Below are 177,019 nucleotides of genomic sequence, written 5' to 3' on the forward strand. Positions count from 1 at the left end.
CACCAGCGGAGAAGTTCGCCGAGTGTGTTGCGGCGATCGGTTGAATCGGCAGTCAAAAGCTGACGTGGGGTGGAATGGCCGGTGCGTCTGCTCCGTGCCACGAGCGGAATCGGTGGGCGACCCGGGGTTAGGAGTCCGTGTCTCGCAGCCACGCGTGGGGAATCCATGACAGGGTGCCAGCATGCCCCGTATTACGTCGGAGCACTTTCGGGAGTCCGGTCTTAATATATGATCTCCGAAAAAGGAGCTGCCGGCGGCTGGGAGGTTAGCTATTGTCAGAATTGGCTAGGACAGAAGGCAAGTCTGGGTGCGCCAAAGCCACCCGAAAGCTGAAGCGCGCGGAATACGAACACCATCTGAGGAAGCTCCAGGCGGAGCTCTGTGCGCTGCAGGACTGGGTCCGCGAAGCCGGCGAGCGCATTATCGTGGTGTTCGAGGGGCGGGATGCCGCGGGGAAAGGCGGAACCATTCGCGCGCTTACCGAGCGGGTAAGTCCGCGTACTTTCCGGGTCGTCGCACTCCCGGCACCGTCAGACCGTGAAAAATCACAAATGTACGTCCAGCGTTATCTAGCGCATTTTCCCGCAGCCGGTGAGATCGTGATCTTCGACCGCAGTTGGTACAACCGTGCGGGCGTAGAACACGTGATGGGCTTCTGCACCCCGGAGCAGCACCGTCACTTCCTTGAAGTTTGTCCGGCGTTCGAAAAGCAGATCGTCGACAACGGGATCAGGCTTCTGAAATACTGGCTTGAGGTCGGCAACGAGGAGCAGAAGCGCCGGTTCGAGGCCCGTATCGATGACCGTGTTAGGCAGTGGAAGCTCAGCGCGATGGACCTACCGTCAAGGGAGCGCTGGTACGAGTATTCGCGAGCCCGAGACCTGATGTTTGAGGCCACGGATACAAAGCATGCGCCCTGGTATCTCGTGCGGTCCGACGACAAGAGGCGCGCGCGCCTAAATGTCATCTCTCATTTCCTGAGTGCGATTCCATACAAACCTTCGAAGCAAAAGAAGATCACCCTACCCAACCGCAACAAGCAGGACGCTTATGACGACGAGGCGACGATCAGGGACAGGCGCTGGATCGACGAAAGGTACTGATCTTCCCGGTCGCGAGGCTGAGCGAACCGCCGGCGGAACCGAGGCGGCGAAGGCGTTTGGCCTCTCGCTCAGCTCACTTCTGATTTTTCTGCCCATTGCGCTCTACCTCGAGTATTTCCGGCCCGACGCGCACACGCTCATCTTTTTTGCGAGTTGCATCGCCATCATTCCGCTCGCGGGCTTGATGGGTCGAGCGACCGAGCAAATCGCAAACCGTGCCGGAGAGGGCATCGGGGGGTTGCTCAATGCTACCTTCGGCAATGCCGCCGAGCTGATCATCGCTATCGTCGCGCTGCGCGCCGGCCAAATCGAGATTGTGAAAGCATCCCTGACAGGCTCGATTATCGGCAATGTCCTTCTCGTACTCGGGGCATCCTTTTTGGCGGGAGGGCTCAGATATACGATCCAGGAGTTCAACACGATTACCGCCCGTGCCCAGGCACAAATGCTCCTCGTATCGGCGATCGCCGTAGCCATTCCGGGGCTGTTTCACGCCATACGCCCCGTCGATGCTAACGCGAATGAGGGGACGATTAGCCTGATCATCGCAGCCCTCCTCATCGCGCTCTACATCCTCAGTCTCATCTTTGCTCTAAGAACACATAAGCACTTGTTCGCTGGTGCTCATGACGCAGCATCGCAGGCACATGCAGACGAACAATGGTCACTCCGCAGGGCACTTATCATACTTGGTGTTGCGACGGTCCTCATCGCTTGGCTCAGTGAGATCTTGGTGGGTTCGGTCGAAGAGGCCGCGACCGCAATCGGCATGTCCAAAGTATTTGTCGGCGTGATCATCGTCGCGGTGATCGGTAATGCCGCTGAGCACAGCACGGCCGTCATCGCCGCTATACGCAACAGGATGGATCTAAGCATCGGGATCGCCCTCGGCAGCAGCACCCAAATCGCCCTCTTCGTGGCCCCACTCCTCGTTTTCCTGAGCTATGCAATCGGGAAAACGCCAATGAACCTGTCGTTCACGCTCGGCGAGACCTTCGCGATTCTAATCGGCGCCCTGATTACGGCGCACGTCACGAGCGATGGGCATTCGAATTGGTTCACCGGTGCTTTGCTCTTGGCGCTTTATTCGATCCTGGCGGTAGGCTTTTTCCATGTCCCGGGTTGAAGGCGACACAACACGCCACAAGGCTCGCAGCTTTGGAGGTGCGCCACCGGAGGACGCCGCACCAAGCTGGATGCGGTGGCTACCGGGGCTAGTAACTCTGCGCCGGTATAAGGCGGCTTGGCTGACCCACGACATCGTCGCCGGGCTGGTGTTGGCGACCATGCTGGTTCCAGTCGGCATCGCGTACGCCGTGGCGTCGGGCGTGCCGGGCATTTATGGCCTCTACGCGACGATCATCCCATTGCTGGCTTACGCGGTGTTCGGACCAAGCCGGATTCTCGTTTTGGGCCCGGATTCGTCGCTTGCGCCCGTCATTCTTGCCGTTGTCCTTCCGTTGTCCGGGGGAGATCCGCTTCGCGCCATCGCGCTGGCCGGCATGATGGCAGTCGTATCGGGAATTGTATGTATTGTAGCCGGGTTCGCGAAACTTGGCTTCATAACCGAGCTTTTGTCCAAGCCCATCCGCTACGGATACATGAACGGGATTGCTCTGACGGTCCTGATCAGCCAACTGCCAACGCTGTTTGGCTTCAAAATCGATGGCGACGGCCCCTTGAGGGATCTTTGGGCCATTGCAAGGGCGATCTTCCGGGGCGACTCCAACTGGATAACGTTTGCGATCGGCGCAGGCACGCTCGCCCTCATTCTCTTGCTCAAGGGCCACAAGCGAATCCCCGGGATATTGATTGCCGTGGTTGGAGCGACCCTTATTGTGGGCGCATTGGATTTATCCACACGCGCAGACGTCTCGGTGTTGGGGCCGCTTCCCGAAGGCTTGCCCGCATTCTCTGTCCCTTGGATTTCCTACCCCGACATTGGCCCGGTTTTGATCGGCGGTCTTACCGTGGCCCTCGTATCTTTTGCCGATACAAGCGTTCTTTCCCGCGCCTACGCGGCGCGAACCGGCGAAAAGGTCGACCCCAACCAAGAGATGGTGGGACTTGGAGCAGCAAATCTCGCAGCGGGTTTTTTTCAGGGCTTTCCCATCAGCAGCAGTTCCTCTCGTACGCCTGTCGCGGAAGCTTCGGGATCTCGCACGCAATTGACCGGGGTCGTCGGCGCGCTGAGTGTGGCCCTGCTCTTATTGGTCGCGCCCAATCTCCTGCAGGACCTGCCCTCAGCAGCCCTCGCCGCTGTGGTGATTGCCTCGGCAATCGGCTTGTTCGAGATCGACGATCTTGGCCGACTCCTGCGCATCCAGGCCTGGGAGTTTTGGCTTTCGATTGTATGCTTCCTAGGGGTTGCGGTTTTCGGCGCCATTCCGGGAATAGGTATGGCGGTGGTTCTCGCCATCATCGAGTTTCTCTGGGACGGCTGGCGCCCGCACTCCGCGGTGTTGGGCCGGCCCAACGACGTAGAGGGCTATCACGACATTACGCGCTACCCCGGCGCTCGGCAGATCCCTGGACTCGTTCTATTTCGTTGGGACGCACCGCTCTTCTTTGCAAATGCGGAACTGTTCAAAGAGCGTGTACTGGCGGCAGTGGCAGCATCGCCCAGCACTGTGCGACGCGTGGTCGTAGCGGCAGAACCGGTGACCAGCGTAGACGTCACGTCGGCTGACGTCGTTGCCGAAATGTTAGAGGAGTTCCAGGCCCGTGGAATCGACCTTTGCTTCGCCGAGCTCAAAGATCCCGTAAAGGACAAGCTCAGGCGTTTCGAACTGTACGAGAAGATCGGCTCGGAGCGCTTCTTTCCGACGATTGAAGGCGCCGTCGCAAGCTACGTGCAAGAAAACCCGACTTAATCAGCTCCATTTGAGCGAAACGCTGATGTCACCGGGCCTCCCTTCGGGCCAGTCTGCGATTTGGAACTTTATCTTGTAACCCCGGGGACGCAGCTGCCGAGCCCAGAACTCGTACATCTCTTTCGGCAAACCTGTAAGTGTAGACTCCCAGCCGCGCTCCCCTTGATTGATCGCACGGCCGTGGTCCGAGAAAAGCGTGTTCGGGAAGCGCCGGACCTCCACCTCGGTGAGACCGTTCGATACCGCGCGTTCGACAATCTTGGCCACACGGCGTAAGGCCTGCTCATCCGAGACCCCGGAAGGCTTTGTAAGCGCGTCAAGAAGCCTTTTTTTTTCAGTCTCGGCTAGGGCCTCCCTTCGCCGTGCTTTCTCGGCTTTTTCCGCCTCGGCTAGCGCTAGTTTCTCCATGACCTGATCTGCGGTCGGTAGGAGATCCGACAGGTCGCTTGCAGTCGTACTCATGATCGATTCCTCATCGCTATGTCTAAGACTCTTAGTTCACTGGCGGCGCTCATGCGCAGAAGAATTTTCGAATGATGGCAAAATAGCGGAGGTGGCAATGAAAACATCGCCGCTAGGTCTAATGGCCACCTCCACCCCCACCGTGACCTTCCAGGAACACGAAATTTTGCCAACTACGCATTCGCAGAAGAATTTTTCGAATGATAGCAAAGTGGTGCGCATAGGGCGTGTAGACGGCCACTTGGGCTGCTGCCCCTCCGGGTATCTTGTAGTCCGAGGCATCCTCGTCGACATCAACTATAGCAACGGCCCGCCCGCCGGGAGGGGGGGCGCCCATGTCCTGCAGGACACCGGAGGCCTGCAACTGACCCGTCGCGATTGAGTCGAGGACGTATCTAACTTTGCCCTTGAAAACCCTTCCGGGTATCGCCTGAAATGCCACTTCTGCCTCGTCCCCGGCGCGGACCCGTTGCAGCGAGTTCTGGTGGAACCCGGCGGCCAACGATTGGTCGTCGCTATGAACAAAAACCATGACCGGTCTAAGCGGAGCTGGAACGACATACATCCCTGGCCGAAGCACCATCTGAGTGACATAGCCGGGTCCGGGAGCGCGTACCACCGTCTGCGCTAGGTCGTACTCCGCCTCGCCCAGTTCGGCCGTGAGGCGTGCAACGGTCGTGTTCACGCCGCCAACCTCCGATTCATACGCCAATTTGGCGGTTGTTGCCGCGGCTTCCGACTCAGACAATGCCTGCTTTGCGATGTCGACATCTCGCGTGAACTTGTCGAGCGTCGCTTTGGCGATCACGTCTTTTTCGAAGAGAGTGAGTTGCCGATCATAGTTCTCCTGGGCGAGCGTGACCTGCGCCTTCACCTTTTGCACATTGGCAAGAGCCTGGTCGTAGGCGCTTTTCAATTCCTTGACATCTTGTTCGGCCTCAGCAAGGAGCGCCTTCTTTTGATCAACGATGTACTGATAGTGCGTCGGATCGATGCGAAAGAGAACATCACCCTGCTTGAGCGGTTCGTTCGCCTTGACCGGTACCTCGATCACGCGGCCCCTAACGTCCGGCAAAATAGGCGTTGTCGTGAAGTAGACACGAGCGTTCGCGCTGAAGGGATGATTGTAGTTCATGACCACTAGGATGAAGCCAATCATAAAGATGCCGCCGAGCACCGCCGTAGGGAGCGTCCACTTGTTCACAGGAATGCGGAAAATCTTGAAGATAGCGACACAGATCGCCGCATAGGTGAGGATCAGCAGGAGTTCCATCAGCGGGCTCCTCGCTTGAGCGGTTCGTCGGGGGTAGCAGCCTCAACTGGCCGTCGGCTAAACGACTGTGTTTCAGACTTCTCTGCCTTAGCTTCCAGTCGTTCGACCCGACGCAGGAGTTCTTCCAACCCATTTACACTTTCCGGGCTCGTTGCGTCGGAGGTGACAACTCCCCAGCCCCGGTCAGGTCTGTAGAGCATCGCCCAGATCCACAGGAACGGCCAGAGCGCATGGAGCGTGAACAGGCTAACCCAACCAGCAGCATGGATTGCATCCTGATGCGGATGATTTCGGTGTTTGGCAATTTCATACGGGACATCGTGGATTGCGATGATCCCGTAGAACAGTGTGATTACAACGAAGATGAGCAGGCCGAGGGCGAAGTAGTTCAAGAAGCTGTCAAAATCGATGTCCTGCCGCGCAACCATAGCAATGCCGACGAGAGCCGCGACAGCGAGCACCACCGCCGCGACGGTCCACTTGCTGATCCAGAAGCGCGACTGGCTGAGACGCCGAATATACTCTTTGAACATCAGGACACCCTCCTTCTGGCGTCCCAACCCTTCCTACTGATTGGCCGGCCCGACAATTTTCTCGACTGCTTCCATTACGGGCATGTCGGGATTGGAAAAACAAAATGTCCGCAGCTTGTCAGTATCCGCGTCAAGTTTTTCGGTATCGACAAGGGTGTCGTCGCTCTTGCCGTTTTGAAAGCCACTAAGCCAAGCAGCGATCAGCTTTGGGTCCGCGACCTTGTGCCTCGCAAACTGCCCACAGGTGAGCTGGGATACATCCAGCACTACTTGCGCCCCGGCGGGGCTGATGGCCAGTAGGAACATCCAAGCACCCGCGCAGCACACCCTAAACATCGTTTGCTCCTTGTTTCAGCAGAAACGAGCTATATCTCGCACTCTGCAAGCCACTTTAAGATTGCTATCCCCTGGCTTGAGAGGCAAGAGGTCCAACCCACTTTCCTGCCGGGCGCGGATAAATCCCTGATCGAGATCAAATGCAGGTTCGCGTCAAATAGTCTAGTGTCCTTATCCGGTGGGAAACCGAGGGGCTGCGCGCGTTAGAGGAACTGAGCGATGAAAAGATCGTCCGCCGCTTTTGCAACAGCTATTGTTCTAGGCTTGGCCATCCTTGCGCCTGCTGAAGCATCCGCCCAGGCCGTTACGGTCTACGTGGTCCCCGGCTACCCAGGTGCCAACTATCCAGCTAATCCCAGGTATAGCTACGCCTACCCAAGGTACGGGTACGCCAATCCAAACTATGGGTACGCCAATCCAAACTACGGTTACGGGCGGCCTTACTACGGCACTTATTGGGGGCACAGTCGACGTGTCGCCCGGAGGGTCAATCGTAGGTGGAACCGCTGGCGCTAATGCAATCATCGCGAGTAGCTGAGGTCGTTGTTGACGCCCGGGCATAGCGGTATTTTGGTTTTTAGACTGACCTTCATCGCAGGTCCTTCCATCTCCGCTTAAGCGCTAGACCATTTCGCCGAAGGGGTTGGGCCATGGCGTCTGGTTGGTTGCGCCAAGCTGATGACCGCGGTCAAGGCAACATGGGCGGTCTCTCATAGCATTCGCCTCCCAGGAGACTACTGATGAACGATCAATCACTCCTAAAGCCTGCAATTGCCGGCCCAATATTCTCTCTCGCTGAGGAAGCGTGGTCGTATTCGATTGACGCCTTCCAGCGCGGCATCCTCTTTCTCGACGTGATGCGGCAGCGCGCGGAGCAATATGAGGAGCACAGAGCCAAACCAGCCCCCCATGTACTTAAGTTCGGCTGCGAACTCATCATGGACGGCCGAACCCTGCCACGGCCCGTCAACTACGCCTTGGTTCGCATTGCTCCACCCGCGGGGGTGGAAATCGATGAAAGAAAGCGCCCCTTCGTGGTCGTCGATCCGCGCGCGGGTCACGGTCCGGGTATCGGCGGTTTCAAGGCGCAGAGCGAGATAGGTGTCGCTTTAAAGGCCGGTCATCCCTGCTACTTCATCGGCTTTTTACCGGAACCCGTGCCGGGCCAGACGATCGAGGATATTGCGCTCGCCGAGGCCGCGTTCCTCGAACGCGTGATCGCGCTGCACCCAGAGGCCAAAGGGAACCCCGCCACAATCGGAAACTGCCAAGCCGGCTGGGCCGTCATGATGGCGGCAGCAAAGCGCCCGGAGCTTTTTGGTCCTCTCATCGTGGCCGGTTCTCCGTTGTCGTATTGGGCAGGCGTGCGGGGCGAGAATCCCATGCGCTACACTGGCGGTCTGCTTGGCGGGAGCTGGCTGACAGCGTTGTTCGGCGACCTCGGTAACGGAAAGTTCGACGGTGCTTGGCTTGTCAGCAACTTCGAGAACTTGAACCCGGCAAACACCTATTGGACAAAGCACTACAACCTCTTTTCAAGGATCGATACGGAGGGACCACGCTACCTGGAGTTTGAGCAATGGTGGGGTGGACATGTGCTGCTGAACGCAGGCGAGATTCAGTCCATCGTCGATGAGCTCTTTGTCGGCAACAAGCTTGCGACTGCTCAGATTGTCTCATCGGATGGCACCACCATCGACCTGCGCAATATTCGTTCGCCGATCGTGGTGTTTTGTTCGAAGGCGGACAACATTACGCCGCCGGCGCAAGCGTTGGACTGGATCCTGGATCTCTACAAGGACGTGGACGATATCCGTGCTCACGGTCAGACGATTGTCTATGCCGTGCACGAGTCCGCGGGCCACCTCGGTATCTTCGTTTCAGGCTCGGTCGCAAAGAAGGAGCACGACGAGTTCGCGAGCAATATCGATCTGATAGACGTCTTGCCGCCCGGTCTCTATGAGGCCGCGATGACGCGGCAGGAGGACGCGGCAGATGAGGACGATCTTGTCGGAGGCGGCTACCTCGTTCATTTCGAGCCGCGCACGCTCGACGACATCCGCGCGCTGGGATGCAACAGCGACGAGGACGAGCGCCAATTCGCCGCTGTAGCGCGTCTGTCGGAGGTAAATCTCGGACTTTACCGAACGTTCTTCCAGCCCTGGGTGCAACTGGTTACGAGCGAGGGAACCGCCGAGTGGATGCGCCGCTCGCACCCTCTGCGACTTCAGTACGAAATATTCGGACGCGCCAATCCGTTCGCTGCCGGCATAGCGCCGCTTGCTCAAAGCGTTCGGGAGGCCAGGCAGCCAGTGAAGGAAAGCAATGCATTCTGGCAGGCGCAATCCTTGTTTGCAGCATGGATCGAGCAATCTCTGAGCCTTTACCGGGACACACGAGATGCCCTTATGGAGGCCGCTTTCCACGGTATCTATGGTTCACCACTGATCCAAGCTCTCGCAGGGCTTGGTGCGGCGGAAGAAGGGCCGCGACTGCGGCCTGGCGTGGATACGGTTTACCGCGCGTTCGTCGATCACCGTATTGAAGAGTTGACAAGGGATATTGCGGAAGGCGGCCCGCGCGAAGCGGCGATCCGCGCGGCTCTCTACATACGCATGCCCGACGGCGTTGCGGATGAAAGGGGCTTTCGTCTGCTCGAAAGAATGCGTGAGGACGCAGGTGCCGGTCTTGACCTAGACGATTTCAAGCGCATCGTTCGCAATCAGTTCTTCACGTTGCTTCTCGATGAGCGAGGTGCGGTTGCGGCAATTCCGACGATGATGGCGAGGGATGCAGAACTCGCGACACAAATGATTGGTGTGTTGAAGCGCTTGATAAATGTTGTGGGACTGCAGAGCGAGACCGCCAAGAAGCGCTTTGCGGAGATCGAAGACCTCCTCAAGGCAAAACCGGTCAAACGATCTAGTGGCGGCGATGCACGCCAAGGCCGCGAAGCGGATACGTCCGGTCCTCGCCACCCTCGGCTTCGGACGGTGGGCAGAGACGACTAACCAAACGGAACTTCGGTTTGGTTTTTCTCCCTTCCAGCGTTCGCACAGGACACCACGCCATGACTGAGATCGCATCATCCGTAAGGTCCCACGAGAAATATGAGCGGCTGATCGAGATTGCGCAAAGACTTGCGCCGCTGCCAACAGCGGTGGCCCACCCTTGCGACGAGACCTCGCTTAGAGGTGCGCTTGAGGCCGCTGAGGCAAATCTGATTAAGCCGATCCTGGTCGGCCCCCGTAAGAAAATTGAAGAGGTTGCCCAAGCCTTTTCGCTGGATCTCCACGACATCGAGATTGTCGACGCGCCCCATAGTCACGCCTCGGCGGAAAAGGCAGTCGAGCTTATTCGGACCGGCACAGCGGAACTCCTGATGAAAGGCAGCCTGCATACCGACGAGCTCTTGGCTGCGGTGGTCAAGCGTGACACAGGTATCCGAACGGACCGGCGGATTAGCCACGTCTTCGTCATGGACGTTCCTGGCCACGCACGCACTCTGTTCATCACTGATGCGGCTGTGAATATCGCACCGGACCTCATGGCGAAGCGCGATATAATTCAGAACGCCATCGATCTCTATGCGGGGCTGGGCCTCGGAAGGCCGAAGGTTGCTATCCTCTCCGCCGTGGAGACCGTGACGCTGAGCATCCCGTCCACGATCGAAGCGGGGGCGCTCTGCAAAATGGCGGATCGTGGACAGATCAAGGGCGGAGATCTCGACGGTCCGCTGGCCTTCGACAACGCCATCAGCGCTGAAGCCGCGCGGATCAAGGGCATCACTTCGCCGGTTGCAGGTGAGGCGAATATCCTCGTCGTGCCGGACCTCGAGGCGGGGAACATGCTCGCCAAAAACCTGACGTTTCTATCGAACGCCGATGCAGCGGGCGTGTACTCGGGGCCCGAGTGCCGATCATTCTGACGTCGCGCGCAGACAACGTGCGGACGCGCCTGGCGTCGTGCGCCGTCGCCGCGCTGTTCCGCTATAGTCAAATCGAGAAGCAGCCAATTCAGGCCTGAGCTGTGAGCGAAAGCATCCTCGTCGTTAACGCTGGCAGTTCCAGCATTAAATTTCAGCTGTTCAACGTCTGCTCGGCGGACAAGCTGGAAAGGCGACTAAAGGGCCAGATTGAAGGCATCGGCGTCCATCCCAGGTTTGTGGCAGCCGAAGAAGGTCAGCCAAAAATCGAGGAGAAGTGGCGGGCGGCAGAAGTCGGAAATGTCCCCGCGGCGCTCGACAAGCTCGTCACGTTTCTCCGCGCCAAGCTAGGCACACTGCCTACGGCGGTCGGGCATCGCGTGGTTCATGGAGGCCCCGACTACGGCGAGCCGACTATCGTCGATGACGCCGTGCTCAAACGGCTTGAGGCATTCTCTCCGCTTGCCCCGTTGCACCAGCCGAACAATCTCGCCCCCATCCGGGCCGTGCGAGAAACGCAGCCAAATCTTGTCCAGGTCGCCTGTTTCGACACCGCTTTTCATCGCGGCCATCCAGACCTCGCGGACCGCTATGCATTGCCGGAGACACTCTATGCCGAAGGCGTCCGGCGCTACGGCTTCCACGGCCTATCCTACGAGTATATCGCAAGTCGGCTTCCGGACGTTGCGGCCGAGATTGCGGGCGGCCGCGTTGTCGTTGCGCATCTCGGCAGTGGTGCCTCGATGTGCGCCATGTCTGCGGGCAAGAGTGTGGAATGTACACTGGGCTTTACGGCGCTTGACGGGCTGCCGATGGGGACCCGCCCCGGCCAGCTCGATCCCGGCGTCGTGCTTTATCTCATGAGCGAAAAGGGCATGGGCGCGGAGGAGATCCAACGCTTCCTCTACAATGAATGTGGTCTCAAGGGGTTATCGGGCATCAGCAATGACGTGCGCGAGCTGCTGGCGAGTTCGAGCCCTCGCGCAAAGTTCGCTCTTGAGTACTTTGCGTATCGCATTGGCCTCTACGCAGGAATGCTGGCAGCGGCGATGGGCGGCATCGACGGCTTCGTATTCACCGCTGGCGTCGGCGAGAATGCGCCAGCCATTCGCGATGCTGTGGCAAGACGCTTGACTTGGCTCGGTCTCGACTTTGACCATACGGCGAACAAGAGCGGAGGGGCGCGAATTTCTCAAAAGGGGTCACGCCTCGCCTGCTACGTAATACCTACCGATGAAGAGCTGATGATCGCCCGCCACACGCTGCGTGTGCTACGGACGCATGGCAGTGCTGCGCTCGAGGAGAAACTTGCATGATCGATATTTCCACCTTGTCGCTACTCAAAGGCAAGAAGGCGCTCGTTACTGGCATCGCCAACGATCAATCAATCGCCTGGGGCTGCGCCAAGGCATTTCGGGCTTTCGGCGCGACCTCGCAATCACTTACCTCAACGACAGGCGCGGCCCTATGTCGAGCCTTTGGCCGAGGAGGTTGACGCGTCGATCTTTCTCCCACTCGACCTCCAAGTGGAAGGGCAGCTCGAAGCAGTCTTTCAGCAGATACAGAAGCAGTGGGGTGAGCTGGATATCTGCCTTCATTCACTGGCCTTCGCCCCCGCAGGGGACCTTCAGGGGAGAGTGGTCGACTGCTCAAAGGAAGGCTTTCTAACAGCAATGGGCATATCTTGCTGGTCGTTCATCCGCATGGCCAAGCTTGCAGAGCCTCTGATGAAGAACGGCGGTACGCTATCCACCATGACCTATTACGGCTCGCAAATGGTGGTTGAGAATTACAACATGATGGGGCCCGTGAAGGCCGCGCTCGAATCGGCCGTCCGCTATCTTGCCGCGGAACTCGGCCCTAAGGGCATCAGAGTGCACGCCATCTCGCCGGGACCTTTGAAGACACGAGCGGCTTCCGGCATCACGGATTTCGATGAGCTGATAGCCAAGGCGCAGGAGAAAGCGCCTGCACGGAGTCTCGTTTCCATCGATGACGTTGGTGTGGCAGTCGCGTTCCTTTCAATGAACGGCGCCAAGCTGATTACCGGCGAGACGCTATACATCGACGGGGGATACCATATCATCGATTAGAACTTACCAAGGCATCGCAACGGGGCCGCTAATGGTTAAGCATCGCGAAGCTCACGCGACAGAGCGTCTCGCGCAGTGCCTACGCTGTGTGTTTTTCGGCATAGCGGCCTGCCGCTTCATCAGAGGCACAAAAACAGGATTCACGTTACACTGTCACCAAGGCCAGAGAAAATGGCTGAGCTGAGTGAGTAAAGGCTTATGGTCGCCGATATTGAGCGGATCACGAAGGCGCTTTCGTTCGCAGCCGAAGCGCACCGGAACCAGCGGCGGAAGGGCGCGGCACAAGAGCCCTATATCAATCATCTCATTGAAGTCTTCGGCCTTGTGGCCCGGAGCGAAAGTCGCGTCGACACGGATACGTTGATTGCCGCTCTTCTTCACGACGTGGTGGAAGATACGCCCAGGACCTATGAGGATGTGTCGGAGAGCTTCGGCGAGCGAGTGGCAGAGATCGTGCGGGAAAACTCCGATGACATGTCTTTGCCAAAGGCCGAAAGACGGCAGGCGCGATTAGCGGCTATGGCGCGCAAGTCGAGAGAGGCGCGTATCGTCAAAATTGCGGATGTAATCTCCAATCTTCGTGCCATCGCCGTCTCCCCGCCGGCCGGCTGGTCGTCCGAGCGCAAACTAGCCTATCTGGAAGATTGTCGGCGGTTGGTCGAAGCGGCGCGTGGTACGGAGGTGTCGATCGAACGCATTTTCGATGAGACGGCGGCAGACGTGGACCGCGCGATTCGCGACGATGCTCCGTTTCAAATTGACGGCTGTGAGGTCGTTGCACGGCAACTGAACAGCGAGATCGGACAGCCTGTTCATCTCGTCTACATGTTGAATACCGAGGATCGCCCTCTGGAAACCGTTGATGTTGATCGCCTGTGCCAGCTCATCGGGGAGAGATTTCCTGCCGCCACTGTGCAGCCGGCCGAGGCCGTTTACGAGCGCGGAAGACGATCGATTCTTATTGTGCGCATCAGAACAGACGGCACGGAAGACGTGGTCGATTTGGCTCAGCGCCTTTGCGTTGAGTTCCGGCAGCGCTTTGTTGGGATCGAGGTCAACGGCCGGTACATCCGCATCTATTCCGACGATACGGGGTAAAATGTCGCGGGATTTGCGTGCGCCAACTATACAGGAGCCAACAGGATGCTTCACGAATTGCTCGCCGATGAGGGAATTCTGATCGTGCGCCCTGAGGGGCCGCTCTCAAGCGCGGACTTCTCCGAACTGGCCACTGAGGTCGGTCCCTATATCGAGAGTCACGGCAAACTCAAGGGTCTAATGATTTGTGCCGATGCCTTCCCCGGATGGCAGAATATTGATGGCGCCTTGTCTCACTTCAAATTTGTTCGGGACCATCAGAGAAAAATCGCTAAGGTTGCCGTCGTCAGCGACTCCGACGTCCTGGCGCTCTTGCCGCGGCTTGTCAGCCATTTCATTCGTGCCGAGGTGAAGCACTTCGAGGGTAGCGAAGAGGACAAGGCTCTCGCCTGGATAGCTCGAAGGGGCGCCGATAAGTCTGCTGACATGCGCAAATGGCTGCGCTAGTCGCGTTCGTGCGGTCAGTTGGCGATCAAATCTGAGATTGCGCGGGAACATGTACGAGCAACTGGCTGTCCTGGCTATCTTCGTCTTCCTTTACAGCGTCGTGTCCGGGCGGCTGGAACGTACGGCCTTCTCCGGCCCGATGATCTTCGTCGCTGCTGGTTTCATCATGGGCCCCGCCGTGCTCGGCTGTTTCCGGGAGAGGATCCCGACACCCTCTTGCGCGTGCTCGCGGACCTGACTCTGGCGCTGTTCCTCTTCATCGATGCTGCCAACGCCGACCTGAAGACACTGAGGCAACGCTACGCGATCCCCACCCGCATGTTGCTCATTGGCCTCCCCGGCGCCATCGCTCTGGGGTTTCTCCTGGCGCTGGTGATGTTCGACACCTTGAGCGTCTGGGAAGCCGCGATGCTCGCCACCATGTTGGCAGCAACCGATGCCGCGCTCGGCAAGGCCGTCGTCACCAACAAGTCAGTCCCGGCGCAGTTGCGCGAGGGCCTTAACGTCGAAAGTGGCCTGAATGACGGCCTGTGCGTCCCGATCCTGTTCCTGTTCATCGCGCTGGAGCTCGGCGCTGGGGAGGGGTCCGTGAGAGACCTCGGGCTCACCCTGCTCGCAGAGGAGCTCGGCATCGGGCTTCTTGTGGGAACGGGCGTCACCTTCATGGGCGGGTGGCTACTTCGGGTCTGCTGGCGCCTAGGCTGGGTTTCGGACGTCTGGGTCCAAATGACCACTGTGGCTCTTGCCATCTCCTGCTTTGCGCTGGCGCAGAGCCTCCATGGCAGCGGCTATATTGCCGCCTTCACTGGCGGGCTGCTCTTCGGTTACATCGCCCGCGACAGCACTCATAAGCTGGTGCATGCCGCCGAGGGGATAGGAGAAACGCTCGCGCTCCTGACCTGGCTGCTGTTCGGAGTCGCCGTCGTCGGCGAGGTGCTCGACCAGGCGACCTGGCAAGTAGCGGCGTACGCACTGCTCAGCTTGACCCTGGTGCGAATGCTCCCGAACTACCTGGCGCTGGCCGGCACCGACGAGTCTCGAGCCAGCCGGCTCTTCCTCGGATGGTTCGGTCCACGCGGCCTTGCCAGCATCGTCTTCGCTACCATCGTTTTTCAGGAGGGCGTACCGGGTGCGGAACTAATTGCCGTGGTGGTCTCGTGCACTGTTGTGCTGAGCCTGATCCTGCATGGTGTAACCGCCAATCCCCTGGCCAGGTGGATTGCAGGAGCAGAGAAGCAGGCAACACGATAGGCGCCTGGCGCAGTTGGGCTGTGCTGGACCAGGATATCCAAGCTCATTGCCTTGCGCGGTCCCTCAAGGCTGCCCATGCGGGCTCATTGCTACGCGGTCCGCTGAGAGTCATTTGCAGACGTCGTTGAGCGGATCTGGGATGTCCGCTTCGCTCCCCCAAACCAGCCATACCAAAGAACAGGCATTATAGGCCTCAGCTAATTTTGGATATCCTCCAAGGGGGCCAGGAGCTATTTACAAAGTCAAATAGAAACCCTACGTTGGGTTGCTATGGGCGATTACAAACGCAATCAGGCCCTTGAGGCAATTTCGGTGGCGCTCGGCCAGGGCCGTGCGCCGAGCCTAGCTCTGCATACAGAAATCAGACGACTGTTGGATGCCGATCGCAGCCTCCGCCGGAGTGCAAGCTCGAAAGATCCCGCGAGCATGCGTTACGCGTTCTTCAGCGGCGAGGCTCCCGGACGTGGCGCCGAAGTCTATTTCTCATCATATGAGGTCTTCGCCCTGCTCAAAGCATTGGACCTCATGCATCACGGGTGGCCCCAAGCCACGGCCGTCAAGATAATGCGACAGGCGCGCCCTCTTCTCGAGTCCAAGCACGAGTATATCCTCCACTTGGACCCCGCCGAGCTCTTCGATGAGAAGAGGATCCGAGAAATCACGGAACGGAGTTCCGCTACCGTTTCGACTACCTACCCCCTCTATCTCGTAATTTCCTCGCGGAAAGGTCGGACTTTACAGAACGTCCGCGATGAAACTCGCGAGGTCGTCGTCCTCGAGAATGAGGAGCTCATGCCATTCATGCTCCGCGAGGCGGGCATCTCTTTCACTGTGATGGAGCTGACACGACAGGCCTACGACCTGCAGGCTGCCTTGGCGAAAACGACGCCGAGCAAGCGCGGAAGGGGTAACGCGTGATCTTTGCTTCTACATCGCATGCGATAGGCCGTGCAGTTGCTGGCCTTAGTTTGGCGCTCCCGCCTCCCCTTCACCACTTGCATTGAGGTGACCATGTCAAAACGCGTGAGACAGTCTCGGGTAATTGAAACCCAACATGCGGTTTCTGAGAGTGCGCTTGCTTCGAAGCTACCGTGGATGGTTGAAATGCTCCCGCCTGCGTCCCTCAAGGCGGCCAAGCGGAATGCACGCGCTCATAACAAGGCGCAGGAAGAAGCCGTCGTGAATTCGGTACTCCATTTCGGCGTGATCAAACCCGTCGTGATCGACGAGCAGAACCGAATCGTGGCCGGCCATGTCGTATGGGGCGCAGCAAAGAAGCTTGGGCTGAAGCGCATTCCGGTCATTCGGGTCTCGCATCTGTCGGAGACAGAGCTCCGGGCTTACGCGCTCGCCGACAATCAACTCGCGACCAAAAGCGCTTGGGATCTCGAGATCCTGTCGCTCGAGCTTGGCGAACTCGAACTGGCCCTGCCAGAGATCGGACTTGATCTGTCCGTCACTGGTTTCGAGCCGGCCGAAGTCGATGCCGTATTCGATGCATTGGCAGAAGTCACTGCCGACGCCGCCGATGAGGCAGTCGAGCCTCTGGACGGCCCTGCGGTGTCGTGGCCCGGCGCCCTGTTCGTGTTGGGCCGCCATCGGCTCCTAGTCGGTGATGCGCGGGACAAGGCGGCCTTCGCGCAGCTCATGGGCCGTGAGATCGCCGAGATGGGCATCCACGACCCGCCGTATATGTCCGCATCCAAGGAAATGTCGGCGGCCGCGGCCGCATCAAGCGCCGCGAGTTTGCCTGCGCGTCAGGCGAAATGACCTCCGGCGAGTTCGAGGCGTTTCTCAAGGACACACTTGGACTTTGCGCCGACAACTCGATCGACGGAGCCATACACTACGTCTTCATGGACTGGCGCCATGTCGCCGATCTCATGTCCGCTGGCACCGAGGCATTCGACGAACTCAAAAACGTGTGCGTCTGGGTGAAGAACAATGCGGGTCAAGGCAGCTTCTATCGAAGCGAGCACGAGTTCGTTTTCGTCTTCAAGCATGGCCAGGCGCCCCATCTGAATAACTTTGGTCTTGGGGCCGGCGGTCGCAACCGGTCCAATGTTTGGCGCTACGCCGGCGTGAACACGTTCCGAGCGGGGCGTATGGACGAACTCGCAATGCACCCGACGGTGAAGCCGGTCGCCATGATCGCTGATGCTATGCGGGACTGTTCGCGCCGTGGATCGATCGTCCTCGACGCCTTCGCCGGCTCCGGGACGACTATCATTGCCGCCGAGCAGACCGGTCGGCGTGCCTTCTGCATCGAGATCGACCCGCATTACGCCGACGTGGCGATACGGCGTTGGCAGAAACTGACGAAGCGCGACGCAATTCTCGAAAGCAACCGCCAGACCTTTGATGAGCTTGCGGCAAGTCCGGCCGACGCCTCTCAGTCTTCGAGGGGTCGCCGCTCATGACCAAGCCCAAACACTCCGCAAATTCCCGCACAAAGAATGCCGGCGATGGCTATGAGATCGGGTACGGGAAGCCGCCTAAGAAGCACCAGTTCAAGCCCGGCCATAGCGGCAATCCCAAGGGACGGCCGAAGGGGGCAAAGAATGAAGCCACCATCCTTCGCGAAATCATGCACCAGCCCATGGAGGTTCGCGAAGGTGGTCGAGCACGCAAGATCTCGCGGCTAGAGGGTCTATTGCTTCGATGCCTCGAGGCAGCCCTAAAGGGGGACCTCAAGGCGACGAGCTTTCTCCTGAACCGCTACCGGCTGATTGAAAGCGACGAGACTGGGTACGACGAACCGCTCACCCACGACGAACAGACGATCCTCGAAGAGTTCGCCAAACGATTTCCCCCAAGTGCCAAACTTGAGAAGGAGTGATCCGATGCATGGGATAAGTGAACGCGACTTGCTTGAATTCGCTTTGCGGAACGACTTCGAGAGCTTCTTGAAGTACAGCGTGCTCACGCTCAATCCCGGCATGCCGTTTCTTCCGAACTGGCATATTCGAGCCATCACCTATCAGCTCGAGCGCGTTCGCCGCGGCGAGATCAATCGCCTCATCATCAATTTGCCGCCACGCTACCTGAAATCAATCACGGTGTCGGTGGCGTTCCCGGCCTTCGTTCTGGGTCATGATCCACGGCAGCGCATCTTCTCGATCAGCTACGGAAGTGAGTTGTCCTTGAAGCACGCCCGTGATTTCCGGTCGATCGTCGAGTCGCCTTGGTATGCCCGTGCCTTTCCCCAGATGGGGCTGAGCCGTAGCTCGATGAGGAGGCAAGCACGACTTAGGGGTTCCGCAAAGCCACTTCGGTCGGCGGCGTCCTCACCGGGCTTGGCGGCAACAATCATCCTCGACGATCCCCAAAAGCCCGTGGACGCTCAGTCGAAGGTGCGCCGCGACAGTCTCAATCAATGGTACGCCAACTCGCTCGTGTCGCGGCTCGACAACAAAGAGACGGGCGCCATCATTGTCGTAACGCAGCGCGTCCACATGGACGACCTTTCCGGTCATCTCATGAGCAGTTCCGGTCGATGGGAAATCCTGACCCTGCCGGCGATTGCTGACATCGACGAGCAGGTGCAGGTCGGTGACGATGAGTTCCATTACCGCCGTGCCGGCACTGCGTTGCATCCGGAGCATGAGTCGCTTGAGACCCTGCGGGCCCTTCAGCAAGACCTCGGCACCTATGACTTCGGCGCGCAGTACCAGCAGGCGCCGATCCCGGAAGGTGGCGCCATGATCCAAAGGAGTTGGATCACGTGGTACGACCGGCCGCCTGAGCGTACGACCAAGACAAAGATCCTTTTGAGCGTCGATGCGGCCAGCAAGGATGGCCCGCAAAACAGCTATTCGGCTTTCAGTGCCTGGCAAGTTCAAGACGACCACTACTATCTTCTGAACATGGAGCGCGGCCGGTACGATTTCCCGCAATTGCGCGCCAAGGCTTTGGCTCTCGCCGAGCGTTACGAGCCAACCGTCATTGTGATCGAAGACGCATCCGCCGGCATTGCGTTGGCCCAAGAGTTGCGGTCGATGGGCCGACATCGGGTAAAGGCCATTCCGGTGGAACGGGACAAGGCAACCCGGCTATACGTCCAGGCGGCAAAGTTCGACGCCGGACGCGTGCACTTTCCGAAGGATGCGCCCTTCATGCCTGACTTGCTCGCCGAACTTCTCGCCTTTCCCCATGGCAAGCACGACGACCAAGTCGACAGTATCAGCCAGGCGCTCGCTCACAAATTTTCCGGCTACACACTGGACAACCTTTAATGACACCCACGGCACCGCAAAGCGTAGTCTAAGGCGCGCCCTGTCCACACCAGTTTCGGCGCGGCGGGCATGTCGTGGCACCGCACACATAGCGTTCTGCTAGTCCCTCGGCGATCAGAACACTGCCGACATTTTGGCCATTGACCTTCAACCTGGCGCAAAGCCGGCCCGCGTTGCAGGCGCTAGTGCCTTCTTTGCCGGCCGGACAAGCACACGCAATGCGTTGGAGGTCCACGCCTCCAATTGCGACCAATTCCTCAAGGCGCGCCTTGGCCTTGGTCGCGAGAACGCGTTCGTGGCTGCACGCGGCGCGCCAGCCAGTCTCAGGTGTGTTGAATCCAACAAGTCGATAGCTTTGACCGCCACTGCGGACGGTGTCGCCATCTATCACGTCAATCGCGCCTGCGCCCAACATCGGGTGCCCGACATTCCGGTTCTCTTTGACGTAGTAAGCCGCGCAGAGCACCGCGAAGATCGCTAGTACAAGAAGACCTTCTCGAACGTAGTAACTTCTCAGCCAGCTTCGCCGGTGCTGATTGCGCCGCGGATGGCGGCGCGGCCGACGAAAGTTGGGTCGGATGATATGCGCCATGACGTGAAAAGCTCTCGCTGAGACTCCTAGCTCGTGTTCGCTACAACGTGCCGCTTCGATCCAAACAAATGGTTGCCGTGCGGCCTATCCTGCCCCGGCTCGCGAGCTTTTTGATCTCTATAGGTTCGAGGTTCTGGCATCGCTATTGCCGGCCGAAGAATCGACTGGACTTCCACGCGAAAGAGAGCGTGCATGCGGCTGACCTAGCGACGGGTGAAAGCCTCCGCCAACGTCCTCCCCCTGGCCCCTGGCCGGGCTGTGGCCGGTGGAAGCACCGGCATCGGGCCGGTGCGCCACGATGGAGGCAACAATGGCCAAGACGAATTCGCCCAAAGCCAAACTCAGCGACACGCAGCTCGTTATCCTCAACGCCGCGGCGCAACGCCCCGACGGATCACTTCTGCCCTTGCCGGAAAGTTTGGCCGCAAAAAGCGCCGCTCAAAACCGGATCATGATCGACATTCTGTGCAAACGAAAGCTGGCCGAGGAAAAGCAGACCGATAACGGCGCACCCGAATGGCGCCGCGACAAGCAGGGCCGTCCTCTTGGCCTTTTCATCACCAAGAGTGGGCTTCTCGCCGTCGGCATCAATGAGACGGAGGAGACCAAACCGTCGCAAGCGACGGCAAGTCTACCGCGCCGGCGTAAGACGGCCGCGGACCCTGGCAGCGGGCCACGGAAGACTTCATCCGCCAAGCCCAGGAAGCGCGCAGCGCCTTCGCAAAGCAAGCAGGAGGCCGTGATCAAGATGCTGCGCCGTAAGTCAGGCGCAACTATCGACGACATTGTCGCCGAGACCGGCTGGCAGCCGCATTCGGTGCGCGGCTTCTTCTCAGGCGTCGTCAAGAAGAAGCTAGAGCTGCCGCTTACCTCCGAGGTCAGCAAAAGCGGCATGCGCCGCTATCGCATCGCCACGTCGTCCAAGGCTTAACCCATGACACGGCTTATGCCTTCTCGTCCTCGTCCGCGACGGTATCGGCGAGACACTGCTCAAGCCGAGGCGGATGTTGTTGCGCGCGTGCGTGCCCTGCCCGACTGTCCGCGGGTCGAGCTCGAAGCGGAGTGGCGGCGGCTCTACCGCAGCGAGCCGCCAAGGATCAGCCGCGATCTCTTGATGCGCGGAATCGCCTATCGGTGCCAGGAGCTTGAACATGGCGGTCTCGGTAAGACGACACGCCGCAAGCTCAAGACGCTGGCGAAGACATTACGGAAAACGGGCCGAATGGCTCCAGATCCCGGCCTCTCTTTGAAGCCGGGTGCTCGGCTCATTCGCGAGTGGCATGGCCGCACACACACCGTCACGGTAACGGAGGACGGCTTCGAGTATGCGGGCACGACCTACTCGTCCCTCACAAAGGTTGCCAAGACGATCACAGGGGCCCGTTGGTCTGGCCCCCGCTTCTTCGGTCTTTTGCGGGCCCGGACAAGTCCTGCGAAGGGAGCCGGCGATGCCTAAGTCGAGAGGGCCGATACGGCGCCCTTCTAGGCGGCTCCGCTGCGCCATCTACACGCGCAAGTCCTCGGATGAAGGTCTGGAGCAGGCCTTCAATTCGCTCGATGCCCAGCGGGAGGCCTGCGCGGCCTTTGTGCTGTCCCAGAAGCACGAAGGCTGGTCCGTCTTGCCTGCATTGTATGACGACGGCGGTTACTCAGGCGGGACTCTGGACCGCCCTGCCCTGCAACGGCTTCTCGCTGACATCGCCGACGGCAAAGTGGACGTAGTGGTCGTCTACAAGATCGACCGTTTGACGCGTTCACTATTCGACTTCGCCAAGATCGTGGAGGTCTTCGAAGCGCGAGGCGTCTCCTTCGTCTCGATCACGCAGCAGTTCAACACCACCACGAGTATGGGACGCCTGACCCTCAACGTCCTCCTGTCCTTCGCCCAGTTCGAGCGGGAGGTGGCCGGCGAACGAATCCGCGACAAGATCGCCGCATCGAAGAAGAAGGGCATGTGGATGGGCGGCCTGCCGCCGCTCGGCTACGATGTCCGTGACCGGAAGCTCGTCGTCAACAAAGAGGAGGCCCGCACTGTCATTCATGTCTTCGTTCGTTACGTCGCGCTCCGGTCGGTGCGCACCCTCAAGGCTGAACTCGATGCCGCGGGTATCCGAAGCAAACGGCGCACCTTCGCGGACGGAAGGGTCTACGGCGGCCACAAGCTCTCCCGTGGCGCCCTCTACCTCATGCTGCAGAACCGGATCTATCGCGGCGAGATCACGCACAAAGGCAATGCTTACCCAGGAGAGCACAAGCCTATCGTGGACCAAGCCCTTTGGGACAAAGCCCAGACTGTCCTTTCCCAGAACCGGGTGAACCGGACCACAGGCACGGACACAAAGTACCCTAGCCTCTTGGCGGGGCTGGCCTTCGACGACAGCGGCGAGCGGCTGACGCCTACGCATGCCGTGAAGAAGGGCACGCGCTATCGGTATTACGTCTCGAAGGCACTCATCACGCGAGCTGCTGCGGACCATTCACACGGACGGCGGATCCCCGCCGGTAATCTGGAGGCCCTGGTCATTGGCAGGCTCCGCGACTTCCTCGCCGATCAAGGCGCAATCCTGAGTGCGATCAGCGACGTCGAGCAAAATGGGGCACAGCAAAAGTGGCTCATAGCTCGTGGCCGTCAGATCTCGGAGGAGCTACCAACGCTGGCTCCGGATGCCGTCAGATCGATGCTCCTGACCCTCGTCAACCGGGTCGATATCAGCTCCGAGCACATTGGGATTACGGTTCGTCGGCATGGACTTCACGCGCTACTCCAAGCGCAGTCCCTAGACACATGCTTGGAGGCCTCACCCCCTGCCAGCCATCCCGGCGACACTCTGAACCTCAAGGTCAAGGCGCGGCTTCAACGCGTCGGCCGTGAGATGAAACTGGTTGTCCACGACGCAGACGACCGAGTGCAAGCTGATCCAGGCTTGCTTCGCATCATTGCCCGCGCGCATGACTTCCAGGAGAGACTTCAGCAAGACCCCGATCTCACGGTGCCGGCCATCGCCAGCCAGGAGCGCCTAACTATCGGCTATCTGTCGCGTCTGCTGCGGCTTCCGTCGCTGGCACCCGATATCGTGACGGCCATTATCAATGGCAAACACCCACCTCAGCTCAGTGCCAAGCAGCTCATGCGGTCGGCCCTCAAGCTCCCTACCGACTGGGCCGAACAGCGGACCCTGCTGGGATTCTAGGACACGCAGGCGCGAAGCTTCCTTACATCCCGCCGATGCTTCCCCCTCGAAGCCGCCGGAAATGTTGACCCCAAAATGCCCCTCAAGAGACTTCCGCCACGGAAGCGGCCCTCGTTCCCCACAAAGACGTCTCTGCCGCTCGAGTGCACACTGTGAGGCGGGGCAAAGGCGCGGGAAACGGCGCAAAAAGCGGAGGTTCCGTGAAACGCGCGTGAAACACGTTTTATCGTTCTATATCAATGATTTAGTGTGGCTGGGGCGCCAGGATTCGAACCTGGGATCACGAGACCAAAACCCGTTGCCTTACCGCTTGGCCACGCCCCATCGCGCACTATTGGAGACCGCTCCATAGCCCGGCGAGCAAAGCGATACAACACGCGGCTCTTTCGTCTGGGGCGGAGCGGGCTGCCGTCCTACCAGCATCGGGCGCGTTCGGCAATGGAGCGGCCGCTAGGGGTGCGAAAAACTTTCCCCGCGACCGCCCGACTCCTTGTTGCGAGCGGGTCCCGCGCCGTCTATATACGGTCCCTCTTCAAGCCAATTCATTTGGTCAAGGCGGAGTGTAGCGCAGCCTGGTAGCGCACCTCGTTCGGGACGAGGGGGTCGCAGGTTCAAATCCTGCCACTCCGACCAGTGAATCAATGGGTTAGCTTTTCCAGAAAAGCTCCTTGCCCGCAAACGATCGCGCATCAACGCGCACAAAAAAGAGCACGGCCGCCGAAACGGCTAGGCCAACAACGCGCAACGCACGTCCTCAGTCGTGTTCGATGAAATCGTCGGCTTGAGGTGCCACCCGGAGCGTACCGGCGTCGTCTTCCCACAGGGAAAGCCCCATCACGGCGCCGTTGTCCGCACGCCAGGCGGCGATGCACATATGGGCACCACACCGCACCTCCGGCATGCCCTTCCGGCCGGAACCGTCATCCATCGGATGCCAGCCATAGCGCAGCAACGCCTTGCGAAAGGTCTCGTAGGGCGTCAGCGCCGACGTCGGGAAATCCTGCGCGGCCGCGCCGCCCGCGGCAAGCACCATCGCCAAGACCAGGATCCGCATGCGATGATCCTCCCAAGTGGGGACGCTACCTCGAGTCGGGACACAGATACAGGCCCTCAAGCTGCCGCTAGGCGATAGGGCACAAAAAGAAGCCCGTCCTCCACCGGCACCGGGCCGGCGAAGGACGCCGCTCGTCCTAGCGCTTGAGGGGCTCCAGCGCCGCCGCCGTCTTGGCCAGCCGCGCAAGGTTGAGGAACTCGCTGCGATATCCGTACCGGTCCGCGCCGCGTGCGCCCTCGGCCAGCGCAATCGCATCGTCGATCGACCAGCCGCCCGTATAGCGCCCGCCCTTCAGCACCTGACCGAAGCCGGCCACCGCCGCCGCGAAGCGGGCGTCCGCGTCGGCTGCCTGGACAGAGGCCGTCTCGTCGGCGCGGGTCACGGGCGTGGTGACCAGCGTGCTCTTGTCGCCGCCCGGCTCTTTGTAGCGGATCTTCACGAAGGCGAGTTCGCCGGTCGCCGCCCCGTCCTTCCTCGCCGTGGCGCTGTCTCCGGACTCGTATCGCAGGTCGTCCACGAGCCGGGCGCCCGAGCCCGCGGGGACGATCTCGTAGAGCGCCGTCACGGTATGCCCTGCCCCGATCTCGCCCGCGTCGACCTTGTCGTTGTTGAAGTCCTCGCGGTTGAGAACCCGGGTCTCGTAGCCGATCAGCCTGTATTCGGACACTGCGGCCGGATTGAACTCGACCTGGATCTTGACGTCCTTCGCGATGGTCTGGAGCGTCCCGCCCGCATCGTCGACCAGGACCTTCCGCGCCTCGTTGAGCGTATCGATATAGCTGGCGTTGCCGTTTCCGTTCTGCGCAAGCGCCTGCATCAGCGCGTCGTTGTAGTTGCCCGCGCCGAATCCAAGCACGGAGAGCGAGACGCCCTTCTCGCGCTCCCGCGCCACGAAGTCCTTCAGGGTTTCGGTGTCCGAGATGCCCACGTTGAAATCGCCGTCGGTGGCGAGGATCACACGGTTGACGCCCTCGACCTTGTTGGCTTCGGCGAGCGCGTAAGCCTGGCGAATCCCCTCCCCGCCCGCGGTGAAGCCCCGCGCCGAGAGTTTGTCGAGCGCGGCGAGGATCTTCGCGGAGTCCGACACCTTGGTCGGCTCGAGCGCGGTCCCGGCCGACCCGGCATAGGTGACGATGGACACGGTGTCCTCCGGGTCAAGCGACGTCAGCAGCAGCTTGAAGGCGTTGCGCAGAAGCGGCAGCTTGTTCGGTGCCTGCATCGACCCGGACGTATCGATCAGGAATACGAGATTGGCGCGGGGCTGTTCGCCCGCGGGCGGCGCGTAGCCCTTGATGCCGATCCTCATCAGCTTGGTCTCGGCGTTCCAGGGCGTCGGCATGACGGAGACGTTCGCCTTGAACGGTGTCGCCGCGCTGTCGGGGCCCGCATAGTCGTACGGGAAGTAATTGACGAGTTCCTCCACGCGAACCGAATCCGGCGCGGGCAGCACGCCCTGGTTCAGCCGGGCGCGCATATAGGCGTAGGACGCCGTATCCACGTCGATCGAGAAGGTGGAGACCGGATCCTCCTTGACCACCTTGACCGGGTTCAGGTCGAAGGCCTCGAAGCGATCGCGCCCCTGGTCGCGGTATTGCGGCGCGGGGACATCCGCTCGCGGAGACGCCGCGTAGCGCGCGCCGAGGTTGGACAGGTCCGCACTGCCGACAAGGACACCCTGCGGCCCACGCGCTAGCGGCGCGGGCTGCATATCCGGGGCAAGGCCCCCGGCGATCCGCGCACGCTCTCCGGACGGCGCCGGCAAGGCCCGCATCGCGGGGGCCGGTGGCGCCGCCGCCACGCTGTCCTGGGCAGCTGGTGCGTCGGCCTCGCGGTTTGCAGTCGCCTTCGACGCAGGCCCTTCCGTCACCGGCAAGGCATCGGTAAACGTCTTCGTATCCTGGCGCGCGGCTTCGCCGCGGACGCCGGCGCCTCGTCCGCAGGGCGGAACAGGTCGGGCCGGAGGGAATGGGTGGACAACACAGCCAGGGTCAGCACCGCGAGGCTCGCGCCACCGGCCAGAACCGGCGCCCAGTTTCGATTTGAAGGCTTCAATGCAGTCATGATCGCACTCCAGATTGCCGACGGCCCCATGCCGTCGCTGGAGATAGGACGCGGCTGCGTTGCCGTTCCTTGGGACGCTGCCTTGCTTTTTTCCTGAAACCGCGCCATCGCCAGCTTGAGCGCCGCCTGCCGCGCCTCGGGGTCGGGCGTGGGCGCATCGCTCTGCAAGGCGTCTCTCAGGCTTTCGAACTCGTCGGTCATCTCTCTTCGTCCGCCATCTGCTTCAGTCTCTTGCGCAGTTCGTGCATGCGCCAGGAGACGGTCGATTCCTTCACGCCAAGGACGGCCGCCACCTCTGCGTGGCTGAGCTGCTGGGCCAGAACGAGGACCGCCGTTTCCCGTATGTCGTCGGACAGGCATCCCAGCGTCTTCCAGACCCAATCCAGTTGGCTCGCGCGATCGGCATCGGCGCCGCGGCGCAATGCATCGACGTCGGCGAAGTTCGCCAGGACCCGCTGCCCGGCTGCCCGGCGCCGCGCCCAGTCCCGGCAGGCATTCACGACGATGCGGTAGAGCCAGGTGCTGAATCGCGCCTCGCTCCGAAACGAGCCGAGCCGGTCGGCAAGGGCGACGCAGATGTCCTGCGCGACATCCTCAGCGTCCGCCCGGGTTCCGACGAACCGATAGGCCAGCCGGAAGATGCCGTCATAGTGCCGCTCCAAGAGCATGCGGAAGCCTCGGCATCTCCTGCCGCGGCCCGCTCTGCCAGTTCGTTATCCCCGGTCGGCATGCGCATTTCGGAAGGTTGGACGAAGCTCGCGCCCGATTCCTTGGCGGGGTTCGAAATTTTTTTCGAGGGCCCCAACCGTGTCAGGGCGTCTGCGCGACCTCCCAGGTCTCGTCGGGAGAGAAGGATTCGATCTCGCCCGCAATCTCGAGCGTATCCTCGCCGAGATCCTTCTCGAGCACCTCGCTGTCGCGATTGACCATGAAGGTCATGATGCCGGAATTGCCGTACTCGGCGGGGAAAGCGACCAAGGCGAAACCGCCGGTCATGCGGCCGTCCACGACATAGTCCTGCGCGCCGCCTTCGGCTTCCTCGCCTTGGCTCTTGAGGATGCGAAAATAATACCCGTGATAGGGGATCGGTTTGATGCCGTCGGGCTCGTAGCCCTCTTCGGTGATCTCGACGAACTTCTTCGAAAGCGGGCTTTCCGCCTCGCCGTCTTTCGTGGGCCAGTACAAGCCGTCCTTCTTGTCCGGCGTGCTCACGATGCGTTGCGCATATGCGGGCGGCGTCGCGCCGTCCGGATTGAGGGCCGCATATTTCTCCTGTGCGTCCACATAGCCGCGCGCGGCCTCGATCGCGGAGAGTTCGTTGCGGCCGATACGCCGTATGAGGATCTCCTCGAGGCGGCCTCGGTGTCGAACTCCCATTTCCCGTCGTCCGTCTTCACCACCGGGATCGGAAAAGGCCAATCGTCGTCGCCCAGAAGGAGGACGACGAAGTCATCGTCCTCGGCCTCAAATTTGTGCCCCTTGTCGTAGGCGGCCATGAACCCTTTTCGCGCGTTCTTGTCCGCAACCTCGTCGCCGGAGCTGATGACGTCCTGACCGTCCGGCCCGAGGATCTCAAGTAGCTTATAGGTACTGTCCTCACGGGCCGCCTCGACCAGCGCTGCGACCGCGGCTTCGGGACTGTCGAATTGTTGTTCCGCCCACGCCGGGGTCCCGAGAACGAGGAGCGTTGCGCCGAACAATGCGTGGCTCAAGTGTCGAACTAACGGCATGCCATCCACCAATCTTGGTTGTCGCTCATTGCTTTGAATTCAGGTTCAGCGGCGCCGACCGCCCCCGGCGCGGCGTCCGCCGCCGCCATGTCCTCTCGAAATCTGCCGACCTCCGGCGCTGGCATGCCCACGGGCCGAAGCCGCCCGCGCGCGGCTGCCGCTGTCCTTCTTGAACGCATTTCCGCTGGGCCGGCTTTGGGGCCGTTTGGCAGCAGGTTTCGAGGCCGCCGGTTTCTTGGCCACTGGCTTCTTGGCCGGCGTCCGCGCTTGCAGATTGGCTTGACGGTTCCCGCCGCCCGGGCGGTCGCCGCCACCGACCTTGGGACGATTGCCGTCGCCTGCGCCGGGCCTGCTGCCCCCACCCGGTTTCTTGAGACCGGCCTCAATGTCACCAACGGATGGACGCGCGTTGCCGCCGCCTGGGCGGTTGACACCACCCGGACGGCCGTCGGCACCCCCCGGCCTCTTGTCGCCGAGATTGCCGCCAGGACCTCCTCCGCCACCGCCAGGACGCTTGAGTCCTGCTTCGATATCGCCAACGGTCGGCCGTCCGCCGGGACGGTTGGCGCCACCTGGACGATTGGCGCCGCCTGGACGATCGATACCATCGGGACGATTGGCACCGCCGGGACGATCGACGCCGCCGGGACGATTTGCGCCGCCGGGGCGCCTGTCACCGAGATTGGCCTGACGGTTGCCGGCGTTGTTGCCAATATTGTTCCGGTTGGCCTGGTTGCTCGAAAATCTGTTCTGAACGTTCGTGTTGTTGTACTGGACGCCCCGCCGGTGAGCGCTGTTGTGCTGCCATTTCTGGGCGTTGACGTTGTTCCGGTTGATCGTGTTGCCGCTGAAATTGCGGTTCACGTTGACGTTGATGTCGTCCCTGCCCCAATCGAAGCCATTGCCCCAAATCGCGTTGCCGACGGCGTAACCGGCGCTCCAAACGAGACCAGTCGCGAGTGCGCTGCCGATGGCGTAGCCAGCCGGCGGCGGGAAGTAATAGGGCTGATAGCTCGGATAGGGCCAGGAGCCGTATGCGACCGACGGCTCGTAGTACGGCACGTAGATCTTCTCTGGATCGGTCGGCTGGATCGCGATGACCTCTTGGGTCTGCTCTCCGCTTCCGGACGATGTCGCGCCGCCCGACGACGAGCCATCGCCGTTCTGCACGACCGTCTGCGTCACGGTCACGGTCTGCTGGGGATTGGATTCAAGAGTCCCGTTCTCTTTCGCGCGGGCCCGCAAGGCCTGTACGGCGGCCATCACGTCGGCCTGCTGCGCCAATACCGCGTCGCCGAGCTTCTGGGTCCAATCCAGATCCTTGTTCATCATCTCAAGAGCGTCCGGCACCGCGACGAGATCTTTGATGCTGTCGTCCCAATCCTCCTTCGCCAGCGCCGTCTGAAGCGCATCGCCCTTGAGGTCCTTGTTCTTCTGGTACCAGCGGTCGGCCTGAACCACCTCCAAGGGGTAGGTCGACGCGATCAGGACGTTGGCCAGAAGCGGATCGGAATAAAGCGCGATAGGCGCCACGAGCTGCTCGAGTTCGGCCTCGCCGAGAAGCGTGTCTTGCGCGGCACCGTCCGAGGACGCGTCCTCATCGGAGGCGTCAGCTTCGGCGGGCGCTGCGTCTTGCTGCGGCGCGGCGGCGGCATCGCTCTCGGTATCCTGCGCAAAGGCCGTCCCCTGCATCCCGAGGACAAACGCGAGAGCCGCTGTCATCATGAAGAAACGCATCGTCCTACCCATCGTCGTTGTCGCTGCTCTTTCCGGTTCAAACCGGACCTAAGGGGCCCCGTTCAGATTGTAAATCACCTTTTGCGCCTGCCATGCGCCGCCGGCATCCTTGGCCATGAGCACCATCTGCTTGCCGGTCTTGGTCGTGCCGTCCTTGAACGTCCATTCCATGGCGGTGGTAACGACGGCGAGGTCTCCGCGCCCTTCGAAGGTCCAATCGGACGGCCTGAACGCCTTGAGATTGGCGAGGTCGGCCTGAACGAATTTGCGGATCTTTTCGAGGCCTTCGATGCGCGGATGATTCGGCGGCATCAACACCGCGTCCTTTGTCCAAAACGCCGACCAGACAGGCCAATCCGCAGCCCCAAGGGCCTCCGACGCCGTCATGAAGGCTTTCTTGATCGCCGTTGTCTCGGCCTCGGAGAGCTTGGAGCCCTCCTCCATCGTCTCCGCCTTAACGGAGGTAACCAGCGGCGGCGCCCCCGTGGCCAGAAGCACGGCGACGATTGCGAACGCGATCCTGCCGGAGCGGCGGAAGTGCATGGACGGTTCCTTTCCCAGACGTGGCTTCTTGAGGCTGGCCCGCTAGTAGGCCGCACCGTTTATGACGAAAACGCGGCGGAAGACCAGAGGTTGCACGAACTCTACACGAAGAGTGCGACGCGCTGAACAAACCAGACCGCCGCCAATGAGCCGATGCCGTAGCCGAGGGCCGTCCGCAGCCATGGGCGTCGAAGGACAGGAGCCGGCGCAACACCGCGCCGGCCCCCAGAACCGCGAAGACGAAGAGAAGCTGGCCTGCCTCCACGCCGAGATTGAACGTGAGCAAGGCCAGCGGCACGTCCGATTGCGGCAGACCGATCTCCTTGAGCGCGCCGCCGAAGCCCAAGCCGTGCAGAAGCCCGAACGCGAAGGCGACGAGCCATGGCACGCGCTTGGTGAGGTCCGTCTCGGGCCCGGTCTGGCGCACGACTTCGGCCGCGACGAACATGATGCTGAGGGCGATGACCGCTTCGACCGGGGCTTGCGGAATTTGGGCCCAGCCCAGCGCCGCGAGGACGAGCGTGATGCTGTGCGCCACCGTAAAGGCCGTGATGACCTTGACCAGCATCCACACGTCGCGGACGAGCAGCAGTAGCGCCAGAACGAAGAGCAAGTGATCGATGCCGAGCAGAATGTGCTCCACACCCAGCAGGAAATAGGTGCGGGCCGTCTCGACCCAGGTCGGCGCCGCGGCGACTGTGAAGGACGGTCTGTCGGGCGTCAGCCGCGCGGCCTGGACCGACCCGTCCTCGGACTCACGCGCACGACGACATCGGTGAACGTGCCGGACAGCCCAGCAACGGCAATATCGCGGTCGGCGAGTCCGCCCGGACACCGCACCGCTCGATGGTCCAGGAACGCGGTGCCCGCATGTTCGGTCCGCTTTGGCGCCGTGTCGGTGCAGCCGGAGGGCAGGCGCACATGGAGTCCGAGGCGCCTGTCGCCGCGCGCAGGCACCTTGAACCGCACGTCGTAGGTCTCCACGCCGGTTTGCCGGATCTCCAGGAAGCCTGGACGCAGCTCGTGAGCCTCAGCGCCCCCCTGCAGCACGAGGGCCAACACGAACGCTGCAAGGACCCGGATCACTTCGCCTGATCCTTTCCAGGTTCGGACGGTGTCGCGGCAGGCAGGACGACCTCATATTCCGCGCGCAGTCGTTCGTAGGCTTGTGCCTGGTGCTCCTGCCGTTTCAGATTGCGCCAGTCGCGGAGCACCGCCGCCCGCACCTCGTCGAGCTTCGGGTCGTAGCCGTCTTCGCGCTTGTCGACGCGGACGAGATGCAGGCCGAACGGCGAGCGGACCGGTCCCGTCCAGTCGCCCGGCGGCGCAGCGACAAGGCTTTCGCGAAGGCAGCGCCAAGGTCCCGCTCGATCGCCCGCAAGGGGGAGAGCGCCATGTCCTTCGGCAGCAGCGTGGGATCGCCGAGGTCCGCGGGATCTCCCCCGGCCTTCAAGTCCTCAAGCAACTCGGCGGCGCGGCGATCGGCGTCCCCTTCGTCCGACTTCGGATTGATGAAGACCTGCTCGAACGCCAGCTTCGGATCGACGCGATAGGCGTCCTTCCGGCTGTCGAGATAAGCCTGAAGCGCCACGTCGTCGGCGGCCAGCACGTCCTCGCCGGGTTCGGAAAGGAACTCCATCTTCTGCTGCATGCGGCGGCGGATCAGCGTGTCGTCGCGGTCGAGACCAAACTTGACCGCTTCCCGGTAATAGACCTCTTCCTTGACATAGGCGTCGAGGAGTCCGCGCAGTTCCTGCGGCGTCGGCGGACGCTGCCAGGTCCTGGCGAACACCTCGGCCAGTTGCCGCGCCCGGCCCTCCGTCACGACGATACGGTCGCGTGTGTCCGGTTCGCCGTCGGCGAGGAGCGCATAGGCCGCGAACACCGCCGCCCCGATCAAAATAAAATGCACGAGCGGTTCGCGCGCCAGCCGCGAAATCAAACGCATCGGATCAGCCTGACGCTCCCTTGGCCCGTCGCGAGGACTGCGCGTGCGCATCGACAGGCAGGTTCCGCAAGACGGCACGCGCGCGCGCCTGCTTGTCCGCCGGACCATAGACGCGAACCAAGCCAGCCGTCTCGGCGACATCGAAGCTGAGGGCGCCCGCGTTCAATGCACGGATGACTTCGCTTTCGGTCACAAGCACCGCATCGCCTTTCTTGGGACCATCCACATGGACGGAAACCGCGAAGCGGCCATCCGCCGTTGCGTAGTGGGTCCATAGCATGGTGTCGAGCAGGACGACCGTAAACCCAAGGCTGGATTCAGCGGCCGGTCCGAGGGCCTCCCCCAGCTTCCGCAAATCCACGGTGATGCGTTGATACGCGAATAGCTCCTTGGCGCGCCGCGCAGGTCTCGGCGGCAGCAACCCCGTGTTCTGCGCCTGCCAGACGGCACTCCGCACATAGAGCGACTTCGGATACACGAAGTTCATGACGCCGCGCGCCACGTCGCTGGGATTGTGATAAACGCAAGCAAGCGCGCCGCCGCCAGCATACAGGATGCCGGCCGCGAACACGGCGGCGACGGCCTTGGTACTGGGGTTGCGCGCGCGCCGCGGTTCCATGCCGGCCTATCCCTTCGGCGTGTACCAGATGGGCGAGGTGTAGGCGCGCTCTTGCGTGGTCATCGGTACGTCGTCGGTCATCTTGACGTCGAAGCGCTTGGCTTCATAGGCCGTCCAGCGCGGCGTCGGGATCTCGATCACGCGTGCGTAGTAGAAGGCCCGCTGCTCCGGATCGAAGTCCGGGTCCTCCCATACCGCGATCAGCTCGGGCTCGCCGATCGCGTTGCTCCAAGTCGCATTCTCGACGTCCACCGTATTACCGACTGGGGGCAGCTTACCATCCGGCCCGGGTTTGCGATCGTCGCTCCAGACGACGTCGTAGACCTTCTCTTCGGTCTCCCCATCCGCATTCATCCAGCCCTTGACGACCTGGATGCGATCGAGATTGCCGCTATAGGGGTCCTTTGCCGCGGCGACCAAGAAGGTCGGGGACTTGCCTTCGGGCACTTGGCTGAGGTCCCCGCCCATGGGCACGCCCTTGGCGTAGCCCGCAGCGGCGGGAAGCCGCGTCTTGGCGTCGGCGTCGTCGAAGTCCCAGCCGCCGAAGAAGCGCACCGTCATGCGCGGTCCCGTCGTTGCGTAGGTTTCTTTGCGCTTCATGGCATCGAAGATCGCCTCGCGCGTGTTGTCGGTCGCCCAGACGCCCGCATAGCCCCCGGCGGCCTGCTGCCAACCCTTGATGGTGAATTCGGGATCGGGCGCCTCGATCACCACATGCTCCCAACGGTGAGGCTCGGGCTCCACGCCGGAATGCTTGCCGAAGAAGTTCTCCTCCTCGACCGCCGCCATCGACGTATGGGCGTCCGTCGAACCGATCATCCCGAATTTGTAGGGGTTGACGCCCAACTCATCCTCAAGCTTCAGCCCCGTCTTGAGGGCTTCCCGGGCGTACTCCCATTGCAGCATGTCCTTCGTCTTCGCCTCGGTCCCGTTGAGGTTGGACTTGTCCCAGGTTTCGTAGTCCGCGAACTCGTCGTTCGGCGACAGGAACGGATGCGTCTCCCCGTCGCCCTTGATCTGCGTGACCTCGACCAAAGGCTCGAGACCGGCACGCATCGCCGCTATCTCTTTCGTCAGCGGCTTGCCGTTGAAGGTCTCGACCGTGAACATGCGCCCGTTCGACAAATTGCCATTGTGCGGGATGGCGAGCACTTCGGCACCACCATCGTTCTTGAGTGCATCGAGGTGCTTCCAGAGATCCTCGGGGTTCTTGCTGTCGTATTGCGAGAACGGAACGATCCTGTTGGCGACGTTGGCGTCGCCGCGGAAGATCACGTTGCGGTGCAGGTTATCGCCGCCGATCGCCGTCCACTCATAGCCGATGAGCGCCGTGAACCGGCCTGGTTCGTCGTACTTGTCGGCGAGCGCCGTGTAGCTTTGCCAGGCATCGCGCACCGCCTTGTCGCTCTTGATCGGCGGCTCGTCGCCCGACAGAGATCCCACGATCTCCATGGCCGTCGCAAAGACCGCGTCGTTGTCTCCACTTGTCAGTTGGCCGTACCACCGTTTTCCGATCTCGGTGGAGAGGACCTCCTGGTTGCCGCTCAGGAGCTGCGGCATGAGACCGTACATCTCCGCGTGATCGGCAATCACCAGGAAGTCGAGCGGGCGGGACAGCTTCGCCCGCAGTCCGTGGGTCGTCGTGATCTCCTCGCCGCGCGCAAAACGATAGGCATCCTCCTGCCCGATACGGTTCATCGTCCCGGCGTCGACCGAAACTGCCGTGTGCAAATGCGTATCGCCCCAATAGACCTTGGTGGGAAAGTCACGCCCGGCATAGGGAGAAAATTGCGGCGGCGCGATTTCCGCCACGCCTTCCTTGGTCGGGAGTTGTATGACCCCCTCTTCCGCTGCACCTCGTTCCGCGGCCAGCGCGGCGGAAGCCAGCAACACAACGCCGAAAGACATCGAAATCGAACGAACCGTCATCGTTTCCTCCCTTACGCGTCCACATCTCCGCACGGCCGGCCTTGCCGCTGCCGATCCCTGTTGCCGGGGACGGCGCCCTACGGGCCGCGGGCCGTCCCAATCGCGCTACGTCGGCAGCGCGGCAGCCCCGGCAGCCCCATGCCTCACCCCTTCGGCGCGTACCAGATGGGCGAGGTATAAGCCCGTTCGGTGACCGTCATCGGCGTGTCCGGATCGAACTTCGACTCCTTGAAGTAAGCCGCGTCATAAGCCGTCCAACGGGGCGTCGGAATCTCGATGACCCGCGCGAGTAGAAGGCTTTGAGGGCGGGATCGAAATCCGGGTCCTGCCATACGGCGATCAGTTCCGGCGCGCCGATCGTGTTCGTCCAGGTCGCCTTCTCGACATCGACCGTGCTGCCGATCAGCGGCACCTTGCCGTCCGCGCCGGGCTTGCGATCTCCCGACCAGACGACGTCGTAGATCTTCTCCTGCATGTCGCCGTTCGCGTCGACCCAACCCTTTACGATCTGGATTCTGTCGAGATTGCCGGAAATCGGATCCTTCAGCGCCGCGACCAGAAATGTCGGCGCATCGCTGCCTTCCGGCGCCGGCGGAAGGTCGCCGCCCATGGGCACGCCCTTGCCGTATCCAACCGTGCCCAGATCGCGGCGCTCCGCATCCTCCTTCGCGAGTCCCAACCGCCGAAGAACCGCACGAACATCCGCGTACCGGTCGTGCCGTAAACCTCCTTGCGCTTCATCGCGTCCCAGATGGACGCGCGCGTGTTTTCCGGCGCCCAGACGGCGGTGAGGCCGGAAGCGCCGAGTTGCCAATCCTTCACCGTGTTGCCATCGAAGTCGAAGGCGTTGCCGGTCGAGCGCTCAGGCGACGGCTCGCTCGCCGGGAACTTGCCGAAGAAGTTGTTCTCCTCTGCCGAGGAGATGCCCGTGTGATCGTCGGTCGAACCGATGAGTCCGAACTTGAACGGGTTGGTGCCGAACTCGGCCTCGAGCTTCAGGCCCCGCTTCAGCGCCTGGCGCGCATACTCATACTCGATCATGCCTGGTTCCTTAGGCACGCCGGCAAGGTTGTACTTGTCCCAAATCTCGAAATTGGCGAACTCGTCCGATGGCGCGAGCTCGGGTGCTGCTCGGAGGTGCCCTTGCTCTGCGTGACCTCATAGAGCGGCTCCCAGCGGGCGCGCTCTTCGGCCCACTTTGCATCGATCGGCTTGCCGTCGGGAGTCTCGGTCGCGAACATCAACCCGTTCGAGAGGTTGCCGTTGTGCGGGACCGCGAGCACCCGGCCGCCGGTCTTCTCCTCGTAGGCGGCCATCCAGTCCCAAAGCTCGTTCGGGATCTCCGTGTCGAAGGTGGTCAGGGGCCGCACCTGGTCGGCCTTGGTTTTGCCGTCGCGGTAGACGACATTCCGGTGCAGATTGTTGCCCCCGCCATAATTCGAGGTCCACTCGTAGCCAATGAGCGCCGTGAACCGGCCAGGCTCGTTATGGCTCTCCACGATCTCGGTCATGTTGTGCCACATGTCGAACTGGACGTTGGGGTCCGTCACGGCCTTCGGCAGCTTGCCTTGGCTCTGGAGCGTGATCATCTCCATCACCACGGCGCTCGCCTTCTCGCCGCCGGCGTTCATGCCGTCGTGCCATTCCTTCAACTTGGGGTCGGTCAGCAGCGAAGGGTCGCCTTCGAGAACGCCGCTCATCACGCCGAGTGCATCGGAGTGGTCCGCGACCATCATGAAGTCGTAAGGGCGCGACAGCCTCACCTTCTGCCCGGTACTGGACGTGATCTCCGCGCCCTTGGCGTATTGGAGCGCCTCGTCGGGCCCGACCCGCGTCCCGGCGGCAATCGCGTCCGGCGACCACGACGTGTGCAGATGGATCTCACCCCAAAGCGGCCGGCTTGGAAAGCTGCGGCCTGCGTAAGGCGAGTAGCCCGGCTGATTGAAGAACCTCTCGACCTCAGTGCGGTCGATGGTGCCGCCATCCGTCGTCACGCTTTGCTGAGCGGCTGCGGGAAGCGCGAGCCAGGCTGCCGCCGAGGCGATCAGAACCGTTGCGGAGCGATTGGCCATTTCCGTCTCTCCTTTAGCATGCCGCCGCGGTTGGCCTTCCGGCGCGCCCGACCGGTGAGCGGCAGGCGCGTGCGTGACCTTCGCGTGCAATCTTTGGAACCTGTGCGGGGCTGGCGGATGAACCGGGACGTAAAGCGAACGCCGCGGCATGGATCGCGAACTCGGACTGCGCCGTCATCATGCGCTTCTCCCAGCGTACCCGCCGCTCTGCGGCGGCGTGGTGTTCGAGCAAACTCTGCCCTCGAAACCTGTCTCGCTATGGTGACAGTTTACTGCACGACGGCAACCGTTGAGTTTGCTTCCGGTCACGCTCGGAGAATTTTCTTGCGGGAAGACGGGTGTTTCCTATCGAATCGGCCGCTTTCCGACGCGCAAAACCATCGACTTGCTGCGCAATCGGGACGTGGACGGATGATGCGTCGCGAGACCGACGCACGGCCGTCGCGGCGCCGGTCTATTTTGGGAACAGCAACTGCACCTGAAAACGCGCCTGCCAATCGGCGCCGCCTTCCGGGGTGATGACGTTGTCATAGGCCTGCAAAGACATATTCACGGGCTGCTTGCCGATGTTGAACACGCGCCCCACGCCGCCGCCCAGCGGCAGCGTCCACTGATCGTCGGCGGGCGCCTCCCAATTGGCGGTCATGATCGGCGCGGAGGTGAGATACCAGCCGTTCTTCAGGTTGTAGTTGACGAAGTACTGGAGCAGGAACGCGTTCACGTCCGGGTCGCTGGAGTCGCCGGCGAACGACCAGATATTGTTGACGAGCGCACCGACCACCCACTTGCCCGGCGTCCACACGATGGCAGCAGTGGGACCGGCCCCCCATTTCTCGGGACCGAGGCTCCTGTCGGTAGCGGTCGGCAACAGGAAGGTCGGGCCGGCGCCGATCATAAGCGTCGGACTGACCTGATTGACGAAGAAGAAGCTCGGATTGAAATTGCCGAGACCGAAATCGCCCTCGTCGCCGCGGTAAACGGGCGGCTGATAGACCACCGGCAGGATCCAGCGCGTGACCAGGTTCCAGTCCTCGTTCAGGGTGAAGGGGATCACCGGCTGGATGTTGAGGATGTTCTGGTCGTTGTCGAACGGTCCGACATTGAAGTTCGTGTTGTTCTGGAACGGGACCGAAATCAGATTGGCGATGGGGTTCTGAGCCTTTTGAGCGAGATCGCCCTCCTGGGCGGCGGCCGGAAAGGCCAGCACGGTCGCGCTTGTGGCAATCGCAACTGTGGCCATCGCAACTGTGGCCATCGCACTTGCGGCCATCGCGGCATATCTAAGGAACCCAACCATCGACGCCCCCATGTTCTTCGGCTTCTGCTTCTTCTTCGGCTTGTTCTTCGACTTGGTTCGTACCGTTAGGCGCCGAGTTTACCATACTTGTCGGTAGCGCAAACGCCCGCGCCACGTGCCCGGCCGGGCTGCGGGGCCGTCGCGACTGACTGAGGGAGTCCGTAGAACGCCGGAATCCAGTCATATTTTGCTCAAGAACCGATGGAAGGCTGGCTGCCTTCTGAAACCGGCGCGATGCGCTGCCCGTTCTGCTATCGTCCGATCGCACGCGGGTTCCGTCCGCGTGCCGCCCCTGAAATTTCCGATCCGCGCTCACATTCATGTCCGCCGAACTAGCATTCAATCGAAACGCCGATGTCGACTACGGCGTGGCCGCAGAGGTCGCGCCGGGCGTTCGACGCGTCGTGGCGAACAATCCCGGCCCGTATACGTTTCTCGGGACGAACACCTATATCGTCGGGACCGACGAGGTCGCGATCATCGATCCGGGCCCCGCGGACGAAGCGCATCTCGATGCCATCGCCCGCGCCACGCGCGGCCAGCGCGTCAGCCATATCTTGATCACCCACAGCCACCGCGACCACTGCGATGGCGCGTTGCCCTTGCGGCAGCGCCTCGGCGGCGAGATCGTCGCCTACGGCCCCACCGGGACGGAGCGCGGCGCCATTGCGCCCGGCCTTGGCGACGGTTTCGTGGATGCCGCGTTCACGCCCGACTTGCCCGTCTCGGACGGCGACACGATCAAGGGACGCGGCTTTGCACTGGATGTGTTGCATATGCCGGGACATGCGCCGGACCATTTGTGCTTTGCGCTCATTGGCCAGCGGACGGTCTTCACCGGCGATCATGTGATGGGGTGGAACACGACGGTCATCGCACCTCCCGAAGGCAGCATGGCCGATTTTCTCGCCTCGCTCGAGCGGCTCGCCGAGCGGCGCGACAAGGTGTTCCTCCCCGGCCATGGCGGGCGCATCGAGACGCCGCGGCGCGTGGTCCGGGCCTATATGACCCACCGCATCTGGCGGGAGCAGACCATCCTCGCCTGCATCGACGAAGGCGTCGGCACAATCCCCCGCATCGTGGCGCGGCTCTATGCCGGGCTGGACGCCGACCTGAAAGTGGCCGCGGCCCTATCGGTTCTCGCGCATCTGGAATTCCTGGCCGCGCGCAGTCTCGTCACGGCTGAGGGCGCGACGGAAGGGCTCAGCGCGTGCTACGTACGCGCCGCTTCCGGGTCCGGCGCCGCTGCTTCTTCTTGACTTCCTTCGCGGGCGCGGCGACCGGCTCTTCCTTCTCCTCGGCGGCGGTCTGTTCGAGAACGGTCTTCTCGCCCTTCTCCAGCGCCGTGTTGACCTCCTCGTAGAAGGTCCGGATGCGGTCCGCGTTGGTTCCAAAATCGTGGGTCCCGTATCGCGACGCGGAACGGATATCCACCACCGCGAACGTATCGTTGCCCTTCACGCGCACCACCACGTCGTCGGTGAACCCCATGATCATGGTGCTGTCGGTCGCTTCGATCCGACCGACCCCGCTCTCGCCCGGGGTCTCGTTGACGACCACGGTCCAGCCGAGTTGCTTCACCGCCTCATTGACGACCGTGAAGGCGGCCGCCGCCGGCCGGTCCACGACGATCGGACCGATATCGGGATAGGCTTCCGCCTGGAGCTGCGCGGTCTCCGGCGACTGTGCGCCAAGCGGATTGGCGTCAGGCGGACGCTGTTCCAGCAGCACGGTGTATTGCAGCGGATCCTCCGGCGATGTCTGCAGATCGTTCAGCACGGGCAATGTCAGCGCCTGCGACAGAAAGTAAGCCGGGATCGCCAGGCCGATCAGGCCGACGACAATCGCCGCGAAATCGTTCGCCGCGCCCGTCTGGCCGCCGAACCAAATACGGATCAGAGAGACGACCGCGATCAGGACCGCGACCGCGAGGCCCGCGATCGAAACCCCGACCAGGTTGACGGCGGCGGCGGTATTCAAGTCGAAGAACCGGTGCAGCACCGCCGTGAGAATCAGAAGCTGGAGGAAGAACACGGCGATCCAGCGCGCCCACCGGGCCTCGCGCGCTTCCTTCACCACGTAGCGCGCGGTCGCGTAGCGTTCGATGGTGTCTTCCGCGGTCACGTTATCTCGTCCTCATGCGCAGTCCCGGCGGGCGTCTCCATATCCCGCACGCCTGCTGCGATAGCACAGTTAGGCTCAAGGATTGAGGCGCGTTTTGGTCCAGGCCGCCTCCGGCGCCGGCCGGCGGAACACGATCCGGTCGTGCAGGCGGTAGTCTCCATTCTGCCAAAACTCGATCTCGACCGGACGGACCCGGTAGCCGCGCCAATAGTCTGGCCGGGTTATCTCCCGCCCGTCAAATTCATCCGTATAGCGCGCGACCGCCGCTTCCAGCGCGTCGCGGCTTTCCAGGGGCCGCGATTGTTCGGACGCCCAGGCGCCGATCCGGCTCTGAGGGTGGCGGGTCGCGAAATAGGCATCCGCCTCCGCGTCGCTCGCAGGGTCAACCGGCCCCCGCACGCGAATCTGCCGGCCAAGGCTCTTCCAGTAGAACAGGAGCGCCGCCTGTGGATTGGCGGCCAGTTCTCCACCCTTGGCGCTCCCGCAATTCGTGTAGAACACGAAGCCGCGTTCGTCCGCGCCCTTCAACAGAATCATCCGCACATTCGGAAGTCCGTCCGAATCGGCCGTGGCCAACGCCATCGCCTCGGGGTCGCACGGTTCGGTTTTTTCCGCCTCGGAAAGCCAAGCCTGAAAGAGCGCGAATGGGTCGTCTGCAGCGGTGAAATCCTGATCGTCCATCACAATTTGCCTGTCACTTCGCCCTGCGCAGGACAAAAAACTTCCCAGCGCGGTACGGGCATTTACGTTTTGCTCACCCTGATAGGCCAGGATCGTTTCCGTTGATAGAGGGCGCGGGGGGATTTCGGTATCCGCGTCAGTGTTTGGGGACGGTTTGTTATGCGTACGTTCCATTGGAACGCCCCTATCATGGGGGCGGGGGCTCTCGTGTTATGTGTATTGCTCCCCGCCCTCGTTCCTCTCAAGGCAGAGGATCGCGGGGCACATGTGGTGGTGCCGGTTTACAAGACCGTGCCGTCCACCGTCGTGACGGAGCCGGAAGGCTCCCTTTCGGGTTCCCTCGCGGAACTAAGACCACTCTCGATCGTTCAGATAGGGCAGTCGCACTCAAGGCCTTGCAAATGGCCCTGACGGAACTCGGCGACGGCGTGACCCTTGTCTGGCGGCGGCAGGCCAGCCAGCTCACAGGCCGGGTCAAGCCCGTCTCCGCCTTCCGGGACCCGCAAGGCCGCGTGTGCCGGACCGTGATCTATTCGCTGGCACGGGACGGAACGGAAAAAGAGATCGAAGGCGTCGCTTGCCGGTCGGCGGACGGCCGCTGGGCAATCGCCGGATAGAGGGTTTCATGTCCGAGAGTTACGTCACCACCGAATCCGCCTCTCCGCTTCGCAGCAAGGCGGTCGAGGCCACGCCGCAGACCGGCGCGCGCTTCACGCCGTTACGGTCGGCGATCGTTGTGCGCGCGCCTTCCCCGCGCACCGAATCCGGAGACTCCCTGTCTCCGCTCGTGCCGCTGCGGCGCCCAAAGACCTAGAGCTCACCCCCAGCCCGACAGCACCGGGCTGGCCTTGTCCGAGATGGCGAAAGCCCTTTCGGCGGGGCCAGCCCGGTGTATAAGAAGCCCTCACTTTGGTTCGAAGGAGGGCTTATGGCTGACGGTGGAAATCTCATGGCGGGCAAGCGTGGCATCGTTTTCGGTGTCGCCAATAGTCGCTCGATCGCTTGGGGCATCACCAAGGCCGTTGTCGGCCAGGGCGCCGAAATCGCCCTCACCTATCAGGGCGAGGCTCTGAAGAAACGCGTGGAGCCGCTGGCCGCGGAGGCCGGTGCCAAACTCGTCCTGCCTTGCGACGTGACCGACACCGCCTCCATGGATGCGGTGTTCGCGGCGGTCGAAAAGGAATGGGGCGGGCTCGACTTTCTCGTCCACGCGGTCGCCTTCTCGGACAAGGATCAGCTCGACGGCCGCTACGTCGACACGACCGAGGAGAACTTCGCCAAGACGATGCAGATCTCCTGCTATTCGCTCACGGCCATGGCCAAGCGCGCCGAACCCTTGATGAAGGACGGCGGCTCGATCGTGACGCTCACCTATTACGGCGCCGAGAAGGTCATGCCCCACTACAACGTGATGGGCGTCGCCAAGGCCGCGCTCGAGACGAGCGTGCAATATCTCGCCGCCGATCTCGGCAAGACCAATATCCGCGTGAACGCCATCTCGGCCGGTCCGATCAAGACGCTGGCCGCGTCGGGGATTTCCGACTTCCGCTACATTCTGAAGTGGAACGAGTACAACTCCCCGCTCCGCCGCACCGTGACTATCGAGGATGTGGGCGGGGGCGGCCTCTATCTTCTGTCCGACCTCTCCGCCGGTGTCACCGGCGAGGTCCTGCATATCGATGCGGGCTACCACGTGGTCGGCATGAAGAACGAGGACGCGCCGGACATCTCCGTGGCGAAGGACTAGGGCGCTTCAGACGTCCCGCGTTCCAACGTCTCTCAACAAAGAGATCGATATGCGCGCCCAAGGGTTCGTCGCCCCCTCCTGGACCCATCGATCCGCACAGAAACGGTTCGCTCACACCGAAACGATCAAGGTTTGCAGGCGATCCGTTCGGTGCGGTTTGCCCCGATCACCTCGATGCCTTCGGTCCCGATGATTCCGTCGAGCCGGATCGCGGCCGTGTAGGGCTTGACCGTCGGCAAGCAGATGCCGCCTTCGAGGTAACCAATCACTTCGATGCCCCAATATTCCGGCTGGCGGATATAGACGAGCGGCATCAGCGAGACTTGCATGTTCGCGCAAGGGGCCTCGCCCTCGACGACCAGCAGCTTCGCACCGTCCTGCTCCTCGATCCTCGCCTTATCGAATGGAATGCGGCGATAGGTTTCCGATTGCGGGAGTCATCGAACTGCATATGGCCCTCCTTCGATCTCGTTGCCTGGACTTCCGGATGCAACTCTAAATTGATTTTACTCAGAAGTCACAACCAAATGACATCACGGAGGGGCCGGGTGGGACGCGGGACCAGAGCCCCCACCCCCCAGCCATCTAAACTTTGCGGAAAACGGCACCTGCGACCGAGCGCGGACGCTCGCGCACGCGGCCCCCGTCATTGCCGGACCGCACGATCCACTGGCCGTCCTTCGTCTTGCCGGTGATCAGGCCCACATGATGGGGCCACACGACCACGGCGCCGACGCGCGGACCGTTGAGAGAGCGGCCGCGATTGGCCCAGTTGCGGGCGAGATTATACTCAGGGCCGCCGCCGAGCTGGGTCCGCATGTACCAGCCGCACCAGCGCCCTGGCCTCGGGCCCACGCTGTGCCGGCCTGGGGCCACGGGCTCGACGGTTTTCGAGGCTGTAGCCGTGCTCGAGGCGCCCTTGGCGAAGGGCGAGGGCATCGAGGTGGCCTCAGTGAGCGTCATCGCGCTCGAGAGAAAGACGACAGTCAATGTCAGCAGACATGCATGCACCGCACGCATCGGCGACTCCTTATTTCGTTATGTTTTGGGAGGAAGCGGCCGGCGACGACTCAAGCCGGACGGCGCGGAGACCCGCGCGAGGGCCAAGCTAAGGAAAAATAAGACGAAAACGGGCTCACCCCGTGGCTCGCGCGCGTCAATTTCGTGACCTGGCGGATGCTGCCCGATAGACGCTTCGGCGAGAAGCAGCTAGAGAAAGGCATGTCGCACAACAGTTTTGGACATCTCTTCCGCATCACCACCTGGGGCGAGAGCCACGGGCCCGCCATCGGCTGCGTGGTCGACGGCTGCCCGCCCGGCATTCCGCTCACCGAGGCGGACATCCAAACCTATCTGGACAAGCGGCGGCCGGGCCAATCGAAATACACGACCCAGCGCAAGGAGCCCGACACGGTCGAGATTCTGTCCGGCGTGTTCGAGGATGAGGACGGCGACCAGGTCACGACGGGGACGCCCATCGCGCTTCAGATCAAGAATGTCGATGCGCGCTCCAAGGACTATGGGGACATCAAGGACAAGTTCCGCCCCGGACACGCCGACTACACCTATCTGGAGAAATACGGCGTGCGCGACTGGCGCGGCTCGGGCCGGGCGTCGGCCCGGGAGACCGCGACCCGCGTGGCGGCGGGCGCGGTGGCGCGGAAGGTCGTCCCGGGGCTGCTGGTGCGCGGTGCGCTGGTTCAGGTGGGGCCGCACAAGATCGATCGCGCCAACTGGAACTGGGACGCGGTGAACGAGAACCCGTTCTTCTGCCCCGACCCGAAAGCCGCCGAGACCTGGGCCGGCTTTCTCGACGAGGTGCGCAAAGAGGGCTCATCCACGGGCGCGGTCATCGAGATCGTGGCGGACGGCGTGCCCGTCGGGCTCGGCGCGCCGCTCTATGCCAAGCTCGACCAGGACATCTGTTCGGGGCTGATGAGCATCAATGCCGTCAAGGGCGTCGAGATCGGCGCGGGGTTCGGGTCGGCCGCGCTGTCGGGCGAAGAAAACGCCGACGAGATGCGCAACGGGCCGCCCGGCTGGCCGACCTTCCTGTCCAATCACGCCGGCGGCATTCTCGGGGGCATCTCGACGGGCCAGCCCGTGGTGGCGCGCTTCGCCGTGAAGCCCACGTCGTCGATCCTCTCGCCGCGGAGCACGATCGACAAGGACGGCAACGACACGGAGGTCGTCACCAAGGGGCGTCACGATCCGTGCGTCGGCATCCGCGCCGTGCCCATCGGCGAAGCCATGGTGGCCATCGTGCTGGCCGACCACTATCTGCGTCATCGCGGCCAGACCGGCCAGGACGCGGGTCTCGACATCGATGCTGAGCTGGAATGGCTGCCGCCCGAATCGTCGTCCTGACCGGCGCCGGGCTCTCGGCCGAGAGCGGGCTCGGCACGTTCCGGGGCAAGGGCGGCCTGTGGGAGGAGTACGACCTTGAAGAGGTCGCAACCCCTGAAGGCTTCGCCCGCAATCCCACGAAAGTCCACGGCTTCTACAATATGCGGCGCGGCTGGCTGCAACAGGCGGCACCCAACGCCGCGCATTTCGCGCTTGCCCGCCTCGAGCAGGAGCATGGCGGCGAGGTTCTCACCGTGACGCAGAACATTGACGCGCTGCACGAGGCCGCGGGCTGCCGCAACCTCATCCATATGCATGGAGAACTGGCGCGCGCCCTTTGCGCGGCGTGCGGCGCAAGCCATCCCTGGACGGAAGACCTCTCGCTCGGAACCGACTGCCCGGCCTGTGGCGAGTCGGGCACCATGCGCCCGGACGTGGTGTGGTTCGGCGAGATGCCGCGTCAGATGGAGCGCATCTACGAGGCGCTTGGCGTTTGCGACCTGTTCGTCTCCATCGGCACCAGCGGCACGGTCTACCCGGCGGCCGGGTTCGTTGCCGAAGCCCATCGCGCCGGCGCACATACGGTCGAGCTCAATCTCGACCCGTCGGAAGGTGCGAGCCTGTTTGCCGAAACCCACTACGGCGCTGCGACGGATATCGTGCCCGCCTATGTGGACGCACTGCTGCAGGGCAAGGCGCGGCGCGCCTAGCGCGTCAGATGCGCCACCACTTCCACGTGGCTCGAGAACAGGAACTGATCGACGGGCGTCACGCGCGTGATCGCGTAGCCCCCGTCGACAAGGATGCGCACATCACGGGCCAGCGTTCCCGGATTGCACGACACGGCCACAAGACGGTCGACCTTCGACCTCGCAAGCTGCTCGGCTTGCGCGGCAGCGCCCGCACGCGGCGGATCGAACACAACCGCATCGAACGGCTTCAATTCCTGCCAGCCCAGCGGATCGCGAAACAGATCGCGGCGGTGCGTACGCATGGGCTTCAGCCTGGTCGCATGCCGGGCGGCGTCCTCGAGCGCCGTAAGCGCGTCCGCATCGGTCTCATAAGCATCGACGGTCGCACGCTCGGCGAGTGCGAAGGAAAACGTGCCCAGCCCGCAAAAGAGATCGGCCACGCGTTTGGCTTTGCCCACGCCCTCCCGGACGAGCCTCACCATCTCCGCTTCCGCAGCGGGGGCGGCTTGGAGGAACGCCCCTGGCGGAAACCGCACTTGCGCCCTGCCGAAGCGCAGCGTGGGCGGGGCGAGAGTCACGCTGTCATCGCCCGCAGTGAGACGCGCGATGCCTTGTGCACCGGCGGCGGCAGCGAGCTTTGCCAGCGCCGTCTCCGGTGGGCGCGCGCCCTCCATCACCACGTCGAGCCCGGTCTCGGTTTCGGTGACGGCCACCCGCGCCTCGCGCCGTCCGCTCAGCAATGGCGTCAGCAGCTCTTTGAGCGCCGGGAGGCTGGCGGCAATCGCAGGAGACAAGATCGGGCACTCTTCGATGCCGATCAGCTCGTGGGAGCGGGCACGGCGATAGCCGAACACCGCCTCCTTGCCGCGCCGTTCCAGGCTGAAGGTCGCGCGTCTTCGATTGGCGAGCGGCACCGGGCGCACCGGTTCGACCGGCACGTCCGAGCCGCGCGCGGCCAGGGCCTGGCCCACGAGATCCCGCTTCCAGGCCAGATAGCTCGGCACCTTCAAATGCTGCAGCGAACAGCCGCCGCACGCACCGAAATGCCGGCAAACGGGCGCGACACGCTCGGGGCTCGGATCGAAGATCGCGACGCAGTTGGCATGCTTTCCGTCCCGATCCAGTTCGGCCCGGACCCGCTCGCCGGGCAGTGTGAACGGCACGAAGAGCGAACCGTCCGGGGTTTCCGCAACGCCATCTCCTTGGGCGCCGAGCCGGTCGATGGTCAGTTCAACGCTCACGCCGGGCTCCGATCAGATATTCCACATTGCCGCTGCCGCCGGTGATGGGGGACTCGATCACGCCAAGCACGTGCCAGCCTTCGGCCCCCAGAAAATCCCGTATACGGAGAATCGCGCGCTGGCGGTCCGCCTCCTCACGGACCAGGCCGCCCTTCCCGACCGCCTCGCGGCCCGCCTCGAATTGCGGCTTCACCAGCGCCGCGAGCCACGCGCCGGGCGCCGCGCGGCGAAGGGCGACGGGCAGCGCCTGGGTCAGGCTGATAAAGCTGACATCTGCGGCGATGGCCGCAACCCTCTCTGGCACCAGGGTCTCGTCGATACGCCGTGCGTCGGTCGCTTCCAGGGACACCACGCGCGCGCGGTTGCGCAGGCGCGCGTGGAGCTGATCGCGGCCCACATCGACCGCATAGACCTTGGCCGCACCCCTGTTGAGCAACACCTCCGTGAAGCCGCCGGTCGAAGCCCCCACGTCGAGCGCCACGCGCCCCTCCGGCGACAGCCCGAACGCATCCAGCGCCGCGATGAGCTTCAGCGCCCCCCGGGACACGTGGGCATCCGTTCCCGGCGCCAGCGCCAGCGTCACGTCGTCCGCGACGGTCGCGCCGGGCTTGGTCGCGGGCACGCCCGCCACCAGCACGCACCCCCGCCGGACCAGGTCAGCGGCTTGCGCCCGCGAGGGTGCCAGTCCCTCTTCCACCAACCGCTGATCGATCCGCATTTTTCTGTAGCTGGCCAATTTGCATTCTCATATGCTCTGCGTCGCGACGAGAGTCCTCGCGCGCGGCCCGACCTGCGAAACGGCGGCCGCATCGCATATTGCCCGCGCTGCTATAGGTTTGGGGCGCGGATGCTTCGTGAGGCAAGACCTGTTTGGGCCAAGATTCTCTCAGCCGAGACGACACGGCTTACCTAACCGAAAAATGTGAAGTTCGAAATCGGGACGTGACCGGCGGGTATGGCGTCTTTGCCAAATCCGTGATCGAGCCGGGCGAACTCATCGGCCTTTGGGGCGGCCGCATCGTCGGCCGCGACGCGCTCGGTAGCTTGCCCGACGAGATCCGGCACCACACCGTGCAGGTCGAGGAAGAGCTGTTCCTGGCCTCCACACGGCCAGACGAGGCGCCGGACTATATCAACCATTCCTGCGCGCCCAATGCGGGCCTCAACGGGCAGATCGCCATCGTCGCCATGCGTTGCATCCTTCCCGGCGAAGAAGTGACGATCGACTACGCGATGTGCGACGGCTCGGCCTACGACGAGTTCGAGTGCACGTGCGGGGCCGCCATTTGCCGCGGCAAGGTCACCGGCCACGACTGGCGCGATCCCGCGCTGTGGAAGCGCTATGCCGGCTACTTCTCGCCCTACATCCAGCGGCGCATCGACGCGCTCAAGCGCGAGCGCGCGCCGCGCAGCCCAAAGCGGAAGCAGACCGTTGTCGCGACCGCGACCGAGAACGGCACCACCCGGCGCCAGGCACGCGGCAAGGCCCCGGTTCGCCCCGCTGAGTCTCCTGCCCTCTCCCGCCGAGATCCCAGCTCCTAGGACGACGCGCCATGCTGCTCATCAATACCTATGTCGGTCCCAGTTCGATCGAAGGGCTCGGCGTGTTCGCAGATGAATCGGTGCCACAGGGCGCTCTGATCTGGCAGTACAATCCGAAGTTCGATGTTCTTGTCGAAGACACCGAGCTCGGTGCGCTGCCACCCAACATGCAGACCTACATCGCCCGCTACAGCTATCCGCACCTCGAGATGCCGGGCTACAGGGTCATCGACGTCGACAACGGCAAGTACATGAATCACAGCCTCACACCGAACACGGATTTCCGCTTGTTCGACCGCGGCTATGCGTTGGTGGACATTGCACGGGGCGACGAACTCACCTGCAACTATCACGAGTTCGACCCGGGCTTCGCGGGATTCATGCCGGCGCCCACCGCCGATTTGGACTCGCGGCATCCCCCGTCGCTGCCGTGAGCCGTCGGGCGCTCTCGCGGGGCGGGAGGGGCTGCTCCGGGCCCGGAGTCGGGCGCCGAACGGCAAGGAAAGGGCCGTGCCGACAGTGTGTGCTTTGTTCCGGCCGATCGGCTAGACTGGCTTAGACTCACCTCGCAATAACACCTCACCATCCATGACAATGCGCCCTTTGCCGGTATTCCTCCTCGCGGCGGCCCTCTTTGCCGGGGCCGGATCTTCGATTGCCCACGCGGCCGACATTTGGCGCGTCAAGACGAGCGGCAGCTTCGTCACGCTGCGCTACGGACCCGTCGATGAGCAGGCGAGGCCGGTCTTTTTGCTGTCCTGCCTGAACGGCGTCGGCATCGCCGTCCTGTCTGTGCATATGGACTTCCCTGAGCGGGAGGCTGGCGAAGCCATCACCGTCTCTTTCACCGCGGGCGACAAAACGGCACCTGTGGCCGGCGAGACGGCTGCGGAGGACGGCACGGGGATCATCTACATGGAGGCCGGCGATATCGCCGTGAAGCCCATCCTGAAAGTCCTCGAGCAGAAGGGCACGGTCACGATGAAAGCGGGCGCGATCGCCTTCGACCTCCCGGAACAAGGCCGCGCCGAAACGGTGGCGGAATTCGCCAAGGACTGCTCGTTGGACTGAGCCTTGGAGGCTAAGCGAGCCGGGCGGCGCCCGTCTTGCCGTTCTTGCCGAGCTCGCTCTTGCCCAGGTCGTTCTTGCCCAGTTCGTTCTTGCCCAGGTCGTTCTTGCCCAGCGCCGTGAAGACCGCCTTCACGATCCCATCCGCATCGAGCCCCGCGGCCGCATACATCGCGTCGGGCTTGCCCTGATCGATGTAGCGATCGGGCAGGACCAAGGTCCGGACTTTGAGGGCGCCATCGATCAGCCCGTCCGCAGCCAGCTGGTGCAGAACGTGGCCACCGAAGCCGCCCGTGGAGCCTTCTTCGACGGTGAGAAGCACCTCGTGGTTCTTGGCAAGGTCGCGGATGAGATCGACATCCAACGGCTTGGCAAAACGCGCATCGGCCACAGTTGTCGGGAGCCCGAAACCGGACAACTCGTCCGCGGCCGCAAGGCACTCGCCGAGCCGCGCGCCGAAACACAGGAGCGCGACAGCCGAGCCTTCCCGCACGATGCGGCCCTTGCCGATCTCGAGCGGCGTGCCGCGGGCGGGCAGGTCCACGCCCATGCCATTGCCGCGCGGATAGCGGAAAGCGGTGGGGCGATCGTCGACCGCCGCCGCCGTCGCGGTCATATGCATGAGCTCGGCTTCGTCCGCAGCCGCCATGACGATCATGTTGGGCAGGCAGGTCAGAAAGGCCGTGTCGAACGAGCCCGCGTGTGTAGGACCGTCGGCCCCGACAAGGCCGGCACGGTCGATGGCGAACCGCACGGGAAGCTTCTGCACCGAGACGTCGTGAACCACCTGGTCGTAGGCGCGCTGCAGGAAGGTCGAATAGATCGCGGCGAAGGGCTTATAGCCTTCCGATGCGAGCCCCGCGGCGAAGGTGACCGCATGCTGTTCGGCGATGCCGACATCGAAGCAGCGGTCGGGAAAAGCCTCGCCGAACTTATCGAGGCCCGTTCCGGACGGCATCGCCGCCGTGATGGCCACGATCTTGTCGTCCGACTTGGCTTCCTCGATCAGCGCGTTGGCGAACACCTTCGTGTAGCTGGGCGGCCCGCCCGGCGCCGCCTTTTCCTGCGTGCCGGTCACGACATTGAAGCGGCTCACGCCGTGATACTTGTCGGCGGACTCTTCGGCCGGGGCGTAGCCCTTGCCCTTCTGGGTGACCACATGGACCAGGATCGGCCCGTTCTGCATCTTCTTCACATTGCGCAGCACGGGCAGGAGATGGTCGAGATTGTGCCCGTCGATGGGCCCCACGTAGTAGAACCCGAGTTCCTCGAACAGCGTTCCGCCGGTCCAGAAGCCGCGGCCGAACTCCTCCACGCGGGCGGCCTGGCGCTGCCAGCGTCCCGGCAGCAGCTTGTGCGCGGCCTGCTTCATCCAGCGGCGGAAGCGGCGATAGGCCCCACCGGAGATCAGCCGCGCCAGATGTGCGCTCATGGCCCCCACGGGAGGCGCGATCGACATGTCGTTGTCGTTGAGGACGACGATGAGCCGCGAATCCATCGCGCCCGCATTGTTCATGGCCTCATAGGCCATACCGGCGCTCATGGCGCCGTCGCCGATCACGGCAATCACGTTGTTGGCGCCGCCGGACAGATCCCGCGCCACGGCCATGCCGAGCCCCGCCGAAATCGAGGTGGAGGAATGGCCCGCGCCGAACGGGTCGTATTCGCTCTCCGCCCGCTTGCAGAAGCCGGACAGGCCCCCGGGCGCGCGCAAGGTGCGGATACGGTCGCGCCGGCCCGTGATGATCTTATGGGGGTAGCATTGGTGGCCCACGTCCCAGATCAGCCGGTCGTCGGGCGTATCGAACACGTGATGCAGCGCGACCGTGAGTTCGACCACGCCGAGCCCGGCCCCCAGATGACCACCGGTCACCGAGACGGCACTGATGGTCTCTTGGCGCAGTTCGTCGGCGAGGCGCTTCAACTCGCTATCCGTGAGCTGACGCAAGTCCTTCGGCGTCTGAATCTGGTCCAGCAATGGCGTGGCGTTTTCGGCGCTCATTCTCTTTCCTGTGGGAAGGCTCTCTTCGGGAACACTCTCGTGTTGAAATATTTCGCAGTATCAATGCGTTATCGCGAGCTTACCCGGCTCGCCTCACGCTGGCAACGTCTCCAACAATACTCCCAAACCGGCATTGGTCACCGAATGCCGGTCACTCTCCCACATCGAGGGGCTCGACGCCGCTCGGCGCACCGTCTTGATTGAGGGTGATCTTTTCCACGCGCGCCTCGGCGCTGCGCAGCAGTTTATCGCAATGGGCGCGCAACGCTTCGCCCCGTTCGTAAATCGCGATCGAGGCTTCGAGCTCGACATCACCCTTTTCCAGGCGATCGACGATGGTCTCGAGCTCCTTGAGCGCGTCCTCGAAGCTGAGCGTGGCGATGTCGGTCGTGCCGGACGGTTTAGCCATGATTTGAATTAGCGGTTTCCGGGTTTTCCCTCAAGCACCCATCAGGGTCCTGACATGGACGGCGGTGGACGAGGCGAGCGCGTCGAGGTCGTACCCCCCCTCCAGAACTGAAACGAGCCGGCCGCCGGAATGTTTCGCCGCCGCCTCAAGCAGCATCTCCGTGGCCCAGGCGAAATCGTCTTCCGTCAGCCGCAGCTGCGCCAACGGGTCCCTGACATGGGCATCGAAACCGGCCGAGACAAGCACCAGGTCCGGCGCGAACGCGTCGAGCGCGGGCACGATGCGCGTCCCGAACGCCTGCCGGAAGTCCTCGCCGTCGTCGCCGGGCGCGAGCGGCGCGTTCCAGATATTGCCGACGCCCGTCTCGTCTTTGGCGCCGGTTCCCGGAAACAGCGGCATCTGATGGGTCGAGCCGTAAAACAAGTCCTTGTCGCTCCAGAACGCGGCCTGGGTGCCGTTGCCATGATGGACATCGAAATCCACCACGGCCACGCGGGACACCCCGTGGACGGCACGCGCATGCAGCGCCCCGACCGCCACCGAATTGAACAGGCAGAACCCCATGGCGCGCGACGGTTCGGCATGGTGGCCCGGCGGGCGAACGGCGCAAAACGCATTGTCCGCCTCCCCGGCCACGACCCGGTCTACGGCTTGAAGGACTGCGCCTGTCGCCCGCAAGGCCGCCTCCCAGCTCCCCGGCGACACCACCGTGTCCGGGTCCAGCCAGTTGTGCAGCTCCTTGGGGATTCCGGCGCGGACCTCTGCGACATAAGACTTCGGGTGCAGCCGCTCGATGGCATCGAGCCCTGCCAGCGGCGCCTCCTCGCGCTTCAAGCTGGAGAAATCCTTGGCGGCAAGGGCGCGTTCGATGGCGCGCAGCCGGTCGGCCTGCTCAGGATGGCCGTAACCCGTGTCGTGCGCGAGGCAGGCCGGGTGGGTGAGAAGCAGCGTTGTCATTCGGTCCTTGGCGTTTCCCATCCCCATGATACCCCACTTGGACCGGCGGGCCAGCGTGACCTCTCAACTTGACCTGTCAGGGCGGACACGCGACATGGGACGGGCCATGCCCGTCCTGCCTGCCACAGACGAGACGATCGCGCGCGCCGCGGCCGCGCTCGCCGCCGGACAGATCGTCGCCTTCCCGACCGAGACCGTCTACGGGCTGGGCGCCAACGCCCGTGATTCCAGCGCCGTCGCCAAGGTCTTCGCCGCCAAGGAACGGCCGCGTTTCAACCCCTTGATCGTGCATGTGCCCGACATCGCAACGGCGGAGACCTTGGCGGTGCTCGGCACGGAGGCGCGCGCACTCGCATCCGCCTTCTGGCCGGGGCCCCTGACCATCGTGGCCCCGAAGCGGCCGGAGAGCGGGATTTCCGATCTGGTCACGGCCGGGCTCGACACGATTGCGGTGCGCGTTCCCGGCCACCCGGTCGCGCAATCCTTGCTTCAGACCTCGGGCCTGCCCATTGCCGCGCCAAGCGCCAACCGCTCGGGCCGGATCAGCCCCACCGAGGCCGCTCATGTGGAAGCGGAGCTGGGCGATATCCCGGCCCTGATCCTCGACGGCGGCCCTTGCGCGCGCGGTCTCGAATCGACCGTGGTGAGCGTTGCGGGGACACGTCCCGTGCTCCTTCGGCTCGGGGCCGTGCCGCGCAAGGAGATCGAGGCGGTCTTAGGCCGTCCGATCGCGCTCGCCGAGGAAGACGCGCCCGTCGCCTCCCCCGGCCAGCTCGAACGCCACTACGCGCCGCAAACGCCTTTGCGCCTCGACGCCGCGACCGTGGAACCGGGCGAGGCGCTGCTCGCTTTCGGACCGGACGCCCCCGAATGCGAAGGGCCGGCGATCAATCTCAGCGCGACCGGCGACCTGGCCGAAGCCGCCACCAAGCTCTTCGCCGCGCTCCGAACACTGGACGAAAGCGGGGCGCGTGGGATCGCCGCGATGCCCGTTCCGGACGAAGGCCTCGGCGAAGCGATCAACGACCGCTTGCGGCGCGCGGCCAAGGCGGGGTAGCCCTGTGCCATGAGCGACGCCGCCATCAGCCCAACGACCGAACTCCGGCCCCCCAATGCGGACACGCTCACCGAGCTTGAGCACATCGTGGGTGGGCAGCATGCGGTGCGCGATCCGGACCGGATGGCGCCCTATCTCACCGAGTGGCGCGACCGCTACCGGGGCGAGGCGGCCATCGTGTTGAAGCCCGGCTCGACCAACGAAGTCGCCGCCGTGCTGAAATGCGCCAATGCCGCCCGGGCCGGGATCGTCCCGCAAGGCGGCAATACGGGGCTCGTGGGCGCGCAGATACCGGACGAAAGCGGCAGCCAGATCGTGCTGTCGCTGGAGCGCCTTGTCCACATTCGGGATGTGGACCTCGCCTCCAATACGATGACCGTCGAAGCTGGCCTCACGCTCGCGGGGGCCCAGGAGCGCGCGATGAGCGTCGGGCGTCTGTTTCCCTTGAGTCTCGCCTCGGAGGGGAGCTGCCAGATCGGGGGCGTCCTCTCCACCAATGCGGGCGGGCTCGCGGTGCTCGCTTACGGGAACGCCCGCGATCTCGCGCTGGGGCTCGAAGTCGTGCTCGCGGACGGACGCGTCTGGCACGGGCTGAAGGCCTTGCGGAAAGACAACACGGGCTACGATCTCAAGAATCTTTTTATCGGCGCCGAAGGCACGCTCGGCGTGATCACGGCGGCGGTCCTGCGGCTGTTTCCGCGGCCCGCGGAACAGGTCACGTGCCTCGCGGGCTTGCGTGACCTCGAAAACGCGATCGAGCTTCTGGCCCGCATGCGCGAGGCGGCGGGGCCCATGCTCACCGCCTTCGAGATTCTCCCGCGCATCGGCCTCGACTTCGCGATCAAGCACGGAACGGACCTGCACGACCCGCTCAGGGCGCCCCACGCCTGGTATGTCCTTCTCGAGGTCTCCAGCCCGCTCGCCGGCGAGACGGTGCATGAACTTGTGCAGGCGCAGCTCAGCGACGCCATCGAAGTCGGGGTCATCGAAGACGCCGTTCTGACGACGTCCGACCGGCAAACGGGCGAGCTGTGGAAGCTGCGCGAGGTCATGAGCGAGGTTCAGAAGTACGAGGGTGGCAGCATCAAACATGACGTCTCCGTCCCGATCGGACGGGTGCCGGAATTCATCGACCGGGCGAACGATCTCGTTGAGCTGATGATCCCGGGCGCCCGCCCCGTTCCCTTCGGCCATCTGGGCGACGGCAACATCCACTACAATGTCAGCCAGCCGGTCGGCATGGACAAGGACGTCTATCTGTCGAACTGGGAGGCGCTGAACGCCGCCGTGCACGAGATCGTTCTGGACCTCGGCGGCTCGATCAGCGCCGAGCATGGGATTGGGCGCATGAAGCGCGACCTCCTGCCTCATGCGAAGGGCGCGGTGGCCATGGAGCTCATGCGCGCCATCAAGACGAGCTTCGATCCGAACGGCATTCTCAACCCAGGCAAGCTGATATGACCGAGACCTCTCCGCCGGAGACCCCCCCCCTACATGACCCAGGACGACAAGTGGCTCGCCATCGACGACTACATCGTCGAGAACTTCCTCGAGGACGATCCGGCGCTCGAAGCGGCGCAGGCGGCCTGCGACGCCGCGGGGCTCCCGAAGATCCAGGTCGCCCCCTTACAAGGCAAGTTCCTGATGATGCTCGCCCGGGCGTTAAGTGCGCGCAACATCCTGGAAGTGGGCACGCTCGGCGGTTACAGCACGATCTGGCTCGCACGCGGTCTGAGCGCGGGCGGCCATGTGACGACGCTCGAGCTCGATCCGCGCCATGCGGAGATCGCGCGGACCAATTTCGAGAACGCCGGACTTGCGGACCGCATTACGGTCCGGGTCGGCCCTGCCATCGAGACCATGGCCTCGTTGCAGGCCGAAGGTGCGGGGCCATTCGATCTGATCTTCATCGATGCGGACAAGCCGAGCACGCCGGACTATTTCGACGCGGCCGTCAAACTCGCCCGCGCCGGATCGCTCATTGTCGTGGACAACGTGGTCCGTGAAGGGGCCATCCTCGCCGCACAAAGCGACAACAAGCACGTCAAGGGACTGCGCGCGTTCTATGCGCGCGCGGCGGCCGATCCGCGCGTGACCGCGACCGCGTTCCAGACCGTTGGGCACAAGGGCCATGACGGGCTCGCGATCGTGCAGGTGACGCAGGCGCCGTAGGGCGAGGCTACTTTTCCTCGTCCAGCAATTCCTTGTGTGCGGCATCGATGTCCGCCGCATCCTCGCTGGACATCTTGGGGAAGCTGGGATCGAGCGCCTTGATGTGTTCGGCCAGCACGTCGGCAACGACAAGCCGGGCGAACCATTTCTTGTTGCACGGCACCACGTACCAGGGAGAGTGCTCCGTGGCGGTGTTGCGGATCATGTCCTCGTAGACGCTTTGATATTTGTCCCAAAGCCTGCGCTCGGCCACGTCGGCCGCGGAAAATTTCCAGATCTTGTTCGGATCTTCGAGACGGGCGAGCAGACGTTCCCGCTGCTCCTTCTTCGAGATGTTCAGGAAGAACTTGATCGGCAGGGTCCCGTTTCGCGCCAAGTGCCGTTCGAACTCATTGATGTCCTGATAGCGCTCTTTCCAGATGTCCTTGGTGATGAGTTCCGGCGGCAGGTTCTGATCCTGAAGCAGCTCCGGGTGCACGCGCACAACCAGCACGTCCTCGTAATAGGAGCGATTGAAGATGCCGATATGGCCGCGCTGGGGCAGCGCCCGGTAAGCACGCCACAGATAGTCGTGCGCGAGTTCGAGATGGCTCGGCTGCTTGAAGGAGTGAACGGAAACCCCTTGCGGGTTCACGCCGGTCAGCACGTGTTGGATAATGCCGTCCTTGCCCGCCGTATCGATCCCTTGCAGGACCATGAGAACAGCCCAGCGGCCTTCCGCGTAGAGGCGCTGTTGCAGGCGCGACAGGCGTTTGACGCCAACTTCCAGGAGTTCCTGGCCGTCCTTCTTTTCGAAGTCCACATTGCCCGAATCGTCGGGGTCGAAATCCGCGAGCTTGAAGCCGTCGCCCTTGGTGACCCGGTAACGGTCCAGAATCTTGTCTGGCAGCATGTCTCTCCCCTTTGTCGCCGGCTCTCCTAAAGCAAAGGCGGCTGCGACGGCTTTTTCTTGCCGTCTTTCGCGTCCGACTCCTGCGCGGTCTGCGGCTTCGCGCCGACTTTGCCGCGCAAGGGAATCGCCTCAAGCAGATCGTCGGGCGCCGGACCCGTCATGGCAAGGGCTTCCTCGGCGCTCACGTTCTTCGTGTCGAGCCATGCGGCGTAGCAATCCGGTGCAAGGATGACGGGCATGCGGTTATGCAGCGGGGCAATCGTCGCGTTCGGCGCGCAGGTGAGCATGGTCGCCGTGTCGATCACGCCCCCTTCCGGCTCGCTCCAGCTCTCGTAAAGTCCAGCGAAGGCGAACAGATGGGGCGGCCGGGGCCGTAAGTGGTAGGGCCTGCGCTGCCCCTTCGGACCTGTCCATTCGTAAAAGCCGTCCGCCGGGATCAAGCAGCGGCGCCGGCGCACAGCGTTGCGGAAGGACGGCTTGGCGAGCAGTTCCTCGGAGCGGGCGTTGAACAGGGTCGGGAAGGTCTTCGGATCCTTGACGAAGTGCGGCAGCAATCCCCACCGCATCAGCCGGAACCGTCTCTCGCCAGCCTCGTCCAGGACTACGACCGCGATCGGTTCAGTCGGCCTGATATTGTCGCGCGGCGGAAAGTTCGGCTTGTCGGAATAGCCGAAATAGGCGCGGACCGCCTCCGGCGGCGAGGTGAGATCGTAGCGGGAGCACATGGTTCAGCCGTGAAGAGTCTCAGATCTTGTTAACCCGTTGGAAACCATGTTGGCGCAAGTCTTGATCGAGGAGCGACACATGAATCTACCCAAGCGACAAGAGCCTAGCGCGACCAGCCCGGAATTCCAGGAAGACGTGAGCCGCGACGCCATCGCCATGGCGTTCCAGAAGGCCATGGAAAGCCACCTGCGCTCGCATGTCCCCGGTACGAACATCAACGAGCAGACCTTTCTGGCGTCGGACTATTTGAACCAGTTCCACGAGCTGGCGATGCTGCTGGAAGCTCTGCCTACGGACCCGTCGGGCTTCGCGTCCGATCTGCACAGCTGGCACGCGGTCGACTATGAGGAACACTTCCACCGCTCCGGGCTCAACAACAAGGAACTCGCCATCGCGGCCTATCGGCGCTCGCCGGAGAAGGTGCGAGCACAGTTCGATTCCGCCGTCGCTCGCCTCCAGGGCGAAGCGCTGAGGCTCGTGGCGGCAGTCGCTCAGGCCCTCGACGGTCCGCCGGACCTCAAAATGACGTGCGACGGGGCCGCGGCGCGCCTACGCGTTCTCATCGACGACGCCAATGCCATTGCCAACGGCTACCTCGCGGACGAAGACGGCGGCAAGGGCGGTAAGAGCAGCCAGATCACCATCGACACGCTTTTCCGGCTCCGCAGGGACTAAGCCCGGGTCCTTCTTACGCTTGGAACCCGGTGTGTGCCGCGCCGCACGCGCGGCGCGGCTAGATTTCACCATGAATTGGCGCTAGTCAGACCTTATGGGACGGCTTGCGAAACCTTTGGTGCTGCTTCTGAGCGGGCTCTTTTGGGCTGGCGCGGGCACTGTGAGCCATGTTTCCCCGGCAAACGCGCAGTTTTTCTGGTTCTTCGACCAGAAAAAGGAGGCGAAGAAGCCCCGGCCCGTACGGCGGCGTCAGTCCCATCTCCCGAAAATCGCGCCTCCTGCCGAAGAGTCCCTCGCCCCTCCGCCGCCTGACGATCGGCCCTATGACGAAAAGCTGATGCGGCTCGCCGAAATTCTGGGTGCCGTTCACTATTTGCGCGAGCTGTGCGGCGCCGATGAAGGGCAGCTCTGGCGCGACCAGATGGGCGAAATCCTGCGGAACGAGGGGACGACCGGCGTCCGCCGCGCCAAGCTGGTCAACAAGTTCAACGACGGCTACCGGGGCTATCGCCGGACCTACCGGACCTGCACGGAGTCCGCGACGCGGGCAACGCGCCGATTCTCGACGGAGGGCGCCGAACTCGCTTCGTCCCTGTCGCACGCGTCGGTCTTCGCGAGCGGGCCTCAAGCGCAAGTTCAGACGCCGCAGACCGGAAGCGAAGGCGCCCAGCCAGGGGCGCCCAACGCGGCGCGAAATTAACCGTCAGTTTACTCTCTTCCCGCGGACCCGCGGCACGCGTTGTAAGGGTATGGGGCGAAATCCTATCGCGAGCGAGGGAGCCCCCGGGCGTGAGCACTGACATCGGCGCGGAACAGGTTGAGAACGACGGAGACGGCCAGAAACAGGCGGCTCTGCGGTACATCCTGGACGCCTGGGAGGACGCGCTCCACGACGGGATCGAGCCTGAGATGCTGGCCAACGCGGCGCTGTTCGTGGCGCTGACGGACCTGATCGAGGTCTATGGCGAAGACGCCGTGGCCAAGATGACGTCCCGCCTGCCCCGGCGCATCCACCACGGCGAGTTCACGCTTCGGCGCACCGCCCAATAGAGCGCGCGGCTAGCGGAAATACCGCAGACCGAACTCGAGGATCAGGCCGAGCCCAAAGCCGAACAGGACAATGCCGGCGACCCGGTTGATCAGTTTCAGCCGGTTGTCGGTCAGCCGGTGCCGGATCGTGGCGATCAGCTCGGACAGACCCAGCCACCACAAGAGGCTGCCGCCCATGACGGCGGCAACGAGGATCAGCGCTTCCAAGTTCGTGTTGAGGCCGCCGATCAGCGAACCGAGGCCGCCGATCATAGCCGCCATGCCCAACACGGCGCCTGGATTCGTGACCGTCAGAATGAAGGTCTGGGGAATGATGCCCATGTGATCGAGGATGTGCGAGCGCTCATGGGGTGGGGTCGTCATCACCGGTTTCGTCACCAGCAGCGCAAGTCCGAACGCCACCAGAAGCACGCCGCCGATCAGTTGAATGGTGTCGCCATAGGCGAGAATCACGTCGGAGATCGCCGCGATGCTGAAGGCACCCGCCGCAGCGAGAACGCCATCGCCGAGGACCGCACCGAGGCCGGCCGCCAACCCGCCCCAGAAGCCCTTCGACACGGCCCGCTGAATCACGAGCACGTTCACAGGCCGATCGGCGCTGCCATCAGCAATCCGATCCCGAGCCCGGCAAATACGAGCTGGATCGCGGACAGCACAATTTGCGCGCCTGCTCCCAAGTTCTATGGCCTATTCGCCGGCTGTCGATCGGGCTCGATCGCCGCAATCCCGCACCTGATTCCTAACGACCTGAACTTGCAACTGACCGCGGTTCTGCGAGATTGACCCAAATCCTAGGGAGTCTGGCATGAACCTGCGGAAAAACGTGGTCATGGTCGCCCTCGCGGCATTGGTAACGGGCACCGCGGTGCTTGTCTACGTCCTGGGCGGTACGGCCGCCGCCAGCGACAAACTGCCGGACCCCGTCGCCGAGGCTGCCCGGCCCCAGAGCGGACCCAAGGTACTCTACGACGCCACCGCGACGCCGAAGCTCGTCCAACGCATCCTGAAGATGATCATCCTGGCGGCCGAGACCGGCGACATCGAGGAGATGCGTGCGGTCCTGGAATCCAACGAACTCAAGCCCATGGTCGCGGCCAAGCATATCGACGACCCGATCGCCTATTGGAAGGCGCAGTCCGTGGACGGCACGGGCCGGGACATTCTTGCCACCATGCTCGACATGCTGAGCACCGGGTTCGTCCTGACGGGCAAGGGCGACGACGAGATGTATGTCTGGCCTTATTTCGCCGAAACCGACCTGAGCACGCTCTCGCCGCAGCAGCAGGTGGCGTTCTACCGGCTGGTTCCACCGAAACAGGCCAAGGCGATGCTGGCGGCCGGCAAATATTCCGGCTACCGGCTTGGGGTCGCGCCCAACGGGATCTGGCACTATTTCCTGAAATAGGCCGCGCTAGCCCCGCTGCGCTGCGCCTTGCGGAAGCCCCTCGCCGAAGCGGACAGGTTGCCCGGCCGCTTGTCCAAGTTCGCCTTCCCACATGGCCAGATGGCCCCGGACGACCGTGCCAATGGGCCACCCTTGGACCTTGCGGCCCGCAAAGGGCGTCCAACCGGCCTTGCTGCCGATCCACGCATCCTCGATGACGCGTTCGGCCTTCAAATCGACAATCGTGAAGTCCGCGTCGTAGCCCACGGCGATGCGGCCTTTGCAGGTGATCCCGAACAGACGCTGCGCGGCGGCGCTGGTGAGATCGACGAAACGGGCGAGCGTCAGGTCGCCCCGCGTGACGTGATCGAGCATGACCGGCACGAGCGTCTGCACGCCGGGCATGCCGGACGGTGTGGCGGGATACGTGCCCGCCTTCTCCTCCAGCGTATGGGGCGCATGGTCGGAGCCAATGATGTCGACGACGCCTTGTTCAAGCCCCCACCACAACAGGTCCTGGTGCGCCCGGTCCCGTATCGGCGGGTTCTGCTGCGCCTTCGTGCCGAGACGCTCATAGGCTTCCGGGACCACAAGCGTCAGGTGCTGGGGCGTGACCTCGACGGTCGCCACGTCCTTGTTGTGCGACAGAAGCGTCATCTCCTCGCCCGTCGAAACATGGAGGATGTGAATGCGGGCGCCCGCCGCACGCGCAAGCCGCAACAGGCGCTCGGTGGAATTGAGTGCGGCGACGGGGTCCCGCCATTCCGAGTGACTCGAAGGATCGCCGACGCGCCGAACCGAAAGCCGCTCGCGCAAGCGGGCCTCCCATTCCGAATGGATCGAGCAGCGGCGGCGAATCGTCGAAAAGATGCGCGTCAGCGTTTCGTCGTCGTCGACCAGCAGGTTGCCCGTCGACGAGCCCGCGAAAATCTTGACCCCCGCCGCGCCCGGCAACAGCTCCAATTGGGGCAGATCGCCGGCATTTTCGTGGGTCGCGCCGACGAAGAACGCAAAATCGCAATGCATGCGACCGGTGCCCGCCGCCACCTTGGCGGCCAAAGCCTCCGCACTCGTGGTGGGCGGGCTCGTATTCGGCATCTCGAAAACGGCCGTGACGCCGCCCAACACCGCCGCGCGGCTGCCGCTCTCCAAGTCCTCCTTGTGCTCCATGCCCGGCTCGCGGAAATGGACCTGCGTGTCGATCACACCCGGCAGGATATGGAGGCCGCGCGCGTCGACCGTCCGCCCTGCCCGGCTCGCGTCGATGGTGCCGATGGCGCGAATCTGGCCGTCGCGCACGCCGATGTCGACAGGCGCTTCGCCGGTGTGGTTTACTACCGTTCCGCCCTTGAAGAGGATGTCGAACGTCTCAGCCATCGCGTTTCGGCGTCTCCTTGTGGGGCAAATGCCCGGCACCTAAATTTCCATGCTTTGGTAGCAGAAGGGCACCCCATGAGTCATCGCGAAGACGGTATCTGCCGCGGAACGTCCCTCCCCGATCGCGGTGTGTTGCGCGTTTCCGGCGCGGACGCCAAGACATTCCTTCAGGGCCTCCTCACCAACGACATCGAGAAGACGGACGGCGGCGGCGCGATCCATGCCGGGTTATTATCGCCGCACGGGAAGATCCTTCACGACTTCTTCGTGCTGGGGTGCGGAGACGGTTATCTGATCGAGGCGCCCGCGGAGAGCATCGAGGCCCTGGCGAAACGCCTGTCTTTCTACAAATTGCGCTCCAAGGTCGCGATCGACGCGGAGCCCGCCATGAGGGTCGCCGCGGTCTGGGGCGGCCAACCGGCCCTGCCCGACGGCGCGCTGGCTTACGCCGATCCCAGGCTGCCCGAACTCGGCTTCCGCGTGCTGTTGCCGGAAGGGACCGTTCTGGACGAGGCGGCGTGCCCCCCCGCGACCGAGGCCGACTACCACGCCCGCCGCATCGCCCTCGGCATTCCTCAAGGCGGGCGCGACTACGCCTACGGCGACACCTTTCCGCATGAAGCGCTCTACGACCAATTGGACGGCGTGGCGTTCAAGAAGGGCTGCTATGTGGGCCAGGAGGTCGTCTCCCGCATGCAGCATCGGGGCACCGTGCGAAAGCGCGTCGTTCCCGTGGAAGGCGACGGCGCCTTGGAGGTGGGAGCAGAGGTGGTCGCAGGCAACGTGCCTGCCGGCAGCATCGGCTCCGCGGACGGAACCCATGGTCTCGCTCTGCTCCGGCTGGACCGGGCCGCCTCGGCACAAGCGCAAGGAAAGCCACTCAAGGCGGGAGACACGACGATCACGGTCCGTCTGCCGGACTATGCCACCTTCGAAATGCCGGTCGCCGAGGGCGTATGACCACAGGCGACCTCCCCCGTTGTCCCTGGCCGGGGTCAGACCCGCTTTACGTCGCCTATCACGACGAAGAATGGGGCGTGCCCGAGTATGACGACCGGGCGCTCTTCGAGAAACTCATCCTCGACGGCTTTCAAGCGGGGCTGGCCTGGATCACGATCTTGCGCAAGCGGGACGCGTTCCGTGCCGCCTTCGACGGCTTCGAGCCGGCACAAATCGCGCGTTACGACGCCAAGAAGATCGAAGCGCTGATGGGCGATGCCGCCATCGTACGCAACCGCCTCAAGATCGAAGGCGCCGTCCGGTCGGCGCAAGCCTGGCTCGACATGATGGAGACGGGCCCGGGATTCTCGGCTTTCCTCTGGGACTTCGTCGATGGGAAGCCGATCCTCAACCGCCACAAGAGCATGAGCGACGTGCCGGCCGAAACGCCTCTGTCGCGCAAGATGTCCAATGCGCTGAAGGCGCGCGGCTTCAAGTTCTGCGGTCCCACGATCGTCTATGCTTTCATGCAAGCGACAGGGCTCGTCAACGATCACTTGACGAGTTGCCACAGACATCAGGCCTGCGCTGTACTGTAATGGTCGAAAGGCTCAGCCGCGTCCGCGCGGATCCATGCTGCGGGGATAGGTCCGCTCTTCCTGAATCTTGCCGTCGCGTTTTCTGATACGCACGGACCCCATCTTCTTGACGGCCCGCTCCAAGACTCCGCCCTTGGTCGCGTCGGCTTTGGTCTTGAATCGTTTGACGACTTCTCCAGATCCCTCTCGCTTCAACTCCCACTTCTTGTTCTTGTCGTTGTAGCTGAGGGAAAATCTCGGCAGCTTTGCCATGTTGCACTCTCCCTATCGTGCTTGTTCGTTTCCTCAACGCGTTTACGAGGCCGGTATGATTGGCATCCGCACAGTACATCGTCCATGTCTTTTTTGGTCCGGCCTTCTCTAATCTGCGGCAGGAGCAACAAGCGCCGGTTTGACACTTGCGCCTTGTTTCGATCAGTGTCTGCCCGCGCAACCAAGAGAGACCTTTGAACGCCACAGCCAAAACGCAACCGCCGCGCGCCTGGCAGCGCATGCTCAGTGGGCGGCGGCTGGATCTTCTCGATCCCTCGCCGCTCGACATCGAGGTCGAAGACATCGCGCACGGGCTGGCGCGCGTCGCCCGCTGGAACGGACAGACTCATGGCGACCACACCTTCTCCGTGGCCGAACACAGCCTGCTCGTCGAGGCGATCGTGCGCGATCTCTGCCCGTCCGTGCCGACGGCCGAGCAGCTTGCGGCGCTTCTCCACGATGCCCCGGAATACGTGATCGGCGACCTGATCAGCCCCTTCAAGGCCGCCTTGTCTCTCGACTACCGCACCTTCGAAGCACGGCTCCTGGCGGCGATCCATGTCCGTTTTGGGCTCCCGACGGAACTGCCGGACGAGACGAGCGCCCTGATCAAACGCGCCGACAGGATCGCCGCCTATTACGAGGCCGTGGGCCTTGCGGGGTTCTCCCGATCCGAAGCCCGGAAGTTCTTCGGGCAGCCCAAGGGGCTGAGCCCTGCTCTGGTCACAACTCTGACCGCGTTACGCCCCGTTCCCGCGTCAGAAGGCGAGAAAAGGTTCTTGAAACGCTTTCACGAGCTTGCCAGATGAATAGCGTACAGACGGCCGTCGAATCGCTACATTAGAGAGCCCCATGGAAACGCTGACATTCGATAGAGATGCCCTGGCGGAGCCGGAGACCTTGTCGCCGGACACGTTGCTCGTCTGCCCGTTGAGCCGGGTCCAAGCAACGGTGACGATGGCGCGCGTGAGCCACTTGGTGACGCTGATCAACGGGGAAACTCTGATCGATACGCCGGAGACCATCGGTCAGGACCGGCATTTGCGGCTATCCATGAACGATATCGCCGAACCCCGCGACGGCCTCGTCGTGCCAAGCGAGGACCACGTGGCCAAGCTCATTCAGTTCGCCGAGGACTGGGACCAGAACGCACCCCTGCTGATTCATTGTTGGGCCGGCATCAGCCGTTCCACGGCGGGCGCCTTCGTCGTGCTGTGTGCGCTCAATCCGCGTGCGGACGAGCACGCGCTTGCCCGCGCTCTGCGCCGCGCCTCACCGACCGCCTATCCCAACCGGCGCATCGTCGCCCTCGCGGACGACGTGCTCGGGCGTGGCGGCCGCATGAACGCGGCCGTGGATCACATCGGGCGCGGCCTTCTGGCCGAAGAAGGCAAAGTCTTTTCGCTGCCCGCGCGTCACGCGGTCTAAACCATGCCCGGCACTCGGCGCCATAACGCGGCTGCCCGAGACTTTTCCGCCGACGACCCGTCCGCCAACAATCCGCAAATCGAACTCGGCCTCAACGCGGCGATCGTCATGGTCCGCGACCAGCAGCCCCATATCCTCGTGGTGCGCCCGGGGATCGCAGGCGACGAGTCCCGGGATGCCCTGCCCTTCGGTCCCTTCGCGCCGCGGGCACACCGCACGCTCGAAATCGGACTGCGCGAATGGGTGGAGCGGCAGACGGGAATCGAGCTCGGCTATGTGGAACAGCTGTACACCTTCGGCGACCGCGGCCGGCACGCCGAGCCCGGCGGCGCCCATACGCTCTCCGTCGGTTATCTGGCTTTGACCCGGGGCACGACCGCCGAAATGCGCGGGGCGCATTGGTCGCCCTGGTATGCGTACTTCCCGTGGGAGGACTGGCGGGACGGCAAACCGCAAATCCTCACCGACGAGATCGAGCCGCGCCTGAAGGCATGGGCCGAACGGCCCCCGTCCCCGGGCGAGCCCATCCGGCCCTTGCGGCGTCCCGAACGGCTCAAGATCGGCTTCGGTATCGGTGCCCGCTGGGACGAAGAGAAGGTTCTGGAGCGCTACGAACTGCTGTACGAGGCCGGGCTTGTGGAGGAAGCGCTGCGCGATGGCCGCTCGGCGGCGGACCGTTGGGGCGACCTGCCGGAACTCGGCCGCCCCATGGCGCTCGACCACCGGCGCATTCTCGCAACAGCCATGGGCCGTGTGCGCGGCAAGCTGAAATACCGGCCCGTCGTGTTCGAATTGCTGCCGCCGGAATTCACGCTTTACGACTTGCAAAAGACGGTCGAGGCGATTTCGGGGACGTTGCTGCACAAGCAGAACTTCCGGCGGCTCGTCGAAAAGGGGGGACTCGTCGAACCCACGGGAAATGTCTCCACCGAGACGGGCGGACGTCCCGCCAAGCTCTACCGCTTTCGCCGTGAAGTTGTTCTGGAGCGCCCCGCGCCCGGGTTGCGCGTGAGCGCGGGCCGCAGTTGACGCTGGTCCCTTGAACGTCAGCCGCGAAGGGCCGACATTGCAACCGAACCCTACCCGCGTCTTCAGCATTGGCCGCCCATGACCCCCCTGAGTTCCGCAAGACTCCTGAACACCATTGCCCGGTCTCTCGCCGCCACTCTGATCGCCGTCTTGGCATTTGGCCCCGGACCGGCCTTGGCGCTTTCGAAGACCCTCACGACCGAGACGGGCCCGGTCGCGTCGAGACGGTCGCGGAGGGCCTCAATCACCCTTGGGGCATGGTGTTCCTGCCGGACGGCCAGATGCTGGTGACGGAACGCGTGGGCACGCTGCGGCGCGTGCGCCCGGACGGGTCGGTGTCCGCTCCCCTCTCCGGCGTGCCGGAGGTCGTGGCTAAGGGCCAAGGCGGCCTGCTCGACATCGCGCTCGATCCCGATTTCGCCGCCAACAAGCTGATCTATCTGTCCTATGCCGAACCCGGCGAGGGCGGCGCCGGCACGGCCGTGGCGCGCGGCCGGCTCGAGGGCGACGGGCTGCAGGACCTCAAAGTCATCTTTCAGCAGACCCCCAAAGCCAAAGGCCGCAATCACTTTGGCGGCCGGCTCGCCTTCGCGCCCGACGGGACGCTCTTCGTCACACTCGGCGACCGGTTCGAATTCGACCCCGCGCAGGATCTCGCAAGCCATCTTGGCAAGATCGTCCGCATCAACCCGGACGGGTCCGTCCCGCAGGATAATCCCTTTATCGGGCAAAAGGACGCGCAGCCGGAAATCTGGTCCTTGGGCCACCGCAACGTGGAGAGCGCCGCGATCGACCCCAAGACCGGCAAGCTCTGGACCCTGGAATTCGGCCCCAGAGGCGGCGACGAACTGAACCGCCCCGCGCCAGGTGAAAATTACGGCTGGCCGCTCGTCAGCTGGGGCAAGCACTATGACGGCACGGACATCCCCAATCCGCCGACCCGGCCGGAATTCGCCGATGCGGTCCGCCAGTGGACACCGGTCATCTCGCCATCGGGCGCGACCTTCTATACGGCCGAGCCGGTTCCGGGCTGGACCGCGGAGACCATTCCGGACTGGACCGGAGACCTGCTCGTGGGCGGGCTGTCCTCTCAGAGCATCATCCGCCTCACGATCGACGGCGAGACGGTGACCGGCGAGGAACGCATTCCCCTTGGCGTCCGCGTGCGCAACGTGGTCCAGGGGCCCGACGGGGCCGTCTACGCCCTCACGGATGAAGACAACGGCAAGATCCTGCGGCTGACGGCAGACAGCCAATGAGCCCGTTGCTCTCGCTCGGCTTCATGGGGCGCTTCGGCCGCTCCGCCGCACTGCGGCTGTTCGACGAGGATTTGAAAGCCGTCGACCTTCACCCCAATCTGGTGCCGGAAGCGGTCAAGCTCGCGGCCTTGCGCATCTTGATGGCGCGAACGGACGGAAGCAACCCAAGCGCCGCGAATAGCCGGGCGGCGGCCGAGCTACTCGCCTATTGCATGCTGGGCATCGGAGCCTTCGAATCCGCGAACGGTTCATGGCTCGCTGGCGCGGTTGAAAACCGGATTGACGCGGCGCTCGACGATGATACCAGTTCCGATGCGAAGCTTATCCTCTTGGCTCTTCATGCAAATGTGATTCAGCCCAGCGTCGTCGAGCGCTATAGGTTGGAAGCCGCTTCGGGGTGAGTCCGCCCCAAGATCAGCCCCAAACGTCGCCACATGCCTCGCCTCGCCGCGCGGCCCTGCCCCAACGAGCAACGATTGCCGCCACCCATGACGCAGATCATTTCCATCAAGGGCCTGTCGAAGACTACAAGTCGGGTTTTCAAGCGCTCAAGGCGATCGACCTCGAAATCGACAAGGGCGAGATCTTCGCGCTGCTCGGACCGAACGGGGCGGGCAAGACCACCCTGATCAGCATCATCTGCGGAATCGTGACGCCGAGCGCAGGCACGGTCACGGTGGACGGGCACGACATCATCGACGACTACCGGGCCACGCGCGCCATGATCGGACTGGTTCCCCAAGAACTCACCGCCGACATGTTCGAATCGGTCTGGGCCACGGTCTCCCACAGCCGCGGCCTGTTCGGGAAATGGCCGGACCCGGCCCGTATCGAGAAGGTGCTCAAGGATCTGGCCCTGTGGGACAAGAAGGACTCGAAGCTCATCACGCTGTCCGGCGGGATGAAACGGCGCGTCCTCATCGCCAAGGCACTCTCCCACGAGCCGCAAATCCTGTTTCTCGACGAGCCCACGGCCGGCGTGGACGTGGAACTGCGGAACGAAATGTGGGGCCTCGTGAAGCACCTGAGAGACTCCGGCGTCACCATCATCTTGACCACGCACTACATCCAGGAAGCCGAGGACATGGCCGACCGCATCGGCGTGATCAACAACGGTGAGCTTATCCTCGTGGAGGACAAGCGCGCGCTGATGCACAAGCTCGGCAAGAAGCAGCTCACACTCGAACTCCACGAGGCGATCGAAACGATCCCATCTTCGCTCGAGCAGCATCAGCTGGTCCTCGCGAAGGATGGGAGCGAGCTGGTCTATACGTATGACAGCCAGGGCCAGCGTACGGGCATCACCCATTTGCTGACGGACCTGGCCGACGCGGGCATTCGCTTCCGGGATATCAACACGTCGCAGAGTTCCCTTGAGGAAATCTTCGTCGACCTAGTGAGGCGGGACCAATGAACCTGCCCGCCATCCTTGCGATCTACAAATTCGAGATGGCGCGCTGGGGCCGCACCCTGCTGCAGAGCCTGGTGTCCCCGGTCATCGCAACGTCGCTCTATTTCGTGGTGTTCGGCGCCGCGATCGGCAGCCGCATCAACGAGATCGACGGCGTTCCCTACGGCGCCTTCATCGTGCCGGGGCTCATCATGTTGAACCTCCTGACCCAGAGCGTGGCGAACGCATCCTTCGGCATCTATTTCCCCCGCTTCACGGGAACCATCTACGAGCAGCTCTCCGCGCCGCTGTCGCCGTTCGAGATCGTCGCCGGCTATGTGGGCGCCGCCGCGACGAAATCGATCATCCTCGGTGCGCTCATCCTTGCGACGGCGACCTTGTTCGTCGAGCTCCGGATCGATCATCCGGTCTGGATGGTGTTCTTTCTGGTCCTAACCGCCATCACGTTCAGCCTACTGGGATTCGTGATCGGGCTCTGGGCTGAGGGCTTCGAGCAGCTTCAGCTCGTACCGCTTCTGATCATCACGCCGCTCACCTTCTTGGGCGGGACGTTCTACTCCTTGAGCGTGCTGCCGCCCGTGTGGCAAACGATCTCGCTGCTGAACCCGGTCGTCTATCTGGTCAGTGCTTTCCGCTGGAGCTTTTTCAGCACGGCCGATGTCAGCGTGGAGATCAGCCTTGCCATGATCGCCCTGTTCCTCGTCCTGTGCCTCGGCGCGGTCTGGTGGGTGTTCAAGACGGGCTATCGCCTCAAGAGCTAACGGCAAGGCCCGTTCCACACGCGTCCCGGTGAATTCTGTGGAGGGCGGCGCCTCTCAAACGCATATGTGCCACCAAGCATAGGCGTCCGCGCGCGCGCATGGTACTGAACCCCATGGCGGAGATTCAGGGTCAATCGGTACGGGACGGCGAGCCGACACTTCACCGGTCGGTCGGGCCATTTCAAATGGCGCTTTACGGGCTCGGCAGCATGCTGGGCGCTGGCATTTACGGTCTGATCGGCAAGGCCGCAGGCGAAGTCGGCAACGCCGTTTGGCTCGCGTTTCTCGTCGCGCTCGTCGCCGCACTCCTGACAGCCTTGTCCTACGCTTCGCTCGGTTCGCGCTATCCGCGGGCGGCAGGCGCTGTCTACGTGGCCCAGCGGGCTTACGGTTTCCCGCTCCTGAGCTTCATGGTGGGGCTGGCCTTGGTCTGTTCGGGCCTCACCTCGATCGCCACCCAGTCGCGCGTGTTCGGCGCCAATTTCATCGAGCTCTTCGGTCTCGACACTCTGCCCGTCGCCGCGATCGCGTTGTGCTACCTGTTCGGCACGACGGTGATCATCTATCGCGGCATTCAGGAAGCCATGTGGGTCAACGTCTTGTGCACCGTGGTCTCGATCGCCGGTCTTCTCCTCGTGGTGGCGGTCGGCGCATCCTATTGGGGCTCGGTCGACTATCTCGAAACGCCGCCCACCAACGACAACGGCGAGACGGCCCTGATCGTCATCCAAGGCGCGGTGCTGGCCTTCTTTGCCTTTATCGGCTTCGAGGACATGTACAACGTCGCCGAGGAAGTCCGCGAGCCGGAGAAGACCATTCCGATCGGACTGATCTCGGCTATGCTGATCGCCGCGCTCATCTATATCGCCGTGGCGATCACCGCCGTGTCCGTCGTGCCGTGGCAGGATCTGGCGACGGCCCCCGGTCCCATCACCGAAGTGGTGGCGCGCGCCGCGCCGTTCATTCCACCCATCCTCTTCACGGCCATCACCATCTTCGCGGTGGCCAATACCGGGCTCGTGAATTTCGTGACGGCCTCGCGCCTGCTCTACGGCATGGCGCGGCAGAATCTCCTGCCGGACCACCTCGGCAAGATCCATCGCCATCGCCGGACGCCGCATATCGCCATCCTGGTCCTGTTTCTCATCCTCGTGCCGCTGGCCCTCATGGGCACGATCGCCGAGCTGGCCGCGGCCACGGTTTTGCTGCTGCTCACGGTCTTCTCCGTGGTGAACGGCGCGCTGTTCGTCTTGAAAGGACGCAAAGGCGAACCGCCGGGCCGGTTCGAAATCCCACGCATCATCCCGGCCCTGGGATTTCTCGTGTGCGTTGGGCTGATCGTGGTGCGCGTATCGACGGGCGACTGGCGTGCGCCCGCCATTGCCGGATCCCTGTTGCTGGCCTGCTTCCTGATCTACGTGCTCATGCGGCGGCTCGATCCGGAAGCCATCAGCGAGATCGGCGAAGACGGATAGGCACGGCCGGCCCGCGCCGCGCGCCTCGCCCCAACGCATCTCGCCTGCGGGCCCTCAAGGGCTCGTCTTCGCGAGGCTTCCATTGATTGGTTTGCGCTGGGGTGCCGGTGTCGGAGCCTCGTCGGGCGACGATGGCGTTGCCGCGGACTCCGACGACGTCGCTTCCTTCTTGACGGCGGCGGAAAGGCCGTCGAGCTTGTAGACGTCTTTGAAGGTCTGCAGTGTCCCCGCATCGTCCACCACGGCGGTGAAATAGGTCATGTGGACGGGAATCGGCTTGGTGAGCTTGACCCGGCTCGTCTTTCCGCTCGCGATCTGCTGGCGGACATTCGCGGCGCTCGAGCCATTGCTCGCGGCCAGAATGCGCACGGCCAATTTGTCAGCATTGTCGACGCGCGGGTCCTTGTCGCCCTCCGCTCGCGTATCCCGGGCGAACTTGCCGTGGAAGGTCGTGTCGCGCATGAAGACCTTGCGGTCGTTCGGATAGAGAAACTGTACCTTGCCCATGATGTTCGTGCGGCCCGGTTTCTGCACGAAGGTGAGAGTCGACACGTTGACCTTCTTCCAATCGATCGTCTTGGGATCGACCGTCTTGCCGCCGCGTTTCACGGTCAGCCCGTACTGATCGAGGATGGCCGTGTTGCCGCTGCCGCCGAAGAAGGATCCGGCGCCCCGGAGCTTGGGAAGAACGTCGCGGCGGATGACGTAGGAGGGGACGATGCGTTCCGGGTTGAGCACGATCTCGGTCATGTCCGCCGTCAAGATCGGGGTCGGCGAGCCAGCCGCGCCGACGACGACCTTCTCCGATTCGACCGTCTTGCCGTCTTCAACCACGTGCAGCATGAATTCGGGAATGTTGAGCCAAACATAACTGGCCCCGAGCTGCTCGGGCATCCAGCGCCAGCGGTCCATGTTGCGGCGCAGGAGCAAATCTTCGTCTTCGGACTTCGCCTTGCCCAGCACCGTGCGCAACTTCGCGAACTGCTCGTGCTTGGGGTGAAGACCGAGGAGAACCGTATCGGGCGCAGACGCAACTGCCAGTTCCTTGAGCACCTCTTCGGGCGGACGAACGGCCGGGCTGTACTCGTAAAGTTCGCTGATCTCCTTGGGCGCCACCAAGCCGCCGCGTGCGGCGCGGGCATATTTCAGAGCGGCGAGACTGATCGCCAGCTCCGTGGCCGCTTGGTCCTCCGCCGTGCTGGGTTCGTAGTCCTTGGGTGGAACCGGGAAGGCCGTTGGATCGAGCCCCCATTCGTCCGCGCTGGCGACGACCTTCAGGACGGCCTCGCCATTGTCCGAGAGCCCCGCGGTCGTGAGCCATAAAGCCGGCCCGGTGCGCGTCTCGTAAAACGCTCTCAGCGCTGCGATATCATCCGTATGCTGCTCTTTTTCCACGCTCGGCTTTTCGAGCTGCACCTTAATCTCATCGGCGATGAGCAGTTCCTGCGGGGGCGCTCCGGCAGTCTCGTCCTCCTCGTCAAGGGGCTTTGCAGCGCCGCGCCGGGATGGTCGGGAATCTGGAGAATGACCGCTTCGTCAGCGAGCGCCGGCACACTCTGAGCCGACGCCGCCAGGCCGAACAGAAGCGCAAGGGCGAAGCCACCCAGGTCCTTCAGGATCGCGACTGAAACACGCCCACGCATCCTACAAACCCCGCTTATGGCGACAGGGTAGTCCGGGTTACCCCTTTCTGCCAACCGGAACTCCCCCCGGCATCGGCCTGCCACATGCAGGCGGGACTTCGAGTAACGCCTTGAACGGCCGCATGAAAATTGTGCGAAGCAGCGACGCCTTGAAGAATAAGGACAATTGCCTATACTCACTGTGAGAATAGCGCCAACAAGCTTGGACGAGACAACGCGCCGGCCTTGCGCCGGGCCTTTTTAGACCCACCATATACTCATATTGAGTATATTTAGAGGAGGCCATCACCGATGGAGTCTGTTCATACCGGGAGCCCGGAATGGGAAGCCAAGGCGCAGGCTGTCTTGCCGCCGTCCCTCGTTCCGGACCTCGCCTATACGCCCGAGGTGGCTGCCGAGACCGCGCATCTGTATGAGCGCGTCGCGCGCGTGATTCCGCCCGTCGAGTGGCCTCGATTCGCCCCTTACGTCAAAGCGATCAACGATCTGAAACAGGTCCGCAACGCCGTGGTGCTGGCGCACAACTACATGACGCCGGAGATCTACAACTGCGTCGCCGATGTCGTCGGCGACTCGCTGCAGCTCGCTCGCGAAGCCGCGAAAGCGGACGCGGAGGTGATCGTGCAGGGCGGCGTGCATTTCATGGCCGAGACGTCGAAGCTGCTCAATCCCGACAAGAAGGTCCTGATCCCCGATCTGCGCGCCGGCTGTTCGCTGGCGGAGTCGATCACGGGCGAGGACGTCCGCGCGCTGCGCGAGGCCTATCCCGGCGTTCCCGTGGTGACCTATGTGAACACCTCGGCCGACGTGAAAGCGGAGTCCGATATCTGCTGCACGTCGTCGAACGCCGTGCGCGTGGTCGAGTCGCTCGGCGCGAAGCGCGTGATCATGATCCCCGACGAGTTCCTCGCCAAATGGGTCCAGACCCAGACGGATGTGGAGATCATTACCTGGAAGGGGCACTGCGAGGTGCATGAGCGCTTCACCGCCGAGGAGCTTCGCGCCTATCGCGAAAGCGATCCCGGCGTGAAGATCATCGCCCATCCCGAATGCCCGCCCGAGGTCATCGACGAGGCCGACTTCACCGGTTCGACCTCCAGCATGATCAAATGGGTCGAGGACAATCAGCCCTCCAAGGTGCTGCTGGTGACCGAGTGCTCCATGAGCGACAACGTGGCCGTGGAGGCGCCGAACACGGAGTTCGTGCGCCCCTGCAATCTCTGCCCGCACATGAAGCGCATCACGCTGCCGAAGATCCTCGATAGCCTCATCTTCATGAAGGAAGAAGTGATCATCGATCCGGCCGTCATCGAGCCGGCCCGCGCCGCCGTCGAGCGGATGATCAATCTCAATCACTAGCGCCACAACTCAGCCCTACGCCGAAAGGACAGCGATGAACAACGGCAGCACCTCTCTTGTGCCGAACAACGCCGCCGACGGCGTGGTCGTCGTGGGCGCAGGTCTTGCGGGTCTGTTTACGGCCCTCAAGCTCGCGCCGCTCAAGGTGACCGTCATCTCGCCGGCGCCGATCGGCGAAGGTGCCTCCAGCGCTTGGGCGCAGGCCGGCATCGCCGCCGCGCTTTCTGAAGGCGATACGCCCGAGGACCATGCGGCCGACACCGTGCGCGCTGGCGCAGGTTTGGTCGACGAGGCGGTGGCGCTGCTGATGGCACGGGAGGCGCGCGCGCGGATCGAGGACCTGCTGCAGTACGGGGTGCCGTTCGACAAGGATCTCGAGGGCCGGCTGACCTTCGGCCATGAGGCCGCGCACCGCACCAATCGTATTTTGCATGTGAAGGGCGACAGGGCGGGCCGCGCCATCATGGGCGCGATCACCGCCGCGGTTCGAAAGACGCCGTCGATCACCGTGCTCGAGGGCGTGGCCGCGCGCGACCTGGTCGTGCGGAACGGGCGGGCGCAGGGCGTCGTCCTTGCCCCGACCGGCGAAGATTCGCAGACACACACTTTCGTTTTGCCCACGCGCGCCGTGGTGCTCGCGACTGGCGGTGCCGGCCACATTTATTCGGTGACCACCAACCCCGTCGAAGCGCGGGGCGAAGGCGTCGCCATTGCAGCCCGTGCCGGCGCAGTGATCGCCGATGCGGAGTTCGTTCAATTCCATCCCACCGCGATCGATATCGGCCGCGATCCGGCGCCGCTTGCCACCGAGGCGCTTCGGGGCGCGGGCGCGCTGCTCATCAACCGCAAGGGCGAGCGCTTCATGCGCGCGGTGCATGAAGACGCCGAGCTCGGCCCGCGCGACGTGGTGGCGCGCGCCGTCCATCGCGAGGTCGTCGGCGGACGCGGCGCGTTTCTCGACTGCCGTCCCATCGGCCCCGGCATCGCCGAGGAATTCCCGACGGTCGTTTCGACCTGCCGGTCGGCCGGGATCGACCCCGGCGCAAGAACCCATCCCCGTGCGCCGGCAGCGCATTACCACATGGGCGGTATCCTGGTGGACGTGCAGGGCCGCAGCACCGTCGATGGCTTGTGGGCCTGCGGCGAGGTGACCTCCACGGGCGCGCACGGCGCCAATCGCCTTGCCTCGAACTCCCTGCTGGAGGCGGTCGTGTTCGGCGCGCGCGTGGCCGAGGACATCGCCACCGCCCTGCCCCCGCTGCCACCGCAGACTCTGCAGGCGGTCGCGCGCGGCAGCGTGCCGGCGCAGCCGAACGCGAGGCGGAGCGGACGCTGCGCGAGACCATGTCGGCAAAAGTGGGCGTGGTCCGGGACGCGGAAGGGCTCTCCGAAGCGCTCGGCACCATCGTCGCGCTGGAGCGCGACAACGAGGGCGACCCGCAACTTGCGAACAGCTCGTCACGCAAAATTCGTCGCCGCGGCGGCCTTCGCGCGGACCGAAAGCCGCGGCGCGAATTTCCGCAGCGACTACCCGGGGCCCGACGAGGCGCAAGCACACCGCAGCATGTGGACCCTGAAAGACGCCGACGCGATCGCGCGTGAGGCTGCGGGGATCGCCAGCCCGCCGCGCCTGCGGATCGTCAGCCAAGGATAGGTCCGGTTCCGCCGCGCGGTCCCGGAATCACGGAGAGGCGTCCCATGGACTACCCGCTTCCCGAATATTTGGTGGAAAAGGCGGTACGCGAGGCCCTCGCAGAAGACTTGGGCCTTGCCGGCGACATCACCACCGATCCGATTATCCCGGAGGACGCCAGGGGCGCCGCGGCCATCGTCGTGCGCGAACCGGGCCGTATCGCTGGACTCGATCTCGCCGAGGCCGCGTTTCGCGCGCTCGATCCCGGCGTGAAATTCGAACGTCTCTTGGACGACGGCGCCGCCGCCGAAGCGGGCGCCACGATTGCCCGCGTCGAAGGCAAGACGCGCGCGCTGCTGACGGGCGAGCGGACGGCCCTGAACTTTTTTGGGCGCCTTTGCGGGATCGCCACCCTGACGGCGGCCTTTGTCGCGAAGGTCGAAGGAACGGGCGCGCGTATCGCGGACACGCGCAAGACGACGCCTGGACTGCGGGCCTTCGAGAAATACGCGGTGCGCTGCGGCGGCGGCGCGAACCATCGCTTCGGCCTCCATGATGCCGTGCTCGTCAAGGACAACCACATCGCCGCGGCAGGCGGGCTTGGGTCCGCCTTGGAGCGCTTACGCGCGCGTGCCGGGCACATGGTCAAGATCGAGGTCGAAGTGGACACCCTCGATCAGCTTCGCGATGCGTTGCAATTCCCAATCGACGCGGTGCTGCTCGACAATATGGATGTCCCGACGCTGAGAGAGGCCGTGGCCCTCGCGCAAGGCAAGGTGCTGACGGAAGCGTCTGGCGGCGTCAATCTGGAGACAGTGGCGGCAATCGCGGAAACGGGCGTCGACCTGATCTCAGTCGGAGCCCTTACTCACTCGCCCCGTAACCTAGACTCATCACTTGAGTGGACGCCGTAGAACTCGTCCCGGTCACGGAACTGACGGAGTCGGTCACGGCTTGCACGGCTGACGCCAGTGACAGCGTCGGCAGGAGATAACCGGTGTCGCTATCCATATCGTCCGCATCGGTCTCGGCGTCGAGGGCGGCTTCGACCGCGTAGGGCTCTTCGCCGCGTTTCTTGTAGAAAATGTGCCGGCCGATCTTGTCGATCCGGTTCATGCGGCGGGCCCAGCGCGGCCGCACGTAGTTCGCATGATAGAAGGTCGAATATCCGACTTCCGGCAGCCAATGCTCTCCGGCCATGAAGCTCTTGGCCAGATCCTGTGCCTTCGCCCATTGGCCCTTGTCGCGCGGATTGTCGGAATGGCCGTCGCACGTAAAGGAGAACTGGCAGCCCCGGCGGTGCTGTCCTTGGTAGACCACGCCGCAGATCGTCTGCGGGAATTTGGGACTACGCACCCGGTTGAGGATCACTTGGGACACGGCGATCTGGCCTTTCAGCGGCTCGCCGCGCGCTTCGAAATAGATGGCCGTGGCCAGGCAGTGGCGCTCGCGCTCTTCGAACTCGGCCTGGGTCTCGCCCTTGTAACGGAAGTCCAGCGCTTCCTCGGACGGACGGTAGGCGATGTCGTGCGGATCCGGACGGAAGGCATCGACCTGGAAATCGGCATTGAAGGGCGAGGCGTAGCCGGCCGTTTGGAATAGAGCGCTCTCAGGGGTCCGCCGCTCCGAAACGACGAGCGAGGCGGGTTTGACGGCGGCGTCCTCGCGCTCGTCTTTCTCATCGCCGGCGGCCCTCGAGAAACTCGGCATGCCGGTGAGGCTCGCCGTGACCATGGGCCGTACGGGCTGTGAGGCGGACACGGCGAAGCGGTCGGCGCGCGGGCCCTTGCCGTCTTCGTAGAACAGGCGGGCGGCCGCGGTGGAGACCATCCTGGGTTCGGGCGCGGCGGCGGTGCGAATAACGTTGGAAACGGTCCCGGGAGCGGCAGGAACAGTTCGACCTCGGCGCTGAACAGGCTGCCGGACGCAACTGCGTAACCCACACCGATGAACGGGAGCAGTACGAGCGCAGCGGCGGCGTACCACATCCGACGAACGCGTCGGCCCATTGTCCCTCCAGGTCCCCGTACGGATGGCTGACCAGTAACCCGCCTTCGCGAGCGTCCCCCTGGACCGGCCGTCCGAAACTTCTTACCCCGTCAAACGTGCTGATCGATCAACACGTTCCCGGGGCGTCCCCAAAATTTCCCAAGCGACTGGTTGGAAGTGAACCGACGGACCGTCGGTGCAAAGCCCCCTACCGGTTCGAACCCGGGACCCCGTTGTTTGCCTTAACAAGCAGCGATTATTCTAGATCAATCTGTGCATATCGGCAACGCTCTACAATTTCTACAAAGACTGGCTAACGATCCGTTACCGCTTGCTTTTTCAGGGCTGCCTGGGCTGCGGCGAGACGCGCAACAGGCACCCGATAGGGGGAGCAGGACACGTAGGTGAGGCCAATTTGTTCGCAGAAACCAATGGTTTCCGGATCGCCGCCATGCTCGCCGCAAACGCCGATCTTCAGGTCCGGACGCACGGCCCGGCCACGCTCGACACCGATTTCCATGAGTTCTCCGACTGCGTTATCGAGCGTCATAAAGGGATCGTGGTTAATGATCCCCTTGTCGGCGTATTCTCCCAGGAATCGGCCCGCATCGTCGCGGCTGAGGCCGAACGTCGTTTGGGTCAGATCGTTGGTTCCAAAGGAGAAAAACTCGGCCGCCTCGGCGATTTCGCCCGCCACCAGACAGGCGCGCGGCAGTTCGATCATGGATCCCACCTCGAGGCGACGCTCGTCTCGCGTTCCTTCTCCCGCGCGCGCCGTAACCGTGATGCGCTCTTTGACAAGGTCGAGCTCGCGCTTGGTCGCCACCAGCGGCACCATGATCTCGGGGCGCACCCGGTGGTGAAGTTCCTTTCCGGTCTCGATGGCCGCCTCGAAGATCGCCCGGGCCTGCATGTCGACGATCTCCGGATAGGTGACGAGCAATCGCGCCCCGCGCTGGCCGAGCATGGGGTTGAACTCCCTGAGAACGCCGATGCGGCGCTTGAGCTGGGCGATGCTGACCCCCATGGACTCCGCCACGTCCGCGATCGCGTCTTCCTCGTTCGGCAGGAACTCGTGGAGCGGCGGGTCGAAAAGGCGGATCGTCACCGGCAATCCGGCCATGATCTCGAACAGCTCGATGAAGTCCTGGCGCTGCGCCGGCAGGAGATCGGCTAGCGCCGCGCGCCGCGCCTCCTTCGTCTCCGCCAGGATCATCTCGCGCATGGCGACGATTCGGTTGTCCTGGAAGAACATGTGTTCGGTGCGGCACAGCCCGATGCCCTCGGCGCCGAAATCCCGCGCATGGCGCGCATCGGCCGGGGTGTCGGCATTGGCCCGCACCTCCATGCGCCGCAGACCGTCGGCCCAGTGCATCAGCGTCGAAAAATCCTCCGACAGCTCGGGCTGCCGCATGGTCACGCGCCCTTTGATGAGCTTGCCGGACGAGCCGTCGATGGTGACGACGTCGCCCTTGTGCAGAACGATGCCGCCCGCCTCGAGCGTTTCGTGTTCCAGATCGATATGGGGGCCGCGGCCCCGGCCACGCACGGACGGCCCATCGCCGCGCGCCACCACCGCCGCGTGGCTGGTCATCCCTCCACGCGTGGTCAAGACGCCGGCGGATGCATGCATGCCCTGGACGTCTTCGGGCGAGGTCTCGATCCGCGCCAGAATGACGGTGTGCCCTTGGGACTTCATGTGCACCGCTTCGTCCGCGTCGAAGACGATCTCGCCGGACGCCGCACCAGGCGATGCGGGCAAGCCCTTCACCAGCACCGTCATGTCCGCGTTGGGGTCGAGCGTCGGGTGGAGGAGCTGGTCGAGCTGCGCCGGGTTGATCCTCTCCACCGCCTCTTCCTTGGTGATGATGCCCTCGTCGGCCATATCGACGGCGATCTTCAGCGCGGCCTGCGTCGAGCGTTTGCCCGCGCGCGTTTGCAGCATGAAGAGTTCGCCGGCCTCGACCGTGAACTCGATGTCCTGGAGATCGCGGAAGTGCCGCTCCAACTTGGCGCAGGCGTCCTTCAACTTGGCGAACGCGTCCGGCATCAGGGCTTCGAGCGAGGGTTTTCCGTTCCCATTGACCGCGCCGGCTCTCTCGGTGAGCGGTTGAGGCGTGCGCAGCCCCGCGACCACGTCCTCGCCCTGGGCATTCAGGAGAAACTCGCCGAACAACTCGTTGACGCCCGTGGAGGGGTTGCGCGTGAACACGACGCCGGTGGCGCTGTTGTCGCCCTTGTTGCCGAACACCATGGTCTGGACGGTGACAGCGGTGCCCCAATCGTCGGGAATGTCGTGCAGCCGCCGGTAGGCGATGGCGCGCGCATTCTGCCACGATCCGAACACCGCGGAGATGGCGCCCCATAGCTGGTCGCGCAGGCTCTGCGGAAACCGCAAGGTGAGCTCCTTTTCGACCAACCCTTTGTAACGGCCGACAATCTCGATCCAGTCGTCCGCCTGGAGTTCGGGATCGAGCTCGAAACCCTTCAGGGCCTTGTAGTTTTCGAGAATGTCTTCGAACAGCCCATGGTCGAGCCCGAGCACCACGTCCGCATACATCTGGATGAAGCGCCGATAGGTGTCGTAGGCGAAACGGCGGTCGCCGGTCCGCCGGGCCAGGCCCTCGACGGTCTCGTCGTTGAGACCGAGATTGAGAACCGTGTCCATCATGCCGGGCATGGACGGCGCGCGCGCGCCGGACCGGACCGACACGAGCAGCGGATGGTCCACGTCGCCGAAATGCGCCCCGCTATACGCGGCCATCTTCACAAGCGCTTCGTCCACCATGGGCTTCAGTTCTTCGGGGAGGCGCCGGCCGTTCTCGTAATAGGCCGCGCACACATCCGTGGCGATGGTGAAACCGGGCGGTACGGGAAGCCCGATACGCGACATTTCGGCGAGGTGTGCGCCCTTGCCCCCGAGGCGGTCCTTGTCCGCGGCGGAGCCGTCGGCGCGTCCACCGCCGAAGCTGTACACCCATTTGGGCGCCTGATCCGCCATCCGGTCTCGTTTCCTCTGTTGCGTTGTCGATGCCCTGGTCCGGCCCCTCTTTTAGACCGTCTGGTGCATTGCACACAAACGGGCAAAGGCGGGACCCTTAAGAGCGCGGCACTATGGTCGCATGGGGCGCCGGTTCTTCGCGTTCCAATGGGTGAGGAAGTCGCCCCCCGGTATGACCCGGGCATTCGGCGGGGCGGACACGCCATAGGTCCAGGCGAGAATGCCGCCGCCACCGATCAGCGACACGTCGAGGGAAATCCGCGCGTAGTTCGGATCGCCATGCTCGTAGGCGTCGAGCTCGGCCAGAAGCCGGTCTCCGGGCGGCAAGGCAAACACGTCGCCGATGATGCGGGTCGGTGCGTTTTCGTCGAACAGCGCCGCGGGATACCAGCCCATGTCGTAGAGCTTGCCGGTTGCGCGGGCCTGGCCCACGTGACGCGCTTGGGCCGCGAGGCGCCGTGCCATGGGATGGTTGCTGCCTTGACGGAGCGTGCCGTAGACAAAGATGTGGCCCGGCTCGCTCATTCCGGCAGGTCGATGCGCCCGTCCTCTCGAAGGGGCCAAAGCGGATTGTACGCCACCTCCCAGACATGGCCGTCGAGGTCTGCGAAATAACCGTTGTAGCCACCCCAGAAGACCATCTCTGCCGGCTTGAGCAGCGTCGCCCCGGCTGCCTGTGCGTTGATCAGCATCGCATTCACTTCGTGCTCACTGGCACAGTTCATGGCAACGACAATTCCACCATTGCCGGTCCATAGCTCTTCGGCCTTGGCGTCCTCACGCTGCGCATCGCGGCCCCAGAGCGCTAGAACGATCGCGCCCGCCTGAATGAAGGTAACGGCGTCCTGGCTCGCGCTCGATTTTTTGAAGCCGAGCCGCTCGTAGAAGGCGGTTGCCTTGCCGACGTCGGCTACCCCGAGCGTGATGAGACTGACATGCGGTGGCATTCTTACGATCCCGCGATCTTGGAGAAGTCGGCGACGGTCTTCGTCGTACTGCGGATGCGATTCAAGAGCCGCAAGCGGTTCTCGCGCAACTTGGGATCGTCCGCGTTGACGGTGACCGTGTCGAAGAACGCATCGACCGGCGCACGCAAACGCGCCATGGCGGTCATGGCCGCTTCGAAGTCTTCGTCCTCGACGGCCTTCGCGGCGGCCTTCTCCACATCGTCGACGGCTTTGGCCAGCGCCTTTTCCTCCGGCGCCTCGAGCAACGCGGGATCGGGCGCGTCGTCGTAGGTCTTGCCGTCCTTCTTTTCTTCGATGCGAAGAATGTTCGCCGCGCGCTTGGTGCCGGCGAGCAGGTTCGCGCCGTCGTCCGTGTCGAGGAAACGGCCGAGCGCCTCGACGCGCGCCACGATCATCAGAAGATCGTCGCCGCCCAGCGCGAACACCGCGTCCACCAGATCGTGCCGCGCGCCCTGGTCGCGCAGATAGACTTTCAGGCGGTCGGCGAAGAAGGACAGGAGGTCGAGGCTCGACGTGCGGACCCGCCGCCCATCCATAAGCTCGGACTTATGGACCTTCGCGGTCATATTCTTGCGATTGTCGTCAATCCTCGGAGATTGAGTCTCGAACTGATCAATCAACGGCAATCGAAGATTGTTCTCCAGAACGATCCGGATGACGCCGAGCGCCGCCCGGCGAAGGGCGTACGGATCCTTCGAGCCCGTAGGCTTTTCGTCGATGGCCCAGAAGCCCACCAGCGTGTCGAGCTTGTCGGCAAGGGCGACGGCGATGGACACGGGTTCGCGCGGAACCTCGTCCGAAGGACCCACCGGCTTGTAGTGATCCGCGATGGCATTGGCCACGGACGGACGTTCGCCCTGATCGAGCGCGTAGTAGCGGCCCATGATGCCTTGCAGCTCCGGAAACTCGCCGACCATGTCGCTGACGAGATCGGCCTTGGCGAGGATGCCGGCTCGTTCGGCGTCTTCCGCGTCCGCGCCGACAAGCGGCGCCAGGTCCCGCGCCAGCTTGAAGATGCGCTGCACCCGCTCGTACTGGGTGCCGAGCTTCTCGTGGAAGGTGATGTCTTTCAGCTGCGGCACCCGCGTCTCGAGCGAGACCTTGAGATCTTGATCGAAGAAGAATTTCGCATCCGACAGCCGCGCGGCAATCACGCGCTCGTTGCCTTGGGTGATGGAGGTGCCGCCGTCGTCGGCGTCCAGGTTCGCCACCAGCACGAAGCGGTTGGCCAGTTCATCGCCCTTGGACACCGAGAAGCACTTCTGATGCGCCTTCATGGAGGTGGCGAGCACTTCCGGCGGCACGTTCAGAAACTCTTCGTCGAATGCGCCCAGGAGCGGCACGGGCCATTCGGTGAGCCCGGCATTTTCGTGCAGCAGTCCCTCGTCCTCGACCAGCGCGAAGCCGTGCTCGCCGGCGCGCGCCCGCGCCGCGTCGAGGATCCGCGCGGCGCGCTCGTCCCCATCGAGAACGACGTAGGCCTTTCGCAGCTTCGCCTCGTAGTCGGCGAAGTCTTTCACGTCGAACGCTTTCGGCGCCATGAAGCGATGGCCGCGCGTGGTCTTGCCGCTCTCGATGCCGTCGATCTCGAAATCGAGACCTTGCCGCCGAGGATGCAGAGGACGGAATGCAGCCGGACGGACCCAGCGCAGCTTGCCGGCGCCCCAGCGCATGGCCTTGGGCCAAGGAAAGGTCTTGACGATCTCCGGCACGATCTCGGCCACCACGTCGGCGGTGTCGCGTCCCGGCGTCTCGATCAGGGCGACATAGAAGCTGCCCTTCTTGTCCTCGCGGGTCTCCGCCTGGTCGACGGATTTCAATCCGGCGGATTTCAAAAAGCCCTCGATGGCCTTCTCGGGCGCATCAACGCGCGGGCCCTTGCGCTCTTCGCTGACGTCCGGCGAACGCTTCGGCAGGCCTTCGACCACGGCCGTGATACGGCGCGGCGTGGCGTAGGTGCGGATCTCGGAAAATTCGAGACCGGCGGCTTTGAGCTTGTCGCCGAGCAAGCGCGCAAGGTCCTCCCGCGCACGCGTCTGCATGCGCGCCGGGATCTCTTCGGAGAAGAATTCGAGCAGGAGTTCAGCCATGGCGCGAGGTCCTCCCGGCGAGAGGTCTTGACCGAAACCGATGTCGTGGTCGTCGAGATCCTGGATGCCGAATTCGAGGACGCCGTATGGCTTCTCGCCGAGGTGATAGTCGATCAGCGCACCGCGTTCTTTCAGCTCTTTGTACATGGCGCGCGCATCGTCGACCCAGAAATATGCATTCCACATCTTGTCCTTGATGTGCCAATGGGGAACGGCCTCTTTAGCCTCTGGCACCTGAGTCAGCATGACATGGGCGGCATCGCGCGCGGCGATGGCGAAGTCGGGCGGCTCGCCCCAGACGCCGAGCGTGCCGAAGCCGACTTTCTCGGCCCAATAGTCGATCGTCTTGGGCAGATCGCGCGCGAACAGCACCGGCGCTTGATGCAGGATCTTCGCCTGGCTCATGACGCACCGCCCGCTTCCGTCTTGAGCCAGGCGCGCAGCAGGCCTTGGCGAGATCGCGCACCCGCAGGATATAGGCCTGGCGCTCGGTGACGGAGATCACCCCGCGCGCATCCAGCAGATTGAAGATGTGCGAGGCCTTGATGGCCTGGTCGTAGGCCGGCAGCACCATCAAATGGCGCTCGCCGTTTTCGCCCGCCTCAAGCAATGCCTTGCACTCATCCTCGGCATCGCGGAAATGCTCGAACAGTTTCGCCGTGTTGGCGTGCTCGAAATTATGCCGGGAGTACTCCTGTTCAGCCTGCAGGAAGATGTCGCCATAGGTGACCTTGGCGTCCCCTTCCCCGCCGTTGAAGTTGAGGTCGTAGACATTGTCGACACCCTGCACATACATCGCCAGGCGCTCGAGCCCGTAGGTGAGTTCGCCGGACACCGGATCGCAGTCGAACCCGCCGACCTGCTGGAAATAGGTGAACTGCGACACTTCCATGCCGTCGCACCAGACTTCCCAGCCAAGCCCCCAGGCGCCGAGCGTGGGGCTCTCCCAGTCGTCCTCCACAAAGCGGATGTCGTGGTTCTTCGGGTCGATCCCGATGGCGTAGAGGCTCTCCAGATACAGATCCTGAATGTCGGGCGGCGAGGGCTTCAGGATGACCTGGAACTGGTAATAGTGCTGGAGCCGGTTCGGGTTCTCGCCGTAGCGGCCGTCCTTGGGGCGCCGCGAAGGCTGCACATAGGCCGCGCGCCAGGCTTGGGCCCGAGCGACCGCAGCGTGGTGGCCGGATGAAACGTGCCCGCGCCGATCTCCATATCGTAGGGCTGGAGAATGACGCAGCCCTGATCGGCCCAGAAGCGCTGAAGCCTCAAGATCAGGTCCTGGAACGAGGGCGCGGTGCCTTTCCGGCAGATTTCGATTGCTTGGACATGTCCGATTCGTGGAAGGGCAGGATCGCCGCCGCACGCTATTGCCTTGCGAGCGACAATGGAAGCCATAGAAGGACATCCATCGCCGAGCGGGGTGCCGCCTTGCGGCCTGGCAGGGCCATCCCGGCCTAATGCGGCTCCGTCTGGCCTAATGCGGCTTTTTGGGGCGGTAGACGCCGGTGACGGGGTCCTCTTCGAGCGCCACGCTGCTTTCGATGTCCCGCCGCTCCATGGCCTCCTCCGCCTTCTGTAGTTCGGCCCGAACGCGCTCCTGCTCCTTTTTCAGGTACCGCCTGACCAGGAGAAGCCCCGCGCCGATGGCGGCCAAGAGGAGAACCTGCGGCATCGGCCTACAACCCGAAACGCGACCAAAGCGCGCGCGCCTCGATCGCGGAGATCACGTCCGCGGCGAGCCCTTGTGGCCAGCCGCCGAGTTCGAAGCCGCCGGCCGAGGTCGAGACCGACTTCTTGTTGCGCCGGAGCAAGCCGCCGCCGGTCGAGACGAGCTTGAAACGCACGTCTTCGCCGAAAACTTCGCGCATCTTGGTGCGCAAGTCCGACAGGCCGTCGACGAGGCCGAGTTCGGCGGCCACTTTGCCGGACCAGAACGCGCCGGTGAACAGTTCGTCGTCGGACTTTGTCAGCTTGTCGCCCCGGCGCGATTTCACCATGTCGATGAAGGCCTCGTGCACGTCGAGCTGGATCGCCTTGATGCGTTCCACGTCGGCAGGCTTTTCGGGCAGGAAGGGGTCGAGCGTGTCCTTGCTCTTGCCCGCGGTGTAGACGCGGCGCTCCACGCCGATCTTCTCCATCAGCCCCGGAAACCCGAAACCGGCGGCGATGACCCCGATCGATCCCACGATCGAGCTCGGATCGGCATAGATCTCATCGCCCGCGAGCGACAGCATGTAGCCGCCCGACGCCGCGACGTCCTCGCAGAACGTATAGACCTTGAGGTCCTTTTCCGCGGCGAGGGCACGGATCCGTTTGTGGATCAGCGTCGACTGGACAGCCGCACCGCCGGGCGAATTGATCTGAATGGCGACGGCCTTGGCCCCGCGCATGGAGAAGGCCTTCTCGATGGCGGCCGCGACCGTGGGCAGGGAGAGTTCCTGCCTGAAGGGAGAGGTCATGCCGATGGGCCCGCTGAACCGCAGGACCGGCACGAGGGGGCGCGGCTTCGTCCACTTCTCCGGAAGCAGGGCCTTCATCGCTGCAGTCAAACCATTTTCGCTCATAAACGCACCGTACCCTCAGGCCAATTGAGATCAAGAGTTGTCCACTAGATCGGGACCAATAAAGGCCAGACCGGGGCAAGCGCGGCGGCGTGCCGTTCGATACCAGAGCCGGCTCTCTACTTCTTCCAAGTCTCCAGCACCGAAAAGCCCATCTTGCTGCGCAGCTCCTTCCGCCGTTGCGCGTATTTGGGTTTCGGATCCAGCTTGACGGCTTCATCCAGGTCCTTCAGCGCCGGTTCACGCTCCTTGAGCCCGAACTCGTAAACGTTCGCACGCCGGTACAGTCTTTGCGCCTTGTCGTCGTCCGATGTGGCGAGCTCGACCAGCGCCGTGCGGTCCTTGAGCTGCTCCCGGTAGAGCTTCTTCTTGGTCTCGGCGCCCTTCGGGGCCGTGGGGCCGGTGTGTATTTGCCGGGCGTGCTGTTCGAAAAGTTCCGCGCGCGTCTCAAGCAAGGTCACGCTCTTTGGATTCTGCGCAATCGCCTTGTCGAGCGCGCGCTGCATCCATCGCCAGTCCCCCACCATGAGCTTCCCGCGCAGCACGAACGGGTTCTGCAGCATGTGGGCGATATCCTCGGCAGCCCCGTCGTTCTCCTCCAGGAAGGTCCTTGCCTTGGCACGCCCCATGTAATTTTCGAACAGGAACCTCTTGTCGGTATTCTTGTCGTTGCAGTTTTGCGCGGTCCAATCGATGGCCGCGGTGAACCCTGCCTGCGCGGCTTCGTAGTCGCTCTTTTTCAAAGCTTTATCGGCGCTGGACGCCTGGAAATAGCAAGACGAGCCTCTCGTGCCCCTGTCGGCACCGGCATCGGAGGCCGTCACAAGTCCGAACACGAAAGCCACAGCGACGGCGACGCTCGGTTGGTACCAGGTGCTGCTTCGACGCATTTGGGTCCTCGAAAACGGTCCATCGCCTGACCGGACTGCGCGGCCCGATACGGCACATTCAGATCATCGACGCCAATCGGTCCGGCCGGTAACGGGAGACGAGCGCCACCATCATGTCGCGGTACATCCGGCGCGTGAGGACCTCGAGACCGAGTTCGGCCGCGAGGACGCAAGGCAGGATGCGGCCGAAATACAGCCCGAGGAGCCGCGGCTCGTGACCACGCCGGCGCATCTCGGCGAGCACTAAGGGTGCAAGCTCGTAATAGAGCCGGATCTCACGTTGTCCATCCGCCGTCTGCGCCAGAACCTCGTCGCGGAACCGGCGCAGCGCCGTCAGCTCGAAACAATCGTCGGCAAGGCCGACGACATCGCAGCAGGCCGTTGTGATGAAGCACTTCTTGGGGCCGCCGCGACCACCGCCTGATTCGTCCTGGCTCTCAGGGTTGGCGCCGGGTCCCGAAATCTTCGGTGGGGCGCACGCCTTGCGGGCGGTCGTGACCGCGTAATGCGCATCGGAGTCGGTCTTCATCTTTTCTATGACATCCGCCGTGCCGTCGAGATCGGCGTCGAAGACGTCGAAACCGCTTCCGTCCATGTCCGCCGCGACGCGCAAATTGCGGATCGCCGCGACACGGCTCATGTCCCCGTCAAAGAGCTCCGTGAGATTGAAGCTCTTGGCATAGGGCGGCGGGTTCATCTTGGATTTGTACTTGGGATCTGGTTCGGGCTGGAAGACGACGCTGTCTGCCTTCTCGCCGTCCACGAACAGATCGGCCTTGAACACATCGTATTTGCCGACGGGGATCACGCTGATCCAGGCATTGAAGCCTTGTTTCGGCCCTGTCTCGGCCTTGTACCAGATCTTGTACTCGGCCGTGCCGCCCGTCTTGACGTCGCCGTCGAGATCGCCGCCGCCCTTCGTCTTGATCTTTTCGGGAATCAGGTCCGCGTGAGCGGCCGGGCCGAAGAATTGGTAGGACCAACTCCCGAGCGTGCCGTTCTCCTGTTTCGGGTATTTCCGGAACGCCGCCGAAGAGCCTGCGCCGGGCGGACAGTTGGCCGAGTTTTTCGGCTTTGTCTCCACCTTGACGGCGGTTCTCTTCCTCTGCGGCCCGCCGATGGCGGCGGGGTTCGGGTTCCTGGCCCAGGCCTCGTCCGGACCTATCCGCATTTTCTGCAGAGCCTCGCCGGCGCCTTGGAGATCGAAGCTGAAGATATCGTAGGTGGTGCCGCCGATCTTGGCCGTCACGCGCAGATTGGACGCGGAGGCCAAGCCGCCGAGATCGCTTCCGAACACCTTCGTGAGGTCCCGCTTCGTCTCCTTTTCGACCTTGAAGCTGTCGACCTCCTTCCCATCCACGAGGACGCGTGCCTCGAAGCTGCCAGGCGTGTTCCCGGTCCGCTCCACGATTAGCGTGCCGCTGTAGCCATGCGCGGGGCCCGGCGGACTCCAATAGTCGATCATGATTTTTGCCCGACCGCGCGGCCCCATGATCTTGGGGCCCCCGGTCTGGGTCTTGATCTTCCGCCAATTGGGAAACGCGTGGGATTCGTAGCCGCCCTGAGAGGAGAAGGTCCAGTTTCCGGCCTCCCCCCGGAGGTCCTTCGCCGGTTGCGGCTCGACCGTGACCGCCCTCTTGCCCGAGGTTGCGCGTTCCTGGGCCTTGTTGCGCGACTTCTGGGGAACGTCCTGGCCATGGAGCGGCTGGGGCACGACCGTGGCAGCCGTGAATGGCACGACGGCCACGAGCGCCGTGAGCGCCTTCAGGCGCCGGAGGTTTGCGCGATAGGACATGATCCGGTTTCACCCTTCTCAAGAGCCCGGCCGATCCAGTCTTCCCCGCACGAATAGCGTACAATTCTAGGATTGCACTTGAACGAATGCAACGCGCCGTGGTGTGGGCGCGGCAACCGAATTCGACCCGCCCATTCGCCCATTAAGGTGAATGGGCGATCGGACGTGAGCCGGTGCCATTTGAATGATATAGGATCGGCATGTCGCGGGCGCCCCGCTTGGAGCGGCCAGCCGGACCGTTACAGACATCAGTCCCAGGAGGACTCTTCAATGAGAAAATTTGCGATCCTGGCGAGCCTGGCGGCCGCCGTCGCGTTTCTCGGCGTTTCGCTGGCGCCGCAGCCCGCCGAGGCGGGCTGGTGCCGCAAGGTCTGGCGCAACGGCTATTACAGCACGGGATATTGCGGCCGGCGCTTCGTCGCGCCTGGGCGCTACGTCCGGCCGCGCGCGGCCTATTACGTTCCACGGCGCTGCCGCTCCCGCTATGGCTGCAGCGCCTACCCTTACGCCTATTACCCTTATTGGCGAAAGCGCGCTTGGGGCGGCTGGTACTAACCGCGCCACACGCATCGCACTCCGGCAAGGGTCGGTCTCCAATCGGGGGCCGGCCCTTTGTCGTTTGCGCCGATATCTTGCGCCGGGTGTCTCCGGCTCTCGGCGTCCGTTGCCCTGAACGGCCCATGAATCGGGCCGTCAGCCCCGGTTCAGCCACTCACCTCTAAGCCTGTTCCTCACGACCGAGGATTTCAGGCGGCGCGAAAGGCGCCCCAACGGAGGTATGAACCATGCTGAAAACGACACTTCTCGCCGCGGCCGCGCTGGTGGCTTTCGGAGCAACGGCGGCCTATGCGGGACACGATCGCGGACATGACGGCGACGGCCACCGCGCCGGCAAACATGGCGGTTACGAGCACAGCTACACGCCCGGCCCCCGCGCCGGCCGCCGTCACCACCATTCCGACAGGTATGGCGCGCAGCGCTGGCACCGCTACGGCCCGAGCTGGTTCGACGACCGCGGACGCCGCCATTGCCACTATGCGCCGCGCAAGGTCTCCATCAAGGTCTGGGACCGCCGAGGAAATCCGTACCGCAAATGGGTTTGGAAGGACGTGAGGGTCTGCGTCTAGCGGGCCCTCGCACGCCCGGGTTTCCTCCCTAGCCCCGGGCCATTGCGAGGCTGCCGCCTGTCCCCCCATGGCGGCAGCTTCGCTCTCAACTAGCGGCCGCCAAGCTTCCGTCGCGGCCGCGCCTAAGCCCCAGTTGCGTCCAGACGAAACGCCGCTCCTTCGCGCAAGACGGCTTCGGCTTCGGCGGTGTAGGCGCCCCCCTCCTCGTGCAGAACCAGTCCGGGCAGGAGGCGCGTGGCCGCGCGGCTGTTCTTCCGCCCCTGGACAATGACGCGGATCGCCGGGAGACCCCGCTTGGGAAACAGGGGGTAGATCGCGAGGGCGCCGAAACGGTCTTTCAGACCCTCCAAGAGCGGCCCGAGATGGTCGGCCCGATGGATCAGGGTCAAGGTGGCGCGCGGTCCAGCCATGGTGGTCAGGAACCGCACCCAGCGCTCCAGTTCGCCCGCCGGCATCACATGCGCATGCGCGCGCGCCGCGTCCGGCGCCATCCGGACCGAACCTTCGCCGTAGAACGGCGGATTGGCCATGACCTGGTCGTAGCCTTCGCGCACGAGGCCGGCGCTGCTCAAAATCTTGGCCGGCGCGGTGAGATCCGCCTCGATGGCACGGAAACGCTCGCCAAAGCCGTTCCGCGCCGCATTCCGGCGCGCCAGGGCGCATTGGTTCGCGTCGATTTCCACACCGGTGACATCGACACCGGGGACGCGGGCCAGAAGACACAGGCCTGCGGTTCCAGCGCCCGGTCCCGGCGCCAGGACCGCATCGCCGGCTTGCGCCGGCACGGCGGCGGCGAGAAACACCGCATCGCTGCCGCCCCGATGCCCCGACCTGTACTGAAGGATTTCGATCCGTCCGCCGAGGAATGCGTCGGCCGTCGTTTCCGGCTCGCCGGAGCCGCTAGGACCGATCGTCGCGCTCGAGATCATCGCCTACGCCAGCCTCGGTCAGAAGCGCGCGCGCCTTGTTGACGGAAACGTCCTCAACCAGTACGCGCTGCGGCAAGACACCGATGGATCCCTCCATCACGCTCATGTTGGTATCGAGCACTGTGAAAGCGATTCCCGCCTCTTTGAGGAGCGCGCTCACAAACGAGACAAGCACGGGATCGTTCGACCTTATCAATTCTTTCATCGCGACAACCGCTCCCGAAATGCCACCAGCGCCTTCTTCTTCAATTCGGGCCGCCGACAGTGCTATAAGCCCTCCGCACCGGAGGAAACGAAACCCCTCACAAGAGGAGACTGGCCCGTGGGCATCGTCGTCAAGCTTTCCGACCCGCGCGAACCCAGCGCAAGCCTCGCCCCGCTCTTCGCGCTTGTCGAGGAGGACATGGCCCGTGTCAACCAGATCATCCTGGACAAGGCACGGTCCAATGTCGAACTGATCCCCGAGCTCGCGCGCCACCTGATCGATTCCGGCGGCAAGCGCCTGCGCCCGATGCTGACCATCGCCGCCGCGAAGCTGTGCGGCTACGAAGGCGACGGCCACCAGCGGCTCGCGGCGGCCGTGGAGTTCATGCACACGGCAACGCTGCTCCATGACGACGTCGTCGACGAAAGCAACCTGCGGCGCGGCAAAACCACGGCCAGACTGCTATGGGGCAACGAGGCCAGCGTCCTCGTCGGCGACTACCTGCTCGGTCAGTCCTTCAAGATGATGGTGGACGTGGGCTCCATGGGCGCCTTGCGCATCCTGTCCGACGCGGCGGCGATCATTGCCGAGGGCGAGGTGATGCAGCTCATTACCGCGCACAACACGGACACCACGGAGGACGACTACCTCGCCGTCATCGAAGCCAAGACGGCGGCCCTGTTCGCGGCGGCGGCCGAGGTGGGCGCCGTGGTCGCCGAGCGTCCGAAATCGGAAGCGGCGGCCTTGCGGTCCTTTGGGCGCAATCTCGGCGTCGCCTTCCAGCTCGTGGACGACGCCCTCGACTATTCGGGCGAGCAGTCGGAGCTCGGCAAGAGCGTCGGCGACGATTTCCGCGACGGGAAAATCACGCTTCCCGTGGTCCTGAGCTATCGGCGGGGCAGCGCCGACGAGCGCAAGTTCTGGGAACGGACGGTCAAGGAGGGCGACATCGGTGACGACGATCTCGACACGGCCATCGACCTGATCGCCAAGCACAACGCGCTCGCCGACACGATGGAACGAGCGCGCCATTACGGCGCGATCGCCCGCGATGCCCTCGCCATATTCCCGGACGGCGACATCAAGTCCGCGCTGCTCGGGGCGATCGAGTTTTCGGTGAGCCGGCCGTTCTAGTTCCCGGTGGACGGCAATCGCTCAGGGCGTCCGGGGATTCCCGAGGATCCCCGCGGTAATCCACCAATCCGGCGCTTTCTCGGCGAGCAGGATCGCGGCCCGCAAAGCCTCCCGCGGTGTGGCGAACACGGCAAAGCAGGTCGCACCGGATCCGGACAGCCGGACGAGCCGGGCGCCACTCAGCGTTTCCAACGCCGAAATCACGGCCCCGAGCTCCGGCGCCAACCTCCGCGCGGCGGGCTCCAGATCGTTGACGCGCGCCGACGCATAGGCGATCAGCGCCTCGAAGCTTCCGCCGAAATCCAGTGGCGGCGCGCCTTCCGAGAGAGCCTCCGGGGACGCGTCGAGCGGCGCTGCGCCGAGCGCGCCGTAGACCGCCGAGGTTGCGAGCTCTACGCCGGGATTGGCCAGCACGACACCGCAGTGCGGGAAACCGGATACGGCGGCGACCTTTTCGCCGCGGCCCGTGATCATAGCCGGGGAGCTCCGGAGGCAGACAGCGACGTCCGACCCAAGCACCGGCGCGATCGCGCCCGCGTCCTCGGCCGAGAACGCGCCCTCACCGGCCGCCACGAGCAATCTCAGCGCGGCGGCGGCATCGGCCGACCCGCCGCCGAGCCCCGCCGCGACGGGAAGCGCCTTCACGAGGCCGGAAGGAGCCGGACGGCAGGGCGGGACGCGGGCGCGCGCCGCCTCGGCGGCCTCCAGCATGAGGTTCGCGCCGGCCAGCGCACCGGCGAAGGGCCCTTCGACCTCGAGCGTGACGCCGGGCGGCACCGGAGCGCCCGCGCCCTGCGCCACGAGCCGAGGCCCTGGCGAAATGTGAGGGGTGAATTCGACCGTGTCGCCGGCACCGGCAAAAGCGACAAGGCTTCTCAATTCGTGGAAGCCGTCGCCGCGCCGGCCCAGGACCTCAAGCGTGAGGTTCAGCTTGGCCCAGGCAATGTCCCGAAATCGCATAGTGCGACGTGACGTATCGCGAACCGGCCTCTAATGCGAGGCGTTCCGTTTGGCCTCGACAGATTCGGAGGCAGACTTCGTCGCCGTCTCCTCTTCGAGCCCCGACTCGATCTTCTTGATCAGGCTCACGCGCAGGTCGTCTTCCGGCTCCAGCGACATCGACTGCTGCCACTGATATTTGGCTTCGACCCGGCGCCCCACACGCCAATAGGCATCCCCGAGATGGTCGTTGATGATGGGATCGTCCGGGCGCAACTCCACCGCCTGTTCGAGATACTCGACGGCCTTGGGCATGTTGCCGAGGCGGTAATGGGCCCAGCCGAGACTGTCGACGTAGTAGCCGTCGTCCGGCTTCAGGCTTACGGCCTTGCGGATGTAGTCCATGGCCTGCTGCAGGTTCAGACCCTGGTCCACCCAGGAATAGCCGAGATAGTTCAGGACCAGCGACTCGTCGGGGTTCAGGCGGAGGGCCTCGTTGAAGTCGGCCTCGGCCGCGGGCCAATCCTTCAGGCGCTCGTTACAGACGCCGCGCGAATAATACAGGGCCCAGTTTCGCTTGGTGGGCTTGTCGACCAGGCTGATCGCCTTCGTGTAGTAGTCGCGCGCCTCTTCGTAGCGCTCCTTGGAGCGGAGGATATTTCCGAGCGCGTCGAGCGGGCGGATATCGTCCGGGTTCTCGGCGATGATGTCCTCGAGCAGGACCTTCGCTTCGTCGATGCGCTCGAGCGAGGTCAGCGCGAACGCTTTCTGAATCTGCACATTCACCCAAAGCGGGGACGATGGCGGAATGGCATCGAAGGCGGCGATCTCGGCCTCGTACTTCTTAGCCGCCGAGTGAGCCTCCGCGAGTGCGATTTGCGCCAGCGGAAAGTCCGGCTTCAACAGGAGCGCGAATTTCAGGTAGACGACACCCATATCGAGACCGCCCTCGCCAGCCACGGCATCGCCGATCCCGTAGAAGACCTCGGCGAGACCTTCGGTCGGGTTCTCCGCAATCAACCCTGGCTGGCCGCCGCTTTCGATCTCCTCCAGCAGCGCCTCGGTCAGGGGATGCGGCGCGGTCTTGGCCATGTGCATCTTGAGTGTCGCGATCGCCAAATCCTGCCGGTTGCCGTTGACGGCGTGACGCGCATAGGCATCGGCGATCCGAAGCGTCGTGGGGCTCCGCTTGAACGCGGCGTCGTAGGACGTGCTGGCAAGCTGATGGCGTCCCGCGACATCGGCGATCAGCGCCCGGTGGTAACGTTGATAGTACTGCGCCCAATCCGCATTGCTCAGGCGGTCCAGCGTCTCGAACGCTTTCGAATGTTCGCCGGCGGCTTCCTGGACCCAGGCGCGCGCCAGCGTGGAGGCGAGATCGGCGATGGGGCCCTGCCGCGCGGCCGCAAAATGCACATCCGCCTTCTTGTAGTCGCCCCGCTGGAACGCATTGATGCCCAGCAGGAATTGCGCGAAGCGGTGCGAGGGCTCGACCTTGACGAGTTCATTGGCGAGTTTGCTGGCCCGCTTCCAATGGCCGGCACGCGCCTCGAGCAGGAAGGCCTGTTCGAGAATGGCTTCGTTGGACGGGTCGCCTTCCAAGGCCTTGGTATAGAAGTCCGCCGCCGCGTCCGTGTCGTGATTCTGGCGCGCGACGCGGCCCGCAAGGTAGTTGCCGAGAAGGGTACGGGCGCCCGGATTGTCCGGCTTGGTCGCCACGACTTCCGAATAGGCGGCTGGAGCTGCAAAGATCGCCATCAGGAGAACAGACCGCAGGGTCCATTTCCCAATACGCCCGCTGTCGGCATTCGTCATGTTGTCGGCCCGGCTTGCGCCGCCCCAGGCTAATTGGTCCAAAGGTCTTGGACAGGCTATGCGCTTTGTCCTGTCATGAAAACAATATTTGGGTTCAAAGGCGGCGCGTTTGTGACCTAATTGGTTGGATCACATGAGCATTCTGTAATGTTGGCCGGCTACATGTTGGCGTAGTTGGGTCCGTCGCCGCCTTCCGGCACCACCCAGGTGATGTTCTGCGCCGGATCCTTGATGTCGCACGTCTTACAGTGCACGCAGTTTTGCGCGTTGATCTGGAAACGCACCGAACCGCCTTCCTCCACGACCTCGTAGACATTCGCCGGGCAATAGCGCTGCGCGGGCTCGTCGTAGTGGGGCAGATTCTGCTCGATCGGCACGTTCGGGTCTTTGAGCGTCAGATGCACGGGCTCGTCCTCGTCGTGGTTGGTGTTGGACAGGAACACCGACGAGAGGATGTCGAAGGTCAACTTGTTGTCGGGCTTCGGGTAATCGATGGGATTCGATTTCGCCGCAGGCCGCAGGCTCGCATAGTCGGGTTTTTTGTGTTTCAGCGTATGGCCGAGGAACGGCAGGATCGTATTGAGCCACATATCGACGCCGCCGAGCATGACGCCGAGCCGCGTGCCGAAACGCGACCACAGCGGCTTCACGTTGCGGACCTTCTTCAGCTCCTTGGCCATCGCGCTCGCCTCGAAGGCCTGGATATATTCCAGAAGCGTGTCGCGCGCGCGCCCCGCCTCGATGGCCTCAAAGGCTGTTTCAGCCGCCATCATGCCCGACAGCATGGCGTTGTGAGACCCCTTGATTCGCGGCACGTTCATGAAGCCCGCGGCGCAGCCCACCAGCGCACCGCCGGGGAACGCGAGTTGCGGCACGGCCTGCCAGCCGCCTTCGGTGAGCGCGCGGGCGCCATAGGCGATGCGCTTGCCGCCCTCGAGATGCTTCGCGATGACGGGATGGGTCTTCGCGCGCTGGAATTCCTTGAACGGGCTGAGATAGGGATTGGCGTAGTCGAGATGGACGACGAAGCCGACCGACACCAGGTTGTCACCGAAATGGTAGAGGAAGGAGCCGCCGCCGGTCTTGTCGTCGAGCGGCCAGCCCATCGTGTGCTGGACAAGGCCCGGCTGGTGCTTCTCGGCCGGTATCTCCCAGAGCTCTTTCAGGCCGATGCCGAATTTCTGGGTGCCGCTGTCTTCGTCCAGACCGAATTTCTCGATGAGTTGCTTGGTCACCGAGCCGCGCGCGCCTTCGGCGAAGAACGTATACTTGCCCATCAACGCCATGCCCGGCGTGTAGCTGTCCTTGGGACTGCCGTCGCGCGCAACGCCAAGGTCGCCGGTTATCACGCCCTCGACCGCGCCGTCCGCGCCAATGATCGCGTCGGCCACGGCGATACCCGGGTAGACCTCGACCCCGAGCGCCTCGGCCTGCTCCCCGAGCCACTTGGTGAGATTGCTAAGGCTTCCCGCGTAGCAACCGTGATTGTTCATCAGGGGCGGCATGAAGAAGTTCGGCAGCCGGACCTCGCCCGCCTCCCCGAGATAGTAGAACAGGTCCTTGGATACCGCGTCGGTGAGCGGCGCGCCTTGCTCGCGCCAATCGGGGATGAGCGCGTCGAGCCCTACGGGATCGATCACCGCCCCGGACAGAATATGGGCGCCGATCTCCGATCCCTTTTCCAGGACGACGACGGAGATCTCCTTGTCCTTCTCCGCCGCAAGCTGTTTGAGCCGGATCGCGGCCGAGAGCCCCGCAGGACCGCCGCCGACGATCACCACATCGAACTCCATCACGTCCCGTTCGACCTGATCGCTCATCTCAGCCCTTTCCATTTTCGCATCGCACCCAGCCGCGCCCACGGCGAAATTGGTGCTAAACTCATGATAATTGCCCTGAACTGACAAATATCGGATCGGCCCTGCCCACGCAAATGAGTGAAAGCGCCGCAAAAAGCACCTCAAGCCTTCTGGCCTGGTACGAGGCCATGGGTGTGGACGAGGCCATTGGTGAAGAGCCGGTGGACCGCTTCGCGCAGTCCGCCGCCCCGCCGGCTTCACAAGGCACGCCCCGCGACTCGGCCAAAGGCGCCCCGGACACGGCGGCGGGAGCCGCGCCAAAGGGTGCGCTCAACGTGCCTCCCAAAGCCTCTCGGAAGGCGCGGCGTCCGGCCCCGGCCCCGGAAGATGTGGCGCCGCCCGTCCTCGAAGGGATCGAGACGCTTGCCGAACTCGAGAAGGCCGTGGCGGCCTTCGAGGGGTGTCCGCTGAAACGGACCGCCAAGAACACGTGCTTGCGCGCGGGAGCGAGAAGGCCAAGGATGCTGATCGGCGAGGCGCCGGGCCGCGACGAGGACCTGCAAGGCAAACCCTTCGTCGGGCGTGCCGGCAAGCTCTTGGACAAGATGCTGGCCGCGATCGGGCTCGACGAGACCTCGGTCTACATCACCAACACGATCTATTGGCGCCCGCCCGGCAACCGCACACCCACGCCGCAGGAAATCGGTTCCTGCGCGCCGTTTCTCGCCCGGCAGATCGAATTGCTGCGGCCCGAGGTGATCGTGCTCTTAGGCGGGGCGGCCGCGAAATCCATGCTCGAGACGACCGAAGGCATCATGCGCCTGCGCGGCAAGTGGAAACTATACCACGCGAAAGAACGCGACATCCCGACGCTCGCGACGTTACATCCGGCCTATCTGCTTCGCTCCCCGGAGGCGAAGCGCTATGCCTGGCGCGACTTGCTCATGCTGAAGGAGAGATTGGGCGAGCTCGAAAAAGACTAGGGGAAGACCCCAAGGCTGGAGGAAACACCATCATGAGTGCCCGCATCGACCCCACCCGTCCGTTCGTGCCGTTGCGCCTTGCCGTGCTCACCGTCTCGGACACGCGGACCCCCAAGACCGACAAGTCCGGACCGCGCCTCGTTCAGATGATCGAAGACGCCGGTCACGTCGTCGCCGACCGCATGGTCGTGTCGGACGACGAAAAATCCATCCGCAAGGCCGTCAAGGCCTGGGTGAAGATGGACGATGTGGATGTGGTCATCACCACCGGCGGGACCGGCTTCACCGGGCGCGATGTGACGCCCGAGGCCGTGCGCCCGCTGTTCGACAAGGAGATCGACGGCTTCTCGGTGCTGTTCCACATGCTGAGCTATCAGACCGTCGGCACCTCCACGGTGCAGTCCCGCGCCTGCGGCGGCCTCGCCAAGAGCACCTTGATCTTCTCGGTTCCGGGATCGCCCGGGGCTTGCGAGGACGCCTGGAACGGGATCCTCAAACTGCAGCTGGACAACCGCCACCGCCCCTGCTCCTTCGTCGAGCTTCTCCCCCGCCTCGCCGAAAGCAAGAAGGAGAAGAAGAAAGACAAGAAGACGTCGAAGGCAAAGGGCTAGCGGAACGCGCTCCGGCGTCGCTCCGTCACTTGGGAGGATCGCCGCCACTTCCCCTTGCGCGGCGCACCAGGTAATAGGCCGTGGCGCCGGCTACGACGAACAAGGCGATGCCGATCGCCCAGGCAAGCGGCGTTCCATACCAATAGATGAAGAGCGCACCGGCGCCGGGCGCGGCCACGGGCACCACGATCTCCGGCATGTCGAAATCAAGCCACCACCAGACGACCAGCGCAACGACGGTGATCGCCACAAGCACGCCCACGAGAATGGTCATCGCACGCCTCGTTCCATGACGTTCGGAGCCACTGCTGGGTTACATGGCGTTGCGGGACAAAGACGCCAAGACCCCGTCGACCGATTCGAGCCGGAAGCCACAATGCGGCCCTCCGTCTGCCCGGGCCAGGCGCCTCACCGTTCAAACGCCTTTTGGGCACGCCCGGACGAGGCGCTCGGCCGAAGCGCGTTGACCTTCGAGATCCTCGGCCGTGTCCACGTCGCTTAGCGTGGCCGCCCGTGCGATCTTGCGCCCTTTGAGATTCGCGCATGTCGCGGCAAGCGCTTGTTCGGTCGACCACGGCACGTTTTCAAACGGTGCCAGCCGCCTCGGGCTTCGCTTCAACCCCACCAGCCAATAGCCGCCGTCCCGCGCCGGGCCGAACACCGCATCGGCGCTGCCGAGACGCCGGAAGGCATCGGCGATATGGGCGCGGGAAATCGCCGGGATATCGCTGCCCACGACGATCACGGGCCCTGGCGGCATCGCATCGAACAGGGCCTGCATGCGCGCGCCGAGATCCCCGTCCCCTTGCGGAATGGGCCGGACGCGCGGCCATGCGGGCCAGCAGGGCTCCCGCACCGTGTGGCCGGGCGCGACCGCCAGAAAAGTCCGCCAGCGCGGATCAGTGCCGAGCCTCATCAGCGTGTGATGCAGCGTCGTCCGGTAGAACCGTGTGGCGGTACCCGTACCGATGCCGCGCGCAAGACGACGCTTCACGGCACCGGCGATCGGTTGTTTGGCCATCACGATGAGACGCGGTGAGAAGGCGGCGCCTGGCGCCGGCGGCGTGCTAGCCATGTCCGGTGTCAGTCATAAAGACGGGCGAGCACACGCGGCGGGACGCGCAGGAGATAAAGCAGCGTCAGCCCCAGGTTGCGGATGCTACGTGCCAAATAGCCGTCCTCACGATAGCGTATGGCACTGGTCACGGCCCGCGTCTTGAGCCCGTAAAGCTCCCGCCGCTTCAGCCTGCGGACGAGATCCACGTCCTCCATCAAGGGAAGCGGCCGGAAACCGCCGAGCCGCTGGTAATGGGCGCGCGAGATCAGCAGGCCCTGATCGCCATAGGGGAGCGAGAACAGCCCGCAGCGCAGGCCCACCAGGAACTCGATCAGGCGGGCATGAGCTTCATCATCGAGCGCGAACCGGAAATAGGCCGCCGCTTGCGGCCGGCGGCCGGTTTCGATGCGCTCGATGAAATTCGCCGCTTCCCCGGCCCAACCGGGTTCGAGCACCGTGTCCGCATGCAGAAAGAGCAGCCAGTCGCCCTTCGCCGCCGCCGCGCCCGCTTCCAACTGCGTTCCCCGGCCCCGCGGCGCCTTGATCAGATGGGTCCCCGCCGCATCGGCGATCACGTAGGTATCGTCCGTCGAGCCGCCGTCGGCGATGATCGCCTCCTGGACGATTCCCTCGACCACCGCAGGCACGAGCGCCGACAAAGTCGGCACGAGGGCGTGCTCGGCATTGAGCGTTGGGATTACGACCGAAATCATGGGCTGGACTATAGCGGCTGGCCCCAACGCGGCAATCGCCGCATGGGGCGCACCGGCGCCAAGCCTTCTATGTTCTTGCTTTGTTCGCACGGCTTGCCTATATTGCGCGCATGAGCGTCGCCATTCGAAAGCCGAGCCGTGACGAGAGCCTGCCCCATGAGGCGGGCGGCATCGCCTATGGCCGTCGCCATGGCCGGGGCGCCCAAACCAACCGGTCCGGCCGGTTCGAGGCGAAGACCTATGAGCCGGTGGACGACGGCTGGGAGTCCTTGGGCGATCTTGAGGCGCTCCGGACCGAGGTGCAGGAGGTTCCGGCCCGCCGCATCATCACCAAGAACGACTCCCCGGATATCGGCTTCGACCGCTCGATCAATCCTTATCGGGGCTGCGAACACGGGTGCATCTATTGTTTCGCCCGCCCGACCCACGCGTTTCTCGGCATGTCGCCCGGGCTCGACTTCGAAACGAAGCTGTTTGCCAAGACCAATGCCGCGCAGGCGCTGGAGCGCGAGCTTGCGGCCCCCGGCTACGTGCCGCGCATGATCGCGATCGGGTCGAACACCGATCCCTATCAGCCCGTGGAACGCCGCTACCGCATCATGCGGCGCCTTCTCGAGGTCTTGAGCGCGGCGAACCACCCGGTGGGGATCGTCACCAAATCGGCGCTTGTCCTGCGCGATCTCGATATTCTGCAATCCATGGCCGAACGGGGCCTCGTGAAGGTGGCGCTGTCGGTTACCACGCTCGAACGGCGGCTGGCCCGGGCCATGGAGCCGCGCGCCAGCACGCCCGACAAACGCCTCGAGGCCGTTGAAACCCTTGCGAGTGCCGGTATCCCCGCCTCCGTCATGGTCGCGCCGGTCGTCCCGGGCCTGACGGATACGGAGATCGAACGTATCTTGGAGCGTGCGTCCGCCGCCGGGGCCTGCGAAGCCGGCTATATCCTGCTGCGGCTGCCGCTGGAGATCGGCGATCTCTTCGTGGAATGGCTCCGCGCCAATTGCCCGGATCGCGCGGACCGGGTTCTGTCCCTGATGCGGCAGACGCGGGGCGGCAAGCTCTACGACGCCCAGTGGCAAGGCCGCATGGAGGGCGACGGCCCTTATGCCTGGATGATCGGCCGGCGCTTCCAGATGGCCGCCGAACGGCTCGGTCTCGACAAGCAACACAGGCTGCGGACCGATCTGTTCACACCGCCCACCCTGCCCGGTCAGCAACTCAGCCTGCTCTAGGGGCTTTTCCACAAAGTCCGCCTCGGTCGCGCCCGCGAACGGTTGCGCCAGCACCCAAGTTCGTCGGACAGTTCCGCCATGGAACCGTCACCGCGGCAAGAGGCCGGCTTCCCGAATTTCGATCTCGAAACGGAGATGATGGACCGCCACGGTGTCCCGGTGGCGGGCATCGACGAGGCCGGGCGCGGGCCATGGGCCGGGCCCGTCGTCGTCGCCGCGGTCATTCTCGACCCCAATCGCATTCCGGACGGCTGAACGACTCCAAGAAGCTGACGCCGCAGGCGCGCGAGGATCGCTATGAGGAGATCATGGCGACGGCGCGCGTCTCGATGGTGATCGGCCAGGTGGCGCGCATCGACCGCGACAATATCCTGCAAGCCACACTGTGGGGCATGCGCATGGCGTTCCGGGCCTTGGACGTGCCGCAGGCGGCGGCGCTTATCGACGGCAACGCCGTGCCGAAGCGCTTTCCCGGCACAGCCTGTCCCGTGGTCGGCGGCGACGAACGATCGCTGTCGATCGCGGCGGCCTCCATCGTGGCGAAGGTGGAGCGCGACCGGATCATGGTGCGGCTTGCCAAGCGCTATCGCGGCTATGGCTGGGAGAACAACAAGGGCTACGGCACGCCCGAACACGCGACGGCATCGAACGGCACGGGCTATGCCCGCACCATCGCCGCTCCTTCGCGCCGATCCAGCGCGTTCTCGCCACGGGGCACGTGCCGCCAGACCGCTAGCCCAGCCAACCGGCGATGCGGCGGGCGATATCCTCGGCGCCCTCTTCCACGACCAGCATGTGGGCGTGACCCTCCAGCGCCCAGAACGGGCTGCCCGGATAGGCATCGGCCGTGGCCTTTGCCGTCTCCAGAGGAACGATGCGGTCCTCGGTCCCGGACAGGGTCAGGACCGGACAGCGCACGCCGCTCGTATCGACGGCGGTCGTACAGGCGCGATCGAACATCCAGAAGAAGAGCTCGAACAGCGCCTTGCCCGATTCCGGCCCGAACGCCTCGAACACTTGCCGCTGCCGCTCCGGGGCCAGACCGTTGAGGCTGATCTTGCAGGCGATCTCGAAATTCGGATCGAAGGCTTTCGTCCAGAACGGTCCGAGAGACATCAAGTCCTGGCCGAGCTGCTTTTCCGGCTCCGAGGCCGGCAGGATGCCCGCACGCGGCGCCGGGCTCGCCAGGATCAGCCTTTCGGCAATGCCTTCGGCCGCCAGCTGCTGGGCGATGACGGCGCCCATGGAATGGCCGAGCAGAATGGGCTTTTCGGGGAGCGCGGCGATGAAATCGCGCATTTGCGCCCGGTAGTCGGCGATACCGACTCCGGTGAGCTTGGCGATGCCGTCCGTCTTGTCGGCCCCGTGGCCAACGAGATCGGGGGTGTAGCACGAATACCCCTTCGCCTCGAACACGGCCCGAAAGGGCTCGAAGCACCAGCCGCCGCAATTGACCCCATGGATCATGACGATGGTCTTCGTCATGCGATTCTCCTTGCCGATCGCGTGCCTTTCCCGGCCCGTGCCGCGCGCCGAGCCGGATTAAGGCCGCCTTTACCCCGCTCGGCCAGCATGGGCCGGTCTTGCCATGTACCCGGTCTTGCCGAGTACAGCATGGCAAGCGCGTGTGTGTATTGCGTAACGCGAGAGAACGACATGGGTGTGGGGGATGACGGAGGCCTGCGGCTTCCGCGCAACAAGATCATTGTGGGCGATTGCATCGAGGAACTGGACAAGCTCCCTGCGAAGAGCATCGACCTCATCTTTGCCGATCCGCCCTACAATCTTCAGCTCGCGAACGAGCTCTACCGGCCGAACAACAGCCGCGTCGACGGCGTCGACGACGACTGGGACAAGTTTTCCAGCTTCGAATCCTATGACCGCTTCACCCGCGACTGGCTCGCCGCCTGCCGCCGCGTGCTGAAGCCCAATGGCAGCCTCTGGGTCATCGGCAGCTACCACAACATCTTTCGCGTGGGCACGGCGCTCCAGGATCTCGGGTTCTGGGTGCTGAACGACGTGATCTGGCGCAAGACCAACCCGATGCCGAACTTCCGCGGCCGGCGCTTCACCAACGCCCACGAAACCATGATCTGGGCCTCGACCGGCCAGAAGGCGCGCTACACCTTCAACTATGAGTCCATGAAGGCGCTGAACGAAGACCTGCAGATGCGCTCCGATTGGCTGTTGCCGATCTGCTCGGGCGGCGAACGTTTGAGGCAAGACGGTCGCAAGACCCATCCCACCCAAAAGCCCGAAGCACTGCTGCAGCGGGTGATCTTGGCGGCAAGCCACGTGGGCGACGTGGTCCTGGATCCCTTCATGGGGTCGGGCACCACCGCCGTTGCCGCCAAGCGGCTGGGCCGGGCCTTTGTCGGCATCGAGCGTGAAAGCGCCTATGCCAGCGCGCGCGAACGGCTCAAGTCGATCGTGACGCTCGACCCGGCCTCGCTGCAGGTCTCCAAAGGCAAGCGCGCGGAGACGCGCGTGCCCTTCGGGGCTTTGGTGGAGATGGGACTGCTGTCTCCCGGGACGGCCCTCTACGATCCGGCGGCACGCCATGAGGCGAAGGTGCGCGCGGACGGGTCGATCGCCTGCGCCGGTGCGCAAGGGTCCATTCACAAGATCGGCGCGCATGTGCAGGGCGCCATGGCCTGCAACGGCTGGACCTTCTGGCACTACGAGGCCGACGGCGCGCTCAAGCCGATCGACGCCTTGCGCGTTGAGGCCCGGCAGAAGCTCGCTTCCTAGCGCCGCGGCTCTTCGACGTCGCCCGGACCTCGCCCGAGGCATGGGCAAGCACCTTCCGCATCACCGACGGCAAGGCGGCATGGGCCAGATCGCGTTGCGCCACCCAACGGCAGCGCGCAGGGTCCGCGGCCGGCGTCAATTTGGCGTCCCGGCCGACCTCGGCGCGATAGACCGTCAACTCGAGATGAAAGTGGGTGAAGGTGTGCGTGACGATCCCCGGCACGCACGTCCAATCGGCGATCAGAGGCGCGTGCACCTCGGCCGCCTCTTTCGGCTGTCGTTCGTCCCAAGGCGTGGAGGGTGTCTCCAACATGCCGCCGAGAAGCCCTTTGGGCGGCCGCTCCCGCAGCAGGACCGTGCCATCCTCCCGGATCGCGACGAACGCGGCGCCGCGCCGTGTCGGCCGCTCGGCCTTGGCCGCCTTGTAGGGAAGCAGGTCCGCGAGACCCGCCGCAACGCCACGGCAGTCGGGACGCACCGGGCAACGGCCGCAGGCCGGGCGGCGCGGCGTGCACACCATCGCGCCGAGATCCATGAGCGCTTGCGCGAAGTCCCCCGCATGCTCGGCCGGGGTCAAGCGCTCCGCCAGCGCCTTGATTTGCGGTTTCGCCGCCGGCAGCGGCATTTCGACCGCGAAGAGCCTGGCGAGAACCCGTTCGATATTGCCGTCCACCGGAGAAGCGCGCCGACCGAAGGCGATCGCGGCGATGGCGGCGGCGGTATAGGCGCCGATGCCGGGCAGCGCGCGCAAGCCCGCCTCCGTATCCGGAAAGCGTCCGCCATGGGTCTCGGATACGGCGCGCGCGCAGGCATGCAGGTTGCGCGCACGGGCGTAATAACCGAGCCCTGCCCAGGCGGCGAGGACATCACCGAGCGCGGCCTTCCCGAGGGCGTCCACATCGGGCCAGCGGCGCAGGAAATCGATGAAGCGTGGCGTCACCGCCTTGACGGTGGTTTGCTGCAGCATGATCTCACTCAGCCACACTTTGTACGGGTCTTGCAGCTTCCCTGGCGGCGCGCGCCACGGAAGCGCCCGCCCCTCGCGGCGGTACCAAGCCAGGAGGGCGGGGACGATTTTCGTGTCCGGGGCGCCCTTTGGAACGTCCATGTGAACGTCTTGCATAAGTCCTCATGCCACGCGCAATCGCCCGGCGCCATGGTGTAGACTCGGCCGAGGATCACGGGGGCGACCATGAACACGACAGGGCGAAGGCCCAAGGGCGGGGCGCGCGCGATCGGGGCCTTTGTGGAAAGGGCCCTGGACAAGGCCGCGCGGGCGCGCGGCTTCGCCACCACCGCGCTTCTGAGCGACTGGCCCGCAATCGCCGGTGCCGAGCTTGCCCACTACACCATGCCCGACCGTATCATCTGGCCGAGACGGCACGAGGATTGGGACGGCGATGAAGCCGGCAATCCACCCTCGCGCGGCCACAAGGGCGAGGGGGCGACACTCGTCCTTCGCATCGAAGGGCCGCGGGCCATCGAGGTGCAACATCGCGCAACGCAGATCCTGGAGCGGATCAACGCTTATTTCGGCTATCGCGCCGTCACCGACATGCGCTTTCTGCAGGCGCCGATCGCCCGCGTCGCACGGCCAAAACGCGCGCCGAAGCCCCCGCTTCCGGCCTACGCCTTGCCAAAATCCGCAGGCATTCGGCATGCGGACCTGGCGCGGGCGCTGAGCCGGTTGGGTGCAAGTGCCGCGAGCCGTCCCCCGGACGGGAAGCTTCCCGGCAAGACGCGGTGTTGAGTCTTGCTCCAAGCAGGTCTAAGTGTCGCGCTCACGAGGGGTTGAAGCAGAAGCCTTCATGCCCGCTTGCCCGATCGGTGCCATTCCATGATGTTAGGCCCTGAAGAGCGCAAGGGGCCGCGCGCAAGAGAAGAAGCCGGAGTATTCGACGTGGCAAAACCCGACAAAGAGACGACCGAGCCGACCGCCGAGGCCAAGAAGAGCAAGAACGGACTTTACGTGATCGGAGCTGTGGCCGTCGCCGCGCTTGCCGTGGGTATCTATTTCTTCAGCGCCGAAACACCGGCAGATCCCACCGCGCCGAAGGTGGATCCGGACATGGCCCACCTCATGGAGACGGGGCCCTTGGACGACATCGTCCTCGGCGATCCGACCGCGGGCACGGTCATCGTGGAATACGCCTCGATGACGTGTCCCCATTGCGCGCACTTCTACACCGAGGTGTTTCCGCAAGTGAAAGAGAAGTACATCGACACCGGAAAGGCCCGCTTCGTCTTCCGCGAGTTTCCCCTGGACGGCCTCGCGGTGGCTGCGTCCATGCTGGCCCGCTGTGCGGGGAACGATCGCTTCTATCCCATGCTCGACGGGTTGTTCGAGACCCAGGAGACCTGGGCGGTGCCGGGCGCCGACGGCAAGGAAAAGCTGAAGCTTATCGCAAAGCAGGCCGGCTTCTCGGAGGACAGCTTCGAGCAGTGCCTTGCGGACAAAGAGCTGTTCGACAAGATCGTTGCCGTCCGCAAGAAGGCCCACGAGGAGTACGGCGTCGACGCCACGCCCTCCTTCTTCGTTAACGGCAAACGGCTCCCGGGCGTCGGGTTGGACGTGTTCGAGGCCGCGATCGACGGCAAACCCGAAACGCCGCCGAGCGGCTAAGCAAGATCAGGCCGGGGCCGGTCCGCGACACGCACGGCATGGGACCGGGACCATACACGCGGGTCCTTTGGGGGATGTTTGTTGGGGCTTAGCAGGGCAACCACAATCGTCTTGAGCGGCGCCGTCCTGTGTCTCGCCGCTTTCGGCCTTGCCGCTTGCGGCGCTGGAGGCTCGGCTCCCGAGGCCGCACTGCTGAAAGATCAGCTCCTCGAGCCGGGACCCTTGGGGGAGCGCGAATACGGGAATCGCAATGCGCCCGTGACCATCATCGAGTATGTGTCGCTGACCTGCCCGTATTGCCGCGCCTACCACGCCAAGGTCTTTCCGCGCGTGAAGCGGACCTATGTGGACACGGGCCGGGTGCGATACATCATCCGGGAGTTCGCGATCGGGCAGACCGCGGGCGCGGCGGCCATTGTCACCCGATGCGCGCCGAAGAGCCAATATCTGCCGCTGATCGAGGCTTACCTGTCCCGTCAGCGCGAATGGGTGAGCCAGGACGTGCGCAAGGACGCCCTGTACAAGATCGCGAAAACCAGTGGAATGAGCCGCGCGCAATTTGACAAATGCCTATCGAATCAAAGCATTATCGATGGGTTGACGGAGGTGAAGCAGCGGGGACGCAAATTCGGCGTCGTTGGAACGCCGACGTTCTTTATCAATGGTCAGAAGCTCCAGGGCGAGGTCACCTTCGAACAGATAAAGGCCTTGATCGAACCACAGGCTTCTTGATCTCCGGCGTTGCGAATCACGCCGTCCCCCGCCAAGTTCAGGTCATGTCGCGTTTCCGTCACGAACCACGCGTTACCCGGTTCCCTCTAGGGCCCGGTCGCACATAAGGATCGTCAGCAGGTGCAAATTTCGAAACTCCGCCTACTTGGGTTCAAATCCTTCGTCGAACCGACCGAGCTCGTGATCGAGCACGGTCTGACCGGCGTGGTCGGCCCGAATGGCTGCGGCAAATCCAACCTGCTTGAGGCCCTGCGCTGGGCCATGGGCGAGACCTCGTACAAGAGCATGCGCGGCTCCGCCATGGACGACGTGATCTTCGCCGGCGCGCAGGACCGGCCGGCACGGAACATGGCCGAAGTCACCCTCTTCATCGACAACAGCGAACGGCTGGCGCCCGCGGAGTTCAACGACGCGGACGTTCTCGAAGTCACGCGGCGTATCGAGCGCGACGCGGGCTCCGCCTATCGCGTCAACGGCAAGGACGTGCGTGCGCGCGATATCCGCCTCCTGTTCGAGGACGCCGCGACCGGCGCCCGTTCGCCGGCCCTGGTGCAACAGGGCCGCATCGGCGAAATCGTCAGCGCGACTCCCTTGGAGCGCCGCCGCGTGCTGGAAGACGCCGCCGGCGTGGCCGGACTTCACAGCCGGCGCCACGAAGCGGAACTGCGCCTCAAGGCGGCGGAGAACAATCTCGCGCGCCTCGCCGACCTCATCGGCCAGCTGACGTCGCAGCTCCAGGCCACGCGCCGCCAAGCCCGCCAGGCCAAGCGTTACCGGGACATCTCGACCAAGATCCACGAGATGGAGGCCCTCTCCTACCACCTGCAATGGCTGGCGGCCTGCGCACAGGTGGAGGCGGACGAAGCGGCATTCCAAGACTCGCTCGCCGCCGTGGCCGAGCAGACCAGGGCCGAGGCCGAGGCGCTGCGGATGCAGACGGAGGCGGCCGACAAGCTGCAGCCCTTGCGCGACGAAGAGCGACCCGCGCCGCGGTTCCTCCACCGTCTCACCGTGGACCGCGATGCGCTGGAGCGGGAAGAGGCCCGCGCCAAGGCCCGGCAGGAGGAATTGGAAACCCAGCTGGCCCAGGCCTCGCGCGACCTCGCCCGCGAGGAGGAGCAGATCGCCGAAGCCGACAAGGTCTTGGAGGGCCTCGCCCAGGAGAAGGCCGGGCTCGAGGCGGTCAGCACCGATGACAGCGTCGAACCGCAATTGCGCGAGCGCCGCGGGCGCTGCCGCCACGCTGGCCGACGCCGAGACGGCCCTGCGGCAGGCCACGACGGAGCTGCCGAGGCCCGGGCCGAACGCAGCCGCCTGGAAAACGAACAGACCCGCCTCGCCGGTCGGATATCCCAGCTGCAATCCCAGTCCGAGGATCTGGGGCAGCAGCTCGCCGATCTCGAGGCCGAGACCGGGGGCCAATCCAAGCTGGCCGAACTGAATGCCGAAGCCGAGCGGGCGTCCGCGCTGCTCGAGGAGACCGCCACGGCGCTCACGCAAGCCGAGGCCGACGAAGAACAGGCCCGGGCGGATGAAACGCGCCTCAGAAGCGCCTTGGCGGATGCGAAACTGGCCCGTCAGGAGATCGAGACGGAGCTCTCCACCTTGCTCAAGCTCCTGGCCCCGCCGAACGCGTGGACGCCCATTGTCGAAGATGTCCGCATCGAAGGCGGCTATGAGCACGCGCTCGGCGCGGCGCTCGGCGACGATCTGGACGCGGCGGCCGAAGACAGCGCGCCCGTGCATTGGCGAAAGATCGATGGCTCGAAGGACGATCCGGCTCTGCCCGACGGCGCCGAGCCGCTTAGCCGATACGTGAGCGGCCCGGCGGCCTTGGCGCGCAGGCTGTCGCAGATCGGCGTGGTCGAGGCCGGCGAAGGCTCAAGGCTCCAGGCCGCGTTGCAGCCAGGCCAGCGCCTTGTTTCCAAGGACGGCGATCTTTGGCGTTGGGACGGCTACAGCGTCCAGGCCGGCGCGGCCACGGCGCAAGGCGCGCGCCTCGAGGAGCGCACCCGGCTCGAATCCCTGAAAAGCCGAAAGGTCGAGGCCGAGGGCGCGCAGACCGCCGCCGAAGCGGAGTTGGAGGCGGCCACGCAAACTACCCAGGCCGCGAGCCAGAAGACCAAGGACCTCCGCCTGAAGATCAAGGACGACCGGGCAGAACTCGATCGCACGCGCGGTGCCATCGGCACGGTCGAGCGGGACATCCAGGCAAACAGCAAGCAGTTGGGCGCTTTGGCGGAGGCTCTGAGCCGCACCAAGGCCGCGCAGGACGAGGCCCAGGAACAGGCCGAGGCCGCAGGCGCGGCGCTCCAGGAGCTGACGGCCCTCGACGGGCTGGCGGCGGCTCTGGAAGCGGCTCAAGCCGAGGCGGGCGAGGCCCGCTCGGAAGCGTCCCAGGCCCAAGCCAATCTCAAGAGCTTCGAGAACGAAGTCCGGCTCCGCACCGAGCGGATCAAGGCGATCGCGGCCGAGGAAGAATTGTGGCGCAAGCGCATCGCCAATGCGCGTACGCAAATCGAGACCTTGGGCGCGCGACAGAGCGAGACGACCGCCGATCTTGAGTCCCTCGCCAAACTGCCCGCGGAGATCGAGGACCGGCGCGGCAAGCTGATGGATTCCATCGCCGAGGCGGAGCGCGACCGGGCCAAGGCCGCGGACGATCTGGCGGAGGCCGAAACGGCGCTGCGGGAACAGGACAAGGCCCTGCGCGGTGTCCAGGAGCGTCTCTCGTCGGCCCGTGAGGGGAAGGCCCGCAGCGAAGCGCGGCTCGAAGGCGCCCGCGAGCGCCGCTCGGGGCTCGCCCGGCTCATCCGCGACCAGATCGACTGCGCGCCGGAAGAGTGCCTGCCGCGCGCCAATCAGGCCGAGGGCGCCGCCCTCCCTTCGCTCGACGAGGTCGAACCGCGCCTCACCAAGCTCAAGGCCGATCGCGAGCGGCTGGGTGGCGTAAACCTGCGCGCCGAAGAGGAAGAGATCGAGCTCGCGGCGCAGTTGGAAGACATGGAGCGCGAGAAAGGCGATGTCGAAGAGGCGATCGTGCAGCTCCGCCAAGGCATCTCCAACCTCAACCGCGAAGGGCGCAAACGGCTCCTCGAGGCCTTCGACACCGTCAATGGGCACTTCTCGCGCCTGTTCCAGACCCTGTTTGGCGGCGGCACGGCCGAACTGAGGCTGGTCGACTCGGACGATCCCCTGGAATCGGGGCTTGAAATCTTCGCCCAGCCGCCCGGCAAGAAGACTCAGACCCTGACGCTGATGTCCGGCGGCGAGAAGGCGCTGACGGCCTTGGCGCTGATTTTCGCGGTGTTCCTCACCAATCCGTCGCCGATCTGCGTCCTGGACGAGGTGGACGCGCCCTTGGACGACGCCAATGTGGACCGCTTCTGCCGTCTCATGGAGGAGATGTCCAAAGAAACCCAGACGCGCTTCCTCATCATCACCCACCATCCGCTGACCATGGCGCGCGTGAGCCGCCTGTTCGGCGTGACCATGCAGGAGCGGGGCGTGAGCCAGCTGGTGTCGGTGGATCTGGAGACTGCCGAACAGCTCCGTGACGTCGGCTAGGCGCCATCGCAGCGAACGGATCTCCGTCTGATTTTTGGGCGATTTTCGGGGTGTTTGCCCCGCCGACGTCGGATCGCGGGACAAAAGTCTCGCGGACGGGTCACATGCCACGCCGCAGGGGCTGGGACTTTCTTGACACCCGGGAATCCCTAACTAAAGTGCGCGCCAAGCTTGAGGACCAGCCGGTCTTCTCAAGGCTCTCCCGGAATTGAGCAAGACCAATGGCCGGAGCCGAAAATCAGTCCGGAGCCGAAAACGGCGAGCAGGACAGTGAGAGCATTCGGCGGCGGCTAGAGACGCTCGACGGGAAGCTGAGGGAGGCCAAGGGCCCGAGTCGGCCCCCGGTGGACACCGAGGGACGCGGCCGGGCCATGGGCCAAGCTTTCAAGCTGTCGATCGAACTGGTCGCCGGCGTCGCGGTTGGGGGGTTTATCGGCTGGGCACTGGACCAGCTGTTCGGCACAAAGCCGATCCTGATGGTGGTTTTCCTGGTTCTGGGCGCCGCAAGCGGGATCATGAACGTGATACGGACGGCGAAGACAATGCAGGGCGAGCCGATGCCCGGTCATCACTTGCGCACCAAGGCGGCGCGCGATGCGGTGGCCAAAGACGATGAGGATTAGGGGCTTTGACCTTGATTGGGGCAGCGTACGCCGCTGAGAGCGCAGACCACGGCGGTGGTCATGGGGGTGGTCATGGAGGTGGCGGCGGTATGCCCGATCCCATGCACCAGTTCGAGATCCAGCGCATTGTGCCGCTCGACCTCTTCGGCTTCGATGCCTCCTTCACCAATGCCGCGCTGTTCATGGTGATTGGCGCCGTGCTCATCACGGTCTTTATCGTGTTCGCCATGCGCAAGGCCGAAATGGTCCCGAACCGCACGCAGTCCGTGGCTGAACTCGCCTACACGTTCGTCGCCAATATGGTCCGCGACAATGTGGGCACTGACGGGATGAAATATTTCCCCTTCATCTTCACGCTCTTCATGTTCGTGCTGACTATGAACATGCTCGGCATGATGCCCTACTCCTTCACCGTGACGAGCCACATCATCGTGACCTTCGCGCTGGCGCTGATGGTGTTCATCGGCGTCACGATCATCGGGTTCGTGAAGCACGGCGCGCACTTCTTCAGCTTCTTCGTGCCCAAGGGCGTTCCCTTCATCCTCCTGCCGCTGATCGTGGTGGTCGAGGTGATCTCCTATCTCACGCGGCCCTTGAGCCTTTCGGTGCGTCTGTTCGCCAACATGACCGCGGGCCACACCCTGCTGAAAGTGTTCGGCGCCTTCGTGGTGGCCATGGGCGTTCTGGGCGGCTGGGCCGCACTCGCCTTCATGGTGGCCTTCACCGGTCTCGAAATTCTGGTGGCGTTCCTGCAAGCCTATGTGTTCGCCATCCTCACCTGCATCTATCTCAACGATGCGCTCCACCTTCACTAAGCCGACATAGACAGTTCGATCGTTTCAAGGAGACTAAGATCATGGAAGCAGAAGCAGCAAAGTTCATCGGCGCAGGCCTAGCCTCGCTCGCACTTATCGGTGCCGGTCTCGGTATCGGAACCATCTTCGGTAGCTACCTGCAGGGTGCGCTTCGCAACCCGTCGGCCGCTCCCGGTCAGTTCGCCAACCTGCTGCTCGGCTTTGCTCTTGCCGAAGCGACCGGCCTGTTCGGCCTCGTGGTGGCACTGATCATCCTGTTCGTGTTCTAGTCTGAGCCGTTCCGGCTCTTAAGTAGAGAACACGCAAAAGGACACGATCCATGCCGCAACTCAATCCGCTCGATTGGGCTCCGCAAGTCATCTGGCTGCTCATCACCTTCGGCGTACTGTATCTGCTGATGGTGTGGGTTGCGATCCCGCGTATCGGCACGGTCATCGACAGGCGCGCGGCGAAGATCGCCGCCGATCTCGAAGCGGCCGAGACGAACAAGCGCACGACCGAGGAAGCCATCGCCAAATACGAGCAGGCTTTGGCGGAGGCCAAGCAGAAGGCGCATGCCATCGTCGAAGAAGGACGCGCCAAACTGAAGGCCGAGACCGACGCGGAGCGGGCCAAGCTTCGAAAAGAGCTGGCCGACAAGTCGGCGGAAGCGGCGGCGCGGATCGAGAAGGCGAAGACGTCCGCCATGAAGGACGTCAACGCCGTTGCGACGGAGGCCGCGGCCGATATCGTCAAACAGCTCATCGGCGTGGCGCCGTCCAAGGCGGACCTCGAAAAGGCCGTCACGGCGGCACGGAAGGCGTAAAGAGATGGATTTCCTCGCAACAGCGGAATTCTGGGTCGCGGTCTCCTTCTTCCTGTTCCTCGGCCTCGTCGTCTATTTCGGGGCCCACAAGAAGATCGCCTCCGCCCTCGACAACCGGGCCGCGTCGATCGCCAAGGAGCTCGCCGACGCCCAGGCCCTGCGTGAGGAGGCCGAAGCCGTCCTTGCCGACTACAAGAAGAAGACGGCCAACGCCGCGCAGGAAGCCGAGGACATCATCGAACTCGCCGCCAAGGAAGCCGAGGCGCTGGCGCTGGAGACCTCCCGGTCCATGACCGAGCAATTCGAACGCCGCATGAAGATGGCCGAGGACAAGATCGCGCAGGCCGAAGCCGACGCGTTGCGCGATGTCCGGGCCGCCGCGGCCGATGCGGCCGTCACCGCCGCGCAGACCGTGATCGCCGGGTCGCTCACGCCCGAGGGCGCCGATAAGCTGATCGCGCCAGCATCGACGATCTGAAGTCGAAGCTGAACTAACGGCTCAGTCTCCGTTCGCCTTTTTGGCAATTCTCCATGCCGGTGCGGTAATGTGCCGGCATGGTTCAAATCGTCGAACCTCGCCATCCTGTGTCGCTCAGCGACTATGAGAGCGTCGCGGATTTGGGCGCCACGGTGCGCGGCCTTCGGCAAGAGGCCGAGAGCCGCCTGGCCGGGCTCGATGGGCGACGCATGGTCATGGTCAACAGCACCGCGCAAGGCGGTGGCGTGGCCGAGATGCTGCCGCCGCTCCTCACCATTTTGCGCGAACTCGGCGTCGACACCCGCTGGCTGGTGATCGAAACGCAGGACCATGCCTTCTTCCGTCTGACCAAGACCCTGCACAACCTCATCCACGGCGCCGGCGATCCCAATCTCGGGGCGCTGGACCAGGCGGTCTACGACCGGGTCAGCGCGGAGAACGCGGCGGCGATCGAGGACTTCCTCAATCCCGGCGACGTGCTGGTGGTCCACGACCCGCAGCCCATGGGTGCAGGCGCCCTGCTCCGCGAGAGGATGGATATCGCGGCGATCTGGCGCTGCCACATCGGTCTTGACCGGGAGACCGCGGAGACGCGCGCCGCGTGGGCCTTCCTCGATCCGTATCTGAAGCCGTACGACCATGCCGTCTTCACGGCGCCGGAGTATATTCCGAGCGTTTTGGCCGGGCGCGCCACCATAATTCATCCGGCGATCGACCCGCTCAGCCATAAGAATCGGCACCTCCAGGTCCACGACCTGGTCGGAATCCTCGCCAATTCCGCGCTGATCAAGCCGTGGGGGCCCGTCATTACGCCGGCCTACCCGGAGCCCGCCAAGCGGCTCCAGGCCGACGGCGACTGGGCACCCGCGACCGAGCCGGAGGATTTCGGCCTGCTTTTCCGTCCGATCGTCACCCAGGTTTCGCGCTGGGACCGGCTCAAAGGCTTCCTGCCGCTGATTGAGGGGTTCGTCCTGCTCAAACGCCGCATCGAGGCCCGCACGGATCTCGACGAACACCATTTGCGGGCCCTGCAACTCGTCCGCCTCGTCCTGGCCGGGCCCGACCCGGCCTCGGTCGACGACGACCCCGAGGGCAAGGAGGTCCTCTCCGAACTCTGTGGAGCCTACACCTCGCTGCCGCCGCACCTGCAGGCCGATATCGCGCTACTCTCCCTGCCGATGTCCTCGAAGGCGAACAACGCCCTGATCGTCAATGCGCTTCAATGCTGCTCCGACATCGTGGTGCAGAACTCGATCCAGGAAGGCTTCGGATTGACGGTCACCGAGCCCATGTGGAAACGCGCGGCGGTGATGGGGTCGAGCGCGGTCGGCATCAAGCAGCAGGTTCGCCCGGACTTGGACGGGCTGCTTATCAAGAACCCGGAGGATCCCGGCGAGGTCGCCGATGGCCTCGATCAACTCTTGCGCGACGCGACTAAGCGTGCCGCCTTGGGGCGCAGCGCCCGGCAACGGGTCCACGACAATTTTCTGGTGTTCAGTCAGGTAAAGAGCTGGCTGGAGCTCCTGACCAACACGGTCACGGCGCGCTGGCCGAACCATTCCTAGGTTGGCGCTCTACTCCACCACCGCGATGATCGGGCCGTAGCCGCCATGGCCCGGCCGGTCGTTGCGCTTGAGCTCGGGCGCGTAGAGCCCCGGTGCCCAGCCTCCGTCCAGGAACAGCGCGTTCGGCACTCCGAGGCCGTCCCGGAAGGCGCGCGCGAATTCGTAGAAGCTGACCCGGCCCTTGGTCATGACGAAATAGGCCGTGCCGTCCGGCGCCACACCGACCCCGTTGCGCGGTTTGAAATCGCGCGAGTCCTTTAGAAAGGCGGGATGGATGACGCCCTCGACGACCAGCATCGGCCCCGATTGGGTGGCGAAGGCGGCGTTCGGCTTTTGCGCGCGGAACTGGCCGCTCTCGAGGACGCCGGCGCGCCCGTCACCCCAGTAGAACACGCCGTTGGGCTTCTTGTAGAAATTGGGAATCTGGCTGGGCCGCCCTGTGACCGTCTTGGTATTAAGCGCCGAAAGCGTGCGTCCGTTCTCGACGTGAAGGCCGACGGGGCTGAAATCGCGCTCGTACATGCCCCCATTCATGGCGAAGACCAGCGTACGGCCCACGGCCTTCAGCGCGTTCGAGAGCGCATCGAAGGTGCGCAACGGGCGTCCGTTCGGTCCTTGCCAGAAGAGGCGGAGGTCGTCCGTAGCCGGATTGAAGCTGCAGACGACATAGGCGGCATCGAGAATCCGCCGGTCCTCGCATCCACCGGCGAGCGCCGTCCCGACCCCCTGCAGCAACGCCACGATCGCGAGAACGAGCGGGGGAAGGCCCCGCGCCAATCTGTGCGGCGACATGGCGCTCCGTCCCTATTTCAACGCCACGAAGATCTTGTAGTCCTCAAGCCGCGTACCCGGCCGGACCGGCAAGGATATCTGACGGACCATGGAGAAATAGCCGACCGTCTGATCGGCGGGGACCGTGACGCGCACGCTCATGCGGTCCTGTGCGATCTGCGCCTTGTAGGCGTCCGTCGCCTTGACCGATACCGGCAGCGAGTAGCTGCCCGCATGGCCCTTGGGGCCGAGAAGCACGCGCCCCGCATAACCGTATTTCACGAGCACGCGCCCGCCACTCAGTTGGCACTCGCGGGAGAGCTTGGTGATTTCCCCGCGATAGACGATGAAGTCCGCTTCGCCGTCGTGCCCGCCCTGATAGACCGTCCTCAGCTTCTCGTTGGGCCAGGCGACGACTTGGGGACAACTGGACGCGCGGCCGTCGGCGGACGCTGTCGTCGATGCGGGCGCGGGATCCGATGACGGCAGAGACGGCAAGTCGATCGTGGGCAATCGGTCCGGCAGGCGCTCACTGGAAAAACCCGTGGTGCCGCCGCCACCGCCGCCGCAGCCCGAGACGAGCGCAAGGCCCGCGCACAGGGTCACGAACCCGATCGTACGGCTCCAATTTTGCCGGTCCTTGCGCCTCAACACTCCTGCCCTTCGCTTGACATGCCCGGCGTCCAAGCCTGATATGCCCGAGCGCGCGATGACTTGTTCCCTGGACGGCCCGCGCGCTCCCGGGCCGCCATTTGTGCCGAAATTATCGGCCGATGTCAGTCCCGACAAGACCCGTGTCGGGCCCAAAAACGGGACGTTCCCGTCAGCCGGAGGCAGGCTCGGCGTCGTTTTGGGCTGAATTGCGGCCGTTGGGTTGAAGCAGAGACGTTCTGGAGCATCGATGACCGGCACACCTCCGACTCCGCAGCGCAGCGAGCGGCCCCCGCTCACGGTCTATCTCGCGTCCCCGCGCGGGTTCTGTGCGGGCGTGGACCGGGCGATCCAGATCGTCGAGCTTGCTTTGGAGAAATACGGCGCGCCGGTCTATGTGCGCCATGCCATCGTTCACAATCGCTACGTCGTGGAATCCCTCGAGGCCAAGGGGGCCATCTTCGTCGAGGAACTGGACGAGATTCCCGAAACGGACGCGCCGATCGTCTTCTCCGCGCACGGCGTACCGAAAGCGGTGCCGGCCGACGCACGCAACCGCCGCATGTTCATGCTGGACGCCACCTGCCCCCTCGTCTCCAAGGTTCACATCGAAGCCGAGCGGCTGTTCGATCACGGTCACGAGATTCTGCTGATCGGCCATGCGGGCCATCCCGAAGTCGTCGGGACAACCGGTCAATTGCCGCCGGGCGCATCACGCTCGAGACGAGCGAGGACGCGGCCTCTTTTACGCCCAAGGACACCTCGAAGCTCGGCCGTGATCACCCAGACGACCCTGTCCGTGGACGATACGCGCGACATCCTGGCCGTGCTGCAGACCCGCTTCCCGGACATTGTCGTCCCGCGCAAGGACGATATTTGCTACGCGACGACAAACCGTCAGGACGCGGTCAAGCGAATCGCGGCACAGTGCGACGCGATGATCGTCGTCGGTTCACCGAATAGTTCGAACTCCTTGCGCCTGGTGGAAGTTGCCCAGCGCGCCGGGTGTCCGCAGGCCGTGCTCGTGGAGCGCCGGAGCGAGATCGACTGGAGCCAATTCGAGAACATCCGCAGTCTCGGCGTGACCGCCGGTGCGTCGGCGCCGGAGGTTCTGGTCGACAGCATCATCGATGCCTTCGCGGAACGCTTCGACGTGGCCGTGCAGACGGTGACCACGGCCGAGGAGACCATCTCCTTCAAGCTGCCGCGTCCCTTGAGAGACACGACGGCGGCATAGATGGCTGTCTACACGGATGTCAGCGATCAAGAGCTCGAGGATTTCATCGCGAGTTACGACATCGGCACCCTGACCTCGTTCAAGGGCATCGCCGAAGGCGTCGAGAACACGAACTACCTCATTCACACGGATACCAGCCCCTTCATCCTCACGCTTTACGAAAAGCGCGTGCGCTCGGAGGACCTACCGTACTTCCTGTCCTTGATGGAGCATTTGGCGGCGGCCGGGATCACCTGCCCGCTGCCGGTGCGTGACCGCGAAGGACGCATCCTGCGAGAACTCGCCGGTCGCCCAGCCGCCCTGATCAGTTTCCTGGAGGGCGTTTGGATCAGGCGCCCCGGGATCGTCCACTGTGCCGAGCTCGGCACCGCGCTCGCGAAATTTCATCTTGCCGGACTGGATTTCCCCATGCACCGCGACAACGACCTGTCGCTGCCCGGCTGGCGGTCGTTGCTCGAGGATTTGCGCGGCGCGGCCGACACCGTGATCCCGGGGCTGCAGGACGAGATCGCCGGGGAGCTCGCCTTTCTCGATGCGCACTGGGCCACGGACTTGCCGGTCGGCGTGATCCACGCCGATCTGTTTCCCGACAACGTGTTCTTCCTTGGCGAGAAGCTGTCCGGGTTCATCGACTTCTATTTCGCCTGCAACGACATGATGGCCTATGACCTGGCCGTTTGTCTCAATGCCTGGTGTTTCGAGCCCGATGCGTCCTTCAACGTGACCAAGGCGCGCGCGATGCTGCAGGCCTACGAGAAGGTGCGGCCCCTGACCGGACCCGAACTCGAGGCGCTTCCCCTGCTCGCGCGCGGCGCCGCCTTGCGCTTTCTGCTGACCCGCACCTACGACCTGCTCAACACGGACGCAAATGCGCTCGTGAAGACCAAAGACCCGCGCGAATATCTGCGGAAGCTGCGCTTTCACCAGCGCGTGCAGTCCTATCGCGACTACGGAATCGGGTCGGACTGAGGACGAGAACCATGGCCGCCCGCCCCAAAGTCGTGATTCATACCGACGGCGCCTGTTCGGGCAATCCGGGCCCAGGCGGCTGGGGCGCAATCCTGGAGTCCGGTCCGCACCGCAAGGAACTCAAAGGCGGCGAGGCGCAAACGACCAATAACCGCATGGAGCTGACGGCCGCCATCGAAGCCTTGGAAGCGCTCAAAGGGCCGTCGGATGTGGAACTCTATACGGACTCGAACTATCTGCGCGGCGGGATCACTGGCTGGATCAAAGGGTGGAAGCGGAACGGCTGGCGGACGGCCGACAAGAAGCCCGTCAAGAATGTCGAGCTATGGCAGCGGCTCGAACAAGCCGAAGCCCCCCATCGCGTAGAGTGGCACTGGCTCAAAGGCCATGCCGGACACGACGAGAACGAGCGTGCGGACGAACTGGCCCGCGAAGGCATGGCGCCATATCTGAGCCGAGGTTGAATTCGGGCGGAGCCCAAACCGCTTCTACAGGGCCGCGAGGATCGCCTCGGCGGCGGAGACTTCGGCGACGCCCGGGTTCTCCTCGATGCGGAGCATTTTGACGGTCCCGTCCTCCACCACCATCGCGTAGCGCTTGGAGCGGGTGCCGAGGCCCACGCCGCCACCGTCGAAGTCCATGCCGATCTTCTTCGTGAATTCGGCGTTGCCGTCCGACAAGATCGTCACCTTGCCCGCCGCGCCCGTCGCTTCGCCCCACGCCGAGAGCACGAAGGGGTCGTTGACGGCCAGGCAAACCACCTCATCCACGCCCTTCGCCTTGAACGCGTCGGCGGCCTCGACAAAGCCTGGCATATGCTTGAGGTGGCAGGTGGGCGTGAACGCACCCGGCACGGCAAACAGCACGACCTTCTTGCCGCCGAATACGTCTTTCGCGCTCAAGGCCTCGATTCCGTTGGGGCCCATGATGCGAAACGTGGCTTCGGGGAGCATATCTCCTTCGGCGATGGTCATGCGGATCGTCTCCTTGGATGCGTGGCCTTGGACTTGCGCGGTCTTGAACGTATGGCCCCGAACGTGTGGCCCTCGACGTCTGGCCTTGGCTTATCAGGCTCGCAGGCAAGACACCATACCGGCTTGCCGCGTGCGCGCCAATCGCGCGTTGGAACGGTGCGCGCGCGACCGGCGTTACCTCCTGCAACCACAGGAACACGCCGGGGCCCATGACGGCCCCGTGGGGGCGCAGGGAGGTTCCATGACACGGTTTGGCATACTCGTGGTCGCCGCCGCGGGCCTCGCGGCAGCGGGGTGTACGACCGGCGAAAAACGCGTCAGCGGGGCTGCCATCGGCGGCGTGTTCGGGGCGGCAATCGCCGGGCCGCTCGGTGCGGGCGCCGGTGCCGCGGCGGGTGCGGCGACAGCCCCAAGCATCGCGCGGTAAGACGCGCGCGCTCACGCAGGATGCGTGTTGTCTCGCTTGCGCCCTGGTCCGAAACGAGCGTGAAACTCAACGGCTTACCCTTCGCGGCCGCGGCTTCTTCCGGCGTCGAAAAGACGACGGAAAAGCGCTGCATCCCGTCCGCCAGCGGCCCCAGCGCCCTGGGGACCGGCACGAGGAACGCCTCGCTCGTGATGAGTGATCCGTGTTCGTGGCGCCGGCGCGAACAGCGCATCCACCACGAGCTGCGGCGCATCGCCATCGAGGTCGGCGGCGACCGCCTCAAGCCGCGGCAGCGTCTCGGGGCCGGCGGGTTTGGGGACGCGCGCGATGGCCTGTTGGATGAGCCGCGCATCGCCCTTGCCGAGATCGGCCGGAAGGATCGCCGTGAGCTCCACGGAATTGGGGATGCACAATTCCTTGCACAGGCCATAGTCGAAGGTCAGCGAGAGTTCGACCGGCTGGTCTGCCTGCTCAGGCGTGATCCTGACCGGAAACACGACTTCATCGTGGTACCCGATCGACGTCCCGTTCGCATCGGCGAAGCGATGGGGCACCGGATAGAAGACCTCCGCGCTCTTGACGTTCTTGGAGCCGGACCAGTCGAAGCTCGGGGGCACCCCGGAGTCCCCCGGATTGCGCCAATACGTTTTCCAGCCGGGCTCCATGCGGAGTTGGACGCCGGCATACAAAACCGGGCTGCCATCCTCGTGCACGGTTCCGCTGACCAGACGCACTTTCGAATTGGTTTGGCCGGACCAGGGGGATTGGCCTGGAGAGGCGGCCTGGGCCGCGCTCGCGACGCCGAACAGGACGGCGAGCCCAAGAACGCCGGCACGCAATCGGCCGCTCGATACGTGTCTCATCATTAAGTACAACATTGCCGCAGAATCTACTCGCTCGTCTCTACGCATGCGAGCTTCACTAAGTGCTTAAGAAGTCACTGTTTTGTGAGCGGCGCGACGAGACGGCGCGGCCTGCCTTAATTCGCACTACCCTCTTCCCTCACGCGGGAACTGCTGTAGCATGATCGTATGGACTCCGACTTTCAATCCGACGATGAAGGCTATCTCGACGGTCAGCTCCTGATTGCGATGCCGTCCATGGGAGACCCGCGGTTCTCCCGCTCGGTCATCTATGTCTGTGCGCACTCTTCGGAAGGCGCCATGGGCATCGTCATCAATCAGCGCGCGCCCAATATCAGCTTCGCCGAATTGCTCGAGCAGCTGAAGATCGTCCCCACGGAAGATCGGATATCCCTTCCGTCGGCCCTGAACGCCATGGAGGTGCATCTCGGCGGCCCCGTGGAGACAGGCCGCGGCTTCGTGCTCCACAGCGCGGACTATTTCAAGGCCGAAAGCACGCTTCCCATCAACGACAACGTTTGCCTGACGGCGACGGTCGACATTTTGCGCGATATCGCCAAGGGAAGCGGGCCGGACAAAGCGCTTCTGGCCTTGGGTTACGCAGGCTGGGCCCCAGGGCAACTCGAGGACGAAATTCAGTCCAATGGCTGGCTCAACTGTCCCGCCGACCCGGACTTGGTCTTCGACCCGGCCGTCGACCGGAAATACAACAAGGCGCTGGACAGTCTCGGCGTCGACCCAAGCCATCTGGTGAGCGACTCCGGCCACGCCTAGCGGCACTTGCCGCCGGCCTTCCCTGCCCCCGTCTTCGGATCGGAACGGACGCGCTGGGGCTGTGCCGTTCTACGCTTGGGCCGTGCTCGGCCCCGGCAGGCTCGGGATATCGGCCGGGTTCTGCACCTCGACGTCGAGACCGGAGGGGGCTCTGTCGGCTTGGGCGCGTTCGCGTTCCTTGCGCCGGCGATGATTGGCAAGCGCGTTCAGCAGCGCACCGACATCCCGCGCCGACATGGGCTCGCCATAGTAGAAGCCCTGACCGAACTCGCAGCCGATGGAGCGCAGATAGCTCGCGTCGGCCTGGTTCTCGCGCCCTCGGCCACGACTTCCTTGCCGAGCTCATGAGCGAGCGTTACCACCGAACGAAGAATGAGCGGGGCCTGATCGTCGACCGCACTGTCATGCACGAGGGACTTGTCGACCTTGATGATGTCGAACGGGAACCGGTGCAGATAGCTGAGCGAGCTATAGCCCGTTCCGAAATCGTCCAGCGCCAGGCTCGCGCCATAGGTCTTGAGCCAGGTGAGGATCTCGACGGCGCGCTCGGGATTCTCCATCACGAGCGACTCGGTCACCTCCAACTTCAGCGTACCGCGCGCCACCTGCTCCCGCGCAAGCAGCAGCCTGATTTCCTGCACCATATCCTGCCGGAAGAGCTGCCGGCTCGAGACGTTGACGCTGACGAACAGCGGGTCGCGGTCGCGCGGCAGGACGCGATGCCACGTCGCCGCCTCGTCCAGCGCCTGGCCGAGGACGTAGCTGCCCAGCTCCACGATCAGACCCGACTCCTCCGCAAGCGGAATAAAGTCCTGCGGCGACAACCGGCCGCGCGTCGGATGATCCCAGCGCATGAGCGCCTCGAAGCCGGCCAGCTGATTCGAGGCCAAGCGCGTGATGGGCTGGTAGAGCACCGAGATCTGCTGGCGCTGCAGCGCCATGCGCAGTTCGCTTTCGAGCGGCAGACGGTTCTCTTCCTCCGTGCGCATGGCCGGATTGAAAATCTCGATACGGTCCGCGCCGCGACGCTTGGCACGGAGCATCGCCAGCTCGCCGTCGCGCAACATGTCCTGTGCATTGGTCTGCGACCCGTCATGGACCACGATGCCGATGGAGGCGGTGAGAATGATTTCCTTGGTGCTGATCTTCATCGGCGTGCGCAGCGCGCGACGCACGCGTTCGGCCAAGGTCGCAACGTGATGCGGGTCGCTGTCGGAAATGAGCAGAATGGCGAACTGATCGCCGCCGAGACGGGCGAGCGTGCCTGCGGATTGAGGTGACGCGCAAGCCGGCGCCCGAGCGTCAGCAGCATCGAGTCTCCGATCACGAGGCCAAAGCTCTTGTTGACGTTCTTGAAGCGATCAATGTCGATGAAGAGAACGGTCGGCCGGTTCGCCTGCCCCTCCGCCGCGCGCGTAATCGCGCCGTTCAGCCGGTCCATGAAAAGCTCGCGATTGGGAAGACCCGTGAGGCTGTCATGCACGGCGTCGTGCATCAGGCGCTCATGGGACCGCTTGAGATTGGTCACGTCGCGCAACAGGCCGACGCAGCGTAGGAGCCGGACATTGTCGTTCGGCGCCGCCTGGGCATTGAGCTCGTACCAAAGATAGGTCCCGTCATGGCGCCGCAAGCGGAAGTCCGTTTGAAATTCTCCGCCCTTCTTCTCCTGCAGCGATTGCATGAGCAGCCTGAAGCGCTCCCGATCGGAGGCGTGCATGTGTTTCAGGAACTCGCTCACGGAAACATTGAGCGCCCCGGGTTCCAGCCCGAGCTCCGCCTCGACCTCATGGCCGACCGTGATGAGATCGCGGCCCGCATGCCACTGAAACACATGGGTGCCGGACCGTCGACGGCGAGGGATTTCATTTGCACAAGGCTGGGGGGCCCGAGGCTCATCGCCGAGCCGCCCGTATGGAAGGCGAACTGGGTGACGGTGAAGCCGAGCAAGACCAGGATCAGCACGAGCCCCGCGATGAGGCTCGAACCGACGACCTCACCCGACAGCTTCCCGGTGACGATCATCGAGGCGCCGAGCAGCCACACGATCAGCAGCATCCAACTGGGGATGAGAGACAGGGCCCTGTCCTGACCGCGCAAGGCGAAATACGCAATCAGCACGGTTCCGACCCCGGCGATCAGAATGGTCGAGGCCCGCGCGATGCCAGCCGCGGTTTGCGGATCCACGATCGCCACCACGACCAGAATGAACTGCGCGGCGATCCACACCCAGAACACGGTCCGGATCCACACATGCCACAGGCCGATCCGCAAGAATGTGTAGAGGAACAGCGCAAGGCTCGCGGCAAGGCCCGCTTCGGCCGCCGCCCGATAGGTTGCCGTGCGATCGGGACCCACGGGGAAGAGCTTGTTCCAGAACCCGAAATCCACGCAGAAATAGACCAGAGCGGCCCAAGCCACGAGCGCGGTCGCCGGAAAGATCGCGCGATGGTTGGCCGCGAAGATCGCCGTCAGGAAGATCGCAAGAAGCCCGGTGATGCCCAGGAGCACCCCCTTGAACAACATGCTGTCCTGCTGTTTCGCCTGGTAGAATTTCGGCGTCCACAGCGTGAGCTGCGGCACTCTCGAGGAGGCAAGCTCCGCCGCGTAAGTGACGGTCTGTCCCGGTTCGAGCGTCAGCCGGAACATGTCGGCGCGATCGCTCTGCAAGGGTTCGGGCCGGAAGCCGAGCGATGGCGTGACGGCCCTAATGCGGGGCGCGTCGAGTTCGGGGCGAAACACGCCCGAATTCGCGAGCGTGTAACGCGGGGCCACGAGCCAGCGCACGATGCGCTTGTCGGTTGGATTGGCGAGCGCAAACACCAGCCAGCTCGGGTCGGTGCCCGGCGTCGAGGCCTGAACGGCCATCCGGCCGATATAGCCGTCGGGGCCCGGCGCCGTCTCGATCTGAAGCCGGTCTCCCCGCCCCTCGTAAAGTTCACCCTTCGTGGTGATCTCCATCTTGGGGGCATCGGGCTCCACCGGGAGCGCCTCGATGGCAAGGGCACCGCCCGCAAGTGGTGGGAGGACGAGCGACAAGGCGAGCAGCAACGCGTAGGCGAGCACGCACAGGCCGGCCCGGCCCTGCCGCCTGAGCACGGAGCATCGCGGCACGGCGCATCGGGCGCTCACCGAGCCATGTGTGGCCACTATCACCCTCCCGTTCCCTAGCCGCGCGAATCCGTATCCAGGAGCGCGTAGAGCACATGATCGCGCCACTCGCCGTTGATACGCAAATACCGGCGCGCCAGCCCTTCCCGCGTGAATCCGACGCGCTCCAGAAGGCGCATCGAAGGGGTGTTGGTCGGCAGGCACGCCGCCTCGAGCCGATGCAACTCAAGCGAATCGAACACGAACGGCAGGACCGCGCGAACCGCGGCCGTCATATAGCCCCGCTTGGCGTGCGCGGCGCCGACCCAGTATCCAAGCGTGCATGACTGCGTCACCCCGCGGCGGACATTGCACAGGGTGATACCGCCCACCAGCGCGGTGGACTGCGCATCGTAGACAAACAAGGCGTAGCCCATGTCCTCGCGCATGTCGCGCAAATAGTGGCGGACGCGCCGGCGGAAAGAGGCTCGGGACAGTTCGTCCGGCGCCCAAAGCGGCTCCCAGGGCACAAGGAAATCCCGGCTCGAGGCGCGCAACTCCGCCCAGGCCGGATAGTCCGACATTTGGGGCGCGCGCAGCACGACCCGTCCGGTTTCGATGACCGGCCCGATATCACCCGGGGTTGCAGATCGCAGCAAGGCCATGTGTCAGCACCCTCTTCAAGCGGCTCTGCTCGCCGGGACGATGAACTTGTCGGCCACAGTTTCGAATCGTCCAAGATTAGCAACGGGTCCCACAGTCGCAAGGCTCAGCGGCGTCTCCAGGACCTTCTGAAGCAGGGCCTGGAGATCGGCCGTTTCGACCGCCTCGATCCGCTCGACCAGTTCCGACGCCGGCAGCACACGCCCGCAAAACAGGACGTGCCGCGCGAGCTGCTCGGCCCGGGCGCTCGAACTCTCCAGCGCCGCCAGCAGCCCCATCTTCATCTGCGCCTTCACCCGTTCGAGCTCGGCCTGGTCGAAGCCGCCGGACGCCGCCCGGTCGAGTTCGTCGCGAATGACGGAAAAGAGTTCGTGCGCCTTTTCGGACGCGCCCGCCGCGTGGATGACGAACATGCCGCTATCGGTCAGTCCGGTCGAGAAGGCGTACACAGAATAGCAAAGGCCGCGCCGCTCGCGCACTTCCTGGAACAGCCGCGACGACATGCCCCCGCCGAGCGCCCCGGCCAGGATCTGGGACATGAAGTACTCGGGCTGATGATAGGCCGGAGCCTCCAGTCCAATCATCAGATGGGTCTGCTCGAAGGGCTTGTCCGATTGCCTGCGTCCGCCGCTATAGACCGCCTCTTGCGGCAGGGGCGTGCCTTCCGGCGACAGGCCCGACAGCCGGCGCTCGGCTTCGGCCACAAGCGCGTCGTGGTCCACCGCGCCCGCGGCGGCGAGCACCATGTTCGGGGCGTGATAATGGGTTGTGAGATAGGTGCCGAGATGGTCCCGCTCGAATCCGACAACGCTTTGCGCCGTGCCGAGAATGGTCCGTCCGACCGGCTGATCGGGGAACGCCGCCTCGGAGATGAAATCGTAGACGATGTCGTCGGGCGAATCGGAACTCGCGGCGATCTCCTGGAGAATGACGTCGCGCTCGCGCGCAAGTTCGGCGCCGTCGAAGCAGGGCTCCAGGATGATGTCGCTCAGAATGTCCAGTGCGAGCGGCATGTCCCTTCCGCAGGCACGCGCATAGTATCCGGTCGAATCGACGGAGGTGGACGCGTTCAGATCCCCGCCGACCGCTTCGATCTCCTCGACGATCTGGCGGGCGCTGCGCCGCTTCGTGCCCTTGAAGGCCATATGCTCCAGGAAGTGCGCGACGCCGTGTTCCGTCAGCTGTTCGGAGCGGCTCCCGGCGCCGATCCAAATGCCGAGCGACACGGTCTCCACCTCGGGCATGGCATGGCTGACAATGGTCAAACCGTTGTTCAGCGTGGACCGGGTCACGCTCACGCCTCGGCTCCCGTCAGAGGCGACGCGGCGCGCGCGACAATGAAGTCCGCGACCGTGCCGAAGTCCGCCGGTAGGACCGTGCAGCGCTCTTCGCTCCCCAGCTTCAAGGTGAGGCGTTCGGGTTGCGCCGGCGCGATGCCGATGGCGCGCTTGACGGCATCGGGAAACTTCGCGGGATGGGCCGTCGACAAGACGACCATTGGCGTGGTTCCGAGCGCGGCTTCCTGCTGGGAGGCGGCAATGCCGACGGCCGTGTGCGGGTCGACCACCATGCCGGTCTCTTCGAATACCCCCCGAATGGTCATCTCGGTCACATCCTCTCCGGCGGAGTGGGCACTGAAAATTTCGCGGAGCTGCCCAAATTCGCCCTGGCTCAGCTGGAACGAGCCCTGCCGGCGCAAATCCTCCATCAAGCTCCGGACCCTGGACGCATCCCGTCCGGCAAGCTCGAACAACAGGCGCTCGAAGTTGCTGGCAAGCTGGATGTCCATGCTGGGACTTGCGGTCGCGATCACACCGTGCGGTTCATAAGTCCCCGAGGCAAATGCGCGGGGTAAACTGTCATTGAGGTTCGTGGCGATAACGAGGCGCTGGACCGGCAATCCCATCGCGCGCGCGGCATAACCCGCGAAAATATCTCCGAAATTTCCGGTGGGCACGGTGAAGGCCACCGGGCGGTAGGGCGCTCCGAGCGTGACCGCCGAGGTGAAGTAGTAGCCGATCTGGGCGAGGATCCGAGCGAAGTTGATGGAGTTGATCCCGGTCAGGCCGAGCCGTGCGTTCAACTCCTGATCGCCGAACAGCGCCTTCACTATCGCCTGGCAATCGTCGAAAGTGCCTTGCACCGCGATGTTATGGATATTGGGCTCGGTGGCCGTCGTCATCTGGCGGCGCTGAACGTCGCTCACGCGACCCTCGGGGTGCAGGATGAAGACGTCGATGGCATCGAGCCCCCGGAAGGCCTCGATGGCAGCCGCGCCCGTATCGCCCGAGGTCGCGCCAACGACAGTGGCGCGCTGCCCGCGGCGCCGCAGCGCGCGGTTCATGAACCGCGATACGACCTGCATGGCGAGATCCTTGAACGCCAGCGTGGGCCCGTGAAACAGCTCCAGAACGAAGCTGTTCGGCCCGATCTGGCTGAGCGGCGCGACGGCGGGATGGTGGAAGCCCTCATAGGCCTCCGAAAGCACGTCTTCGAGGTCCGCAAGGCAGGGATCGCCCTCGAGATAGGGCCGCATGACCCGGTAGGCGGCGTCGGCATAGTCGAGCCCGGCGAGCGCGGCGATCTCGTCCGGCTTCAGCTGCGGCCAGACCTCGGGCATGAACAGGCCGCCATCGCCCGCGAGCGCAGCCAGAAGCGCGCCCTCGAACGAGAGCGCCGGGGCAGACCCGCGCGTTGAAATGAACTTCAAGATGTGCCTCTCACCGGAAAACTATAGCCTTTTTGCCAGACCCTAGCCCCCGGAGCGCAGCCCCGCAACATGGCCCGGCAGCACGGTTAAGGCCGTCTGCCCGAGAGGGCGCTCCAGACATAGACGAGGTAGATCACGAGCAGGCAAGCGGCCAGCAAGAACCAAGTCAGAGCGTATTGCAGGTGCTTGTTGGGCAGCTCGAGCCGGGTCTGGCCGCCTTTCGGCCAGCCGCCCGGGACCTCGCTCTCGACCGCCTCGAGGTAGAACGGGACCACATTCACAGCTCCGCCCGGAAACATGGACCGCGCCATGCCGCCAAGATCGCGCGTGAACCATTGGTTGGCTTCCACATCGTTGTCGGGCGAGAACAGGCTGGGCGTTTCGGGCGTGCGCAATAGGCCCGTGACCGTGACCACGTTCTGGAACTGCCCCTCTTTGCGCGCCTCGGGGGACCGGAACTGCTCAGGCACGAAGCCCCGGTCGACGAGAACGACATGCCCCGAGGCCGTCTCCAAGGGCGTGACCACATGCCAGCCCGGCTGGCCATCCGCCGAGATGGCGTAGAGGTAGCGTTCCAGGTCGTTGTGGTACCGGCCCTCGGTCGTCACGCGCAGGTAGCTCGCATCCCGCAATTTGCCGTCGAGCTCGACCGCACGTTCCAGCGTCACGGGCGTGCGCGCACTGCGCGTCTCGATGCGCTCGATCAGGCGCTCTTTCCATTCGAGCCGGTCGAGCTGCCACATGCCCAGCCAGACCAGGAGGGCAAAGCCGACGAGCACGGCCAAGGAAAGCCTGAGGAGTGCCGGAACAGTCATGGGCGCCGCTATCGGTCCGACACCAGTTTGCCTTCTTCGGCCTTGTGCCGGTACTGGAGCGCAATCAGGACTCCCTTGAAACTCCGAAGCAGAAGAAGTGGCAGAATGAGCGCCGCCGTGCCCCAAGCGAGGGCATGCACCCAGTATGGCGGCTGGTAGACGGCCTCGACGTAAAGCGCGGCCCCGACGATGATGAAGCCCGTAATGAGCATCACGAAGATCGCGGGCCCGTCGCCGGAATCGGCGAAGTCGTAATTGAGACCGCAGACACTGCAGGATGGCGCCAAGGTCAAATAGCCGTCGAACATCTTGCCCTTGTGGCACGATGGGCAGCGCCCGAGGATTCCCGCCAACAGGGTCGCGCTCAGGGGCGGAGCCGCTTTCGGGCTATGGGAGTCGTTCATATCTGCCTCTCGGCCAAAACAGAAAGGGGCGGCCGTGCGACCGCCCCCAAACGGTTCCGGTGTGTCGTGCCGCTAGTGGCCGGCATTCGCTCCCGCGCCCCAAATATAGATGGAGCAGAACAGGAACAGCCACACGACGTCGACGAAATGCCAATACCAGGCCGCGGCTTCAAAGCCGAAATGCTTGTGCGGCGTGAAATGACCCGCCAGCGCCCGGAACAGACACACCAGCAGGAAGATCGTGCCCACGATCACATGGAAGCCATGGAAGCCCGTGGCCATGTAGAACGTGGACCCGTAGATGTGGTTGGAAAAGCCGAAGCCGGCATGCATGTACTCGTAGGCCTGCAGGCAGGTGAAGAGAATGCCCAGAACCACGGTACAGGTCAGACCCCAGATGAGGCCCTTCCGGTCGTCGTGCAGCATGGCGTGGTGCGCCCAAGTCGCCGTGGTGCCTGACGTCAGCAGGATCAGCGTGTTGACCCAGGGCAGCCCCCAAGGATCAAAGGTGTGCCCGAAGAAGCCGAGGCCCGGAACGTCGGTCTCAGCGCTCGGGACCGGCGGCCAAACGCCGCCGGTGACCTGCGTACGGGCATAGGTCACGGCATCGTCGGGAAAGAGGGCCACGTCGAAATAGGCCCAGAACCAAGCCACGAAGAACATCACCTCCGAGGCGATGAACAGGATCATGCCGTAGCGGAGATGCAGCTGGACCACCGGCGATTGATGACCCTCGGCCTCTTCCTTGATGACGTCGCGCCACCAGCCGAACATGGTGATGAGGACGATCGCGAGGCCCGGGAGAACGTACCAGAGCTGCGGGTCGCCGGCCTTCTTGCTCATGAAAAACATGAGGGCACCCAGCGCCAGCACCAAGCCGCCGATGGATCCGACAAGCGGCCACGGACTCGGGTTGAGCAGGTGATAGTCGTGTTGCGGTTTTGCGTGGGCCTGGGCCATCGTGCGTTCCCCTTCCTCCCCAATCGATCTTTATGGCGCGCCTAGCCGCGCCGTGTCGTTTACGATCCCGGCGTCCTATCCCCCGGCACGGCGGCGACGTCCGACGGGTCGTCGCTCCGGTAGAAGGTATAGGACAGCGTTATCTCCTCGGTATTCTTTGTGTTCACATCCTCGGCGAAAGCCGGGTCGATGAAGAACGTGACGGGCATCTCGATGCTCTCTCCCGCGGCAAGCGTTTGTTGCTTGAAGCAGAAGCACTCGATCTTCTTGAAATAGCGCCCCACCGCCTCCGGCGCCACATTGAACCCGGCGGTGCCGCTGACGGGCTTGTCCGTGTCGTTGTGCGCGGTGAAGAACACCAACGCCGTATCGCCGATCTTGACCTCCACCGAGCGCTTCTCCGCCGAGAACTGCCAGGGAAGATCCCGGTCCACGTTCGTGTCGAAGCGGACCTTGATCGTTCGATCGAGGACATGGTCCGGGGCGACGGTCGCAACCTGCGTGGTGCCGCCGTAGCCCGTTTGCTGGCAGAACAACCGGTAAAGCGGAACCGCGGCGAACGACAAACCAACCATCCCGGCCGCAATGCCCGCGAGCGCAAGCGCAACGAGCCCACGCTTGTCGCGTGGTGCCGTTTTGGAACCGCTATCGCTCATTTCCGTCACGCTGTACGGCCTTTCACATCAGATCTGCCGGATGGCGACGTTCCCGCCGATCCGGACAATGGTGACGATAAAGAACAAAATGACAAGCACCGCGAGCGTCCATGCGATTGCCAGAGACCTTCTGCGTTGGCGGCGTTTGCGTTCAACTTCTGCATCTTTCATCACGACGTCCAAATACGCGGCACCGCGAGACCCTCAATCCCGAAGCCGTGCTCGACGAGCAGAACCGCGAAGAGAACGAACAAATAGAGGATCGAATAGGCGAAGAGATTCTTCGCGGCCCGCTCGGCCGCCTCTCCCTCGCGCTCCCGGTAGCAATCGATCGCGAACACCAAGAAGAACGCGCCGAAGATCGCGGCGATCAAGGTGTACAGCGAGCCGCCGAAGCCCATCACCGAGGGTACCATGCCGAGCGGCACCAGGATGAGGCTGTAGATCAGAATCTGCCGGCGCGTCGCGTCGGCACCGTGGGTCACGGGCAGCATGGGAACGCCGGCCCGTTCGTAGTCGGAACTGCGGATCAGCGCCAAGGCCCAGAAGTGTGGTGGCGTCCACATGAAGATGATGAGGAACATCACGAAGGACTCGAGGCTCACCGTCCCCGTGGCCGCGGCCCAGCCGATCATGGGCGGCAGCGCGCCCGCGGCGCCGCCGATGACGATATTCTGGGGCGTGGAGCGCTTCAGCCACATCGTGTAGACGAAGACGTAGAAGCCGATCGTGAAGGCGAGGAGTCCGGCGGCGACCCAATTCACCATGAGCCCGAGACAGAGCACCGAGCCGGTCCCAAGCACGGCGCCAAAGGCCAGAGCCTCGTTGCGTGTGAGCGCGCCTTGCGGCAGCGGACGGGACGCCGTGCGAGCCATCCGGGCATCGATGTCCGCGTCGTACCACATGTTCAGTGCGCCCGACGCGCCCGCGCCGACCGCGATGCAGATGAGCGCGGCAATGGCGAGGACGGGATGCATGTGCACCGGCGCGACAACCAGCCCGACAAGCGCCGTGAACACCACGAGGAACATCACGCGCGGCTTCAGCAGCGCGGCATAGTCGGAGACGTCGCCCCCAAGGTTACTCCCAAGGGCGACGTCCAAGCTGCCTCGTGTCGTTTCGACAGTCGTGTCTGTCATCGGCCTTATTACTCCCGCGCCTCAATCCGGCGCGCCGAACCCTACTTGATGCGCGGAAGCGTATCGAAGGTGTGGAACGGAGGCGGCGAGGAGACCGTCCACTCCAGCGTCGTGGCGCCTGGACCCCAAGGATTGGCCGCGGCCTTCTCCTTGCGGGAGAACTGCACGATCAGGCCGACGAAGAAGAGGACAAAGCCGATGAAGGCGAGATAGGCGCCGATCGACGACACCAGATTCCAGCCCGCATAGGCATCCGGGTAGTCCGCATAACGGCGCGGCATGCCCGCCAGACCCAGGAAGTGCTGCGGGAAGAAGGCCAGATTGGCGCCGATGAACATGGTCCAGAAGTGCAGCTTGCCCCAGAATTCGGAGTACATGTAGCCGTACATCTTCGGCGACCAATAGTACCAGCCCGCAAAGAGCGAGAAGACGGCCCCAAGCGACAGAACGTAGTGGAAATGCGCCACCACGTAATAGGTGTCATGCAAGGACCGGTCGACGCCGGCATTCGACAGCATCACGCCCGTCACGCCACCAACGGTGAACAGGAAGATGAAGCCGAGCGCCCAGAGCATGGGTGTCTTGAACTGGATGGAACCGCCCCACATGGTCGCGATCCACGAGAAGATCTTCACACCCGTCGGCACGGCGATCACCATCGTGGCGAACACGAAGTAGGCCTGCGTGTTCACGTCGAGACCCGCCGCATACATGTGATGGGCCCAAACCACGAAGCCGATCACGCCGATGGCGACCATGGCATAGGCCATGCCGAGATAGCCGAACACCGGCTTCCGGGAGAACGTCGCCACGATCTGGCTGATGATGCCGAAGCCCGGCAGGATCATGATGTACACTTCGGGGTGACCGAAGAACCAGAACAGGTGCTGCCACAGAAGCGGATCGCCGCCATGCTTTGAGTCGAAGAAGGCGGTCCCGAAATTGCGGTCCGTCAGCAGCATGGTGATGGCGCCGGCCAGCACAGGCAGGGACAGCAGCAGCAGGAAGGCCGTGACCAGGATCGACCACACGAACAGCGGCATCTTGTGCAGAGTCATGCCCGGCGCGCGCATGTTCAGGATCGTGGTGATGAAGTTGATGGCGCCCAAGATCGACGACGCACCGCCGAGATGAAGGGCGAGAATGGCGAAGTCGACCGACACGCCCGGCGTTCCGTATGTGGAGAGCGGCGCGTAGATCGTCCAGCCCGCGCCAGCGCCTGTCGACCCCGGAGCGCCCGGCATGAAGAGCGAGGAGACCAGCAGAACGAATGCCATCGCCAGCAGCCAGAACGAGATGTTGTTCATGCGCGGGAAGGCCATGTCCGGCGCGCCGATCATCAGCGGCACCATCCAGTTGCCGAAGGCACCCATCGTGGCCGGCATGACCGCGAAGAACACCATGATCAGTCCGTGCGCCGTGACGAAGACGTTGAACATCTCCGGATTGCCGAAGATTTGCATACCGGGCTGCATGAGCTCGGCCCGCATGCCCATGGAGAGCAAGGCACCGACGACGCCGCCGACCAGGGACAGGATCAGATAAAGGGTGCCGATGTCCTTGTGGTTCGTCGAGAACAGCCAGCGCCGCAATCCGTGCGGGTGATCGTCGTGATCGTGATGGGCCGCTTCTGCCTGGGCATTGTTCGCCATGACTGTCTTCCCTTGTCGTCCTTTTGTGTCCGTATCCGGCCTTCAGGCCGTATGCTCTTAAGGCCAGTGCGGCGCTAATCCCGCGCCGAGGCCACCTTACCCTTGGTATCGATCGATGCCGACTTCTTGCTCGCGACCCATGCATCGTACTCTTCCTGGGAGACGACACGAATGGCGATCGGCATGAAGGCATGATTGCGCCCGCAAAGCTCGGAGCACTGGCCGTAGAACCAGCCTTCCTTCTCCGCGCGGAACCACGTCTGCTGGAGACGGCCCGGCACGGCGTCGAGCTTGATGCCAAAGGACGGGACCGCCCAGTCGTGGATGACATCGTTGGACTTGAGACCGACGACGACGTTCGCACCGACCGGGACGACGACCTCGTTGTCGACCGTCAGCAGCCGCGGCTGGCCGGGCTTCAGGTTCGCGTCCGGCACCATGATCGAATCGAAGGCGATGTCCTCGTCCGGGTATTCGTAGCTCCAATACCACTGGGCCCCGGTGGCCGTGATGGACACGTCCGCCTTGGGGAAGTCGTACTGGGCGAACAGCAAGCGGAACGACGGGATGGCGATGGCAACCAGAATGAAGATCGGAATGACCGTCCACGCGACTTCCAAGAGGGTGTTGTGCGAGGTCCGGGACGGTTCGGGATTGCTCTTCTCGTTGAAGCGGACCATGACGATGATCATCAGAGCGAGAACGAACAGCGTAATGGCGATGATGATGGCCGTTACGTAATTATGGAAGTCGGTGATCTGCGCCATGATCGGCGTCGCCGCTTCCTGGAACTTGATCTGCCAAGGGTGTGCCTGCCCCAGCGGTAGGTCTTCGGCAAGAGCGGAACCGCTTGCGCTGAGACTCGCAAGCGCGACAAGACCCATCAATGCTCGGTGCAACATCCCCATCCCTTCACTCCCAAAGCCTGCTCTCTGGCCACTCCTGGTTGACAGGGGTCAGAGTGCGATTATCGCCAAGCGCGGGCCTTGCACCCCACGCTCACCCTCGCAAAGGCGGCGCGAATAAGCTTGCGCAGAATATTGGCGTCGCCCCGCTAGAAGCATTTTATTTGCCGGCCCAGCATAGCCCAGAAGCCAGCACTTATTGTGTATTTTTAAAATCATAAAGGATATTGATTGGCAACAGTCATGATTCAGTTTTCAGTTGCGTCCGCACGTTCCGGTCCGCCAAATTCGCTCGCAAGTTGATTTGGCACCCGGCAGGCGTTACGCGCCTTCAACAACCTGACCTACGTCAAGTTTCCCAATAAGGCTGTCGTCGAATTTTGGCCCTATTGCACGGCGAATGGCCTTGTTGCTCTGTTGAGCCGAATGGGACGCATCGCAAGTGCAGTCGCGTACCCGCAGAGTCCTAGACACGCCCGATCAGTCGCTGGAAGGCCGGTCCGCTCCATGCTCATTTTCCCTACACTGGCTCTTACACGACGATTCGATTCGCGGGACCGCACCCGCCGGCCGCGCCTCGTCCGGGCCCTGCTTCCTTTCGTCGCGCTTTGCCTCATCGCGGTCTTCACGGTCGCCCCGCCCGCGCGGGCACAAGAACCCGACGCCGCTCCGGGCGCCACGGGCCCAGGCAGCGTGGTGCGCGGCACGTACGGGGCCTGGCAGTTGAGCTGCCGGACGCCGCCCGCGCCCGGGAGGAAAAATGCGCTCTGGTCCAGAGCGTAACGGCCGAGGACCGCCCGAATGTCGGACTGACCGTCGTCTTCTATAAGGCTATCGGCGAGGACAAGAAGCTGTTGCGGGTGGTGGTTCCCCTCGGCGTCCTCTTGCCCACGGGCCTCGGGCTCAAGATCGACGGCGAGGATGTCGGCAACGCGCCCTTCCTGAAATGCGGCAAGCGCGGCTGCGTGGCCGAGGTCGTGCTCCAGGACGAGGTCATCGCGAAACTGAAAAAGGGCGAGAACGCGATCTTCATCGTGTTCGATACGCCGGAGGCCGGCATCGGCATCCCCGTCTCGCTGCAGGGCTTCACCAACGCATTTTCCGAGCTCAAATAGCGGCGTCCCGGAACCTGCGCGCTGCACATAAAAAATCGGCGGCGGAAAAGGAGAATTCCGCCGCCGATTCGTCCGTCTTGGGGGACGGAAAACGCCCGGTGTCCGTGCAGGGATCGGAGACGGGCGTGACTTGGAAACTATATGGCGTCGCGGCGGACCGGTTCAAGTGACCGCGGCCCATGCGCCTTAGACGCCGTGTTCCTCGCACCAATCGTGCAGCGACACCAGGATTCCAAGCGCCGAATGTCCGAACGGCGTGAGCTGGTAGGTCACGGCCACGGGCTTGGTGGCAACGACCTCGCGGTGGACCAGCCCACTCTCTTCCATCTCCTTGAGACGCTCGGCGATCATTTTCTTGCTCGCACCGCCAAGTTCTCGCGACAGCGCGTTGAAGCGCATCGGGCCCGCCTTCAAATGCCAAAGGATGGAGGCCTTCCACTTCCCGCCAAGCAGCCGCATGCCACGCTCGATCGGACAGGGCTCATCGCACTGTTTCGGCTGTGGCGCGCCGCTACCCGGCCGGTCGTTGACGGAGACACTATCGGACATCGGTCCTCACTAGGTTACAAACTGTAAACTGGTTGAATAAGGAAACCTATCCTCCTAAGTCAAGCGCGCACTGACCGCCCGCGCGTCATGCGCAGGCGGTCTCCGACATCATGCTGCGTATCAGGAGGCTGGCAGATCATGGACCCGAAGCTTTTTAGCCCACTCGACCTTGGCGACCTTACTCTTCCAAACCGAATTGTCATGGCACCGTTGACCCGCAACCGTGCGTTGCCCGGCGGCGACGTGCCCCACGCGCTCAACGCCACCTACTACGCCCAGCGGGCAAGCGCCGGCCTGATCATCAGCGAGGGCACGCAGATTTCGCCAGAAGGCAAGGGCTACATCCAGACGCCCGGCATTCACAGCGACGAGCAAGTCGTCGGCTGGAAGACGGTGACCGATGCCGTGCACGAGGCAGGCGGGCGCATGTTCGCGCAGCTCTGGCACGTGGGGCGCATCTCGCATGTTTCGCTCCTGCCCGGCGGGCAGGCCCCGGTCGCGCCCTCCCCGATCGCCGCCAAGAGCCAGACCTTTATCGCGACGGGCTTCGCTGACGTGTCCGAGCCGCGCGCGCTCGACACCGGTGAGATCGCCCGCGTGGTCGGCGACTACCGGACGGCGGCGGAGAACGCGAAGGCAGCCGGTTTCGACGGCGTGGAGATTCATGCGGCAAACGGCTATCTGATCGACCAGTTCCTGCGCGACGGCACCAACAAGCGCGAGGACGAATATGGCGGGACGCCGGACAAGCGCACGCGCTTTCTCGCCGAGGTCCTCGAGGCGGTCGCGAGCGTTTATCCGTCGAAGCGGGTGGGCGTGCGGTTCAGCCCGTTCTCGAGTTTCAACGACATGACCGACAGCGATCCGCTGACGACCTTCAGCGCGGCGATCGCCCGTGCGAACGACGCGAAGCTCGGCTACGTCCATCTCGTCGAAGGCGAAACAGGCGGCCCCCGCAGCTTTCCGAAGGGCGCGATCCAAACACTGCGCGCGAACTTCTCGGGCGCCTACATGGCGAACAACGCCTATGACCGGCAGATGGCGATCGACGCCGTCGAGTCCGGACAAGCGGATCTCGTTGCGTTCGGGTCGCTGTTCATCGCCAATCCGGATCTTGTGAAACGCTTCCGCCAGGACGCGCCGTTGAATACGCCGGACCCGCAGACCTTCTATGGCGGCGATGCGGCGGGGTATACCGACTATCCGACGCTGGACGAGGTCGCTTAGTTCATTTGAGCGTCCAAGGGAGGAGCCGGGCAACGGCCCCTCCCTCGACCCGTTCCCCTGTGCCGATCCCTTGTGCCGATCCCTTTGCCCGTCTCGTGTGACCGCCCTCATGCCGCCGCTCACAATTTCGGCGCGGTCTTGGTTAGACTGTTCCGCACCCTGTCGGGCTCTTGAGGATGGGCGCTGAAGCGATGGCCATGCGGATTGGATATATCGGCATCTGGACGAGGCAACTGGGCGTCGCCCTCGTCTGTCTTGTGCTGCCGAGCTCCGTCCTCGGCGAAGCCGCCCTCCAGGGAACACGGATCCGCGCCACCTATGACGTCGGCGTCGCGGCGATCGATCTCGGCACGTTCGACATGACCGCCACGGTGAACCGCGACGCCTATGCGCTCAAGGCGAACGGCGCGTTCTCGATCCTGGGCGGGCTTCTGTACAGGGCCGATGGCACGATTGAGAGCAACGGTGTGCGCGCCAGCGCGACCTCCAAGCCCCAGCACTTCGACTTCACCTATTCCGACAACAAGAAGACGCAGCAATTGCAAATCTTCTTCAACCGAGGATCCGTCCGGCAGGTCACGCGGAAGCCGAAGAAGAGGCCCGACAGGAAAGCCGTCCCCCTCTCGAACGATCAGCTCCGAAACGTGCTCGACCCGGCGACGGCGGCCTTCCTCGCCATCAGCGCCAACCTGCCCGCCGGCGACACGGCCGTCTGCAACGGGACTTTGCGGATCTTCGACGGCAAGCGGCTCTTCGAGCTGACCTTGTCGCCGAAGCGGACCGCTGAGCTCGGCGCGCGCGCGCCCGACGGCCTTCGGACCGCCGCGGTGTGCGCGGTCCGATACACGCCCATCGGCGGCCACCGCGCAGAAAGTTCGACCGTGGCGTTTCTTCAGAAATCCAAGGACATCGAGGCGTGGCTGGTGCCGGTTCCGGGAACGCAGCTCTTCGTCCCCTACAAGGTCGTGGTGCCGACGGCCTGGGGCAACGGCACGGTGACGCTCACGCAACTCGAAGCCGGGGCCGCCGCGCCGCGGCGCGCCAGCGCGCGCTAGAGCGCTTCAGTCTCGAACAGCCGGTCGATGTTGCCGCCCCAAGGCCCTTCATAGGCGGCGACGAGGCGATCCGCTTCGGTGCGGCCCGTCTCCGCGATCTCCATGAGGGGGCGAAGCATCCGCGTTTCGTCATGTCCCTTGTCGTTGCGTTTGGCGCGCCGCAAGAGGCCGCCTTCCGCCAGCGCCAGGATTTCGCGGGCGATGTCGCGCAACGTGCGGCCCCGGAACGGCGTCGCGAGCCCTGTGCGCGGCACGGTAAGACGCATGTCCCGGCGCTCCTCCTCCATCCAGCTCTCGACGAGCGATGCCGCGTTGTCCAGCGCGGACGTGTCGTAGAAAAGCCCGGCCCAAAGAGCCGGAAGCGCCAACAGGAGACCGAGGGGTCCGGCATCGGCACCGCGCATCTCCAGGAACTTCTTGAGGCGCACCTCGGGGAAGAGCGTGGTGAGGTGGTCGGCCCAATCGTCGATGCTGGGCCGTTCGCCTGGCAGCGCCTCCAGCTTGCCGTTCAGAAAATCGCGAAACGACGCGCCGGCGACATCGATATAGCGGCCGTCGCGATAGACGAAATACATCGGAACATCGAGCGCATAGTCCACATAGCGCTCAAAGCCCATGCCGTCCTCGAAGGCAAAGGGCAACCCGCCGGTCCGGTCGGGATCGGTGTCCTGCCACATCTGCGCGCGGTAGGACTGAAAGCCGTTGAGCTTTCCCTCCTTGAATGGGGAGCTGGCAAACAGCGCGGTCACGACGGGCTGAAGCGCGAGACCGACGCGGAGCTTGCGAACCATGTCCGCCTCTCCGCTGAAATCCATGTTCACCTGCACGGTCGCCGTGCGGAACATCATATCGAGACCGTGGCTCCCGCGGGTCGGCATGTACTGCATCATGATGCGATACCGGTCCTTCGGCATGAGCGGCGTCTCGTCGAGAGTCCATTTGGGCGAGAAGCCCAGCCCGAGAAAGCCGATGCCGAGCTGATGCGCGACCGCGCCGATTTGCGACAGGTGCTGGCGCAGTTCAGCCTCGGTTTCGTGGATCGTCTTCAGCGGCGCGCCGGAGAGTTCGAGCTGGCCGCCGGGCTCGAGGCTAATCGATCCGCCAATGGGACAATCCGAGCACGACAGCGCAATGATGTTGCCGTTCTCGCGGATCGTGTCCCAGCCGAAGCAATTGTGATGCGCTTCCAGAAGCGCGCCGATCCCCCGTGGCCCGTCATAGGGAACCGGCGAATTGTCGGTGACGTTGAAGCCGAATTTCTCGTGCTCCGTACCGATGCGCCATTCGGACTCCGGCTTGGAGCCAGACTCCAAATACGCGACGAGTTCATCCCGCGACTCGATGATGGGGCTCTTGGGCCCGTCAGCGCGTGTCGACATGTGAGGAGAACTCCGCTTGGGTCGGTAGAAAAGAGGATCCGCCAGCACATGCGCCCGGGCGCGACTGCGAGGCTCGAATGGGTCACTTTATCGTACGCGGCGACCGGCGCGGCAAGAGACAGTTCCGCGCAATAACAGAGGCTTGATGACAGCGCGTGACGGCGGTCAGACCATCATACGATGGTAGAGGTCGAACATGATCCAAAGGCTGCCGCCCACCATGATGCAGATCAGGACGACGGCGAATGCCAGGGCGACGAGATTCTCGCGCGGTGTCGTCTTGAAGTCGATATGCAGGAAGAACCGCAGATGGACCAGGATCTGAATCACGGCGAGCACCGCGATGACAATCAGCGTGGTCTGGCGCGGTAGCGATCCCGCCGCAACGAGACCGAAAGGTATGGCAGTCAGAACAACCGCCAGCGCAAGACCGATCAGGTACGGCTTGATGGTCCGCTCGATGGGAAGGCCCGACTTGATCTCCATCACATCAACCCCGGCAGATAGACCACAGAGAAGATCACGACCCAAATGATGTCGAGGAAGTGCCAGAACAGGCCGAGCCGCATGAGCCGCGAGGCGACCGGCGCGGTGAGGCCTTTGAAGAACACCTGCCCGATCATCACCAGGATCCAGATCAGGCCCACACTGACGTGAAACCCGTGCGTACCGACCAGCGTGAAGAAGGCGGACAGGAACCCGCTCCGGTCGGGCCCCGCCCCTTCGGCGATCATGCCGCTGAACTCGCCGAACTCCAGGACAATGAAGCCGGCGCCGAGCAAGAAGGTAACGGCGAGCCACATCAGCACTTTGCCCCGCTCGCCGGCCGATAGCGCGACGGCCGCGACACCGAACGTCGTGCTGCTCAAGAGCAGCAGCGCGGTCTCCGCCGCGGCCCGCTCCAGACTGAACACGTCCTTCGGCGTCGGCCCGCCGGCCGCGTTGCCGACCATCACCAGGTACGTGGCGAAGAGGCAGGCGAAGATGACGGCATCGCTCATCAGATAGAGCCAGAAGCCGAAATCCTTCTCCTCGTAACGCTCCGCGTCGCGCGGGCTGATGGTCATGTCGGCGATGCTGCTCATGTGGCGGGCTCCGCCGCGGGCTCGCCGGCAAAGCCGGGCTCGTCCGCCAGCTCGTTCTTGGGCGCCTTGGCCAGCTGGGCGAAGCGTTCGTCCTCGATGGCCTTCACCTCGCTCGCGGTCATGACGAACTCATCGTCGTCGTCGGACGCGCGGTAGACGATCGCGCCCAAGATCACGGCCAGCGACAGAAGCGCCAGCCACCACATCCACCAGATCATGGCGAAGCCGAACACGAAGCCCGCGATGCCGATCACAAAGCCCACATAGGTGTTCTTCGGCATGACGATGTCTTCGTATTGTTCCGGCCGCTGATAGGCGACGCCGCGCTGCTTCATGTCCCACCAGGCTTCGCGGGCTTCCACCTTGGGCAGCACGGCGAAATTATAGGGTGCCGCCGGCGATGAGGTGGCCCATTCGAGCGAGCGGCCGTTCCAGGGATCGCCCGTGAGATCGAGCGCGTCCTTGCGGTCGCGAATGCTGACCACGAGCTGCACCCCGAGGCAGATCATGCCGAGCATGATGATGAAGGCGCCGACCCAAGCGACGATGAGATGGGGCTGCCAGGCCGCGATGTCGTAATGCTCCATCCGGCGCGGCATGCCGAGCAGGCCGAGCACGTAGAGCGGCATGAAGGCGAGGTAGAAGCCGACGATCCAGCACCAGAAGGCACGCGTGCCCCATTTCTCGTTGAGCTTGAAGCCGAACGCCTTGGGGAACCAGTACATGTAGCCCGCCAGATAGCCGAACAGCACGCCCGGGATGATCATGTTGTGGAAGTGCGCGACGAGGAACGTCGTGTTGTGCATCAGGTAGTCGATGGGCGGCAGCGCCAGGAGGACGCCGGACAGGCCGCCGATCACGAAGGTCACCAGAAAACCGATGGTAAAGAGCATTGGCGGTTTGAAGATGATGCGGCCGCGATACATGGTCAGCAACCAATCGAACACTTTCACGCCCGTTGGGACCGAGATGATCGTGGTCATCGTGCCGAAGAACGAGTTGACCCGCGCGCTCGATCCCATGGTGAAGAAGTGATGCAGCCACACCGTGAAGGACAGGAGCCCGATGGCCATGGTCGCGCAGACGAGCGAGACATAGCCGAACAGACGCTTCTGGCTGAACACCGACACGACCTCGGAGAAAACGCCGAAGGCCGGAAGAATGAGGATGTAGACCTCCGGATGACCCCACAACCAGAACAGGTTGATGTAGTTCATCATGTTCCCGCCCATGGCGTTGGTGAAGAAGTGGAAGCCGAAATTGCGGTCGAGGATCAGCATGCCCGTCGCAACCGTGAGCGCGGGAAAGGCGAAGATGATCAGGACCGACGTGACGAAGATGGTCCAGGTGAAGAGCGGCAGGCGGAACATCGTCATGCCGGGTGCGCGGTTCTTGAGGATCGTCACCAGGAAATTGATGCCGGTCATCGTGGTGCCGAAGCCCGCGATGAACACCATCCACAGCCAGTAATCCACGCCAACGCCGGGCGTGTACTCCACCCCGGAATAAGGCGGATAGCCGGTCCAGCCCGCCGTGGAGAACTTGCCGATGACGAGCGACAGGAGCATGAGCCCCGCGCCTGCCGTGGTGAGCCACAGGCTGACCGAATTCATGAAGGGGAACGCCACGTCGCGCGAGCCGATCTGCTGCGGCACGATAAGGTTCGCAAGTCCCGACAGGAAGGGCATGGCCATGAAGAAGATCATGATCGTGCCGTGGGACGAGAAGATCTGATCGAAATGATCCGGCGGCAGATAGCCGTCGCTGTTGTAGGCGATGGCTTGCTGGCTGCGCATCATGGCCGCGTCGACGAAACCGCGCACGAGCATGACCAGCGCCAGCATGATGTACATGATGCCGATCTTCTTGTGATCGACGCTCGAGACCCATTGGGTCATCACCATCCGCCAGGCGCCGAAATAGGTGATGGCGCCGGCGACCGCGAGCCCGCCGAGCACGGTGACCGCGGCACCGGACGCGGCGACGGCGCTGTAAAGCGGCAGGGAATCGATTGTCAGTCGTCCGAAGATGTCCACTGGACCTATTCCGTCGTTTCGGCTTTCGAAGATTTCGGCGTGCGATCGGAGTCGCCGTGCGAGTATTTGCCGATGATGCAGTCGAAGAGATTGGGTTCGACGCCCGAGTAGTACGTCACCGGAACTTTTTGGCTGGGCTTTGCGAGCGCGTCGTAGGCCGCCGCGTCAAGCGCCGTGCCCGATTGCTTCACCTTCTCCACCCACGCATCGAACTCCTCTTTGGATTGCGCGTGGGTCTGGAACTGCTGATCGGCGAACCCGGTGCCGCTATATTGAACGTTGCGCCCCCAGAACGTGCCGGCCTTGTCCGCAAGCAGGTTGAGCCGCGTCTGCATCCCCGCCATGGCGTAGATCTGCCCGCCGAGCGCCGGGATCACGAGCGAGTTCATGACGGTGTCGGACGTGATCGTGAGGCTCACCGGCCTGCCGACGGGCATGGCCAATTCGTTGACGACCGCGATGTCGTGCTCCGGATAGACGAACAGCCACTTCCAGTCCTGTGCGATGGCCTGTACCTGAAGCGGCTTCACGCTGGGATCGATCTCCGTATAGGGATCGAGCTTGTACGTGTTCTCCCAGAGATGGAATGCGAGCCAGACAACGATCGCCGCCGGGATGCCCCAAACGACGATCTCCGCCGGCCAGTAGAAATCGAAGTTCGGCGTGTAGCGCGCTTTACGGTTCGTGCCGCGAAAATACCGCGTGAAGACCGCCGCCATGATGAACACGGGAACGATCACAATCATCATGATCGCGACGGCTTTGAACAAAAGGTTGCGTTCGGTGAGCGCGATCGGCCCCTTGGGATCCAAGACCGGACCGTCCAGTACGGTGCAGCCCCCGCAAAGCAGCGTCAGTGCCGCAACGGCGATCGCGGCCGCGGCGCACGTATTCCATCGAAGTGGGCGCGCGTGTCTGACGATCATGTCTTCGCTGCTTCGACCCCGGAACGATGTGATTGGACTGCTTGCGACCGTAATGGCTCGCGGCCGTCAATGCGAGAATAGATCAAGCTTGGTGCACAACCTGTGACAATCGAGTCACAGAATCGCGGGGAATTTTACATTCGCCTAGCGCCAATCGCCCCAGACGGCGTTGACGAGCGTCAGACATGCAACCGCCGCCGTGTCCGCGCGCATGATGCGTGGACCGAGCGAAATCGGCAGCACGAAGTCCTGCTTCAGCAGCAGCGCGCGTTCGTCGGGGTCGAAGCCTCCTTCGGGACCGATCAACACAGCATGCGGACGAGACGCCTCCGCGGCCAGGACGTCGAGCGGGGAGGCGACTGCGGCCGTCTCGTCTGCGACAACGAGACGGCGCTCGGGCTCCCAGGTGGATAGAACGTCTTCGAGCTTTTGCGGTGCGCGCACCTCCGGCACCCGCAGGATGCCGCATTGCTCCGCGGCCTCGACCGCATTGGCTGCGAGACGCTCGACCTTGATGCGCTCGGCCACGGTTCGACGCGTGATGGTCGGGCGGCAGACGCTCGCGCCCATCTCCGTCGCCTTTTGCGCCATGTAGTCGACGCGCGCCCGCTTGATCGGGGCAAACAGATAATGGAGGTCCGGCCCGCCTTCTTGCGGTCGCGTTTGGTGCTCGGCGACGAGACTCATGGACTTCTTGCCGGCGGTGGTCACACGCGCGCACCATTCGCCATCCGCGCCGTTGAAGATCAGGACATAAGAGTCCGGCTTCATGCGGAGTACATTTGCAAGGTAGTGCGCCTGATCCCGATCGAGCGCCACATCGGCGCGCCCGCGCGAGCGGGGACTGACGAACAGCCGTGGCAGTTTAGAGGGCATGGGCAACAAGCGGCGAAGCAAGCGAAACGGCAGGACACATGACACGTCCGGAGAGTGAAGGCAAAGCCGGCGACGGCGCCGGCGACCTGTTGCCGATGCTTCGGTGGAAAACTGGGTCGACCGTTACGCGCCGGCCTGGGCCCTGCCCTATTTGCGGCTGGCGCGTGCGGACCGTCCCATCGGCTTCTACCTCCTGGGCCTGCCCTGCTTCTGGTCGGTGGCCTTGGCGGGGCTTCACACCGGCGCGGCTATCCGGATCCGTGGCTGCTCGTGCTGTTCGCCATCGGCGCCGTCGCCATGCGCGGCGCGGGATGTACCTATAACGACATTGTCGACCGGGAGATCGATGCAAAGGTCGCGCGAACGCGCACGCGCCCCCTGCCCAGCGGTCAAATCTCGCTCAAAGGCGCGATGGTCTTCCTGGCGGCCCAGTGCCTGGTGGGCTTGGCCGTGCTTCTCTGCCTCAATCCATTCTCGATCTGGCTCGGCTTTGCCGTGATCCCGATCGTGGCGCTCTACCCTTTCGTGAAGCGGATCAGCCACTGGCCGCAGGCGGTGCTGGGGCTGGCCTTCAACTGGGGGGCACTCATGGGCTGGGCGGCGGTGACCGGCCGGCTCGACTGGGCGCCGGTCATCCTCTATGTGGGCGCCATCGCCTGGACCATCGGCTACGACACGATCTATGCGCACCAGGACCGCGAGGACGACGCCTGATCGGCATGAAATCCACGGCGCTGCGTTTCGGGGACAGCACCAAGTCCTGGCTCAGCGGATTTTATGCGGTGACGATCGCGGCGATGGGGCTCGCGGGCTGGCTCGCCGGCGCTGGCGCCGTGTTCTTCACCGGGCTCGCCTTCGCCTGCGGGCAGCTTTTGTGGCAGATCGCGACCCTCGACATCGACGATGCCGAGAACTGCCTCGCCCGTTTCCGCTCCAATCGAGACTTTGGTTTGATTGTTTTTTTTGCAGTTCTGGCCGATATGACGGTTGCATCTTCCCTCTAGAGGACCGATTTGAGGGGTTAGACGGACTGGTCCGAGAAATGCAGGGACGACTCGCATGAGCTGCCGCCGGTGATGCAAGCGGGCCCCGGTGCGTATCGCATCCGAGGCCCGTGTGACGCCTTGCTGTTAGCTTCCTTATTGGCCGCCTTGAGGTGGCCTTGATTGCCGTGATGGTGCCACGGAAGACTTCCCGGACGCTTAATGGACGTCATTAACGACCGGTAGCTTCCAGCATGGTTTAGAGAGTGTTCCTGCCGCCAAATGACTGCTTTAACGCACAGTAAATCACACAACGAAATGACTTCATCCTCGCCATCGCGCGAAGACGACTTCGAAATTCTAAGTCGCGCGGTCCGTGAGGCCGGGGACTTGGCCGCACGCTATTTCAAGACCTCGCCTAAAGCCTTCACGAAGGCGGACGGCTCGCAAGTCAGCGAGGCGGACCTTGCGGTCGATGCGGCTTTGAAGCTCGACCTCACCACGCGCCGCAAAGAGTATGGCTGGCTCTCCGAAGAGAGCCCCGACGACCGGTCGCGCCTCAAATATTCGCGGGTCTGGATGATCGATCCCATTGACGGCACGGGTGCGTTCCTGCGCGAGATTCCTGAATGGACCGTCTCGGCCGCCCTGGTCGAGGACGGCGTGCCGGTGCTCGGCGTCGTCTACAATCCCGTCAAGGACGAGTTCTTCCACGCTATTCGCGGCGCGGGCGCGTTTCTGAACGACGCGCCGATCCACACGACCGAACTGGCCACGCTGGAAGGCGCCCGGATGATCGCCAGTGGCGGGCTGTTCCGAAAGAAGATCTGGGAAAATCCGTGGCCCAACGTGACCGCGGAGTGGGTGAACTCCGTCGCCTACCGGCTCGCGCTAGTGGCCTGCGGGCGGGGCGATGCCACGATCTCGCTGACACCCAAGGCCGAGTGGGACCTGGCGGCGGCGGCCGTCATCATGGAGGAGGCCGGTGGCGTGACCACCGACCATTTGGGGAACCCGCACGCCTACAACCGCGACGATCCGAAATTCCCCAGCCTCGTCGCGAGCGGCGCCGCACTCCACCCGGCCCTGATCGAGCGCACGAGCCGCGTAGACGTTTAGATCACAATTCGGCACATTGCCCGGCCAGGGAACGAGCGAGGGGGATTTCGCATGGCTGCAAGAAAGAAGGCATCGGCAACGGCGGAGGGGACGCAGCTTCTGCATCTCGTCTTCGGCGGCACGTTGACCGATCTGGACAAGGTCCATTTCGACGATTTGAGCAAGTTGGACGTCGTCGGCATCTATCCCAACTACGCCACCGCGTACGATGCGTGGAAGGATGCCGCGCAACGGTCCGTTGACGATGCCCATATGCGCTACTTCATCGTGCATCTTCACCGGCTTCTCGACCCTGATACGGCCTAGCCGCCGCACGCCATCCCCGGCCCGCGGGCCAAGGGTCGCGGTCTTGCGCCCTGGTCTTGAAGGGCTTTTCGCCTTAAAGGTCGCAGGGCTGTCGTGCTAGAGAAGTGAGCAGGAGGCGCCGCGCCTCCGCCAAGCCTCGCAAGAACCGGGATAACCCTTGAAAGACAAAGTCTTCATAGATGCCCGCGTGGCCGCTCGCGGCGGCGATGAACTCACAACGGGGCGCTATACGACCCGCCAGATCATCACGCGCATCTGGCACGAGCACCTGCGCCCCCACAAGGCGCTGCTCGCAGCCGGTGCCATCGCCATGCTGCTCACCGCGGCGACGACCGGCGCCATCCCGTTCGTGATCCAGCGCACGGCGGACGACATCTTCGTCAACAGAACCCGGACGGTGGTCGTCTACATCACCATCGCGATCGTCGTCATCACCGTGGTGAAGGCGATCTCCGAATACATTGCCAATGTGACCGTGGGCTATCTCGGCCATCGCTTCATCGCGGATTTGCGCCTGCAGATGTTCACGAAGCTCGCCGAGGCGGATCTCGGTTGGATCCAGACCGTTCATTCGGGCCGCATTCTTTCAGGCTTCCTCAACGATGCGACGCTGATCCGCGCGACGGCCAGCCGGACCATCGTCACCCTGTTCGAGAACGCCTTCAAGGTCGTGATCCTCGTGGGATCGATGTTCTACATGGCGCCGCGTCTGTCGCTGCTGGTGCTGATCTTCATGCCCTTTGCCTGGTTCATGCTGTCGCGGCAGCGGCGGAAGATGCGCAAGTCGACCACCAAGTCGCTCCAGGAGACGGGCGATCTTTCCGCATTGGTGACCCAGACGCTGCAGGGCATGCGCGTCGTCCGCGCCTATAAGCAGGAGGCGCAGGAAGAAGAGCGTGCGACGCAGGCCGTCAATCGGGCGCTCGAATACACCATGCGCGGGATGCGGGCGCGGGCCCTGTCGAGCCCCGCCATGGAACTCATCGTCGGGCTCGGTTTCGCGGCGGCCGTGTATGTCGCCGGAATCAACGGCGTGCGGGGCAACGCGACGCTCGGCCACTTCATGGGCTTCACCACGGCGGCGCTGCTGATCTATGGGCCGCTCAAGAGCCTCGCGACGCTTCAAACCCAGCTGCAGGAGGGCGTTGCCGCCGCGAGCCGCGTGTTCGGCATCATCGACCGGCCGAGCCAGCTGGTCGAAGCCGATGATGCCAAACCGCTCGAACTGACCGAGGGCGAGATCGCGTTCCGTGACGTGACGTTCGCCTACGATCCGGAGAACCCCGTCCTGACCGGCGTGTCCCTGACCGTGCCTCCGGGCAAGACCGTAGCCCTTGTGGGACCATCCGGCTCCGGCAAGAGCACGCTCGTCAATCTGGCGCTACGCTTCTTCGATCCGCAAGGCGGCGCGGTGCTGATCGACGGGCAAGACATCAAGGCCGTCACGATCTCGTCCTTGCGCGATTCCATCGGCCTCGTCACCCAGGACCCGGTCCTGTTCGACGACACCATCCGCGCGAATATCGCCTATGGGACGAAACCTCTCGTCGAGGAGGAGGTCATTGCTGCCGCCAAGGCCGCCGCGGCACACGACTCAATCGTGGGCCTCCCGCGCGGTTACGACACGCGCGTCGGCGAGGCGGGCGGCCTTCTGTCCGGCGGCGAACGGCAACGCATCGCCATCGCCCGCGCGATCTACAAGGACGCCCCGATCCTCATGCTGGACGAGCCGACGAGCTCGCTGGATTCGGAGTCCGAGGCCAAGGTCCAGGCGGCGCTCGAAAAGCTCATGCAGGGCCGGTCCGTGCTGATGATCGCGCACCGCCTGTCGACGGTGAAGAAGGCCGACCTGATCTGCGTGCTGGACAAAGGACGCATCGTCGAGATCGGACATCACGACGAACTCGTCTCCAAGGGCGGGCTTTATACGCGGCTGCACCGCAACCAGTTCGGTATTTCCGGCGGTCTGGAGCCGGCATCCGCCAGCGAGGCGCGCACCGTCGCCGTTCCTGGCGAATAGCGGCCCGATGTTGAAGCGTCTCCTCGGACCCAAGCCGGGCACAGCCCTCCTGAGCAAGCTCGCATCGGGCTATATCCGGCTCGTCTACGCCACGAGCACGATCAAGCGCGAACCGGCGGACACCGACGCCAAACTCTTCGATCAACACCCGCAAATTCTGGCCATGTGGCACGGCCAGTTCATGCTGTTGCCGAACCTCAAACCGGCACGCCCGGCCGAGGTGAAAGCCATGGTCTCGCGCCATGGCGACGCCGAACTGATCGGCGACGTGCTGCGCCGGTTCGGCATGGACCTGATCCGCGGCGCGGGCGCAGGCAAACGCAAGCGCAATCGCGGCGGCGCGACGGCCATGCGCGAGTCCTTACGGGCTCTTGAGACAGGCGCGACAGTCGCCATGACGGCGGACGTGCCCCCGGGCCCCGCGCGGCGGGCCGGCACGGGCATCGCGACCCTCTCGGCGAAATCCGGACGTCCCGTGGTTCCGTTCGCGATCGCTACCAGCCGCTCGGTGAAGCTTGCGACCTGGAGCGCCTTCACCATCAACCTGCCCTTCTCGACGCTTGCGATCGTCATCGGCGATCCGGTACCCGCCCCCCCTTCGGAGGGTCCCGACGACATCGAGACCGGCCGGCAGGCCATCGAACACGCGCTCGCCGAAACCACCGCGCGGGCCTATGCGCTCGCCGGCGCGTCCGATGCGTTGAGCCGGAGGAATCGCAAAGCCCGGCACGGCGCTCAAGACCTACCGGCTCGCGACGCGGCTTGCGGCGCCGATCGCGCCGCTGTTGCTGGCCTGGCGCACGCGCAAAGGCAAAGAGGAGCGTGACCGTCGTCCCGAGCGCTACGGGGTCGCGAGCAGCCCCCGGCCCGACGGTTTCCTCGTCTGGTTCCACGCGGCCTCCGTCGGCGAAGCCAATGCCGCGCTGCCCCTGATCGAACACATCGCCGAGACCCGTCCCGATATCCGCATCCTACTGACCACCGCGACGGTCACCTCCGCGCGCCTCGCCCGGACGCGCCTGCCGGAAGTCGCGATCCATCAATATGTGCCTCTGGACCGGACCGGCTATATCGAGCGCTTCCTCGACACTTGGCGGCCCGACCTCGCCGTTCTGGTGGAATCGGAGATTTGGCCGAACCTCGTGATCGAGACGAAAGCGAACGGCGTGCCGCTCCTTCTCATCACGCCCGCATGTCCGGCCCATCCTATAAGCGCTGGCGCCGCGCCGGGCATGAGCCGGCCGATCTTCTCCGCCTTCGATCTCGTCCTGGCCCAAAACGACCGCCTGGCCGAGCAATTCGCGCAGCTCGGCGCACCCAAGTCCCTCTCCGTGGGCAATCTGAAGGCGGACGCCCCGCCGCCGCCGGTGGACCCGGCCGCGAAGGCAGACCTCTCCGCGGCCTTTCTCGACCGGCCCGTTTGGCTCGCGGCCAGCACCCATCCGGGCGAGGACGAAATCGTCGGCGCGGCCCACGCGCGGATCAAGGAGGTCCTGCCGGACATCGCTACGATCATCGTGCCGCGGCATCCGGAGCGCGGGGCGGATATCGCCGAGCGGCTGCGCGCCCAGGGCCTGAAGGTCACGCTGCGCTCCCAAGGCGGGTCTATCGACGCCGGGACGGACGTGTATATCGGCGATACGATCGGCGAGCTCGGGCTGTTCTACGCCCTCACCCCGATCGCCTTTATCGGCGGCTCATTGGTCAAGCACGGGGGCCAGAATCCTGTGGAGGCCATCAATCTCGGCGCCGCCGTCCTGGCGGGGCCCAACGTGCACAATTTCCGCGAGATGTATGGGGACCTTCTGAAGGCCGGCGGCGCCCGGGCGGTCGACGATGCGGACAGTCTTGCGCACGCCGTGCTCGAACTGCTGCAGAACGATGTGGCCCGCAAGGAAGTCCATGCCAAAGCGGAGACCTGCGTCGCAACGATGAGCGGCGCCTTGCCGAAAACGCTGGACGCGATCGACGCCTATTTCCCGCAAAAGGTGCCGCTGCAACATGCCTCTTGAGACACCGTCCTGGTGGTACAGCAAGCGCGGCAGCCTCGCGAAGATCATGCCCGGCCTGCTCGCGCCGGTGGCCGCCCTTTACGGCCGGACCGCCGCGTCGCGCCTGACGCAAGAGCCCGCATACCGGTCCCGTCTGCCCGTGATCTGCATCGGCAATTTCACCTCCGGCGGCGGCGGCAAGACGCCGACGGCCATCGCCGTCGCGAAACTGCTCAAGTCCATGGGCAAGACGCCGGCGTTCCTCACGCGTGGCTATGGCGGCAACGCCAAGGACGTCGTCGCGGTGGCCGAGCACGACGCCAGCGAGGTCGGCGATGAGCCGCTCCTTCTGGCCGCAATCGCACCGACATTCGTGTCCGCCGACCGCGCGGCCGGGGCCAAGGCCATCGAGCAAACGGACGCGGACGTCATCGTCATGGATGACGGTTTTCAGAATCCGGGGCTTGCGAAGGATCTATCGCTGATCGTTGCCGACGGCGCCTCGGGGCTCGGCAATGGACGGGTGATCCCGGCCGGACCGTTACGCGCGCCGCTCGCCGCACAGATGCCGCACGCGACGCGCTCCTGGTCGTCGGCGAGGGCAAGAAGGGCGACGCGCTCGCCAAGCGTTTCGACGCGGCCGGTAAGCCGGTCTTGCGCGCGACGATCACGCCCGATTGCGACCCGCGTTGGCTCAGCGTGCTGCCGACGAATCGGCTTCGCCGGCATTGCGCGTCCGTCCAAATTCTTCGCAACGCTCAAGTCGAGCGGCGCGCGCCTCGTTGCCAGCCACGGCTTCGGCGATCACCACCGCTTCACCGAGAAAGAGGCAAGGCGCCTTCTGGACGAGGCGGAGGCGAAGAAGGCGATGCTGGTGACAACCGAGAAGGACTGGGCGCGCCTCTCGGACGAGGACGACGACGAAGAGGACAGCGCGCTGGCGGAACTCAAGAAGCGGTCACGGCCGTTCCCGATCGCGATCACGTTCGAAGACGAGGAAGCGGTGAAGGCCTTGCTGAGGGACGCGCTCGGCAGCGCGCCGCCGAACGGGGACCGCTAGGTGCTCTTGACTTGTCCGGCGGTCTCTCGAACACGCTTCAATGACGTCGCCGCATCCACATAGGGTTCCTGCAGCGCGACGCTCCAATAGCGCAACTCGTCGAGCGGGATCGTCTGGCCCGTCACGGCACAGCGCACGAACTCGCCCGGCGTGATCACCTGCACTTCGCCATCCAGATAGCGGAGCTTGGCTTCGCCCTTGAAGCCGAAATTGCGTTCGAAACGGTTCATCACTGTGGTCAATCTCTTTCGTTTGCGGGGTCAGCTTAGCGTCACGGCCGGGGACTTGCTAGAGCCACACGGGACTTACCAGCACTGGAGAGACTTGCCGGCGCTAGAGCAGGCTTCCTTGACCGCCGTCGGGGGCCGGCTTGGGCTTCTTCGGCCGTTTCGGCTTCGGCGCCGGGGACCTTGTTCCGGTGTGCTTGACGGCCTCGGCTTCGATATGGCCATCGGCAAACTGAATGTCGAGGGCCTCGCCCGGATGGACCGCGCCGGCGCTGCGCACCATGGCGCCCTCCCCGTCCCGAGCGAGCGCGAATCCCCGTGCGAGGACGTTGTGGTAGCCGAGCGTGCCGAGGAGCTTCGCCTGTGCGTCGAGGCGTTGCCGCGCCCGCTCCACCCGGGCCGTGATCGCGCGGGCACGGTCCCGGTCGAGGCGCCCCAGCAGATCGCGCGCCGTGGCGACCCGGCGGGCGACGAGGCCGGGCCGCAGCGCCGCCGCCGTGCGCGCCAGCACGCCCCGGTGGCTCTGCGTATTGGCCCGCAAGGACTGCAGAAGACGCCCGCTCGCCGTATCGAGCCGCTGGCGCGGCAGACCCAGAATGGCTTCGCGGCGGGGCAGCCCGCGCGCCGAGGCCGTGACGCGGCTGCGCCATTGCTCCAGTGCCCGGCGCATGGTGCCGGCCATGCGGACCCCGTAAGTTTGCACCGCGCTCAGGAGCTCGGAGCGCACGGGCACCGCGACCTCTGCGGCTGCGGTCGGCGTCGGGGCCCGATAATCGGCCACCAGGTCGATCAGGGTCCAATCGGTCTCGTGGCCCACGGCGGAAATCAGGGGAATCGTGCTCGCGGCCGCGGCCCGCGCGACGATCTCTTCGTTGAAGCCCCACAGATCCTCGAGGCTGCCGCCGCCGCGCGCCACGATGATGAGGTCCGGGAGAACCCCGTCGCCGGCGATGCCCGCGTTGAAGCCGGCAATGGCGGCAGCCACCTCCGCCGCGCAGGTCTCGCCCTGCACGCGCACGGGCCACACGATCACATGGGACGGAAAGCGGTCGGCGAGGCGATGCAGGATGTCGCGAATGACGGCGCCCGTGGGCGAGGTCACCACGCCGATCACGCCCGGCAGGTAGGGCAGGTCCTGTTTGCGTGCCTCGTCGAACAGACCTTCGGCGGCAAGCTGCTTCTTGCGCTGTTCCAGCAGCGCCATGAGCGCGCCGGCCGCCGCGGGCTCCAACTCCTCGATCACGATCTGGTATTTGGACCCGCCGGGATAGGTGGTGATCTTGCCCTTGGCGACGATCTCCAGCCCCTCCTCGGGCTTGAATTTCAGCCGGGAAAACACGCCGCGCCAGACCACCGCCTCGATGGCCGCGCCCTCGTCCTTGAGCCGGAAATAGCAATGGCCGGAGGCGTGCGGCCCGCGATAGCCCGAGACCTCTCCGCGCAGGCGCACGAGACCGTAGGCCTCCTCAACCGTGCGCTTCAGCGCGAAGGCCAGCTCCGACACCGAGTATTCGGTGACGTTGGTCGGCTCGGGCTGTGGATTGCGGGCTGCCATCGGGTCGGTCTCTTTTCGAAATTGCGCGTTCCCGTGCTAAGAGCGCGGCTCACTTCTGAGGCGTAGCATATCCTGGGCGGCATACCGAACCGGGACGTTCGGAACAAGCGGGGCATCGAGGTCGTGAACGTACTTCTCATCGGCGGCGGCGGGCGCGAGCATGCGCTGGCCTGGAAACTGGCGCAGAGCCCCCTTCTCGGCACGCTCTATTGCGCACCGGGGAATGCGGGCATCGCGGAGAGCGCCGAATGCGTCGCACTCGATGTGGGCGACCACGGCGCTGTCGCCGCCTTCTGCAAGGAGAAGGACATCGGCCTGGTGGTGGTCGGTCCCGAGGCGCCGCTGGTGGCCGGGCTCGCCGACGATTTGGAGGCGCAAGGCATTCCCGTGTTCGGCCCCTCGAAAGCGGCATCGGCGCTGGAAGGCTCCAAGGGCTTCACCAAGGATTTGTGCACCGAGTACGGCATTCCCACCGCCGCTTACGGGCGCTTCACGGACGCCGCCGCGGCCAAGGCCTATCTCGCGGCGCAGACCCTGCCCATCGTGATCAAGGCGGACGGCCTTGCGGCCGGCAAGGGCGTGGTGATCGCGCAGACGCGGCACGAGGCCGACGCGGCCGTGGAGGCTTGCTTCGATGGGGCGTTCGGCGCGGCCGGGGCGGAAGTCGTGGTCGAGGAGTTCCTGACCGGCGAGGAAGCGAGCTTCTTCGCGCTGGTGGACGGCGAGACCGCCTTGCCGCTCGCCACGGCGCAAGACCACAAGCGCGTCCATGACGGCGACCAGGGCCCGAACACCGGCGGCATGGGCGCCTATTCGCCGGCGCCGATCATGACCGAGGCGCTGTGCGCCCGCACCATGGACGAGATCATCGGGCCCACGGTCGCGGCCATGAAGGCGCGGGGGACGCCGTTCAAGGGCGTGCTCTATGCGGGGCTCATGATCGAGGACGGCGCGCCCAAGCTCATCGAATACAATGTGCGTTTCGGCGACCCGGAAGCGCAGCCGCTGATGATGCGGCTGAAGTCGGACCTGCTGCCGGTGCTGCTCGCGACCGCGCAAGGACGGCTCGGTGGCGTGACCCTCGACTGGGACACGGACGCCGCGCTCTGCGTGGTCATGGCGGCGAAGGGCTATCCGGGCGCCTACGAGAAGGGCACCGAGATCAGGGGGCTCGACGCGGCGGGCGCAGACCCGCAGACCGCGATCTTTCACGCCGGCACCACGCGAGACGGGTCGCGCTTTCTCGCCAGCGGCGGCCGCGTGCTCGGCGTCACCGCGCTCGGGAAAGACATCGGTGAGGCGCAAGCCCGCGCCTATCAAGCGGTCGATGCGATCGATTGGCCGGGCGGGTTCTGCCGCCGCGATATCGGCTGGCGGGCCCTCAAAGGCGGCGCCTAGAACTTCGTCCGCCGACGCCGCATTAGCAAGAAATTCACCCTGAGTGCCTAGGAAGGACGCAAGACACCGTTTCGCCGCGCTTTTGTCACCGCGAAACGTTGTCATTTCACGATGGCGTCACTATGTGGATGTCACGTAGATTTGCTCCAGCCCGCGAGATGCGCACGATGACGTTCGACCTGCCCGTTTCGAAGAAGACCGTATCCGGCGTGGTGGGCGTCGTTGCGATTCTTTTCTATCTCTGGCTGCTGACCTGGTCGGCACCGGCCAAAGCGATGGGCGGCCCGATCGCCCAGCCGGACAACGTTGCGACCCCCGTCCAGCAGGTCAAGATCTTCAAACGCAACCGCACACCCAAGTATCCCTATGTCGCCAAGGGCCCCGGTCCGAAGGGCTGGTCGTCCTACTTGGGCTTTGTGCCCTATAGCTGGGGCAATGTGGAGAACGAGGCCATTCAGCGGACCCAATATCCGGCACGCTACTGGCCGCACAATCCCAACGCACCGCTCCCGCGACCGTACCGCTAGTCTCCGCCGGCATCCGTCAGCGCCGGGCGGCAAAGAACTCTTTCAACAAACCTGACGCGGCGCTTTCGCCGATCCCTCCGTATATTTCGGGGGCGTGGTGGCATGTGGGCTGGCCGAAGAAACGCGGCCCGTGCTCCACGGCGCCGCCCTTGGGATCGCTTGCGCCGAAGTAAAGCCGCCTGATCCGCGCGAAGGAGATGGCGCCCGCGCACATCGCACAGGGCTCCAGCGTGACATAGAGATCGCATGCGATGAGCCGTTCGCTGCCGAGTGCCTTTGCCGCCGCACGTAAGGCGAGGATCTCCGCATGGGCCGTGGGGTCGCGCAGCTCCAGCGTGCGATTGCCGGCCCGGGCCAGGACCGCCCCTGTCGCATCGACAACAACCGCGCCGACCGGGACCTCGCCGCGCGCCGCCGCCGCCCGCGCTTCCTCCAGCGCCACGTCCATCGGCGTTTCCTTGGCCCGCGCGAGGGAGCGCTTGCCGGAGGCGCCGTCATCTGCAAGCTTCGCCGTCATGACAGCCAAGGTGAACGCGCCAAAGACCCGCGGTCAAGCGCCCCGGAAGCAGGGACGCACGCGCCCCGCCCCACCCAAGCGGGACTTGGAGCCGATGCGCATCGCCAAGGCGATGGCGCAAGCCGGTCTGTGCTCGCGGCGCGATGCCGAGAAGTGGATCGCGGCGGGACGCGTCGCCGTGAACGGCACGGTCCTCACGACCCCGGCCCATGTGGTCAGCGGCGCAGACACGATCCTGGTGGACGGCGAGCCCCTGCCTGCGGCGCACGCGCCGCGGCTATGGCGCTACAACAAGCCGAAAGGCCTCGTGACTAGCCACAAGGACCCGGAAGGACGCCCGACCGTGTTCGATGCCCTTCCCAACGCCATGCCCCGCGTGGTGTCCGTGGGCCGGCTCGATATCAACACCGAGGGATTGCTGCTTCTCACCACGGACGGAGCTTTGGCCCGGCATCTCGAACTGCCGAGCACCGGCTGGGTCCGGCGCTACCGGGTTCGTGCCCACGGAAGGGTCAGCCAGGGGGCGCTCGATGCCCTGAAGCGCGGCGTCACTATCGACGGCGTCCGCTACGGCCCCGTCGAAGCCGCGATCGAACGGACCCAAGGCAGCAATGTCTGGCTCGTCATCGGCCTGCGTGAGGGCAAGAACCGGGAAGTGAAGCGCATCGCCGCCCATCTCGGGCTCAGCGTGAACCGGCTCATCCGCACATCGTTCGGCCCCTTTGCCTTGGGCGATCTCGCCACCGGCGCGGTGGACGAGGTCAAGCGCAAGGTGATCGCGGAGCAGCTCGGTCCCGAGATCGCCCGCAGCCTCGGTGTGAAGAGCTGATGCGCATCGTCGCCGGACGCTTCAAAGGCAAGGCTCTGGACGCACCCAAGGGCCTCGGGACGCGCCCGACCTCGGACCGTGTCCGCGAAGCGCTGTTCAACGTGCTGACACACGGGGCGCCGCAGGTCGATTTCGAGGGGCTCCGCGTTCTCGACCTGTTCGCGGGTTCGGGCGCGCTCGGGCTGGAAGCGGTGTCGCGCGGAGCCCGCTATTGCCTGTTCATCGAAGAGGACGCGGGCGCGCGGGCCGCGATCCGCCGCAATGTGGAAGGGCTCGGCCTGACAGGCGTCACGAAGATCTGGCGGCGCGATGCGACCCGGCTCGGCCCCGCCGGCAACCTGCCCCCGTTCGACCTCGTGTTTTGCGATCCGCCCTATGGCCAGGGCCTGGGCGCGCGGGCGCTGCAAGCAGCAATCAAGGGCGGCTGGCTGGCCCCGGGCGCGATTGCCGTCCTGGAAGAACAGGCCGGTGAGCCGCCGGACTGGCCGGAACTGTTGCGAGAGATCGACCGGCGCCGCTACGGTGGGACCGAAATCGCGATCGCCCGTTTCGGCGATTAAAGGAGTTCGCTATGCGCCTATGGGCACTCACATGTCTGGGTCTGGTTCTCGCCGCCGCCTCGCCCGATGCGGATACGTTCCAAGCCGGAGACTGGAAAGGCCGTGCCAATTTCAACGGCCAAGGTGACTTCACGGATTGCACGGTCGTGCTTCCCAATCCGGCGAGCACCACGCTCGGCTTCGTCATGACCCCAGGAGCCGATATCGGCATGCTGATCGCCGACCCGGTTCTGAAACTGAAACCCGGCGCTGGGAGGCCCGTATTGGTGCATGCGGAAGGTGTCGACTCGTTCGCGGCGATCGCCGATGTCGTGGCCGACAACGGCGTCCTCATTCCGCTCGAGAAAGGCGGCCCGCTCGTCCGCGCCATCGGCGAGGGTCAGCAGTTTCGCGTGACCATCAGGGAGAAAGAGTTCGTCCTTAAGCGCCCTGGAACCGGCGAGGCCCTGGTGGCCCTCAAGACCTGTGTGGAGGACCATCGCGGCAAGAGCCGCATCGATCTGTGATGGGCCCTCAGCGGCGCTGAAACAGCTTCTCGATATCGGTCAGCTTCAGCTCCACATAGGTGGGACGCCCATGGTTGCATTGGCCGGAAAACGGCGTCTTCTCCATGTCCCGCAGCAGCGCGTTCATCTCCTCCGGCGTGAGGCGCCGGCCCGCACGGACGCTGCCATGGCAGGCCATGGTGGAGAGGACGTGATCGAGCCGGTCGCGGAGCGCGTTCGCACCGCTGCCGTCTTCGGCTTCCAGCAGGATGCCGGCGAGATCGTCGAGGAGCGTCCGCGTATCGCATGTGCCCAGGAGCGCCGGAACCTCCCGTACCGCGACCGCCTGCGGCCCGAAGCTCTCGATCACGAGCCCGAATCGTTCCAACGCGTCCGTGGCGCCGAGCAGGCTGTCGATGGCCTCGGGCGCAAGCTCGACGATGTCCGGGATCAGCAGCAACTGGCGCGCCACGCCGCCATTCTCGAAGCCGCGCTTCAGGCGCTCGTAGACGAGCCGCTCATGGGCGGCATGCTGATCCACAATGACGAGCGCATCGCCTGTCTGGGCGATGATGAACGTGTCCTGCACCTGGGCCCGCGCGACACCGAGCGGATAGGCCCCGGCCACCGCCTCCGGCGCGGCGCCCCCGCGCATATCGGCCGACGGGACGGCGACGCCTTCCAGCGGCGCTTGATCGAGATGGGCCTGCTCGAGCGGGGCTTGAGCCCGATCGCTGAAGGCCATGTTGCCCGGTGGCCGGTAAGACGGTCTCGACGCTCCCCAATGGGCGCGCGGCTGGCTCTGGTAGACCCGCGCCTCGCCTTCTAGGGAGGGCGATGGGCCGTCGACCGGACGCATGCGCTGCAAGGCGTCCTGCGCCAGGCTCGCGGTCGCCCGGTGTCCCGCCCCGGCCAAGGCCTCGCGCACCGCGCCGATGAGAAGGGACCGCACGCCATTGGCATCGCGAAACCGGAGCTCCGTCTTGGCCGGGTGGACGTTCACGTCCACCTCCTCGGGGGGAATGTCCACGAAGAGCGTGACCATGGGATAGCGACCGCGCGGCACCAGGTCCCCGTAGGCGGCCCGCACCGTCCCCGCGATCAGACGGTCGCGCACGGGACGGCCGTTGACGACGAGGTAGATGCTGAGGCCGTTCGGCCGGTGCAACGTGGGCAGGCCCGCATAGCCTTCCACTTGCACGGTCCCGCGGATCGCGGAGACCGGGAGCGCATCCTCCACGAACTCCGCGCCCAGGATCCGTCCGAGGCGAGACAAGGCATGGTCGAGCAGCCCCGGCGGACAGGCCTCGAGCCGCAGCGTCGTGCGCTCGCCGTTCGAGAGGGAAAAGGCGATCTCCGGATGGGCCAAGGCCAGGCGCTTCACCGCATCGGCGATGGCGGCGGTCTCGGCCCGTTCGGATTTCATGAATTTCAGCCGTGCGGGCGTCGCGTAGAAGAGATCGCGCACCTCTACATCCGTGCCGGGAGCCCGCGCGGCCGGCTTCAACGGCGCCTTGCGGCCGCCATCCACCTCGATGCGATAGGCGTCCGCGTCCTCCTGCGCGCGGCTGGTGATCGCGAGCCGCGCCACGGCGCCGATGGAAGGCAAGGCCTCGCCCCGAAAGCCCAGTGTCAGAATATGTGAGAGATCCTCACCCTTGAGTTTGGAGGTCGCATGGCGCTCGACGGCCAGTTCCAGGTCGCGCGCGTTCATGCCGGCTCCGTCGTCGGACACACGAATGAGCTGGAGCCCGCCCCCGCGCACGGTCACATCGATCCGGGACGCGCCCGCGTCGATCGCATTCTCCACCAGTTCCTTGACGACGCTTGCGGGCCGCTCGACCACCTCACCCGCCGCAATGCGATTTATGAGGTTCGGCGGCAGCTGACGAATGGCCATGGCTTGGCCCTCATGCCGTGGATTTCAATGCGTTGGGTCCCAACGCTTTGGACCCTACTGCCCTGCCTCCGCTCGCCAGGCGGGGACACTCCGCCGTGGCGCGGGCCTCACCTTAACCGATTCTGCGGCGTAGGTAGCCTAGCCGGGGCCCCTGCCGTCACCGGCTCCTCGACGGGCTGGCCGACAATGGTGGTGATCAGTTGATCGGGCGTAAGCAACCGGCCCGCGACGCGCCTCACGTCGTCGAGCGTTACCGCCTCGATCAGCGCGTTGCGCTTGGCGACGTAATCGATCCCAAGATCCTCGATCTGAACCCACAAGAGCTGGTTGGCGATGCTGGAGGAGGACTCGAACCGCAAGGCGTAGGCGCCGGTGAGATAGGACTTGGCGGCTTTGAGCTGATCCGGCGTCAGCCCGTATTCGGCGACGTTCTCGAGCTCGTCCCGGATCACTTGCAAGGACTGGCTCAAAGCCTCGTTCTTGGTGGCGACATTGCCCACGAAGACGGAACCGTGCCGATAGGGAAAGAGGTTGGACGTGACCGAATAGGCCAGCCCGCGCTTCTCGCGAACCTCCTCCATCAGGCGCGAAGAAAAGCCGCCGCCGCCGATTATGTAGTTCAGGATATAGGCGGGGATGAAATCGTCGTCGTGCCGCGCAATCCCGCGAAAGCCGAATTGGGCAAAGGACTGGGGCACGTTCATATTGATGACTTTGCGCGACGGTCCGAGCGGCGGCTTCGCCTCTGCGACCTCGCGCAGATCCGACTTCTCGGGGAGACCACCGAACAACGTATCGAGCGCCTTGCCCAGCTCTTCGGGCGTGATGTCCCCGACAACCGACACGACGAGCTTGTCGCGCGCATAGACGCGGCGGACGTAGTCGCGAAGATCGTCCGTCGTCATGGCCGCGACGGACTCGTGCGTGCCCTTGATGGGTCGCCCATAGGGATGCCCCTCGAAGGCGACGCTGTCCCAGGCCAGCGACGCGACCGTTGCGGGGTCGTTCTCGTCATATTTGAGACCGGCCAGAATCTGCGCCTTGACGCGCGTCATGGCGCCCTCGTCGAAGCGCGGCTCCGTCATGACCAGGCGCGCGAGTTCGAACACCTCGTCCTTGTTCTCGGTCAACGTCTGCAGCGAGCCCAGCATGACGTCGCGGCTCGCATCGAACTCCAGGCGCATCGCCAAGGAATCCGCACGCTCCTGGAACGCGGCGGCGTCGAGATCGCCCGCCCCCTCGTCCATCATCGAGGTCACGAAATAGGCCTGCCCGTCCTTGCCCGGTGCATCCTGCGAGGCGCCGCCGAAAAAGGCGAAGCGAATCGAGATCAGCGGGTTAGCGTGGCTTTCCACGAGCCAAGCCTTGATACCGCCCGGGCTCGTGACTTCCTGGATATTCATCGTTTTTCCTTGAGCGGTCTCTTCAACCGTCGGCGCGGTCGGGTCCGGGAGCGCCTTTTGCGCCAAGGCGGACGGGGCGAGAAAGGTTTGCGCGGCGGCGGCCACGCTCAGTCCAATCGCAATCAGCGATGTGCGAACGGTCATCCGCATTCTAGGACTTGTCCTTGCCGGCCGGTGCCGGCTTTTCCTCTACGCGGCTCGTATGCTCCGGCGCCGGCTCGAGGATGCCCGTAACCGAATTCTCGTCCACGAGGTAGTCTCGCGCGACTTTGCGCACATCGTCCACGGTGACAGCCTTGAGGCGGTTCGGCCAGTCCTCCACATCCTCGACGCTCATGCCGGCCGCCAGGCGCCAGCCATATTGGCGAGCCAGGCGCGAGATGGAATCGGACGAATACACATGCTCGGCAAGCAGTCCGGTGCGGGCGCGGTCCAGTTCCTTCTGGGTCACGCCGTTGTCGCGGACATCTTCGACCACCGCGTCGATCGCGGCCTCCATCTGCTCGGGCGTGTTCTTCTCGCCGGCGATGGCGTAGAAGCCGATCCGCCCGGAATCGAGGCCCGAGTCCGAGTACCAGCCACCCGCTGACGCGGCCGCCTTTTCCTCCATGACGAGATGCTTGTAGATCCGGCCCGTGGTGCCGTGGGCCATGACCCGCCCAAGGAGATCGAGGGCTTCGGCTTCGCCGGGCTTCGCGGAGGCGTAGCTCGGCGTGATGTAGAACCGCTGTACGGTGGTGCGCCCGGCGCGGGGATCTTCGAGCGTGACCGTGACCGAGGCATCGTGCTTGGGTTCCGCGGGACGCTCGCGCTCGATAGTCTTGCCGTGTCGTGGAATCTTGCCGAAAGTCTCCTCGGCCAAGGCCAGCACGTCGTCGGGCTCCACATCGCCCGCGACGATGAGAATGGCATTCTCCGGCGCGTAGAAGCGGCGGTAGAAGGACAGCGCGTCTTCGCGATCGAGCTGCCTCATCTCATGCTCCCAGCCAATGACGGGAATGCCATAGGGATGGTTGCGGTAGAGCGCGGCCATCATCTGCTCTTGCAGGAGGCTGGCCGGATCGTTGTCGACCCGGGACCGGCGCTCTTCGAGGATGACGTCACGCTCGGTTTTCACGTCCGTCTCGGACAGACGCAGATTCACCATGCGGTCCGCCTCCATCTCCATCACGGAGGCCAGACGGTCCTTGGCGACCCGCTGGAAATAGGCGGTGACGTCCTGATTGGTGAAGGCGTTGTCGTCTCCGCCTTTGAGCGCGACGATCTTGGAGAACTGGCTCCCGGGGAGTTTCTCCGTGCCCTTGAACATCAGATGTTCGAGAAAGTGGGCGATGCCCGACACGCCGGGCGGCTCGTCGGCGGCGCCAACCTTGTACCAGACCATCTGCGTGACCACGGGCGCCCGGTGGTCCGGAATCACGACCAGGTCGAGGCCGTTCTCGAGGATGAACTCGAAGGCCTTCTTGGCTGGCCGTTCCTTGGCTGGTTGTTCCGTGGAGGCGGCGGGCGCGGGCGCCTTTCTGGCCTCGGCGGCAATAGCGGCAACTGGCATCGTCAGACTCACCAGGGTTATGACCAAACCGGCCCGGAAGCGGGACGCGGCGATCCAGTGTTTGAACATCGATCGCACCTTTGGCGGAAGGCCAGAGCAAGTGGAGGCAAGCAAACGCCACAGCGATTGTAACGCGTCAGGGACGGAACCCTACCCCAAATGTTGGACGTCCGATTGGTTGTTTCAAGAAAATGTAGCCTTCAATTGGCGGTGGCCAAACTTACCGATTCGAAAGGTTGGCGCGACTTGCGGCCGCATTTTCGGCCCGGACCCGGGGCGCGGCCGGCCCAGCGGAGCGCCGCCGCCCTAACACCGGGCCTAATACAGGGTCCTTTGGGTATCCGAACCGCTCTTGTAGCTGCTGGGCGTGGAGGGATTGAAGGCGTCGCTATTTTGATTCGGCAGGGGGGCCTGCGATTGATGGGGCGTCATCCCCTGGCGGCTCGAGGCGACGGACGAGCCCGGCACGCCGTCGGACGAATCCGGCTCAGGCACATCGGGGACCGGCTCCGCGACCGTCTTCTTCCTCCCCTTGAACACCTTGTCGAGCAACGTTTCCTTGCCCGCATAGGCATTGAGCGGATCGTTGGCCTTGGCCGTCTCGGCTTCCACGGCGTCCTGCTGCTCGATCTCGCGGACCCGTACCTTCTCCGGATCGTCCGGCCAATCCGCGCGGGTCGCGGCCACGGACCGGCTCTCGGTCGGCGTCGGCAGGCGCTGAAGGTTGGGCGGCACCATCAGCGGCGCCCGGGACGTCATCGTGGGGTCGGGCTTCTTCTGGCCTACGGTGCCGGAAAGCCCAGCATAGTCGAAGACCTTGCCTTCGAGCTCGACACCACCGCACCCGCTCAGGAGCGCCACGCAGGCAAACGCCGCCGCGATCCCTCCGAGCCGATTTCCGGCGCTTGTGATGGTGATGTGCCCCAAGAGGTCCCCTCAAATCCGGTAAATCCTGGATTTCTTTACATTTTAGAGGGGTTTCCGGCCTTTTTGTGACCCCCGAACAGCGAGTCATACAGAAGTCCGATCACCCCGGCAACTATGGCGACATCGGCGATATTGAAGATGTACCACTGAAAGCCGAAGGCGTGAAACGAGTAGAAATCGGCCACGGCGCCGTGGACGGCCCGGTCGATGGCGTTGCCGATGGCCCCGCCGACAATGAGCCCGATGGAAACCGCCGTCAGGGCCGTCGTGACATGGGCGAGCCACACGACGAGGGCCAGGCTCACGGACAGTGCGAACGCGACGAGCACCAGGCGCCCGATCAGGCCGTCTTGCTGGAACAGGCCGTAGCTGATGCCCTTGTTCCACACCAGGATGAGGTCGAAGAACGGGGTGACCGCAACCGGCTGTTTGCTACCGATGTCGTAGACATAGAGCATCCAGAGCTTGTTGCCCTGGTCCGCAAGAACGGTCAGCGCACCCACGATGAACCCAAGCGGCGAATAGGGTCCCCACAGCCAGCGGCGGATCATGGCGCTACCCCGCCCCTCCCGCGCGCCGGTCGAACTGGCGCACGGCTTCGGCGTCGCGCGGCGACAAAGTCGGGAACTCGGGGTCCGCCCCCACCTCGGCCAGAATTTTCCAGGACCGCGCGCATTTGTTGCCTTCCGCAGGGGCGAAGACGACCGCCACGCCAGGCACGTCCTCCAGCCGGAACGCATGGGCCGGTCCTTCGCCCGCGACAAGGCGCGCCCCGCTGGTGATGGCGATCTCGGCGAGATCGAGACCCTCGAGCGCGCCGCGGAGCCCGCCGTCCGCCACATAGACCACGGGCGCGCCTCCAGGCTCGAGCCGATGCGCCGCTCGCGCCGCTCGATTTCCAGCGCGCCGGTCACGGCACGGCGGACCTGCCGCACCTTGTGCCACTTCTCGCGCAGCGCTGCATCGTCCCACGTGTCCGGCACATCCGGGAACTCCCGCAAATGCACCGATCCCTTGTCGTCGGGGAAACGCGTCAGCCAGGCTTCTTCCATGGTGAAGCACAGCATGGGCGCGAGCCAGGCCGTGAGGGCGGCGAAGAGCCGGTCCATGACGGTGAGCGCCGCGCGGCGCGTGACGCTGTCATGCGGATCGCAATAGAGCGCGTCCTTGCGGATATCCAGATAGACGCCGACAGATCGTTGACGCAGAAGTTCAGGAGCGCATGGAAGACGCGCTTGAAGTCGTAGACGATGTAACCCTCGCGCACCAAGGCATCGAGCTCGGCGATCCGCGCCAGCATATAGCGCTCGAGCTCCGGCATCTCCTCGTAGCCGACCGTGAGATCGTCGCGGTAATGGGCGAGATTGCCGAGCAGGAAGCGCAGCGTGTTCCGCAGGCGGCGATAGGAGTCCACGTTCGCCTTGATGATGTCCGGTCCGATGCGCAAATCGTCCGCATAGTCCGAACTCATGGCCCAGAGCCGCAGGATCTCCGCGCCGGACTGGCGGATCACGTCTTGCGGCGAGACCACGTTGCCAAGCGACTTCGACATCTTGCGGCCGTCCTCGTCGTTGACGAAGCCATGGGTGAGCACCTCGTCGAACGGGGCGCGGCCGCGCGTGCCGCACCCTTCGAGCAGTGACGACTGGAACCAGCCGCGATGCTGGTCCGACCCTTCGAGATAGAGCGAGGCCGGCCATTTCAGGTCGGAACGCTGCTCCAGCACGAAGGCATGGGTCGAACCCGAGTCGAACCAGACATCCAAGATGTCTCCGACCTTCTCCCAGGCATCCGGATCGTCGACGAGCCCGTCGAGGAAGCGCTCCTTCGCGCCGTCACGAACCAGGCATCGGCGCCCTCCGCCTTGAAGGCGGCAGCGATCCGGTCGATCAGTTCGCCGGATGCGTTGAAGCCTGCGCGCGGGATGACCTCGCCGGTCTCCTTGTGCACGAACACGGTGATGGGCACGCCCCAAGCACGCTGGCGGGAGACCACCCAATCGGGGCGCGTCTCCACCATGCCCTTGATGCGTTTCTCGCCTTGCGGCGGCACGAAGCGCGTCGCCTCGATGGCGTCCAGAGCGCGGGCCCGCAAGCTCTCGCCGTTGTCGAAGCCTTCGTCCATGGCGATGAACCATTGGGGCGTCGCCCGGAAGATGATCGGCTTCTTGGACCGCCAGGAATGGGGATAGTCGTGGCGATGGCGCGCGCGGGCGAGCAGCGCCTTCGCCTCGACGAGTGCGCCGATGACGGTCTCGTTCGCGTCGCCGAACCTGCCTTTGTCGTCCACCACGCGGCGCCCCTCGAAGCGCGGCGCGTCCTTGGTGAAGAATCCGGCCTCGTCGACGGTGAAGGGGATGGTCTTGTCGATCCCGCGTTCGCGCAGGAGCCCCTCGCTCTCGACCCAGATATTGTAGTCGTCCGCGCCATGGCCGGGCGCCGTATGCACGAAGCCGGTACCGGCGTCTTCGGTGACGTGGTCGCCGGCGAGCAGCGGCACCTTGAACCGATACGTCCCCTCGTCGCGCAAGGGGTGCGCGCACATGGATTGTCCAAGCATGCCGGCGGTGACGTCGCCGATCCGGTGCCAGCCTTCGATCCGCGCCGCGCCCTTGACCGTCTCGGCCAGGGCGTCCGCCAGGATCAGCCGTTCGCCGACCTTGGCCCAATTGTCCTCCGGCGCCTGGGTGACCTCGTAGAGGCCGTAGGCGATGGACGGCGAATAGGAGACGGCACGGTTGCCGGGGATCGTCCAGGGCGTCGTCGTCCAAATCACGACCGAGGCATGCTGCAGCGTCGCCGGGTCCGGATTGTCGTCGGTCGCGAACATGACCGGGAACTTCACGTAGATCGCCGGGCTCTCGATCTCCTGGTACTCGACCTCGGCCTCGGCCAGTGCCGTGCGTTCGACCACGGACCACATCACGGGCTTGGAGCCGCGATAGAGCAGCCCGTTCATGGCGAACTTCATCAGCTCTCGCGCGATCGTGGATTCGGCCTTGTAGTTCATGGTCGTGTACGGATGGTCCCAATCGCCCTCGATACCGAGACGCTTGAACTCGTCGCGCTGCACGCCGAGCCAGTGTTCGGCATAGGCGCGGCATTCGCGGCGGAACGCCACGATCGCCTCGGAGTCCGTGAAGTCCGGCTTGGCGTTGCCCTTGGACCGGTACTTCTCTTCCTCGACCTTCCATTCGATGGGCAGCCGTGGCAGTCCCAGCCCGGCACGTAATTGGCATCCTTGCCCATCATGCCTTGCGACCGGCAGATCACGTCTTTGAGGATCTTGTTGAGCGCGTGCCCGATATGGAGATGGCCGTTGGCATAAGGCGGTCCGTCATGCAGCACGAATTTGTCTTGGCCCTGCCCCTTCTCGCGCAGCCGCTCATAGAGGCCGAGTTCAGCCCAGCGCTGGAGCAGCTCCGGTTCGCGCTTGGGCAGCCCCGCCTTCATCGGAAACTCGGTCTTGGGCAGGAACAGCGTCGCGCTCCAGTCGCGCTCCGTTTGCGGTTGAACCGGCTCCGGCGCTGCTTCAGGCCCGGTGCGCATCGTGGTGTCCGTCATCTCTGTCTTCTTGAGGCTTGTCTCATTCTTGAGGCTTTTCTCGTTCGCCGTCGTCGTGTTCTTCGTGGTCTTGCGGGCCGCGGATTTGCGCGGTGTTGTCTTCGTTTTTGCGACGGCCTTCTTCTTGGGCGCACGTACCGTCTTCGGCGCCGCGGGCTTTGCCGCTACGCGGCTCTTCTTCGCCGCGCGCTTCTTCGCGGACGTCTTGGGCGCCGCTTTCTTGACGGCCGTCTTTTTGGCGACTGTCTTCTTGGCGGAGACTTTTTTGGCGGTCGCTTTCTTGGCGGTGGCTTTCTTCGCGGTCGCTTTCTTGACTGCGGTTCTTTTGGCCGTGGCCTTTTTGAGGCTCGTCTTCCTGACCGTCTTCTTCGTCGCGGCTGTCTTTCTCGCCGGTGCCTTCTTGACGGTTTTCTTGTTGACGGTCTTCTTGGCAACCGTCTTCCGCGTGGTCTTCTTTGCGACGGTCTTCTTCACCGCCTTCCTTGGAGCGGCCTTTTTCGCGGCCCTTTTCGGCGCCGCCTTCTTCGCGACAGTTTTCTTCGCGGGGTTCTTGGTCGCTGTCTTCTTGGCCGCTGTCTTCCTGGTCGCAGTCTTCTTGGCAATGGTCTTTTTGGCGGCAGATTTCCGCGCGGCTTTGGCCGGGGCCGCCGCCGTGACCGTCTTCTTCGCCGTCTTGCTGGTTGTCTTGCTGGTTGTCTTGCCTGCGGACGTCTTCTTCGTCTTGCGCGCAGGGCTGGCGGCGGATTTGCCGCTCGTCGACTTGGTGACCATGATTCTTACGTCCGCCCGGGTTCGGCCTTCAGCTTCCCTGATTGGCCGCGATTCTCTTTGCGAGGCGTTCTAGCAACCGGGCTAGCCACAATCCAGTGTTCGCGTAGCGAGCGCCGCGCCGAGCGGAAATTGCCGCATGGGATCGTTGGCCTCGACGCCCGCCAGAACGGCACGCACGGCCTCGCAGTCCTTCTCCATCTGCGCCGCGAGCGCTCCCCGTTGGGAAAGGTCTCGTCGGGACGGATGAAGTCGATGAACTCGACTTCGATGGTCCGGTCGTAGATATCGCCGGAAAAGTCGAACAGGAAGGCCTCGAGTTCCGGATCGCCCGCGCCGAAGGTCGGACGCGGCCCGACATAGCCCGCCGCGTCGTAGCGGCGCCCGCGTGGTGCACGCGCATGGCGTAGATGCCGTGGCACACATCCTGGCCCGGCAGGAGTTTGAAATTGACCGTGGGGAACCCGAGCCCCTGGCCCCGGCCCGCGCCGCGCGCGACCGCGCCGCGCGCCCGCCACCAATAGCCGAGCTGCTCGGCCGCGGCGCGCACGCGGCCCGTGGAGAGATAATCCCGGATCGCGCTGGACGCGAAGACCGTCGTACCTGCGAGCTGGACCGGTTCGACCACATCGACCCCGTAGCCTTGCGCCTCGCCCGCCGCAGCAAGATGGGCGACCGTGCCGGCGCGCCCCTTGCCATAGGTGAAGTCGTACCCCACCACCACATGGTCCGCGCCGAACGCCTCGCCCAAGACATCGGCCGCGAAGGCATCGGCCGACAGGTCCGCGAGTGCCCGGTCGAATGGCAGCACGAACACCAGGTCGAGGCCCAGGGCCTCGAGGAGTTCCAGCTTCACCGGCAAGGGCGTCAGCCGGAAAAAGGGTCTGCTGGGAGCAAAGAATTCCCGCGGATGCGGTTCGAAAATCACGGCGCCCGTCTTTCGGCCTTCGGCCGCCGCGATCGCCTTCGCGACGCCGAGAACCGCCTGATGCCCGCGATGGACCCCGTCGAAATTTCCGATGGCAAGGACCGCGCCTTTCAGGTCCGGCGGCGCTTCCCGCCAGGAGCGGACGATGTCCATCGGAAATCCTTCAGGTTGGACCGGACTATTCTCCGGTGGGCCGGCGGGAAACCATCAGAAGAGCCTCACCGGTGAGGACGGGCCTGCCATTGGCCTCGCAGACGCAATCGAACGACACGCGCCCCTTCTCCAGGTCGACATTGGTCACCGTGCAGGTTGCCACGAGTTCGTCGCCGATGAAAACCGGGCCTTTGAACTTCATGGTCTGCGACATGTACACGCAGCCCGGCCCCGGCAGTTTCGTGCCCAGCACCGTGGAGAACAGCGAACCCGTCAGGAAGCCGTGCGCGATCCGCTTCTTGAAGATGGTTCCGGCGGCGAACTCTTCGTTCAGATGCACGGGATTGATGTCGCCGGAGAGCTCGGCGAACCCGGTGATGTCCTCGTTCGTCACGGTCTTGGAGACGCTGGCCTCCATTCCGGGCGACAAATCTTCCAGATAGTAGCCGTGATCGAGGCTCATTCGTTCTTCTCCCTACGGTGTTGTTCATCACAAGAGGGGCGCAAAATAGCGAAGGCCTTGCGGCACCGCAACAGAACTCGGCCGCCCACGAGCTCCCTCTAAAACCCTTTGCAGAACAGGTGTTTAAAGCTTCATTTACCCCTTCTCCATAGCCTCGAACGAGGCAGACGGAGGATGGCCATGGCACTCGATTTCAATATGCCGGTGCTGGTTGTCGACGATTACAGGATGATGCTGCGGATCATTCGCAACTTCCTGAGACAACTCGGCTTTGAAGATGTGGACGGCGCCAGCGACGGCAGAGCGGCGCTCGAGATGATGCACGAGCGGGACTACGGGCTCGTCATCTCCGACTGGGACATGGCGCCGATGACGGGCTACGACCTGCTGCGCGAGGTGCGCCGGGACGGCGGCCTCGCCCGCACACCGTTCATCATGGTCACCGCGAACGATACGTCCGAGGACCGGGCTGCGGCAAAGCATGCCGGCGTCAGCAACTACATCCTGAAGCCGTTCAATGCGGTCACGCTGAGGTCGAAGATCGACGCCCTGTTCGACGGGCGCCCCTAGCACGGCCCGGCCGGAACCGCTGGCACCGCTACCAGCGAAGCCCGTGCGTGGCGGCAATCGGGGGGCTGGGCTCCTCGGCAAAGAGAGCCGCCAAGTGCCCGGCGTCCAGGAGCCCGACACTCTCGTCCGGCGCATGCAGCGGCTTGCGACAAACACGGACGGCACGCCGAACACGCCTGCACCGATGATGTCGGTCTTGGCACCATCGCCAATGGCGAGCACGTCGGACTTCGCGATGGTTTCGCCGCGCGCGCCGCGATTCTGGCGGCGGTTTCGAACGCCAGCTCGTAGACCGGCCGGTGCGGCTTTCCCGCATAGACGGCGTTGCCGCCGAGACCCTCATAGGCCGCGGCCAGCGCGCCGGCGCAGTAGAGCAACTGGTGGCCGCGCTCGACCTTGTGGTCGGGGTTGGCGCAGATCATGGGCACGCCGCGCGCCGCAAGGCTCGACAACAGCTCGACATAGTCCTCCGGCGTCTCGACCTCGTCGTCGAACAGGCCGGAGCAGACGATCAACTCGGCGTCCTCCGGGCCCGTCAGGGTGACCTCGGCGTTCTCGAAGATCGGCCGGTCGCGATCCGGCCCCAGATGGAACACGCGGGCGCCCTTGTGCTTGGCGAGCTCGTGGCGCGTGAGGTCACCCGACGACACGGTGGCGTCATAGGCGTCGTCCGGCACGCCGATGAGGCGAAGCTGCTCCTGAAGGTCCGGACTCGGCCGCGGCGAGTTCGACAACAGCACGACCACGCCGCCCGTGTCCCGGAAGGCGCGCGTCGCCGCCGACGCATCGGGAAAGGCATCGCGCCCATTGTGCATCACGCCCCAGATATCGACGAACCAGACGCGGCGGACGCCGCCGATTTCGCGGATGGATTCGATCACGGGGATTTGCAGGGAAGCTTCCATGGCGCTCGGTTAGAGGCTCGGACGCCGCCGGTCAAGGCGCGCCGATGCGGCGTGTCGAAGCGCTACGAGCAAACGCCAAGCGATGATAGGCTGCGTGCGGCGACATTGCCCAACATCGCTAGGAGGCGACCATGTGCCGTTTGAATGGGATGGTTTGGATTGCAGGACCTGCCGCTTTGGCATTGGGACTTGCCGCTTTCGCATTGGCCGGGGGCCCGGCCGTGGCCCTGACGCCGCACAGTCTGGACTCCGGCGCGTCTTTGGTGCTGCCTGTCACGGACCAGGAAGACCTCTCCGTCGAGGAAGATCTGGTGCCCGATGAGGTTCCCGCACCCAAGACGAAGTCCGGCGAGGAGATGATGCCCGCCCCCGAACGCCCGGATACCGGCGGCGATATGGAAGACAGCGCCATCGAGAAGGACCTGGAAACAGGCGAGTAGCAGGCGCATCGGGCGCCTCTAGCGCGCGCCGTCGCGCGGGCTCGGCGGCTGGCGTGCCCTACGAGGCGCCGGCGTTGGACAGCTCGCGCGACAGCGCCGCGTTCATCGGCTCGGCCTCGGCAAAGAGATGGCCCTGCGCCAGTTCGATGCCGTGGTCGAGGAGGCGCGCCACATCGCTTTCCTTCTCGACCTTTTCAATGATGAGCTGAATGCCGGCCGCGTCGAGGCGCCGCTTGAGGTCGGCCGCGTTGCGCCCCGGTCCACCCAGGAACTGTGCCGCGGAGATCTTCGCGAAGCGGAAATTGCGGTCGCTCAAACCGTCGAAGCCGGTTTCCAGATCGACCACATTGTCGAGACAATACCCGAAGCCCAGAGCCGCCAACGTTTCCAGGCAGCCGATTTCGGACTCGTTCAAGCCCTGCATTTCGGCCTGACTGATCTCGAAGATCAGCCGGTCGCTGAGACTCGCGTTCTCCTCCATGAACTCGATCAGCTCGGGAAAATAGTCGGGATCGAGCAGGGAATGCATCGAGATATTGGCGAAGACGCCCTCGATCGGCGCATCGGGCCCAAGGCGCCGCAACACCTGGACGGCGCGTACAACCAGGACGTTGTCGATCAGCGGCATGAGCGCCGAGCGCTTGGCCACGGGCATGTAATCGCCCGGCATGACGATCTCGCCATCGCCCTTCCGAATGCGGGTCAGCCCTTCGAAATACCGGACCTTGCGGCCGGGCAAGGTCACGGTCGGCTGCAAATACAGATCCACCCGGCCCTGCTCGATACCCTCGCGGATGATCTCGAGCATCGCATCGTCGTCATCGTCCGAAAGGTCGTAGCCCAGCTCTTCGAAGACTTCCTCCGGTTCGGGCTCGGGCTCCGGCTCCGGTTCCGGCTGCGCCGCGGCCAGGGCGGCGGCCAGAATTGCCTCCTCCCGGCCACGCTCCCGGTCCTCGGTGCCAGCGTCGTCGTCCTCGTCGCTCGGTTCCGGTTCAGGCCCCGACGGCTCCTGTTCGGGCTCGGACGGCGTTTCTGGCTCGGACGGCGCTTCGGGCTCGATGTCCTCGGCCGGGGTCGGCTCGGGTTCCAGAACCAGTTCGGGCTCGGGTTCGGGCTCGACGATGAGCTCGGGCTCGGGCTCAGGTTCGGGCTCCGGCTCGACAATGAGCTCGGGCTCAGGCTCGGCAACCGGCTCGAGCTCTTCGATCGGCTCGGGTTCCCACAGGTCCTCCGGTTGAGGTTCGATCTCGACCGGCGCGTCCGTGGCGACGAATGCCGCCGCAGGCGGCGCGCTCGCGGTGGCCGAGGCGCCCGAAACCTGCCCCGCCATGCGGGCGATCAGGCCCTCGAGGGCGCCGAGATCGTCGATGATCTTCTGGCGTTGCGCGCGGCTCTCATTGACGACCTCGGCGCGGACGGTCTCGATCCGCGCGTAGACATTCTCGAGATCGGCGGACAGGCCCTGGGCGCTCGCGCCCCCGACCGCGCCGCCCGCCAATTGCTGGTCGAGCCGGTCGTGGAGCGCCTGGAGCCGGGCCATGCCGTCTTCGACGCGGTCGAGCCGTTGCAGGTCGATGTCGATCACTTCGAGGGCCTGTTCGAGATCGTCGACACGGTCGCCGCCGCCCCCGCCGCCACGGCCAGCCCTGAAATAGGTCGACGCCATGACCAGGAATAGCGCGATGGCGCCAATGAGCACCGGCAGCAGCGGCAACCCGGCCTGCATGGTCAAGCCGGCGCCGAAGGCGGCAGCCGTCACGGCCATTGCCACCAGAACGATCACGTCAAGCATTGCGAGCCCTCCTGACGCGGCGCCGGGTACAGTCAGGACCTGCTCAAATGGACGGCGCCCCCATGAAAACATGGCTCCGCCCGATCGATTGGTCCTGGCTGGTCGCGCCGCCCCTCGCTTTGGAAATCATGGGCGACAGGCTATTGCAAAGCAACACCAAATTGGCCGTGCACGTCCTCTACCACCGATCTTGAGGCGTATCGGCGAGATATCGGCAGCCGCATACCGGACTTGCGGTCCCGCGACCGCACGCGGTTGCACTTTGGCGGACGGGTTCCCAATTCCCTGTCGTCAGACCCAATGCGCCGCCGCTCGGAGCGTTGCGGCGCCTCCGTCTTGCGCCCGCCCCAAGCCTTCGTACAAGCGGCATCGCTAGCACTCGGGAGGCCTGAGTGCCAGTCGGCAGAGTTCCAGAAAATTAGGAGCGCATATTCATGAAATTCCGTCCCCTGCATGACCGTGTGGTGGTCAAACGGCTCGAGGAAGAGCAGAAGACCAAAGGCGGGATCATCATTCCGGACACCGCGGCCGAGAAGCCGCAGACTGGCAAAGTCGTCTCCGTGGGCCCCGGCGCCCGCGGTGAGGATGGCAAGGTTCAGCCGCTTGGCGTGAAGGCTGGCGACACGGTCCTGTTCGGCAAATGGTCCGGCACCGAAGTCAAGATCGATGGCGACGACCTCCTCATCATGAAGGAGTCCGACATCATGGGCGTTCTCGGCTGACACATCGTTCGTCGTCCTGAGGTGCTCACGCATGCGCGAGCCTCGAAGGATGCAAGATATCCACTCCACCCTTCGGGGTTTGGCCGCAAGCGGCCTCACACCTCGGGGTGACGCCAGCTAGACAAACGGAGAGCAATTCAATGGCAGCAAAAGACGTCGTGTTCGCCGCCGAGGCCCGTGAGCGCATGCTCAAGGGCGTCGACGTGCTTGCGAACGCCGTGAAAGTGACGCTCGGTCCCAAGGGCCGCAACGTCATTATCGAAAAGTCGTTCGGTGCGCCGCGCACCACCAAGGACGGCGTGACCGTGGCCAAGGAGATCGAGCTTGAAGACAAGTTCGAGAACATGGGCGCCCAAATGCTCAAAGAGGTCGCGTCCAAGACCAACGAGACGGCGGGCGACGGCACCACGACCGCAACGGTCCTGGCCCAGGCGATCGTGCGGGAGGCCTGAAGGCCGTGGCCGCCGGGATGAACCCGATGGACTTGAAGCGGGGCATCGACAAGGCCGTGGCCGAAGTGATCGAGACCATCAAGAAGCAGTCCAAGGAAGTCTCGGGCTCGGCGGAGATCGCCCAGGTCGGCACGATTTCGGCCAATGGCGAGAAGGCCATCGGCGACATGATCGCCCAGGCCATGAAGAAGGTCGGCAATGAGGGCGTGATCACGGTCGAGGAAGCCAAGAGCCTCGATTCGGAGCTCGAAGTGGTCGAGGGCATGCAGTTCGATCGCGGCTACATCTCGCCCTACTTCGTCACCAATGCCGAGAAGATGACGACCGAGCTCGAGAACCCCTACATCCTCATCTACGAAAAGAAGCTGTCGGGCCTGCAGGCCATGCTGCCGCTGCTCGAGTCCGTCGTGCAGTCGGGCCGTCCGCTGCTCATCATCGCCGAGGACGTCGAGGGCGAGGCTCTGGCCACGCTCGTGGTCAACAAGCTGCGCGGCGGCTTGAAGGTCGCGGCCGTGAAGGCCCCGGGCTTCGGCGATCGCCGCAAGGCCATGCTGCAGGACATCGCGATCCTGACGGGCGGCGAGATGGTCTCCGAGGATCTCGGGATCAAGCTCGAGAACGTCACGGTGCAGATGCTCGGCAAGGCCAAGCGCGTCAACATCACCAAGGACGACACGACCATCGTGCGTGGCGGCGGCAAGAAGGACGAGATCGACGCGCGCGTGTCGCAGATCCGTCAGCAGATCGAGGACACCACGTCCGACTACGACCGTGAGAAGCTGCAGGAGCGTCAGGCGAAGCTCGCCGGCGGTGTGGCGGTGATCAAGGTCGGCGGTGCCACCGAGGTCGAGGTGAAGGAGAAGAAGGATC

176 protein-coding genes, 2 tRNA genes and 13 pseudogenes are annotated in these 177,019 nt (G+C 64.2%); 95 read left to right on the forward strand and 96 right to left on the reverse strand.

All coding sequences use genetic code 11. From position 1 onward, the window contains the following. Window positions 1-272 precede the first annotated feature (272 nt). The 3 genes from ppk2 (at window position 273) to AUC68_RS02780 (ending at window position 3,976) form a co-directional block, all read left to right on the forward strand. Window positions 273-1,103, forward strand: a complete 831-nt coding sequence (ppk2, locus tag AUC68_RS02770; RefSeq protein ID WP_069436258.1) for a polyphosphate kinase 2 — start codon at window positions 273-275, stop codon at window positions 1,101-1,103. Beyond that, window positions 1,051-2,229, forward strand: coding sequence for a calcium/proton exchanger (cax, locus tag AUC68_RS02775; RefSeq protein ID WP_083240341.1), 1,179 nt, complete (start codon window positions 1,051-1,053; stop codon window positions 2,227-2,229). Before ppk2 ends, cax begins: the two co-directional genes overlap by 53 nt. A gap of 70 nt (window positions 2,230-2,299) precedes the next feature. Next, the gene (locus AUC68_RS02780) at window positions 2,300-3,976 is read left to right on the forward strand and encodes a SulP family inorganic anion transporter (protein WP_069436259.1); all 1,677 of its coding nucleotides are present in this window, start codon (window positions 2,300-2,302) and stop codon (window positions 3,974-3,976) included. On the opposite strand, the gene AUC68_RS02785 is transcribed toward AUC68_RS02780, so the two are convergent. The 4 genes from AUC68_RS02785 to AUC68_RS02800 all read right to left on the reverse strand — a co-directional run bounded on the left by AUC68_RS02785 (window position 3,977) and on the right by AUC68_RS02800 (window position 6,550). Beyond that, window positions 3,977-4,438 carry a hypothetical protein gene (locus AUC68_RS02785; RefSeq protein ID WP_069436260.1) on the reverse strand — a complete coding sequence of 154 codons (462 nt, stop codon included), beginning with the start codon at window positions 4,436-4,438 and terminating at the stop codon, window positions 3,977-3,979. Window positions 4,439-4,556: 118 nt separating this feature from the next. Continuing rightward, window positions 4,557-5,711 (reverse strand): HlyD family secretion protein, encoded by a 1,155-nt coding sequence (locus tag AUC68_RS02790; protein ID WP_069436261.1) that lies wholly within the window; start codon window positions 5,709-5,711, stop codon window positions 4,557-4,559. Beyond that, complete coding sequence (locus tag AUC68_RS18280; RefSeq protein ID WP_069436394.1) at window positions 5,711-6,139, reverse strand: DUF3302 domain-containing protein; 429 nt, start codon at window positions 6,137-6,139, stop codon at window positions 5,711-5,713. The genes AUC68_RS02790 and AUC68_RS18280 overlap by 1 nt, the downstream gene beginning before the upstream one ends. A gap of 138 nt (window positions 6,140-6,277) precedes the next feature. Then, on the reverse strand, window positions 6,278-6,550 hold the full coding sequence (locus AUC68_RS02800; protein WP_158008211.1) for an HdeA/HdeB family chaperone: 273 nt from the start codon (window positions 6,548-6,550) through the stop codon (window positions 6,278-6,280). A 770-nt stretch (window positions 6,551-7,320) separates the two neighbouring features. Here AUC68_RS02800 and AUC68_RS02805 point away from each other — a divergent pair. The 13 genes and pseudogenes from AUC68_RS02805 to terL all read left to right on the forward strand — a co-directional run bounded on the left by AUC68_RS02805 (window position 7,321) and on the right by terL (window position 19,629). After that, the gene (locus AUC68_RS02805) at window positions 7,321-9,591 is read left to right on the forward strand and encodes a DUF3141 domain-containing protein (RefSeq protein ID WP_083240343.1); all 2,271 of its coding nucleotides are present in this window, start codon (window positions 7,321-7,323) and stop codon (window positions 9,589-9,591) included. A 59-nt stretch (window positions 9,592-9,650) separates the two neighbouring features. Beyond that, window positions 9,651-10,606: pseudogene (locus AUC68_RS02810) on the forward strand (phosphate acetyltransferase). A 3-nt stretch (window positions 10,607-10,609) separates the two neighbouring features. Further along, on the forward strand, window positions 10,610-11,821 hold the full coding sequence (locus AUC68_RS02815; protein ID WP_069436264.1) for an acetate/propionate family kinase: 1,212 nt from the start codon (window positions 10,610-10,612) through the stop codon (window positions 11,819-11,821). Continuing rightward, window positions 11,818-12,598 (forward strand): annotated as a pseudogene (gene fabI / locus AUC68_RS02820) (enoyl-ACP reductase FabI). The gene AUC68_RS02815 and the pseudogene fabI (AUC68_RS02820) overlap by 4 nt, the downstream one beginning before the upstream one ends. 198 nt (window positions 12,599-12,796) lie before the next feature. Further along, on the forward strand, window positions 12,797-13,696 hold the full coding sequence (locus tag AUC68_RS02825; RefSeq protein WP_069436265.1) for an HD domain-containing protein: 900 nt from the start codon (window positions 12,797-12,799) through the stop codon (window positions 13,694-13,696). Window positions 13,697-13,741: 45 nt separating this feature from the next. Further along, on the forward strand, window positions 13,742-14,143 hold the full coding sequence (locus AUC68_RS02830) for a SpoIIAA family protein (protein WP_069436266.1): 402 nt from the start codon (window positions 13,742-13,744) through the stop codon (window positions 14,141-14,143). Between the two features lie 49 nt (window positions 14,144-14,192). After that, window positions 14,193-14,381, forward strand: coding sequence for a hypothetical protein (locus tag AUC68_RS17065; RefSeq protein WP_204376951.1), 189 nt, complete (start codon window positions 14,193-14,195; stop codon window positions 14,379-14,381). Further along, on the forward strand, window positions 14,366-15,394 hold the full coding sequence (locus AUC68_RS02835) for a cation:proton antiporter (protein WP_244500375.1): 1,029 nt from the start codon (window positions 14,366-14,368) through the stop codon (window positions 15,392-15,394). Before AUC68_RS17065 ends, AUC68_RS02835 begins: the two co-directional genes overlap by 16 nt. 426 nt (window positions 15,395-15,820) lie before the next feature. Then, window positions 15,821-16,312: a hypothetical protein gene (locus tag AUC68_RS02840; protein WP_141701058.1), complete on the forward strand. Its 492-nt coding sequence runs from the start codon at window positions 15,821-15,823 to the stop codon at window positions 16,310-16,312. Window positions 16,313-16,342: 30 nt separating this feature from the next. Next, on the forward strand, window positions 16,343-17,164 hold the full coding sequence (locus AUC68_RS17385) for a ParB/Srx family N-terminal domain-containing protein (RefSeq protein ID WP_244500357.1): 822 nt from the start codon (window positions 16,343-16,345) through the stop codon (window positions 17,162-17,164). Continuing rightward, complete coding sequence (locus AUC68_RS17390) at window positions 17,161-17,814, forward strand: DNA-methyltransferase (RefSeq protein ID WP_244500358.1); 654 nt, start codon at window positions 17,161-17,163, stop codon at window positions 17,812-17,814. Before AUC68_RS17385 ends, AUC68_RS17390 begins: the two co-directional genes overlap by 4 nt. Next, window positions 17,811-18,233 (forward strand): DUF5681 domain-containing protein, encoded by a 423-nt coding sequence (locus AUC68_RS02850; protein ID WP_069436268.1) that lies wholly within the window; start codon window positions 17,811-17,813, stop codon window positions 18,231-18,233. Before AUC68_RS17390 ends, AUC68_RS02850 begins: the two co-directional genes overlap by 4 nt. 4 nt (window positions 18,234-18,237) lie before the next feature. Continuing rightward, window positions 18,238-19,629 carry a phage terminase large subunit gene (gene terL, locus AUC68_RS02855; protein WP_244500359.1) on the forward strand — a complete coding sequence of 464 codons (1,392 nt, stop codon included), beginning with the start codon at window positions 18,238-18,240 and terminating at the stop codon, window positions 19,627-19,629. Window positions 19,630-19,657: 28 nt separating this feature from the next. Here terL and AUC68_RS16260 read toward each other — a convergent pair whose 3' ends face one another. Then, a complete protein-coding gene (locus AUC68_RS16260) occupies window positions 19,658-20,221 on the reverse strand; it encodes a thermonuclease family protein (protein WP_141701059.1) in 564 nt (187 codons plus the stop codon). Between the two features lie 310 nt (window positions 20,222-20,531). On the opposite strand from AUC68_RS16260, the gene AUC68_RS02860 reads away from it, so the two are divergent. The 3 genes from AUC68_RS02860 to AUC68_RS02870 all read left to right on the forward strand — a co-directional run bounded on the left by AUC68_RS02860 (window position 20,532) and on the right by AUC68_RS02870 (window position 23,412). Continuing rightward, on the forward strand, window positions 20,532-21,152 hold the full coding sequence (locus AUC68_RS02860; RefSeq protein ID WP_069436269.1) for a DUF3489 domain-containing protein: 621 nt from the start codon (window positions 20,532-20,534) through the stop codon (window positions 21,150-21,152). A gap of 87 nt (window positions 21,153-21,239) precedes the next feature. Continuing rightward, on the forward strand, window positions 21,240-21,677 hold the full coding sequence (locus tag AUC68_RS02865; RefSeq protein ID WP_244500360.1) for a DUF2924 domain-containing protein: 438 nt from the start codon (window positions 21,240-21,242) through the stop codon (window positions 21,675-21,677). After that, window positions 21,670-23,412, forward strand: coding sequence for a recombinase family protein (locus AUC68_RS02870; RefSeq protein ID WP_069436270.1), 1,743 nt, complete (start codon window positions 21,670-21,672; stop codon window positions 23,410-23,412). Before AUC68_RS02865 ends, AUC68_RS02870 begins: the two co-directional genes overlap by 8 nt. 250 nt (window positions 23,413-23,662) lie before the next feature. Here the strand turns inward: AUC68_RS02870 and AUC68_RS02875 are convergent. Then, window positions 23,663-23,736: transfer RNA gene (locus tag AUC68_RS02875), tRNA-Gln, on the reverse strand. Between the two features lie 232 nt (window positions 23,737-23,968). Between AUC68_RS02875 and AUC68_RS02880 the strand changes: the two genes are divergently transcribed. After that, window positions 23,969-24,045 (forward strand) — tRNA-Pro (locus AUC68_RS02880). A gap of 121 nt (window positions 24,046-24,166) precedes the next feature. Here AUC68_RS02880 and AUC68_RS02885 read toward each other — a convergent pair. From AUC68_RS02885 to AUC68_RS02945, 15 genes and pseudogenes are all read right to left on the reverse strand, one after another. Continuing rightward, a complete protein-coding gene (locus tag AUC68_RS02885) occupies window positions 24,167-24,466 on the reverse strand; it encodes a hypothetical protein (protein ID WP_069436271.1) in 300 nt (99 codons plus the stop codon). Between the two features lie 136 nt (window positions 24,467-24,602). Next, the gene (locus AUC68_RS02890) at window positions 24,603-26,333 is read right to left on the reverse strand and encodes a vWA domain-containing protein (RefSeq protein ID WP_069436272.1); all 1,731 of its coding nucleotides are present in this window, start codon (window positions 26,331-26,333) and stop codon (window positions 24,603-24,605) included. Further along, window positions 26,330-26,728 carry a hypothetical protein gene (locus AUC68_RS02895; protein ID WP_069436273.1) on the reverse strand — a complete coding sequence of 133 codons (399 nt, stop codon included), beginning with the start codon at window positions 26,726-26,728 and terminating at the stop codon, window positions 26,330-26,332. The genes AUC68_RS02890 and AUC68_RS02895 overlap by 4 nt, the downstream gene beginning before the upstream one ends. After that, window positions 26,725-27,195: an RNA polymerase sigma factor gene (locus AUC68_RS02900; protein ID WP_083240345.1), complete on the reverse strand. Its 471-nt coding sequence runs from the start codon at window positions 27,193-27,195 to the stop codon at window positions 26,725-26,727. The genes AUC68_RS02895 and AUC68_RS02900 overlap by 4 nt, the downstream gene beginning before the upstream one ends. 142 nt (window positions 27,196-27,337) lie before the next feature. Further along, a pseudogene (locus AUC68_RS02905) lies at window positions 27,338-28,257 on the reverse strand (DUF2950 domain-containing protein). 45 nt (window positions 28,258-28,302) lie between these two features. Beyond that, the gene (locus AUC68_RS02910) at window positions 28,303-29,982 is read right to left on the reverse strand and encodes a DUF3300 domain-containing protein (protein ID WP_158008212.1); all 1,680 of its coding nucleotides are present in this window, start codon (window positions 29,980-29,982) and stop codon (window positions 28,303-28,305) included. 60 nt (window positions 29,983-30,042) lie between these two features. Continuing rightward, window positions 30,043-30,438, reverse strand: coding sequence for a YybH family protein (locus AUC68_RS02915; RefSeq protein WP_244500361.1), 396 nt, complete (start codon window positions 30,436-30,438; stop codon window positions 30,043-30,045). 10 nt (window positions 30,439-30,448) lie between these two features. Further along, window positions 30,449-31,180: a HupE/UreJ family protein gene (locus tag AUC68_RS17395; protein WP_244500362.1), complete on the reverse strand. Its 732-nt coding sequence runs from the start codon at window positions 31,178-31,180 to the stop codon at window positions 30,449-30,451. Between the two features lie 77 nt (window positions 31,181-31,257). Then, window positions 31,258-31,623 carry a hypothetical protein gene (locus AUC68_RS17400; protein ID WP_244500363.1) on the reverse strand — a complete coding sequence of 122 codons (366 nt, stop codon included), beginning with the start codon at window positions 31,621-31,623 and terminating at the stop codon, window positions 31,258-31,260. Further along, window positions 31,620-31,823 (reverse strand): annotated as a pseudogene (locus AUC68_RS18535) (peptidyl-prolyl cis-trans isomerase); the annotation flags it as partial. The gene AUC68_RS17400 and the pseudogene AUC68_RS18535, both read right to left, overlap by 4 nt. Continuing rightward, the gene (locus AUC68_RS17405; protein WP_083240347.1) at window positions 31,727-32,485 is read right to left on the reverse strand and encodes a hypothetical protein; all 759 of its coding nucleotides are present in this window, start codon (window positions 32,483-32,485) and stop codon (window positions 31,727-31,729) included. The pseudogene AUC68_RS18535 and the gene AUC68_RS17405, both read right to left, overlap by 97 nt. A gap of 4 nt (window positions 32,486-32,489) precedes the next feature. Continuing rightward, window positions 32,490-33,104: a hypothetical protein gene (locus AUC68_RS02930; RefSeq protein ID WP_069436276.1), complete on the reverse strand. Its 615-nt coding sequence runs from the start codon at window positions 33,102-33,104 to the stop codon at window positions 32,490-32,492. Between the two features lie 6 nt (window positions 33,105-33,110). Beyond that, window positions 33,111-35,033: a DUF3604 domain-containing protein gene (locus AUC68_RS02935; RefSeq protein WP_069436277.1), complete on the reverse strand. Its 1,923-nt coding sequence runs from the start codon at window positions 35,031-35,033 to the stop codon at window positions 33,111-33,113. A 143-nt stretch (window positions 35,034-35,176) separates the two neighbouring features. Next, window positions 35,177-37,255 (reverse strand): annotated as a pseudogene (locus AUC68_RS18540) (DUF3604 domain-containing protein). Window positions 37,256-37,559: 304 nt separating this feature from the next. Continuing rightward, window positions 37,560-38,345: a hypothetical protein gene (locus AUC68_RS02945; RefSeq protein ID WP_069436278.1), complete on the reverse strand. Its 786-nt coding sequence runs from the start codon at window positions 38,343-38,345 to the stop codon at window positions 37,560-37,562. Between the two features lie 377 nt (window positions 38,346-38,722). Between AUC68_RS02945 and AUC68_RS02950 the strand changes: the two genes are divergently transcribed. Then, window positions 38,723-39,661 carry an MBL fold metallo-hydrolase gene (locus AUC68_RS02950; protein ID WP_069436279.1) on the forward strand — a complete coding sequence of 313 codons (939 nt, stop codon included), beginning with the start codon at window positions 38,723-38,725 and terminating at the stop codon, window positions 39,659-39,661. Here AUC68_RS02950 and AUC68_RS02955 read toward each other — a convergent pair. Both AUC68_RS02955 and pdxH read right to left on the reverse strand, forming a co-directional pair. Beyond that, a complete protein-coding gene (locus AUC68_RS02955; protein WP_069436280.1) occupies window positions 39,606-40,526 on the reverse strand; it encodes a DUF1499 domain-containing protein in 921 nt (306 codons plus the stop codon). The two genes, AUC68_RS02950 and AUC68_RS02955, sit on opposite strands and share 56 nt — an antisense overlap. A 75-nt stretch (window positions 40,527-40,601) precedes the next feature. Next, on the reverse strand, window positions 40,602-41,207 hold the full coding sequence (gene pdxH / locus AUC68_RS02960) for a pyridoxamine 5'-phosphate oxidase (protein WP_069436281.1): 606 nt from the start codon (window positions 41,205-41,207) through the stop codon (window positions 40,602-40,604). Window positions 41,208-41,608: 401 nt separating this feature from the next. On the opposite strand from pdxH, the gene AUC68_RS18860 reads away from it, so the two are divergent. The 3 genes from AUC68_RS18860 to fabI (AUC68_RS02975) all read left to right on the forward strand — a co-directional run bounded on the left by AUC68_RS18860 (window position 41,609) and on the right by fabI (AUC68_RS02975) (window position 42,954). Then, window positions 41,609-41,824: an RT0821/Lpp0805 family surface protein gene (locus tag AUC68_RS18860; RefSeq protein ID WP_069436282.1), complete on the forward strand. Its 216-nt coding sequence runs from the start codon at window positions 41,609-41,611 to the stop codon at window positions 41,822-41,824. 8 nt (window positions 41,825-41,832) lie between these two features. Next, window positions 41,833-42,021 (forward strand): hypothetical protein, encoded by a 189-nt coding sequence (locus AUC68_RS02970; protein ID WP_069436283.1) that lies wholly within the window; start codon window positions 41,833-41,835, stop codon window positions 42,019-42,021. 114 nt (window positions 42,022-42,135) lie between these two features. Continuing rightward, a complete protein-coding gene (fabI, locus tag AUC68_RS02975) occupies window positions 42,136-42,954 on the forward strand; it encodes an enoyl-ACP reductase FabI (protein ID WP_069436284.1) in 819 nt (272 codons plus the stop codon). 125 nt (window positions 42,955-43,079) lie between these two features. On the opposite strand, the gene AUC68_RS02980 is transcribed toward fabI (AUC68_RS02975), so the two are convergent. Together AUC68_RS02980 and AUC68_RS17435 are read right to left on the reverse strand one after the other, a co-directional pair. After that, a complete protein-coding gene (locus tag AUC68_RS02980; RefSeq protein WP_204376953.1) occupies window positions 43,080-43,283 on the reverse strand; it encodes a hypothetical protein in 204 nt (67 codons plus the stop codon). A 256-nt stretch (window positions 43,284-43,539) separates the two neighbouring features. Next, the gene (locus AUC68_RS17435) at window positions 43,540-43,974 is read right to left on the reverse strand and encodes a C40 family peptidase (RefSeq protein WP_244500366.1); all 435 of its coding nucleotides are present in this window, start codon (window positions 43,972-43,974) and stop codon (window positions 43,540-43,542) included. A 201-nt stretch (window positions 43,975-44,175) separates the two neighbouring features. Here AUC68_RS17435 and aroC point away from each other — a divergent pair, with 201 nt between their 5' ends. Together aroC and AUC68_RS02995 are read left to right on the forward strand one after the other, a co-directional pair. Next, a complete protein-coding gene (gene aroC / locus AUC68_RS02990) occupies window positions 44,176-45,321 on the forward strand; it encodes a chorismate synthase (RefSeq protein ID WP_069436397.1) in 1,146 nt (381 codons plus the stop codon). Beyond that, the gene (locus AUC68_RS02995; RefSeq protein ID WP_069436286.1) at window positions 45,294-46,010 is read left to right on the forward strand and encodes an NAD-dependent deacylase; all 717 of its coding nucleotides are present in this window, start codon (window positions 45,294-45,296) and stop codon (window positions 46,008-46,010) included. Before aroC ends, AUC68_RS02995 begins: the two co-directional genes overlap by 28 nt. On the opposite strand, the gene AUC68_RS03000 is transcribed toward AUC68_RS02995, so the two are convergent. Together AUC68_RS03000 and AUC68_RS03005 are read right to left on the reverse strand one after the other, a co-directional pair. After that, window positions 46,007-47,233, reverse strand: a complete 1,227-nt coding sequence (locus AUC68_RS03000) for a class I SAM-dependent RNA methyltransferase (RefSeq protein WP_069436287.1) — start codon at window positions 47,231-47,233, stop codon at window positions 46,007-46,009. The two genes, AUC68_RS02995 and AUC68_RS03000, sit on opposite strands and share 4 nt — an antisense overlap. Next, window positions 47,223-47,951, reverse strand: coding sequence for a TlyA family RNA methyltransferase (locus AUC68_RS03005; protein ID WP_069436288.1), 729 nt, complete (start codon window positions 47,949-47,951; stop codon window positions 47,223-47,225). The genes AUC68_RS03000 and AUC68_RS03005 overlap by 11 nt, the downstream gene beginning before the upstream one ends. Before the next feature lie 224 nt (window positions 47,952-48,175). Between AUC68_RS03005 and AUC68_RS03010 the strand changes: the two genes are divergently transcribed. From AUC68_RS03010 to AUC68_RS03020, 3 genes are all read left to right on the forward strand, one after another. Then, the gene (locus AUC68_RS03010) at window positions 48,176-48,775 is read left to right on the forward strand and encodes an SET domain-containing protein (RefSeq protein WP_069436289.1); all 600 of its coding nucleotides are present in this window, start codon (window positions 48,176-48,178) and stop codon (window positions 48,773-48,775) included. A gap of 11 nt (window positions 48,776-48,786) precedes the next feature. Further along, window positions 48,787-49,209 (forward strand): SET domain-containing protein, encoded by a 423-nt coding sequence (locus AUC68_RS03015; RefSeq protein ID WP_069436290.1) that lies wholly within the window; start codon window positions 48,787-48,789, stop codon window positions 49,207-49,209. A gap of 154 nt (window positions 49,210-49,363) precedes the next feature. Next, on the forward strand, window positions 49,364-49,846 hold the full coding sequence (locus tag AUC68_RS03020) for a hypothetical protein (protein ID WP_141701060.1): 483 nt from the start codon (window positions 49,364-49,366) through the stop codon (window positions 49,844-49,846). 10 nt (window positions 49,847-49,856) lie between these two features. Here the strand turns inward: AUC68_RS03020 and dxs are convergent, their stop codons facing one another. The 3 genes from dxs to AUC68_RS03035 form a co-directional block, all read right to left on the reverse strand. Continuing rightward, the gene (dxs, locus tag AUC68_RS03025; RefSeq protein WP_083240350.1) at window positions 49,857-51,845 is read right to left on the reverse strand and encodes a 1-deoxy-D-xylulose-5-phosphate synthase; all 1,989 of its coding nucleotides are present in this window, start codon (window positions 51,843-51,845) and stop codon (window positions 49,857-49,859) included. 151 nt (window positions 51,846-51,996) lie between these two features. Continuing rightward, window positions 51,997-52,254 (reverse strand): exodeoxyribonuclease VII small subunit, encoded by a 258-nt coding sequence (locus AUC68_RS03030; RefSeq protein ID WP_069436292.1) that lies wholly within the window; start codon window positions 52,252-52,254, stop codon window positions 51,997-51,999. A 30-nt stretch (window positions 52,255-52,284) separates the two neighbouring features. Then, window positions 52,285-53,211 carry a histone deacetylase family protein gene (locus AUC68_RS03035; RefSeq protein WP_069436398.1) on the reverse strand — a complete coding sequence of 309 codons (927 nt, stop codon included), beginning with the start codon at window positions 53,209-53,211 and terminating at the stop codon, window positions 52,285-52,287. A 94-nt stretch (window positions 53,212-53,305) separates the two neighbouring features. Here AUC68_RS03035 and AUC68_RS03040 point away from each other — a divergent pair, with 94 nt between their 5' ends. Genes AUC68_RS03040 through AUC68_RS03050 form a run of 3 tightly spaced genes read left to right on the forward strand, consistent with a single transcriptional unit; the run spans window position 53,306 to window position 56,440 of the window. Next, window positions 53,306-54,268: an L-threonylcarbamoyladenylate synthase gene (locus AUC68_RS03040; protein WP_069436293.1), complete on the forward strand. Its 963-nt coding sequence runs from the start codon at window positions 53,306-53,308 to the stop codon at window positions 54,266-54,268. Between the two features lie 9 nt (window positions 54,269-54,277). Further along, the gene (locus AUC68_RS03045) at window positions 54,278-55,729 is read left to right on the forward strand and encodes an FAD-binding oxidoreductase (RefSeq protein WP_069436294.1); all 1,452 of its coding nucleotides are present in this window, start codon (window positions 54,278-54,280) and stop codon (window positions 55,727-55,729) included. Between the two features lie 33 nt (window positions 55,730-55,762). Beyond that, window positions 55,763-56,440 carry an O-methyltransferase gene (locus AUC68_RS03050; RefSeq protein WP_069436295.1) on the forward strand — a complete coding sequence of 226 codons (678 nt, stop codon included), beginning with the start codon at window positions 55,763-55,765 and terminating at the stop codon, window positions 56,438-56,440. A 7-nt stretch (window positions 56,441-56,447) separates the two neighbouring features. On the opposite strand, the gene AUC68_RS03055 is transcribed toward AUC68_RS03050, so the two are convergent. Beyond that, on the reverse strand, window positions 56,448-57,332 hold the full coding sequence (locus AUC68_RS03055; protein ID WP_069436296.1) for a polyphosphate kinase 2 family protein: 885 nt from the start codon (window positions 57,330-57,332) through the stop codon (window positions 56,448-56,450). Window positions 57,333-57,358: 26 nt separating this feature from the next. Continuing rightward, entirely contained in the window at window positions 57,359-58,057 is a 699-nt protein-coding gene (locus tag AUC68_RS03060; RefSeq protein WP_069436297.1) for an SOS response-associated peptidase, read from the reverse strand. Window positions 58,058-58,136: 79 nt separating this feature from the next. Between AUC68_RS03060 and AUC68_RS03065 the strand changes: the two genes are divergently transcribed. The 3 genes from AUC68_RS03065 to AUC68_RS03075 all read left to right on the forward strand — a co-directional run bounded on the left by AUC68_RS03065 (window position 58,137) and on the right by AUC68_RS03075 (window position 59,783). Next, window positions 58,137-58,733 carry a hypothetical protein gene (locus tag AUC68_RS03065; RefSeq protein WP_141701061.1) on the forward strand — a complete coding sequence of 199 codons (597 nt, stop codon included), beginning with the start codon at window positions 58,137-58,139 and terminating at the stop codon, window positions 58,731-58,733. Window positions 58,734-58,893: 160 nt separating this feature from the next. Then, on the forward strand, window positions 58,894-59,433 hold the full coding sequence (locus AUC68_RS03070) for a TIGR02301 family protein (protein WP_244500367.1): 540 nt from the start codon (window positions 58,894-58,896) through the stop codon (window positions 59,431-59,433). 89 nt (window positions 59,434-59,522) lie between these two features. After that, entirely contained in the window at window positions 59,523-59,783 is a 261-nt protein-coding gene (locus AUC68_RS03075) for a hypothetical protein (protein WP_069436300.1), read from the forward strand. A gap of 9 nt (window positions 59,784-59,792) precedes the next feature. On the opposite strand, the gene AUC68_RS03080 is transcribed toward AUC68_RS03075, so the two are convergent. Then, window positions 59,793-60,368 carry a LysE family translocator gene (locus AUC68_RS03080; RefSeq protein ID WP_158008213.1) on the reverse strand — a complete coding sequence of 192 codons (576 nt, stop codon included), beginning with the start codon at window positions 60,366-60,368 and terminating at the stop codon, window positions 59,793-59,795. A gap of 220 nt (window positions 60,369-60,588) precedes the next feature. Between AUC68_RS03080 and AUC68_RS03085 the strand changes: the two genes are divergently transcribed. After that, window positions 60,589-61,188: a hypothetical protein gene (locus AUC68_RS03085; protein ID WP_069436301.1), complete on the forward strand. Its 600-nt coding sequence runs from the start codon at window positions 60,589-60,591 to the stop codon at window positions 61,186-61,188. Between the two features lie 6 nt (window positions 61,189-61,194). Here AUC68_RS03085 and AUC68_RS03090 read toward each other — a convergent pair whose 3' ends face one another. Next, on the reverse strand, window positions 61,195-62,544 hold the full coding sequence (locus tag AUC68_RS03090) for a dihydroorotase (protein ID WP_069436302.1): 1,350 nt from the start codon (window positions 62,542-62,544) through the stop codon (window positions 61,195-61,197). Window positions 62,545-62,619: 75 nt separating this feature from the next. On the opposite strand from AUC68_RS03090, the gene ygfZ reads away from it, so the two are divergent. After that, window positions 62,620-63,504: a CAF17-like 4Fe-4S cluster assembly/insertion protein YgfZ gene (gene ygfZ, locus AUC68_RS03095; RefSeq protein WP_069436303.1), complete on the forward strand. Its 885-nt coding sequence runs from the start codon at window positions 62,620-62,622 to the stop codon at window positions 63,502-63,504. After that, on the forward strand, window positions 63,501-64,082 hold the full coding sequence (locus tag AUC68_RS03100) for a DNA-3-methyladenine glycosylase I (protein WP_069436304.1): 582 nt from the start codon (window positions 63,501-63,503) through the stop codon (window positions 64,080-64,082). Before ygfZ ends, AUC68_RS03100 begins: the two co-directional genes overlap by 4 nt. A 12-nt stretch (window positions 64,083-64,094) precedes the next feature. Here AUC68_RS03100 and AUC68_RS03105 read toward each other — a convergent pair whose 3' ends face one another. Beyond that, complete coding sequence (locus AUC68_RS03105; RefSeq protein WP_045365262.1) at window positions 64,095-64,334, reverse strand: DUF2188 domain-containing protein; 240 nt, start codon at window positions 64,332-64,334, stop codon at window positions 64,095-64,097. A 239-nt stretch (window positions 64,335-64,573) separates the two neighbouring features. On the opposite strand from AUC68_RS03105, the gene AUC68_RS03110 reads away from it, so the two are divergent. From AUC68_RS03110 to AUC68_RS03145, 8 genes and pseudogenes are all read left to right on the forward strand, one after another. Then, the gene (locus tag AUC68_RS03110; protein WP_069436399.1) at window positions 64,574-65,143 is read left to right on the forward strand and encodes a YfbR-like 5'-deoxynucleotidase; all 570 of its coding nucleotides are present in this window, start codon (window positions 64,574-64,576) and stop codon (window positions 65,141-65,143) included. Window positions 65,144-65,186: 43 nt separating this feature from the next. Beyond that, window positions 65,187-65,762, forward strand: a complete 576-nt coding sequence (locus tag AUC68_RS03115) for a tyrosine phosphatase family protein (RefSeq protein WP_244500368.1) — start codon at window positions 65,187-65,189, stop codon at window positions 65,760-65,762. A gap of 3 nt (window positions 65,763-65,765) precedes the next feature. Next, window positions 65,766-66,791: an NUDIX hydrolase gene (locus AUC68_RS03120; RefSeq protein WP_425283205.1), complete on the forward strand. Its 1,026-nt coding sequence runs from the start codon at window positions 65,766-65,768 to the stop codon at window positions 66,789-66,791. Between the two features lie 257 nt (window positions 66,792-67,048). Then, a complete protein-coding gene (locus AUC68_RS03125) occupies window positions 67,049-68,050 on the forward strand; it encodes a PQQ-dependent sugar dehydrogenase (protein ID WP_141701062.1) in 1,002 nt (333 codons plus the stop codon). Between the two features lie 5 nt (window positions 68,051-68,055). Continuing rightward, window positions 68,056-68,451: a hypothetical protein gene (locus AUC68_RS03130; protein ID WP_083240353.1), complete on the forward strand. Its 396-nt coding sequence runs from the start codon at window positions 68,056-68,058 to the stop codon at window positions 68,449-68,451. 87 nt (window positions 68,452-68,538) lie between these two features. Next, window positions 68,539-69,464, forward strand: a pseudogene (locus tag AUC68_RS03135) (ABC transporter ATP-binding protein). Next, window positions 69,461-70,222, forward strand: coding sequence for an ABC transporter permease (locus AUC68_RS03140; RefSeq protein ID WP_069436306.1), 762 nt, complete (start codon window positions 69,461-69,463; stop codon window positions 70,220-70,222). The pseudogene AUC68_RS03135 and the gene AUC68_RS03140 overlap by 4 nt, the downstream one beginning before the upstream one ends. A 98-nt stretch (window positions 70,223-70,320) precedes the next feature. Then, on the forward strand, window positions 70,321-71,697 hold the full coding sequence (locus tag AUC68_RS03145) for an APC family permease (protein WP_244500369.1): 1,377 nt from the start codon (window positions 70,321-70,323) through the stop codon (window positions 71,695-71,697). Window positions 71,698-71,751: 54 nt separating this feature from the next. Here AUC68_RS03145 and AUC68_RS03150 read toward each other — a convergent pair whose 3' ends face one another. Beyond that, window positions 71,752-73,113 carry a L,D-transpeptidase scaffold domain-containing protein gene (locus tag AUC68_RS03150; RefSeq protein WP_069436308.1) on the reverse strand — a complete coding sequence of 454 codons (1,362 nt, stop codon included), beginning with the start codon at window positions 73,111-73,113 and terminating at the stop codon, window positions 71,752-71,754. Between the two features lie 518 nt (window positions 73,114-73,631). On the opposite strand from AUC68_RS03150, the gene nadA reads away from it, so the two are divergent. The 3 genes from nadA to nadC are packed head-to-tail and all read left to right on the forward strand — an operon-like array spanning window position 73,632 to window position 77,246. Beyond that, a complete protein-coding gene (gene nadA / locus AUC68_RS03155) occupies window positions 73,632-74,699 on the forward strand; it encodes a quinolinate synthase NadA (protein ID WP_069436309.1) in 1,068 nt (355 codons plus the stop codon). A 34-nt stretch (window positions 74,700-74,733) separates the two neighbouring features. Then, entirely contained in the window at window positions 74,734-76,353 is a 1,620-nt protein-coding gene (locus AUC68_RS03160; protein ID WP_244500370.1) for an L-aspartate oxidase, read from the forward strand. 44 nt (window positions 76,354-76,397) lie between these two features. Then, entirely contained in the window at window positions 76,398-77,246 is an 849-nt protein-coding gene (gene nadC / locus AUC68_RS03165) for a carboxylating nicotinate-nucleotide diphosphorylase (protein WP_069436310.1), read from the forward strand. Here nadC and AUC68_RS03170 read toward each other — a convergent pair. From AUC68_RS03170 to AUC68_RS03195, 6 genes and pseudogenes are all read right to left on the reverse strand, one after another. Next, window positions 77,197-78,162, reverse strand: coding sequence for a cell wall hydrolase (locus tag AUC68_RS03170; protein ID WP_069436311.1), 966 nt, complete (start codon window positions 78,160-78,162; stop codon window positions 77,197-77,199). The two genes, nadC and AUC68_RS03170, sit on opposite strands and share 50 nt — an antisense overlap. 472 nt (window positions 78,163-78,634) lie before the next feature. Further along, complete coding sequence (gene ppdK / locus AUC68_RS03175) at window positions 78,635-81,322, reverse strand: pyruvate, phosphate dikinase (RefSeq protein ID WP_069436312.1); 2,688 nt, start codon at window positions 81,320-81,322, stop codon at window positions 78,635-78,637. A gap of 111 nt (window positions 81,323-81,433) precedes the next feature. Beyond that, window positions 81,434-81,847: a gamma-glutamylcyclotransferase family protein gene (locus AUC68_RS03180; protein ID WP_069436313.1), complete on the reverse strand. Its 414-nt coding sequence runs from the start codon at window positions 81,845-81,847 to the stop codon at window positions 81,434-81,436. After that, entirely contained in the window at window positions 81,844-82,269 is a 426-nt protein-coding gene (locus AUC68_RS03185; RefSeq protein ID WP_069436314.1) for a VOC family protein, read from the reverse strand. Before AUC68_RS03185 ends, AUC68_RS03180 begins: the two co-directional genes overlap by 4 nt. A 2-nt stretch (window positions 82,270-82,271) precedes the next feature. Next, entirely contained in the window at window positions 82,272-84,785 is a 2,514-nt protein-coding gene (glyS, locus tag AUC68_RS03190) for a glycine--tRNA ligase subunit beta (protein WP_141701064.1), read from the reverse strand. Next, a pseudogene (locus AUC68_RS03195) lies at window positions 84,782-85,655 on the reverse strand (glycine--tRNA ligase subunit alpha). The gene glyS and the pseudogene AUC68_RS03195 overlap by 4 nt, the downstream one beginning before the upstream one ends. Here AUC68_RS03195 and AUC68_RS17440 point away from each other — a divergent pair. After that, window positions 85,566-85,838, forward strand: coding sequence for a hypothetical protein (locus tag AUC68_RS17440; RefSeq protein WP_244500379.1), 273 nt, complete (start codon window positions 85,566-85,568; stop codon window positions 85,836-85,838). The pseudogene AUC68_RS03195 and the gene AUC68_RS17440 sit on opposite strands and share 90 nt — an antisense overlap. Window positions 85,839-85,854: 16 nt before the next feature. Here the strand turns inward: AUC68_RS17440 and AUC68_RS03200 are convergent, their stop codons facing one another. The 4 genes from AUC68_RS03200 to AUC68_RS03215 form a co-directional block, all read right to left on the reverse strand. Continuing rightward, window positions 85,855-86,052, reverse strand: a complete 198-nt coding sequence (locus AUC68_RS03200) for a hypothetical protein (protein WP_069436315.1) — start codon at window positions 86,050-86,052, stop codon at window positions 85,855-85,857. Between the two features lie 4 nt (window positions 86,053-86,056). Further along, window positions 86,057-86,929, reverse strand: a complete 873-nt coding sequence (locus AUC68_RS03205) for a S49 family peptidase (RefSeq protein ID WP_425283206.1) — start codon at window positions 86,927-86,929, stop codon at window positions 86,057-86,059. 131 nt (window positions 86,930-87,060) lie between these two features. Continuing rightward, window positions 87,061-87,831, reverse strand: a complete 771-nt coding sequence (locus AUC68_RS03210; RefSeq protein WP_069436317.1) for a hypothetical protein — start codon at window positions 87,829-87,831, stop codon at window positions 87,061-87,063. 58 nt (window positions 87,832-87,889) lie between these two features. Then, the gene (locus AUC68_RS03215; protein WP_069436318.1) at window positions 87,890-89,626 is read right to left on the reverse strand and encodes a CFI-box-CTERM domain-containing protein; all 1,737 of its coding nucleotides are present in this window, start codon (window positions 89,624-89,626) and stop codon (window positions 87,890-87,892) included. Between the two features lie 270 nt (window positions 89,627-89,896). Here AUC68_RS03215 and AUC68_RS03220 point away from each other — a divergent pair, with 270 nt between their 5' ends. Continuing rightward, window positions 89,897-90,181 (forward strand): hypothetical protein, encoded by a 285-nt coding sequence (locus AUC68_RS03220; RefSeq protein ID WP_069436319.1) that lies wholly within the window; start codon window positions 89,897-89,899, stop codon window positions 90,179-90,181. Window positions 90,182-90,411: 230 nt separating this feature from the next. Next, a complete protein-coding gene (locus AUC68_RS03225; RefSeq protein WP_069436320.1) occupies window positions 90,412-90,753 on the forward strand; it encodes a hypothetical protein in 342 nt (113 codons plus the stop codon). Window positions 90,754-90,875: 122 nt separating this feature from the next. Here AUC68_RS03225 and AUC68_RS03230 read toward each other — a convergent pair whose 3' ends face one another. Further along, on the reverse strand, window positions 90,876-91,682 hold the full coding sequence (locus tag AUC68_RS03230; protein ID WP_069436321.1) for a tRNA1(Val) (adenine(37)-N6)-methyltransferase: 807 nt from the start codon (window positions 91,680-91,682) through the stop codon (window positions 90,876-90,878). Continuing rightward, window positions 91,654-91,887, reverse strand: a complete 234-nt coding sequence (locus AUC68_RS03235; protein WP_069436322.1) for a putative signal transducing protein — start codon at window positions 91,885-91,887, stop codon at window positions 91,654-91,656. The genes AUC68_RS03230 and AUC68_RS03235 overlap by 29 nt, the downstream gene beginning before the upstream one ends. Before the next feature lie 117 nt (window positions 91,888-92,004). On the opposite strand from AUC68_RS03235, the gene AUC68_RS03240 reads away from it, so the two are divergent. Beyond that, window positions 92,005-93,021 (forward strand): polyprenyl synthetase family protein, encoded by a 1,017-nt coding sequence (locus tag AUC68_RS03240; protein ID WP_069436323.1) that lies wholly within the window; start codon window positions 92,005-92,007, stop codon window positions 93,019-93,021. A 21-nt stretch (window positions 93,022-93,042) separates the two neighbouring features. On the opposite strand, the gene AUC68_RS03245 is transcribed toward AUC68_RS03240, so the two are convergent. From AUC68_RS03245 to AUC68_RS03255, 3 genes are all read right to left on the reverse strand, one after another. Continuing rightward, window positions 93,043-93,981 (reverse strand): 4-(cytidine 5'-diphospho)-2-C-methyl-D-erythritol kinase, encoded by a 939-nt coding sequence (locus tag AUC68_RS03245; RefSeq protein WP_069436324.1) that lies wholly within the window; start codon window positions 93,979-93,981, stop codon window positions 93,043-93,045. Window positions 93,982-94,011: 30 nt separating this feature from the next. Next, entirely contained in the window at window positions 94,012-95,775 is a 1,764-nt protein-coding gene (locus tag AUC68_RS03250) for a tetratricopeptide repeat protein (RefSeq protein WP_069436325.1), read from the reverse strand. 158 nt (window positions 95,776-95,933) lie between these two features. Beyond that, entirely contained in the window at window positions 95,934-97,595 is a 1,662-nt protein-coding gene (locus tag AUC68_RS03255; RefSeq protein WP_069436403.1) for an electron transfer flavoprotein-ubiquinone oxidoreductase, read from the reverse strand. Window positions 97,596-97,708: 113 nt separating this feature from the next. Between AUC68_RS03255 and AUC68_RS03260 the strand changes: the two genes are divergently transcribed. Together AUC68_RS03260 and moaB are read left to right on the forward strand one after the other, a co-directional pair. Next, window positions 97,709-98,557, forward strand: coding sequence for a uracil-DNA glycosylase (locus AUC68_RS03260; protein WP_069436326.1), 849 nt, complete (start codon window positions 97,709-97,711; stop codon window positions 98,555-98,557). Between the two features lie 32 nt (window positions 98,558-98,589). Continuing rightward, window positions 98,590-99,168: a molybdenum cofactor biosynthesis protein B gene (gene moaB / locus AUC68_RS03265; protein ID WP_069436327.1), complete on the forward strand. Its 579-nt coding sequence runs from the start codon at window positions 98,590-98,592 to the stop codon at window positions 99,166-99,168. A gap of 25 nt (window positions 99,169-99,193) precedes the next feature. Here the strand turns inward: moaB and AUC68_RS03270 are convergent, their stop codons facing one another. The 3 genes from AUC68_RS03270 to AUC68_RS03280 form a co-directional block, all read right to left on the reverse strand. Further along, entirely contained in the window at window positions 99,194-99,442 is a 249-nt protein-coding gene (locus AUC68_RS03270; protein ID WP_069436328.1) for a hypothetical protein, read from the reverse strand. Between the two features lie 141 nt (window positions 99,443-99,583). Beyond that, complete coding sequence (locus AUC68_RS03275) at window positions 99,584-100,243, reverse strand: TIGR04282 family arsenosugar biosynthesis glycosyltransferase (RefSeq protein WP_069436329.1); 660 nt, start codon at window positions 100,241-100,243, stop codon at window positions 99,584-99,586. A gap of 8 nt (window positions 100,244-100,251) precedes the next feature. Then, window positions 100,252-100,938, reverse strand: coding sequence for a TIGR04283 family arsenosugar biosynthesis glycosyltransferase (locus tag AUC68_RS03280; RefSeq protein ID WP_069436330.1), 687 nt, complete (start codon window positions 100,936-100,938; stop codon window positions 100,252-100,254). 110 nt (window positions 100,939-101,048) lie between these two features. On the opposite strand from AUC68_RS03280, the gene AUC68_RS03285 reads away from it, so the two are divergent. The 3 genes and pseudogenes from AUC68_RS03285 to AUC68_RS18545 all read left to right on the forward strand — a co-directional run. Continuing rightward, entirely contained in the window at window positions 101,049-102,170 is a 1,122-nt protein-coding gene (locus tag AUC68_RS03285; protein WP_069436404.1) for a PA0069 family radical SAM protein, read from the forward strand. 78 nt (window positions 102,171-102,248) lie between these two features. Beyond that, entirely contained in the window at window positions 102,249-102,425 is a 177-nt protein-coding gene (locus AUC68_RS18065; protein WP_204376954.1) for a ribonuclease H family protein, read from the forward strand. A gap of 53 nt (window positions 102,426-102,478) precedes the next feature. Further along, window positions 102,479-102,754 (forward strand): annotated as a pseudogene (locus AUC68_RS18545) (ribonuclease H family protein); the annotation flags it as partial. A 148-nt stretch (window positions 102,755-102,902) separates the two neighbouring features. Here the strand turns inward: AUC68_RS18545 and AUC68_RS03295 are convergent. Continuing rightward, window positions 102,903-103,655 carry an alpha/beta fold hydrolase gene (locus tag AUC68_RS03295; protein ID WP_069436331.1) on the reverse strand — a complete coding sequence of 251 codons (753 nt, stop codon included), beginning with the start codon at window positions 103,653-103,655 and terminating at the stop codon, window positions 102,903-102,905. A 171-nt stretch (window positions 103,656-103,826) separates the two neighbouring features. On the opposite strand from AUC68_RS03295, the gene AUC68_RS03300 reads away from it, so the two are divergent. Continuing rightward, window positions 103,827-104,921, forward strand: coding sequence for a site-specific DNA-methyltransferase (locus tag AUC68_RS03300; RefSeq protein ID WP_069436332.1), 1,095 nt, complete (start codon window positions 103,827-103,829; stop codon window positions 104,919-104,921). Here the strand turns inward: AUC68_RS03300 and mutY are convergent. Continuing rightward, on the reverse strand, window positions 104,869-106,029 hold the full coding sequence (mutY, locus tag AUC68_RS03305; protein WP_083240364.1) for an A/G-specific adenine glycosylase: 1,161 nt from the start codon (window positions 106,027-106,029) through the stop codon (window positions 104,869-104,871). The two genes, AUC68_RS03300 and mutY, sit on opposite strands and share 53 nt — an antisense overlap. 84 nt (window positions 106,030-106,113) lie before the next feature. Between mutY and AUC68_RS03310 the strand changes: the two genes are divergently transcribed. The 10 genes from AUC68_RS03310 (at window position 106,114) to AUC68_RS03355 (ending at window position 116,129) form a co-directional block, all read left to right on the forward strand. Continuing rightward, entirely contained in the window at window positions 106,114-106,671 is a 558-nt protein-coding gene (locus AUC68_RS03310; RefSeq protein ID WP_069436334.1) for a DUF721 domain-containing protein, read from the forward strand. A gap of 150 nt (window positions 106,672-106,821) precedes the next feature. Beyond that, complete coding sequence (locus AUC68_RS03315) at window positions 106,822-107,544, forward strand: DsbA family protein (protein ID WP_158008214.1); 723 nt, start codon at window positions 106,822-106,824, stop codon at window positions 107,542-107,544. 111 nt (window positions 107,545-107,655) lie between these two features. After that, a complete protein-coding gene (locus AUC68_RS03320; RefSeq protein ID WP_158008215.1) occupies window positions 107,656-108,276 on the forward strand; it encodes a DsbA family protein in 621 nt (206 codons plus the stop codon). Between the two features lie 120 nt (window positions 108,277-108,396). Continuing rightward, window positions 108,397-111,843 carry a chromosome segregation protein SMC gene (gene smc / locus AUC68_RS03325; RefSeq protein ID WP_069436336.1) on the forward strand — a complete coding sequence of 1,149 codons (3,447 nt, stop codon included), beginning with the start codon at window positions 108,397-108,399 and terminating at the stop codon, window positions 111,841-111,843. A gap of 221 nt (window positions 111,844-112,064) precedes the next feature. Then, window positions 112,065-112,466, forward strand: coding sequence for an AtpZ/AtpI family protein (locus AUC68_RS03330; protein WP_069436337.1), 402 nt, complete (start codon window positions 112,065-112,067; stop codon window positions 112,464-112,466). 89 nt (window positions 112,467-112,555) lie between these two features. Next, window positions 112,556-113,281: a F0F1 ATP synthase subunit A gene (locus AUC68_RS03335; protein ID WP_069436338.1), complete on the forward strand. Its 726-nt coding sequence runs from the start codon at window positions 112,556-112,558 to the stop codon at window positions 113,279-113,281. 41 nt (window positions 113,282-113,322) lie between these two features. Next, window positions 113,323-113,550, forward strand: a complete 228-nt coding sequence (locus AUC68_RS03340; RefSeq protein ID WP_069436339.1) for a F0F1 ATP synthase subunit C — start codon at window positions 113,323-113,325, stop codon at window positions 113,548-113,550. Window positions 113,551-113,600: 50 nt separating this feature from the next. After that, window positions 113,601-114,086, forward strand: coding sequence for a F0F1 ATP synthase subunit B family protein (locus tag AUC68_RS03345; RefSeq protein WP_069436340.1), 486 nt, complete (start codon window positions 113,601-113,603; stop codon window positions 114,084-114,086). 4 nt (window positions 114,087-114,090) lie between these two features. Further along, window positions 114,091-114,564 (forward strand): F0F1 ATP synthase subunit B family protein, encoded by a 474-nt coding sequence (locus tag AUC68_RS03350; RefSeq protein WP_069436341.1) that lies wholly within the window; start codon window positions 114,091-114,093, stop codon window positions 114,562-114,564. Between the two features lie 77 nt (window positions 114,565-114,641). Beyond that, a complete protein-coding gene (locus AUC68_RS03355; protein WP_069436342.1) occupies window positions 114,642-116,129 on the forward strand; it encodes a glycosyltransferase in 1,488 nt (495 codons plus the stop codon). 9 nt (window positions 116,130-116,138) lie between these two features. Here the strand turns inward: AUC68_RS03355 and AUC68_RS03360 are convergent, their stop codons facing one another. After that, window positions 116,139-116,921, reverse strand: a complete 783-nt coding sequence (locus tag AUC68_RS03360; protein ID WP_069436343.1) for a phosphodiester glycosidase family protein — start codon at window positions 116,919-116,921, stop codon at window positions 116,139-116,141. A 12-nt stretch (window positions 116,922-116,933) separates the two neighbouring features. Next, window positions 116,934-117,506: a hypothetical protein gene (locus AUC68_RS03365; RefSeq protein ID WP_141701066.1), complete on the reverse strand. Its 573-nt coding sequence runs from the start codon at window positions 117,504-117,506 to the stop codon at window positions 116,934-116,936. Window positions 117,507-117,801: 295 nt separating this feature from the next. On the opposite strand from AUC68_RS03365, the gene ispH reads away from it, so the two are divergent. From ispH to rnhA, 3 genes are read left to right on the forward strand one after another with little or no spacing between them, the layout of a single operon-like run. After that, window positions 117,802-118,788, forward strand: a complete 987-nt coding sequence (gene ispH / locus AUC68_RS03370) for a 4-hydroxy-3-methylbut-2-enyl diphosphate reductase (protein WP_069436344.1) — start codon at window positions 117,802-117,804, stop codon at window positions 118,786-118,788. Continuing rightward, the gene (locus tag AUC68_RS03375) at window positions 118,789-119,757 is read left to right on the forward strand and encodes a homoserine kinase (protein ID WP_069436345.1); all 969 of its coding nucleotides are present in this window, start codon (window positions 118,789-118,791) and stop codon (window positions 119,755-119,757) included. A gap of 11 nt (window positions 119,758-119,768) precedes the next feature. Beyond that, entirely contained in the window at window positions 119,769-120,221 is a 453-nt protein-coding gene (rnhA, locus tag AUC68_RS03380) for a ribonuclease HI (protein ID WP_069436346.1), read from the forward strand. 24 nt (window positions 120,222-120,245) lie between these two features. On the opposite strand, the gene AUC68_RS03385 is transcribed toward rnhA, so the two are convergent. Then, window positions 120,246-120,731: a peroxiredoxin gene (locus AUC68_RS03385; protein WP_069436347.1), complete on the reverse strand. Its 486-nt coding sequence runs from the start codon at window positions 120,729-120,731 to the stop codon at window positions 120,246-120,248. A 241-nt stretch (window positions 120,732-120,972) separates the two neighbouring features. Between AUC68_RS03385 and AUC68_RS03390 the strand changes: the two genes are divergently transcribed. After that, window positions 120,973-121,158, forward strand: a complete 186-nt coding sequence (locus tag AUC68_RS03390) for a hypothetical protein (RefSeq protein ID WP_141701067.1) — start codon at window positions 120,973-120,975, stop codon at window positions 121,156-121,158. 74 nt (window positions 121,159-121,232) lie between these two features. Here the strand turns inward: AUC68_RS03390 and AUC68_RS03395 are convergent, their stop codons facing one another. Further along, entirely contained in the window at window positions 121,233-121,997 is a 765-nt protein-coding gene (locus AUC68_RS03395; protein ID WP_069436349.1) for a protein-disulfide reductase DsbD domain-containing protein, read from the reverse strand. A gap of 192 nt (window positions 121,998-122,189) precedes the next feature. Here AUC68_RS03395 and AUC68_RS03400 point away from each other — a divergent pair, with 192 nt between their 5' ends. Beyond that, complete coding sequence (locus AUC68_RS03400) at window positions 122,190-122,795, forward strand: YqgE/AlgH family protein (protein ID WP_069436350.1); 606 nt, start codon at window positions 122,190-122,192, stop codon at window positions 122,793-122,795. A 69-nt stretch (window positions 122,796-122,864) separates the two neighbouring features. Here the strand turns inward: AUC68_RS03400 and AUC68_RS16650 are convergent, their stop codons facing one another. The 16 genes and pseudogenes from AUC68_RS16650 to coxB all read right to left on the reverse strand — a co-directional run bounded on the left by AUC68_RS16650 (window position 122,865) and on the right by coxB (window position 135,789). Beyond that, window positions 122,865-123,032, reverse strand: coding sequence for a hypothetical protein (locus tag AUC68_RS16650; protein ID WP_158008216.1), 168 nt, complete (start codon window positions 123,030-123,032; stop codon window positions 122,865-122,867). Then, a complete protein-coding gene (locus AUC68_RS03405) occupies window positions 123,002-123,862 on the reverse strand; it encodes a putative bifunctional diguanylate cyclase/phosphodiesterase (protein ID WP_425283209.1) in 861 nt (286 codons plus the stop codon). The genes AUC68_RS16650 and AUC68_RS03405 overlap by 31 nt, the downstream gene beginning before the upstream one ends. Beyond that, window positions 123,857-124,227: pseudogene (locus AUC68_RS18550) on the reverse strand (diguanylate cyclase domain-containing protein); the annotation flags it as partial. The pseudogene AUC68_RS18550 and the gene AUC68_RS03405, both read right to left, overlap by 6 nt. Before the next feature lie 123 nt (window positions 124,228-124,350). After that, a pseudogene (locus AUC68_RS18555) lies at window positions 124,351-124,626 on the reverse strand (PAS domain-containing protein); the annotation flags it as partial. Then, a complete protein-coding gene (locus AUC68_RS03415; RefSeq protein ID WP_069436353.1) occupies window positions 124,530-125,891 on the reverse strand; it encodes a 7TM diverse intracellular signaling domain-containing protein in 1,362 nt (453 codons plus the stop codon). The gene AUC68_RS03415 and the pseudogene AUC68_RS18555, both read right to left, overlap by 97 nt. Window positions 125,892-125,959: 68 nt before the next feature. Next, window positions 125,960-126,547, reverse strand: a complete 588-nt coding sequence (locus AUC68_RS03420; protein WP_069436354.1) for a GNAT family N-acetyltransferase — start codon at window positions 126,545-126,547, stop codon at window positions 125,960-125,962. Between the two features lie 15 nt (window positions 126,548-126,562). Then, window positions 126,563-127,837 (reverse strand): M16 family metallopeptidase, encoded by a 1,275-nt coding sequence (locus AUC68_RS03425; RefSeq protein ID WP_244500371.1) that lies wholly within the window; start codon window positions 127,835-127,837, stop codon window positions 126,563-126,565. A gap of 2 nt (window positions 127,838-127,839) precedes the next feature. After that, window positions 127,840-129,255 carry a threonine synthase gene (gene thrC / locus AUC68_RS03430; RefSeq protein WP_069436356.1) on the reverse strand — a complete coding sequence of 472 codons (1,416 nt, stop codon included), beginning with the start codon at window positions 129,253-129,255 and terminating at the stop codon, window positions 127,840-127,842. An 86-nt stretch (window positions 129,256-129,341) separates the two neighbouring features. Next, window positions 129,342-130,070 carry an SURF1 family protein gene (locus AUC68_RS03435; protein WP_069436357.1) on the reverse strand — a complete coding sequence of 243 codons (729 nt, stop codon included), beginning with the start codon at window positions 130,068-130,070 and terminating at the stop codon, window positions 129,342-129,344. 8 nt (window positions 130,071-130,078) lie between these two features. Continuing rightward, on the reverse strand, window positions 130,079-130,474 hold the full coding sequence (locus AUC68_RS03440) for a DUF983 domain-containing protein (RefSeq protein WP_069436358.1): 396 nt from the start codon (window positions 130,472-130,474) through the stop codon (window positions 130,079-130,081). A gap of 72 nt (window positions 130,475-130,546) precedes the next feature. Further along, window positions 130,547-131,434: a cytochrome c oxidase subunit 3 gene (locus AUC68_RS03445; RefSeq protein WP_069436359.1), complete on the reverse strand. Its 888-nt coding sequence runs from the start codon at window positions 131,432-131,434 to the stop codon at window positions 130,547-130,549. A 59-nt stretch (window positions 131,435-131,493) separates the two neighbouring features. After that, window positions 131,494-132,090, reverse strand: a complete 597-nt coding sequence (locus AUC68_RS03450) for a cytochrome c oxidase assembly protein (RefSeq protein WP_069436360.1) — start codon at window positions 132,088-132,090, stop codon at window positions 131,494-131,496. 27 nt (window positions 132,091-132,117) lie between these two features. Further along, window positions 132,118-132,261, reverse strand: a complete 144-nt coding sequence (locus AUC68_RS16915; protein WP_193407070.1) for a hypothetical protein — start codon at window positions 132,259-132,261, stop codon at window positions 132,118-132,120. Further along, window positions 132,261-133,229, reverse strand: coding sequence for a heme o synthase (locus AUC68_RS03455; RefSeq protein WP_069436361.1), 969 nt, complete (start codon window positions 133,227-133,229; stop codon window positions 132,261-132,263). The genes AUC68_RS16915 and AUC68_RS03455 overlap by 1 nt, the downstream gene beginning before the upstream one ends. Window positions 133,230-133,270: 41 nt before the next feature. Continuing rightward, on the reverse strand, window positions 133,271-134,881 hold the full coding sequence (gene ctaD, locus AUC68_RS03460; RefSeq protein WP_069436362.1) for a cytochrome c oxidase subunit I: 1,611 nt from the start codon (window positions 134,879-134,881) through the stop codon (window positions 133,271-133,273). A 74-nt stretch (window positions 134,882-134,955) separates the two neighbouring features. Further along, a complete protein-coding gene (gene coxB, locus AUC68_RS03465; protein ID WP_069436363.1) occupies window positions 134,956-135,789 on the reverse strand; it encodes a cytochrome c oxidase subunit II in 834 nt (277 codons plus the stop codon). Between the two features lie 605 nt (window positions 135,790-136,394). On the opposite strand from coxB, the gene AUC68_RS03470 reads away from it, so the two are divergent. Continuing rightward, on the forward strand, window positions 136,395-136,901 hold the full coding sequence (locus tag AUC68_RS03470; RefSeq protein ID WP_069436364.1) for an invasion associated locus B family protein: 507 nt from the start codon (window positions 136,395-136,397) through the stop codon (window positions 136,899-136,901). Window positions 136,902-137,087: 186 nt separating this feature from the next. Here AUC68_RS03470 and AUC68_RS03475 read toward each other — a convergent pair whose 3' ends face one another. Then, window positions 137,088-137,450 (reverse strand): winged helix-turn-helix transcriptional regulator, encoded by a 363-nt coding sequence (locus AUC68_RS03475; protein ID WP_069436365.1) that lies wholly within the window; start codon window positions 137,448-137,450, stop codon window positions 137,088-137,090. A gap of 138 nt (window positions 137,451-137,588) precedes the next feature. On the opposite strand from AUC68_RS03475, the gene AUC68_RS03480 reads away from it, so the two are divergent. Together AUC68_RS03480 and AUC68_RS03485 are read left to right on the forward strand one after the other, a co-directional pair. Next, window positions 137,589-138,677 (forward strand): alkene reductase, encoded by a 1,089-nt coding sequence (locus AUC68_RS03480; protein WP_069436366.1) that lies wholly within the window; start codon window positions 137,589-137,591, stop codon window positions 138,675-138,677. A 197-nt stretch (window positions 138,678-138,874) separates the two neighbouring features. Then, the gene (locus tag AUC68_RS03485; RefSeq protein ID WP_158008217.1) at window positions 138,875-139,732 is read left to right on the forward strand and encodes a DUF3108 domain-containing protein; all 858 of its coding nucleotides are present in this window, start codon (window positions 138,875-138,877) and stop codon (window positions 139,730-139,732) included. Here AUC68_RS03485 and AUC68_RS03490 read toward each other — a convergent pair. The 6 genes from AUC68_RS03490 to AUC68_RS03515 all read right to left on the reverse strand — a co-directional run bounded on the left by AUC68_RS03490 (window position 139,729) and on the right by AUC68_RS03515 (window position 146,034). Further along, window positions 139,729-141,111, reverse strand: coding sequence for a glutamate--cysteine ligase (locus AUC68_RS03490; protein WP_069436368.1), 1,383 nt, complete (start codon window positions 141,109-141,111; stop codon window positions 139,729-139,731). The genes AUC68_RS03485 and AUC68_RS03490 overlap by 4 nt on opposite strands. A gap of 165 nt (window positions 141,112-141,276) precedes the next feature. Beyond that, window positions 141,277-141,597, reverse strand: coding sequence for a cytochrome o ubiquinol oxidase subunit IV (gene cyoD, locus AUC68_RS03495; RefSeq protein WP_069436369.1), 321 nt, complete (start codon window positions 141,595-141,597; stop codon window positions 141,277-141,279). Then, window positions 141,597-142,196: a cytochrome o ubiquinol oxidase subunit III gene (gene cyoC / locus AUC68_RS03500; RefSeq protein ID WP_141701070.1), complete on the reverse strand. Its 600-nt coding sequence runs from the start codon at window positions 142,194-142,196 to the stop codon at window positions 141,597-141,599. Before cyoC ends, cyoD begins: the two co-directional genes overlap by 1 nt. Then, window positions 142,193-144,226 (reverse strand): cbb3-type cytochrome c oxidase subunit I, encoded by a 2,034-nt coding sequence (locus tag AUC68_RS03505; RefSeq protein WP_069436407.1) that lies wholly within the window; start codon window positions 144,224-144,226, stop codon window positions 142,193-142,195. Before AUC68_RS03505 ends, cyoC begins: the two co-directional genes overlap by 4 nt. Window positions 144,227-144,237: 11 nt before the next feature. Beyond that, window positions 144,238-145,158 carry a ubiquinol oxidase subunit II gene (gene cyoA, locus AUC68_RS03510; protein WP_083240359.1) on the reverse strand — a complete coding sequence of 307 codons (921 nt, stop codon included), beginning with the start codon at window positions 145,156-145,158 and terminating at the stop codon, window positions 144,238-144,240. A gap of 144 nt (window positions 145,159-145,302) precedes the next feature. Further along, the gene (locus AUC68_RS03515; RefSeq protein ID WP_069436370.1) at window positions 145,303-146,034 is read right to left on the reverse strand and encodes a 16S rRNA (uracil(1498)-N(3))-methyltransferase; all 732 of its coding nucleotides are present in this window, start codon (window positions 146,032-146,034) and stop codon (window positions 145,303-145,305) included. A gap of 270 nt (window positions 146,035-146,304) precedes the next feature. Between AUC68_RS03515 and AUC68_RS18560 the strand changes: the two genes are divergently transcribed. From AUC68_RS18560 to lpxK, 8 genes are all read left to right on the forward strand, one after another. After that, window positions 146,305-146,748 carry a UbiA family prenyltransferase gene (locus AUC68_RS18560; RefSeq protein WP_425283207.1) on the forward strand — a complete coding sequence of 148 codons (444 nt, stop codon included), beginning with the start codon at window positions 146,305-146,307 and terminating at the stop codon, window positions 146,746-146,748. 5 nt (window positions 146,749-146,753) lie between these two features. Then, window positions 146,754-147,038 (forward strand): UbiA prenyltransferase family protein, encoded by a 285-nt coding sequence (locus tag AUC68_RS18565; RefSeq protein WP_425283208.1) that lies wholly within the window; start codon window positions 146,754-146,756, stop codon window positions 147,036-147,038. Between the two features lie 297 nt (window positions 147,039-147,335). After that, a complete protein-coding gene (locus AUC68_RS03525) occupies window positions 147,336-148,136 on the forward strand; it encodes a 3'(2'),5'-bisphosphate nucleotidase CysQ (RefSeq protein WP_069436371.1) in 801 nt (266 codons plus the stop codon). A gap of 51 nt (window positions 148,137-148,187) precedes the next feature. Next, entirely contained in the window at window positions 148,188-148,442 is a 255-nt protein-coding gene (locus tag AUC68_RS03530) for a DUF4170 domain-containing protein (RefSeq protein WP_069436372.1), read from the forward strand. 157 nt (window positions 148,443-148,599) lie between these two features. Then, complete coding sequence (locus AUC68_RS03535; protein WP_069436373.1) at window positions 148,600-150,462, forward strand: ABC transporter ATP-binding protein; 1,863 nt, start codon at window positions 148,600-148,602, stop codon at window positions 150,460-150,462. 7 nt (window positions 150,463-150,469) lie between these two features. Next, a complete protein-coding gene (locus AUC68_RS17445; protein ID WP_069436374.1) occupies window positions 150,470-151,288 on the forward strand; it encodes a lysophospholipid acyltransferase family protein in 819 nt (272 codons plus the stop codon). After that, complete coding sequence (locus AUC68_RS17450) at window positions 151,248-152,474, forward strand: 3-deoxy-D-manno-octulosonic acid transferase (RefSeq protein WP_244500373.1); 1,227 nt, start codon at window positions 151,248-151,250, stop codon at window positions 152,472-152,474. Before AUC68_RS17445 ends, AUC68_RS17450 begins: the two co-directional genes overlap by 41 nt. Then, a complete protein-coding gene (lpxK, locus tag AUC68_RS03550; protein WP_083240361.1) occupies window positions 152,464-153,513 on the forward strand; it encodes a tetraacyldisaccharide 4'-kinase in 1,050 nt (349 codons plus the stop codon). Before AUC68_RS17450 ends, lpxK begins: the two co-directional genes overlap by 11 nt. Here lpxK and AUC68_RS03555 read toward each other — a convergent pair. After that, window positions 153,510-153,743: a DUF2093 domain-containing protein gene (locus AUC68_RS03555; RefSeq protein ID WP_069436376.1), complete on the reverse strand. Its 234-nt coding sequence runs from the start codon at window positions 153,741-153,743 to the stop codon at window positions 153,510-153,512. The two genes, lpxK and AUC68_RS03555, sit on opposite strands and share 4 nt — an antisense overlap. Window positions 153,744-153,846: 103 nt before the next feature. After that, complete coding sequence (gene xseA / locus AUC68_RS03560; RefSeq protein ID WP_069436377.1) at window positions 153,847-155,295, reverse strand: exodeoxyribonuclease VII large subunit; 1,449 nt, start codon at window positions 155,293-155,295, stop codon at window positions 153,847-153,849. A 123-nt stretch (window positions 155,296-155,418) separates the two neighbouring features. On the opposite strand from xseA, the gene purD reads away from it, so the two are divergent. Further along, the gene (purD, locus tag AUC68_RS03565; RefSeq protein WP_069436378.1) at window positions 155,419-156,693 is read left to right on the forward strand and encodes a phosphoribosylamine--glycine ligase; all 1,275 of its coding nucleotides are present in this window, start codon (window positions 155,419-155,421) and stop codon (window positions 156,691-156,693) included. Window positions 156,694-156,860: 167 nt separating this feature from the next. After that, a complete protein-coding gene (locus tag AUC68_RS03570) occupies window positions 156,861-157,220 on the forward strand; it encodes a hypothetical protein (RefSeq protein WP_158008219.1) in 360 nt (119 codons plus the stop codon). A 16-nt stretch (window positions 157,221-157,236) separates the two neighbouring features. On the opposite strand, the gene AUC68_RS03575 is transcribed toward AUC68_RS03570, so the two are convergent. Next, complete coding sequence (locus AUC68_RS03575) at window positions 157,237-157,668, reverse strand: nucleoside deaminase (RefSeq protein WP_083240367.1); 432 nt, start codon at window positions 157,666-157,668, stop codon at window positions 157,237-157,239. 67 nt (window positions 157,669-157,735) lie between these two features. Between AUC68_RS03575 and AUC68_RS03580 the strand changes: the two genes are divergently transcribed. From AUC68_RS03580 to AUC68_RS03590, 3 genes are read left to right on the forward strand one after another with little or no spacing between them, the layout of a single operon-like run. Further along, window positions 157,736-158,566, forward strand: coding sequence for a pseudouridine synthase (locus AUC68_RS03580; protein ID WP_069436381.1), 831 nt, complete (start codon window positions 157,736-157,738; stop codon window positions 158,564-158,566). Then, the gene (gene rsmD, locus AUC68_RS03585; protein ID WP_069436382.1) at window positions 158,566-159,126 is read left to right on the forward strand and encodes a 16S rRNA (guanine(966)-N(2))-methyltransferase RsmD; all 561 of its coding nucleotides are present in this window, start codon (window positions 158,566-158,568) and stop codon (window positions 159,124-159,126) included. The genes AUC68_RS03580 and rsmD overlap by 1 nt, the downstream gene beginning before the upstream one ends. A gap of 11 nt (window positions 159,127-159,137) precedes the next feature. After that, a complete protein-coding gene (locus AUC68_RS03590) occupies window positions 159,138-159,632 on the forward strand; it encodes a hypothetical protein (protein ID WP_069436383.1) in 495 nt (164 codons plus the stop codon). Between the two features lie 7 nt (window positions 159,633-159,639). Here AUC68_RS03590 and mutL read toward each other — a convergent pair whose 3' ends face one another. The 6 genes and pseudogenes from mutL to ileS form a co-directional block, all read right to left on the reverse strand. Next, entirely contained in the window at window positions 159,640-161,511 is a 1,872-nt protein-coding gene (gene mutL / locus AUC68_RS03595) for a DNA mismatch repair endonuclease MutL (protein WP_069436384.1), read from the reverse strand. A gap of 107 nt (window positions 161,512-161,618) precedes the next feature. Then, the gene (locus AUC68_RS03600) at window positions 161,619-163,058 is read right to left on the reverse strand and encodes a M16 family metallopeptidase (protein ID WP_069436385.1); all 1,440 of its coding nucleotides are present in this window, start codon (window positions 163,056-163,058) and stop codon (window positions 161,619-161,621) included. Between the two features lie 7 nt (window positions 163,059-163,065). Then, window positions 163,066-164,535, reverse strand: coding sequence for a M16 family metallopeptidase (locus tag AUC68_RS03605; protein WP_244500374.1), 1,470 nt, complete (start codon window positions 164,533-164,535; stop codon window positions 163,066-163,068). A 249-nt stretch (window positions 164,536-164,784) separates the two neighbouring features. Beyond that, window positions 164,785-165,393, reverse strand: coding sequence for a hypothetical protein (locus tag AUC68_RS03610; RefSeq protein WP_069436386.1), 609 nt, complete (start codon window positions 165,391-165,393; stop codon window positions 164,785-164,787). Window positions 165,394-165,428: 35 nt separating this feature from the next. Further along, window positions 165,429-165,944 (reverse strand): signal peptidase II, encoded by a 516-nt coding sequence (lspA, locus tag AUC68_RS03615; protein WP_069436387.1) that lies wholly within the window; start codon window positions 165,942-165,944, stop codon window positions 165,429-165,431. Between the two features lie 4 nt (window positions 165,945-165,948). Beyond that, a pseudogene (gene ileS / locus AUC68_RS18570) lies at window positions 165,949-168,941 on the reverse strand (isoleucine--tRNA ligase). A gap of 235 nt (window positions 168,942-169,176) precedes the next feature. Between ileS and AUC68_RS16925 the strand changes: the two are divergent. Then, window positions 169,177-169,800, forward strand: a complete 624-nt coding sequence (locus AUC68_RS16925; RefSeq protein ID WP_193407071.1) for a hypothetical protein — start codon at window positions 169,177-169,179, stop codon at window positions 169,798-169,800. Here the strand turns inward: AUC68_RS16925 and ribF are convergent. Together ribF and AUC68_RS03630 are read right to left on the reverse strand one after the other, a co-directional pair. Beyond that, window positions 169,733-170,805, reverse strand: a pseudogene (gene ribF, locus AUC68_RS18575) (bifunctional riboflavin kinase/FMN adenylyltransferase). The gene AUC68_RS16925 and the pseudogene ribF sit on opposite strands and share 68 nt — an antisense overlap. A 25-nt stretch (window positions 170,806-170,830) precedes the next feature. Then, complete coding sequence (locus tag AUC68_RS03630) at window positions 170,831-171,268, reverse strand: MaoC family dehydratase (protein WP_069436389.1); 438 nt, start codon at window positions 171,266-171,268, stop codon at window positions 170,831-170,833. Between the two features lie 180 nt (window positions 171,269-171,448). Between AUC68_RS03630 and AUC68_RS03635 the strand changes: the two genes are divergently transcribed. Next, window positions 171,449-171,838 carry a response regulator gene (locus tag AUC68_RS03635; RefSeq protein WP_069436410.1) on the forward strand — a complete coding sequence of 130 codons (390 nt, stop codon included), beginning with the start codon at window positions 171,449-171,451 and terminating at the stop codon, window positions 171,836-171,838. Here the strand turns inward: AUC68_RS03635 and AUC68_RS03640 are convergent. Beyond that, window positions 171,835-172,743, reverse strand: a complete 909-nt coding sequence (locus tag AUC68_RS03640) for a TIGR01459 family HAD-type hydrolase (protein ID WP_141701072.1) — start codon at window positions 172,741-172,743, stop codon at window positions 171,835-171,837. The genes AUC68_RS03635 and AUC68_RS03640 overlap by 4 nt on opposite strands. A gap of 131 nt (window positions 172,744-172,874) precedes the next feature. Between AUC68_RS03640 and AUC68_RS03645 the strand changes: the two genes are divergently transcribed. Continuing rightward, window positions 172,875-173,183, forward strand: a complete 309-nt coding sequence (locus tag AUC68_RS03645) for a hypothetical protein (protein WP_141701073.1) — start codon at window positions 172,875-172,877, stop codon at window positions 173,181-173,183. Window positions 173,184-173,241: 58 nt separating this feature from the next. Here AUC68_RS03645 and AUC68_RS03650 read toward each other — a convergent pair whose 3' ends face one another. Beyond that, a complete protein-coding gene (locus AUC68_RS03650; RefSeq protein WP_069436391.1) occupies window positions 173,242-174,975 on the reverse strand; it encodes an EAL domain-containing protein in 1,734 nt (577 codons plus the stop codon). Window positions 174,976-175,409: 434 nt separating this feature from the next. On the opposite strand from AUC68_RS03650, the gene groES reads away from it, so the two are divergent. Continuing rightward, window positions 175,410-175,697, forward strand: a complete 288-nt coding sequence (groES, locus tag AUC68_RS03655; RefSeq protein ID WP_069436392.1) for a co-chaperone GroES — start codon at window positions 175,410-175,412, stop codon at window positions 175,695-175,697. Between the two features lie 140 nt (window positions 175,698-175,837). Next, a pseudogene (gene groL, locus AUC68_RS03660) lies at window positions 175,838-177,019 on the forward strand (chaperonin GroEL); the annotation flags it as partial.

This window comes from Methyloceanibacter methanicus (assembly GCF_001723285.1).
In the GTDB taxonomy this organism is placed as follows: Bacteria; Pseudomonadota; Alphaproteobacteria; order Rhizobiales; family Methyloligellaceae; genus Methyloceanibacter; species Methyloceanibacter methanicus.

Coding starts and splice junctions, on each gene's coding strand:
- AUC68_RS03420 (WP_069436354.1), bottom strand. CDS start 126,547: ATGGCCTTGCTGCGATCTGCAACCCCGGGTGATATCGGGCCGGTCATC.
- AUC68_RS03245 (WP_069436324.1), bottom strand. CDS start 93,981: ATGCGATTTCGGGACATTGCCTGGGCCAAGCTGAACCTCACGCTTGAG.
- AUC68_RS03530 (WP_069436372.1), top strand. CDS start 148,188: ATGGCTGCAAGAAAGAAGGCATCGGCAACGGCGGAGGGGACGCAGCTT.
- AUC68_RS03485 (WP_158008217.1), top strand. CDS start 138,875: ATGCGGATTGGATATATCGGCATCTGGACGAGGCAACTGGGCGTCGCC.
- AUC68_RS02825 (WP_069436265.1), top strand. CDS start 12,797: ATGGTCGCCGATATTGAGCGGATCACGAAGGCGCTTTCGTTCGCAGCC.
- AUC68_RS03645 (WP_141701073.1), top strand. CDS start 172,875: ATGTGCCGTTTGAATGGGATGGTTTGGATTGCAGGACCTGCCGCTTTG.
- cyoD (WP_069436369.1), bottom strand. CDS start 141,597: ATGGAGATCAAGTCGGGCCTTCCCATCGAGCGGACCATCAAGCCGTAC.
- AUC68_RS03210 (WP_069436317.1), bottom strand. CDS start 87,831: ATGCGTCGAAGCAGCACCTGGTACCAACCGAGCGTCGCCGTCGCTGTG.
- AUC68_RS17440 (WP_244500379.1), top strand. CDS start 85,566: ATGAAACGTGCCCGCGCCGATCTCCATATCGTAGGGCTGGAGAATGAC.
- AUC68_RS03480 (WP_069436366.1), top strand. CDS start 137,589: ATGGACCCGAAGCTTTTTAGCCCACTCGACCTTGGCGACCTTACTCTT.
- AUC68_RS03580 (WP_069436381.1), top strand. CDS start 157,736: ATGACAGCCAAGGTGAACGCGCCAAAGACCCGCGGTCAAGCGCCCCGG.
- AUC68_RS17435 (WP_244500366.1), bottom strand. CDS start 43,974: ATGCGTGCGGTGCATGCATGTCTGCTGACATTGACTGTCGTCTTTCTC.
- AUC68_RS03590 (WP_069436383.1), top strand. CDS start 159,138: ATGCGCCTATGGGCACTCACATGTCTGGGTCTGGTTCTCGCCGCCGCC.
- AUC68_RS03440 (WP_069436358.1), bottom strand. CDS start 130,474: ATGAACGACTCCCATAGCCCGAAAGCGGCTCCGCCCCTGAGCGCGACC.
- AUC68_RS03065 (WP_141701061.1), top strand. CDS start 58,137: ATGAATCTACCCAAGCGACAAGAGCCTAGCGCGACCAGCCCGGAATTC.
- moaB (WP_069436327.1), top strand. CDS start 98,590: ATGAGTGCCCGCATCGACCCCACCCGTCCGTTCGTGCCGTTGCGCCTT.
- cyoA (WP_083240359.1), bottom strand. CDS start 145,158: ATGATCGTCAGACACGCGCGCCCACTTCGATGGAATACGTGCGCCGCG.
- nadC (WP_069436310.1), top strand. CDS start 76,398: ATGGACTACCCGCTTCCCGAATATTTGGTGGAAAAGGCGGTACGCGAG.
- AUC68_RS03350 (WP_069436341.1), top strand. CDS start 114,091: ATGGATTTCCTCGCAACAGCGGAATTCTGGGTCGCGGTCTCCTTCTTC.
- terL (WP_244500359.1), top strand. CDS start 18,238: ATGCATGGGATAAGTGAACGCGACTTGCTTGAATTCGCTTTGCGGAAC.
- AUC68_RS03140 (WP_069436306.1), top strand. CDS start 69,461: ATGAACCTGCCCGCCATCCTTGCGATCTACAAATTCGAGATGGCGCGC.
- AUC68_RS03120 (WP_425283205.1), top strand. CDS start 65,766: ATGCCCGGCACTCGGCGCCATAACGCGGCTGCCCGAGACTTTTCCGCC.
- AUC68_RS16260 (WP_141701059.1), bottom strand. CDS start 20,221: ATGGCGCATATCATCCGACCCAACTTTCGTCGGCCGCGCCGCCATCCG.
- AUC68_RS03335 (WP_069436338.1), top strand. CDS start 112,556: ATGCCCGATCCCATGCACCAGTTCGAGATCCAGCGCATTGTGCCGCTC.
- AUC68_RS17065 (WP_204376951.1), top strand. CDS start 14,193: ATGTACGAGCAACTGGCTGTCCTGGCTATCTTCGTCTTCCTTTACAGC.
- AUC68_RS03385 (WP_069436347.1), bottom strand. CDS start 120,731: ATGACCATCGCCGAAGGAGATATGCTCCCCGAAGCCACGTTTCGCATC.
- AUC68_RS03455 (WP_069436361.1), bottom strand. CDS start 133,229: ATGACAGACACGACTGTCGAAACGACACGAGGCAGCTTGGACGTCGCC.
- AUC68_RS03005 (WP_069436288.1), bottom strand. CDS start 47,951: ATGCGGATCGATCAGCGGTTGGTGGAAGAGGGACTGGCACCCTCGCGG.
- AUC68_RS02910 (WP_158008212.1), bottom strand. CDS start 29,982: ATGATGACAGCGGCTCTCGCGTTTGTCCTCGGGATGCAGGGGACGGCC.
- AUC68_RS03300 (WP_069436332.1), top strand. CDS start 103,827: ATGGGTGTGGGGGATGACGGAGGCCTGCGGCTTCCGCGCAACAAGATC.
- AUC68_RS03600 (WP_069436385.1), bottom strand. CDS start 163,058: ATGACCGTTCGCACATCGCTGATTGCGATTGGACTGAGCGTGGCCGCC.
- AUC68_RS03255 (WP_069436403.1), bottom strand. CDS start 97,595: ATGAGCGATCAGGTCGAACGGGACGTGATGGAGTTCGATGTGGTGATC.
- AUC68_RS03355 (WP_069436342.1), top strand. CDS start 114,642: ATGGTTCAAATCGTCGAACCTCGCCATCCTGTGTCGCTCAGCGACTAT.
- AUC68_RS02885 (WP_069436271.1), bottom strand. CDS start 24,466: ATGCGGATCCTGGTCTTGGCGATGGTGCTTGCCGCGGGCGGCGCGGCC.
- AUC68_RS03330 (WP_069436337.1), top strand. CDS start 112,065: ATGGCCGGAGCCGAAAATCAGTCCGGAGCCGAAAACGGCGAGCAGGAC.
- AUC68_RS03555 (WP_069436376.1), bottom strand. CDS start 153,743: ATGAACCGTTTCGAACGCAATTTCGGCTTCAAGGGCGAAGCCAAGCTC.
- AUC68_RS03030 (WP_069436292.1), bottom strand. CDS start 52,254: ATGGCTAAACCGTCCGGCACGACCGACATCGCCACGCTCAGCTTCGAG.
- AUC68_RS03405 (WP_425283209.1), bottom strand. CDS start 123,862: ATGTTGCGCGACGGCGAGCTGGCGATGCTCCGTGCCAAGCGTCGCGGC.
- AUC68_RS03180 (WP_069436313.1), bottom strand. CDS start 81,847: ATGAGCGAGCCGGGCCACATCTTTGTCTACGGCACGCTCCGTCAAGGC.
- AUC68_RS03345 (WP_069436340.1), top strand. CDS start 113,601: ATGCCGCAACTCAATCCGCTCGATTGGGCTCCGCAAGTCATCTGGCTG.
- AUC68_RS02870 (WP_069436270.1), top strand. CDS start 21,670: ATGCCTAAGTCGAGAGGGCCGATACGGCGCCCTTCTAGGCGGCTCCGC.
- AUC68_RS03450 (WP_069436360.1), bottom strand. CDS start 132,090: ATGAGCGATAGCGGTTCCAAAACGGCACCACGCGACAAGCGTGGGCTC.
- AUC68_RS02980 (WP_204376953.1), bottom strand. CDS start 43,283: ATGCAAGTCTCGCTGATGCCGCTCGTCTATATCCGCCAGCCGGAATAT.
- AUC68_RS03340 (WP_069436339.1), top strand. CDS start 113,323: ATGGAAGCAGAAGCAGCAAAGTTCATCGGCGCAGGCCTAGCCTCGCTC.
- ispH (WP_069436344.1), top strand. CDS start 117,802: ATGACCGGCACACCTCCGACTCCGCAGCGCAGCGAGCGGCCCCCGCTC.
- AUC68_RS03285 (WP_069436404.1), top strand. CDS start 101,049: ATGAGCGTCGCCATTCGAAAGCCGAGCCGTGACGAGAGCCTGCCCCAT.
- AUC68_RS03525 (WP_069436371.1), top strand. CDS start 147,336: ATGACTTCATCCTCGCCATCGCGCGAAGACGACTTCGAAATTCTAAGT.
- rsmD (WP_069436382.1), top strand. CDS start 158,566: ATGCGCATCGTCGCCGGACGCTTCAAAGGCAAGGCTCTGGACGCACCC.
- aroC (WP_069436397.1), top strand. CDS start 44,176: ATGTCGCACAACAGTTTTGGACATCTCTTCCGCATCACCACCTGGGGC.
- AUC68_RS03235 (WP_069436322.1), bottom strand. CDS start 91,887: ATGAAAGAATTGATAAGGTCGAACGATCCCGTGCTTGTCTCGTTTGTG.
- AUC68_RS03035 (WP_069436398.1), bottom strand. CDS start 53,211: ATGACAACGCTGCTTCTCACCCACCCGGCCTGCCTCGCGCACGACACG.
- AUC68_RS18280 (WP_069436394.1), bottom strand. CDS start 6,139: ATGGTTGCGCGGCAGGACATCGATTTTGACAGCTTCTTGAACTACTTC.
- lpxK (WP_083240361.1), top strand. CDS start 152,464: ATGCCTCTTGAGACACCGTCCTGGTGGTACAGCAAGCGCGGCAGCCTC.
- nadA (WP_069436309.1), top strand. CDS start 73,632: ATGGAGTCTGTTCATACCGGGAGCCCGGAATGGGAAGCCAAGGCGCAG.
- cyoC (WP_141701070.1), bottom strand. CDS start 142,196: ATGAGCAGCATCGCCGACATGACCATCAGCCCGCGCGACGCGGAGCGT.
- AUC68_RS03145 (WP_244500369.1), top strand. CDS start 70,321: ATGGTACTGAACCCCATGGCGGAGATTCAGGGTCAATCGGTACGGGAC.
- cax (WP_083240341.1), top strand. CDS start 1,051: ATGACGACGAGGCGACGATCAGGGACAGGCGCTGGATCGACGAAAGGT.
- AUC68_RS03570 (WP_158008219.1), top strand. CDS start 156,861: ATGACGTTCGACCTGCCCGTTTCGAAGAAGACCGTATCCGGCGTGGTG.
- AUC68_RS03640 (WP_141701072.1), bottom strand. CDS start 172,743: ATGGAAGCTTCCCTGCAAATCCCCGTGATCGAATCCATCCGCGAAATC.
- AUC68_RS17405 (WP_083240347.1), bottom strand. CDS start 32,485: ATGCGTTTGATTTCGCGGCTGGCGCGCGAACCGCTCGTGCATTTTATT.
- AUC68_RS03400 (WP_069436350.1), top strand. CDS start 122,190: ATGGACTCCGACTTTCAATCCGACGATGAAGGCTATCTCGACGGTCAG.
- lspA (WP_069436387.1), bottom strand. CDS start 165,944: ATGATCCGCCGCTGGCTGTGGGGACCCTATTCGCCGCTTGGGTTCATC.
- AUC68_RS02830 (WP_069436266.1), top strand. CDS start 13,742: ATGCTTCACGAATTGCTCGCCGATGAGGGAATTCTGATCGTGCGCCCT.
- AUC68_RS03630 (WP_069436389.1), bottom strand. CDS start 171,268: ATGAGCCTCGATCACGGCTACTATCTGGAAGATTTGTCGCCCGGAATG.
- AUC68_RS03085 (WP_069436301.1), top strand. CDS start 60,589: ATGAACCTGCGGAAAAACGTGGTCATGGTCGCCCTCGCGGCATTGGTA.
- AUC68_RS02930 (WP_069436276.1), bottom strand. CDS start 33,104: ATGGAACCGCGGCGCGCGCGCAACCCCAGTACCAAGGCCGTCGCCGCC.
- AUC68_RS02840 (WP_141701058.1), top strand. CDS start 15,821: ATGCGTTACGCGTTCTTCAGCGGCGAGGCTCCCGGACGTGGCGCCGAA.
- AUC68_RS03310 (WP_069436334.1), top strand. CDS start 106,114: ATGAACACGACAGGGCGAAGGCCCAAGGGCGGGGCGCGCGCGATCGGG.
- AUC68_RS03200 (WP_069436315.1), bottom strand. CDS start 86,052: ATGCCGCAGGTTCTCCTCTTGGCCGCCATCGGCGCGGGGCTTCTCCTG.
- AUC68_RS03050 (WP_069436295.1), top strand. CDS start 55,763: ATGACCCAGGACGACAAGTGGCTCGCCATCGACGACTACATCGTCGAG.
- AUC68_RS02970 (WP_069436283.1), top strand. CDS start 41,833: ATGTCCGAGAGTTACGTCACCACCGAATCCGCCTCTCCGCTTCGCAGC.
- AUC68_RS03110 (WP_069436399.1), top strand. CDS start 64,574: ATGCTCAGTGGGCGGCGGCTGGATCTTCTCGATCCCTCGCCGCTCGAC.
- groES (WP_069436392.1), top strand. CDS start 175,410: ATGAAATTCCGTCCCCTGCATGACCGTGTGGTGGTCAAACGGCTCGAG.
- AUC68_RS03515 (WP_069436370.1), bottom strand. CDS start 146,034: ATGCCCTCTAAACTGCCACGGCTGTTCGTCAGTCCCCGCTCGCGCGGG.
- AUC68_RS02945 (WP_069436278.1), bottom strand. CDS start 38,345: ATGGCCACAGTTGCGATTGCCACAAGCGCGACCGTGCTGGCCTTTCCG.
- AUC68_RS03225 (WP_069436320.1), top strand. CDS start 90,412: ATGCTGAAAACGACACTTCTCGCCGCGGCCGCGCTGGTGGCTTTCGGA.
- rnhA (WP_069436346.1), top strand. CDS start 119,769: ATGGCCGCCCGCCCCAAAGTCGTGATTCATACCGACGGCGCCTGTTCG.
- AUC68_RS18860 (WP_069436282.1), top strand. CDS start 41,609: ATGGCCCTGACGGAACTCGGCGACGGCGTGACCCTTGTCTGGCGGCGG.
- AUC68_RS17445 (WP_069436374.1), top strand. CDS start 150,470: ATGTTGAAGCGTCTCCTCGGACCCAAGCCGGGCACAGCCCTCCTGAGC.
- AUC68_RS03045 (WP_069436294.1), top strand. CDS start 54,278: ATGAGCGACGCCGCCATCAGCCCAACGACCGAACTCCGGCCCCCCAAT.
- AUC68_RS16915 (WP_193407070.1), bottom strand. CDS start 132,261: ATGAAAGATGCAGAAGTTGAACGCAAACGCCGCCAACGCAGAAGGTCT.
- coxB (WP_069436363.1), bottom strand. CDS start 135,789: ATGGGGATGTTGCACCGAGCATTGATGGGTCTTGTCGCGCTTGCGAGT.
- AUC68_RS03090 (WP_069436302.1), bottom strand. CDS start 62,544: ATGGCTGAGACGTTCGACATCCTCTTCAAGGGCGGAACGGTAGTAAAC.
- AUC68_RS02790 (WP_069436261.1), bottom strand. CDS start 5,711: ATGGAACTCCTGCTGATCCTCACCTATGCGGCGATCTGTGTCGCTATC.
- AUC68_RS02780 (WP_069436259.1), top strand. CDS start 2,300: ATGCGGTGGCTACCGGGGCTAGTAACTCTGCGCCGGTATAAGGCGGCT.
- AUC68_RS03375 (WP_069436345.1), top strand. CDS start 118,789: ATGGCTGTCTACACGGATGTCAGCGATCAAGAGCTCGAGGATTTCATC.
- AUC68_RS02805 (WP_083240343.1), top strand. CDS start 7,321: ATGAACGATCAATCACTCCTAAAGCCTGCAATTGCCGGCCCAATATTC.
- glyS (WP_141701064.1), bottom strand. CDS start 84,785: ATGAGCCAGGCGAAGATCCTGCATCAAGCGCCGGTGCTGTTCGCGCGC.
- AUC68_RS03215 (WP_069436318.1), bottom strand. CDS start 89,626: ATGTCCTATCGCGCAAACCTCCGGCGCCTGAAGGCGCTCACGGCGCTC.
- AUC68_RS03605 (WP_244500374.1), bottom strand. CDS start 164,535: ATGTTCAAACACTGGATCGCCGCGTCCCGCTTCCGGGCCGGTTTGGTC.
- AUC68_RS03020 (WP_141701060.1), top strand. CDS start 49,364: ATGACAATGCGCCCTTTGCCGGTATTCCTCCTCGCGGCGGCCCTCTTT.
- AUC68_RS02800 (WP_158008211.1), bottom strand. CDS start 6,550: ATGTTCCTACTGGCCATCAGCCCCGCCGGGGCGCAAGTAGTGCTGGAT.
- pdxH (WP_069436281.1), bottom strand. CDS start 41,207: ATGGACGATCAGGATTTCACCGCTGCAGACGACCCATTCGCGCTCTTT.
- AUC68_RS03170 (WP_069436311.1), bottom strand. CDS start 78,162: ATGGTCTCCACCGCGGCCGCCCGCCTGTTCTACGAAGACGGCAAGGGC.
- AUC68_RS03295 (WP_069436331.1), bottom strand. CDS start 103,655: ATGACGAAGACCATCGTCATGATCCATGGGGTCAATTGCGGCGGCTGG.
- AUC68_RS02785 (WP_069436260.1), bottom strand. CDS start 4,438: ATGAGTACGACTGCAAGCGACCTGTCGGATCTCCTACCGACCGCAGAT.
- AUC68_RS03160 (WP_244500370.1), top strand. CDS start 74,734: ATGAACAACGGCAGCACCTCTCTTGTGCCGAACAACGCCGCCGACGGC.
- AUC68_RS03185 (WP_069436314.1), bottom strand. CDS start 82,269: ATGCCACCGCATGTCAGTCTCATCACGCTCGGGGTAGCCGACGTCGGC.
- AUC68_RS03445 (WP_069436359.1), bottom strand. CDS start 131,434: ATGGCCCAGGCCCACGCAAAACCGCAACACGACTATCACCTGCTCAAC.
- AUC68_RS18065 (WP_204376954.1), top strand. CDS start 102,249: ATGGAACCGTCACCGCGGCAAGAGGCCGGCTTCCCGAATTTCGATCTC.
- mutL (WP_069436384.1), bottom strand. CDS start 161,511: ATGGCCATTCGTCAGCTGCCGCCGAACCTCATAAATCGCATTGCGGCG.
- AUC68_RS03250 (WP_069436325.1), bottom strand. CDS start 95,775: ATGACGAATGCCGACAGCGGGCGTATTGGGAAATGGACCCTGCGGTCT.
- mutY (WP_083240364.1), bottom strand. CDS start 106,029: ATGGACGTTCCAAAGGGCGCCCCGGACACGAAAATCGTCCCCGCCCTC.
- AUC68_RS02995 (WP_069436286.1), top strand. CDS start 45,294: ATGGCTGCCGCCCGAATCGTCGTCCTGACCGGCGCCGGGCTCTCGGCC.
- AUC68_RS03115 (WP_244500368.1), top strand. CDS start 65,187: ATGGAAACGCTGACATTCGATAGAGATGCCCTGGCGGAGCCGGAGACC.
- AUC68_RS03490 (WP_069436368.1), bottom strand. CDS start 141,111: ATGTCGACACGCGCTGACGGGCCCAAGAGCCCCATCATCGAGTCGCGG.
- AUC68_RS02950 (WP_069436279.1), top strand. CDS start 38,723: ATGTCCGCCGAACTAGCATTCAATCGAAACGCCGATGTCGACTACGGC.
- AUC68_RS02935 (WP_069436277.1), bottom strand. CDS start 35,033: ATGACGGTTCGTTCGATTTCGATGTCTTTCGGCGTTGTGTTGCTGGCT.
- AUC68_RS02900 (WP_083240345.1), bottom strand. CDS start 27,195: ATGCTCTTGGAGCGGCACTATGACGGCATCTTCCGGCTGGCCTATCGG.
- AUC68_RS03040 (WP_069436293.1), top strand. CDS start 53,306: ATGGGACGGGCCATGCCCGTCCTGCCTGCCACAGACGAGACGATCGCG.
- fabI (WP_069436284.1), top strand. CDS start 42,136: ATGGCTGACGGTGGAAATCTCATGGCGGGCAAGCGTGGCATCGTTTTC.
- AUC68_RS02850 (WP_069436268.1), top strand. CDS start 17,811: ATGACCAAGCCCAAACACTCCGCAAATTCCCGCACAAAGAATGCCGGC.
- AUC68_RS02895 (WP_069436273.1), bottom strand. CDS start 26,728: ATGACCGACGAGTTCGAAAGCCTGAGAGACGCCTTGCAGAGCGATGCG.
- ppdK (WP_069436312.1), bottom strand. CDS start 81,322: ATGGCGGATCAGGCGCCCAAATGGGTGTACAGCTTCGGCGGTGGACGC.
- AUC68_RS03220 (WP_069436319.1), top strand. CDS start 89,897: ATGAGAAAATTTGCGATCCTGGCGAGCCTGGCGGCCGCCGTCGCGTTT.
- AUC68_RS03125 (WP_141701062.1), top strand. CDS start 67,049: ATGGTGTTCCTGCCGGACGGCCAGATGCTGGTGACGGAACGCGTGGGC.
- AUC68_RS03650 (WP_069436391.1), bottom strand. CDS start 174,975: ATGCTTGACGTGATCGTTCTGGTGGCAATGGCCGTGACGGCTGCCGCC.
- dxs (WP_083240350.1), bottom strand. CDS start 51,845: ATGAGCGCCGAAAACGCCACGCCATTGCTGGACCAGATTCAGACGCCG.
- AUC68_RS17390 (WP_244500358.1), top strand. CDS start 17,161: ATGACCTCCGGCGAGTTCGAGGCGTTTCTCAAGGACACACTTGGACTT.
- AUC68_RS03360 (WP_069436343.1), bottom strand. CDS start 116,921: ATGTCGCCGCACAGATTGGCGCGGGGCCTTCCCCCGCTCGTTCTCGCG.
- AUC68_RS03575 (WP_083240367.1), bottom strand. CDS start 157,668: ATGGACGTGGCGCTGGAGGAAGCGCGGGCGGCGGCGGCGCGCGGCGAG.
- xseA (WP_069436377.1), bottom strand. CDS start 155,295: ATGGCAGCCCGCAATCCACAGCCCGAGCCGACCAACGTCACCGAATAC.
- ygfZ (WP_069436303.1), top strand. CDS start 62,620: ATGAGTCATCGCGAAGACGGTATCTGCCGCGGAACGTCCCTCCCCGAT.
- AUC68_RS03055 (WP_069436296.1), bottom strand. CDS start 57,332: ATGCTGCCAGACAAGATTCTGGACCGTTACCGGGTCACCAAGGGCGAC.
- AUC68_RS03475 (WP_069436365.1), bottom strand. CDS start 137,450: ATGTCCGATAGTGTCTCCGTCAACGACCGGCCGGGTAGCGGCGCGCCA.
- AUC68_RS03260 (WP_069436326.1), top strand. CDS start 97,709: ATGAGTGAAAGCGCCGCAAAAAGCACCTCAAGCCTTCTGGCCTGGTAC.
- AUC68_RS03435 (WP_069436357.1), bottom strand. CDS start 130,070: ATGACTGTTCCGGCACTCCTCAGGCTTTCCTTGGCCGTGCTCGTCGGC.
- AUC68_RS03100 (WP_069436304.1), top strand. CDS start 63,501: ATGACCACAGGCGACCTCCCCCGTTGTCCCTGGCCGGGGTCAGACCCG.
- AUC68_RS03270 (WP_069436328.1), bottom strand. CDS start 99,442: ATGACCATTCTCGTGGGCGTGCTTGTGGCGATCACCGTCGTTGCGCTG.
- AUC68_RS18565 (WP_425283208.1), top strand. CDS start 146,754: ATGAAATCCACGGCGCTGCGTTTCGGGGACAGCACCAAGTCCTGGCTC.
- AUC68_RS02915 (WP_244500361.1), bottom strand. CDS start 30,438: ATGGAGGAGGGCTCCAAGCTCTCCGAGGCCGAGACAACGGCGATCAAG.
- AUC68_RS03060 (WP_069436297.1), bottom strand. CDS start 58,057: ATGTGCTCCCGCTACGATCTCACCTCGCCGCCGGAGGCGGTCCGCGCC.
- AUC68_RS03275 (WP_069436329.1), bottom strand. CDS start 100,243: ATGGCTAGCACGCCGCCGGCGCCAGGCGCCGCCTTCTCACCGCGTCTC.
- AUC68_RS02860 (WP_069436269.1), top strand. CDS start 20,532: ATGGCCAAGACGAATTCGCCCAAAGCCAAACTCAGCGACACGCAGCTC.
- AUC68_RS03635 (WP_069436410.1), top strand. CDS start 171,449: ATGGCACTCGATTTCAATATGCCGGTGCTGGTTGTCGACGATTACAGG.
- AUC68_RS03280 (WP_069436330.1), bottom strand. CDS start 100,938: ATGATTTCGGTCGTAATCCCAACGCTCAATGCCGAGCACGCCCTCGTG.
- AUC68_RS03015 (WP_069436290.1), top strand. CDS start 48,787: ATGCTGCTCATCAATACCTATGTCGGTCCCAGTTCGATCGAAGGGCTC.
- AUC68_RS03230 (WP_069436321.1), bottom strand. CDS start 91,682: ATGATCTCGAGCGCGACGATCGGTCCTAGCGGCTCCGGCGAGCCGGAA.
- AUC68_RS16650 (WP_158008216.1), bottom strand. CDS start 123,032: ATGTCGGCGCGGGATGTCGGTGCGCTGCTGAACGCGCTTGCCAATCAT.
- AUC68_RS03390 (WP_141701067.1), top strand. CDS start 120,973: ATGACACGGTTTGGCATACTCGTGGTCGCCGCCGCGGGCCTCGCGGCA.
- AUC68_RS03105 (WP_045365262.1), bottom strand. CDS start 64,334: ATGGCAAAGCTGCCGAGATTTTCCCTCAGCTACAACGACAAGAACAAG.
- ctaD (WP_069436362.1), bottom strand. CDS start 134,881: ATGGCGAACAATGCCCAGGCAGAAGCGGCCCATCACGATCACGACGAT.